We start from the raw sequence: 230,686 nt of genomic DNA, 5'->3' as shown, positions 1-230,686 counted from the left end.
TCCCGTGATTGCTGCGGGTGGGATCATGGATGGGCGCGGCATGCTGGCTGCGGAAATTCTCGGCGCATCGGCCAGCCAGCTGGGGACCGCTTTTCTGGGTTGTCCGGAGAGTTCGGCCGCCGAGTCATGGAAACATGATCTCCTGCAGGCTGAAGATCATCGCGTCACCACCATCCGCAGCTTCTCCGGTCGTGCCGCGCGTGGCTTGCGCAACCGTTACGTGGAGGCGATGGAGCTGGCCGTGGCCAACCTGCCGGCCTATCCCGTTCTGAACGCGCTCACCGCACCGCTGCGCCGCGCGGCGGCCGAGGCGGGTCGTGGCGATCTGCTGTCTGAATGGTGCGGACAGGCGGCAACGCTGGTGCGGCCGATGCCAGCCGCGGATCTGGTGGGTGTCCTGATGGATGAATATGGCGCGGCCCGGCGCTCTTTGGCTGTTTGACGTGCCGGCGGGGCAGGCCGGTTATACTGCGCCCGCGCCATTCCGCGCTGTTATCTGTATCGAGGCTCCCCCTCTTGAGTACTGCCCGTACCAACAAGGCCGTCACCACGGCCACTCTGCGCAAGTCAGTGATCGACGCGCTGGAAGAATTGAAGGCCAAGGACGTTCGCGAAATCGATGTTCGCGGCAAGACCTCCATCGCTGATCTGCTGGTGATCGCTTCCGGTACCTCTGCCCGCCACGTCAAGTCCATTGCCAACGAAGTCACCAAGTTCGCCAAGCAGGCGGGCGTCGCGCCGCTCGGCGTGGAAGGCGAAGTCGAAGGTGAGTGGGTGCTGGTGGATCTGGGCGACGTCATCGTCCACGTGATGCTGCCGCGCATCCGCGAGTTCTATGGCCTCGAGCGCCTGTGGACCGTGGGCGATCACGGCCACGACTTCGACGCCGCGCAAGCCGGCTGAGCAAGCGCTGGCATGCGCGCACGCCTGATTGCCGTGGGCGAACGCATGCCCGGCTGGGTGGCGGAAGGCTTTGCCGAATACCGCAAGCGGCTCTCGCATGACCTGCCACTGGAACTGATCGAACTCAAGCCCGGCATCCGCGGCAAAGGCCGCGATGACGTCCGTGCCATGCAGGATGAAGGCGCCGCGATACTGGCTGCTCTGCCACGTGACATCCACGTCGTGGCGCTCGATGGCCGCGGCAAAACCTGGTCCAGTGAAGAACTCGCCGAACAGCTGGCGCGCTGGCGCATGAGCGGGCGTGATCTGGCCTTTCTCATCGGTGGCCCCGATGGCCACGCACCTGAGGTGCTCGCGCGCGCCGAACAGAGCTGGTCGCTCGGGCCATTGACGCTGCCGCATATGCTGGTGCGATTGGTGGTGGCTGAACAACTGTACCGCGCAACCACCCTGCTGGCAGGCCACCCTTACCATCGGGCCTAGGAGCCTGGGCGGTAGAAACCAAGCGGCTGCGGTTGCGCTCTTTTGGCCAGCTTTCCGCTCCTTTTCGTTGAATAGCTACGGCTATTCGCCTCAAATGATCGAAAAATCTCACTCAAAAGTGCTTTGCCTCGCTCACTGGGTTTCTATCGCCCAGGCTTCTAGCTGCTTTGGTGTGGATTCGACGCTGCCTCCGGTGACGGGCGCCGGTATGCTCGCGGCCTGATCAACCATCCGGAATTCTGATGCTGCATCTTGCCTCACAGTCGCCACGCCGTCGCCAGTTGCTGGAACAGTTAGGTGTGGATTTCGCCGTGCTCGATGTCGATGTTCCGGAGCAGCGTGCGACAGCCGAATCGCCGCAGGAATACGTCAGTCGTGTGGCGCGAGCCAAGGCACACGCGGGTCTATCTGCTCTTGGCCATGCGGAGGAAGCATGGGTGCTCGGCGCCGATACCGAAGTGGTACTCGACGATGAAGTGTTCGGTAAACCGCGCGATGCGGACGATGCCGCCGCGATGCTGCGCCGCCTCTCGGGGCACACGCACGCGGTGATTTCAGTAGTGTGGTTAGTTGGTAAAAATCACGAGCAATCGGAAACAAGCGTCTCGCAGGTGCGTTTCGATACGTTGGATGAGGCAACCATTGCTACCTACGTTGCGACCGGCGAGCCGTTCGGCAAGGCGGGTGCGTACGCGATCCAGGGTCGCGGTGCGACGTTGATCGCTCATCTGGAGGGTAGCTATTCCGGCGTGATGGGTCTGCCGGTATTCGAAACCGCGCGTTTGCTGCGAAGCGTCAAGGTGATGCTGTAGCCGTCGGGCTCAGGCTATAGCGGCAGCGGCAAACCACACCACGACCGCCAGCAGATTGTTGATGCCATGGGCCAGCACGGCAGGCCATAGCGAGCCGGAGCGCAACCGCAGCCAGGCGAGCGCAGCGGCCAGCAGGGCTAGGTCCGGCAGCGCGTACCACTGCCATTGCATGCTGGGCAGGTGCACCAGGGCGAATAGCAGCGCGCTGATCGCGATGCTCCAGCCCGTTCGCCAACGTTGCATCAGGGCCGGCCGCATCAGAGCCGGCTGCATCAAGGCCGATAGCAGCACGCCGCGGAACAGCAGCTCTTCCACGATCGGTCCCAGGCTCGCCACGACGACCACCAGTACGATGCGCAGCGCCAACGGCGTCTGCAAGCCGAGATCCTGAATGTCCTGAGTCACCGTCCCGCCATGTGCCAGCAGTGCCGTCAGCAGTCCGCCGACGAGTGGTGCCGTCAGCCCGACGATGACCGCCAGTGCAAAGAAAATGGGATTCATTGGCAGCACAACGCCCAGGCCGGGCGGCATCGCCTGGTTCCATAGCAGGGGCCATTTCCTGCGAACCATCGGCAAAAGTATTGCCGTAACCACACCCAGCGTCAGCATCACCAGGATTGCGGGCATGCCGGATTGATCGAGCATCGTGCGGATTTCCGCGCCGACCGGCTCGATGCCACGATCCATCTGAACGTAGCCGGTGAACAGGCCCATCAGCATGGCGATCAGCCCGCTCACCACCGCCTGCAGCAGAAAATACAGCGTGATGAAACCCGCGGCAGCCCATAGGCCGGGCGGCTCGATCGAGGTGCGCCGGTCATCGAACAGCGGCGGCACACGCTTGTGTTGTGCCGGAAGGGTATTCATCGAATAACGCAATCGACCACTTTGCCCGGTGCTTCAGCCGATCATCATGGCACGCACGATGCCGATGCCAGCCATCACCAGTAGCGCCGCCCAGGCTAGCGTGCTCAGGCCAAAACCGCCGCCGCGCGTGGTCGGATCTTTCAGATAGGCCAGTGCGTACCAGACGCGACCGACCAGCCACACCAGCCCGGCGGTGCCGGCCCAGAGGCCGCCAAAACCATGCGAGGCCGCTAGCCAGAGCACCGGCAGAAACATCACCGTATTCTCGATGGTGTTCATCTGCACCCGATAGGCGCGCTCGAAGCTCGGGTGACCGCTGACCGCCGGTGCCTTGATGTCGTACTTGCCTCGTGCCTTGCCGGTGACGAAAAGGGTGCCGAACAGCAGCAGCACGGTCAGCAGGGTTACCAGCGCGGGCAGTTCGATCATGATCGGGACTCTTGGATTAAGCGTGCACTGTAACCGTAGCGCCTGCGTGGCGCTAATGGATGCAAGACGCTATCTTCGTCGGGCGGCATCGGGCGCGATGCATCAGCCATCGGGGGATATATGGATTGGCAGAAAGGCGAGAGCAGCAACAACGTCGAAGTCGATAGCGGCAACGGTGGTGGTGGCCCGCGTTTCGGCGGTGGCCGCATGGGCATCGGCGGCATCGTGGTGCTGGCGATCCTGGGCTGGATCTTTTTCAAAAATCCGCTGGCGCTGCTCGATCAGGGCGGTAACCAGACCAGTGCACCGACGCAGACCTCGCAGCCCGCGCAGGTCGATCCGCAGCAGAAGGAATTTGTCAGCCGTATTCTCGGTTCGACCGAAAAAACCTGGGGCGATATTTTTGCGGCTAGCGGCGGGACCTATGTCGATCCCAAGCTGGAGCTGTTCAGCGGTGGCGTCAACACCGCTTGCGGCGCGGCATCCACCGCGGTCGGACCGTTCTACTGCCCGGGCGATCAGAAGGTGTATCTGGATCTGACGTTTTTCCAGGAACTGCAAAATCGCTTTCATGCTTCCGGGGATTTCGCGCGTGCCTACGTGATCGCGCATGAAGTCGGTCATCACGTGCAGAAGCTGACAGGTGTGTTCGATCAGGTGGAAGCGGCACGCCGCCGTGGTGCCCCGATGGATGGCGCCGATGGACTCTCCGTGCGCCAGGAGTTGCAGGCAGATTGCTATGCGGGGGTTTGGGCCAATCGCACGCAGGCCCGATTGCAATGGTTGCAGCCAGGCGATGTGGAGTCGGCGCTCAATGCGGCCAGTCAGATCGGTGACGACACGTTGCAGGAGCAGGCGCAGGGTCGAGTGGTGCCCGATTCATTCACCCACGGCACCTCGGCGCAGCGCGTGAAATGGTTCAAGGCCGGACTCAACAGTGGTGACATGGCTCAGTGCAATACGTTCGCCGGCGAACCATGAGGCTGATTTGATGCGTTATGCGAGGCCGCCGGTTTCGCCTGTGTCGAAGTACGCGTGTCGCATGCCAGCGAGTTTCTTTTGATCAACCCGATGGACCACCCCTGTCTGCGTTGTGGCGCCTGCTGCGCGTTCTTTCGCGTGGCGTTTCATTGGTCGGAAGCCGACGTGATCACTGACGGTAGCGTGCCGGCGGAACTGACCGAAAAACTGGATCCGCATCGGCTGGCGATGCGCGGCACCAATGCCGCCAAGCCGCGCTGTGTCGCGCTGGTTGGAGTCGTTGGCGAAGCCGCGCATTGCGGCATCTACGAACAGCGACCGTCGGTGTGTCGCGAGGTGGTGCCGTCATGGGAATTCGGCACGGTCAGCGCGCAGTGCGACAAGGCGCGCCTTGCGCATGGACTGCCGCTGCTGACGCCGAACGACTGGCCGGCGCCACATGCGTCATTTCCGAACCTCGAATGATCCGTTCGATTTACTCGCGCCGTGCCATCAGTTGAAGCGATAGATATCCATGGCCAGAAAGCCCAGATCAATACCGGCATCGATCCGTTGCGCGAGTGCTTTGGGGCCGGCCGCACCAAGCGCCACGAACAGCGGCAACAAATGCTCATCGGTGGGATGCGCGCGTTCGGCGCCCGGCGCCTGGCGTCGATAGTCGAGCAGGGCATCGACATCGCCCTCAGCCAGCCGCTGCTCGATCCATTCGATAAATGGCAACACGTATGGAGCTTTCCGCTCGTCGCTGTAACCGGCGCCGAAATCGTGCAGATTGTGGGTGATGCTGCCTGAGCCGATCACCAGCACTCCCTCGTCGCGCAGTGACGACAACGCCTGACCCACCGCGTACTGATGCGTCGGGCCAAGTTCGGGCTGGATAGTGATGGGTACCACCGGAATATCAGCGTCGGGATACAGCAGCCGCAGCGGCACCCATGCGCCATGATCGAGCCCGCGATCGGGGTTGATCACGGCAGGAAGGTTCGCGCGATCCAGCAATTGAGCGACCTGCTCGGCCAGCTCGGGAGAACCTGGTGCCGGGTAACGCAGCTCATACAGCGGTGAGGGAAAGCCGCGAAAATCATGGATGGTTTCCGGCGCGATCGAAGCGCCGACCTGCGGCTTGCGAGAGAGCCAGTGCGCGCTGGCCATGACGATAGCGCGTGGCTTGGGCAGCAGCGAGGCCAATTCGGTTAGCCGCTTGCCGGTGAGGCCCGGCTGCAGCGCGGTCATCGGCGAGCCATGCGAGATGTAGAGACTGGGCAGTGAATTCATGGCGATAGGGTCTTGATGCGATGACCCAAAGATAGGGGCAATCGCAGCATTTGCAGCGTCGTGGGCAGGGGCCTCGAAGAAACGGTCCGTCGCCTGTTCGAAACAATCGCTGCCGCGACGAAGCGCTCGGCAAAAAGCCGCAGCACGAGGCTGCGGCTTTCATTTACGGCTTGCGGTGCGGTGGCTTGCTGCCGCCCGGTTTGAAGCCTCCTGGCTTGGGACCACCGGGTTTGAATCCACCGGGCTTAGGTCCACCAGTTTTTCCTGTACCCCCGGGCTTGCGTGCCGGCGGTGCGCTGCCAGAGGCGGTGTCGTTGCCATCCCACTCGTGGATGCGCAGCTGCTGCTGTACCACCCAGACCTTTTTCAGATGCTCGAACACTTCCTTCGGCATGCCGTCGGGCAGGTCGATCAGGCTGTAGTGATCACGGATGCTGAGGCGGCCGATGAACTGGCTTTCCAGCCCGGCTTCGTTGGCGATGGCACCAATGATATTGCCCGGCTTCACGCCGTGCTCGTGGCCGACTTCGACGCGATAGGTGCGCTTGCCTTCCTCGGTGGCGTGTGCACGCACCGGACGGTTGCCGAACTCGCGCGGCGGTGCGCCGTCGTGCGCAGCTGACTCACGCGGCTTGAAGTCGCGTGCCGGACGGCTGGTTGGGCTATCGCGATCCGCAGGTGGGCGGCGCTCGCTGGTGGGTCGATCGCGCGATGGACGATCCGGTCGATCATGTGAAGCCCTTTCACGCGACGAATGCTCGCGCGGCGCAGACTCGTACTTTTCGCGCTTCGGCGGTGGTGCCAGCAGCAGCGGCTGATCGCCCTGGGCGATACGCGCCAACGCCGCGGCGATTTCGATCGCCGGCACGTTGTGCTCCTGCTCGTACTGCTCGATCAGCTTCTGAAACTCGCCAAGGTCACCCTGCGCACGCATGTCACTGATGCGCTGCTTGAACTTGCTGATGCGTACGTCGTTGACCACGTCGACGGACGGCAGCTGCATCTGTTCGATCGGCTGGCGTGTGGCGCGTTCGATTGCACCCAGCATGCCCTTTTCGCGTGGGCTGACGAACAGGATCGCCTCACCGCTGCGGCCGGCACGGCCAGTGCGACCGATGCGGTGCACGTAGCTTTCGGTGTCATAGGGAATGTCGTAATTGAACACGTGGCTGATGCGCTCTACGTCGAGGCCGCGCGCGGCGACGTCGGTCGCCACGAGAATATCCAGCTTGCCATCCTTCAGCTGCTGGATCACGCGTTCACGCTGTGCCTGCGCGACGTCACCATTGATGGCGGCTGCCGCCAGCCCGCGAGCCTGCAGTTTGCCGGCCAGTTCGTCGGTGGCCTGCTTGGTGCGCGCAAAGATGATCATCGCGTCGAACGGTTCGGCTTCGAGGATACGCGTCAACGCATCGAGCTTGTGCATGCCGCTGACGAACCAGTAACGCTGGCGGATGTTGGGCGCGGTAGTCGTCGACGACTTGATCGTGACTTCGACCGGATCCTTCAGGTGCTTCTGCGCGATCTTGCGGATCACCGACGGCATGGTCGCCGAGAACAGTGCGACCTGACGTTCCGGCGGCGTGGCCTGCAGCACCTTCTCGACGTCGTCGATAAAGCCCATGCGCAGCATTTCGTCGGCTTCGTCGAGCACCAGGAAGCGCAGCTCGGACAGATCCAGCGTGCCCTTGTCCAGATGGTCGATCACGCGGCCGGGCGTGCCGACGACAACATGCACGCCACGTTTGAGCGAATGCAGCTGCGGGCCGTAGCTTTGGCCGCCGTAGATCGGCAGCACCTGAAAACCGGGGATATGTGCGGCGTAGCGTTGGAACGCTTCAGCCACCTGGATGGCCAATTCGCGCGTCGGTGCCAGTACCAGCGCCTGCGGCTTGCCAGCACGCGGATGGATGCGCGACAGGATTGGCAGCGCAAACGCGGCGGTCTTGCCGGTGCCGGTCTGTGCCTGACCGAGCACATCGCGGCCTTCCATCAACGGCGGAATGGTCGCGGCCTGGATTGGCGACGGCGACTCGTAGCCGACATCGCCAAGAACGCGGAGCACCTCGGCGGGGAGACCAAGGGCGCTGAAACCGGCAGCGGTGGCCGGGGTGGAATCGGGAGACGCGGGGGACATGGGAGCCTTCGATGTCATGCAGAGGGCATGCAAGGGTGTAAGAAGAGTTCTATTGTAACAGCCCCTTGCGTCAAGGCCCGATGCAACATGCTTAATTGCGCGGCTTTGTGCTAATCAACGCGCCAATGATCCTCGTCAGGAGAAAAAATGAATCATCGACTCAACGATCGTGTCGCCCTGGTCACTGGCGCTTCGTCCGGCATTGGCGAGGCAACCGCACTGGCGCTGGCTGAAGCCGGAGCCAAGGTCGCCATTGTGGCGCGCCGCGAAGATCGCCTGCAGGCACTCGCTGCGCGCTTGCGTGAGCTGGGCACGGAACCGCTCGTGCTGGTGGCCGATCTGCTGAACGAACATGAAGCCCAGCGCATCGTTGCCGATACCGAGGCGCATTTCGGCCGGCTCGATATCCTGATCAACAACGCCGGCGTGATGTACCTGGAGCCGGTCGCCGAGGCTGATCTCGGCCGTTGGCGGAGCATGCTGGAGCTCAACGTGCTCAGTCTGATCGCCTCTACCCAGGCTGTGCTGGCTGGCATGCGCGCGCGCCACGACGGACATATCGTCAATGTTGCCTCGGTCGCCGGGCGTGTCGCCAATCCCATGGCGGCCGCGTATGCGGCGACCAAGTTCGGCGTGGTCGGTTTCTCCGAGGCGCTGCGGCGCGAAATCTACAAGGACAACATCCGTGTCAGCGTGATCGAGCCCGGCATGGTGGAGACCGAATTGCGCGATCACATTGGTCATTCTGCCAGCCGTCAGTCGCTCGATGCGCGTGCGAAGGAAATGCGCCAGTTGCAGGCCGAGGATATCGCTGAAACGATCCTGTTCTGCGTCACTCGGCCTTCACATGTCTGCATCAACGAGGTACTGCTGCGGCCGACCGATCAGGAGCGCTGAGCGGTTGTTTGGAGAGGTCGTGCGGCGCGCATTTATCATCGCCGTTCGGTAGACAGTCAGGAGCGATGATGAGCATGATCGAAACGATTTCCGAGCAGCGTTGCCACGGTGGCGTGCAGGGGTTTTACCGTCATCAATCGGAAAGCTGTGCTGGTCCGATGCGATTCGCGGTGTATCAGCCGCCGCAAGCGGTGCAGGGACCATGTCCGGTGCTGTATTACCTCGCCGGGCTCACCTGCACCGAAGAGACAGCCACCATCAAGGCCGGTACGCAGCGGTTGGCGGCCGAACTGGGATTGATCCTGGTGATGCCCGATACCAGCCCGCGCGGTACCCACATCGAAGGTGCCACCGGCGATTGGGAATTTGGTGAGGGCGCTGGATTTTACGTGGATGCCACGCAGGCGCCATGGTCGGCGCACTTTCGCATGTACAGCTACATCGTTGACGAATTGCCCGCACTGATCGCCAAAAACTTTCCGGTGGACGCCGCGCGCAGCAGTATCTTTGGCCATTCGATGGGCGGTCATGGCGCCCTGACCATCGCGTTGAAACATCCGGATCGCTATCGCTCGGTATCGGCTTTCGCACCGATCGTGGCGCCGAGCGAGGTGCCGTGGGGGCTGAAGGCGTTGCCGCGTTACCTCGGCGATGATCGATCAAGTTGGGCGCAGTACGACGCCTGCCAGCTGGTGAGGAAGCAGACCTTTCCGGGCACGATCCTGATCGATCAGGGCGAGGCCGATCAGTTTCTGGAAGGCCAATTGAAACCTGAACTGTTCGATCAGGCCTGCGCTGAAGCGGGGCAGGAGCTGCTTTTGCGCCGGCAGCCGGGTTACGACCATAGCTACTGGTTTATCTCGACATTCATGGAAGACCATCTGCGCCATCACGCCACGGCGCTGGGCTTGCTTTGATCTTGGCTACTAAGCGTGAACGACTCAAAGGTCCGTTTTTGCTAGATCCCAACGAGCCCGACAATGCGTTCACAAAAAAGCGGCCATGAGGCCGCTTTTTTATTTGAACTTGACGCTACTTATTTATTTGAACTTGACGCTACTTATTTATTTGAACTTGACGCTACTTACGCCTTAGCGGCTGGGCGCTGGTTCGAACGGCGCTTGTGATTGCCGGCAGCGTGATCACTGCGGCCCGGCGAAGCAAAGCCGGTTGGGCGTGCCGATGTCGAGGTCTTGCCCTGACGCGGTTGACGCTGCGGTGCACGTTGCTGAGGACGCTGCACCGGACGTGGTGCACCGGCATCCAGGCGCAGCGGATGCGATGGCTCGTAACCGGCCACATTGTTGATCGCGATATCCTGGTTCAGCAGCTTGCGGATGTCGCGCAGCAGGCCGGACTCGTCGTGGCTGACCAGCGAAATCGCCAGGCCTTCCGAACCGGCACGACCCGTGCGGCCAATGCGATGCACGTAATCCTCGGCCACCATCGGCAGATCGAAGTTGATCACGATCGGCAGTTGATCGATATCGATACCGCGAGCGGCGATGTCGGTGGCAACCAATACGGTGACGCGGCCGCTCTTGAAATCGCTCAAGGCGCGGGTGCGGGCGTTCTGGCTCTTGTTGCCGTGAATCGCGGCGGTGCGCAGACCCGAGGCATTGAGGAAGGTCACCAGCTTGTCAGCGCCATGCTTGGTGCGGCTGAACACTAGCGACTGGCGACGGCTGTCGACCGACAGCAGGTGCAACAGCAGATCGCGCTTGCGCGCTGCGTCGACCGGATGCACCTGATGGCTGACCAGGGTGGTGACGGTGTTCGGTGCCGAGACCGAAATCTCGCGCGGATTGTGCATGAACTCCATCGCCAGCGCCTTGATCGCCGGAGCGAAGGTCGCAGAGAACAGCATCGTGTGCCGCTTTTTCGGCAACGCCACGAGGATGCGCTTCAGCGCAGGCAGGAAGCCCATGTCGAGCATGCGGTCGGCTTCGTCCAGGATCAGCGTTTCGACGCCGGACAGATCCAGCGTGCGCTGTTGCATGTGGTCCATTAAACGACCGGGCGTAGCGATGACTACGTCGACGCCACGGCGCAGTGCGTTGATCTGCGGCCCCATGCTGACGCCGCCGAAGATGGTGGTAGCGCTGACCTGCATGTGCTTGCCGTAGTCGCGCAGGTTCTCATGAACCTGGGCAGCCAGTTCGCGGGTCGGGGTAAGAATGAGCGCGCGCGGACGACGCGTCATCGTCTGGCCGCTGGTCGAAAGGCGCTGCAGCAGCGGCAGCACGAAGGCTGCTGTCTTGCCGGTGCCGGTTTGCGCGGCAGCGAGCAGGTCGTGACCTTCCAGCGCGGGTGGAATCGCGGCGGCCTGGATCGGGGTGGGTTTGGTGTAGCCGTAATCGGCAAGCGCACGCAACAACGCGGGCGCAAGGCCCAGCGAATCGAAAGACATTGGAAACACTCCTGAGCAACCCGGAGTGTTGATACCGTGTTGCAGACTTGGGGATAAATGCGGCGGGTCGCCGCTGAAGTCAGAACGACTTCGCCGCCAAGTATAGCGTGATAACTGCCGCCATGCTCGTTTTTGTTGCAACGAAGCAAAATGCGGGGTTGGCGATAGCTAGCGGAGCGGCCAACTATCGCGTGAGTCATGAAGGTTACTTGTGCGAAATCTTCATCTTTGGCGTTGCAAACCATGCTCTCGTCCGGCATACGATAAAGGCTATTCGTCGATTCAATCCAAGGAAAGCCTGATGTCGCTGCTTGCACCCTTGCGGGAACTCAACCACACCCAGCGACATACGGTATTCGCCAGTTTTCTTGGGTGGACGCTGGATGCGTTCGATTATTTTCTGTTGACCTTCGTGATCGTTGGCGTCGCAAAAGAGTTCGGTGTCGACAACAAGGCGGTTACCTACGGGCTGTTCCTGACGCTGGCAGCGAGGCCGATCGGCGCGTTGCTGTTTGGACGGCTGGCCGACCGATTCGGGCGTCGACCGATTCTGATGCTGGACATCATTCTGTTCTCGGTATTCGAACTGGCGACGGCGTTTTCGCCGTCCCTGACGGCGTTGCTGGTGCTGCGTTTCCTGTTTGGTGTCGCCATGGGCGGCGAGTGGGGTATCGGTGCCTCGCTGGCGATGGAATCGATTCCGGCGAAATCACGCGGACTGATTTCCGGCCTGCTGCAAAGTGGCTATCCGTGCGGCTTCTTTTTGGCTGCTCTGGCGAACTGGCTATTGGTCGATCACATCGGCTGGCGCGGGCTGTTCATCGTCGGCGCGGTGCCGGCGCTGCTGGTGTTGTATATCCGGCGCAGCGTGCCGGAATCGCCGGTGTGGGAAAGCAGCAAGGGCACCCGGCAAAAGCAGACGCTGCGCGAATCCATGCGTGGGCACTGGAAGCTGGGCATCTACCTGATGCTGTTGATGGCAGCCTTCAACATGTTCAGCCACGGCTCGCAGGACATGTATCACACGTTCGAAGAGGTCAATCTGCACCTCGATACCAGCTCAGGCACTGCCTTCATGCTGGTCGCGCTGCTCAATCTGGGCGCGTTGGTCGGCGGACTGTTCTTTGGCGTGCTGTCCGAACGCATCGGCCGGCGCAAGGCGATGATCATCGCTGCGCTGCTGGCGATTCCGGTGATCCCGCTGTGGACGTACGGTGGCTCGCTGCTTCTGCTGGGTCTGGGTGCGTTCCTGATCCAGGTCATGGTGCAGGGCGCATGGGGCGTAGTGCCCACGCATCTCAATGAGCTCTCGCCAGGCCCGATGCGTGCGACGCTGCCGGGCTTTGCCTATCAGATGGGTAACCTGCTGGCGGCAGGTACGGCCACGGCGCAGACCTGGATCGCCAACTGGCGCGGCGGTGACTTTGCGTTTGCGATGTCGCTCTGGATTGGCGTGGTGGCGTTGATTCTGGCGTTGCTGGTGTGGTTGGGGCCGGAGGCGCGGGGGCTGGATTTCGAGAAAGAAGCCACCTGATAGAATTCCGACCTTTAACCATTCGAGAGACATGCAATGAAGGCTGGCAAGGACAAGGTCATCGCACTCCACTACACGCTGACGGTCGACGGTGAGAAGGTCGAAAGTTCGCATGATCGTGAGCAGCAGTTGTGGGTACTGCTGGGCCATGGCCAGCTGATTCCAGGTCTGGAGAGCGCGCTTGAAGGTCATGAAGCCGGTGACACGCTGGAAGTGGATGTGTCCGCGGTCGACGGCTATGGCGAACGTCAGGAAGATCAGATCCAGCGCATGTCGAAAAAGTATTTCCCCCAGGCCAATCGTCTCAAGGCCGGCATGATCACGATTCTGCAGCTGAAGGAAGGAGGCCAGCGCGCCGTAACCGTGCACAAGGTCGGCATGAGCACGATCGACGTCGATCTCAACCATCCGATGGCCGGCAAGGATCTGCACTTTGACGTCAGTGTCAGCGACGTGCGTGATGCCACCGAGGAAGAGTTGCAGCATGGCCACGCGCATGCGCCGGGCGCTGACGCGCACTGATCGCAGCTTCGCGTTCCCAAGATAAAAAACGGCGCCATTGAGCGCCGTTTTTCATGAGTGCAGTAAAGCTATCGTGTCAATCCAGCAATCGCTTGCCGTAGACGAAATGATCGCGCCAGTAAGGCCCGTCAATATCATCCAGTCTTACCGTGCCGCCGCTGTTGGGCGCATGCACAAAGCGCCCCTTGCCGACATAGACGCCGACATGACTGACGCCACCGCTGCCGCCAAAGAACACCAGGTCGCCGCTGGCCAGGTCGGTCATCTGCCGAACTTCTTCGCCATTCATTACCGCCATCTCGCGTGAACTATGCGGCAGCAAAATGTCCGCGGCGTTGCGATAGATGTAGTCGACCAGGCCGCTACAGTCGAAACCACCTGCAGGGGTGTTGCCGCCCCAGCGATATGGCGTGCCGACCAGCGCTATGGCACGAAACAACACATCGTTGGCCGTTCCCGTATTGGCGGCCGAAGGCGCACGTGCAGGTAAATCCGCCAGCGACGAATGCGAGTCCTTGTAGGTCGGTTCGCGCCGATGTGGCGCGCTGGAACAGGCTGCAAGCAGCAGGATGACGATCGCCAAAAGCCATCGGCAGCCTTTCCGCCATGCCGGCGGCACATGCGCAAAGCGGACGGCAGGATCCTGGCGCATAAAACAACCTCGGCGAGAGACGCGCCGAGGTTATCAAATCAATAGCTTATAAGGAAGTTCTCAGAGACTGGACGAGGCTTGGGTTGGAGCCGACGTCGGCGACGATCCGTCCGGATTGGGCAATGTCGCCGTATACATACAGACTTGATTGCGGCCTGGTCGATTCACGCCGCCACCTGCCTAGTTGGTGCAGGGGCGATCACTTCGGTCCATGCATAGGCGTTGTGCAAAACCTGGTCGAATGTTCCGCTGAGATAGAAGTCCGATGAGTCGCCCTGTTTGCGATAAGCCATGTACACGACGTTCTCGTGCTCGTTCGCGTCATAGACGGTCACCATGACATCTCTCAGTGGTTCGGGGTATTCGCCCGTGATGGGCAACCACGGGCCACGCATGTTTGGCAGCCTTTGATGGCGCCCATCTTCTTGAACCATGCACCACTGGATCTCATCGCCCAGAATGCCACCGAGCAGTTTGGTTGCACGCAGCACGTCAGCCCGGTGTTCCGGTCTGAACTGCAGCAGGTCTCTCCATGCTCCCCGCGTGTTGATTTGTAGCCGCAACTTACGATCCGTTTTCATCAACTCCACCTCCGCTATTTCGCTGAACTTCAAAAATCCGTTTGTCATCCGTTCGCACTGGTCGTACTCGATCTCTTGATATTGCCGGCGTTATCTACGTGGAACGCGCCCTGTACCGGTGGCACGATTTCCGGTTTGACTTCGACAAGTCCGGTCGGCAAGTCACTCGTCGAAGGCGATGTGCTCGGCGATTAACATCGGACCTGGGTCCCGACAACGGCGAATGCGGTTTCAGGATCTCGAGCAGATTGTGGGTATGGCGTCCTTTAGTCCCGCGGGTCATTGCGGTAGTCCCAACATGGCAATGCAGTAATACGCTTCGGCTAGTTCACGCCATTGCGCTTCCGCATCCAGGTCACCGCAAAGCATGGCTTCGTGTGCATTGAGTTCCGCGATGGCACCACACTCGATGGCATCGAACGAACCTGGATAATCGGGCGAAGATGGATAAGGAGTAGCGGACATATTCAAGCCGCCGCTCGTCGTTGCGTATTGCCAGTGCCGGCTGGAGTGCTAGGCTCCTCTTCAGCCAGTTTCAGGCCTAGCTCGACAGCGATCTTGTGTGCGTTGCCGTAATAGGCCTTGTCGGTGCCGCTCATGACGCGATAGACCGCTTTGCGGTCGTAGCCATGCTCGGCAGCCCATTTCGTAAGCGTTTCACCGCGCTGGCGAAGCTGTTGGCGTACCTGATCCGGAGTAAGTGCAGTTTCACGCCTCATCGCGCCTTGAATGCCCCTTGTTATTCATGAGTGATGTCTAGGAGATAGATATAAACCTCTTTTGAGGTCATGTCAACCTCAAAAGTGTTTCTTTCTTCGTTCTCAAACCCCGCCCGGGAAATTTAGCTGTATGACTTTTTATATCAATAGATTGCCCAAAGTGAGAGTGCGGAAACGTCTTTGCATAGGTATCCACCCTTTCGAAGTGAAGGCGTGAAATGGGGTTGAAAGAAGAGCAGGGCGCACGACTGGCACTCATTCGAGGTTCCGAGAGCCAGGCTTCTTTTGCGCCGAAAATTCGCATCCACAAAAACACCTTGGGTAACTGGGAGAGAGGCGAACGCGAAATAGGTGCCGAAGCTTTGAAGCATCTGGCTGATCTTGGCTGGAGTCCGCTGTGGGTTCTCACCGGCCTTGGAGAGGAAAAGCTGGATCCAGCTCTCAACCCTTCATCTGCAACGGATATCGCAAGGGTTATCGCCCGCGACGACAGGGACGCTGATGGGCGTCGGACCAAGGCCTTCGGATTACCGCCGAACTTGCGTGACGAGCCCTCTCAACCGGCGTCACAAGACGCTTCGCAACCTGTCAGGCACGACGTTCTGATGATGGCGGTGCGGCTGGCCACGGAAGCGCTCGGTGAAAAAGTTCTGCCTCCGGCAAAGCATGCCGAGCTGGTAACCATGCTTTATGAGCTGCTGGACGAAGGCCTGCCGGAAGCCAAGGTATTGCGTTTTGCACGGACAGCCGCCGCATGACGCCAGCTCATCCAGAGTAGGGACGCATGAGGCGGCCCGGTGGCCGGTTTCATTTTGCAAATCCAGACTTCATCGTGTCTGCAGCCTTGAATCACCCGGTATGGCTCTCTATTGGATTGCGGACGCGGCAGGTGCGACTTGCGTGATCAAAGTGCGGGCCGCTGGCAAAACCAGTGTTGCAGGTACCGTCATCCACGCGGATGGCATGGGGGGTAAGTACGGGAGCTCCAATGCGCAAGTCAATCTGCTGGGCAACCTGAAATACAGCAGGACAAGCGGGCCATTACACTCGCGCCATGAGTAATTCGCGCAGTGATGTATTGATTCTTGGCGGCGGTGTCATCGGGCTGGCGTGTGCGCTATCTCTGCTCAAGGCCGGCGCCAGCGTGCGGGTGCTTGAGCAGGGCACAGTGGGTTGCGGCAGCTCGCACGGCAACTGCGGCACGATCACGCCCAGCCACGCGCCGCCGTTGGCGATGCCGGGGATGATCGGCATGGCACTGCGTTCGATCTTGAAATCCGACGCGCCGCTGTATCTCAATCCGCGCTTCGACGGGCCGCGCCTTCGCTGGCTGCTGGGTTTTGCACGACGCTGCAATTGGCGCGACTTCAACCATGCGGCAGCGGCGCGTCTAGCCATTCTGCAGCGCTCGCGGCAACTCCTGGGTGAGTTGGTGCGTGATGAAAAACTCGATTGCGAATTCGCCGAGGATGGCGTGCTTTACGCTTACCGCACGGCGAAAAAACAGGCTGCTGACGAGCAACATCATGCGGCCGTACTCGACGGTCTCGGGATCGAGGTGCAGCGTCTGCACGGCGAGGACGTCGAGGCGATGGAACCGGCGTTGACGCCAGGCGTCGTCGGCGGCCTGTTCCACCCAGGCGATGCGCGACTGCGGCCGGATCGCTACGTGGCTGAGCTGGCGCAACGCGTTATTGCACTCGGCGGTGTGATCGAGACGGGTGCACGTATCGATGATTTCACGACCAACGAAGACCGCATCACGCAGGTAGTCACCAGTCGAGGCATATTCCAGGGCGATACCGTGCTGCTGGCGCTAGGCGCCTGGTCGCCGCTACTGGCAAAAAAGCTGGATCTGCGTCTGCCGATGCAACCAGGCAAAGGGTACTCACTCACCTATACCAGGCCTGCTCTGGCGCCACGTCATACGCTGGTGTTGCGCGAGGCGTCGGTATGCGTCACCACGTGGCAGAGCGGTTACCGGCTGGGCAGCACGATGGAATTTTCCGGTTATGCCGAAGGCATCAACCGCACGCGACTGAATGCGCTACGCCGTGGTGCTGCCGAGGGGCTGCGCGAGCCGGAAGGCCCCGAACTGCTTGAGGAGTGGTGGGGCTGGCGGCCGATGAGCGTGGACGAATTGCCGATCATCGGACGAAGCGCACGCTGGTCCAACCTGCTGCTGGCAACGGGGCACGGCATGCTGGGCGTCAGCATGTCGACAGCCACTGGCGAGTTGGCGACCAGCATGCTCGGTGGGCCGCCTTCGCCCATCGATGCACTGCCTTACGCTCCGGCAAGGTTCGGACTTTAATCATTGTTTGGTGCAGCGTTGAGGGCGTATCGCTGCTGCGTCGTCCGTATCTGAACTGGTTGCACAGAGTGACGACGACTTCGTGCGTTTTCGGTTAGCTTTGCCGAACCAGATGAAGAGCGCGCCAATGACTGCAAGCTATGACCTGATCGTACTCGGCGCTGGCTCCGGCGGATTGTCGGTAGCGTTTCGCGCAGCCCGCCATGGCGCACGTGTCGCCTTGCTTGATCCTGCGTTGGCGCTTGGCGGTACCTGCGTCAATCGTGGCTGCGTGCCGAAGAAGGTGCTGTGGTTTTCCGCGCAGTTGGCGCAGGCTCAGCAGCTGGCCGTCGAGTTTGGTTTTGACCTGCAAACCGGGCGGCTGGATTGGGAGCATTTTCGTGGCTTGCGCGATCGTTATATCGCGGGCATCAATCAGCGATACGCCAAGCGGTTGCAGGAAAAAAACATCGAAGTCGTGCATCAGGCCGGACATTTCATTGCTGCCGATACGGTTGCGTTGACCGACGGTAGCCAACTGCAGGCGGCTCACATCGTGATCGCCAACGGCGCTCGTCCGCGTCGGCTCGATCTGCCGGGGTTCGAACTGGGCATGGTGTCCGATGACATGTTTTCGCTGCAGACCTTGCCGCGTCGTATCGCGATCGTCGGCGGTGGTTATATCGCAGTGGAATTCGCTGGCTTGCTGCGGGCACATGGCGCTGACGTCGATGTTCTGGCCGTCGAACGACTGCTGAAGAATTTTGACGTCGAAATGGTGAAGGCGCTGAGGGAGAAAATGGAAGCGCAGGGCATTCGCATCGACGATCAGAGTGCGGTCAAAGGCGCATGTCGTACGGCGGATGGCATCATGCTGGACGACGCCAAGGTCGGTTTGCGCGGTCCCTACGATGCCGTGCTGTGGGCCGTGGGGCGTGTGCCCAACAGTGAAAAGTTGGGGCTTGATGCAGTCGGCGTGAATACCGACAAGCTTGGCCACGTGCTGGTCGACGCGCAACAAAACACCAGCCTGTCGGGCGTCTACGCTGTGGGCGACATTACCCAGAACAAGGCACTGACACCGGTAGCGGTGGCTACCGGAAGGCGACTTGCTGACCGGCTGTTTGGCGGTCAAACGGATGGCCTTATCGATAACGACATCATTCCCAGCGTGGTTTTTTCCGAGCCGCCACTTGGCACGGTCGGGTTGACCGAAGAGCAGGCTCGCAAGCAATACGGCGATGAGGTCACGATCCACCGCAGTCACTTCACGCCGATGCAGTTCATGTTGGTGGGGCGTAACGAACAGAATCTGATGAAGCTGGTTTGTGTGGGAGAGGATGAGCGCGTGGTCGGCATCCATCTGCTGGGCCCGGGCACCGACGAAATACTGCAGGGCTTCTCGGTGGCAATGAAGCTTGATTTGCGCAAGCGCGACCTTGAGGCGGCGGTGGCGATTCACCCCACGGTTGCCGAAGAACTCTTGTCGATGAGCTGATGGTGGCAGGGCAGTGGATGCGGGATCGCTACTACAATCAAGCCCATGAATACCTTCACGCTTAAACGCGGCAGCTCGCCGCTATTGATCAGTCTGCCGCACGACGGCAGCTTCATTCCCGACGATATCGCCGCGCGCATGCTGCCGGCGGCCAGGCGCTCGCCGGATACTGACTGGCATGTCGGTCGTCTTTACGAACCGTTGGCGCAGAAGCTCGGTGCCAGCGTCCTGAAGCCTGTTTCGTCGCGCTATGTGATCGATCTCAATCGACCGGCCGACGGTCATGCGCTATATCCCGGGCAACGCGAAACCGGTCTGGTATCGACGATAGGTTTCGATGGCGAGCGGCTCTATCTGGATGGCAAGGCTCCCGATGCGTCTGAAGTACAACAACGCATAAACGAGTTCTGGCGTCCTTATCATCAAGCGCTTTCGCATGAAATTGCGAGATTGCTTGAAGAGCACGGCCGTGCCGTGTTGTGGGAGGGCCACTCCATTCGCAGCCATGTGCCAATGCTTTTCGATGGTCAGCTGCCCGATTTCAACCTGGGAACGGCAGCGGGTGAAAGTTGTGGCAGGCCGCTGCAAGCGGGGCTGGAAGCTTGCCTCCAATCGCAGTCACGCTTCAGTTTTGCCGTCAACGGCCGCTTCAAAGGTGGCTATATCACCCGACAGTACGGCAAGCCGGCTAGCGGAGTGCAGGCGGTGCAACTGGAGCTGGCGCAGGTCAACTATATGGACGAGGAAAGCTTCGCTTACGACGAGCAAAAAGCCTCGGCAGTGCAGGATTTGATCGGGCAATTGCTGCAAACCGCACTGGCATGATCGCAAGTTATTACGTTATGAATTGACGCTTTGGAAAGTCAAGACTGGGCCTTCCTTTCGACGTGAATTTCCCGTGTTTTGTTCAGCTTCGGTATCCCCCCTTTGCTGTTAAGGTCATCTCGTCGCGCCACCCGAGACGCCGGGTTCCGGCCGGGTTCGCGATACCTAATTTTGAGGCTCAACATCATGATGCGTAAACTTGCGATCGCTTCCTTGCTTGTAGCTGGCGTGGCTCTTTCCGGCTCTGTGTTCGCCCAGGCTGCCGCTAGCTCCGCTCCGGCGGCCGCGTCCAGCACCAAGGCTGCTCATGCCACCAAGCATAAGAGCAGCACCACCAAGACCCACAAGAAGGCAGCAACCAAAAAGGCTGCTCCGGCCTCGGCTTCGACGGCTGGTTAATACCCAGCGAGTCAGTTGCACGAGTCGAAACCCCGTCGGCAAAACCGACGGGTTTTTTTATGTCCTGGGCACTGGCTCAGGATTGAATTGGGTTTGCCAGGCTTCCAATCGACATGGCTGGAGTCGAGGGATCGCCTCTGTCGCTTCGGTCAGGCCGGCGACTTTCCTGCCAAGACAGCGAGTCGATTCAGCGCCTTTGCATAGGTTGGCCATAGCGCATCGCGCGCATCGACATGCATGTCCAGATCGTTCATGTGACCGTTGTCGAGGCTGTAGCACCAGGCGTGCACCGCGAGCTTCTGGCCGCGTTCCCATGCGTCCATCACCATCGTGGTATGGCAGACATTAACTACCTGTTCGATCGCATTGAGTTCGCACAGCCGCATATTGCGCAGTGTCATCGTATCCAGCGCGGAGAGCATGATGTCGTGCTTCTGCGCGACGTCGCCAACATGGCGCAGCCAGTTGTCGACCAGTCCGAGACGGCGCTGGTCCAGCACGGCCTGGATACCACCGCAGCCGTAGTGGCCCACCACGATGATGTGCTCGACCTTGAGCACGTCGACGGCGAACTGGATCGTGCTAAGGCAGTTGAGATCGGTGTGCGACACCACGTTGGCGACATTGCGCTGCACGAAGATCTCGCCGGGTGGCAGGTCCACAATCTGAGTGGCCGGCACGCGCGAGTCGGAGCAACCGATCCATAGATATTTTGGCGACTGCTGCTGCGCGAGGTTTTTGAAGAAGTGCGGGTCGGCGTCGTTCATTGCGGCGGACCAGCGTCGGTTGCCGTCAATCAGATCTTGCAATGGGTTGGTCAAGGTGCTGGTCTCCGTTACGGCTTTCAGGTCGAAATTATCCCGTTAGCATAGCGCGAGAGCGGTGCTGGCAGCCTGGGCAAACGTGGTCGGAGCATCGGCAGTCCGGGCGAATTTCCGCACCCTCGGGCATCGTCGGTCAACTCAGCGCACGGGTGCGGCCACCATCGACGGCGATGCTGACACCGTTGACGTACGCGGCGGCAGGCGTGCAGAGAAAAGCGATGACCGCAGCGACTTCATGGGCTTCGCCGAAACGGCGCGCGGGGACAGTGGCCAGCAGGCTTTCGGCGATGTCGTGTTCGCTGCGCCCGCTGGATTTGGACTGTGCCGCCAGCAGGCTGTCAAGCCGATTCGTGCGCGTGTAGCCGGGCAGCACGTTGTTGACGGTGATGCCTTCGGCGGCCAGTTCACCCGCCAGCGTCTTGGCCCACGCAGCAACGGCGGCGCGCACCGTGTTGGATACACCCAGGCCGGCGATGGGTTCCTTGACTGAGGTGGAAATTACGTTGACCAGTCGACCGTAACCGCCGGCACGCATGCCCGGCAGTACGGCTTGCAGCAGCACTTGCCCAGCAAGCAACTGCTGGCGAAAAGCGCTTTCGAATTCGACCAGCTCGGCGGCATGTGCCAAACCGCCGGGCGGACCGCCGGTGTTGTTGATAAGGATATGCACTGGGTTAACCGCCACAATTTCAGCGGCCGTTGTCTGCAGCGCTGCAGTTTCCCGCATATCGATGCTGCGCCATCGGTGCTGCTGCTTTTCGTGCGTGTACGGAAGGCTATCGGCCAGTGTCTGCAAGGCATCACCCGAGCGCGCCAGCAGCGTTACATCTGCACCCAGTTCGGCGAGTTCAATCGCACTCGCGCGGCCGATGCCTTGAGACGCGCCGCAAACCAGCGCATGTCGTCCCGTCAGATCCAGTTGCATGTTGAACCTCCGTCAGAATTCAGCGCAGCAGAAGGCGCATCGCCAACGCAGCTAACCAGCACAGCCAGCCAAACCATGGGCTGTAACGCCACAAGCGCAGCCATTGGTTGATGCTGGAATCATCGAGTGCAGGCATCGCAGGCGAGCGCATCGCGTGTTGCATGCGAACCCAGGTACGAAACCCCGAGGCCTTGCCTGACTCCGGTTCCGCGATGATCTTCCAGTGCTGCGGATAACGCTCGCGCATCAGGCGAGCCAGTCGAAACTGCGCGACATACGATAGGGCAAACGCGATGACACCTGCGACGAGCAAGGTCAGATAGAGAATGATCATTGGCTGCTCTTGCTGCTGTTGTTTTTATCAGCATCGCTGCCATTGATCCATGGAATCGGCAGATCGGCACGCAAGGTGTTGAGCACGCCGGTGCCTGGCGGTGCCTTCTTGCAAATGGCGTTGTCCACTGCCTTGGCATAGGTCTTGTCCATCATGCCGACCCACAGCGTGCCGTCCGGACCGTGCGGTACGCTGAAGCTGCCGCTGGGGTTCATGTTCAGTGACGGATTGGAGTCGCTGGTGGTAACCGATGCCGGCGACTGCTCCCAATAGGTCTTGCCTGACTGCTGCGCGGCGGAGCTGTAAACAAGTAGATAGCGCGCTTTGTCGCTGGTGATCGAAACCGCGCCAAATGCGCCAGTGGTTTCGTTGCTCCAGCCCACGTGCTCGCACAGGCCGACATCGTTTGTACCGATGGGCTGAAAACCTCCGTCAAGCAGCACGATGGTCGGGGCGAACAGGTAGCTCGAACGCAGCCAGCGGCCGTTCAATTCCGACTTTACCGCGACGCGATAAGGCAGCTTCACGCCCGTAGGAAGGCCAAACGCAATGAAGTAGCTGTGTACGCCATTCAGGTTCGCCACCATGGCGTCGCTACCCAGTACAAACTTCTGCGGTTGCCACGGCAGGATGGTCTGATAAGAAAAATCCGCAAAGCTGCTGCAGCACGGCGAAGCGTCCTGCAGCTTCTTTTGAGCCAGCTTCAATGCTGCGCCGTTGTCTTCGGCGGGTGGCCGAAGATTCGGCGGAATCAGCGCCGGCGGAATCAGGTTGGCTGTGTGGCAACCGCTGAGCAGGGCAATGCATGTCAGCGCGATAGACAGTGCGGGCAATCGGTACGTCATTAGCGTTGGCAGTACTCAGAATTCAGCTGTGCCGGCGGCACGTGGGAACGGAATGGCATCGCGTATGTTGGACAGGCCGCAGACATAGACCAGCAGGCGCTCGAATCCAAGACCGAAGCCAGCGTGCGGCACCGTTCCGTAGCGCCGTAGATCACGGTACCAGCCATATGTGGTGGTATCGAGTCCAAACTGGGTCATGCGACGGTCAAGATAGTCCAGCCGTTCCTCACGCTGCGCACCGCCGATGATCTCGCCGATGCCGGGTGCCAGCACATCCATCGCGGCGACGGTCTTCTCATCATCGTTCAAGCGCATGTAGAACGCCTTGATCGCTTCGGGGTAGTTCATTACGACCACAGGGCGGCCGATATGTTTCTCGGCGAGGTAACGTTCGTGCTCGGTCTGCAGATCGATGCCCCAGGCGACGGGGTAGTCGAACTTCTGACCTGACTTTTGCAGGATGCTAATCGCATCGGTGTAATCGATGCGTTCAAACGGTTTGGCGATAAAGGCTTCTAGACGGCTGATGGCATCCGGTTGCACGCGCTCGGCAAAGAACGCCATGTCGTCGGCGCGCTCGTCGAGGATCGACTTGAAGATAGCCTTGAGTAACGCTTCGGCCTCGTCGGCGTTGACGTTGAGGTCGGCAAAGGCAATCTCCGGCTCGACCATCCAGAACTCGGCCAGGTGCCGAGGCGTGTTGGAGTTTTCCGCGCGGAAGGTCGGTCCAAACGTATAGACCTTGCTCATCGCCATGCAATACGACTCGACGTTGAGCTGACCTGACACGGTAAGAAATGCCTCGCGGCCGAAGAAATCCTTGCGGAAGTCGATCTTGCCCTTGTCATCGCGGGGCAGGTTGGCCAGATCCAGCGTGGACAGGCGGAACATGTCGCCTGCGCCCTCGGCATCGGAGGTGGTGATGATCGGCGTATTGATCCAGAAGTAACCGCGCTCGGTAAGGTGTCGATGGATCGCCATCATCATCGTGTGGCGCACGCGTGTCACCGCACCGAACAGGTTGGTGCGCGGGCGCAGGTGTGCGACCTCGCGCAGGAATTCCACCGAAAGCGGCTTGGGCTGGATCGGGTAGGTCATCGGATCATCGACCAGGCCGGTCACGGTGACCTCACTGGCCTGCAGTTCGAAGCTCTGGCCTTTGCCCTGGGATGGCACCAGGGTGCCGCTGACGATCAGTCCGGCGCCCGTGCTGAGGTGCTTCACTTCACTTTCGTAGTTGGCCAGCGTGGCGGGAACCACCGCCTGGATCGAGTCGAAACAGGAGCCGTCGGTGACGTTGACGAAGGACAGGCCGGCTTTGGAGTCGCGTCGCGTGCGTACCCAGCCGCGCACGGTGACCGTGCTGCCGGCCTCGATGGCACCGGATAAAGCCTGTTTCACGCTGCACACCGTCGCGCTGACCACTGCCATGAATTGAAACTCCTGCTAGACGCCATATCTAGGTATGTACGCCGGATGATGAATGCGCACGCCGCGTTGCGCGACATGCATAGTGAGCCGGCATGATAATGTAGGCACCGCCCGAGCCGCGACTTTGCGGCAACAGCAAATCGGCCGTCTTGCTCTGCATGTCGGCACCGCGTTTCAGAGTCCGAGGTTCGCCAACCGCCATGACCATCACGATCACCCCTGCTGCCAGCGACCGTATGCGCCATTTCCTGGCTCACACGCCGACCGCTGCGGGCGTGCGTTTTGGCGTCAAGCGCACCGGCTGCTCGGGTTTTGCGTATGTGGTCGATCTGGCCGAGACGCTGGGCGACGGTGATCAGATGGTCGATGTCGATGGCGTGCCGCTGATCGTCAACGACAAGAGCGTGGCCCTGGTGGAAGGCACCGTGATCGATTTCCAGCGCCAGGGGCTGAACGCGAGTTTCGTGTTCCACAACCCCAATGCCACCGGCGAATGCGGCTGCGGTGAGAGTTTTACCGTGGGGTGAGGCGAGCAGGGTTGTAGGGGCGGGCGCCGAGGCAGGGCATAGCTTTCGCATTCTGCAGTCCTGATTGCTCGGTTTTTGCACCCTCGCTACTCGTCCCTCGCCCCCTTGCGGTACTAGCCCTTACGCAACAACGACTTGCGCGATCCTGCGTCGGCACCGTACAATTCCGCTTCTGTCCAGACCTGATTGGCTTGGACGGGCACTTGCCTCACCGCAACGGCGGGAGGCTGCGAGGCCGCAAGGCCGCATCCACAAGGAGTCAAACCCCAATGACGCTGCGTCATTACGAAGTCGTGTTTCTGGTCCACCCTGACCAGAGCGAGCAGGTTCCGGCGATGATCGAGCGCTACAAGGCGCTGGTCGAGACCGACGGTGGCAAGCTGCATCGTCTGGAAGACTGGGGCCGTCGTCAGCTGGCCTATCCGATCGTGAATCTGGCCAAAGCCCATTACGTGATGCTCAACATTGAAGTGAGCCAGAACGCACTGAACGAGCTGGAGTCGGGTTTCCGCTTCAACGACGCCGTGCTGCGCCACCTGGTGGTGCGTCGTGATGAGGCCGATACCGAGCCGTCCTTCATCATCAAGAGCAAAGAGAAAGATGATGCCAAGTCCTCGCGTCGCCGCGATGACGACGATGGCGAAGGCCGCGGTCTCGACCGTGACAACGATCGCGACAGCGACGACTGATAGGAATCCAGACCATGTCCAAGTTTTTCCGCCGCCGCAAGTTCTGCCGCTTCACTGCCGAAGACGTCAAAGAGATCGACTACAAGGATCTCAACACGCTGCGCCAGTACGTGACCGAGAATGGCAAGATCGTGCCCAGCCGCATCACCGGTACCAAGGCGCGCTATCAGCGTCAGCTGGCCACCGCGATCAAGCGCGCACGCTTCCTCTCGCTGCTGCCGTACACCGACAACCACGACGTCTGATCGTGCCGGCGGGCAATCCTCGGGTTGCCTGCCATCTGTCACGCCTGGCCATGGTCTGGCGTGACTTCAGATACTTCGGACAGCCGTCCACGGCTGCGTCGGGCCACACCGGCGCTAACGAATAGGGATACACCATGGAACTCATTCTTCTGCAGAAAGTCCGCAACCTCGGCACACTCGGCGACAAGGTCGTCGTGAAGCCTGGTTATGGCCGCAATTTTCTCCTGCCGCAAGGCAAGGCAGTTCGCGTCAATGCCGCCAATCTGGCTGCGTTCGAGCAGCGTCGCGCCGAATACGAAGCCAAGGCTGACAGCCAGCTGGCAGATGCCCAGGCACGTCAGGCCAAGCTGGCCGATGCGTCGGTCACCATTGCGGCGCACGCCAGCGCCGAGGGCAAGCTGTTCGGTTCGGTCGGCCCGCGCGATATCGCCGAGGCTCTGGCCACTGCTGGTTACGCCGTGAACAAGGGTGAAGTGATTCTGGGCGAAGGTCCGCTTCGCAACACCGGCGAATACGACGTGGCGGTACACCTGCACGCCGACGTCCACACCACCGTCAAGGTGATTGTGGTCGGCGACAAGTAAGTCGATACATCCCAGTGATGTACCAGAACGGGCGCCTTCGGGCGCCCGTTTGTTTTAGCGGCGGTATCGACTGATTCGGGTGATGGCGCGGAGTGATATCGCCGTTCTATCCACAGTAACGCACAGCTTATCCACAGACTTATTGTCTCGGCGGCTGAGATGACGCCGCGTATGATGATGGTCAGTGCCGCCATGCCTTCGGCGTCGGCGCACCGCTGCTTTTTTGTGAGGTAAATCCATGTCCTTTGTGCCCGAACGCAAATCTTCTTCCCCGGCGATCGAGGCGTTGCGCGTACCGCCGCATTCGATCGATGCCGAGCAGGCGGTGCTGGGTGGCCTGATGCTGGCACCCGATGCATTGGACAAAGTAGCCGACAAACTGGCCGAGCTTGATTTTTATCGCAAGGATCACCGGCTGATCTGGCGCGCGATCAATGAGCTGGCGAACAAGGGCATGCCTTGCGACGCGGTGACCTTGGGTGACTGGTTCGAGAGTAACGGTCTGGCCGAGATGGTTGGCGGTGCGAGCTATCTGATCGAGTTGGCCAACAGCACGCCCAGTGCGGCCAACATCAGTGCGTACGCAGGTATCGTGCGCGAGAAGTCGGTCATGCGGCAGCTGATCGATGCAGGCACATCGATCACCGAAGATGGCTATCGCCCCGAAGGCAAGAGCATGCAGGAGGTGCTGGAAAGCGCCGAGCAGCGCGTGTTCCACATTGCCGAATCCGGTGCGCGTGGCAAGAAGGATTCCGTCTCGATGCGCGAGGCGGTGAAGGATGCCTTCCGGCTGCTCACCGAGCGCTATGAAAATCGCGGCCAGCTCACTGGGATCACCACCGGCTTCACCGATCTGGACAACCTCACCTCGGGCTTGCAGCCGTCCGATCTGATCATCGTGGCGGCGCGCCCGTCGATGGGCAAGACGGCGTTTGCGCTGAATATCGCCGAGACCGCTGCCATCCGCAGCAAGAAGGCGGTCGTGGTGTTCTCGATGGAAATGTCCGCCTCGCAGCTGGCGTTTCGTCTTATCTCCTCGGTCGGCCGCATTCACCAGCAGCATTTGCGCAACGGTGACCTGCAGGAGGAAGACTGGCCGCGCGTCTCCAATGCGATCCAGATTCTGTCCGAGGCGAAGATTTTCATCGATGACACGCCCAGCTTGTCGCCGGTAGAGCTGCGCTCGCGCTCGCGCCGATTGCACCGCGAACACGGCGGTCTTGGCCTGATCGTGATCGATTATCTGCAGCTGATGCAGGTGCCCGGAAACAAGGAGAATCGCGCCACCGAAATTTCAGAAATTTCGCGTTCACTCAAGGGCCTCGCCAAGGAGTTAAACGTGCCCGTGATCGCACTCTCCCAGTTGAACCGCTCGCTCGAGCAGCGCGCCGACAAGCGGCCGATGATGTCCGACCTGCGCGAGTCCGGTGCCATCGAGCAGGACGCCGACGTGATCATGTTTATTTACCGCGACGATTACTACAACAAGGAATCGCCGGACAAGGGCATGGCCGAAATCATCATCGGCAAGCAGCGTAACGGCCCCACCGACACCTGCAAGCTGACCTTCCTCGGTCACTACACCAAGTTCGAAAACTACGCGGCCGACTCGTTTGGCGGGACGTTCGATTGAGAGCGGGGAATTCCCGTTTCCTGCAGCCATGAGCCGCACCACGGTCGCCACCATCCATCTCGGTGCACTGCGCCATAACCTGGCGCGGCTCAAAGCCATCGCTGCGCCAGCGAAAGTGATGGCGGTCGTCAAGGCGGATGCTTACGGTCACGGATTGGAGCGGGTCGCGCGTGCGCTGGCGGCCGATGCCGACATGTTCGCTGTGGCGGCGATCGGCGACGGCCTGCGGCTGCGTGCAGCGGGTCATCATCAGCGCATCGTGGTGCTGTCCGGTCCTGACAACGCCAGCGACATCACCGAGATGCAGCGGCTGACGCTGGAGGCTGCGATTCATCATGAGGCGCAACTGCAGTGGTTGACGCACGCTACGCCACCGCGCGGCAAACTGCGCGTATGGCTGAAGATCGACAGCGGCATGCACCGACTGGGCTTTGCGCCTGAGCGCGTTGCCGATGTGCACGCGCGACTATTGACGATGTCGGGCATCGATCCAGACATCGGACTGATGACGCATTTTTCCGAGTCGGAAATAGCCGATGGTCTTCAGACGCCGCTGCAGATGGCGTGCTTCAGTGAAGCCACGAAAGATCTGCGAGGTTCTCGCTCATTATCCAACTCGGCGGCCGTGATCGGCTGGCCTGAATCGCGCGCCGACTGGGTCCGCACCGGCGGCTTGTTGTATGGCCTCTCGGTGGTCGATGGCAAGACCGGAGCCGACTTCGGTTTTCGTCCGGCAATGAGTCTGAGCACGCGGCTGATCGCGATCAATCCGATCAAGCGCGGTGAGCGCATCGGCTACAACGGCACCTGGATCTGTCCTGGGGACATGGACGTGGGCGTCGCCGCAGTTGGCTATGGCGACGGTTACCCACGCAGCGCCGTGGCTGGTACACCGGTATTGATCGGCGATCAATCCGTGCCGCTGATCGGCCGCGTCTCGATGGATCTGATTACGCTGGATCTGCGCGATGCGCCCCAGGCCAAGGTCGGTGATCGCGTGACGCTGTGGGGGCCGTCGTTGCCGGTTGAGCGCATTGCGGCCCAGGCTGGCACGATCTCCTATGACTTGACCTGCGGCATGACGCGACGGGTGCTGGTTGTCGAGGACGAGAACTAGACAGCGGCAACGTTAGTGGGCGAGAGCTGACAGCCGTATCCGTCAAGGCGTCTCGCGATCTGCGACCACGGCAGGCTAAGCTCGCCGCATTGATTGCATCGAGTACGAGAATCCGATGGCCAAAGCCAAGACAGCCTATGTCTGCACCGAGTGCGGCGGCGAACACAGCAAGTGGCAGGGCCAGTGCATCGAGTGCGGCGTATGGAACACGCTGAGCGAAATCGTGCTCACGCCATCCTCGGTTGCCAAGTCGTCGGTAGGGGCACAGCGCTCCAGCTACGCCGGCAATGCGGCGGGCAGCGCGCGCATCACGCCGCTGACCGAGGTGGCCTTGACCACCGAGGCACGCACGCATACCGGCATCGGTGAGCTTGACCGCGTGCTGGGCGGCGGACTGGTGCAGGGATCGGTGGTGCTGATTGGTGGCGATCCGGGTATCGGCAAGTCGACCCTGCTGTTGCAGGTGCTGGGTACGCTCGGTACCCAGCTATCCAGTGTCTATGTCACCGGTGAAGAATCGCTGTCGCAGGTCGCCTCACGCGCGCAACGATTGGGCTTGCCACTGGAGCCGCTGCAGGCGCTGGCGGAAACCTGCATCGAACGGATTCTGGAACAGGCCATCGCGACGCGACCGCGGGTGCTGGTCATCGATTCGATCCAGACCATCTGGACCGAGCTGCTGACCGCGGCGCCCGGATCGGTCAGTCAGGTACGCGAATCCGCGGCCAAGCTAACGCGCTTTGCCAAAGAAACGGGTACCTCGGTATTTCTGGTGGGCCATGTCACGAAAGAGGGCGGCATCGCCGGCCCGCGCGTACTCGAGCACATGGTTGACGCCGTGCTGTATTTCGAGGGCGAATCGGGCAGCCGTTTCCGCATCCTGCGTGCGTTCAAGAACCGCTTCGGCGCGGTGAACGAACTGGGCGTGTTCGCGATGTCCGACAAGGGCCTGCGTGAGGTACCCAACCCGTCGGCCATTTTCCTCTCTGCGCATACGGGTCCGACGTCGGGCAGCGCGGTGATGGTGACGCGCGAAGGTTCGCGGCCACTGCTGGTCGAGGTGCAGGCGCTGGTCGACCAATCGTCATTGGGCAATCCACGTCGCGTAGCGTTGGGTCTGGAACAGAACCGGTTGGCCATGCTGCTGGCCGTGTTGCATCGGCACGGCGGCGTGGCAGCGTATGACCAGGACGTGTTCGTCAACGTGGTCGGCGGTATCCGCGTGCAGGAAACCGCAGCGGATCTGCCGGTGCTGCTGGCGGTGCTTTCATCGCTACGCGATCGGCCGTTGCCGGAGCAGACCATCACGTTTGGCGAAGTCGGCCTTTCCGGCGAAATCCGCCCGGTGCCCAATGGCGAGGAGCGCCTCAAGGAAGCGGCCACGCACGGCTTCAAGCGTGCAATCGTGCCCAAGGCCAATACGCCAAAGAAGGGGCGCGTCGGTGAGATGGAGGTGATTGGGGTGGAGCGTCTGTCGGATGCAATCGACGCCTGCCGTTGATCGCCTGCGCGTCAATTGATCAGATCAGCCCACGGGCCGGTGCAGGACCAGCTCCAGCACGAACTTGGACCCGAAGAACGCCAGCCCGAGGGTGGCCATGCCGATCAGGGTGAGATTGACCGCGCGCTGCCCGCGCCAGCCGTGCTGCCAGCGCCCGTAGAGCAGCACGCCGAACACCAGCCATGCCACGATCGAGAGAATTGTCTTGTGTGCCAGGTGCTGGCCAAAAAGGTCATCGACAAACAGCGCACCGGTCACCAGCGTCAGCGTCAGCAGCAGGAAGCCTGCGGCGATCAGCCGGAACAGCAAGGTTTCCGTCAGCGTCAGTGGCGGTAGTGCGCGCATCCAGGGACTGAACTGGCGATGGCGCAGCGCGCGTTCCTGCACGGCCAGCAGAATCGCGAGCACGGCGGCCATCGACAGCACGCTGAAGGCGATCAGCGCCACCGTGACGTGCAGCTTGATCTGCCAGTCCATCGTATGCGGCAAGGTCGGCGGTGCCACGAAGCTGTCGATCAAGATCAGCAGCGCGGTCAGCGGAAACACGATCACGCCCAGCGCCGCGACCGGACGTGAGAGATTCACCAGCAGGGTCAATGTTGCGACCACGAAAGCGACCAGTGACAGCGCCGCAAAGAAATGCAGGTCCAGCGCACCACGATGCGCCCCCAGTAGAATGGCGGCATGCAGAACCACGGCACTGCCGGCCAGGCCCAACGCTAGCCCGTTCAGCGGCTGGCCGCCGTTGAGCAGCGGCCGCGCCAGCGCCGCCGCAGCGGCGAGGTACAGCACGATGGCGAACAGGGCGGCGGTGTGGATGAGCATAGTCTGGGAAGTGTCGCACAGGCTCTGCGGGGCGTGCAGGCGGCGAGTGTCGATACGTCCGCTATAATCGAACACTTTCCTGTTTGCCGGTCCCGTCATGTTCGAGTCGCTCAGCCAACGCCTTTCCACCACCGTCAATCGCCTGCGCGGCCGCGGCCGGCTGACCGAGGAAAACATCCGCGAGTCGCTGCGCGAAGTCCGTATCGCACTGCTTGAGGCCGACGTCGCGCTGCCCGTGGTACAGGCGTTGATCCAGCGGATCAAGGTGCGTGCGGTTGGCCAGGATGTGATGAAGAGCCTGAGCCCGGGCCAGGCCTTGGTGAAGGTGGTCAGCGACGAGCTGACCACGGTGATGGGCACCGCCAATACCGAATTGAATCTGGCCCAGCAGCCGCCAGCCGTCGTGCTGTTGGCTGGCCTGCAGGGTGCCGGCAAAACCACCACCGTAGCCAAGCTGGCACGCCTGCTGACCGAACGCAAAAAGAAAAAGGTGATGGTGGTGAGCTGCGACGTTTACCGTCCAGCCGCGATCGAGCAGCTGCGCACGCTGGCCGAGCAGGTCGGCGTGAAGTTCTTCCCGTCCGATGCGTCGCAGAGCCCGGTCGAGATCGCGAAGGCTGCGATTGCCGCGGCCAAGCGCGAAGTGATCGATGTACTGCTGGTGGATACCGCCGGCCGTCTTGCCATCGACGAAGCGATGATGGCCGAGATCAAGGCGCTGCATGCTGCGATCAATCCGATCGAGACCCTGTTCGTGGTCGACTCGATGACCGGCCAAGATGCCGCGATCACGGCCAAGGCGTTCAGCGAGGCCCTGCCGCTGACCGGCGTGATCCTGACCAAGACCGATGGCGATGCGCGTGGCGGCGCGGCGCTGTCGGTGCGCTACATCACCGGTCGACCGATCAAATTCTTAGGTGCCGGTGAGAAGACCGACGCGCTGGAACCGTTCCACCCGGATCGTCTGGCCCAGCGCATTCTCGGTATGGGTGACGTGCTGTCGCTGGTCGAGGAGGTCGAGCGAAAGGTCGATCAGGAGAAAGCCCAGAAACTCGCTCAGAAGGTGATGAAGGGCAAGCGCTTCGACCTGAACGACATGAAGGATCAGCTCGAGCAGATGGGCAACATGGGTGGTTTGGCCGGCCTGATGGACAAGCTGCCGGGCATGTCCAGCCTGCCGGACAGCGTCAAGTCCAAGGTCAACGATGGTGAGATGAAGCGCATGATCGCCATCATCAGTTCGATGACCAAGAAGGAGCGTCGCCATCCGGACCTGCTGAACGGTTCTCGTCGTGCCCGCGTGGCGCGGGGCTCAGGCACCCAGCCAGCCGACGTCAACCGCCTGCTCAAGCAGTACATGCAGATGGAAAAAATGATGTCCAAGCTGTCCAAGGGCGGCACCAAGGGCCTGATGCGCCAGATGCGTGGTGCCATGAAGGGCATGGGCGGAATGGGTGGCATGGGCGGTTTGCCGCCGCCGCGTTGATTGTGAAGCCAGGGACGAGGAGCGAGGACGGAATACCCGGGGCTACGGCGATTCTGAAATGGTTGTTTTGCATATCCGCTGCACTGGCGGGTTTTGGCGCCCTCGCAACTCGCCTCTAATGCCTTAGCTCTTGTAACTCTTCCCTTTTCCCCAAAAACCGCTAAAATGCCCCGTTTACCGCGCACGTCTCTCGTGTGCCTGCCGATATCCGGCAATTCTGGAGTTTTACTATGGTCAAGATTCGTCTTTCGCGCGGCGGCGCCAAGGGCCGTCCGTTCTACCACGTTGTCGTTACCGATCAGCGCAACAAGCGCGACGGCCGCAACATCGAGAACATCGGCTATTACAACCCGGTTGCTTCAGGCAAGGACAAGCGCCTTGAACTGAACGTCGATCGCGTCAAGGAATGGGTTGGTAAGGGCGCCCAGTTGAGCGACAAGGTTGCTGCACTGGTGAAGGAAGCCGGTAAGCAGCAGGCTGCCTGAACATGAGTGAATCCGGTCGGCGCGTCCTGATAGGGCGCATCGTCGGACTGTACGGTGTGCAGGGCTGGCTCAAGATTGAATCCTGGGCCGAACCTCGCATGAAGATCTTCGATTACCAACCATGGCTGCTCAATACAGCGCCCGGTGTGGAAACGCAGATTGCGGGTGCCAAGGGTCGTCAGCAGGGCAAGGGCATGGTGGCCCAGCTGCCTGGCATCGATGATCGCGAGCAGGCGGCAGCATTGATCGGCATGGATATCCATGTCGATCGTGGACAGCTTCCGCCACCCGGCAAAGACGAGTATTACTGGGTCGATCTCGAGGGTCTTGAGGTCGTCACCACGGAAGACGTGGTTCTGGGTCGTGTCAGTCACCTGTTCGCGACCGGTGCCAATGATGTCGTGGTAGTAAGGGATGGCGAGCGCGAGCGGCTGATTCCTTTCATCCAGGGTTCTTACGTGCGTTCGGTGGACCTGTCCGCGAAACGCATGGTGGTGGACTGGGATCCTGAATTCTGACGTTGCCGGATGGCGAGACAAAGAGTTCAAAATCCAGGGCTCCGGCACCGAGGTTAAGCATCATGCGCATCGACGTCGTCACTCTGTTTCCCGACTTCGTGCGCCAGTGTGCTGCGGTGGGTGTGGTAGGACGCGCGCAGCAACGCGAGTTGTTGCAGGTGGAAACCTGGAATCCGCGCGACTACACCACAGACCGGCACCGTACCGTGGATAGCAGCTCTTACGGCGGCGGTCCCGGGATGGTGATGTTGATTCAACCATTGCGTGCAACCCTCGAGGTCATGCGCAATGCCGCACCAGAACCGGTGCATGTGATTTATCTCAGCCCGCAAGGAGCGCGGCTGACGCAGGGCAGAGTGGAAGCGCTGGCAAAACGGCCGCGCATCGCTCTACTTTGTGGGCGTTATGAAGGTGTGGACGAACGTCTGCTGACGCATGAGGTCGACGAGGAGCTTTCGATCGGCGATTATGTATTGTCAGGCGGCGAGCTGGCGGCGGCGGTGATCATCGACGCGGTTGGCCGCTTGCAGGATGGCGCATTGAACGATGCGCAGTCGGCCGAGCAGGATTCATTCTCGGATGGCCTGCTGGATTGCCCGCACTATGCGAAACCGGTGCACGATGCGCTGGGTTCCGTACCGGAGGTGTTGCTTTCCGGTGACCACGCGGCCATTGCCCGCTGGCGCCAGAAGCAGTCGCTGGGACGAACCTGGTTGCGCCGTCCGGAGCTGTTGTCACAGCGCGCGCTGGATGCTCAATCCCGTGCGCTGCTGGATGAATTCCGTCGCGAACATGTTCAATACGAACAAAAGCGGCAAAACGATGCGGTCGACGACTGACTGCAGTTGATTGAAAACAATAGGTGTTGCCATGAACAAGATCATTGAACAGTTCGAAGCCGAGCAGATCACCCGCCAGCTGCCGGAGTTCGGCCCCGGCGATACCGTGGTCGTCAACGTCAAGGTGAAGGAAGGCAACCGCGAGCGCGTGCAGGCGTTCGAGGGCATCGTCATCGCGCGTCGCAGCCGCGGCCTGCATTCGGCCTTTACGGTGCGCAAGATTTCGCACGGCACCGGCGTGGAGCGCGTGTTCCAGGCACATAGCCAGGCGATCGATTCGGTCACCGTGAAGCGCAAGGGCAAGGTCCGCGGCGCCAAGCTGTATTATCTGCGTGGCCTGGAAGGCAAGGCTGCCCGCATCAAGGAAGACGTCGCCGCTGCCGCTGCTGCCAAGGCTGCCAATAAGGCCAAGGCTGCCGCCGCTTCCAGCGCCGAGTAAATCGGCGCCGGATAATCCGGTCAGCGTTGTTCGATGCAATAAAAAAACCGCGGAGCGATCCGCGGTTTTTTGTTTTCGGGATGCGGGATGGTCAGCTGACGACGGCCTGTGCGACGCTGCCGGCTCCGGTCAGCTGCTGCGGTATCTGCAGGAAATTGCCCTGCACGAAATCCACGCCATACGCGAACAGCAGCGATGTGCTGGTCGCATCTTCCACCCACTCGGCGATAGTCTGGCGCTTCAGTTCACGGGCCCGATCGCAGATCTCGGCGATCTTCTTCTGACTCTCTGCATGCTGCGGCAGGTCGGCCATGTAGCTGCGGTCGATCTTCAGATAATCCGCATCGATATGGTTGAGCAATTGGAACGAGTTCAGGCCGGAACCAAACTGCTCCAGCGCGAACTTGCCACCAAGCTTCTTCCAGCCGTTGACGAACTCCTGTGCGGGCCGAAGCATCGTCATCACCTTGCTCTCGGTCATCTCCAGCACGATCTGGCCATGTTTTAGCGCTGCCCGCTTCAGCCGATCGGCCAGCCATGGCAGCAGGGTTTCATCGTTCATCGACGCGGCGGTGAGCTTGACGAAGAACGTGGTGTCCATCCCGTGGCTTTCGCGAATCTGCAGTGCGCTGATGGTCCGGTGCAGCACCCAGCGATCGATCGCGCCGTTGAGGTTGTGCTTCTCGGCGATCGGCATGAAGAAGCCTGGCGATACCTCGCCCTGAGGACCATTCATTCGCACCAGGATCTCGGAATAGTCGCCTTCGGCATCCTGCAGGCTGATGATTTGCTGGTGGTAGAGCACCAGACCGTTTTTTTCCAAGGCCTCGCGCAGCAGGTCCAGCCAATAGCGGTCGCGCTCGTCGTCGGCTTTTTCGCCGGCTGCCGGGTCGTTCAGTTCCACCTTGCTGCCGCCAAGGCTTTGCGCCATGCGCAGGGCTTGGCTAGCCTGATTGAGCAGCAGGTCTGCATTGGCATTTTTCTCGCCGAGCAGGCTGCCACCGATGCTGGCGGTTACGCTCATCGAGCGTGCGCCGACATCAAAAATTTCGTTGCTGACGCTGTGTTGCAGCTTGGCGATCCACTCTTTGATGGCATCGTCCTCGCGCGTGTCCAACACAATGCCCAAGGTATGTTCGGCAAGCATGCCAGCCACGTCACCGGTACCGAGAAGCATCCGGACTCGACCAGCAAACGCGGCCAACAGTCCATCGGCCTTGCCGAGTCCAATGCCGGCAACGAGGTTTGTCCAGTTGTCAGGTTCGACCAGCAGCAGGGCCTGCCCCTTTTTACCGTTGGTGGCATCAGCTACCGCGTTGTCCACGCACTCGAGCATGCGTGAGCGGTTGAACAGACCGGTGACTGGGTCGCGCTGAAGCTGTTCAAGCACGGCAGGGTCAACCAACTGCCGCCGGAACACAATCTGCAGACACGATTCACCCTCGAACGTGGCGGGTGCGAACTCAACGGTGGCATCGAATTGACTGCCGTCGGCGCGGCGCGCATGCAGGGTCAGTTGCGACAGCATCTTCTCGTGGCGCGCGTGACCCTTGAGCAGCACCTTGAATTCATCGGCGTTAGCCGCATCGACCATGTCCATCACGGGGATGCCGAGCAGGTCGTCGAAGCTCGCGTAACCGAAGTTGTCCAGGTAGGCTTGGTTGGCACGCACATGCATGCCTTCGTGCACATAGGCGATCGCATCGTTGGATGAATCCAGCAGTGCATCGCAGCGCCGTTCCGATTCGCGCAGCGAGGTTTCCAGCCGGCGCACTTGCCGACGCGTCTGCAGCGCGTCAAATTCACGCTGCAATATGATAATCAACTGCTTCGGCTGATTGCGCGGAGCGACGCCACGGGCGCCGCCGACAAAGAGGTCGGCGACCTGCTGGCCCTCGAGCTTGTCCGGTAGACCAATCAGCGAATAGTCGCGGCCGTAGGCATCGAGCGCCTGGACGACTTCGCGTAGCTCCAGGCCTTTGACGGACGGATCGAACATCACGATGTCCGGCTCCAGCTCGTCGATCGCTTTCTGCAACTGTTCGGCGTTGGTAGCGCGGGCCGGACGCACGGCGATGCCGCTGTTGCGCATGAGGCTGATGATCTGTTCGGCTTCTTCGAGCGAGTTCTCGATGAAGAGGATCTTGATGACGTAATCTTTTTTCATGAGGCGTCGAACTGTCCGTTGAGCACCGCTGACTGTACTTTATCGATCTTCCGGAACTCCCGGTTGACGACATTCATACTTACGTTTGTAGCGGATTCTGCTACGTGCCGCTAGCGAAATGCGTCGCCAAAGCCGATTACAAAGGTCGCTTGGACACCTCGCCACCCACTTCGCGAACCAGCTTGGGAACCAGATAGCCCGGCAGCTGCACACGCAGGCCATGTACCAGCTCCAACGCGCGGGCGTCATCCACTTCGAAATGCGCCGCTCCCTGGACGCGATCCAGTTGATGCAGGTAATACGGCAGCACACCGGCAGCGAACAGCTGCTCCGAAAGCGCAGTCAGCGCAGCGACGTTATCGTTCACGTCTCGCAGCAGCACTGACTGATTAAGCAGCGTAACGCCTGCATCGCGCAGTCTTGTGCAGGCGGCTGCGACGCTGGCATCGATCTCGTTGGCGTGGTTCGCGTGCAAGACCAGAACTTTTTGCAGCGGCAGCGATTCCAGCCAGGCGATGAAAGGTGAATCGACCCGCTCGGGCAGGACCACGGGGAGACGCGTGTGGATGCGCAGTCGCGTGACGTGTGGAATATCGGCCAGGCCGCGGCTTAGCTCTTTCAATTTGGATGTGGCCAGCGCCAGCGGGTCGCCGCCGGAAAGGATCAACTCCGTGATGGAGCTGTCGCTGCGCAGATGCTCCAATGCTTGCCGCCACTCGCCTGCTGCTGCCATTTCCTCGCTATAGGGGAAGTGTCGCCGAAAACAGTAGCGGCAGTTGATTGCACAGCTGCCGCTGGCGATCAGCAGGACGCGACCGTGATATTTGTGCAGCACGCCGTGTGCCGCCCGGGCGTCCATGTCGCCAACCGCATCGGTCACGAAGCCGGACACCTCTTCACACTCGGCCAGCTGCGGCAAAACCTGCAGCAACAGCGGATCGCGGGCGTCACCATGGCGCATGCGTGCCACGAAACCGCGCGGCACGCGCAAGGCGAAGCCGGCATCGTTGGAAGGAAGCTGCGTGGCGAGTTCATCAAGGCCCAGCAGCGCAAGCAGCTCAAGCGGGTCAGTCACCGCATGGCGCCACAGATGACGCCAGTCGCGACCGTCGGAGTCGGTTGCTGAGGTTAGGCGGGCGGAGGTGCTTGCGGTTATCATGTGCGGCCTTGGGGCGGGCGTTGAGCCCGACTGACCCGTGATTTTAACCGCTGACAGTGGCGGTTTTTACGTTACAACCTACAACGGAGTGAAATGCATGGCGACCCTTGGCCTCAATGATGTCAAAACGGGCAAGAAGATCCTTCATAACGGTGATCCCTGGATCATCACCGAAGCCGACTTCGTCAAGCCCGGCAAGGGCCAGGCATTCACCCGTATCCGCATCCGCAACCTGAAGGATGGCCGCACCACCGAGCAGACGCTGAAGTCCAGCGACTCCTTCGAGGAAGCGGATGCCACCGATACCGACATGCAGCTGTCCTTCATCGACGGCATCGGCAAGGATCGGGTGTGGAACTTCATGCAGATGGAGACCTTCGAGATGGCACAGGCTCCGCTGGCTGCCATGGGGGACGCATGGAAGTGGCTCAAGGGTGAGGAAGAGTGCGTGGTTACCCTGTTCAACGGCCAGATCATCGCCGTGCAGGCGCCGAAGTTCGTCGAGCTGAAGATCACCGAGACCGATCCTGGCGTTCGCGGCGATACCTCGGGTGGTGGCGGCAAGCCGGCCACGCTGGAGACCGGGGCCGTGGTGCGCGTGCCGCTTTTTGTCAATCAGGACGAAATCATCAAGGTCGACACCCGCACTGGCGAATACGACAGCCGCGTCAAGTAAGTGCGTCAAGCTCCGGTCATGCCGGAGCGTCAGCATCGATGGGGCGGACGTCGCAAGGCGTGCCGCCTCTTGTTTTATCAAGTCACGTTATACCTGCGGCCAACCGGAGCGAGCCCACGATGAGCGAAACCTCACTGCAGCCGATCGACCTTTTGATCGAAGCACGCTGGGTCGTGCCGGTCGAACCCCATGCCGTGGTGCTCGAGGATCACGCGGTAGCGGTGCAGGGCGATCAGATCATCGCGCTGCTGCCAATCGAGCAGGCCCGCGCGCGCTACGCGCCACGCGAACGCGTCGAACTGACCGAGCACGCGCTGATTCCCGGTCTGATCAACAGCCACACGCATAACCCGATGACCTTGCTGCGCGGCCTAGCCGACGATCTGCCACTGATGGTGTGGCTACAGCAACACATCTGGCCAGCCGAGGCCAAGGTGATCGGGCCGGAGTTCGTCCGTGACGGCGTGGAGCTGGCCGTGGCCGAGATGCTGCGTGGCGGTACAACCTGCGTCAACGAGAACTATTTTTTCCCGGACGTGATTGGCGCGACGTATCGTCAGCTAGGTTTTCGCGCGGTGGTCGGCCTGCCGGTGATCGATTTCCCAACCGCCTGGGCCAAGACGCAGGACGAATATTTCGAGCGCGCCTGCGAGGTGCACGACAGTTTTCGCGGCGATGCGCTGATCAGCACGGCGTTCGCGCCGCACGCGCCGTACACGGTGTCTGACGAAAGCTTCGAGCGTATCCGCGTGTTGTCCGACCAGCTGGATATTCCGGTGCATCTGCATACGCACGAAACCGCGCACGAGGTCGAGGAAGAGAAAAAGAAGAGCGGTCTGCGCCCGTTCCAGCGCCTGCAGAAACTGGGCCTGATCAATGACCGGCTGATCGCCGTGCACATGACCCAGCTCACTGATGGCGAGATAGCCGTCTGTGCTGAATCGGGCGTATCGGTGGTGCATTGCGCCGAGTCGAACATGAAGCTGGCCTCGGGTTTCTGCCCTGCCGAAAAACTGCGCCGGGCCGGCGTCAACGTTGCGCTCGGTACCGATGGCTGCGCCTCCAACAACGATCTGGACATGTTTGGCGAGATGCGTAGCGCGGCACTCATGGCCAAAGTCGTCGCCGAGGACGCCGCCGCCTTCGATGCGAGTTACACCTTGCGCGCTGCCACGCTCAACGGCGCGAAGGCGATCGGGCTGGAAGCGAAGATCGGTTCCATCGAAGTCGGCAAGCAGGCCGACCTTGCTGCGGTGCGCATGAGCGATCTGGAAACTCAGCCGATGTTTCATGTGGTGTCACAGCTGGTCTACGCAGCTGGCCGTCATCAGGTCACCGACGTCTGGATCGCCGGCCGGCGCAAGCTGGCCAATCGCGTGCTGCCCGATATCGACACCGCCGCCGTGCTCACCAGAACGCGCGCCTGGCGTGAGCGCATTGCGGCGCACTGAGTGCAACAACTTGGTCATCATTGATCACTGGGAATCGCCATGAATCGCTATCTCGTCCTCGCCATGCGTCGCGCCCAGTTCGATGCCGCCGTCGTGCCGCTGCACCAGCAGTTTCTCGAGGAACTGCGTGCGGAGGGTCGGATCGAGTTGTCTGGTCCGTTCGGCGACAAGTCCGGCGGTGCCTATTTGTTGCGCGCCGATGACCTGACTGAAGCAAAGGTCATTGCCTATCGCGATCCGGCGCATATCAGCGGCGGCTGGGATATCACGCTGTACGAATGGGCCGCCCGCTAAACTTGGACGCTGTTCCGGAGAATCGATGATGCAGACCGAATCGCACACCCGCGGCAACGTAAGCGCCGAGGAAATCGCCCATTTCGACAAACTGGCTGCGCGCTGGTGGGATCCGGATGGCGAATCGCGTCCGCTGCACGATCTCAACCCGGTGCGTGCGGCTTACGTCGCCAAGCACGTCGACCTGCGCGATGCGCACGTGGCCGACGTTGGCTGCGGCGGTGGGCTGCTCAGTGAAGCGCTGGCGCGCGCCGGGGCCAAAGTCACCGGTATCGATCTGAGCCACAAAGTGATCGATATCGCCAAGCTGCATTTGTACGAGTCGAATCTCAGCGTCGATTACCGCGTGCAGTCTTCGTCGGATCTGGTTGCCGTGGAACCGGAAGGTTTCGACGCGGTGTGCTGCATGGAGCTGATCGAACACGTGCCCGATCCGGCCGCGCTGGTGCAGGATCTGGCAACGATGCTGAAGCCCGGCGGCTGGCTGTTCATGTCCACTCTGAATCGCACACCGGCGTCTTTTGGCGCGGCGATTCTGGGCGCCGAGTACGTGATGCGCATGCTGCCGAAAGGTACCCATCACTATGCGCAATTCCTGAAGCCGTCGGAGCTGGGCCGACTGTTGCGACATACCGGGCTGGAGCTGGAGGAAGTATCCGGGCTCGCTTATAACCCGCTGACCCGCAAGGCATGGCTGAGCCGATTCACGGCGGTCAATTACATACTCTGCGCGCACAAACCCCTATGAAATCAGACGTGTCGAAGTCGTTGCCTGAAAGCATCCAGGGCGTACTGTTCGATCTGGACGGTACCTTGCTCGATACCGCGCCCGATCTTTATGCCGCGCTGGTTGCGCAATGCGCTGAAGAGGGCGTGCCACCATCACCGTATGCGCCGGTGCGCCAGGTCGTTTCGCATGGCGCGCGCGCCGTGCTTCGCTGTGCGTTCGTCGATCGCGATGAGCCGGCGATCGACGCGCTGATGCCGCGCTATCTGGAAATCTATCAGCGTCTGATGGGCGAACAGACCACCGCATTTGACGGCATCGACAACCTGCTGGAACGCATCGAAGCGCAGGGCATGCCCTGGGGCATCGTGACCAACAAGGCCGGTTTTCTTACCGACGACTTACTGGTGCGTATCGGTTGGGGTGGTCGAGCGTATGCGGTGGTTTCCGGTGATACGTTGCCAGTGAAGAAACCCGATCCTGCGCCGGTACTGCTGGCCTGTGAGCACGCGGGGATCAAACCGGCAAACGCTGTCTTCGTCGGCGATGACCGCCGCGACATCCAGGCTGGCGCCGCGGCAGGGCTCTATACCGTTGCTGTGAGCTGGGGCTATCTGGACGGTGGCGATCCGCACACATGGGGTGCCGATGCCGTGGTGGATCATCCGGCTCAGCTCGCCGAGCTGCTGCGGTTGCAAACGGTTACTGCCTGAGATGGTCGAGCTGGTCGAACAAAGCGCCAAGCTGCAAAGTTTCATCGACAAGTGGTTGGCGGTGCAGCCGCAGCAGCGCGTCGCGCTGGTCTTTGTCGATGGGCAACGCCACCCCGGACATATCGCGCTGGCTGCGTTGGAGCAAGAGCTGGTTGCCGCGGCCTACGGCATTCGCGAGCCGCAGGTCGCCGTGGCGAAGCTCAACTGGTGGGCGGAGGAACTGTCTGGAGCGGTAACTAGCGGCGGCCGCCATCCGCTGACCCAGGTGATCTTTGACGACGAGCGCGCCCATGACATCGCTGGCGAACGCTGGCTGGCACCCGTGCTTGCTGCGATGGCACAGTTGGAGCAGGGCACGGCGGCGGACTTTGCCACGCAGATAATCGCCGCGGCCCCGCTGCACGGTGCGTTGGCGGCGCTGGAAACGGCGTGGTGGTATGGCGCCGAGGCGTCGCCCGATCGCGCGGCACGCGTCGCCGCGCTCAATCACCTTCTGTATGCGCTGCTGCGCCTGGAGCAAGACGCCGATCGCGATCGCCTGCCACTGCCCATGGCACGGCTGGCGCGCCACGGCCTGAGTCGAGCCCAGCTGCGTGTGCCCGGCGATGCGCGCCAGGCAGCGATCAAGGCACAGCTGGACGATTTGCTGGCGAGTTGGCGCGAGTCATCCCGATTGCCCGGGCCGCTCAGCGTGTTTCGTGCGCTGGAGTCGCGCCATGGCCAGCAGCTGGCGCAAAATGCCGCAGGCGCGTCGGATTCGCTCGTTGCCTTGCAGTCGGGTCAGCCGCGCACTGGACTCGGCACCACGATTCAAGCCTGGAATGCAGCGCGTGCCTGGCGTCGCCAGATGGATTGACGGCAAGCGATGGCCGACGTTTTATCAGCAGGCTTTGGGGAACCTCTAAAAACCTACTGCGCTCGATAATTTGCGCGCCGGCGGTGCTCGGAATCCTCACATACTCCCCTGTATGCTCCGGTTCCTGCGCTCCGGCGACGCACAAATTCTCTTCGCTCGCTACGGTTTTTAGAGATTCCCTTTTGTTATTTGTTTGACTGAAAAGCAACGCTTTGACGTTGCGAAAGCACTCATGCAAGACGCACTGTTTCCAGCAAACCACTATTGCGCGACACCCGGCTTGCCCCAAGATTCAAAGCTTTCGCGGCGATCTGTTCGCCGATGTCAGGATTCACCCATGTCAAATCAAGAAAATACCGCCCGCCTCCTGCCCGACGTTGCCGTGCACGCGCAGCCGCATCTTGCCGGTGCGCTGGACTGGGTCGGCATGGCCGATATCCAGGTACCGGTGCATTTCGATGCCGGCGATGGCGAGGTGCATCGCGCCAGCGCCAAGGTCGGTGCCTTCGTCAATCTGAAGCGAGCGGACAAGCGCGGTATCCACATGTCGCGGCTTTATCTGCAAGTCGAGCAGGTGCTCAGCACACAGCCATTGACGGTCGATACGCTGCAGGTATTACTGCGCGGCTTCCTTGAGTCACACAAGGATCTCTCCGACCGCGCCTGCCTCAGCGTCAAGTTCGAGCAGCTGGTGCGTCGCCCTGCGCTGCGCAGCGACAACAGCGGCTGGCGCTCCTATCCGGTGACCATCGAAGCGAGCCTCACCGGAGATACCTTCCTGCTCGAGCTGGGTACCGAAGTGGTTTACTCCTCGACCTGTCCGGCCTCGGCGGCGTTGTCGCGGCAGCTGATCCAGGACCAGTTCTCAAAAGACTTCGATGCCGCCAAGCCGATCGATGCTGCCGCCGTGTTGGCCTGGCTAGGCAGCGAGCAGGGCATCGTCGCCACTCCGCATGCCCAGCGCAGCGTCGCCTGCCTGCGAATTCGTCCCAACGTTGGCTCGGGCCTGCATCTGATCGATCTGATCGACCGCGTCGAACATGCGCTGGGCACCCCGGTGCAGACCGCCGTGAAACGCGAGGACGAGCAGGCTTTCGCGCTGGCCAATGGCAGCAACCTGATGTTTTGCGAGGATGCTGCGCGGCGCATTCAGAAAGCACTGGATGCCGATGATCGACTCAGCGATTTCCATGTCCGTGTCGAGCATCAGGAGAGCCTGCATCCGCATGATGCGGTGGCCTATGCGAGCAAGGGCGTGGACGGAGGTTATGGCGCGACGCCGTGACTCGTCCTTCCTGCTTCGCTACGTTGGGTAAAGAATCCAGCTGAGTCTGAGCACGCTTTTCCTCCTCTCCCTGCCGGCGAGAGGATTGCGGTGATAGGTGGGTGATCGCGTGGCAACCTGATTTTTCGTATTTAAGAGTTTTTCGTGCCCCTTCGGAGCCCGAGTCTCTCTCTGCGGAGTTACTTACGGAGCCACGATCCCAGGCAACAACAGTGGATCGAGCCTTACGCCAAACCAGTTGAATCCCCAATGCAGATGCGGGCCGGTGGCACGGCCGGTCATGCCCGAGAGGGCAATGATTTGGCCCTGACTGACATGCTGGCCGACATGGACTTCGAGTTTGGACAGGTGCAGAAAGTTGGAGCTGAGGCCGAAGCCGTGGTCGAGCAGGATGGTGCCGCCGGTCAGGTAGAGGTCGGGCTGGGCGAAGGTGATGATGCCGGCGGCAGGCGCTCGGACGGGCGTGCCTTGCGGTACGGCGATATCCATGCCGGAGTGCGGGGCCTTCGGCTCGCCGTTGTAGATGCGCTGATTGCCGAAGCGGCCGCTGATGTGCCCCTGCACCGGCCAGCTGAAGCCACCGAGGAAATCTTCGCGATTATCGTCACGGTTGCGTGCGGTGGCGACGGCGGCCTGTTCGCGTTCGATCCGTGCAGCGAGTTCGGGTGGCGGGTTTACTGTCGCGGGCGGTACGCCGTTGACGCGCTCGATCGGCCAGTCGCGCGGCGTGATGGCTATGCGTGTGTTCTGTCGATGGCCATCGGATCCGACCACGCTCACCATCAGCGGGCCTTGTTCGTCGCGACCGGCACCGAAGACCGCCACACCGTCTTTCCCCACATGCACGGGTTTGCCCGCGACATTGAGCCGACTACCGGGTTTCAGCTGGACGACAACCAGGCCGCCCTGCGATAGCGTGCTGGGCAATCGGGTAGCGAGGGATACAGCGAGCGCGGGTGCGCAGAGACCGACGAAGAGCAGCAGCGCGAACCAGCGCGCCGGCCTCATCGATCGAAGGCCAGCCAGAGGCTGCTGGCGTCGATCACCTGCGCGCCCTTCACGCGGAGGTCAGCGTGGCAGCGGCGGCCTTCGTTGACAAATTCGGCGTTCTTGATCAGCCAGTCATGGGACATCAGGGGAGTCTCCTGGGCCGCGGCAGCGCGGGTAGTGAAAATGGTCGGGCACCGGGTCGTTGCCGCCCGTGCACAGCGGTTGGCAGCGTAACAGCCGCCAGCCGGACAGCAGACTGCCGCGCCACGGACCGAAGCGCAGCACGGCAATCCGTGCATAATCCGAACAGCTGGGATGGAAGCGGCAGCGCTGCCCAAGCAAAGGACTGATCCAGCGCTTGTACAAACGGAGCAACCACAGTATCAATCGGGTTGGGGAATTCACGTTACCGGCACGACGTACGGCGTCTAGTGGCTCGATTATTCCAGATGCATGCTTGCCGGTGGTGAACACTTTGAGCTATAACACCCGGCCGTCACGGCCGAAATGGTGAAGGGATATGGCAAAGACAACGCGTAGTGCAAATGCCACGAAGGCGCAGAAAGGAAAGATTTCGGCGAAGGCGCATGATGTCAAAAGCGGCGGGTCGAAAACAGTTGCCAAAAAGGGAGCAGCCGTGAAGAGCGCCACCAAGACACCCGCAAAGAAAACCCATGCTGCCAAGCCAGTCAAGAAAGCGGTTGTAAAAAAGGCGGCGCCCAAACCGGTAGCTGCCAAAAAGCCGGCAGCTAAGGTTGCTGTCAAGAAAGCCGTCGCCAAACCGCAACCAAAAAAAGTCATTCTGCCCAAGAAGCCTGTCCCGCCCAAGAAGCCCGTCGCCAAGAAAGCTGCAGTAAAAAAGGTAACAGTGAAAACACCCGCATCCAAAGCCGCACCTGCTAAAAAAGCCCCGGTCAGCAAACACGCTGTCAAGGCAGCGCCAGTAAAGCCAGCCGCCAAGCCGCTGGCTAAGAAAGCCGCTGCACCAGTCAAGCCGGCGGTGAAGACCTCGGCTCAACCTGCTGGCAAGCCGGTATCTGTCAAGGCGGCGCCAACCAAAACGGTAGTCGTCAAGCCGACAGAGAAGGCTGCTCCGGCTCCGGCTCCAAAAAGCGCATCCCCGGCATCCGCAACCAACCTTTTCAAAGGCAAGGTCGCGAGTGCCACCGCCATGGTGACACCGCGTGCAGCATCGGCTGACGCGCATCATGCTTCTTCCAACAAAAATCAGAAAAACTCGTCATCCTCAATGAATAAATTGGCTACGAAAAAACTCGATAACGGCGTTACCCGCGAAGACGGGCGCTATGCATTACCCGCGACCAGTGTGATTGTGTTGCCGAAGGGCTTCAAACCCTCCAGCAAAGAGGAGTACATGAATCCGGAGCACCTGGCCTACTTCCGCAACAAGCTTCGCGATTGGCGCGATCAGCTGGTGGAAGAGTCGCGCCAGACGATGGACAACCTGCGTGATGAAGTGCGTGATGTCGGCGACGAAGCTGAGCGCGCCACGCGTGAAACCGAAAACTCGCTGGAGCTGCGTACCCGCGACCGCTACCGCAAGCTGATCTCCAAGATCGACAAGGCCTTGCGCCGAATCGAGGATGGAAGCTACGGTTTCTGCGAAGAGACCGACGAAGAGATCGGCGTCGAACGTCTCGATGCCCGTCCGATCGCCACGCTGTCGCTGGATGCGCAGGAACGTCGCGAGCATCTGCAGAAGCAGATGGGCGACTGAGTAGTTCGTTGTTCCTTGCATAAAAAAAGCCCCGCCGATGTGTGGGGCTTTTTTTGCGTTGAGCCTGGCGCGGGTCTGGTTTCTGGAAAATATCCGTAGCAATTACACCGACTTCAGTTCCTGCGCGGCGTACTGCTTCAGCTGCGTCAACATCGCGGCCAGGCCATTGGAGCGTGTCGGTGAAAGGTGCTTGGCCAGCCCGATCGTGCCGATGAATTCCGGTTGGGTATCGACGATCTCCTGCGCCGAGCGATCGGAGTAGACCCGCAGCACCAGAGCGATGAGCCCCGATACAATGGCAGAGTCGCTGATTGCATCGAAATGCATGTTGGTCGCTTCACCGCTGGGTACCAGCCAAACCATCGACTGGCAGCCGTGCACGCGATGTTCTTCGGTTTTCCAGTTATCCGGGAAGGGCGGGAGCTGTTTGCCCAGATCAATCAGGTACTGGTAGCGCTCGGTCCAATCACCGAAAAAGGCGAATTCTTCGGCGATCTCGCGTTGTGCGTCGGCAGCGCTGGCGGTGACAGTCGTATTCATGTGTGGATTATCGCGCGCTTTGCGTGAATTCACGCGTGCGCTCGAATGCCTCAGGCTTTCACCACGCTCCAGCGCGTGCCCTGGGCGCCGTCCTCGATCACGATGCCCATCGCAGTGAGTTCGTCGCGGATGGCATCGGCTCGGGCAAAATCCCGGGCGCCTCGGGCGGCACGACGCTGCTCGAGCAGATCGTCGACGTGCGCGGCGTCGATATCGCTTTCGCCGCGCTTGAGCCATGCCTCAGGTTCTTGTTGCAGCAGGCCGAGCAGGGCGCCACCGCCGAGCAACGCTGCCTTGGCTTCGCCGTTTCCGCTGTGTCTGGCCTGATCCGCCAGCTGCGATAGCTCGGCCAACGCCTGCGGCGTGTTGAGGTCGTCGCACAGGGCGGCTTCTACACGCTCGGGAACAGGCAGATCACCGGCAGGTATCTCGATATGAGCCAGATCACGCAGCACGCGATACCAGCCGTCGAGCGTGCTGATGGCCTGCTGGATCGCGTTCTCGGACCAGTCCAGCGGCTGGCGGTAATGGCCGCGCAGCAGCAGCAGGCGCAGCGCCTCCGGCGGGTGCAGCTTCAGCAGCTCATGTACCAGCAGCACGTTGCCAAGCGACTTGGACATTTTGCGGCCATCGAAGGTCAGCATGCCGTTGTGCATCCACCAGCGCGCGAATGTCTTGCCGCCGTGTGCGCTGGTCGACTGCGCGATCTCGTTCTCATGATGCGGGAACAACAGGTCGACGCCGCCAGCGTGAATGTCGATGGTCTCGCCAAGCTGCGCGGCGCACATTGCCGAGCACTCGATATGCCAGCCTGGCCGGCCGCGGCCCCAAGGGCTGTCCCAGCCGGCAAGGTCAGGTGTGGAAGGTTTCCACAGTACGAAGTCGGCGGGGTTTTTCTTGTACGGCGCAATCTCGACCCTGGCGCCGGCGATCAGCTCCTCGGTGTCGCGGCCGGACAGCGCGCCGTAGGCCGGGTACGAATCGACATCGAACAGCACATGGCCTTCGGCCGCGTAGGCGTGGCCATTGGCGATCAGCGCTTCGTTCATCGCAATGATTTCGCTGATGTGGGCGGTGGCGTGCGGTTCCAGATCGGGTGGGGTGATGCCGAGTCCGGCCATGTCGTCGCGATAGGCAAGCGTGTAGCGATCGGTAATGGTGGCGATCGGCACACCTTCGCGCTGCGCGGCGGCGTTGATCTTGTCCTCGACGTCGGTGATGTTGCGGGCATAGACCACATTCGGGTAATGCCGACGAAGCAGCCTCGCCAGTACATCGAACACCACGGGGCCGCGCGCATTGCCGATATGCACGTAGTTGTAGACCGTGGGGCCGCACAGATACATCGTCACCCGTTTCGGGTCGAGCGGGGCAAACGGCTCGGTGCGGCGCGTCAGGCTGTTGTAGAGCGAAATCGGCATTGGCGAAAAGTCCGCAACGTGGGGCGTGTTTTGGCAGGGCAAAGTTAGCCCAACATCTTAACAAGATGTAAGTGGAACGGTTGCGAAACGTTAATTCTAAGCCTGTATTCAGCGTGAACTTGATGCAATGATCACAGGGAGCACACATCGCGCTCCACGTCCCGAGATTGGAGGTCGAAATGACCAGGTTATGGCTTTCCACGCTGGCATTGGCCTTGATGGTCACCAGCATTCATGCGCAGGACGTGCGTTATTCCGATCAACCACCGCCGCCGCCTCCGGGTACTCCCGGTCCGGGCCCCGGTCCCGATGACAACGCGCATTTTGGTTGGGCCGATGTGCTTCGCGCCGATCCGGTGCAGGGCATCGTGCGTACCAGCGTGCCGCAACAGCAGTGCTACAACCAGCAGGTGGTTCAGCACGATCCCGGTAACAGCGGCGTCGGTACGGTACTCGGCGCGGTGGTCGGCGGCGTGCTCGGTAGCACCATTGGCAAGGGTGGCGGCCGGGTTGCAGCGACGGTAGGTGGTGCCGTGGTCGGCGGTGCCGTGGGTAACCATGTGTCGGATCAGGGTGGCGATTACGCCACGACCCAGACCAACTGCCAGCAGGTGAATACGGTCAGCGATCAGCGTCGCATCATTGGCTATGACGTTGAGTATCGCTATCGCGGTGAGGTGTACACCTCACGCCTCAACTACGACCCGGGTGAGCGTTTGCGGGTTCGTGTGCAGGTGCAACCGGCGGATTGATCGGCCCGACAATCCATAGGTCGTTGCCAAGATCGCCGCCCTCGGGCGGCGATCTTCATTCGGGGCCTCGGATTTTTCTGTTGCAAGGCAGCGGAATTCTCGCCATCATGCGACTTCACCAGCTGGAATCTGCATGTCCGCAGCCGTCTATACCGCCACCGTACTTACCAGCGCCCGCGCGGCTGCTGGCATGACATCGCGTGCGCGCCGACCGTTGTATCGACATTCGGCCGGGTAGGCTGTCGCACGCGTTTCATGTGTATCGACGATAAAACCCGGCCATGTGCCGGGTTTTTTTGTTTTAGGAGTTAATTTCACGCAGGTCCATCTGCAAAGCCAAACCCGGCCATCCATGGGCCGAACCACACAATCAGACGCGGATCCGTCCGCAAGAGCACCGGCCGTCCATGGCCGGACATTTCAAATAGACGAGCCACAACCCATGTCCATCAGGCATTTCATTACCACCCAGGATTACAGTCGCGCCGAGATCGACGCCTTGCTGGTGCAGGCGGCAGAGTTCAAGCGTTCGCCGCACGGCCAGCAGCTGGCCGGCAAGTCGATTGCACTGCTGTTCTTCAACCCGTCGATGCGCACGCGCACCAGTTTCGAACTCGGCGCGTTTCATCTGGGTGGCCATGCGATCGTGCTATCGCCGGGCAAGGATGCGTGGCCGATCGAGTTCGAGGTTGGTTCGGTGATGGATGGCGACACCGAGGAGCACATCGCCGAAGTGGCGCGCGTGCTGTCGCGCTATGTCGACCTGATCGCGGTGCGCGCCTTTCCGAAGTTCCAGGACTGGGCGGTAGACCGGCAGGACAAGGTGATCAAGGCCTTCGCGCAGTACGCCACGGTGCCGGTGATCAATATGGAGACGATCACCCATCCCTGCCAGGAGCTGGCCCACGCACTGGCGCTGAAGGAGCATCTGGGCGATCTGCAGAACAAGAAGTACGTGCTGACCTGGACCTATCACCCGAAGCCGCTGAATACCGCTGTGGCCAACTCGGCCCTGCTGATTGCCACCAAGCTCGGTATGGACGTGACCCTGCTATGCCCCACGCCGGACTACGTGCTGGACGAGCGCTATATGGCGTTTGGCCGTCTGAATGCCGAACAGAACGGCGGCTCGCTGAAGGTCAGCCACAACATCGAGGAAGCTTATCGCGGCGCCGACGTGGTTTATGCCAAGAGCTGGGGTGCGCTGCCGTTTTTTGGCCAGTGGGAAAAGGAAAAACCCGTGCGCGAAGCAAGCAAGCACTTTATCGTCGACGAGGCGAAGATGGCGCTGACCAACAATGGCCTCTTCAGCCACTGCCTGCCGCTGCGCCGTAACATCAAGGCCACCGACGCGGTGATGGACTCGCCCGCCTGCATCGCCATCGACGAAGCCGAGAACCGGTTGCACGTGCAGAAGGCCGTGATGGCTTCGCTGATCGCGCAGCGCTAAGACTCTATCCATGTACACGCCGAAAACTTTCCGAGAGACAAACCCTGAAGTCCTGCATGGACTGATGCGGGCGTATCCGTTCGCCACGGTGGTAGTGCATGCGGCATCCGGATTCGTCGCCAATCATTTGCCGTTCGAAGTCGCGGGCGATGCCCTGCTGCACGGTCACGTTGCGCGTGGCAATGAACTGGCGCAAATGGATGGTGCCGAAGTGCTGGTGATCTTTCAGGGACCGGACGGCTATATCAGTCCGAACTGGTATCCGAGCAAGCACGAGACCGGTCGCGAAGTGCCGACCTGGAACTATGCCGTGGTGCACGTGCATGGCCGTTTGCAGGTGATCGACGATGCCGTATGGATGCGCCAGTTCCTGGAGACGCTTACCGATCGGCACGAGGCGATGCAGCCAAAGCCGTGGCACGTTTCGGATGCGCCGGCCGACCATGTCGAGAAATCCTTGAAAGCGATCGTCGGCATTGCGATCACGATCGAGCGTATCGAAGGCAAGTTCAAGCTGAGCCAGAATCATCCGGTGCGCAATCAGGCCGGCGTCGTCGACGGCCTGCGCCAGCGCGATGGCGACGGTGATGCCGAGCTGGCGCAGCTGATGGCCCATACCAAGGAGGGCAAATCATGACCGAAGGCATACTGCATCAGCATCGTTATCGTGTGGATGTCGACTGGACCGGCAATCGCGGTACGGGCACGCAAAGTTATCGTGGCTACGAGCGCAGCCACGATATCCGGGTGCCCGGCAAGCCGGTGCTGGCCGGATCGTCCGATGCCGCATTTCGTGGCGACGCTTCGCGCCACAATCCGGAAGACCTGCTGGTTGCCGCGCTGTCGTCGTGCCACATGCTGTCGTATCTCCATCTGGCAGCGACCTCCAAAGTCGTGGTGACTGCCTATAGCGATATCGCCGAAGGCATGATGGAAACCGACGCCGGCGGCGGCCGCTTCGTCGAAGTGGTGCTGCGTCCCACCGTGACCATCAGCACGACCAGCGACGCGGCGAAAGCCGAGGCTCTGCATGCCGAGGCGCACCACGCCTGCTTTATCGCCAACTCCGTCAATTTCCCAGTGCACTGCGAACCACGCATCGTGGTCGAACCTGCCTAGAACCCCATAGCCCCTTTCCCCATCAAGGATTCGCAAGTCATGAGCCAAGCCAGCGCCCACAAAGACATCGTCCTCGCCTTTTCCGGCGGCCTCGACACCAGCTTCTGCGTGCCTTATCTGCAGGAGCGCGGCTGGGCCGTGCACACCGTGTTCGCCGATACCGGCGGTGTCGATGCCGAGGAACGCGCCTTCATCGAGCAGCGCGCGGCCGAGCTGGGCGTCGCTTCGCATGTCACCGTCGATGGCGGCCTATCGATCTGGCAGGGCTTCGTCAAGCCGTTCGTGTGGGCGGGCGAGGGTTATCAGGGTCAGTACCCGCTGCTGGTCTCCGACCGCTATCTGATTGTCGAAGCCGCGCTAAAGCGCGCGGGTGAACTGGGCACCAAGGTCATCTCGCACGGCTGCACTGGCATGGGCAATGACCAGGTGCGCTTCGATCTGGCGGTGAAGTCGCTAGGTGATTACGAGATCGTCGCGCCGATTCGTGAAATCCAGAAAGAGCATACCCAGACCCGTGCCTACGAGCAGGCGTATCTGGAGGAGCGCGGTTTTGAAGTGCGCGCCAAGCAGAAGAGCTACACCATCAACGAGAACGTGCTCGGCGTCACCATGTCCGGTGGCGAGATCGATCACTGGAAGACACCCGGCGAAGGCGCCCGCGGCTGGTGTAAGCCACGCGCCGAATGGCCGTCCGAAAAGCTCAGCGTGACGCTGGGCTTCGAGAAAGGCGAAGCGGTGTCGCTTGACGGTAAAAAAATGGCCGGCGACAAGTTGCTGGTCAAGCTCAACGAGCTGTTCGCTGCTTACGGTGTGGGTCGCGGCATGTACACCGGCGACACCACCATCGGTCTCAAGGGTCGCATCGTGTATGAGGCGCCAGGCATCGTGTCGCTGCTGACCGCCCATCGCGCGCTGGAGGAGGCCGTGCTGACCAAGCAACAGAATCGCTTCAAGCCCGAGATCGCGCGCAAGTGGGTCGAGCTGGTGTACGAGGGTTTCTACCACGACCCGCTGAAGACCGATCTCGAAGCCTTCCTGGCTTCCAGCCAGAGCTGTGTCAACGGTGAGGTGGTGCTGGAAACCCAGGGCGCGCAGGTTACTGCGGTCGAGGTGCGTTCGCCGCACATCCTCAACGCCAAGGGCGCGGTCTATGCGCAGTCGGCCGACTGGGGCGTGGCCGAGGCCGAGGGCTTCATCAAGCTGTTCGGCATGAGCAGCACGCTGTGGGCCGAGGTCAACCGCTGATGAGCGCACTGCTCGATGCCACGGTCGAACATCTGAAGGCGCTGGTCGCCTTCGATACGCGCAATCCGCCGCGCGCAATCGGCACAGATGGCTTGTTCGATTATCTGCGCGCGCAACTGCCGGGTTTCACGTTGACGTTGACCGATTACGGTGCGGGTGCAGTGACCTTGCATGCCGTGCGCGGTGAGCCGAAATTTCTGTTCAACGTGCATCTGGACACCGTGCCCGATTCCCCGAACTGGACTGCCGATCCACATACGTTGCGTCTCACCGAAACCCGCGCCATCGGACTGGGTGCGTGCGATATCAAGGGTGCGGCTGCGGCGTTGATCGCCGTCGCTAATGCCGGCGACGGCGATATGGCGATGCTGTTTTCCACCGATGAGGAGGCCAATGATGCGCGCTGCATTGCTGGCTTTCTCAGCGAATCGCATCCCTACGAGGCGATCATCGTGGCCGAACCGACCAAGGGTGAAGCGGCGCTGACGCATCGCGGCATTCATTCGGTGATGATGCGTTTCGCCGGTCATGCCGGCCACGCGTCAGGCGAGCAGAAAGCCACCGACAGCGCCGTGCATCAAGTGATGCGCTGGGGCGATGCCGCACTCGATTTCGTCGCGGCACAATCGCACGAACGTTTCGGCGGACTCACCGGCCTGCGCTTCAATATCGGTCGGGTCGAAGGTGGCATCAAGGCGAACATGATTGCGCCATCGGCCGAGGTGCGTTTTGGCTTTCGGCCGCTGCCGACGATGGACCCGGATCAGCTGCTGCGCCTTTTCCGTACGCTGGTGGAACCACAGCCGGCCGAGTTCGACGAGACCTTCCGCGGCGCTTCGCTGCCCGCCGGCGACACCGCCAATGCCGAAGCCAACCGGCTGGCGGCGCGCGATCTAGCCGACGAACTGGAGATTCCCGTCGGCAACGCCGTGGATTTCTGGACCGAGGCGGCACTGTTTTCCGCTGCCGGTTACACGGCTTTTGTCTATGGCCCCGGCGACATCGCTCAGGCGCATACCGCCGACGAGTGGGTGACGCTGGCTCAGTTGCAGCATTACGCAGAAACCATTGATCGGATCATCAACCGTGCAAGCGCATAAAAACACCCGTCAAACCATCGTGCGCCTGCTGGAAAGCATGGGTAGCGCGAAGGAAATCCAGCAATACCTCAAGCGCTTTTCGCAACTCGATGCGAAGCGCTTTGCCGTGGTCAAGGTGGGCGGCGCCGTGCTGCGCGACGAATTGTCCGAACTCACCTCGTCGCTGACCTTCCTGCAGCAGGTAGGACTTACGCCGATCGTGCTGCATGGCGCAGGCCCGCAGCTCGATGAAGAACTTGCCGCCGCCGGCATCGAGAAGCAGACCGTCAACGGCCTGCGCGTGACCTCGCCACAGGCGCTGGCGATCGTGCGCAAGGTCTTCCAGCAGCAGAACTTGCGTCTGGTCGAGGCGTTGCAGTCGATGGATACGCGCGCCACCTCGGTGCCGTCGGGTGTCTTCACGTCGACCTATCTCGATCAGAATGTCTACGGCTTGGTCGGCAAGGTGCAGAGCATCAACCTCGCGCCGATCGAAGCGAGCCTGCGTGCCGGTTCCATTCCGGTCATCGCCAGTCTCGGCGAAACCGAGCAGGGGCAGATTCTCAACATCAACGCCGACTTCGCCGCCAACGAGCTGGTACGCGTGCTGCAGCCGTACAAGATCGTGTTTCTCACCGGTACCGGCGGGTTGCTTGACGACAAGGGTGCGGTGATCGATTCGATCAACCTCAGCACCGAGTTCGATCATCTGATGGCGCAGCCGTGGATCAACGGTGGCATGCGTGTGAAGATCGAGCAGATCGCCGATCTGTTGGGTGATCTGCCATTGACCTCGTCGGTGTCGATCACGCGGCCTGCGGAGCTGGCCAAGGAGCTGTTTACGCACAAGGGCTCAGGCACTTTGGTGCGGCGCGGCGAGCGCGTGCTCACCTTTGATTCGTGGGACGGTATCGACCTGGCGCGCATGCGCGTGCTGATCGAGTCGAGTTTCGGCCGCACGCTGGTGCCGGATTATTTCGAGCGCACGACACCGCGGCGCATCTACCTCAGCGAAAACTATCGTGCGGCGATGATTCTCACGAACGAGGAAGGGCTGGCCTACCTCGACAAGTTCGCCGTGCTCGACGACGCGCAGGGCGAAGGCCTGGGCCGCGCCGTGTGGCAGGTGATGCGCGAGGAAAATCCACAGCTGTTCTGGCGTTCGCGCCACGGCAACGTGATCAACCATTTCTACTACGCCGAATCGGACGGCTGCCTCAAGCAGGAGCGCTGGAAAGTGTTCTGGTATGGTTTGCCCGACTTCGGCACCATCGCCCGCTGCGTCGCGCACTGCGCCACGCGGCAGCCGACACTGCTGGATTAACACCATGACCTTGTCGAACAACGAAGCGCAAAAGAAATCCATCGGCATTGTCGGTGCACGCGGTCACACCGGCGCCGAACTGATCCGGCTGATCGCTGCGCATCCGTCGTTGGAACTGGCTTTCGTTTCGTCGCGCGAACTGGACGGCCAATCCGTGGCCGACCATGTGGACGGCTATAGCGGTGAGCTGCGCTATGCGAGCCTCGATGCGCAGGCGGTGGCAGGGCAGGCGGCTGATGTGGTGATCCTGGCCTTGCCCAATGGTGCGGCGGCATCGTACGTTGAAGCCATCGACGCGGCGCATCCGCAGACATTGATACTGGATCTGTCGGCCGACTATCGCTTCGACGAACGCTGGTATTACGGCCTGCCAGAACTGACACGCGACAAGTGGCATGGCCAGAAGCGCATCAGCAACCCCGGCTGCTACGCGACCGCGATGCAGCTTTCGATTGCGCCGCTGAAGGACCTGCTTGCCGCGCCGCCGGTGTGCTTCGGCGTGTCGGGCTATTCGGGTGCAGGCACCACACCATCGGACAAGAACGATCCAGAAAAGCTGCGCGACAACCTGATGCCGTATGCGCTGACCGGCCACATGCACGAGAAGGAGGCTTCGCGCCATCTTGGTGTGCCAGTGGAATTCATGCCGCACGTGGCACCGCACTTTCGTGGCCTCACTGTTACCACCAATCTATATCTCTCGCGCAAAATGACGCGCGAGGAAGTGCTGCAGCGTTTCCGCAACGCTTACGATGCGGAGCCGCTGGTGAGGGTTGTCGACGAGGCGCCGTGGGTTAGCCACATCGCGCATCGACATCATGCGGAGATCGGTGGCTTCGCACTCTCCGCCGATGGCAAGCGCGTGGTGATCGTCGCGACGCTGGACAACCTGCTTAAAGGCGCTGCCACGCAGGCGATGCAAAACATCAATCTTGCCATTGGCTGCGCCGAGCTGGCCGGCATCGATCCGGAGACGACTGGCCGACCGTGAAAGGGCATCGCTGCCCCTCACTGTCGTCCAAGTCAACTACCGGAGATTCATCATGCGCTTGTCCCGCTATCTATTGCCCGCCCTGAAAAACGATCCTGCCGAAGCGCAGATCGTCTCGCACCGCCTGATGCTGCGTGCAGGCATGATCCGTCAGGAAGCCGCCGGCATCTATGCCTGGCTACCGCTGGGTTTGCGCGTGCTGCGCAACGTCGAGCGCATCGTGCGCGAAGAAATGGACCTGGCCGGCGGAGTCGAGCTGCTCATGCCGACCTTGCAACTGGCCGATCTCTGGCGTGAGAGCGGCCGCTACGATGCCTACGGTCCGGAAATGCTGCGCATCACCGATCGCCACGAACGCGAACTGCTCTATGGGCCGACCAACGAGGAAATGGTCACCGAGATTTTCCGCAGCTATGTCAGCTCCTGGCGCAGCCTGCCGCTGAATCTCTATCAGGTGCAGTGGAAGTTTCGCGACGAGCAGCGTCCGCGTTTCGGCCTGATGCGTGGACGCGAGTTTCTGATGAAGGATGCCTATTCGTTTGATCTGGACGAAGTCGGTGCGCAGCGCTCCTATCGCCGCATGTTTGTCGCTTACCTGCGGATGTTCGCGCGAATGGGCCTGAATGCCATTCCAATGCGCGCAGAAACCGGCCCGATCGGTGGCGACTTGTCGCACGAGTTCATCGTGCTGGCACAAACCGGCGAGTCTGCCGTCTACTGTGATCGCGACGTACTCGATCTACCTGTGCCCGCATCGGATATCGACTATGCCGGAGATCTTCAACCGGTGATTGATGCATGGACCAAGCTCTATGCAGCGACCGAAGATGTGCATGATGCCGCGCGCTTCGAGCGCGAGGTGGCACCAGAAAACCGTGTGCATACGCGCGGCATCGAAGTAGGGCAGATTTTCTACTTCGGCACGAAGTATTCGCTTCCGATGAAGGCGACGGTGACTGGTGCGGACGGCGTGGCCCACCCGATCCACGGAGGCTGCTATGGCGTGGGCATATCACGCTTGATCGGTGCCATCATCGAGGCCAGTCACGACGAACATGGCATCGTTTGGCCCGCATCGGTATCGCCGTTCGACGTTGGTTTGGTCAACCTGAAGTCCGGCGATGCGCGCACCGATACCGCCTGTGAAACGCTGTACGCAAAGCTCCAGGCAGTCGGCGTGAGTGTGCTGTACGACGACACCGACGACCGTGCCGGCGGGAAGTTTTCCAGGATGGACCTGATCGGTCTTTCCTGGCAGCTCATCGTTGGCCCGCGTGGTCTCGACACCGGCGTGGTAGAGCTGAAGCAGCGCGCCAATGGTGAACGGCACGAGCTATCCATCGGGGCGGCATTGCAATTACTGACAGCATCGCATTCAAATCAAGCCAGCAACTATTCGGGCGGAAAAACCTCATGACTGATCTTCTATGGCAAAAAGCGGGCGTGGCGACGAATGCGCGAATCATGGCGTTTCTTGCCGGTGACGACGTGCTGCTCGATCGCGAATTTTTTCTGCACGACATCACTGCCAGCAAGGCGCATGTCGAAGGTCTGGCGAATATCGGTGTTGTAAGTGCCGACGAGGCGGCTGAATTGAAGCGCGAGCTGGATGCGCTGGCCGAGGATTTTCGCAGCGGATCGTTCGTACTGGACGATCGTTATGAAGACGGTCACTCGGCGATCGAGGCGCGACTGACCGAGCGTCTTGGCGATGCCGGTCGCCGCGTGCATACGGGTCGCAGCCGCAACGACCAGATCCTGGTCGCGACGCGCCTGTGGCTGAAGGACCAGCTAGCCACCTTGCAGTCGCATTGCCGCGCCATCGCGCAGGTATGTCTCGATCGTGCCGCACAGCCGGCGTTGCCGCTGCCGGGCTATACGCACCTGCAGCGTGCTGTGGTCTCGTCCACCGCGATGTGGTTTGCCGGTTTCGCCGAAGGCTTTATCGACAATGCACTGCGTGCCAGACAGACGTCCATCTGGATCGATGCCAATCCGCTGGGCACCGCGGCTGGCTATGGCGTCAATCTCAAACTTGATCGTGAGCACACTACGCAGGCGCTGGGTTTTGCACGGATGCAGGTTTCGCCGGTCTACGCGCAGCTCTCGCGTGGCAAGTTCGAGATGGCCGTACTGGAAGCCATTGCCAGTGCGCTGCTCGATCTGCGTCGGCTGGCGTGGGATCTGTCGCTGTTCACCACGGCAGAATTCAACTTCGTCAGCCTGCCATCGGAGTACACCACCGGCAGCTCGATCATGCCGAACAAGCGCAACCCCGATGTGGTGGAACTGCTGCGCGCCAGCTATGCCAGCGTGGCCGCGGCGCGTACCGAGATCGAGCAGCTGCTGTCGCTTCCCTCGGGCTATCAGCGCGACCTGCAGTTTTCCAAAGGCTCGCTGTTCCACGGTTGCCGGCATGGACTCAGCGCACTCGAACTGGTGCCCGATCTGCTGGCGCGTCTGCAGTGGAACGAAGCTCCGATGCGTGCCGCGATCGATCCGGCGATGTACGCCACCGATGTGGCGATCGAACAGGCAGCCGCCGGTGTGCCGTTCCGCGATGCGTACCGGGCCGCAGCTGAAACTGCGTCGTCCGCCGGTGCCGGGCGCACGCCGGAAGCTAGCCTCGCTGCACGCAGCTCGCCAGGTGCCGGCAACGATCTGCGATTGGACGAACTCGCTGCACGGCTGGCGCTGACAAGTATTGCACCATGAGTTCGAGCGTACCTCGTCGCACTGTCAGATGGCCGGGGCACGCATTGCCTGCCGAAGATGCGGATGGGGACGTGGGCGTCGCTTTGCATGCGCATCCGGCCAACAACTTCGATAGCCTGAGATTGCTCGCGGCCGGCATGGTGCTCTGTTCGCACCAGTTCGCGTTGACCGGCCGCCCAGAGCCTCGCGTCTTGGGTCTGATGAAGTTAGGCACGTTTGGTGTGCTGGTGTTCTTTGTGATCAGCGGATACCTGGTCGCGCAGAGCTGGGATCGTGACCCGCATCCGTTGCGCTTCGCCGCCAAGCGCCTGCTGCGGATCTGGCCCGGCCTGGCCGTAGTCACCTGTGTGGCTGCATGGTTGCTTGGTCCGCTGGTAACCGATGCATCACTGCGCGATTATTTTCACTCGCCGGTCACATGGGACTATTTCGCGCAGCTGGTTTTTGCCGTCCGGCTTCATCTGCCGGGTGTGTTCGAGCACAGTCCGTATCCAGCGGTAAACGGTTCGCTGTGGACCATTCCGATCGAAGTGCAATGGTATGGCGCCTTGCTTCTGGCAGGTGTGTGCGGATGGCTTCGGCCGCACATGCGTTTTTTTCTGCTGGCACTCGTGCTGCTCTACGCGAGCTATCTCTATCTCATTTACGACGTCCAGCACAATCCGAACGCAAGGTTTTTAGCACCGGATTTCGGTATCGAGTACGGCAGCTTCTTTTGCTATGGCGCGCTGCTTTATCTCTTCCAGGGAACGTGGTTCCGGCATCCCCTGCGCCTGTTCGTCGGGCTGATCATGCTGGCTGGTGTGCTATTGGCATGCCACCAAGGTTATGCCGGTCTTTACATGGTGCTGCCTTTTGTCGTGATTAGGGTGGGTACGTGGTCGACACCGGTGTTGCGGCGCTTCGGTCGTTATGGCGATTTCTCGTATGGCATGTATATCTATGCCTTCATGATCCAGCAATGGCTGACGTGGCTTATGGGACCAGGTCACCCTTACTGGCTGGGCCTGCTTGCTTCGATGCTCTGTACGCTGGTTTGTGCAGTGCTTTCGTGGCACCTGGTTGAACGTCCCGCGTTGAATCTGAAGCGCCGCCTGCCAGGTGCCACGCTTCCTGCAGGCGATATTCCGGACATATGGCAAGAGCATGTCTTGTCAAAGGACACTCTGCCGCCGGTTCGCACGGGCGAACAATTGGTATCACCTGGGAACAAGGATTCATGAGTCCGCGCAGCGTGCTTCGCGAACAGCCGCTGCCGGGTGATCAGTCACAAGTCCCGTTCAGAGCAATGAAAAATCTCAGTGCCACCGAAGGTGATTGCGCTCATCCAGTTCGCCATATATTGGTGTCATCAATATTCTCATCTCTCTAATCTGGTAGGCGTATGAAAAAGACCATATGGATATGTGTAGCTTTTCTCTTTAGCAATATGGCTTTTGCGCAGCATCAAACGCCAGCCACGCCGCCCACGAATCCCTTTGTCCTGAGCGCTGCACAGAAGGACAAGCTGTTGGCCGACTGGCCACAACTGGAAAGGTACCGTGGCGAGAACGCAGCGCTGCCATCGCCGAGGAAAGGCGATGGGCGAGTTATCTTTATGGGTGATTCGATTACTGATATCTGGCGTGGTCGAGATTTCTTTCCGGGAAAGCACTACATCAACCGCGGCATCAGTGGGCAGACCACAGCGCAGATGTTGATCAGGTTTCGTGCTGACGTCATTGCGTTGAAACCTCGCGTAGTGGTGATTCTCGCTGGCACGAACGATATTGCGGACAACACCGGGTCGTATTCACTGCAGATGATTGAAGACAACCTCACATCCATGGCCGAACTAGCGCGTGTCAACGGCATCAAGGTTGTGCTGGCCTCCATAACGCCGGTCAATGATGACTACTTTCCTCTGACAACGGGTCGGCCACCGCAAAAAATCCATGCACTTAATGACTGGATCAAGGGTTATGCACGTCGCCAGCATTTCGTTTATCTGGATTACTACGATGCGCTGCTTGGCCCGCACGACATGTTGAAAAGGGATTTTTCCGGCGATGGTATACATCCAAATCCAGCTGGTTATGCCGTAATGGCGCCGTTGGCACAACGAGCGATTGATAGAGCACTGATGAATCCTTAAATGGGCCAACGCACACTCAGCGTTGAATTGAAGCGGAATAATTTGAAGGGAATACGGCATGAGCGCGGACGTGGAATGGCTCGAGCAGGCATTGCCGCACTGGCGTCGTGCCGTGCTGAAAGTGGGTAGCAACCTGCTTGCTGCCGACGGTGGCGGCTTGACTTCGCGTTATGCAGAAGCCTTGGCTGGTTTCATTGCCGCCAGTCATGCCGCTGGTCGTCAGGTGGTGCTGGTGTCTTCCGGCGCGGTAGCGGCTGGGCGTGTGCTGCTGCGTCAGCATGCGGCCGATGGCAGTGGTCTAGCGGCGAGACAGGCGCTTGCCGCCTTGGGCCAGGCGCCGATGATCGCGCTGTGGCAATCGTTGTCTGCACGGCCAGTAGCGCAGGTACTGCTCACCCATGATGATCTGCGCAACCGTCGCCGCTACCTCAACGCACGCGCTACGCTGCGTGAGCTGCTTGTGCTCGACGTGTTACCGGTGGTGAACGAGAACGACACAGTGGCAGTTGACGAGTTGAAACTCGGCGACAACGACAATCTCGCGGCAATCGTTGCCGCATTGGTCGATGCCGACCTGTTGCTGATCGCCTCGGATGTCGATGCGCTATACAGCGCCGATCCACGTCGTGATCCGGCAGCCAGGCCGATCGCACATGTGCCTGCGTTGACACCATCGATCCTGGCGATGGCTGGCGGCAGTGGCAGTGCGGTTGGCACCGGTGGCATGCGCACAAAGCTGGAGGCAGCGGCGAAAGCCGCCGTAGCGGGTATTCCCACGGCACTGTTCAGCGGTCGCGATGCGGAGACTGTGCAAGCACTTCAGCATGGTCGGTTGCACGGCACGCTATTCGCCGCTGCCAGCAGTCCCATGCAAGCCCGCAAATACTGGTTACGGCATGCGCCGGCCGCAATGGGGCGCATCCGCATCGATGCGGGTGCTGCCCATGCACTGACCGGCGGGCGTGTTTCGCTGTTGCCGGGTGGCGTGCTCGGTGCGGAAGGTGAATTCCACCGCGGCGATCTGGTGGAGATCGTCGATATGGCCGAGCGACCGGTCGCTCGCGGCCTCTGTCAGTACGGCGCTGCCGAGGTGCGTCGACTGGCCGGTCGGCACAGCCGCGAGATCGAGGGCCTACTCGGTTACAGCTACGGCGCCGAGGTAGTGCATCGCGATGATCTCGCTACAGTGAACGACATGGGAGCCGTCGCATGAGCGGAATTCGACAGCAGGCACTTGCCTGCCGCGATGCCGCGCAGGTCGTCGCTGCGCTCGGCAGCGAGGCCAAACGCGCGCTGCTGCGTGACATGGGGACGGCGCTGGAAGCGAAATCCGGCGCGGTGCTGGTTGCGAACGCACGTGACATGCAACAGGCAGAGGAAAAGGGGGTACAGGGCGCCATGCTCGATCGCCTGCGGCTGGATGAGTCACGCGTGGCTGCCATCGCCAATGCGTTGCGCGAAGTAGCTGAACTACCTGATCCGGTAGGTGTGGTGACGCGCCGTGAGATACGCCCTAATGGACTCAGCATTGAGCGTGTGCGCATCCCGCTCGGCGTGGTGGCGATGATCTACGAGGCAAGGCCCAACGTTACCGCGGATGCCGCGGCGTTGTGCCTGATGGCAGGCAATGGCGTGATCCTGCGCGGCGGCTCTGAGGCGATCCACTCAAACACGGCGATTGCAGCGGTGCTGAAATCAGTACTGGAAGCGCACGGTGTGCCAACTGCCGCGCTGACCATGGTCGCGGATCTGCAGCGCGAGACAATGATCGAGCTGCTGCAACTCACCGATATCGTCGACCTGGCGATTCCGCGTGGCGGCGAGGGGCTGATCCGTTTTGTCGCCGAGCATGCACGCGTGCCGGTAATCAAGCACTACAAGGGCGTTTGCCATCTGTACGTGGATCGCGCGGCCGACCTTGCTTTGGCGCTCAATCTTTTGATTGACGGCAAGACTACGCGACCTGGCGTCTGCAATGCGCTGGAAACTCTGCTGGTGCATGCGGACATTGCCGAAAGCTTTTTACCGCTGGCGGCGGCAGCGTTAAGTGAGCGTGGCGTCGAACTGCGTGGCTGCGAGCGCAGTCGCCAGTGGGTGCCTGCCATGAAGTTAGTGACCGACGACGACTATGCCGCCGAGTTCCTCGACCTGATTCTCGCCGTGCGCATTGTCGACGATCTCGATGAGGCCATCGCGCACATCCAGCGCCATGGCTCCGATCACACCGAGGTCATTGCCAGCGCCGACGAAGCCGCGGTGCAGCGTTTCGTGCATGCGCTTCGCTCAGCGGTGGTGATGGTCAACGCCTCCTCGCGCTTCTCCGATGGTGGCCAGCTCGGCCTCGGCGCCGAGATCGGCATTTCCACCACCCGCCTGCACGCCTACGGTCCTATGGGTGCCGAGTCGCTCACTATCGAGCGTTTCGTGGTGCGTGGCCACGGCCAGGTTCGGCATCCGCACAACCGTGGGTGAGTGTCGGTAACCGGCCATGCACCGGCATCTTTCGGCCGACCACTCGCGCGAAATACGGAACTGAACAAGCTCGACAGAAAAAGGTTGGCTCCGCCGACTGCCTTGAAGGTTGTGGAGATGCCGTAACATGGCGTGGTTGATGCATGCTGGTTTACCAGGCCGTCGGCGGTGGATCGCTTGGCCTCGGTGAAATCGGCATCTCTGCCGCTCGCTTGTATGTCTTATGCGTCGTACGGAGGTGTGCAGAGGAACCGTCAATACCAGGGGGGAATGTGCGATCAGTTCACTTTGTTTCGGGTCTGCCGAGGTCATATTCGACACCGACCGGCTCTGGTGCAGCAAGCCGTGCCTGCTGGCGCGATCCGCAATTCAACCTGCGCGGGGGTAAGGGTAGTGTGAGTGCGCCGGTCGGCGATGCCTGCGCCGGCAACGGCGATCGCCAGGCAAGCCATGCCACCTTGTTGAGAGTCTGTCCAAGGACGACGTAATGCCTATCGACAAAGTTGGAACCGGGAGAAATTGGCATCGCCTATTGATCCCCGTACGCAAAATGTTCACTGCTGCCTTGAAACACTGCCCGCACAAATCCGGGAAACGCGGCTAGCCATGACCATGCTGACGGATTTCGATAGGCCAGCTCGCGCGGGACTGACGCGGATGGTTGCCGCCATTGTGGTGGGCAATGGCTTTATCGCGTACGACTTCACGATCTACAGCTTGTCGGCGGTGACGATCGGCACGCTGTTCTTTCCGTCCCGTAATCCCGTCTCGTCGTTGTTGCTGTCACTCGCTACGTTCGGCGCCGGTTTTGTGATGCGGCCGCTCGGTGCGGCGATCATTGGACATATTTCCGATAGCCGAAGCCGCAAGACGGGCATGATGCTTTCGCTCATGTTGATGACGATTGCGACGTGGATGATCGCGTGCATGCCGACCTATGCATCGATCGGTCCGGCGGCGACGGTGCTGATGGTCGTCGCGCGATTGATGCAGGGGCTGGCTGCGGGCGGAGAGATTGGTCCAGCGTCGGCATCGTTGATGGAGGCGGTGGCACACGAGCGTCGCTGTTTCATCGTCAGCTGGCGCGGTGCCAGTCAGGGAATGGCCGCATTCACGGCGGCGCTGATTGCGGCGAGCACGACGGCGCTCCTCTCTCCAGCGACCATGCAGGAGTGGGGCTGGCGCATACCTTTTATGATTGGTGGGCTGATCGGTCCGGCAGGCTGGTATTTGCGTCGCCGCATGCCGGCGATCGCCGAGCAATCCAGCAGAAAACTCATGTTCAGGCCGCTGTTTGCCGAGCATGCGCGCACGCTTGTGTACGGCGTGCTCATGATGGCGGCACCATCGGCGAGCTTTTATGTTGCGGTGTTCTACTTGCCGAGTTACCTGGTCCAGACACTGCATTGGCCCGCCACGATCAGTCTGGTGACAGCCTGTCTGTCGGGTCTGATCATTCTGGTGATGACGCCGCTGGTCGCCGTTATCGCCGACCGCTACGCGAGTCGAAAGACAGTTCAGTACGTCATGTTCTCGGTATCCCTGATGGCGACCTATCCCGCGTTCCGGATGTTGACCCAGGGCGTCGGTCATATCGGGGGGCTGCTCATCATGGCGGCCTACGTGGCGCTTTCGCTGAATAACGCCGGCGCAGGATCGGTGCTGATGCTTGAGGCGTTCCCACGACATCAACGAGCGGCGGGGCTTTCGGTGATCTATAGCCTTGGCGTGGTGATTTTTGGCGGATTTTCGCCGCTGCTGGTGACCTGGCTGATCCATCTCACCGGCGACACCATGATGCCTGCGTGGTATCTGATCGGCGCCACGGCGACTACGCTGTATGCGTTGAATCGGTTTCCCGAGAATAGATATGCACGAGTCGCGACCTCTGGCGTCAGTGCGGATTGATCAGCGCGCCGCGAGCGTTTGCTGAAGGGCGATAGCCTGAGCCCGCATGTCTTTGGGGCTCATGCTGAAGGCCCGACGAAAAGCACGGGTAAAATCCGAGGCGCTCTTGAAGCCCAGCCCGTAGGCAATCTCGATCACCGGGAGGTGGGTAAAGCGCACCAGCTCATCGGCCGCGGTTCGCAATCGGCGATAACGGATATAGGTGCCCAGGCCACCTTCGTACTCGAACCAGCGGTAAATCGTGGCGCGTTTCAGCTGCAGCGCATTGACGACATAGGTAGGCGTGAGATCGCTCTGGTGCAGATTGGCCTCGACGAAGCGTCGCACCTGACCGATTACGGCGGTTTGCACCGCGGCACGATGGTCGCCGGCCAGATGAGACGTTTTTCGAAATCCAGCGACGAGAAGTTCGGCACTGGCGCGCAATGCGTCGAAGGCATCGGTGGCGTCAAGCCTGGATATCTCGTTGCCGATGGCTGCCATGTGATCCCAGACAAGCCGACCAAGTAGCGTATCCATTGGCAGTGCGCGGCCGTGAATCGATTCGCTATCGGGCAAGCCCGCATCCACGATGGCGCGCGGCACGAACAGCGTCAGAACCCGGCATGCCGGCCGGTCGACGCGAAACGGCTGACTCATGTCAAACGCGATGATGCTCTTCGACTCGCTGGCCGTGCTGCGCCTGTGGCGCATGCCGGTCACATTGCCAGTGCTGCCTTCCAGAAAGAGATGAAAAGCGTAATCCCGGCGCGCGTCCGTGGAAACGCGTGCCACCGAACGCTCAAGCACCATCGAGTCCGTGCGGCAGTCGGTAAAGACCAGCCCGTCAACCGCGTATAGATCGATGTTCGCGCTAAACCCGCCGGTCAGCTGGGTGGACGATGGCGGTACGTCGACCACGTGGCCGACTCGCTGGCGCCAAGCCAGTACCTGCGCGTCGGTACCTAGCGCGTGTGTGCTGAAGCTGCTGGTCGCGGTGTACGCGAGCTGTGTGTCTTCATCGACAGGTCGACGCGCGATTGATGTTTGGGTCATAGGTACCGTCGAGGAAAAAGCAACCGATCCAGCCTTGATGAAAGGTCGAGCAAGCAGCATGCCAACGATCGCAAGTCATTGAACGAGCGTTTTCGCGAAGCGCTGTCCTGGTTTTGGTGAAACGCAAATGCCGGTATGTCCTGCTCCTGTACTCGCAAATCGGTTGTGACGACGCACAGCGTCGGGTCACGCCCACCCACGCAACTTTCGCCCTGGAACACGGGCGAAAGTGAGCATTGCCTCGAAAGACCCTGCTGACCGGACACGGCGGATTCTGGCTGGCCTGGATCCATTTTTTATCCCGGCATCTGATTTTTATAAGCATAAACGGCAAATTTTTGGAAGTGAGACGCACGGTCAATAGGTGCCAAATTTTGTGACCATACTCACAAAAAATGACATCAAGTTAACCCTGGCCCCTACCGTGACCTGTCGAAAAAGCTTGCGCAGGAGAGTTTTGCTTGCCGGGCAGGCGAGGTTTACCTGGACAGGGTGGACATCGCCCGCACCAGCAAGGCGTGAACAGGTGTTGGGTGAAGTTCAACGGGCATAAGCCAGTTTTTTTCGTTCAACGTGCCAACGGATAAGACGTCGGCAGAGGGGAAATATGGAGCATCAATTTCACTTTGTTTCGGGTCTGCCGAGGTCGGGTTCTACCCTTCTGGCGGGGCTGCTGCGCCAAAATCCGCGTTTTCATGCCGGCATGAGTGGCCCCGTCGGCGGGCTGTTCAATACTCTGCAAGGCGAGATGAGTGGCCGCAACGAGTACTCGGTATTCATCACCGATGCCCAGCGCCGACGCCTGCTGCAGGGCCTGTTCGAGGATTACTACGGCGAGGAATTCACCGCCGAGGTGCTCTTTGATACCAACCGGATCTGGTGCAGCAAGCTGCGCCTGCTGAAAGAGCTGTTTCCGACGGCCAAGGTCATTGCCTGCGTGCGGCACATGCCGTGGATCATCGACAGCATTGAGCGGTTGGTGCGCAAGAACGCGTTCCAGCCCTCGTCCATCTTCAACTACCAGCCCGGTGGCACGGTTTACTCGCGCGCCGAGGGCCTCGCCAACGGCGACGGCATGGTGGGCTTTGCCTATAACGCACTGAAAGAGGCGTATTACAGCGAAGACACCGCCAATCTGATGTTGCTGCAGTACGAGACGCTGACCAGCGATCCGGCCAAGGCCGTGAAGGCGATCTACGACTTCATCGGCGAACCGGCCTTCGCCCACGGCTTCGACAACGTCAGTTACGACGCCAACGAGTTCGACCTGCGAGCCGGCACGCCCGGCTTGCATACGGTGCGCAACAAGATCGAGGCGCACGCGCGCCGCACGATCCTGCCGCCGGACGTGTTCTGCCGTTTCGAGAACGACGCCTTCTGGCGCGAGCCGCAACTCAACCTGCGCGGGGTGCGGGTGGTCTGAGCACGGCCAATCGCCGATGACTTCGTCGACAAAAATTCTGTTTCTACAAATTCGATCCGGGCAGGGCGATGCACTGGATCACAGTCATAACTAGCAAGCCATTTCATTTAGTAACACCACAGGGGGCTCCACCATGAATCGCATCTACCGCATTGTCTTCAACCGCACGCTCGGCGTGCCGCAAGTGGTTTCCGAATTGGCGAGTTCCTCACAGGACGGTGCTGGCTCCAGTTCAACGAGTCGTATTCGAGGATTCATTCGACATCCTCTGATGCTGGCTTGCGCGATGGCGTTTGCTCTGGCTGCCGTGACACCCACTGAAGTGCGTGCAGACGGAGGCAATGGAGGACGCGGAAACGGCGCTAGCGGTGGTGCTGGTGGCACGGGAAGTAATCCGGTCGGCCAAGCCGGCGCAACGAATCTTTCGGGCCCGTGGGATTATGGCGGCGGCGGCGGCGGCGGCGCTTCGTACTTTAGCGGCATATTGCTCGGTCAAGGTGCGGCCGGGGGCAATGGAGGTAACGGCGGAGCAGGGGGCGCTGGTGGTGGCGTCGGTGGCGCCTATTCGTCCACCACCATTCTTGCCGTAAGCAAGAGCGGCGGCGTGGGCGGTGCCGGTGGCAACGCGACTAATAATGTCGGCGGATTTGTCGACGGCGGCGGCGGCGGCGGCGGCGGCGGCGGTTTTGGTGTCGTAAGCACCGGCGGCAATTTTTCCGTGGGCGCTGGTTTATCGGTGACCGGTGGCGCTGGCGGAATGGGTGGCGCCTGGGGTGGCAATGGCGGAGAAGGCGGCGGCGGTGGCGGCGGCCAGGGCGGCGGCGGCGTGCTGCTCTCGAGTACCGGCACGACCTTCTCCAACAACGGCACTGTCACGGGCGGTGCAGGCGGTGCAGGCGGTTCAACCGGTTATGAAACAGGTGGCTCAGGTGGTGCCGGTGGCGCTGGAGTAGTGTTTACGAATGCCGCGGGTGGCAACCTAGTCAATACAGGGGTCATTAGCGGTGGCGCAGGCGGTTCAGCCGGAAATAATAACGGCGGTGCCGGTGCCGGTGCCGGTGGCGTTGGAATTACGGGTAGCAGCCTCTCGATCGTCAACAGCGGCACCATCAGCGGTGGCTTCGCCAATGGTGGCAGCGGCGCGCAAGCCGATGCCATCTTGTTCAGTGGCATCAACAACACCTTGGATTTGCAGACCGGCTCCGCTATCAACGGCGCAATCGAACTCGCTTCCGGCAGTACCGCCACGATTGCTGCCCAAGACAGCAGTCTGGGCCTGAGCAATGCCATAGAACTCGACAGCAGCACATCCGCACTTACCGTCGACACCAGCACGGACAATCTCACTGTGTCCGGCGTGATTTCTGGTGCGGGTTCATTGACCCAGAGTGGTAATGGCGTACTGATACTCGCAGGAGCTGATACTTATAGCGGAGGCACCACCATCAGTGCCGGCACCCTGCAGGTGGGCAGTGGTGGCACTACGGGTTCCATCACGGGTAACGTTGCCGATAGCGGTGCTTTGGTGTTCGACCGCAGCGATGCAGTGACCTACGGCGGCGTGGTCAGCGGCACCGGCGCGCTTTATCAGAACGGTGCAAGCGAGCTGGTACTGACTGGCGCCAACACCAATACCGGCGGTAATGTCATCCAGTCCGGCACAATGCAGATCGGTAACGGCGGCACCACTGGTTCGATCGTGGGTGATGTGACCGACAACGGCACGTTGGCCTTTGACCACTCCGACGACGTGACCTTCGACGGTGCGATCACTGGCGCCGGCAATCTGACGCAGTCGGGTACCGGCGTGCTCACGTTGAGCAACGGCACCAGCAGCTACAGCGGTCTTACCACGGTCAGCGCCGGTACGCTGGCGCTGACCGGTGATGCCAGCATCGCCGCATCCAGTGGTTTGGTCGACAACGGCACGTTTGATATCAGCGCTACCAACAACGGCGCCACCATCGCTTCGTTGAGCGGGAGCACCAGTGGTGCGGTGTTACTCGGCGGCCAGTCGCTGACGTTGTCCAACGCCAACGATACGTTCGGTGGTGCAATCAGTGGCACGGGTGGTCTGACGCTTTCGGCTGGCAATGAAATGTTGACCGGCACGAATACCTACACGGGCGACACGGCGATCAACGGCGGCACGCTGGCGATCACCAGTGGCGGCAGTGTGACCAGCACCGGGAATGTTATCGACAACGGTACGTTGATCGTGGACGGCGCCGGGTCGAGCATCACCGCAACCGCCGGCGGCACGCCGTTTCAGGTGGGCAGCACCGGCACCGGTAGCCTGACGGCGAGCAATGGCGCGTCGGTCAATAGCACGGGCGAACTCAACATCGGCCAGAACGCCGGCGATACCGGCACGGTCACCGTCACCAGCGGCGCAAATGTCACCGCGGCTGCGAGCATCAATGTCGGTAAATACGGCAGCGGCGCGCTGACGGTTTCCGATGGCGGCTCGGTCGACAGCAGTTTCCTCTCGATCGCCGACCAGGCCGGTTCGACCGGCGCGGTGACCGTGACGGATGCAGGTTCATCGGTGACAGTTGAGCCAGGCGGCCAGATCGTGGTTGGCAACCATGGCGGCAATGGCACGCTGACCATCGCCAGCGGTGCTTCGGTGATGGGCGACAGCGTGTCGATTGCGGCGGATGCAGGCTCGATCGGTGTGCTGAACATCGGTGCGGCCGCAGGCAGTGCGGCGACGGCGGCGGGTACGCTGGATACCGGTGCCGTCACTTTCGGCGCGGGTACGGGTTCCCTGGTGTTCAACCACACCGATCCCGGCTACATCTTCGATCCGACGATCAGCGGTAACGGTGCAGTCAATGTGCTGGCCGGCACGACCATTCTCACCGCAGGCAATACCTACACCGGCGTCACCAACATCAGCACCGGCGCCACGCTGGCACTGTCCGGCACGGGCAGCATTGCCAATTCCAGCGACGTCATCGCCAACGGCACGTTCGATATCAGCAACACGACCAACAGCGCATCCATCGTGTCGCTGGACGGCAGCGGTAATGTCAACCTGGGCACGCAGTCGTTATCACTGACCAACGCCAGCGGTACGTTCGCTGGCGTCATCAGCGGCAGCGGTGGCCTCAGCGTCGCAGGTCCCATTGAAATCCTGTTGGGCGAAAACACCTATACCGGCAGTACGACGATCGGTAACGGTACTGATCTGCTCATCGGCGATCAAGGGACGACCGGCTCCATTGTCGGTGACGTGACCAACGACGGTTACCTGCTTTTCGACCGCAGCGATGCCATCACGTACAACGGCGTGGTCAGCGGCAGCGGCGGGCTCTATCAGTACGATGCCACGGGTACCCTCACGTTGACGGGTGCCAGCACGTTTACCGGAAATGCCGCGATCTTCGGCGGCACGTTGGCACTGAGCGGCAACGGCAGCGTTGCGGACGCGTACAACGTCATTGACTACGGCACGTTCGATATCAGCAATACGACCAACGGCGCATCGATCACCTCGCTGAACGGTAACAGCAGCGGCAACGTCAATCTCGGTGCACAGACACTGACGTTGACCAACGCATTCGATGAGTTCGACGGCAGCATCGCCGGCAGCGGCGGCCTTACGGTAGGCGCGGGCACCGAGACGCTGGGCGGCGCCAATGCCTACACCGGCAGCACGACCATCAACACCGGCGCTACGCTGGCACTGACCGGCACGGGCAGCATCGCCAACTCCAGCGATGTCATTGCCAACGGCACGTTCGATATCAGCAACACGACCAGCGGCGCGTCCATCGTGTCACTGGACGGCAGCGGCAATGTCAACCTGGGGACACAGTCGTTATCACTGACCAACGCGAGCGGCAATTTCGCTGGCGTCATCAGCGGCAGCGGCGGCCTCAGCGTCGCAGGCCCCATTGAAGTTCTGACCGGAGACAACACCTATACCGGCGTTACGACGATCGGTAACGTCACAGATCTGCTCATCGGCGACCAGGGGACGACCGGTTCCATTGTCGGGGACGTGACCAACAACGGTTATCTGCTTTTCGACCGCAGCGATGCCATCACGTACAACGGCGTGGTCAGCGGCAGCGGCGGGCTCTATCAGTACGATGCCACAGGTACCCTCACGTTGACGGGTGCCAGCACGTTTACCGGAAATGCCGCGATCTTCGGCGGCACGTTGGCACTGAGCGGCAACGGCAGCGTTGCGGACGCGTACAACGTCATTGACTACGGCACGTTCGATATCAGCAACACGACCAACGGCGCATCGATCATCTCGCTGAACGGTAACAGCAGCGGCAACGTCAATCTCGGTGCACAGACGCTGACGTTGACCAACGCATTCGATGAGTTCGACGGCGTCATTGCCGGCAGCGGCGGCCTCACGGTAGCGGCGGGCGGCGAGACGCTGGGCGGCGCCAATGCCTACACCGGCAGCACGACCATCAACACCGGCGCTACGCTGGCACTGACCGGCGTGGGCAGCATCGCCAACTCCAGCGACGTCATTGCCAACGGCACGTTCGATATCAGCAACACGACCAGCGGCGCGTCCATCATGTCGTTGGACGGCAGCGGCAATGTCAACCTGGGTACACAATCGTTGTCACTGACCAACGCCAACGGTACGTTCAGCGGTGTGATCGCGGGCAGCGGAGGTTTGGTTGTTGCTGGTCAGCAGGTTCTTGACGGTGTCAACACCTATACCGGTGCGACGACCGTCCAGGGCGGCACGCTGCTGATCGGTGACAGCGCCAACGCGGCTGCATCGATCGCTGGCGATGCCAGCGTAGATAGTGGCGCAACGCTCGGCGGCTTTGGTTCGGTGAGCGGGAACGTGGATGTCGCGAACGGTGCGCATCTTGCTCCGGGTAGCAGCGGCAGCATCGGTACGCTGACAGTCAACGGTGACCTGACCGTCGCGCAGGGCGGCGTGCTCGATTACGAGTTCGGCGCCCCGGGTGCGGGTTTTGCTACGGCTGGCACCGGCGATCTGGTCAATGTCGGCGGCAACCTGACGCTGAATCGCGCGACGCTCAACGTCAATGCCGATCCTGACTTCGGCTCGGGCCTGTACCGACTGTTCAACTACAGCGGCACGCTGACCGAAACCAATGGCGGCATCACGTTCGGAACGGTGCCGGCCGGCGACACGCTGGTGATCCAGACGCTGACGACGGACAAGCAGATCAATCTGGTCAACACCGGTGGCCAAGTACTCAACATCTGGAACGGCAACGGCCTGGCGTCGCCCACGCAGATGGGCGGTGGTACGGGTACGTGGTCGGCAACCTCGTCAAACTGGACCGACGTCAATGGCGACGTATCGGCGCCGATGATCCCACAGCCGGGCTTCGCGATCTTCGGTGGCGCCGCGGGCACGGTCAGCGTCGACGACAGTGCTGGTGCGGTATCCGCTACCGGCTTGCAGTTCATGACCGATGGCTACGTCATGAACGGCGATGCGTTGACGCTGGTCGCCGATGCCAACGGCAACGCACCGGTCATCAACGTAGGTGATGGCACTACGGCTAGCGCCAGCGATGTCGCCACGATCGACAATGTGTTGCAGAGCACTGATGGCCTGGTCAAGAACGACTACGGCACGCTGATTCTCAACGGTGCATCCACCATCAGTGGCGCGTCCGTGGTCGAAACGGGCGAGCTCGACCTGGACGGCAGTGGCAGCAACTTCTCCGGTGGCATCACCCTGTCCAGCGGCACCACGCTGGTGGTTGGCGGTGCCGGTGCCGGCGTGACCGTGACCGGCGCCAGTGGCACGGCGGGTAGCTCGCCGTTCAAGTACGGCGGTGCTGGCGGCAACGGCGTAGTGGGCGGCGCAGCGATCAGCGGTAGCGGTTTTGTGCTGACCAACCACAGTCAGATCGTTGGGGGGCAAGGCGGCTCGGGTGGTGCTGGGAAATACTGGTCGGGTACGACGCCGGCCAGCGGTAGCGGCGGCGCCGGCGGTGTGGGCGGCGCCGGCGTGAGTGGCACGGGTTTCAGCTTGACCAACATGGGCTTTATCGGTGGTGGTGCCGGTGGCTATGGCGGTCGTGGTGGCAGCGGGGTCGCGAACGCGAGCCAGGGAGCGGCTGGCAACGGCTACACCGGTGGTGCGGGCGGCGCGGGCAATGACGGCGTCACGGGTACCGGTTTCACCTTGAGCAATGCTGGCGTCATTGCCGGTGGCTACGGCGGCCGCGGCGGTCAGGGTGGTTACGGCGCCCACGGTACGACCGATGCGAGTCAGGCCGGCGGTAACGGAGGTGTCGGCGGCAATGGCGGTAACGGCGGCGTCGGCGTGAGCGGTACCCAGTTCAGCCTGGACAACAGCGGTCTCGTTCTTGGCGGCGCCGGTGGTTCGGCAGGCACCGCGGGCTCGGCGGGCAGCGGCAGCTACTCCAGCGGCAGCGCGGCGCCTGGCAACGGCGGTACGGGTGGCGTGGCCGGTGTGGGCGGCGCCGGTGGTGCCGGCGTGGCGGGCAGCTATTTCAACGTGACGAATGAAGCGGCAGGCACTATCGCCGGTGGCCGAGGTGGCTACGGTGGCTACAGCCGCCGTGGCAGCAGTGGCGGCTCCACGGCGGGTGGCGGCGCGACAGGCAGCTATGGCGCAGGTGGTATCGCGAGTGTGGCGGGTGTCGGGGGTGCGGGTATCAGCGGCGATCACTTCGAGGTCGTCAATAATGGCGCGATCAATGGCGGCTACGGCGGCTTTGGTGGCGAGCCCGGGGACAATGCCACGACTGCTGCGGCGATGGCCGGCGGCACCGGTGGCGCCGGCGGTGCGGGTATCAGTGGGAGCTACGCCACGATCACCAACAATGCAACGGGCGTTGTCACCGGCGGTCAGGGCGGTTCGGGTGGCTACGGCAGCTATAGCAATGCAACCGGCGCGACCTCTGGCGCGGGCGGCATCGGCGGCACCGGTGGTGCCGGTATCAGTGGCACGCAACTGCTGATCACCAATGCGGGTGCCATCAGCGGCGGCGCGGGCGGTTTGGGCCACTACGGCGCCAGCGACAGCAATGACAGTTCCGCACTGTCCGCGGGCGGTGCGGCGGGCGCTGGCGGCATCGGCGGCGCGGGTGTCACCGGTTCGTCCTTCACACTGACCAACACGGGTACGGTCACCGGCGGTGCCGGTGGCATCGGTGCGGTAGGTAACACGGGCTCCTCGTACGGCGGTGCCAACGGCAACGGCGGTAACGGTGCCGCCGGTGCTGCGGGCGGTGCCGGTGTCAGTGGTTCGTCGTTTACCGTGATCAACAGCGGCAGCATCGTGGGCGGCGCCGGTGGCTTGGGTGGCACCGGTGGGGCGGGCGGCAGCAACGGCACGGCACCCAATGGCAGTGCCGGCACCGATGGTGTAGGCGGTGCGGGTGGCGTGGGTGTGGCGTCGACGGGTAACTCGATCGTGGTCAATAGCGGCAGCATTGCCGGTGGTCTGGGCGCGGACGGCACGCAGGCCGATGCGGTTGACTTCAGCGGCGGCAACAACACGCTGGAAATCGATGCTGGTTACGCGTTTACCGGTAAGGTCATCAGCACCAGCGGTGCGACCCAGGGTGGTGACACTCTCGATCTGGGTGGCGTCACCAACGACAGCTTCAATGTTTCGCAGATCGGCGCCGTCGGTAGCGGCACCGAATATCAGGGCTTTGCCAACTTTGCCAAGACCGGTTCCAGTACCTGGACCTTGACGGGTACGGGCAATGCCAGCGAGGCGTGGACCATCGTCGACGGTACATTGGCGGCCAACACCACCAGTCTGCTGGGCAACGTGACCTTTGCACCGGCCGTGGGCAATACGGTGGCGGTTGATTTTGATCAGACGCAGAACGGCATTTATGCCGGCGTCGTGTCCGGTGCCGGCACGCTGGAAAAAACCGGTAGTGCCACATTGACCCTGACCGGCGCCAACAGCTATACCGGTGGCACCACGATCAGTGCCGGTACCTTGCAGTTGGGCAACGGCGGCACGACCGGCTCGATCGCTGGCAATGTCACGGACAACGGCGCGCTGGCATTCGATCGGTCCGATGCGGTGAGCTTCAACGCGGTGATCAGCGGCACGGGCAGCGTGACGCAGCTCGGCAGCGGCACGGCTGTATTGACCGGCACCAACACCTATACCGGTGGTACGTCGATCAGTGCCGGTACCTTGCAGTTGGGCAGCGGCGGCACGACCGGCTCGATCGCTGGCAATGTCACGGACAACGGCGCGCTGGCATTCGATCGGTCCGATGCGGTGAGCTTCAACGCGGTGATCAGCGGCACGGGCAGCGTGACGCAGCTCGGCAGCGGCACGGCTGTATTGACCGGCACCAACACCTATACCGGTGGTACGTCGATCAGTGCCGGTACCTTGCAGCTGGGCAACGGCGGCACGGCGGGCTCGATCACTGGCAATGTCACGGATAACGGCACGCTGGCGTTTGATCGTTCCGATGATGTGAGCTTTGCCGGCGTCGTTTCCGGCAGCGGCCGGGTGACCCAGTCCGGTGCGGGCAGTCTGACGCTGAGCGGGGCCAACAGCTACAGCGGCGGCACCGCGCTCAACGCCGGCACGCTGGTGCTGGGCAATACCTCGTCGATCGGCAGCGGCACGCTGGCGATGGCCGAAGGCACGACGCTGGACTTTGCCAGCAGCTTCACGCTGGCCAACGCCATCACGCTGTCAGGCGATCCGACCATCAACGTGGCGACCGGCCTGAGCACCACGCTCAGCGGCGGCATCAGCGACGGTACGCAGGCGGGCGATCTGGTGAAGACCGGTGCCGGTACGCTGGTACTGACCGGTACGGACACCTATACCGGCAGCACGGAAGCCGCCGCCGGTACGCTGGACGTGGAAGGCAGCCTGACCAGTGCGGTGAGTGTGGACAGCGGTGCAACCCTGGTGGGTAACGGCAGCACCGGTGGCATGACAATCGCCGCCGGGGGCGTGGTGTCGCCGGCTGGCAACGCCATCGGCACGCTGACGGTGAACGGCAACGTCACCCTGGCTGCCGGTTCGACCTATCAGCTCAATGCGACCGATACCGGTAGCAGCGATTTGATTCAGGCAACTGGCAAAGCCACGCTCGGTGGCGGCTCGGTGGTAGCGATGGAAGCGGGCAGCAACTGGAATGCCAAGACCCGGTACACCATCCTGACCGCGGGCAGCGGTGTCAGCGGCACCTTCGGCACGGCGAGCAACAACTTTGCTTTCCTGACCCCGACGCTTAGCTACGATGCCAACGATGCGTACCTGACCTTGGTGCGTAATAACGTCGGATTTCCCACCGTCGGCGTGACGCCGAATGAGATCCATACGGGTGCCGCCATCGAGGCCTTGGGTACGGATAGTGCTGTTTACGAGGCTGTGGTGCCGCTGGCAGCGGGTCCGGCACGTGCGGTGTTTACCGAACTGGCCGGCGACAGTCTGGCCAGCACGCGCACGGCGATCATCGACGATAGCCACTACGTGCGTGATGCGATCAGCAACCACCTGCAGGGTGCGCAGGGCACGGGCGAGACGACTCAATCCGACGATCAGGGCAGCGTGTGGGCCAGTACCTGGGGTCACGGTGGCAACAACGACAGCGATGGCAATGCGGCCCGTATGGGCAGTAATGGTAGCGGGCTGTTGGTCGGTGCCGATCGCACCCTCGATGCGTGGCGTGTGGGCGCGGTGGCCGGCTCCGGCCAGCTGTCCAACAACACGATCTATGGTTCGGGCGATGCGCACAGCACCGATACGGTCTTCGGCCTGTACACCGGCGTGAACGTGGGGGCGTGGCAGTTCCAGGGTGGAGCGGCACACAGCTGGTACGAGACACGCAGCCATCGTCAGATCGATGTGACCGGGATCGAGGATCGCGCCACCGCCAGCTACAACAATGGTGTGACGCAGGCGTATGTGGATGGCGGCTATCAGTTCACCTTTAACCAGGGCAGCCTGACGCCTTACGCCGATGTGGCGCGGGTGTGGATCCATCAGGGAGCGATCAACGAGGGCAACGAAGCGGCGGCAGCGCTGGATGTGCAGGCCAATGGGACAGCAGTGAACTACGGCACGGTGGGCTTGCGTGGTGCCTACAACCCGTCACCGGTGGTGCAGCTGCACATGAGTCTGGGCTTCCAGCAGGCGTGGGGCGATCTGCGCTCGATCGATCAGCAGACCTTCGCCAACGGCGGCACGACGAGCTTCACGGTGGCTGGTGTGCCGGTGGCCAAGAGCTCGGGTGTGCTGGACTTCGGCCTGCGCCTGCAGCTGAGCAAGAGCGTGAGCGTGGATACGAGCTATCACGGTCAGTTCGCCAGTGATGCCAGCGACCAGGGTGCACGCATGGCGCTCAACGTGGCTTTCTAAAAGACGCGTGGTCTGAAACGAAAAGCCACCCTGGTTATCAGGGTGGCTTTTTTATGCGGCGATAGGCTGTGATGAAATGCCTATAGACCCGGTTGGGCATTTCTTCCCGACGAGTTCGGCATCTGACCGACATCCAAATAACAGGGAACTTGCACAGGCCAGTTGATGCTTGAACGATATCTAATGTTCGATGTTGTTTTACGTTGCTAGTGCAGACTGCGCTGGATCACGAGTTCGCCATCGACTGTTCTACCGGCTTGGGTGAAACCGAGTTTTGCGAGAATTTTCTGGACAGCTCGACGTTCGAGCTTGCGATTTTCGACGGTGGCGACCAGGCGGCCAGGTGCGCCGTTTTCGCGTGCGAGGCCTTTGAAACCTTCGATCGTCTTTTCCATCAGACGAACGTTCAAGCCAGCGAGTCGACTCGCCGGACGGATAAACATGCGGACAAATCCGTAGGAGACGCCCTGATCATCGAGACGTATCGCCACCGTGCAAGCGCCAGCGATGCTGTCACTTTCCACGTTGTGGAGAACGCATGCCACTTCCCATGATCGGCGCCATGCCTCATCCGGATTCGCGAGTGCTCCTTCCTGCAGCCAGAAAGTCACGATTTTCTGTCGTAGTGATTTCGTTATGTTTCCGAATACCCAACGTATCTCAAAATCCGATAGAGGCCCAGTTGATGTAACGGACGTTTTGGTCATGAAATAGTCCTGTCTACGGATATGTTTTGCAGCATTAGATGGGCTTGAGAAACATGAGGGTCTATTTTGGAGGCTGATACCGTTGCGAAAGAAGCAGACAGCGACGGCCCATTGACGTTGAACAGAGCGGCAGTAGGAAAGTCTGAGCCGGTTTGAAAGCGGCCCAGGCAGTCGATGGATGGCTATGCACGATGGCCTTTGAGCCAGAATATCCATGTTTCGTGCTGGTCGACTATCATGGACATCCGCGTCGAGCCGTTAAACGTCACTCTTTCGGCGCATTCCGCACGGCCAAGAGCCGATTCGGGGATAACAGTTTTGCACTGCCGCTTGCAGTGAATCAGCTTGTGAATGGTTTGATGGATGGATTACTGATGCTTGGCGTTCGGTGGCTCTGATAAACATGGTTGCTTCCGATACGAGCGACAAACGACCTGCTGCCGTTGCTTCCCTGCGCAGGCCCAAACGGGTTTATCTCGTGCCGCCTGCGTGCTGGAAATCCGCCAGGCTGGCCGCGCAATCAGCAGCAGTGGACTGGTCGCTGGCCGTATCCGCGCCCGCGTCGTGGTCGGAGCGATGGATCAGGCCAGCGCCAACATCCAAGGTCTCGCTGCATGGTTTGAGTAGCGCCGCACTGCGCCTTTCTGCAACGGCGCATATGGCCCGTTTGCATGCAGCATTGTTCTCCGCGCTGCGCGGCGTGGATGTTGCGAAAACGGTGGCTGCTCTCGGAAATCATGTGGCGCGCTGGCCCGGGCCAGCGTGGGATCAAACCAACAGGCGCAGGGCACTGACCGCGTTTTCGCTCTGCGTGGCCTTCGGCGCTATCGCCATCCCGTTGGTGAGCGGCGTGGCGCATTCGCAGCCGGAGCTTGAAAGTCACGCGATGCTGAGTGCGCCAGTGACTTCGCAAACACTGGCAAAAAGCGTTGCCAAGCCGGTTATCGCACCGCCGATGTCGACTGAGAAAACGGACGATATTGAATCTATCGTAGTGCTGCCGAAAGCGGCTCCGGCGATGCGCTCCGATTTGCCATCCTCTATTGCGTCGCTGTCGGACGTCAGCACGATGGACTTGATGATGCCGATCGCCGAGCCCGATCTGAATATCGCCTCGCATCAGAGTCTGTGGGCGCAAGTGGGCAAGGAGTTTGGCGTCGATCCGCTGCTGCTCTACAGCATCGCGCTGGTCGAATCGCGATCGCTGCATCCCGGTGGTGACATTGGTCCGACCCCTTGGTTGTTCCGGGTCAACGATCGCCTGGTTGTTGGCGAACGGCATCACGTGCAGATGGAGATGGCTGTGGCAAGCCAGCTCAATGCGACCGTCCAGGACGTCGGCATCATGCAGGTCTATTACCCGATGCACCGGGACGCTGTTCGCGATCCACTAAGCCTGCTCGACCCAAGAACCAATATCTCGGTAGCGGCGAAGATCTTGCACGACGGCATGCATGAAACACGTGATCCGGTACTCGGCGTTGGCTATTACCACAGCCATACGCAACAGCTGGCAAGGGACTATGGCACCGCCGTGATGACGGTCTATCAACGTCTGAAGATTGTCTATCGCTCGGGGAAAAACGCGCGGATCGTTGCTCGTTAGTCCGAATCGTTTCTTACTTCGCCCACTCCCGCACTGCTTGAACAAACGCCAGGCAATCCGTGAAACGGTTGTACAGCGGAGCAGGCGAGATACGGATGACATCGGGTTCGCGCCAGTCGCCGATGATGCCGTGGTCCATCAGGTAATCGAACAATGCGCGGCCGCGCTCGCGGCCACCGACTACGCGGATGGAGAGCTGCGCGCCGCGGCGGTTGGGATCGCGGGGGGTCACGATTTCCAGTACGCCAGCGAGTTGGGTATTCACCAGCCACTCGAGATAGCCGGTGAGCTGCAACGATTTCTCGCGCAGCGGGTGCATGCCGGCGCGGCGGAACATGTCCAGTGATACGCGCAGTGGCGCCAGCGAAAGAATCGGCGGGTTGGACAGCTGCCAGCCTTCCACGCCGTGGATCGGCACAAACGCCGGGCCCATCTGGAAACGCGTGGCCTTGTCGTGACCCCACCAGCCGGCAAAGCGTGGCAACACGGCATCGGCATGACGCTCGTGCACAAAGGCGCCACCGACAGCACCGGGGCCGGCGTTGAGATATTTGTAGTGGCACCAGATTGCGAAGTCGACGCCGCTGTCGTGCAATTGCAGCGGCAGGTTGCCGACGGCGTGCGCCAGGTCGAAGCCGACCGCGCAGCCGTGGCTGTGCGCCAGTGCGGTGATCGCCTTGAGATCGAACGCCTGGCCGTTGCGGTACTGGATGCCGGGTAGCATCACCAGCGCGATGCGCGAGCCGTGTTCTGCCAGCGCGCGTTCGATCGCGCTCATCGATAGGAGGCCGTTCGGTTCGTCAGGCTCCAGTTCGATCAGCGCGGTGGCCGGATCAAAGCCGTGGAAGCGGACTTGCGACTCCACCGCGTAGCGATCGGTGGGGAAGGCACCCGCTTCGATCAGGATCGCGGGGCGATCCTTTGTCGGGCGATAAAAGCTCACCATCAGCAGATGCAGGTTCACGCCCAGCGTGTTCATAGCGACTACTTCGGATGGCTTGGCGCCGACGACCAGGGCGAGGTCGTCGCGCAGGTAATCTTCATAGTTCAGCCACGGCTGGCGACCCTTGAAATGGCCCTCCACGCCGAGCTCAGCCCAGTAATCCAGCTCGGCGTTGACGGCGTCGCGCACGCCGCGTGCCTGCAGCCCCAGCGAATTACCGCAGAAGTAAACGCTGTCTGCCTTTTGGCCGTCTGTGCCCTCGTGTGGCGGGATCAGAAACTCGTCGCGGAACGCGCGCAGCGGGTCGGCTGCATCGCGGGCTTGCGCCCATTCGACAGTCGCCTGGTAATTGCTGACGTCGTGCATTTCGGATGTCCTGTGGTTTTTGCGAGAGCGCCTGCAGTGACACTCGCTTGGCGCACTGCGGCGACTTTAACCGTGATCGTTTTGATGATGAAGTGAAAGCGGCCGCTGGCGTTGTCGCACATCAACGAATGCCGGCACGATACGCCGGCATCAAATCCGCATCGTCGAAGCCTTACTTGAGCTTCGCGGCAATCCCGTCACAGCCCTTTTCGAAGGCAGCCTTCCATGCCGGACCGGCGGCGCTTTCCGAGGGGCGCAGACAGCGCAGCTGAATTGCGTTGCCGTCCTTGAGCCAGTAACGCTCGCTGTAGCTGTACTGCGCGCCGCTTTCCTGCGCCGTGTATACAAACGTATTGGGTCTGGGCGGGACCGCGGCTGCCTTGTAACCGGGCAGCGCTAGCGCCTTAGCGGAAGAGGTACTCACGTACTGCTGAAAACCGCTGATGTCGCCAACCTGCTTCACCGTCACGGTGACGCGGGACAGGCTGACCTTGCCGGTGGCAGAGGTATCGGGCACCTGGAATACGTGCACTTCCGGATCGCCCTGGGTGTCGAGAATGTCCACCCAGTCGTCTGGTGTGTGGAACTGCACACTGCCGTTGGCCATGCTGATGTCAGCGGCGTGTAGTGTGCCGGCCAGCAGCAGGGTCGCTGCGAGGGCGATGATGCTCGAAGACATGGTGCGCAGAAAGCTCATGCTGACTCCTGGAAAGTGCGGCTGGATCATGGAAGGCCATGGGCACGGCGATGTCGAATCCTGTCTGGCGATTCCGGCTTGGTATCATGAAACGACGCCAGTCACGATCGATGCCTCAATGCCGACATCCCGCGCCAACCCCAGCGCATAAGGATAGTGGTTATCGAGCATCATCTGTTCGATGTCGGTCATATTCAGTCGCTGCCGCTTTTCCCATAGGGCGCGTCTCACCATTCCAGGCCGCGCACAATCGACGCTCGTGTTCGCCACGATTACTCAGAAAATCTACCTGCAGGCTGATGCGCTCAGCCTGATCCGCAGCGTGGTTGTCGAAGTTGGCCTTTGAACCCGTGTGTCGGGTCACGACAACGAATTATGTGACGTCGAGCCGGCTCGCTGGTTTGCCGACACTGCTAATGCCAGTTCGCGCACTTGCAAAGCGTCCTTCCAGCGGTCGGAGAGGTTGGTATGGTCGGCGGCACCGCTGATGTACGGGCCCAGTTCGCATCTAAAGGCGAGGCTGGCCTCGGTATCGGCGCGGACGCGCCAATCGCGCATCAGTCCCTGCCACCAACCAGAAACTGTTGCAGCCAGATGCGCCTAGCTTCGCGTACCGATCAGTGCGTCTGCTGCTTGGCCTGGTGGCCGGCGCAGGTAGCGGCTGGCGGTTTTTACCAATGGCACCAGCAGCATGGCGCAGCTGGCCAGCGGACTTTGTGTGATCAGATAGTGGTTTGCAAAAGACGCGCCCAGCAACTGGGTGGTCTGCGTAAAGGTCTTGAACATAGTGGTGGCCAGCAGAGATGCGCATATAGTGAACTTAAAAGTTCATTATATCCAATCGTTTTTTGGATTCTGCCGATAGCCTTTAACTAACGTTTAACCAACGGGCGACCGATTGAAGTATCAGGAGGAGTGCGCATTGGGATGCAGATCTGGCGTGTATTCAGTCCCAATGTGACTGCGGCCCAGCACGTGCGCGAGCGTGTCGACATTGTCGACCAGGCGATCGCTGATGCGCTTGAGCAGATCGGCGTTGTGCCTGTTGTCGGCCATGGCGAGCAGGGCGGCCAGGCTGCGCTGCAGGGTGCGCAAATCGGAGGTTAGCTGCGGTGTGCGATTCTCGCGCAGCGCGGTGGCGATTTCCTGCAGGGCGATGGCTACATGATCGACGAAACCACTGACCTCGCTGGATTCTGACATCGCGTTGTCGTTGTCGATCACCGCTTCCAGTGTCATTGCGGTGCGTGCCAGCCGGTTGCCGTTGGCGAACAGTGCCGTGGCCAGGTCCAGCAGGACGACTGGCGCGCCGGGTTCGGCGCGCATGCGATCCAGCGACGCCTGCGCATTGGTACGTGCAGTGCGTGCGGCGGTACGTGCTTCGCGATGGACGTCGCGGAGCATTGGCCGTGCCAGGGCGCGCAGGTAGTTGGCGTAGGCATCGAGCATGTCCGACAACGCGGCGCGTACGCGGCCTTTTTCCCATGTTGGCCACAGCAGGTAGGCAAGTAGGGCCATGCCGCTGCCGAGCAGGGTATTGATCACCCGATCGTGCACTGCAGCGCCGGAGTTGACGCCTTCAAAAGAGAGAAAAATCACTACCGTGCCGGTGAGCGCGGCTACGGCGGCGCCGTAGTGTGCGGTAGCGAGATAGCGGAAGGTCAGGCACAGCACGGCCATCAGAGCCAGATGCGTCCATGGCTCGTGCGGTGTGATGTGCAGCAGCACCGTGGTGAGCACCAGACCGAGAATCGTCCCCACCACACGCAGCAGGCCAAAGTTGAAGGTGGCGGCAAAATCCGGTCGCAGCACGATCGCGGCGGTCATCGGCAGCCAGTAACCGTGTGGCAGGTGCAGTTTGCGCGATACCAGCATGGCCAGGCTCAGGCAAACCGCGCTGCGGATGGCGTGGCGGAAAGCCACCGACTGTGGCGTCAGGCTGGCGCGCAGTGTGGCCAGCGCCGAGCTGCTGCGCAGCGCGGCTGGCAGTGGTGTCTCGGCGGCAACAGCGCGCATTTCGCCTTTGCTGCCGGCCCAATTGGCATTACGCACTGCGGCGGCCAACTGGCCGGACAGTGCGTGGATATGGCGGGCGAGACTGTCGGGCGGCCCATCGCCACCAAGCAAGGCGGTTTCGCTGGCCTGCAGGGTCTGCAACATGCGCTCGGCCTGCTGCGGGGGCTCGCCTTCATCGAGGGCATCGGCGATGGCGGCAAGCACGCGTGCGGCGTCGTCGCGGAACATCGCATGGATGGTAGCGTTCGCCCGCAGTTCGGCCATCGCCGTCAGTTCCAGCCGTATGCGCTCGGCCAGTTCCAGCAATACCCCGAAGGCTTCCATCGCGCGACCGCGCGCGTGGTGGCGGCCGAGCAGGGTGTGCTGCAACGTTGTCATCGCTCCGGTCAGCGCAGGTACGTCGGCGTCGTCGTAGGTTTGTTGACGTGCCAGCGTGGCCAGGCCGCGATAGACGGCGGCCAGTGCTTGCCGCTCGGGCCGATAGCGTTGCAGTGGCCATGCAGCGACTGAGAACGCCATGAGCAGCATGCCGCCGCTGAAGATCAGCCCGGCACCGAGCAGCGCATGCGGCAAGGTGGTAGGCGTATAGGCGGTGACCACGAGGAGGATCATGCTGGTCATGCCGACACGGGCGATGTCGACGCCGAACACCACCAACAGCCCACCGAAAAATCCAAAGATCATGGTGGCGAATAGCAGCGGCAGCAGCTGATCGCCAATCAGGAAGCCACATAGCGAAGCGACTGCCGCGGCGAGCGAGGCCAGCAGCAGCTGCTGCATGCGTTGCCGATACGGGCCTGGCTGATCGGAAAACATCGTATTGAGCGCGCCGGCCGCAACGCCGATGCCCACTTCCGTATATCCCGTGGCCAGGCCAATGCCAAGTGGCAGAACCACAGCGGCGGTATTGCGCAGCAATACCCACAGCGGCACATCCGGCCGCTTCGCCGTAGTCAGGCTCTCCAGCATTTTTCTGCTCAGCGAGTAGCCGGTTTTGGGCATGGTGCGTCGATGACTCAGGTGGCTGAGCAGTGATTCTGCATCACGCAGGCTGAAGCTGCTGCGATGGTTTCGCGTATAGATCGGATGGTGCGCTTCGGATTGCACTGATATGAGGATGGCGCCTTGCAGAGCGCGACACCATCGTCATCGATCGAATGCAGTGATCAGGCGCGACCGGCGAACTCACCGGTGAGCGTGCTGACCCAGATTTTTTCATCATTGCTGATGTACTCGGGTACCTGCACTTCGATGCCGGTGTTGAGCCTGGCCGGCTTGTTGCGCTTGGTGGCGCTGGAGCCCTTCATTTCTGGCGCGGTATCGACGACGGTCAGGATCACGCTGGACGGCACCTGCAGGCCGACGGGTGCTTCGTCGATCACCTGCACGTAGTAGCCCTCGATGCCTTCGACGATATAGCCGGCGTTGTCGCCAACCAGTTCGGGCGACAACAGATATTGGGTGTAATCCTCGGCGTCCATGAAGACGAATGCGCCGTCATCCATGTACGAGAAATTTGCAGCGCGACGCACCAGATCCATTTCGCGCAGCTCGTCATCGGCGCGCAGGCTGAGGTCGAACTTGCGACCGCCGGGAATCGAATACAGCGTGAAACGAAACGTGACGTTGCCACCACGCGCACTTGGTGAGCTGCGTTCGATATCGCGCACCTGATAGACGGTGCCGTCGTTTTCGACCACATTACCTTTCTTGACGTCGGAAGCTTTCATGGGGAGTAACTCAGGGCTAGGGGTTAGGGATGAGTAACGAGGGGACGCCAGTTGGCGTTGTGTTGTAGGGACGTTTCGGGACGATGGCCGAATGGGTGTTGCCTTGCTCCTCGTCTCTGCTTTATTTAGGCTGCAACCGTACCGCGCCATCGAGTCGGATGGTTTCGCCGTTGAGGTAGCGGTTGCCGAGAATAAAGCCGACGGTCGCGGCGAACTCTTCTGGCTTGCCCAGTCGCGATGGAAACGGAATCGAGGCGGATAGCGATTCCTGTACCTGCGGCGACATGCCGTCGACCATTGGTGTCCAGAAAATGCCCGGTGCAATCGTGTTCACGCGAATGCCGAAGCGAGCGAGTTCGCGTGCCATCGGCAGGGTCATGCCGACCACGCCGCCTTTGGACGCGGAGTAGGCGGCCTGACCGATCTGGCCTTCGTAGGCGGCTACGCTCGCGGTGTTGACGATCACGCCACGCTCACTGTCTTCACCGACTTCGTTGTTTTGCATGAGGGCGGCACCGGCCTTGGCGACGTTGAAACTGCCGACCAGGTTGACCATGACGGTGGTGGAAAAATTCGACAGTGGCATGGCGCCTTCCTTGCCAAGCACGCGGCCTGCACCAAGGATGCCGGCACAGTTGATCACGGCGTTCAGCCCGCCCATCGATTCGCGTGCGGCTGCCACATTGATCGCCACGCCATCTTCGGAGGTGACGTCGGTGCGGAAAAATCGTGCAGCACCACCCAATGCCTTTATCGCGGTTTGTCCCTTGTCATTGTCGATGTCAAAAAGCGCAACCTGACCGCCATTTGCAACGAGGTGTTGGGCTACCGCGTAGCCCAGGCCGGACGCGCCGCCGGTGATGATTGCCTTGACCTGATCGAGTTGCATGCGAGCTTCCCTGATGAATCAAACGGGCATGGTAGCCGACTGGCGTGACGGGGCGAAGCCGTTGGCGGGCAAATGTGAGGCCGTCTTCACTGAAATATTCACGTGCTATTGAATGTTGAACCGCGATGGTCAGCTCACAGGCTCACCGAATTTCTTCTGCTTTATGAATTTGGTGCTGCAGCGCAACGAATCAGCGATTGCCACAATTCACGTTCCATCGCCGTCACATCAGTAGGAGTGCGTCATGCAAAAGCAATTGGGTACATGGCTAGTCATCGGTGCCTTGATGATGTCCTGCGCTGCCAGCGTAACGGCTCAACCCCAGGATCATCATGATCAGGACCATCAAGCTCAGAACCACCAGAACATGTACGACCGTGGCCGCAGTGAGGGCTGGTACAAAAAAGGTGGGCATGTCCCCGCTGAGTACAACGGCGGCTCGTACGCCGTAGACGATTGGCGTGGACAACACCTTCGCCAGCCACCGCGTGGCTACCACTATGTGCGCAGCGACAACGGTGATTTTCTGCTGGTAGCCGTTACGACAGGTGTGATTGCGAGCATCATCGCCAGTCATTGATGCAGTGTTTTCGCTACTGTCATCCACTTAGGAGCGATCCATGAAGAAATCCTCTATGAAGAAATCCCTGGGAACGCTGGTTATTTGTGGCGCCATGATGATGGCCAGCGGATCGCTGCTGGCGCAGTCCTACGATCATGACCACGATAACCATCCGCATCACGAAATGTACGACCGAGGTCATCAGGAAGGCTGGTACCGCCAGGGTGGCCGCGTACCCGACGACTATCGCCATGGCAACTATATCGTCAGCGACTGGCATCGCGAACACCTGCGGCCACCACCGCGTGGCTACCACTATGTGCGCAGCGACAATGGTGATTTTCTGCTGGTAGCTGTTACGACGGGTGTCATTGCGAGCATCATCGCCAGTCATTGACGCGGTCAGCTCTATCTCAGCTCTATTATCCTAGGGTCATCAAAGAAACCCCGCCTTGTTGGCGGGGTTTCTTGTCTGGCAGTACCGACTGCACGCGCGCATCAATAAAGCAGTGCGCGACCTTCCGTCGATGCTAGCAGCTGCGGAAATGGGATGACTGGGCTGGGTGGTGTTTGCGCCACTTGCAGCTCCTTCTGCCACATGCCGACGTCCCACCATTGTCCGAGTTTGTATCCGCATTGGCGCCACACGCCTGTCGCAGTAAAACCCATCGCCTCATGCATCGCCACGCTGGCCGTGCCGGGCAGGGTGATGGCACCGATAGCCTGGTTGATACCTTGCAGGCGCATTACGTCCAATAGCGTGGTGTACAGCCGGCGTGCGATGCCCCGGCGTTGCGCCTGGTGATGCACATAGATCGATGTTTCGGCGATCCAGTCATACGCCGCGCGATCGCGAAAACGTCCGGCATAGGCATACGCCAGCACCTCGCCATCTTCGTCCCAGACCAGCCAGGGATAGTGTTGCAATCGTGTGCTGATGCGTTCGCGCATCGTCGCCACACTGGGCAGCGCCGTCTCGAATGTGGTTGCGCTGTCAGTGACGGATGGCGCGTAGATGGTGTGGATCGCGGCCGCATCGTCATTGTGGGCAGGGCGGATCATGCAATACAGGCCTTCAGCATTTTTCATATTTCCAGTTGCGTGATTTCCCCTCGGCCAACCATGCCAGCGCGGTGGCAACACGCTTCATGCGAGTGATATCGGTTTTTGCTTCGTCAATCCAGTCGGTGTACTCGCGCTGCATGCTCGGGCTGAAGGCCTCGTAGTGGGTGCGCGCGGTGATGTTTTTCTTTTTCGCGAATTCCGTAGCCAGTACGTCCGGTAATAGCGGCGGTGGTTTCGGTGCCGCCTTTGGCCTTTTCAGTTTTACGTCGGCCTCGTTCAGCGCCATCGCCTTGCGGATGAAATCGACAAACTGCTTTTTCTTGGGCAAGTCGGCCACGGACATGAGCTTGCCGAACTGGCCCATCCCTTCTTCCGCGGTTTCACCGACGACCTGCCTGGACAGCCAGAAGCCGAATCCGCAGTGCTGCTTGAAAGCCGCCATCATGCACAGTGGCGATTTTTTGTAACTGAAGAAGGGCATACCCCACTTGATGCCTTCTTCGACCTCGGGACAGGTGGCATGTATCACAATGCGAAGATGCTCAAGAATGGGCTGAGCGAATGGCGCCGCTTTGGCGATGTAGGCGTCGATGCGCGGATCGTTATTGGCCATCCCCGTATTTCCCGTCAAAGTTCGAGAATAAAGAACCTGTCGCAACTGAAGTGACCGGTACCGCCCATCGGCGAGGATAACGGCCTGAAACCGCTGCGCAGGTAGAGCGCCTGCGCACCATCCATACCGGTGAGCGTTTCCAGATAGCAGCGGCGAAAGCCGCGCGCCCGGGCGGCGTCCAGGCACCGCTGCATCATGGCCGCACCTGCGCCGATGCCGCGGGCCTCAGGCAGAAAATACATCTTGCGCAGCTCGCACACATCAGGCTCACCGTTTTCCAGCGGTGCCACGCCGCCACCGCCCAGCACTTCACCGTTGCGTTCGATCACAAAATAGGCGCTGTGCGGTTGCGTGTAGGCCTCGTACAGGCGATCTACTTCGGCGTCGTGGATCGCAAAGCCCGGCCCGTCTGCACCGAACTCTGGCATGACCTTTCGGATGATGCTGGCCATCGCCGTGTTGTCGCTGGCGCTGATAGGGCGGATCAAAAACGGTGTGGACATGGAGACGATCTTTTGGGGTGAATGGTGACTTCAGCTGGCCGTGCGTGCGCGGGTGACGCGGCTCGCGGTTTCCTTGCCGAGCTGACCGGCGAGCCATGCACCGGTGGCGATCAGCTGATCAAGGTCGACGCCGGTGGTCATGCCCATGCCGTGCAACATGTAGATGACATCCTCGCTGGCCACGTTGCCGGTAGCGCCCTTCGCATACGGGCAGCCGCCGGTGCCGGACACGGCGCTGTCGACTACGCGTACGCCTTCTTCCAGGCAGGCCAGGATGTTGGCCAGTGCCTGGCCGTAGGTGTCATGAAAATGCACGGCAAGGGCTTCCATCGGTACCTCCTGCGCCACCGCACGCAGCATCGCCCGTGCCTTGGCCGGTGTGCCCACGCCGATGGTGTCGCCCAGCGAAATTTCGCGGCAGCCCAATTGATATAAACGAACGGCCACACGTACCACTTCGCTCACCGGCACGTCGCCCTCGTAAGGGCAACCGAGGACGGTGGAGATGTAGCCGCGCACGGTCACGTCATCGGCCTGTGCATGCTCGATCACAGGTACGAAGCGCGCCATCGATTCGTCGATCGAGGCATTGGTGTTCTTGCGGCTGAAGGTTTCTGAGGCGGCAGTGAAGATCGCCACCTCACGCACGTTGACCTCGCGGGCGCGCAGGTAACCCTGCTCGTTGGGCACCAGCACTGGATAGCTCACGCCTTCGACCTTGCGGATGGCGCTGAAGACCTCTGTCGCATCGGCCAGTTGTGGCACCCACTTCGGGCTGACGAAGCTGGTCGCCTCGATCGTCTTCAGGCCGGTGGCGGAGAGCCGGTCGATCAGCTCGATCTTCACCGCTGCGGGCAACAGCGCTTTTTCGTTCTGCAAGCCATCGCGCGGACCGACTTCGACGATGTGGATGTGGTTGGAGGAATTCATGCGTGGTCCGGGCAGGTCGTGATGGCGTGTGCGATTCAGGCTGAGCAGTCGGGTCAGTCGGCGAAGCGCACCAGTACGGCATCGGCCTCGACGAACTCACCCTGGGTGGCGTTGATGCTTTCGATGATACCGGCGCGCGGGGCTTTCAAGGCGAGTTCCATCTTCATGGCCTCCATCACCAGCAGCTCGTCGCCTTGCTCGACGCTGTCGCCGGGTTTGGCTTTCACCAGCACGATGCGGCCAGGCATCGGCGCGATGACCTGATTGCCGCCGGCGGCATCTTTCGCTGCCCAGGCGAAGGCGATGGCCCGTGTAAAGCTGTAGCGCTGGCCGCTAGCGTCGTGCAGCAGCACATGGTCCTTGTCGGAGCGCAGCGGCACTCGCTGTGATTCTCCGTTGAAGCGGGCGCTGAGGCTGTCGCCGCGCAGGCGCGCACCGCGCACTTCGCAACTGGCATCGCCATGGCGCAGGAGGTAGTTGCCATCGTGGCCATGCGCTTCAATGTCGTAGCGCTGGTCGCGCAAGGTCAGCGCGATGACGCGCTTGCCGGCATGGCCGATGCGCCACGCATCGGCGCGTGCCCAGGGTGAATGCGGGTCGGCTGGTGAGGCAGTGACATCGGCTTCATCTTGTAGCAACGCGGCCGTAGCGGCGGCAAACAGTACCGTATCCGTTGGCGCGATATCGCCAACCAGAAATTCTTCCAGATGTCGATCCAGATAGCCGGTGTCGATCCTGCCTTCGACCACTACCGGGTGACGAGCCAGTCGTTCAAGAAAACCGATATTCGATTTCGGGCCGATGATTTCGCAAGCGGCCAGCGCTTCGCGCAAGCGCTGCAGTGCCTGCGTGCGATCACTGTCGAATACGATCAGCTTGGCGATCATCGGGTCGTAGAAAATCGTGACCGTATCGCCTTCGATCACGCCGCCGTCGAGTCGCACGTGGGTTGACGGGGAGGGCAGGCGAAGCATCTGCAGTTTGCCGGAGCCGGGCAGGAAATTCTGGTCAGGATCTTCCGCATACAGCCGTACTTCGATCGCGTGACCGTGGGCGTGAATCTGTTCCTGCCGCAGCGGCAGCGGCTGGCCGGCGGCCACGCGCAGCTGCCATTCGACCAGGTCCAGCCCCAGCGTCATCTCGGTGACGGGATGCTCGACCTGCAGCCGGGTATTCATTTCCATGAAAAAGAATTCGCCGCTCGCCGCGACGATGAATTCGATGGTGCCGGCGCCGACATAGTCGACCGCCTTGGCCGCGGCAACCGCGGCTTCGCCCATCGCGGCGCGACGGGTAGCGTCGAGGAAGGGTGAGGGCGTCTCTTCCAGCACTTTCTGATAGCGCCGTTGCGCCGAACATTCGCGCTCGTTGAGATGTACGACGTTGCCGTGGGTGTCGCCGAACACCTGGAATTCGATATGCCGCGGATGCTCGACGTAGCGTTCAAGGATCACGCGTGTGTCGCCGAATGCGCTGGCCGCTTCGCGCTGCGCTGAGGCTAGCGCGTCGGCAAATTCCTTTTCGCTGCGCACGATGCGCATGCCCTTGCCACCGCCGCCGGAAGCGGCTTTGATCATGAGCGGGAAACCGGTGGCGCGTGCCTGCTCGGCGAGATAGGCGTTCTCCTGGTTGTCGCCGTGATAGCCGGGTACCAGCGGTACGGCGTGGTTTTCCATCAGCGCCTTGGCAGCGGCCTTGGAGCCCATCGCGTCGATGCTTTCCGGTTTCGGGCCGATGAACACGATGCCTGCCTCACTGCAGGCGCGGGCGAAACCGGTGTTCTCGGAGAGAAAACCGTAGCCGGGATGGATCGCCTGCGCGCCGGATTTTTTCGCTACCTCGAGAATCGTATCGCCGCGCAAATAGGAGTCGGCCGGGCGCGGTCCGCCGATCGGCCACGCCTCGTCGGCCAGGCGCACGTGCTGCGCATCGGCATCCGCGTCGGAATACACCGCGATGGTATGGATGCCGAGGCGCCGGCAGGTGCGGATCACGCGGCAGGCGATCTCACCGCGATTGGCAATCAGTACGCGCTCGAACATGCGGAATCCTTTGGATTATGCGGAGTCTTGCAAAGCCGCTTAAGTTATCAGATGAACAGGCTGCGGCCGATGCGCGACGCAGCATCGGGAGCTATTTACCCTCCCAGTAGTCGACCGTCGAGTCGTATCGACCAACGATGCGAAACGATCGCTGCGTTTCATCCTGCGCAGGTTCGATGACTTGATACTTGTCGGAATCCGGGTACTCGCAGATATCCGCCTCGCCATTGCTGGATGTTATAGCCAGGCGACGCCAATGCATCCCGCTGGAAGGTGCGGCTGCGTGCAAGATCAGAAACCGGAATACCTAAGATGGTCGAACATGGATTGCCTGCGTTCGTGAAAATCAAGGGGAAGGGGACCAGCGTGGTCCGCGCTTGTCGAGAAATGCGCCAAGGCCATGCTGACCTTCTTCGGATATGCGCAGGCGCGCTATCAGCTCGGCGTTGGCGGTATCGATGCGCTCGGCCTGTGCCGGATCGATACCACCGACGCGCAGTGCGAGTGCCTTCGCCTCGCGCTGCGCATGCGGGCCGGCCTTGGCCAGCAGGTACAGCTGGCGTTCGACTATCTCATCCAGCTCCGCCGAGGGTACGGCAGCGTGCAGCAATCCAATGCGCGCGGCAGTGGTAGCGTCGAATACTTCGCCGGTGATGAACAGCCGCCGCGCCTCGCGCAGGCCGATCGCCGCGATGACATAAGGTGAGATCACTGCGGGCACCAAGCCCAGCTTTACTTCCGACAACGCTAACTTGGCGGTGTCGACGCCGACCGCAATATCGCAGCAGGCGACCAGCCCGACGCCGCCGCCGTAGGCCGCGCCATTGACCCGAGCGACCGTGGGCTTTGACAGGAACTGCAGCGTACGCATCAGACGCGCCAGGCGCAGCGAGTCGTTGCGGTTCTCCTGTTCGCTGGCGCTGGCCATGCCACGCATCCAGTTCAGATCGGCACCGGCCGAGAAGCAGCTGCCGTTGCCAGTAAGCACGACGGTGCGCACGGCGGGGTCGACGTCAGCCTGTTCGAGCAAACCGGTGAGCGTGGCGATCAAGGTGTCGTCGAACGCGTTGTGCACCTGCGGGCGATTCAAGGTCAGCCACGCAGTGGTGCCGCGACGTTCGTGCAAGACAGAATCGGTCATCGGAGAATCAGTCATCAGTGTCCCCGCAAAGACCGTCATCATAAACGCTGGCCATCGCGGCGTTGCCGGCATGCTGCAGCAAAGCGCACAAAGGATTACAATGCGAACAATTCTTATTTGAGAAGTGCCCGTGCGTCTGTCCGATCTGCCCAAAGGTACGCTCGCTGTGATCGATCGCGTTGACGATGCTCACGCGGCGGACCCGATTGCGCAACGTTTGCGCGATCTGGGCTTCGTGGATGGTGAGCCCGTGCGGGTGGTGGCGATCGGGCCGCTCGGCGCCGACCCATTGTTGATCCAGATCGGCTCGACCCGCTTCGCCCTGCGTCGCACCGAAGCCGCTCGTGTGACCGTGCGTCAGGAAGCAGCATGAGCGCCGCAGCCTTGCGCATCGCCTTGGTCGGCAACCCCAACTGCGGCAAGACGGCGCTGTTCAACCAGCTGACGGGTGGCCGGCAGAAAGTGGCCAACTATGCCGGCGTTACCATCGAGCGCAAGGAAGGTCGGTTCACGGCGCCGTCGGGTCGGGTATTGCAAATACTCGATCTGCCGGGCACGTACAGCTTCGACGCCAACAGCCCCGATGAGCAGATCACCCGCGACGTGCTGGAAGGCAATTATCCTGGCGAAGCAGCGCCCGATCTGATCGTCTGCGTAGCCGATGCCACCAACTTGCGCCTGCATTTGCGCTTCGTGCTGGAGGTGAAACGTCTCGGCCGTCCGGTGGTGCTCGCTCTGAACATGATGGATGCGGCGCGTCGGCGCGACATCGTTATTGACGTGCCGGAGTTGCAGCGCCGGCTGGGTATTCCGGTGGTGGAAACGATCGCGGTGAAGCGCGGTGGCGCCGCCGCGTTGGTCGAGCGCGTTGATGGCGAAATGCCGGTTGCCGCATCGGCGACGGTTGGCGATGCATCCAGCCCTGCCAATCTGCATATTCAGGTGCGCGACATGCTTGCCGCAACGGTATCCATGCCACGCCAGACGGCAGCGACAGATGACGCGCTCGATCGCTGGGCACTGCATCCAGTGTTTGGCCTGTTGATACTCGGTATCGTGATGTTTCTGGTGTTTCAAGCCGTCTATGCAGCCGGCAAGCCGATGACCGATTTGATTGGGGATGGTTTCGGTTGGCTGGGTGACCATGCTGCCGCCAGCCTTCCGGTCGGACCGATCAAGAGCCTGGTCGTCGACGGCTTGTTCGGTGGTATTGGTACAGTGATCGGTTTTCTGCCGGAAATCCTGGTGCTGTTCTTCTTCATCCTGCTGCTGGAAGAGTCCGGCTATCTGCCACGCGCGGCCTTTCTGCTCGATCGCATGATGATGTCGGTGGGACTGACCGGACGCTCGTTCATTCCGCTGCTGTCGAGTTTCGCCTGCGCCATCCCCGGCATCATGGGTACGCGTAGCATCCAGGATCCGCGCGATCGCCTGGCCACGATTCTGGTCGCGCCACTGATGACGTGCTCTGCGCGGCTGCCGGTGTACGCGCTGTTGATTGGCGCGTTCATTCCCATGCATCACGTGTTCGGCATCTTCAACCTGCAGGGGCTGGTGCTGTTTGCCCTGTACGCGGCCGGTATTCTCGGCGCGATGGCGGTGGGCTGGGTGATCAAGCGCATCCATCGCGACAAGAGCGAGCATGCGCTGCTGATGGAGCTGCCGTCCTACCGCATGCCGAAGCCGCGCGATATCGCCATCGGCCTGTGGGAGCGCTGTTCGATCTTCCTGAAGCGGCTGACCGGCGTGATCCTGGCGCTGACCATCATCATGTGGGCCATCTCCACCTTCCCGTCGCCACCGACGGGTGCGACCGGCCCAGCCATCGATTACAGCATCGCCGGCTATATGGGTCATTACCTGCAATACATTTTTGCGCCGCTGGGGTTCAACTGGCAGATCAGTCTGTCGCTCATTCCAGCCTTTGCGGCGCGTGAGACGGCAGTAGCTGCGCTGGCGACGGTATATGCAGTGGGTGGCGATTCCAACACGGTTGGACTGGCGCATGCGCTGGCGGCCAATTTTTCCGTGGCCAGCGCGTTGTCGCTGATGGTGTGGTTTGCCTTTGCGCCGCAGTGCATGTCGACGCTGGCGGTGATCCGCCGTGAAACCAATTCCTGGCGTAACGTGGTGATTTCTTTCAGCTACATGTTCGTCGTGGCTTACATAGCGTCGTTGCTGACTTATCAGATCGCGAGGCTTTTCGCATGAGCCTATTGCTGCAGCACGTGGTGATCGGGCTGGTCGTGCTGATCAGCGTGCTTGCAGTATTTCGCAAGCTGGCGCCGCAGGTCAGCAACCGTTGGCTGGCGGCGGCGTCGATCAGTTTTAGTCGGTCCGAGCGGGCCGGTTGGCTGCGTGCGCTGGGGCAGCGGCTACAGCCGAAACAGGCCACCGGCGATTGCAGCGATGGTTGCAGCACATGCGGCGCTTGCGGCACGAAACCGCCAGCCGCCGCCAAAACAGAAGCGATGCCGCTGGAATTTCGGCCACGCGCTAAGTAGGCACGTGCTGATGTGGCTGGAAGGTATCAACGAAAAAGCCGGCTTTCGCCGGCGTTCGATGCTTATATAGGAAAAGCCGGCTCTCGCCGGCTTTTCAGCAACACGAGTCACGAAGTGGCTTACGCCAATTCGCGGATCTTCGCGTTGAGGCGGCTCTTGTGGCGAGCGGCTTTGTTCTTGTGGATCAAACCGCGGGCGGCGTAACGATCCATCACTGGCTGGGCGACGGTGAAGGCGGCGATAGCGCCTGCCTTGTCCTTGGCCTCGATGGCCTTGACGACCTTCTTCAGGGCGGTGCGGACCATGGAACGTGCGCTGATGTTGCGCAGACGGCGCTGCTCGGACTGGCGCGCGCGCTTCTTAGCGGACTTGATGTTGGCCAAGGTAGAACTCCGGAATCGGTGTAGAGGTGTGGAAAAAGACGCCAATTATGCGGTTGATTTGCCGGTGCGTCAATCATTTAGCGGTGTGATTGTCAGCCGGCGACCGACCCGTTTACGTCGCAACGTTCCCTGACGCCCGTATTTTGCCACATTCGGGCTGTCATAAGGCCTGCAGCGGCTGTCAGACTATGCGCCTTGTGCCCCGCCGAAGCCGGGCATCCAACCCTCCAGACAGCACAAGGTTCCGGCAGACGCATGAAGTCTCCCAACATGTTACGAGGGCTGCTTTCGTTCAGCAGCATGACCATGATTTCGCGTGTGTTCGGGCTGTTGCGGGACGTATCGATGAGCCATGTGTTCGGTGCCAATGCCGCCACCGACGCATTTGTCATTGCATTCCGCATCCCCAATTTCATGCGGCGGCTGTTCGCCGAGGGATCGTTCTCTACCGCGTTCGTACCGGTGTTTACCGAGGTCAAGGAAACCGGCACGCATGCAGATCTGAAACAACTGATGGCGCGCGTATCCGGCACACTGGGCGGCGTTGTGCTGGTCATTACGGCACTGGGACTGATCTTTGCACCGCAGGTCGCCGGGACGTTTGCGCCAGGCTCGCTTGATCAGCCACACAAGTTTGACCTCACCACCGATCTGGTGCGGCTCACGTTTCCCTTCATCTTCTTTGTCTCGTTGACCGCGCTGGCCGCGGGCGCGCTGAACAGCTTTCACCGGTTTGCGATGCCGGCACTGGCGCCAGTCATTCTGAACGTGTGCATGATCGTTGGCGCGGTGTGGCTGGCGCCGCGACTGCATACGCCGATCATGGCGATGGGCTGGGCGGTGCTGGTGGCGGGTGTTCTTCAGCTGCTGTTTCTGTTGCCGGAGGTTCGCAAGCTGGACCTGCTGAGCCTGCCACGCTGGGGCTGGCGCGACCCTGGCGTGCGCCGGATCATGCGGCTGATGGTGCCGACGCTGTTCGGCTCGTCGGTGGCCCAACTCAACCTGTTGCTGGATACAGCGGTCATCTCGCTGCTGATGGTCGGTTCACAGACCTGGTTATGGCAGTCGACTCGCTTCCTGGAGTTGCCGCTGGGCGTGTTCGGTGCGGCGCTGGGCACGGTGATTTTGCCGGCGCTGTCGCGTCATCACGTAGGCACGGACACCGCCGGCTTTTCGAAGGCGCTGGATTGGGGTTTGCGTCTTACGCTGTTGATCGCCGTGCCGGCCACCTTTGCGCTGGTGCTGTTGGCTGGGCCGCTGGTGGCTACGCTGTTCGAGAATGGTCACTACACCGCTTTCGATGCGCATATGTCGACACTGTCGATCATTGCTCTCAGTTGCGGTTTGCCGGCGTTCGCACTGGTCAAGGTGGTGCTGCCGGCGTTTTACGCGAGGCAGGATACCCGTACGCCGGTGCGCGCCGGTGTGGCTGCGTTGGTTGCCAACATGGTGTTCAACGGGATTTTCATTGTGCTTTTGTACCAGCTCTGGGCCACTCCGGAACTCAAGCAGGGGAGTTTTCTGGACGGCATCGCCAAGGTTGCTGGCCTGCATGTGGCCTTGGCGATCGCCAGCACGCTGTCGAGCTATCTCAATTTCGTCCTGCTATGGCGCTGGCTGAAACGGGCGGGTGTCTATCAACGCCAACCGGGCTGGTCGAAGCAGTGGTTGCGGCTGGCAGTGTCGTGCGCTGCGATGGTGGTGGCGCTGTTACTAGGCCGCCTGCTGTGGCCGGACTGGACGCACGTGTCGATATTCACCCGTGTGTGGCATCTGTGCGTGCTGGTACTGGTCGGTGCGCTGGCTTATGTGGCAGCTCTATTTGCCAGCGGCTTCCGCATGCGTGAATTGCGTGGCGTATAGCGGCACCCGGCGGGTTGCCTGAAACCGTCGAGACGCGGCCGTGCAGCCGTTATACTCAGGCGATGATGAAACTTTCCAGGAATGTGGCGGGGCCTTGTCTGGCGCCGAACGGCAGCGTGATCGCGATAGGTGCCTTCGATGGCATCCACCGCGGACATCAGGCGCTGCTGTTGCAGGTGCGTGAGCGGGCAAAAGCGCTTGGCTGCCAGCCGATCGTGGTGAGCTTCGAACCGTTGCCGCGCGCGTATTTTTCCAGTGAACCACTGGCACGTTTGTCGAGCGTGCGCGAAAAACTCCGTGGCTTTGCCGCCGCAGGCATGTCCGATACGTTGTTGCTGCGATTCAACGCGGCGCTGGCGGCGATGTCGGCTGAAGATTTCGTGCGGCGTGTGATTGTGGGTCGTCTGGACGCACGTGAGGTCTGGGTCGGCAATGATTTTCGCTTTGGCCACAAGCGCGAAGGCGATGTGGTGCTGCTGACGAAACTTGGCGAGCAATGGGGTTTTTCCGCCTGCATGATGCCGGCGGTCCAACTCGATGGTGCGAGGGTCTCGGCCAGCCGCGTGCGCATGCTGCTCGCGGCGGGTGAATTTGCCGGTGCTGAACCGCTGCTCGGTCGGCCGTTCGTGATCGACGGCAAGGTGGAATACGGCAACCAGCTGGGACGAACGTTGGGCTATCCCACAGCGAATATCCATCTGCAGCAACGCGTGAGTCCCGTGCACGGCATCTTTGCGGTACGCGTCGGGCTGAACGAGGGCGAGTGCAGCTGGCCAGGCGTGGCCAGCCTGGGCGTCCGACCGACAGTCAATCAGGTCAGCGAGCCGCTGCTGGAGGTCCATCTGTTCGACTTCGATGGCGATCTTTACGGACAGCGCATGTCGGTGGAATTTGTCGGCAAGCTGCGCGACGAGCAGAAATTCGACGGGCTCGATCCGCTGAAGGCACAGATGGATCGCGATGCCCGCATGGCGCGTGAGCTGCTGGGCATGAACCCGCGGCTGGTCGAAGCTTGACCACCGGGGGCGGATCGATAGTTCCTGGTGAGCGTCTCGACCGATCAACTTTTTGAATTCCATGTCTGCCCTTGTGCAGACAACCATGTTTCAGCGATGGCAACCACGTAATGACCCACGACTACAAAAGCACCATCAACCTGCCGCAGACCGATTTCCCGATGCGCGGCGACCTGCCCAAGCGTGAGCCGGGCTGGCTGGCCGAGTGGGAAAAGGTCGATCGCTATGCGCAGATTCAAAAGGTGACTGCCGGTCGCCCGATGTTCGTGCTGCACGATGGTCCGCCGTATGCCAACGGTGTGATCCATCTCGGCCATGCGATCAACAAGATCCTCAAGGACATCGTGGTCAAGTCCAAGCTTCTGGCCGGCTTTCATGCGCCGTATGTGCCGGGCTGGGATTGCCACGGCATGCCGATCGAAATCCAGATCGAGAAGCAGTTCGGCAAGGGCTTGCCGCCGGCCGAAGTGCAGGCCAAGGCGCGTGCTTACGCCACCGTGCAGATCGACAAGCAGAAGGCCGACTTCAAGCGGCTAGGCGTGCTCGGCGAATGGGACCGCCCGTACCTTACGATGGATCACGGCAACGAGGCTGGTGAAATCCGCGCGCTGGCGCAGATGCTGCGCAAGGGCTACATCTATCGTGGCCTGAAACCGGTGAACTGGTGCTTTGATTGCGGCTCGGCGCTGGCCGAGGCCGAGGTGGAGTACGAGGACAAGACCGACATCGCCATCGACGTGGGCTTCGCGTTTGACGATCCGGCCGCTGTGGCCAAGGTATTCGGGCTCGATGCCTTGCCGAAGCCGACCGGTCAGATCGTGATCTGGACCACCACGCCATGGACCATTCCGTCCAATCAGGCGCTGAACCTGCATCCGGAGTTCAGCTACAGCCTGGTCGATACGTCGCGTGGTTTGCTGATCCTCGCCACCGAGCGCGTGGAAGAGTGCCTGAAGACTTACGGTTTGGACGGCCAAATCATTGCATCGGTACCGGGTCTGGCGTTGGGTGAGCTGCGGTTCCGTCATCCGTTGTATGCGGTCGATCCGGGCTACGCGCGCACCGCACCGGTCTACTTCGCCGATTACGTGACGCTGGATACCGGTACCGGCGTGGTGCATTCGGCGCCGGCGTATGGCGTGGAAGATTTTATTTCCTGCAAGGCGCACGGCATGGCGGATGACGACATCATCAGCCCGGTGATGGGCAATGGTGTCTACGCTTCGTCGCTGCCGCTGTTCGGCGGCCAGTTCCTGTGGAAGGCCAATCCGCACATTGTCGAGGTGCTGGAACAGGCCGGTTCGCTGCTGCATCACCACAAGTACACGCATAGTTATATGCACTGCTGGCGGCACAAGACACCGATCATCTATCGCGCCACCTCGCAGTGGTTTGCCGGTATGGATATCGTGCCGAACGATGGTGGCAAGACCCTGCGTGAAACCGCGCTGGCCGGCATCGAGCAGACCCAGTTCTTTCCGGCATGGGGCAAGCAGCGCCTGCAAAAGATGATCGCCGAACGCCCGGACTGGACGCTCTCGCGCCAGCGTCAATGGGGCGTGCCGATGGCGTTTTTCCTGCACAAGGAAACCGGTGCTCTGCATCCGCGTAGCGCCGAGCTGCTGGATCAGGTCGCCGATCGGGTTGCGGAGGGAGGCATCGAGGTATGGCAGAGCCTCGACCCGCGCGAGCTGCTGGGCGACGAGGCCGAGCACTACGAAAAAAATCGCGACACGCTGGACGTGTGGTTCGATTCGGGCACCACGCACTGGCACGTACTGCGCGGTTCGCATGCCGACGTGCTGCGCTTTCCGGCTGATCTCTATCTGGAAGGCTCGGACCAGCATCGCGGCTGGTTCCACTCATCCCTGCTTACCGCGTCGATGCTCGACGGCCAGCCGCCGTACAAGCAGCTGCTGACGCACGGTTTCAGCGTGGATGCGAACGGCCGCAAGATGTCCAAGTCGCTGGGCAACGGCATCGAGCCGCAGGACATCATGAATCGCATGGGTGCGGATATTCTGCGTCTGTGGGTATCGTCCACCGATTACCGCAACGAGATGTCGTTGTCGGAGGAGATCCTCAAGCGCGTCGCCGATACGTATCGCCGCATTCGCAACACGGCACGTTTCCTACTCGGTAATCTCGACGGCTTTGATCAGGAAAAGCATCTGCTGCCGGTGGCAGACAGCCTGCTGTTGGACCAGTGGGCGGTGCAGCAAGCCTATGATGTACAGCAGGGCGTCGTGGCGGCGTATGAGCGCTACGACTTCCCCGAGATCGTGCAACGCGTGCAGAATTTCTGCACCAACGAACTCGGTGCGCTGTATCTGGACATCACCAAGGATCGGCTCTACACGATGCCGACCGACAGCCATGGCCGGCGCAGCGCACAGAGCGCGATGTACCGCATCGCCGAGGCGCTGGTGCGCTGGCTGGCGCCGGTGCTCAGCTTCACGGCCGAGGAGATCTGGCAGCAACTCCCGGGCAAGCATAGCGAGAGCGTGCTGTTCGAAACCTGGTACGACGGTCTGGTTGCTACGCAGAATTCACCGGAACAACGTCGCTACTGGGCCGATCTATTGGCCATCCGCGACAGCGCTTCACGCGTGCTTGAAGGCATGCGCAAGGCGGAGCAGATCGGTGCGGCACTAGAGGCGAAGCTGACCATCTATGCCGATGACGCCATGCTCTCGCGCCTCACCGAAGCCGCGGACGAATTGCGCTTCTTCTTCATTACATCGGAGCTGACGCTGTTGTCGCTTGAGTCGCGTTCGGCCGATGCGGTGAAAGTCGAACTGGAGGGCGCCGAGGTCTGGATTTCGGCGGTAGTCAGTGACGCGGAGAAATGCGTGCGTTGCTGGCATCGTCGCGATGATGTCGGCAGCCACGCCGAGCATCCGGAACTGTGCAGCCGCTGTATCAGCAATATCCAGGGGCCGGGCGAGGACCGTCGTTGGTTCTGATGAACCTGTTTTCTTCCTCTGAGTACTTTCATATGTTCTGTTTACGCCAAACGAGATCAATTCCTTGAGCAACAAACCCAATGCACTCGTCTGGTTGTTGCTGTCTGTTGCCGTCATCGTGCTCGATCAGCTCAGCAAGCTGTGGGCCGTGCGGGCGCTGCAGCCGATAGGTTTGCCGCATCCGGTGATTCCCGGCTTTCTCAATTGGACGCTGGCCTTCAATACTGGCGCAGCCTTCAGTTTTCTAGCCGACGGGGCAGGCTGGCAGCGCTGGTTCTTTGTACTGCTGGCACTGATTATCAGCGTCGTGCTGGTGGTGTGGCTGGCCCGCACATCGCGCCGTGACTGGCGTACAGCGATGCCGCTGGGTCTGATCGTTGGTGGCGCGCTCGGCAATCTCATTGACCGTCTGCACGCAGCGCAGGTCACCGATTTTATCCAGGTGTATTTCCACCAATGGAGCTACCCGGTGTTCAACGTCGCCGACTGCGGTATTACGGTCGGTGCGGTGATGCTGGTGGCGTTCGGGCTGTTTGCCGGAAAGTCAGCGGGTGGCGTGCGATAATTCGTGCAGCAAGTATTCCGGCGCGAGTCGGAGTGCTGTTTCAAATGCTTATCAAACTACCGAGCGCGGCCTTCACCAAAGTAACGGTTTGAGCTGAGTTCCCGTCGAGGTCTGTTTTGGACATCCTGCTCGCCAATCCCCGCGGATTCTGTGCCGGCGTCGACCGCGCCATCGCCATCGTCGAACGCGCGCTGGAGTCGTGGGGCGCGCCGATCTACGTGCGTCATGAAGTGGTGCACAACCGTTATGTGGTCGAAAAGCTGCGCAATGACGGTGCTGTGTTCGTCGAGGAACTGCATGAGGTGCCGGACGGCGCTACCGTGATCTTCAGCGCCCACGGCGTGTCGCAGGCGGTGCGCGAAGAGGCTGATCGGCGCCATCTGAAAGTGTTCGATGCCACCTGTCCGCTGGTGACCAAGGTGCATATGGAAGTGGCGCGACTGGGTCGAATCGGCCGCAGCGTGGTGCTGGTTGGCCATGCCGGCCACCCTGAAGTGGAGGGTACGATGGGTCAGTGGAACCCTGAGAACGTCGGGGAAATTTTGCTGGTCGAATCGATCGATAGCGTTGCCGCGCTGACACCCACTTTTCCGCATCAGCTGTCTTACGTTACCCAGACCACGCTGTCGGTGGACGACACCAAAGCCATCATTGCCGGGTTGCGTGAAAAATTTCCGGACATCGAGGGGCCGCGCAAGGACGATATCTGCTACGCCACGCAGAATCGCCAGGACGCCGTGCGCCGCCTCGCCGATTCGGTCGACCTGATGCTGGTTGTCGGCTCGGTCAACAGCTCCAATTCCAACCGCCTGCGTGAACTGGCGGAAAAGCAGGGTGTACGTTCGTTCCTGATCGATGGTGCCGAAAATATCGATCGCAGCTGGCTCGATGGGGTCAAACGCATCGGCCTCACCGCCGGCGCCTCGGCGCCGGAGAAGCTCGTACGTGACGTGATCGGCCGCTTGCAATCGTGGGGTGCCGGCGAAGTACGCGAGCTCGATGGCGAGCCGGAAAACATCACCTTCGCCTTGCCTAAGGAACTGCGCGTGGTCGGCGGCAGCTCAACAGCGAGCATTTGATTCAAGCCGGCTTCGATGATGTGTGGATTCGACGTCCGGGTATGTTTCTCTGGCGTCAATCAGGATAGTAAGAGTCGCTCAGACAAAAGTTGTGCGGCTGCCTCAGCTTGCGCCATCTTGCCCCACACCGTAGAATTTGCGGCTGTTCGCCGGAATAGCTCAGTTGGTAGAGCGGCGCATTCGTAATGCGTAGGTCGTAGGTTCGATTCCTATTTCCGGCACCAGAAAAACAAAGGCCCGCGTAAGCGGGCTTTTTGTTTTTCAATATCCTCTGCTCGACCGGCAGCTACGTTGCGAACGCGCCGTGTCCAGGCGTCGATACCTGCTTCCGCGGACGCGAATCCGGTCGACCCTCCGCTCACGCGCGTGACTCGGACCACCTTCCAGCCAGCCTTGCTCACCGCTCGTCGGAGAAATGCTACCGTCGGTCGCGTAAAATCTTGACGTAATAAATTGCGAAAACTAAGGTGCATGAGTGACGTCAGGGAGAGTCTTCATGCAAGTTTTGTCGCGTCAGCGAGGAGTCTCGTTGATCGAAGTGCTGATGGCGGTGCTGATCTTCAGTGTTGGCCTGATCGGTCTCGCGGGCCTGATGGTAATGGCTGCGCGTTCCAACCATGCGGCCTACCAGCGTACCCAGGTGACGTTTCTGGCCAACAACATGGCCGATCGCATGCGTGCCAACCCGGTGGGTATCTGGAGTGGCAGTTATGACAGTACGGCGTATCCGATCACGGGCACGACCGATTGCGAAACCACAGCATGCAATCCGGCCAATGTGGCCAAGCGCGACCAACAGACCTGGAGCGGTTTGCTGACCACGCTGCTGCCGAAGGCAACAGCCAGCATCAAGTGCGCCAGCAAGGACTCGCTTAGCTACAGCGGCCTCAGTACGGATCAACTCAACCGGCGCCCACCCTATGGGGGCAACTGTGCGATGACAATCAGTTGGGGCGAGCGAGGTGCCGGCGACAAGACACATAGCGACACTGCCATGCAAACCTTCGCCTGGGAGTTTCAGCCGTGATGGGCCACTTCTCTGCGCACAAACAGCACGGCATCACCCTGATCGAACTGATGGTGGCGATGGTGCTGGGACTGCTGGTGGCAGCCGGCATCGTCACCGTGTTCGCCTCTACTTCCAACAGCAACAAGGCGCAAACCCAGTTGGCGCTCTTGCAGGAAGAGGGACGTTTTGCCATCACCCGACTCAGCAACGACCTGCGCATGGCCAATGGCCAGTACTGCAGCAATACCGGCGGGGTCGCCAGCAATACAGGTAGCAACAATCTGTATATGGACGGCCTGCGTTCACCCAAGGTCTATGCCAAGGATCTGCTGGGTGCGCTGAGCGACGTCACCACGAATTGGAATGTCGCGCCGTATCCCGCAACGCCTGTTGCGCCGTATTACTTACCCGCGTTCCTGTCCATGCGCGGCTATGACTGCAGCAAGACTTCCCCATGTACGCCGGACGTGCCTGCAACGTTTTTAAAAACCATGGGAACAAGTGTCGGCGCACGTGTTGTCGGTGCCAGCGTACTTACGCTGCGCTACATGAGTCCCTCACGTGGCTGGACGCTGGATGGGATCAACAGCACGGTCAGTGCTGATAGCAACGGCAAGCTGAAGAGCGTCACGCTGAAACCGGCGACTGGTGAGCCGGCCTTGTCAGAGTTCCAAGCGGGCCACCTCGCCATGCTTGCTGATTGCTCCAATGCGCAGATCTTTGCGGTCGACGCCCCGTCGTCGGGCGTGTTGAATGTGCGTGCTGCGGATAATTTTTCTGAAAGCTCTCCGATCAATCAGCAGCTGCAGTCGGCACCAAGGTTGTTCGATCTGAATACCGACCTGCTCACTGTGACGTATTTTCTGCAGGTCATCGATGACGGCAATGGACGCAAAGTCGGAGCGTTGATGCGTCGTGTCAACGGTACCAGTGAAGAGGTCGTGCGCGGAGTGGAACGACTGGATTTTCTCTACGGCGTGGAGGACAGCAACGGCAGTACGCGTTATCTCAGTGCGTCCGGCGTGGATACCCGTGTCAACGGCGCTATCAACTGTCCTGCATCGGTACCGAGTGTCGACAGCAGTGCACCGGCCAGCAATCCCGCGGGTTGTCTGTGGCGCGCAGTCAAGAGCATCGAGGTACACATCTTGATGGATGGGCAGGTACCGCTCTATACGCTCACTCCGAATGAACTGAGCTACACCTATGTGGCCGACAAGATCACCGAACCCAAGGCGCCGGACGATGCCGGCCGCGTGGTCAAGCCGGTCGAGCAGGGCTTCGCCAATCCAGTGCTGCGCCGCGAGTTCAGCGCAATGGTTTCCCTGCGTAACTACAACCCGTGATCTGCGAGGAATTCGTCGTGCCCCCATTTTTTCGCATAAGCCAACAAACCTTTTCGCCGATAAAGGCGTCTGCAGCTACCCCCAACGCTTTCCAGCATCCGGGGAGGAATGCTCGAGGAGTCAGTATGTTCCCGCGTACCCAGCAAGGCGCGGTGATGGTCGTGGCGCTGATCTTCCTGATGTTGTTGACCCTCCTGGCGATCAGTGCCTCGAGCCGTTCGCTGCTGCAGGAACGCATGGCAGGTGGTTTGCGCAATGCGCAACTGGCCGAGATCGGTGCGGAAGCTGCATTGCGCGGAGCGGAGTGGCGCCTGTGGAGTCTTCCAGCGCGAGGTATCCGCTTGAACTGCCCGAGCGATTCCCTGGCTAACTGTTACGCCTTTGATGCGATCAATCCGAGCAGTTATGTCACTGCGTTCCGTAGCGGCGCCGGCTGGCCCACGAGCGGCTCGACGGAATACAAGGGTGATGGCGGCAACTTCGACTACACCACATTGGCCTCCAGCAGCTTGGCTGCCGCCCACAAGCCGGTGGCGAAATTGGCGAAGAATCCACGCTACATCATCGAACGGCTTGGCCAGGAAACCTCGCCTGGTGTCGGCAGCCAGATCGAGGGCGGCGTCACCGCCGCTTACGGCAGCAGTTCCACACCGTCCACCGCACTGTGGATATGGCGCGTCACGGCCCGCTCCACCGGCGGCAGTGAAAACACGGTGCGGACATTGGAAAGCACCTACGCCGCTCCCGGCAACTGAGTCACGAGGCTACAAGATCATGCGCAGTGCTAACTCCATACATGGGCGTGTGACCGCCTGTCTGAGCGGTCTGGTTATGACCCTTGCGGCCGGTTTCTCGGGTGCTTCCTTGGCCGGTACGGTGGATCTGAGTACCACGCCGCCGGAGGCCAGCACCACGGTGGCGCCGAATCTGGTGCTGACCTTCGATGATTCGGGTTCGATGAACTGGCATCACTCGCCGGATCAGCGACCGTATACCGGCGCGGGCTGGAACACGGCCAGTGATACCGACCAGAGTGCTTCGGCAAATATCACCTATCGCTCGCAGGCTGGCCCATATCTTTGCGCCGGTGTGATCACGCCGGGCATCACGGATCCAACCGATCCGCGCGCATGGAGCATGAACGGTGTTTATTTCAATCCGGACAATACCTATGCCCCGCCATTGAAGGCGGATGGCACCACGGCGATGCCGGATTCGTCGTATACGAAAGCCTGGGACAACGGCATTCAGATCAATCGCCCGGTCAGTCCGGTTGCTGTACTGACCTCCGGTAGCAGCCAGAACACGCGTGATCTGAGCAGTGTCTCCTTTTGCGGAAAAATCGGTGCGGGCTACTACAAGTACAACGGCACCAAGGCCAGCCTGCCCCTGGATGCGAAAGGCCAACTCAATACGGCGGCTACAAACGCTCTTTACACAAGCGGTAGTTGGACCTGGGTGGCGCTGACTTCGGCTGCAGATCAGAAGAATTTCGCGAACTGGTATTCGTATTACCGCACTCGCACGATGGCTGCGGTGACAGCGATCTCGCGTGCCTATGCGCCATTCGACAAGAGCGTGCGCGTTGCGTGGCAGAACATCAATTCAAACAACCTGAGCAACAGCACGGCAATCTACAAGTTCGTGGATGACACCACGACCAACAATGCACGCACCAAGTTCTACAACTGGCTGTTTGCCACGACGGCCAGTGGTGGCACGCCGAATCGTTCGGCGGCGAAATTGGTGGGCACGTATTTCACCAATCGCACCGGCGCCGTGGACAGCAACCCCTACTGGGACAGGGACGCGGGCAAGGAGCTGGTCTGCCGGCAGAATTTCCATATCCAGATGACCGATGGCATGTGGAATGGCGATACCGGAATTACTTTGCCAGCGACCAGCGGCAACGACACCACGAACATTTCGCTGCCTGATGGCCGACCGTTTTCAACGGCCGACAAGGAAAGTGGGATCATCTGGAATGAAGCCAGCAACTCCGTGGTGACGATGGCGGACCTGGCGTTCTATTACTGGTCACGCGATCTGCAGGCTGGCGTCAGTGGCACCAGCCTGTTCGCCACGCAGGCCAATCGCCGCAAAGTGGCGTCGTATATCACCGATACCTCGACGAACCTGTTCGGCACGCCGCTGGTGGCGAACAGCGATCCGCGCGACAACAAGGAGATCTTCTGGAACCCGGTGAACGATCCGGCGAGCTGGCCACATCTCGTGCAGTACATGATCGGCTTCGGCGCCTCCGGCTCGCTGGCCAACAACGACACCACCTACGCCAGCTTGCGCAAGGGTGGCACGCAATGGCCCGCGCCGGTGGTTGCTACCGACGACGGCAAGAAGATCGATGACATGTGGCATGCGGCGCTGAACAGTCGCGGCCAGTTCTTTGCTGCCAGCAGCCCGAGTGACCTGATCGCCGCGTTGACCAAGATCATCAGCAGCATCGTTGCGCGCAGTACCACGGCAGTGGCCGCCAGCTTGAGTACGTCGGTGCTCGGTCCTGCGGCATTGACCTACCAGGCCGGCTATGACACCAACGATTGGACCGGCACGCTGACTGCCAATCGGGTGAATTCCGATGGCACGGTTTCCACGACGGCGATATGGAACGGTCGCGACCTGCTCGATGCCCGTGCGAAGGTCGGCGATAGCCGGGTGATACTGACCAGTACGGGAGTGGGCACCAACAAGGGTGCGGCCTTCAGTGGCACGTCTGCGGTCAACGCGATCAACGCGGTGGACTCCAATTTTGGCACGGGTACGGCAGGCGCGGATCGGCTGGCATGGCTGCGCGGTAACCAGAGCAAGGAGGGCGCTAGCTTCCGCCAGCGCAACCACATCCTGGGTGCGGTGATGAACGCACAGGTGCTGTACGTGACGCAGCCAGCCAGCGGCTATCGCAACATGTGGCCGGCTACGTCGAGCGAGGCCAAGGCAGAAGTTGCCGGTACTGGATATGCCAAGTTCCAGGCGGACCACGCCACGCGCGCACCGACGATCTATGTCGCGGCAAACGATGGCATGCTGCATGCGTTCGATGCCAGCGCCGCCAATGACACTTATCCCGGAACGGTCGACGTGGCGCCGAACCCAGGCAGGGAGCGTTGGGCATATGTGCCGCATTCGGCATACGGACGACTGACCAATTGGTCTGCGCTGACCAACTTCAGCTTCCAGCCATCGGTGGACGGTACTCCGGTAAGTCGTGATGTTTATTTTGGCAGTGGCAGCAGCCAGGGCTGGCACACCATCCTTGTGGGCGGCCTGCGTTATGGCGGCCGTGGTGTCTATGCGCTGGACATCACCGACGCGTCGGCCAGCGAGTCGTCACCCGGTGCGAAAGTGCTCTGGGAATTCAACAACACCAGTACGGGTGGCGCCAATCTCGGTTACACCTTTGGCCGTCCAAATATCGGGCGGCTGGCCAGCGGTCAATGGGTGGTATTGGTGCCAGGCGGTTATTTACCCAGCGGCAGCACGGATGCAGCGGCGAGTAACAATTTCAGCTCGCTGTTCGTACTCGATGCACAGACCGGCGCGTTGATCAGAGAGATCAAGACACCCACCACGGTCAGCGGCGTCACCGGCACCGTGGTGAGCTATGGCCTTACCACGCCGATGCTGGGTGACTATCAGGGTGACCAGATCGACGACGTGGCATTTGCCGGTGATTTGCAGGGCAATATCTGGCGTTTCGATCTGACTGGCAGCAGCACTGATTGGAACGCCGAACTTTTCTTCCGCTCGTCCAATCCCGGGGATCGCCCGGTGACGGTGATGCCACGGTTGTTCGCCGATCCGATCGGCGGCGGTCTGGTGGTGGTGTTCGGCACAGGCAAGTATCTGGCCAGTGCCGACAACGTCATCGACAGCAATACCAAACAGCAGGCGGTATACGGCATTCGCGATTCCGGCCAGTCGGGTCAGGCCGTGGTGGTGGAGGGGGCGGCCGCTACCCCGTTGGTGGCACAGACGCTGACCGAGAAAAATTCCACCCGGGGTCTGACCACCAACGCGGTGCCTGCAAAGAATCCAGGAACGGGCATAACGAACCGCGGCTGGTACTTCAATCTGTATATCAACGATGGCACCAATCAGACCGACAAGGGCGAGCGCGTGGTGGTTGATGCCACGTCGTTGTCCGATACCAACCATGCCGTCATCACGACGCTGATTCCGCAAGACAACGATCCTTGCGACCCTGCACCACGTGGTGCAGTGATGTTTGTGGATGCAGCTACGGGAGGCGCTGCATCGGGCGTGGACTTCGGCAGTATTTCAGGCTGGCCATCGGGCTTCACGCAGGCTGGTGCGCTGGTAAAGAACCCGCCGACCGGTGGCTTCCTGCCGGTCGCCACGGCCGTGGGCGGTGGTCAGATCTATCTGCCGGGGCTGACGCTTGAAGGTGGCTCACAGGCGGGGAAAACACCGAGTGCAGGCGCACCAATCTGGCGTCGACGCTCATGGCGAGTACTCAATAATGACCAATGATGTCGGCAACGGGATAAAGGTTATGGCACGTGCGCGTGGCTTTACCCTGATCGAACTGATGATTGTGGTGGGGATTATTGCGATCCTCGCCGCCATCGCGATTCCAGCGTATGGCCGCTATGCATACCGTGCCCGCCGCGCGGATGGCCAGGCACTGCTGCTGCATATCGCCAATGCGCAGGAGCGAAATTATGCGACATACAATCAATACGGCACGCTTAGTGGCACACCGGGATTGGGCTATGACGACCCGGCGATTTCGGAGAAAGGCTATTACTCCGTTGCCGTGACGTTTCCGGGCGGCATCAGTTCATCGTTCCTTGCCCGGGCTACCCCGGTCAGTTCGCAGGCAAAGGACGTCTGCGGAACGTTGTCGATCGACAACACGGGTACCAAGTTGCCAACGCCGACCGATGCCACCTACAACACCAATGGCAGCTGCTGGTGAGCATGATGATCAACAAGCCAGCTCGTCAGCATGGTTTCAGCCTGCTCGAACTGATGACCACGATTACGGTGGCGGCAATCTTGCTGGTGATCACCGTATCCAGTTTCCGTGACGTGATCCATCGTAACCAGGTCAGTTCGGCCGGCAACGAAATACTGGCCAGCTTATCGTATGCGCGCACCGAGGCGATCACCCGCGGCCAGCTGGTATCCCTATGTCCAAGTGCGGATGGCGCGAGCTGCACGGCAGGAGGTCAGGCATTCGGTCCAGGCTGGCTTGTCTACACCGATCCGGCGGGTGTCGTATCCGCCAACAAGGCTTACGACTCGACTAAGTCGATCTTGCTGCGTGCCACTACGGCGCGTACTGGCGTGTCGATCCAGTCCAGGAGCGCCGAGATCGTGACCTTCGGTCAGCAAGGCCAGCTGAAATCTGCCACGACCTCGCCCACGCTAAGTATCGTAGCCTGCTACAGCGATAGCACTTCCAGCGGGAATAGCAGCAGCACCACGGCAGTACCGGGCGTCGAGCTGGACGTGAACGGCTCCGGCAGCGTGCAAACGAAGACGTTGGCGGCTGGTGCATCTTGCACGCCAAGCTGAGCCGGTCTGCACCGAAGGACTGACACTGACGTGCCGGCTCGCCGAGGTGTGAAACAACGGCGCAAGCATTCGTACATGGCATCTCGAACGGCTTCTGCGAATATTGAAGCCCCGCTATGGCTGACCCGGCTGCAGCCGCTCGCGCAAGCCACCCTGGCGCTGGACCGGACGGCTCAACGCTGCACACAGCGACGTATCCGTGGTCCAGATCTCGGCATGATCTCTTGCGCGCGAGATGGCGGTATAGACCAGTTCGCGGGTTAGCACACGGCTGGTCGGGTCGGGTGGCAGCACGACGGCAACGCTGTGGTATTCCGAGCCCTGGCTGCGGTGAATGGTGATAGCCCACGCACTTTCGTGTGCTGGCAGCGCGCGTGGAGAAAAGCTGCGCAGGCCGCTGCTGCCATCGCGGTCACTGAGTTCGAACCACACACGCAGTCCATCCGTACCGTCCAGCGTGATACCGACGTCACCGTTGAACAGGCCGCGCGTGTAATCGTTGCGGGTGATGATCACTGGTCTTCCGTGATGCCAGGTATGACTGACGTCGAGGCCGAACCGCGTGCCGAGTCGACGAGTCATCAGTGCGTTGATACCTTGTGCACCGAACGCGCCATCGCGCAGCGCGCAGAGTATTTGCAGCTGACGCAGAACTTGCAGCGCGGCATCTGGAGTAACGGTTTCTGTCAGCAGCGATCGCAGCGCCTCGGCGTGACGCTCGATCCATGCATCGATGCATGTCCGCAAGGTATCATTGTCGATGCAATGGCGCAGATGCAGATCGCCATCGGCGCGCTGCGCCAACAAGGCATCCAGCCACACCGGATCGGGTGTGTTGCGCAGCGCCTCGATACCGCGCTGCAGGCCGCTGCCCGCGCGCCAGGTGTGTGTGAGCGTCAGTACGTGGCCAGCAAGAGGTGCATGGCTGTCTGAGGTGTTCGGCACCTGCTGCACTAGCGGCTCCAGCAGATGGACCATTGCCGATGGCAACTGATTGATCGGTGTTGTCGAGACAATATCGGCGAGCACCGAACCGGCATCGACCGAGGCGAGCTGGTTCGGGTCGCCAAGCAGAATCAGCACAGCATCCGGACGCAACGCTTCCAGCAGCTGGCGCATCATCGCCAAGTCCACCATCGACGCCTCATCGACCACGACGATATCTTCGGCCAGGGGATGTTGGCGACCGTGATGGAAAGTGTTGTCCATCGGCCGATAGCCGAGCAGGCGATGCAGGGTACGGGCATCGGCGTGTGGAATGGCCTGCAGCAGTTCCCGAAAGGGATTGTCGTCCGTCGTGCCCCAGACATCACGCAGCTCGGTCTTGCTCCTGGCAATCGACTGCACCAGTCGCTGCGCCGCCTTGCCGGTGGGTGCCGCCAGCGCGATCGAAGGTCTGGCGGGCAGGCCGCATTCGGCTGCGTGTCGGAGCAGCATCAACAGCATGCGCAGAACAGTGGTCGTTTTGCCTGTGCCTGGGCCGCCGGTAAGTACGAAGAAATGCGTGCCGGGAACCGCCGCGACGGCGGCGCGCTGCCAGTCGTCCGCGCCGGATGGTTTGTCGTTGAACAGGGTCGACAAACCATCGGCCATGGTTTTCGCAGCAATCGGCAAACGGCGATTGCGGCATCGTTGCAGAATGGCCGTTGCCAGCTTCGACTCGTGCTGCCAGTTGCGCCAGAAATAAAAGCGATGTTGAGCATCGAGCACAAAGGGCGTAAACCGCGGGCCGTCGCCAACCCAGTCGTGATCGCGCAGCAGTGCCACCGCGTCTGTGTCGAAGCCGGCACCGGTGTGTGGATCGACCAGCCATGCACACGAGTGACCCTGGCCTTCTGCCGTGCTGGTTGCGCGGACGGCGCGCGCGAGGAGACTCGAGCCTGTGCGCGCGAACACCCACTGCGCAAGGGTCTGATCGATGACGCGCTCATCGGATGGTGCCGTGTCCATCATGGTGATCTGGTTCATGCCGCCACTTCCTGCATACCGGCGAAGGCGTCGTCCAGCGCCTCGATCAAGGCCTCCGGCCAGCGGTGCCGCCATATGCCAAGGTCTTTTCGCTCCTCGGGTTCCAGCCCGATCGCACGCACAAACAAATACCAGCTGTCGCCGAGATGCTGAGCAGCGGTATAGCCGTCCATTCGCTGGCGCAGATAACGATGCAGTGCCACGGTATAGAGCAGGGCCTGCAGCGGATAATGGTGTTCGGCCATGGCCACGTTGAGCGACGATCCCTGATAATCCTGCAACCTCGTGCCGAGCCAGTTGGTCTTGTAATCGAGCACATGAAAGCATCCATCCCATTGCACGATCAGGTCGGCAAAGCCGGTCAACATGCCGTTGAGCGTGGTGGTATCGAGGCTGGCAGGCACCACATCCGGCTGATCGTGGGCGACGCATAGCCGGCGCAACTGGGCAACGGCGACATGCTGTACCGGAAACTGGAATTCGAATTCGACCACACGCTGATCGGCGGGAATGTCGATCAGCCGCAAGCCGTCGCCAAGGTCACTCTGACGAACACGGTCGACCATTCTCCCCACACGCTCCGCGACTTCATCCGGCGACAGACTGTCGGCTTTGATCGCTTGTGCGGTGAGCTGGGTGTTAAGCAGCTGGCGCTGCTCGGGCCAGACGGGGGCAGGGCGTGCCAACTCCAGCACCTTGTGGACAGCGTCGCCGAAGCGTGGTCCTCGCAGCGGATACAGCGCGACCAGTCGGGCGTCGTCAGCGACTTCGAGCAGTGGCTCTTCCTCGACCTCGACGATATCCGAACCGACTTCATCGGCGGCACCGCTATCGTCGATTACCACGGCCGCTGCGGCATAGCGGCTGAGGCCACTGAAACTGTGCAGCCACTGGAACGGTCGTGGGCACGGCAGTGGCGTTTGCGTGGCACGCGAACTGTTCGATTCCATCCGCTTTTGATAGCGACAGGGGACATCATCGAAGGCGGGTGCCAACATCATGCCGGGGAGCAGGTCTGCCATGGTTTGCAGCGATGCTTCGCCTTGCTCAAGCCCAAGTTGCTGCTGCGCCTGCAGCACAATCGGGTCGATCGCGGCAATGCGCCAGGCGAAACTATCCGGGTTTGATCCATGGCTGCGATCGATCCAGTACACGTGGACCGCGTGGACGGCGCGAGTCAGCGCGACGTACAGCAGGCGCAGGCGTTCTTGCAGATCCTCGCGAAAATGACGCCCCCGGTGCTCGATAAAGTTCGCCGAACCGAGGTCGATGCGGCGCCCGCCAGCATCGTCGTGATAGCGAAGCACACTCGGTGAGCGCGTGCCGCTGCGATCGCCAACGCGCCAGATCAATGGCAGAAAGACGATCGGAAACTCCAGCCCCTTGCTGGCATGGATGGTAAGCAGTTGCACACGCCGCGCATCGCTTTCGATTCGCAGCTGGCGTTCGTCGGCAGCCTCCGCATCGCCGTCGCTACCTTCCTGGCGCATCTCGGTCAGCCAGGCATAGAGACCATCCAGTCCTTGCAGGCCACTTTCCTCGGCGGCCAGCAACTCACCCAGATGGCGCAAGTCGGTGAGTACGCGCTCCCCCTCGGGCAGTGCCAGCAAGACCGTCGCGCGTTCGGCGAGAAGCGCATCGATCAGAGCCAGCACACCGCGTGTGCGGATCAACGCGCGCCATGATTCAAAGCGTTCGAGTTCGCGTTCAAACGTTGCGGCATCGCTTTGCCACGCGTGGAACTGGTCCAGCGTCGCGCCGAGCAGGGCAGTGGCCAGCGCACCGCGCACGGCCTTGTCGTCATCGGCATGGAGCACAGCGTAAAGAATCAGCGCCAGCTCGCGTGCGACATCACCCGCAAAAATATTGCCGCGGCCGCTGCCGACGCATGGAACGCCGCGCGCGACAAGGCGTGCACGCAAGGCGACGATTTGGGTGTTGGTCGAAAGCAACACGGCGATATCGCCCGGGGAGACGCGCTTGCCGTCGATCTGGTGCTGCGGATCATTGAGCAGTTCGACGATGCGATCGGCGCAGTCATCCAGTGCCAGTGGTTCGAGTGCGGTGGCGCTGCTCAGTGGCTGGCCTTTCTTGTCGATTGCGTCACCGCGAAAATCGTGGATGATCAGCGGCCGTGTAACTGCTTCACCATTCACCGTATACGGTTGCTTGTTCGTTTTGTCGGCGGCGCTTACGCGCTGGTAGCGGATTTGCGAATGATCGAAGCCACCATCGGTGTGGCCATACAGCGCATTCATCGCTTCGACCAGCGCGCTGCTTGAACGGTGATTGGTCGCCAGCGAAAAGCGCTGGTTCGCCTGTGCGCTGGCGCGCAGATAGGCGGCGATATCGCCGCCGCGAAAACTGTAGATGGCCTGCTTGGGGTCGCCGATCATCACCAACGTGCCGCGCTCGCGATAGATGCGGTCGAAGATCGCGAACTGGCGTTGGTCGGTATCCTGGAACTCGTCGATCAGCGCAACCGGAAACGCCTCGAATAGTCGGTCCGCCAACGTGCTGTCAGCGGGTTCACTGCACAGCCGCTGATACACCGCGTCGATCAGCATCGAAAAGGTCAGCACGTGACGCTGGTGCGCGCGACGGGGAAGCTCATCGCGGCAAGCATGTGCGGCATCGGCCAGCACCGCACCACGGGTGAAGATGATACGCAGTGAAAGCAGTGAGTCGATTTCCTGCAGCGCAATGATCAACGGATGCCGGCTCAATGCCCCTGGATGCCCGGCAGACTCCTGCTTGGCAATATTGGCAGGATCCAATTTATCTTTGAAAAGGCTTGCGAGTGAATCCTCGATGCTATTGGTGTCGCCACTTTTAAGGAGCTGTGCCACATCTTTCAACAGACCAGACAAGGCGCGGACTCTGGGAGCGAAGAGCTTTTTGTTTTCCGCGAGGCGCAACAGCTCGGTGGCGGTTTCTTCCGTGCATAGCGCCGCGATGCTTTTCTGCAGATATTCAAGTCCGCCTGATTCGATTTTGGCATCCGGACTGTTCGCCACCACGGCCAGATCCCAAAGCAGCTTTTCCGGACCGTCCTTCAGCAGCAGCGCCGCTTCGCGCGGGTCGACGGTGCCGACCAGGTAACGTCGACGCCAGAAGTCCTCGACGCATTCGCGTAGTAATTGTTGTTCGTCGAACAGTTTGTCGCTGGCGAACGCGGCGCCGCTTTCCAGCGGGTAATCGCGCTGGATGCGTTGGCACAGTGCGTGGATGGTCGAGACCGGTGCGCGATCCAGATCGGCACGAGCCAGCTGGATCTTTCGCAGCGCACGCCGCCGGCTTTCCTGATCAGTGCACAGTGCAGCCAGATAATTTTCCAGCGAATGATCGTCCGCCGCTACGGAGTCGGTCGCCGTCGAATCGAGCAGCCAACGCTCGGCTTCGATCAGCCGTCGGCGTAGCCGTTCGCGCAACTCCTGCGCGGCAGCATCGGTGAACGTGGTAACCAGAATCTGTTCCACGCGCAGCTCGCGTTCCAGCAGAAGACGCAAGTAGATCACGCCGATGTTCCAGGTCTTGCCGGTGCCGGCGCTGGCCTCGATCAGGATGCGGCCGTGTAGCGGCATGCGTTGCCAGTCGAGCGCGGTCGGCGTTGTCGTATTGATGGTGCTCGTGCTGATCATGCGTCCGCTCCGTTGACGTCAACGGATTCGTTGGCGTGCGGCTTCAACAGCAGCGTATGTATGGGATCAAGCACGTCGCAGACCAGCTTCGTGGCTTCCACAAAGGCCCGGTGAGCGGGGCTGTGCTCGTCGAAAAAATCCAGTCCCTGACACAGCAGTGCGGCGTAGCCTGGCGCGTAATTGCGCTCGCCCATGCCGCCGTGATCGCTACCCTCCCATGCGGCGGCAGCCTTGAACAGTCGATCGTTCGGCGAGCCGCTGGCGTAAGCGAGGGCGGTTTTGGGAAAGAACAGTAGCGGCTGCTCGTCGGTTGCCAGCGACGTTTCGATCAGTCGGAGCAATCCGCGCCTGAGATCGTCATTGCCCTGCTTCAACACAGGATCAAGTCGCTTTGACTGAACAGCGTTGCCTGAGGATGAACACTCGAGCAGAACGCCTTGCAGCTTTTCACGTTGCATCAGACGCAATGCGGCCCAGTCGATATAGAAGGCTAGAAGCTCTCTCAATCCAGCTGTGCCGGTTGGCTTGGCGTCGAACAGCATCAGGCCAGCCGCCGCCGCATGAAACACGCGGTCAACGGTGCCGGTCAGGTGCATGCCGCCGAGGTCCAGATCGATGACCTGTGCATCAGCTATTGCCGTGCCATCGACAAAAAAGAGTTTCGCATGATCGAGCATGCCCTGCACCGATTCGCGCAGTTGACGATAAGCTTGGATACCGATGGCGCCGCCAGCGAGCATGCCGGAGCGGGCGAGCCATGCCGGCGGCTCTTTGGGCAACTGACTTTTTCCGGCAATCAGCGCATCGAACAATAGTCGGCTCTCGACGCGTTCGATCCGACTGACGCCTGTTTCAAGTGGTTCGCGATCGGGCCAACGGCTGCTTTCGAGTGCCTGCAAACTGATGCCTTTGTTGCGCAGCAGGTATTCCTTTACCGGATCGCGCCAGTAACGCCTGAGGCTGGCCAGTGAAACCTCACTGTTGGCAACGGGGCTCGATTGGCCATGTTGTGCGGCAATGTCCTTGAGTTGAAGGAAGCTTGGGATGCTCTTTGTCGAGGGCAACGCGAGAAATGCTGGATCGTACGAGAACAGCCGTTGATCATGCTGCGGCTTACCCTGGGCATCGCGTTCGTAGTAGCGCGCATCGAACGGCTGCAGCGGATGATGGATGCGCCACGGCCGATCGACTTTTTCATCATCGGCGATGCCGTGCTGCTCGTCGAGAAACTGCAGTAACTCGGCCAGCGGTGCAGCGGGATTGCGCGGTTTGCCGTCGCGCACGCCTTCACCGATGTAGCTGATGTGTAGGACATCACGCGCCGACATCATCGCTTCGAGAAACAGATAACGATCCTCGCTGCGCGTGTCGCGATCGCCGCGCCGCGGCTGGCTGAGAATCTTGTTGAGGCCGGCGTCATTGCTGGGGCGCGGGAATTCGCCTTCGTTCATGCCAAGCAGGCAGACCACACGAAAGGGAATCGAGCGCTGTGGCACCAGTCCGCAGAACGTCACGCCGCCGAGCAGAAAGGCCTGGCGCTCCGGCACGGCATCCAGTGCGCTACCGATGGCTTCGCGTACCACACTCCACGGTAATGGCGTGCTGATGCCAGCTTCGCTGGCCTGGCTGCCAAGGCTGGCGGCCAGGCGGCGCAGCGTGTCGAGCGCATTGTTTTCGGCGTCGTCGCGCATGTCTGTGAGGAATAGCGCGTCGATGCGATCCAGCAGCCATTGACTCCAGGCGGCCAGCGGTCTCGGTGCGCTGAAGGCGAGGCGTATGGTTCGTAGCTCGCCAAGTAGACGGTCAAGCTCGCCGATGGCTTCGACCGTGCTACCTGAGACGCCATCGAGTGGAAGGATGTTGTCAAGCAAAAGGTCACTGGGCGATTGGCCGTCCAAATCGTTCTCGCTTTCTTCGGCTGATTCGTCTGTGCCTTCCCCGACGATCAGTCCGGCATACATGCGATCCAGTCCGAACTGCCAGGAATTGGCATCGGTGGCTGCAGCGCCTGCTTCAGCCTTCATCGCCGCATCCAGCCCCCACGCCACATGCGCACGCTGCAGCCAGCGCTCCAGCGTATCGCGGCTGCTGCGGTCGATAGCGAAGCGGCGGGCCACGGCGGGCACGTCGAGAAAGTCCAGCACTTCGCTGACGGTGAAGCGACTCTCCGCCAGATCCATCATTTGCGCAAAGGCGCTCATCAGCGGATGCGTGCGTGCCAGCCCGACGTCGGCCAGATGCCATGGGATATGCAATGGGTCGCTGCGGTACTGCGCCTGCTCACCAAACACGGCGGCCAGATACGGCGCGTACGCACTGATGTCCGGTGCCATGACGACGATGTCGCGATGTTGCAGGGTCGGGTCATCGGCCAGGGCGCGTAGCAGGGCGTTTTTCAATACCTCCAGCTCGCGCATGCGTGTGTGGCAGGCGTGCACGCGCAAACTGGCGTCCACGCGCAAGGCGATCAGGACGTTAGCCGCGTCAGTGCCGTTCTCGATGGCATTGCGAATCGGCTCACCCACCAGCTCCGGTTGCAAGCAACGGATGCTGGATTGCAGTTGTGACAGCAGCGACGTTTCGCCGGGCAGCGGTTCGGCCTCGTCCAGCGGGTCGCGCTTGTCGATGGCCTCGCAGTCGTCCAGCGTGAGGCAGAAGTCCTGCGCGATGCGGCCAAGCGCAACCAGCAGCGGGTGGCCGACCTCGAAGTACAGCGCATCCGGATCATCCTGCCGCTCCAGCAGAAAACGCTGTCGGCGCAGATACACCCAGTGTTCGCGGCAAGGGTCCGGAAAATAAAGATGCACTGGCCGGTGCAGCGCGCAGGCCTGCAGCGCCGCGAGCACGTCGGGCGGTAGATGACTGATGCCGAACACGTGCAGCGGTGTGATGTCGTGGCTGCGTTCGCTGCGCAGCGCATCGAGCAGGACGTTGCTGCGCTGCGCGCGATGTGGGCGGTTGATCGTGTGCTGCACCTGCCGCCACAGCGCGGCCTGCCAGTCGCGGTTGTGCTTGCCCGGGTGTTGCTCCCAGTCGAGGATCCAATCCGGTCGGTAAATCAGGTATTGCGTGTAGAGCCCCGCCAGATACTCAGCCAGCTGGAAGCTGCGTCGCGCCGCATCGTCTCCGGCCAGATAGGCGGTGACTTCCGGTGAGGCTAGCGCGGGCAGCGCCATCAGCAGGCGCCAGCGCAGCAGCTCGTGGCGATACGCGCCGCCGATCAGCGCCTCGTCGCCCAGCGTGCGTCGCGCCACGCGCTCGAACCATTGCCACGGCAGGATCATTTCGATATTGGCGGCGATGCCGTGGCCACCGTTCGGTCCGGCACGATGGGCAAAACGACCGAGCAGCCAGCGTTTGAGTCCCGGATGCGCCACGACCACCGTTTGCGCGGTGAGCGGATTGGCCGGTCGCTCCGCTTCCAGATACTGTGCCAGCGCATCGGCCAGCCGCTCGGTACGGCTGCCGCGGTGGACGATCAGACCGCCTGCATCTGCATTCATGGGGCCAGCCTAGAGTATGTCGGTCTCATCTGAGGACACAGGATACCGAGGCATTCGATACATGGTTGAAGATTGTGTTGGCTGACGGTGAGAGGATGGAGCTTGGGCCGAAGACTGGTCGCAGTAAACTTTCATGATATTGCACTGACGTTCGCTTCATGATTCAGGCACGATGCGGGTGTAAGAGGGGCGGGGTGATTGATGTCCAGTCTGGAAAAGGCACGAGGGGAACTGCGCGAGCGCTTTTATCAAAGCGTGGCAGAAACCTTGACGCTGTTGCATACCGCACCGGGCTACGACCGTCGACTGGCGATGGTCGAGATTACGCGCATCCTTTCATCGATTGTCGATTTGCCTCTGGTGTGGATTGGGCGGCGTGAGCCGCATCGGTTCGAGATCGAGATGGTCGCTGCGGGTGGGCCCGCCTCGGACTACGTGGCGCAGCTTCGGCTCAGCGTCGATGCGAACGAACCGGGCGGGCAGGGGCCGTTAGGTGCAACGTATCGCCAGGGCGGAGCCCGCATCACCTCCATCGATGCACCGATATTTGCGCATTGGCGTGATGCCGCCAGATCCTATGGCTTCGGTTCCAACATCGTCGCGGTATCGAGTACCCGCGATGGTGGTCAGATCAGCTTGAGCGCGTTTGCCCGCGAGGATGGTCTGGCGCTGAATGACGAACTGCTGGACTGGGCGCAGCGGCTTGCCGAGGAGCTGGCGCGCTTCTGGGATCACCAGGGTCTGCTGGAACGCAACCAGCGGATGAGCCGCTATCGCGATGCGCAGCGCACGATTCAGCGTGCGCTGCTCGAACAACCTGATCCGGATGCGGTGTATCGCACACTCGCTCACGCATTGGCTGAAATTGCCGGTGCGGCCGCCGTGGATGTATACGCGGCCGACGACGCGGCTGAAACCCTGCAGCGGGTTGCCTTGGTCGGGCCGATGGCCGAGGCGATGCGCAAGCTGCCGCTGCCGGAGCGTTACAGCGCCGATGAGAATGCACCTTCGCGTACGCGCGTATTCATGCATGGCCGGCCGATCGTTCTGATCCGTCCCTCCGACTATCCCGGCGTCTCTGCGCCGTGGCTCGAACTTCCGCTCTCGCAGACGGGCGCCGTGGGTTGCTGGCCGGTGTTTGCAGTCTCCGATGACCAAGGCGAGCCCACGCCGGTCGCCGTTTTTGCCGTGGTCACCATCGAGGCGGACGCGTTTGATGAAGAGATGCGTCGATTGTTCGATGAAATTGCCGACGCGGCCGGTCTTGCGCTGCGTCAGCACAGCCAGCGGCGCTCGCTGTTTCAGGAGCAGCAGCGGCAAACCTACCTCGCATTGCATGATGCGTTGACCAGTTTGCCCAATCGCCGCGCGCTGGATTTCCATCTTGAGAAGGTGCTGGCCAAAGCAAAGCGACGCGGCTACATGGTGGCGCTGGGTTTGCTGGATCTGGACGATCTGAAACCGATCAACGATCGCTATGGTCATGCAATGGGCGACAGCCTTTTGATAGGGGTCGCTGCGCGCCTGCGTAGTGCGCTGCGAACCGAAGATTACGTGGCGCGCCTTGGTGGTGACGAGTTTGTGCTGCTGTTCGATCAGTTGGAGCACGAGGAGGATCTCGACGCCTTGCTTGCGCGTGTGGGCGAGGCTTTGCAGCAGCCGATAGTTATCGACGATGCGACGTTCCAGCTGTCGGCCAGCCTCGGGATAGCGCTATTCCCGATTCACGCGGATGCCAATGGTGAGCAGCTGCTGCGGCGCGCGGATCAGGCGATGTATCAGGTCAAGGCGCACAAGCGCAAACGTGGCCGCTGGTGGTCGTTGCCCACATCACCGGAGCATGTGACGGTGTTGCCTGGTGAACTCGACAGGCATGGCATGGTGCCTTACGGGGACGCGGCGGGTGACCTGCTCAGGAATGGTTTTAGCGCCGTGGACTCGAAGCTTCCGCGCGTGATGGAGCATTTTTACGCCGAACTTCTGCTGCACGAGGGTATGGCTGGATTGCTTGGTGTGCTGCCCGTCGATGGTGTGGAAGAGTTCAAGAGTCGTCTGGCGAACCACATACAGATGCTCTTTGAAGCTGAGCTCAGTTTCGAGAATCACCGCAGTTACGCAATGCAGGCTGGGCTGGTCTATGCCGCCTGCGGCGTCGAGGAAGTCTGGGTGCTGGAAGTGATCGAGCGGCTTCGTGAGGTATTGGCATCGACACTGGGCTCTGGCGTGGAACGTGATGCTCGCCCGCTGAGTATCGTGCTGCAGCGGCTCGGGCTGGAGCGGCAGTGGCAGCTGGAGAGCATGCGCGCGCTCCAGCGACGCCGCGTTGCGGTGCTGGCCACACTCAACGCTTTGGCATGGTCGGCGGAAAGCTATCTGGATCTCATCGAGGGTGCAGTCAAGATCCTTGCCACGCATGACGAAGTTCTCGCCTGCACGGTAGGGCGCCCGGACATATCGGGTGAGCTCACCCACGAAGCGGTAGCAGGCGACGTGTTTGCAGGCTATCTGCGGGCGTTGGCACGCGGCGCGACAGCACTGATTCTTGTCAACGCCGATAGCGCCGAGGGTAGTGGCCCGAGTGGCCGCGCGTGGCGCACAGCGACCGTGCAGCGCTGCGCTCACTACGCCACCGACCCGGCAATGCTGAGCTGGCGTGAACTGTCGATATCCCTCGGGATTATTTCCAACGTCGCCATACCGCTGTGCCCCTTGCCACGCGCGCCAGCGGCGGTGCTTACGATCTACAGTGCCTATGCCGGTGGGTTTCAGAGCGAAGATCAGCAGGCCTTTATCGAACAGATCAAGACCGTGCTGGATTTGGCGCTATCGCGGCTGGCGCCGCCGCGGCCCGGTGCCGAACTGTTGCCATTCTTCGTGCGCGAACGATGGCGCACCATGATCACTACCGATGCGCTGCAGATGCATTACCAGCCGGTGGTAAGGCTGGCCGACGGGCAGGTCACCGAACTGGAAGCACTGGCCCGATTGCGCGATACCGATGGCAGCTTGTTGCAGCCGTCGCGGTTTCTTCCCGCACTTGGCGAGGATGAGCTGGTCCAGCTGTTTGGCCAGGGCCTCTCACAAGCGACCACGTGTCGCCAGCGGCTGGCGGTGGTTGGCCATACGCTGGATGTCTCGGTGAACATTCCCGCCGCTGCGGTGGAGGATTCCCGCTACGTCGAGATGGCGGCAACCGTGCTGGCGGCCAGCAGCTGTCCGCCAGACGCGGTGCTGCTGGAAATACTGGAGTCACCGATTGGCGCGGTTGATTCTTCACCCAGCGTACTCACTGGCATGAAGGCGCTGAAAGAGCTCGGTGTGCGCCTGGTCGAGGATGATCTTGGGGCGGGTTACAGCTCACTGATCCGGCTGCGGCAGTGGCCGTTCGATCGGGTAAAGATCGATCAGGCCCTGGTGCTGCAGGTCACGGAAGATCCCCTGCGTACTCTGCGCTTCATTCGTCAACTGATCCGTCTTGGCCACGACCTCGATCTGGAAGTGGTGGTGGAAGGTCTTGAGACCCGCGGATTGATTGAAGCGGCGTTGATCCTGGGCGCGGACCTGGGGCAGGGCTATGCGCTTGCGCGGCCGATGCCTGCCGAACGGCTCCAGCAATGGCTCACAGGTTTTCATTTGCGCGCGGATGCGGCACATCCGATGACGGCGTTGGGGGCCCTGGCCGTGGCACTTTTCTGGGAAGAGCGTTTTATGGGTTTGCCAGCCACTCCAACCTTCTGGAGAAAGCACGCTGAAGCCAGTTCTGCCCTGGTCAGCTACCTGGCATCTGGTGACAGCATATCCGCGAGCCTGATCGACAGCCATGCCGCCATGCATGAGGCATCGTCAACGGCCCCATGAATCCGGCTTATCGGAAGACGCGCGGGGAATTCATTGCGCTATTGACCGAACACGTCCGCGCTGAAGAGAAACGCCAGGATCCCATTCTGTCGGACGCTTTGGCTTGATATCACCGAACTGAAATGATCGTTGTTGAAATAACAAAAGGCCATGGTAGTGCCGTGCCCTTTGTCGTGCCGATCATCATCCTGTGTTCCACATACCTTCTTGCCCGGCTTGAAGTGAAGCTGGTTCTTCGCGCTGAAATTTCGATGTTGGCGCATGGCGGTAATGCAAGCCAGATGAGATTTCTCAGTTGGCTTTTGGCGCACGTGCGCTGCGCTTGGCCGGCTTTACGTCCAGTGGCGCAAGCAGCCAGGTCAGTGCGATGAGTTTGCGTGCACGCGCCGGGCGCGGTCGGTCCAGAATTTTGGCAAGGCTGACGAGCAGACGATTGATTTCGGCAACATCTGTCGCACTGACCCAGCCTTTGAGTCGCGCTACCCAGAGCTCGCGCCGCGGGCCTTCAACGATCGTATCGTGTTGGTTTGAGGCACGGATAAAGTCACGCTCGGCCATGCGCAACATACCCGCGGCAACGCGACGAACGGCTTTTGCATTGCCGGACTCACCCAGCTTGTAGCGCAGACGCACACGCTGACCTCGTGGTGTGGTCGACTGGAAGCGTTGGTCGCCCGCTTCGGTGTGCTCCTCCAGCAAACCACTGCTAACCAGCGCGCGCAAATGGTAGTAGAGCCCATCAGCTGGCCGCCCCATCTCGGCGGCCAATTCGGCAACGGTGGTCGGACTCGCCAACGCTTCCAGGGTCATGACGATCTCCATACGCGTCGGCGAGGCGAGCATGGCGATCTGATCGACATCCTCGACGGTTCCACGTATTTGCTTGGACTGTGCCATTGGTCTACTTGCAGTTTTTGAAAATTCATTGAATTATTCAATCAACGGTAATTTTCGGCAAGCGTTGAAATCATCGCAGGAGGGGCTGTGCACTTCAGGCGATCTATTCCGATGTCATGCGGCACGCTGCAAGAGCGCAAGAGGAAGTGCGCAAAGGGTGCAGCGAAGGATTCGTTCGCTTGCAGCGACCAGCGGTTATTCGATGGCGACGTATTGAAGGTTCTCAGAGTTGAAGGGCGGCACGTCGTACCATGCAGAATCGAGTCTCTGCGGGATAGCGCGGCGAACAGGAGCTGGCTGGTACTGGCCGATGGCATGCCGCTGACATGAGATGAAAAAGCGGGGTGTATGAAGTAGCGCGTTTTCCACAGTCTGTCGGATATTTTATCCGGCAAGGAATATCTACGGAGGGGAATCAACATGTTTCTTCGTTTCGCATTTCTGCTGCTGGCTGTGTTGTTCTCCGCTGACTCTGTTGCCGAACTATCAGCACCGAATGCTGACAAAGGCGGCCCGGTCGATTTCCAGTGGGGCGTCAAGATACCGCTGCATGACGGTATCAAGCTCAATGCCACGCTATACCATCCGCAGGGTCAGAAAGATCCGCTGCCATGCATCTTTACCCTCACACCGTATATCTCGCAGACCTATCACGAGCGCGGCATGTATTTCGCCGCGCACGGTTACGTGTTTCTGACTGTCGATGTGCGTGGTCGCGGCAACTCCGAAGGCGAGTTCACGCCGCTGCTGCAGGAGGCAAAGGATAGCCCCGAAATTGTCGAGTGGCTGGCGAAACAAAGCTACTGCAACGGCAAGGTCACGATGTGGGGCGGCTCCTACGCCGGCTACGATCAATGGGCAACGGCGAAGGAATTTCCGCCGCATCTGGCCACCATCGTGCCAGTCGCATCGCCGAGACCCGGTGTCGACTTTCCGGGATTCAACAACATCTATTACTCCTACGACATGCAGTGGATCACGCTGACCAGCGGCCATGCCGCGCAGGACAATATATTTGGCGACGGCGAGTTCTGGGATGCACAGTTCGAAAAAATGTATTCAGGCCATCGCCCATTCAAGGACCTGGATACGATCGTCGGCAATCCGTCGTCCAGCTTCCAGACCTGGCTCGCGCATCCTGCAGTCGACGCGTACTGGGACAGCTATAGCCCGACACCGCAGCAGTTCGCCAAGATCGATCTGCCGATTCTGACCATCACCGGCCAGTACGATGGCGATCAACCGGGTGCGTTGTCGTTCTACCGTGAGCATTTCCAGTACGGCTCGTCCGCAGCGAAGGCGAAGCACTACTTGGTCATCGGCCCCTGGGATCATGCTGGCACGCGTACACCAACGGCGAAATACGGCGGTCTCACATTCGGCCCGGCCAGCCTGCTCGACATGAACAAGCTACACAAGGACTGGTACGACTGGACACTGAAGAGCGGCAGCAAACCCGACTTTCTGAAGAACAAAGTTGCTTACTACGTACTCGGCGATGGCGCCGAACAATGGCGCTATGCCGATTCGCTGGATGCGATCACCGCCGAATCACGCCCGATGTATCTCACCTCATCGAATGGCAGTGCCAACGACGTATTCAACTCCGGCAGTTTGATGGCAGCCAAGACGGGGAGTTCAAGCAAGCCCGATCACTATGTCTACGATCCGCTCGATACGCAATTCTGGGCATGGGATCCTACGGATTCGAGTGAGGACAACTTGACTGATGTTAGCGGGCTGCTTGCCTCATCCGGGAAGATTCTCGTCTATCACACACCAGCATTTGCACAAGACATCGAGCTTGCGGGCTTCTTCAAACTTCCGGTGTGGATCGCGCTCGACCAGCCGGACACCGATATCGCCGCCGCCGTCTATGAGATCAAGGCCGATGGCAGCAGCGCGCTGCTAGCGATGGATATGCAGCGTGCGCGCTATCGCCAAAGTCTGCGCAATGCTGAATTCGCAAAGCCGGGCGTGATCGAGCGCTATGACTTCGATCATTTCACCTTCATCGCGCGGCGCATTGCCAAGGGGAGTCGGTTGCGACTCGTGATTGCTCCCGTTAACTCGAGGTCTTTGGAGAAAAACTACAACGGGAACGGTGTTGTCGCCGAAGAGTCCGGCAAAGATGCACACACTGTAACGGTAACCCTCTACCACGACGCAGCGCATCCCAGCGCACTCTATCTGCCGATCGCGGCGTCGGACAAAAGTGCAACGAAAGCCCAATAAGAGGTGATATTCACGATGGTGACAGCCGAGTTCTAAAGCCGACGGCTACTCAAGGTGGGGTGATGTCGCCCCTCCACGAGCGATTTAGAGAGCGCCGATTACTGGGCCATTTATCGGTGAATTTAAAATCGCCGTTGCTACCATCTCACGCGCTATGTCGGCGCCGCGCACCTGATCTAAAAGTAGCTGTTGTCCTTTCGAGGCAAAAGCTTGTCGCGCTTCTTTGAGCGCAGCAGTCGCGGTATCTATAGCTAGCTGATCCGTTCCCGCCATCTCAGCGAGGATTGCATGGCAAGCGTTCCAGACGGCTATGGCTTCAAATCCTATGCGCTCTTGGTCGAGCAACATTAGGGTTGCGAAACACTTGGTAAACCGTTCACGGTGACGCTCTCTAACGTCCGGTTCCTGCTGCCCCGCACCCTTCCAAATGAAATCGTGAGACGCACCGAAAAAATCGATAAAGGTCTGGCGCCGCCAGTCGAGTTGCCTGCGTTTGTCTTCGCGAATAGCAGCAGCTTTCGCTTCGTTGCGTATTTCTTCTCGGCGTTTTTGATCCACTTCAGCATGATAGTCGCGATCGTTAACATGTCTATGCCAAGCCCACCACGCGGCGACTCCACCCGTCAGGATTGGACCGATCGCTGCCCACAAAGTGAGCCAAATATTCAGCTGTGCAGTGCCCATATCGTTTCCCCTTTTCCCTTCGTGCTGTGAGCATAAATCACGCGATCGCCCGGGGATCCCCAAGCTGCCTGCGGACGGCTCTGCTTTTCTGACACCTAGCTGACACCACGAAAAAGGCCACCCGGTGAAGGTGGCCTAAGTCGTTGAATCTAGTGGTGGGCGATGCAAGGATCGAACTTGCGACACCTGCCGTGTGAAGGCAGTGCTCTACCGCTGAGCTAATCGCCCGCCGAGAGCGCGCAAATATACGGGGAGAGGGGCTTCGGGTCAATCTTTGTCGTGCTTGAGCCTGCATTTGATCGCTGCGATGCGAGTGGTGCGGGGCATCCGTGGGGCCAAGGCTTGGTAAACTGCCGCGCTTGACTGACGAGGCCGCCCCGATGGAATTCCTGCAGCACGAGTTCAACCATATTCTCGCGGCGCTGCACGGCTTCGAGATCACGCCATGGAAAACCGTTGGCCTGATCGGCTCGCTGATGTTCACCAGCCGCTGGTTTGTGCAGATGTACTACACGCGCAAGTTGAAGCGGGTGGTGATGCCGCTGTCGTTCTGGTGGTTGTCGGTGATCGGCAGCGCACTGTTGCTGAGTTATTTCATCGTCGGCAAGAACGACTCGGTCGGCATTCTGTCGAATTTTTTCCCGGCCTTTGTCTCGGTGTACAACCTGATCGTGCACATGCGCGAGGTGAAGCGTCGCGGCGTGGTCGAAAGCGAAGTCTGATCAGCGTCAGACTTCGCTTTGGAATCGATCACTCGACTTCGTAGCCCAGGTACGGTGCCAGCCAGCGTTCGGCAAGCTCGCGTGTCCAGCCTTTGCGTTTGGCGTAGTCCTCGACCTGGTCGCGGCTGAGTTTGCCGACCACGAAGTACTGGCTTTGCGGGTGCGAGAAGTACCAGCCGGAGACGGCGGCCGTGGGATGCATGGCGAAGCTTTCGGTTAGCTGGATGGTGGTGTGTTCGGTTGCGTTGAGCAGTTCGAACAGCGTGGCTTTTTCCGAATGCTCTGGGCAGGCGGGGTAACCAGGGGCGGGGCGGATGCCGCGGTATTTTTCGGCGATGAGATCGTCGTTGGCCAGGGTTTCGTCGGGCTGGTAACCCCAGAATTCCTTGCGCACGCGTTCGTGCAGGCGCTCGGCGAACGCTTCGGCCAGGCGGTCGGCCAGGGCTTTGAGCATGATCGACGAGTAGTCATCGTGATCGGCTTCGAAACGCTCCACGTGCGGCTCGATGCCGATGCCGGTGGTCACGGCGAATCCGCCGACCCAATCCTCTACACCGCTATCCTTGGGCGCCACAAAATCGGCGAGGCAGAAGTCCGGACGGTCGGCAGGCTTTTCCACTTGCTGGCGCAAGTGGCGCAGCATGGCGATGGGTTTGGCTTTGGCCGTCGCATCGACGGCATAAACCTCGATGTCATCACCGATGTTGGTTGCCGGCCAGAAGCCGATCACGCCTTTGGCCGTGAGCCAGCGTTCGGCGATCAGCTGATCGAGCATGCGGTTGGCATCGGCGTACAGTTCGCGCGCCTGCGTGCCGACCACGTCGTCATCGAGGATGGCCGGGAATTTGCCGGCCAGCTCCCACGCATTGAAGAACGGCAGCCAGTCGATGTACTGGCGCAGTTCGGCCAGATCGTAGTCATCGAAGACGGTGATGCCTGGCGTTTTCGGTACGGGTGGTTCGTAGGCCTGCCAGTCGCAGGTGAAGCGTTGCGCGCGCGCCTTGGCCAGCGGGACCAGCTGTTTGCCGGGGCCGCGATCCTTGTGGCGTTCGCGCACGTCGGCGTACTCCAGCCGGATTTTGGCGATGAACTCTTCGACCAGATCCTTGCTGACCAGCGACTGCGCCACGCCAACGGCGCGCGAGGCGTCCTTCACCCACACGGTAGGTGACTTGTAGTGCGGCTCGATCTTCAGCGCGGTGTGCGCGCGCGAGGTGGTGGCACCACCGATCATCAGCGGGATATGGAAATTCTGTCGCTGCATTTCGCGCGCGACCTGGCTCATTTCTTCCAGCGACGGTGTGATGAGGCCGGAAAGGCCGATGATGTCGGCGTTTTCTGCGATGGCCGCTTCCAGGATTTTTTGCGCCGGTACCATCACGCCGAGGTCGATCACCTCGAAGTTATTGCAGCGGAGCACCACGGCCACGATGTTCTTGCCGATGTCATGCACGTCACCCTTGACGGTGGCCATGATGATCTTGCCGTTGTTCTTGCCCATGTCGCCGGTGCGCAGCTTTTCTTCCTCGATGAAGGGCAGCAGGTAGGCGACGGCTTTTTTCATCACGCGGGCAGACTTGACGACCTGCGGCAGAAACATTTTGCCGGCGCCGAACAGGTCGCCGACTACGTTCATGCCATCCATCAGCGGGCCTTCGATCACGTCGAGCGGGCGCGACGACAGTTGGCGCGCCTCTTCGGTATCCTCGACCACGTATTGATCGATGCCGTGCACCAGCGCGTGGCTAAGACGCTCGCGCACGGGAATCTCACGCCAGGCCACCGTCTCGACGACAACTTCGCCTTTCTTCTTGCGGAAGTTGTCGGCGATCTCCAGCAGGCGCTCGGTGGAATCCTCGCGGCGATTGAGCACCACGTCCTCGACGCGCTCGCGCAGCTCGGGATCGAGGTTGTCGTAGATCGCCAGCGAACCGGCGTTGACGATGCCCATGTCCATGCCGGCCTTGATGGCGTGGTACAGGAACACCGAATGGATGGCCTCGCGCACGGTATCGTTGCCGCGGAACGAGAACGAGACGTTGGAGACGCCGCCGGAAATATGGCAATCGGGGAAACGCTTTTTCAACTCGCGCGTGGCCTCGATGAAATCCACGGCGTAGTTGTTGTGCTCCTCGATACCGGTGGCGACGGCGAAGATGTTGGGATCGAAGATGATGTCTTCCGGCGGGAAGTCGAGCTCACGCGTCAGCAGTTCGTAGGCGCGTGAACAGATCTCGACCTTGCGCGCGCAGGTGTCGGCCTGGCCTTGTTCGTCGAAGGCCATCACCACCGCAGCGGCGCCGTATTGCTGAACCTTGCGCGCGTGGTCGAGAAACTGCGCCTCGCCTTCCTTCATCGAGATGGAGTTGACGATGCCCTTGCCCTGAAGGCAGCGCAGACCGGCCTCGATCACCGTCCATTTGGACGAGTCGATCATGAAGGGCACGCGCGCGATATCGGGTTCGGAGGAGATCAGATTGACGAAGCGCGTCATCGCCGCTTCGGAGTCGATCAGACCCTCGTCCATGTTGATATCGATGATCTGCGCGCCGTTCTCGACCTGCTGGCGTGCCACGTCGATCGCCTCGTCGTAGCGTTCTTCCTTGATCAGCTTCTTGAACTGGGCCGAGCCGGTGACATTGGTGCGCTCGCCCACGTTGACGAACAGCAGCTCCGGCGTGAGTACCAGCGGCTCAAGACCCGACAGGCGGGTGTAACGTCTCACTTACGCAGCCTCCGCTTGCGTGGCAGACGGAATGACCCGTGGCGCGTAGTCGCGCACCGCCTCGGCAATCGCCTTGATATGCGCGGGCGTGGTGCCGCAACAGCCGCCGACCAGATTCAGCAGACCGTCGCGCGCGAAATCACCGATCACGCCGGCCATATGCTCGGGTGATTCGTCGTATTCGCCGAATGCATTCGGCAGGCCGGCGTTGGGATGCGTGCTGACGAAACTCTGCGCGATGTTGGAGAGCGTCTGAACGTGCGGACGCAGATCTTCCGCACCGAGCGCGCAGTTGAAGCCGACCGACAGTGGACGTGCATGCGCGACCGAGTAGTAGAACGCTTCGGCTGTCTGGCCCGACAGCGTGCGGCCGGAGCGGTCGGTGATGGTGCCGGAAATCATCACGGGCATGCGCGCGCCGCGCTGGTGAAACAACTCGCTCAGCGCAAACAGGGCGGCCTTCGCGTTCAAGGTATCAAAGATCGTTTCAACCATGATCACGTCGGCACCACCATCGATCAGGCCGTTGGTGGATTCGGTATAGTTTTCGGCCAGCTCTTCGAATGTGACGTTGCGATAGCCTGGGTCGTTGACATCGGGCGACAGCGATGCGGTGCGGCTGGTCGGGCCGAGTACGCCGATCACAAAGCGTGGTTTGTCCGGCGTTTTTGCTGTCATTTCATCGCAGGCAGCGCGCGCGAGTCTGGCGCCCTCGCGGTTCAACTCATAGGCGAGATGTTGCAGCTTGTAATCGGCCTGGCTGATGCGGGTGGAGTTGAAGGTGTTGGTTTCGACCAGGTCGGCGCCGGCTTCGAGATAAGCCGTATGCACGCCACGGATGATGTCTGGCTTGGTCAGGGTCAGCAGGTCGTTGTTGCCCTTCAGATCGCAGCTGCCAGGGTGATCGTGGTCATGATCGTGTGCGTGGCCATCGTGGCCGTGCTCGAAGCGCTCGCCACGGAAGCCACTTTCATCCAGCTCGTGCGCCTGCAGCATGGTGCCCATGCCGCCATCCAGGATCAGGATGCGCTGATGCAGCGCCTGTTCCAGCAGGGCAACGCGGTCGGGGTGTAGCCAGGGCAGGGCGCTCATTGTGGTTCCTTACGTTTTGCTTTTTTCGCGTGCAGCGAAGCGGTATTCAAGATGGTGTTTGGCGTACGCCGATCAATGCGGCTTGCGCGCCAGCAGGCTGATCACTTCGAAATGCGGCGTCTTGCGCTCGCGGCTGATCTGGTGACAGCTGATCACGTCCAGTTTCGCGGCATCGGCAAAACCGCGTAGTTGGTCGCCATGAAAGCCGAGATTGCGGTGGTCGAACGGTTCGACCGCTGTGCGATGGTCGTGCTGGCCCAGCGTGACCGCGAGCAGGCGACCACCGGGGCGCAAGACGCGAGCGGCCTCTGCCACGGCCAGGGCGGGATTGTCGGCATATGTCAGTGCATGCAGCATCAAGATCAGGTCGAAGCGTTGCTCGCCGAGATCGAGCGCCTGCATGTCACCTTGGATCACCTGCACGTTGGTGAACGCGCGCAGTCGCTTGGCGGCGGCGTCGACGACCCGTTCGCTGGAGTCCACGCAGGTGATTGAATGCGCGTGCGGTGCCAGTAGTTCGGCGGTGATGCCATCGCCGGAGGCGATATCCAGTACATCGCCGGTTTCCAGCAATTGCAGCAATGATCGCGCCAGCGTTTCCCAGGTGCGGCCGGGCGAGTAGTGGCGTTCCATGTCGCCAGCCACGGTGTCGGCCCAGCCCTCGGTGCCAGCTCGTTGCGCCAGAACAGCGGGCAGGCGCGCGGCGTCCTCGCGCAGCAGGGCGTCGTCGATGCTCTGGCGCAGCGAGTCGAGCAATTTGCGCTGCGCCTCCTCGCCTTCGCTGTTGGCACGGTAATACGCCGACACGCCGGCACGGCGGTCACGTACGAGGCCAGCTTCCTTCAGTTTGGCCAGATGGGTGGACACGCGCGGTTGCGCCAGGTGCAGTACGGCGGCCAGTTCGGCGACTGTCAGCTCCTCGTGTTCAAGCAGGGCCAGCAGGCGGACACGCGTCGGATCCGCGAGCAGGCGCAGAACGCTGGAAGCACTGGCCAGGTCCATCGAGCATCCTTTTATCGCGATAAAGAGATGACAAGGCTAGGCGCGGTTTGCCGGGGCGTCAAGCAGGGAAGTTGTTGATTGCTGTGCTTTGTTCAGTCCAGGGGCCAACGAGCCTGACGTTCGCGACAACAAAACGTGGTGCCAACGGAGGGGCGTCCACCGTGGCTTTGCGTCCGTATGTCATGTCTGTGATGCCCGGGATATGCCTCGCGTTGATGTTGATGCTGCGTTCGCACAATTGCGTTTTATTGCCGCCGCTACAATGGGCGGCTGGCCAGTTCACTGCGGAGCTTTTCCATGGATTTCAGCTTTACCGAAGATCAGTTGTCGATCCAGTCGATCGCCCGCGACTTTGCTCAGAAACGCATCGCGCCGGTGGCTGCCGAGTTTGATGCCAAGGGCGAGTTTCCGCTGGAAAACATTCGCGAGATGGGGCGGCTGGGCTTGATGGGCATCGAGGTGCCTGAACAGTACGGCGGTGCGGCGATGGACACGATTGCCTACGTGCTGGCGATGATCGAGATCGCCGCGGCCGATGCGGCGACCTCGACCATCATGTCGGTCAACAATTCGCTGTTCTGCAACGCCATCCTCAAGCACGGCACCGAGGAGCAGAAGCAGACCTATGTGCGCGCCATTGCCACCGGCGAAGCGATCGGTGCGTATGCGCTCACCGAGCCGCAGTCGGGCTCGGATGCGTCGGCCATGCACACCCGCGCAACCAAGAACGCGCAGGGCGACTGGGTCATCAACGGCAAGAAGAGCTGGATTACCTCCGGTCCGGTGGCCCGCTACATTCTGCTGTTCGCGATTTCCACACCGGGCGTCGGGGCGCGTGGTGTATCGGCTTTCATCATCGATACGAAGCTGGCCGGCTTCCATGCCGGCAAGAGCGAGCCGAAGCTGGGCATTCGCGCATCGGCGACCTGCGAGATCGAATTCCTCGACTACGTTTGCCCGAAGGAAAACCTGCTGGGTGAAGTTGGCAAGGGCTTTTCTATCGCGATGGGCGTGCTTGATGCCGGCCGTATCGGTATCGCTTCGCAAGCGATCGGGATTTCGCGTGCCGCGTACGAAGCGACCTTGCAGTGGGCGCGTGACCGCAAGGCGTTCGGTGCACCGATTGGTACATTCCAGATGACCCAGTCGAAGATTGCCGACATGAAGTGCAAGCTCGATACCTCGATGCTGTTGACCCTGCGTGCGGCATGGCAGAAGGGCGAGGCGGACAAGACCGGCGGGCGTTTTGGCACCGAAGCGGCAATCGCCAAGCTCACGGCATCGGAAGCGGCGATGTGGATTACCCATCAGGCCGTGCAGATTCATGGTGGCATGGGCTACTCGAAGGAGATGCCGCTGGAGCGCTATTTCCGCGACGCGAAGATCACCGAGATATACGAAGGCACCAGCGAGATCCAGCGAATGGTGATTGCTCGCGCGGAAACCGGTTTGCGTTGAGGCCAGCAGTCGCAAGTGGGATAGCACTTTTTCGCGAGCCAGATCGAAAGCGCATCATCAAAAGACAAGGCGACAGGCAATAAAAAAGAGCCCCGGCATGCCGGGGCTTTTTGTTGAGTACGTTACCTGGCTGTATCAGCCGCCGCGGTAGGGGTCCGCTTCCGGTGGTGAGAGAGACTTCGGCTCGTTACTCACTGGCTGATCCTTGCCATCAACATCCAGCTTGTCACCCAGCAGGCGACGTACGCTGACGTAGAACACCGGGATCAGCAGCAAACCGAGGAAGGTGGCGAACAGCATGCCACCGATCACGCCGGTGCCGATCGAGTGACGGGAGTTCGCACCCGCGCCGGTCGAGATGGCCAGCGGGAACACGCCCAGGATGAAGGCCAGCGAGGTCATCAGGATCGGGCGCAGCCGCTGCTGGGACGCGGTGAGTACCGCGTTGAACAGGGTCTTGCCCATCGCCTGTTCCGCCACCGCGAATTCCACGATCAGAATCGCGTTCTTCGCGGCCAGGCCGATTACGGTGACCATGCCGATCTTGAAATACAGATCGTTGGGCATGCCGCGCACCAAGCAGGCCAACACCATGCCAAGCAGGCCTAGCGGCACGACCAGCAGCACGGCGACCGGAATCGACCAGCTCTCGTACAGCGCGGACAGACACAGGAACACAATCACGATCGACAGCAGCATCAGCAAGGTGGCCGAGTTGCCGGCCAGGATTTCCTGATACGAGAGGCCGGTCCAGTCAGAGCCAAAGCCGTGTGGCAGGTCCTTGTTGACGATGTTTTGCAATACGTCCATGGCTTGGCCAGTGGCGTAGCCCGGGGCGGCGTCACCGACGATTTCCACTGCCGCATAACCGTTGTAGCGGGGCAGCGAGAGTGCATTTGTCACCCAGCTCGCCTTCACCACACTGGAGATCGGAATCATGTTGTACGGGCTGATCGCGTTGTTGCTGGCCGATGGATTGACCGTGGTGGCAGTGCTGGAGGTGCTAGTACTGGAGGTGCTAGTACTACTAGTAGAGGTGCTGGGCGTATAGATGTGCTGCAAGGCATCTGGCCCCATACGGTAGGGCGCGTCAGCCTGCACGTAGACCCGTTTCACGCGGCCGCCGTAGAGGAAGTTGTCGACATAGACCGGTGCCAGTAGCAGCGAAATAGCCTGGTAGACATCGGTGACCGACAGCCCCATCGACTGCGCCTGCACACGGTCGACATTCAACTGCAACTGCGGTGCGTCTGGCAGCGAATTGGGCCGGATGCCGTACAGCACGGGGCTCTGCTTCGCCTTGCCGAGCAAGGTACCCACGGATTGGCCCAGCTCGGCGCGCGACTGGCCCGAGCGCGCCTGCAGGTACATGTCGATGCCGCCGAACTGGCTGAGGCCACGGATGGTGGGCAGATTCACTACGAAGATCTGCGCATCTCGGATACCGTGCAGAACCCCGTTGGCCTTCTGTATGAACTCATCGGCTGTGAGCGACCGACTGCCCCAGTCGGTGAGCTTGATGAAAGCCATGCCCGCATTTTCGCTCGAGCCCACGAAACTGAAGCCGTCGACCTGGAAGATACCCGCGATGTCGCCTTTGAGCGGACTGTGGTTGAGCTTGTCGCGGATATCGGTCATCACCTGCTTGGTGCGCTCCAGGGTGGCGCCCGGTGGCAGGTTGACGATGGCCAGAGCGAAACCCTGGTCCTCGTTGGGCACGAAACTGGTCGGCAGGCGGTTAAACAGGAACAGGGCCAGCGCGGCGACCAGCACGAATACGATCATCCAGCGCGGGGCATGCTGCACCGCGCTGCCGATATGGCCGTGATAGGTCTTGGTGACACGATCGAAAAGGTTGTTGAACCCGCGGTAGAGAGCGTTCTTCTTTTCATGATGGGTGGGTTTGAGCAAGGTCGCGCACAACGCCGGCGTGAGCGACATCGCGAGGAAGGCCGAGAAGCCCATCGACACGGCGATGGTCAACGCAAACTGTTTATAGATGACGCCGGTGGCGCCTGGCTGCAACGCCGAGGGAATGAACACCGCCGCGAGCACCAGTGTGATCGCCACGATCGCACCGGTGATTTGGCCCATCGCCTTGCGGGTGGCTTCCTTCGGTGACAGACCTTCCTCGGTCATGATGCGTTCGACGTTCTCGATCACCACAATCGCGTCGTCCACCACAATACCGATGGCCAGCACCATGCCGAACAAGGTGAGCTGGTTGAGCGAGAAGCCGAGTGCCAGCAGGCCGATGAAGGTACCCAGCAGGGCAACCGGAATCACCAGGGTCGGGATGATGGTGGCGCGGATGTTCTGCAGAAAGATCAGCATCACCACGAACACCAGGATGATCGCCTCGCCCAGGGTTTGGGCGACGTCCTTCATCGACGCCGTGATGAACGGCGTGGTGTCGTAGGGCGAGAACCAGGTGACGCCCTGCGGGAAGTCCTTGGCCAACTCGTTCATCTTGGCCTTCACCGCATCGGCCACCTGCAGGGCGTTGGCGCCAGGCAACAGGTTGATGCCGAGGCCGCCGGCGGGCTGACCATTGTAGGTGGCGGCCGACCCGTAGGTCTGCGGGCCGAAATCTACCTTGGCGATGTCGCCAAGCCTGACCACGGTGCCATCGGCATTCGCACGCAGGATGATGTCGCGGAACTGTTGCAGCGAGGAGAACAGGCTTTCGGCGGACACCGTGGCGGTGAAGCTCTGGCCTTTGTCGGCGGGGTCGGCGCCCAGCGCGCCCGCCGCGAACTGCACGTTCTGGGCGCTGATGGCGTTTTCGACCTGGGTGGCGGAAAGGCCATAGCCCTGCATCTTGTCCGGGTTCAGCCAGATTCGCGCGGCGTATTCGGAGCCGAGTTGGAAGGTGCTGCCCACGCCGGTGACACGCCCGATCTGCGGCGCCACGTCCGAGGCCATGATGTCGCCAAGGCGGTTCGCGTCGATGGACGGGCTGCTCGATACCAGGCTGACGAACATCAGGATATCGGGGCTGGCCTTGGCCACCACCACGCCTTGCTGAGTCACTTCAGCGGGCAACTGTGGCTGCGCCAGGGTCACCTTGTTCTGTACCTGCACCTGGGCAATATCCGGGTTGGTGCCGGTGGCGAAACTCAGGGTGATCGTGCTGGAGCCGTTGGAATTGGAGGTCGAGCTGAAATACAGCAGGTTGTCGAGTCCGCTGAGCTGTTGCTCGATCACCTGGGTGACCGTCGATTCCATCGTGGCGGCGCTGGCGCCGGGATAGGTCGCGGTCACCGTCACTTGTGGTGGTGCGATATCGGGATACGAAGCGATGCCCATGTTCAGCATCGCGATGGTGCCGACCAGCGAGAGCAGGATGGCTAGCACCCAAGCGAAGATCGGGCGGTCGATAAAAAAACTTGGCATGAGGCGGCTTCCTTACTGCTGGTCGGCGGAGTGGCCGCCCTGAGCGGAGGTGGAATCGGCCGCTGGCTGCCATGGCGAGGCTTGGGCCGGAGCCCCCGGCTGCACGCCCTGCACGCCCGAGACGATCACCTGGTCGCCGGCGCTGAGGCCAGCAGTGACAATCCAGTTATTGCCGCTGGTGGTACTGGTGGTGACATCTTTGCGCTGGACCTTGCTGTCCGGGTCGACCACCAACACATAGGCGCCGGCGATGTCGCGCTGCAGGGCCTGCTGCGGGATCAGGAATACGTTGTTCTGCTGGCCAAGGTTGGCGCTAAGAGTGACGTACATGCCTGGCAGCAACTGGTGTTGCGGATTGGGCACCAGGGCGCGCAGATTGATGGCGCCGGTGGTGGCATTCACCGAGGTGTCGGAGAAGTCCAGCGTGCCTTGCTGGCCATATTTGGTACCGTCGGGCAGGGTGATCTGCACGGTGGTCTTGTTCTGATCGGCGAGATGGACGGTACCCGCACTCTGCGCCTGTTGCATCGTCGACATATCGGTCGCGCTCATGGTGAAGTTCACATAGAGCGGGTCGAGCTGGTCAACGGTGGTCAGCAGGGTCGAGCTGGAGCCGGTGTCGGCGGTGCCGTTGCCCACGATGGCGCCTTCGGTCAGCTGTTGCTGGCCGGCGCGGCCGTCGATGGGCGAAACCACCTTGGTGTAGTCGAGGTTGATCCGCGCGCTCGCCACGGCCGCTTGGGCCTGCTGAATTGCAGCGGCGGCGGTACGCTCGGTGGCTTCGTCGCTGTCCAGTTGGGCATGCGAGATATAGCCTTGCGGAATGAGCGAGCGGTCGCGCTCAGCCACGACATGAGCATTGGTATACGTCGCCTTGGCCGAGGTCAGGTTGGCCAGGCTGGAATCAAGTGCCGCCTTGTAAGTGGCCGGATCGATCTGGAACAGCAACTGGCCCTGTTTGACGTCGGTACCTTCCTTATAGGTACGCTTGAGCAACAGGCCCGATACGCGCGCGCGCACATCGGCGCTGCGGAATGCCGATAGCCGGCCCACCAAATCCTTGTTTAGCGTGGTGCTCTGCAGCTGCGCCTTGACGACGCCGACCGTCGGTGTTGGCATCTTCGGCGGACCCTGGTCCTTCCCTTTGCCGCTGCAGGCAGCGAGCGCGAGCAGACTCAGGCAAAGGATCGGAGTGTGCAGTGACGAGAGCTTCATGAAGACTCCATGGCTTGTATTGGGGGATTCGAGGGTTACCGGCGATGTTGTGCTGGCTTGTTGAGGCGTAGTGTGCATTTTGGCCTTGCACTGCGATGCGCTTTTCCGTCACCGCGCCAGGAATTTGACGCAGGGAAGAGGCAATCTTGCTTGTCACGCAGTCCTATACCGACCAGTTTACAATTTATCCGGAGCGTTGTGCCAGCCCTCAATTTAACGGTGGCGGCAGGGGATGCCATCAAGCCGTAGTACTGGATCATTACGCTCTCGTGGTCGGTGGCTGGCACGGCAGCGAAATGCAAGATGCATGTATCGCGTGACAGTTTGGCCATGCTCGACTATGCCGGGGCACCTCCCCTTGTCAGACGCCGCCATTACCGCGCGATGACGATAGTGACCGGCAAGCGGCGATCCGTCTGTTGCGATGCGCGTACGAGTGTGAACGTAGGGTCCATGCGTAGCAGCATGGTAGCCAAATGGATGGTGTCTGCTGTGGATTAGCCCCGGGTCGCGGCGTATCCTTTTGCGGCTAAGCCTTACCTTTGTATCCACTAGAACAGTAGATTCCATGAATGCCATTCGTGCAGCCAACGACATGCCCCTTCCGTCGGTCGTCCTCGACGCATTGAAACAACGCGGTCTGTCCGCTGACCGCCTGACGGAGGCGCGAGTTTTCTGCGACGCCTTTTTCGCCCGTGTCGCCAGTAGTGACATCGAACTGCACACGTCGGAGCAGTGGGCTGTATTGATCGCCAGCCTGCTGGATTTCGTGCAGCAAAGACCGCCGGGCCATGCACTGGTGCGCGTGATCAACCCCGAGCAGGGTTCCGCCGGTCGCAGCCTGCTGCAGATCGTCACCGACGACATGCCGTTTCTGATCGACACCACCAGCATGGTGCTATCGGACACTGTGCAGATTCACGCGGTGATCCACCCGGTTATCACGGTGGAGCGTGACGCGTCTGGCAAGCTGCTGCAGCTGTGTGATGAGGCAGATGCGGCGCCATCGCGCAAGCCCGAATCCGTGATGCATTTCGAGATCGACCGGGTTGCCGATGAAGCCGCGCAGGCGCAGTTGAAGGCGCATGTTGAAGCGGCGCTGGACGATGTGCGTTCGGTGGTGGGCGACTGGTCGGCGATGCGCGACATGGCGCTGGCTATTGCCACCGACCTGCCGCAGCGCAACTTGCCGCTGGATGCGGCCTCGGTCGAGGAGGCCAGCGAGTTTCTGCGCTGGATCGCCGATGACAATTTCACTTTCTTTGGTTATCGCGAATACGAAGTCGCCGATGCTGACGGCGAGCAGGAGCTGCGCTCTGTCGATGCTTCCGGCTTGGGTTTGCTGCACAAGAAAGAGCGCTCGATCGCACCGCGCTCGCTGCGTTCGCTGACTGCCGGCGAGCTGCCGCAGGCGGGTGCAACTGACGCCATCATTCTCACCAAGACCAATGCGCGTTCGCCGGTCCATCGTGCCGGCCATATGGATTACATCGGCGTGCTGAAGTTCGACGCTAACGGCCGCCCGGTGGCCGAGCAGCGTTTCCTTGGCCTGTTTTCGACCAACGCCTATATGGCACGGCCGCAGGATGTACCGCTGGTGCGCCAGAACGTCGAGGCGGTAATGACGCGCTCGGGGTTGAAGCGTGATTCCTACTCTGGCAAATCGCTGCGTCACGTGCTCGAAGCGCTGCCGCGCGAGGAGCTGTTCCAGAGTACGGAAGACGAGCTGTTTGAAACCGCGATGGGTATCCTGGAACTGAACCAGCGAGCGCGCACGCGGTTGTTCGTGCGCCGCGATCGCTACGGCCGGTTCTTCACCTGCCTGGTTTTCGTGCCGCGCGATCGCTTCAACACCGCGGTACGCGAGCGGATTGCAGCGCTACTGGACACGGCGCTGCACGGCGAGCGGAGCGAATCGACGGTGCTGTTGGGTGAGGCGGCACTGGCACAGCTGACGATCGTGGTGCGGCCGAAGATCGGCGATGAGTTCTCTTACGATCTGGCCGAGCTGGAGCAGAGCGTCGCCGGCATCGTGCGCAACTGGCACGACGAAGTGCGCGATGCACTGGTGCGATCGCGTGGCGATCATCAGGGCGTGGTACTGGCCAACCGCTACACGCGTTTGCTGCCGGCTGGGTACGTCGAAGACGTGACACCAAAGGTGGCTGCCGAAGATATCCATCAGCTGTCACTGCTGCAGGGTGACAACGTGCTGCGCATGTCGTTCTACCACCCGCCGCAGGCGCCGGAAACACTGCGCTTCAAGGTCTATCGCAGCGGTGGCGATATCGCGCTGTCCGAAGTGTTGCCGCAATTGGAGAACCTCGGCCTGCGTGTGCTGACCGAACACGTCTACGAAATTCCCTGCGATCCCGCACCGCTGTCGATCCAGGATTTCGAAGTGCAGCCGGCGGGCAAGCTCACTTTCACGGTCGAGCAGGTCGGTGCGTTGTTTGAGGATGCGTTCGAGCATATCTGGCGCGGCAATGCCGAGAACGACGGTTTCAACCGGCTGGTGCTCGGCGCCAAGCTGAGCTGGCGGCAGATCGCGATGCTGCGCGGTTATTGCAAATATCTGCTGCAGGCCGGCGTCGCGTTTTCGCAGCCGTATATGGAAGACACGCTCAATCAGTATCCGGCGATTGCCGGTTTGCTGGTTGAATTGTTCCTGGCCAAGTTCGATCCGCAGCGCGAAAGCCTGTCTGCCGAAGAACTGAAAGTCGCCAGCGACACGCTTGCCGTCGAAATGACCGCGCTGATTCCGCAGTCCGTGCAGGAATTGCACCCGACGCTGATCACTGATCTGGGTAACGCGCTGTTGCTGCCACGCGCCGAGCAGGTCAGTACGATCGAAAATGCCATTGGTGTGCTGCTGGAAAACGTGGCCAGCCTCGATGAGGACCGCATTCTGCGCAGCTTCGTGGCGGCAATCCATGCCACCTTGCGCACCAGCTTCTTCCAGCGTTGGGATGGCGCACACCGGGGTTACATCAGCTTCAAGCTGGACTCGCACAAGGTGCCCGAGTTGCCCAAGCCGGTGCCGTATCGCGAGATCTGGGTCTGTGCGCCACGCGTGGAAGGCATCCACCTGCGCTTCGGCGCGGTGGCGCGCGGCGGTCTGCGCTGGTCCGACCGTCGCGAGGATTTCCGCACCGAGGTGCTGGGCCTGGTCAAGGCGCAGATGGTCAAGAACACGGTGATCGTACCGGTCGGTTCCAAGGGAGGTTTCTTCGTCAAGAAGGCGCCAGTGGGTGGTGATCGTGATGCGCAGCTGGCCGAGGGTATCGCCTGCTATCGCCTGTTCATCAACGGCCTGCTCGACATCACCGACAATCTGGTCGAAGGCAAGGTGGTCAACCCGCACGATGTGGTGCGCCACGACGCGGATGACCCGTATCTGGTGGTGGCGGCCGACAAGGGCACGGCCACGTTCTCCGACATCGCCAATGCCATCTCGATCGAACACAACTACTGGCTGGGTGACGCGTTCGCCTCGGGCGGCTCGAACGGCTATGACCACAAGGGCATGGGCATCACCGCCAAGGGCGCATGGGAGTCGGTCAAGCGCCATTTCCGCTCGCTCGGCCGCGACTGCCAGACGCAGGACTTCACCTGTGTGGGTATCGGCGATATGTCGGGTGATGTGTTCGGCAACGGCATGCTGCTGTCACGGCATATCAAGCTGGTGGTGGCGTTCGATCATCGTCACATCTTCTTCGACCCGAATCCGAACATCGAGGCATCGTTCGTCGAACGCGAGCGCATGTTCAAGCTGCCGCGTTCGAGCTGGGACGATTACGACCGCTCGTTGATTTCCGCCGGTGGCGGTATCTACCCGCGCAGCGCGAAATCGATTCCGGTCACGCCGGAAGTGCGCGCCGTATTGGGCATCAAGGCTGACGTGACGCAGATGGCGCCGAGCGACCTGCTCAGTGCGATCCTCAAGGCGCCGGTCGATCTGTTGTGGAACGGCGGTATCGGCACTTACGTCAAGGCCAGTAGCGAGACGCATGCCGATGTGGGCGATCGTGCCAACAACGCACTGCGTGTCAACGGTGCCGAGCTGCGCTGCAAGGTCGTGGGTGAGGGCGGCAACCTGGGCATGACCCAGAAAGGTCGCATCGAGGCGGCGCAGCACGGCGTGCTGCTCAACACCGACTTCATCGACAACTCGGCCGGCGTGGATACCTCCGATCACGAGGTCAACATCAAGATTCTGCTTAACGACGCTGTGCAGCGTGGCGAGCTGAGCGAGGATGCGCGCAACAAACAGCTCGCGGCGATGACCGACGAGGTCGGCCAGCTGGTGCTGTTCGACAATTATCGGCAGAACCAGGCCATTACCCTGATGGAGCACCAGTCGGTGCGTCGCATCGGCTCGCTGGCGCATTTCATCCGCACGCTGGAGGCCGAAGGCCTACTCGACCGTCAGGTGGAAAATCTGCCCAGCGAAGCGGAGCTGACCGAGCGCAAGACGCGCGGCGTCGGCATGACCCGACCGGAGCTGTCGGTGCTGCTGTCCTACGACAAGATCAAGCTGTACCAGCAACTGCTCGATTCGGACGTGCCGGAAGATCCGTACCTGTCTAAAGAACTGGTGCGCTACTTCCCCGAGCCGCTGCATCAGAAGTACGCCGAGCACATGCAGCGCCATCGCCTGAAGCGCGAGATCATTGCCACCGCAGTGACCAACTCGACGCTCAACCGCATGGGCGCGACCTTCATGATGCGCATGCAGGAGGACACCGGCCAGCGGCCGGCAGCGATCGCCAAGGCTTACACCGCCGCCCGCGAGATTCTCGACGCGCGGGAACTCTGGGCGCAGATCGAAGCGCTCGACAGCCAGGTTGCCGAGAACACCCAGATCGACGCGGTAATGCAGATCTGGTCGCTGCTGCGCCATCTCACGCGCTGGTTGCTCAATCGTCCCGGCGGCACGCTGGACATTGCGGACAACGTGGAGCGCTATCAATCCAGTGTGTCGGCTCTGCGTGAGGCGTTGCCCGAAGTGCTGACGCCGACCGGGAAGGGCGACTTTTCCGGCAATCAGGAAAAGTGGGAAGGTCTGGGCTTGCCCGCCGAACTTGCGCTGCGCCTGGCACGCTTGCCGGTGCTGCGTGCAGCGCTGGATATGGCTGAAGTGGCGCAGCTCAGCGGCCGTCCGATTGCCAAGGTGGCCCAGGTGTTCTACGAGCTGGGCGAGGCGCTGGATCTCGAATGGCTGCGTGACCAGATCGAGGCGCTGCCGGTCGAAGGTCATTGGCATGCGCAGGCTCGCGGCTCGCTTCTGGATGAGCTCAACCATCAGCACCGTGCACTGGCCTCGCAGGTGCTGGCGCTGGCCAGCGATCGCACGGATGTCTCGCCGGTGCAGGCGTGGCTGCAGCGCGACAACGCCACGCTGCAGTACACCCGCAGCATGCTGGCGGAAATCCTCACCCAGAACGCCGATTACCCGATCGCCTCGGTCGCGGTGCGTCGTCTGGCCCAGCTGGCGCAGGTGCCGATCGGCTGATGGGTTTCAGTCGGTTGACCTGATGCGAAACGCATAGGTCAGCAGTGAAGGCGCAGGAGCCAGCATGGTCTTGCGCCTTCATGCTGTGTACTCTCCTCTCACTTGATTGCCGGGTGGATCCACATGCGCTTTGCCTTCGTCGCCAGCGATACCAGCATCGCCCAGCAGGCGCGACGCAAACTGGTGGACCGCTATGGCGATGTACCGCCGGAGCAGGCTGAACTGATCGTGGCGTTGGGCGGTGACGGTTTCATGCTGCGTACCCTGCACGATTGGCATGCGCTGGATGTGCCGGTGTATGGCATGAAGCTGGGTCGCGTCGGCTTTCTGATGAACAAGCACGTTGTCGATGACCTTCCTGGACGCGTCGAACGCGCGCACACTGCCTCGCTGTTTCCGCTGCAGATGCAGGTAACCGACGTCAGCGGCAAGGAATATTCGGCGCTGGCTTTCAACGAGGTCTCGCTGTTGCGCCAGACCAACCAGGCCACGCATCTGGAAGTAAAGCTCAACGGCATTGTGAAACTCGACACACTGGTCTGCGACGGCATTCTGGTTTCCACGCCGGCTGGTTCCACGGCTTATAACCTGTCCGCGCACGGACCGATTCTGCCGCTGGATGCGAACGTGCTGGCGCTCACACCGATAAGCCCGTTTCGCCCGCGTCGCTGGCGTGGTGCGATTCTTCCGCATCGCACGGAAGTGGTCCTCAGTGTGCTCGATCCGGACAAGCGTCCGGTCAGCGCCACGGCCGATTTCCATGAAGTGCGCAACGTACTCACGGTGGCCATCCGTCAATCGGGCGGCGAGGGCGTGCGGCTTCTGTTTGATCCCGAGCATAACCTTGAACAGCGAATTCTCGACGAACAGTTCGCGTCGGAACAACCCGCGGATTGAAGCGGCCGCACGCCAGATTGAGACATGCTAGATTGAAACCAGAGGGTCCACACCGGATCTCTGCGTGCAGCCCACCGTGAACGTGCCTCTCTTGCCAATCGATACTGCTGACTCTGTGGCTACGGGTGCCGATGCGCACGACGCCAGTGCCGCCGCCGACAATCGGCTGGTGGTGGCCATTTCTTCGCGCGCGCTGTTCGATCTCGGGGATAGTCATGCGTTGTTCGAGCGCGACGGTCTGGATGCCTACCGCAACTTCCAGATCGATCACGAGAACGAGATTCTGAAACCGGGTGTCGCCTTTCCGCTGGTGCAGAAGTTGCTCGGTCTCAACAAGCTGGCCGGTAACGTACCGCCGGTCGAGGTCATTCTACTGTCGCGCAATTCCGGCGACACCGGCCTGCGCATCTTCAACGCGATCCAGCATTACGGTTTGCAGATCAGCCGTGCGGCATTCACCAGCGGCGCGCCGACGTCCGATTACATCGCGCCGTTCAAGGCCGATCTTTTTCTTTCCGCCAATGCCGAAGACGTCGGTCGCGCGCTTGCCGCCGGTGTGGCAGCGGCGACCATCCTGCCCAGCACCGCGCCACCGCGCGCCTCCGAGCAGTTGCGCATCGCCTTCGACGGCGATGCAGTGATCTTCGGCGACGAGGGTGAGCGCGTATCGCGCGAGGAAGGGCTGGAGGCCTTCCATCGCAGCGAGACTGAGCACGCCGCCGAACCGCTGTCGGTCGGCCCATTCCAGGGCTTCCTCACGGCATTGCATCGCCTGCAGACCGCGTTCCCCGCCGAAGACTCGCCGATTCGTACCGCGTTGGTCACCGCGCGCTCCGCACCGGCACACAAACGGGTGATCCTCACCCTGCGTCGTTGGGGCGTGCGCATCGATGAGGCCCTGTTTCTCGGCGGCCGCGACAAGGGGCCGTTCCTGGATGCCTTTGGGGCCGACATCTTCTTCGACGACTCCCCGGCCAACGTGGAATCAGCGCGCAAGCACGTTGCTACTGGACATGTACCGCATGGTGTGAGTAATCGCGGCTGAGGCGTCGAGCTTGGCGGCCTCAGACCATCCTGGTCCGCTTCCACCAGCGCGTGACTTTGTATTCCCGCACAAATGTGAAAAGTCCCGAAGCCAGGATGATCACGATGCCGATCAGCATCGGCCAGTCCAGTGGATCGTTGAACAACAGGTAGCCGAATGCCACCGCCCACAGCATCTGGCTGTATTGAGTCGGCGCGACATGGTTGGCCGGTGCTTTTTGCGTAGCAAGCATCAGCAATACGGCGCCCAGTGCGGCGAGTAATCCATAACCGAGCAAGAGCAGCCACTGGTGCCACTGCGGCCAACGGAAGTCCCACAGCATGAGTATGCCGGTAAGCAGCAGCGGGCCGATCACGCCGGCGCCATAAAGCGTGATGCGCTTTTCCTGCGCGCCGGTCATGCGCAAGGCGATCATCGAGATCGCGCCGGACAGTCCGCAGACCAGTGCGGCAAGGTGACCGATGCCCAAGGCGCGAAAGCCCGGCCGCAGCACCACAAGCACACCGATAAACCCTGCGATCACCGCCGACCAGCGGCGCCAGCCGACATGCTCCTTGAGAAATATCACCGACAGGATGGTGACGAAGATCGGCATCAGGAAAATCAGTGCAAAGGCTTCGGCCATCGGCAGTGCGGTAAAGCTGATCACGGCGGCCGTACTGCCGATGGCACCGAAGATCGCACGCACCAGCCACAGGCTTGGTCGCTTGGCGATCAGCACTTCGCGCCAGCGATCACCTTTGCGTTTTATGAAGGGCAGTGCGGTCAGGCCGAGCAGGGCGCCGAAAAACACTGCCTCATACGACGGCAGCGAACCGCGCAGCATCTTCACGAACGCATCGCTGATGGCATACGCCGCGAACGCCATGAAACCTAGCAGCACACCTTTGTACATTTTTCGCAGCTTTTCGAAACTAGGGATAGCCACAGTATCCGTGTTTCCAAAGTTCGCCGCATGAAAGGTTTTCAGATTTCGGCCAACTGCACTGTTTACCGGCACACCAGCAAAAGCTGGCGTGCCGGTTTGGATCAGAGACAGTCGACCAATCCGTCGTAAATCGACTTGCTCGTTCCCGGCAGAATCGCGTGTATGGGATTGGTCACATTCAGTGCTGCGATGAGATCGGCTATACGTGTCTTCGGCGCCAGCGGGCTGCGGCAGCGCCAGTGCTGGTTGTCGACGAGGATGTTGCCGGTTTTCGCGTTCACTTCCGTATTGCTGGCGGCGAATACCCAGACGCAGCGCCCGATGACGCCGGTGTTTTTCTCCACTGAGCAGCGGTAATCGAGTGACTGGATGTTGCTGTAGTCGCCCTCGCAGAACGTGTCGCCGCAAACGTCGTCGAAGTTCTTCCTCAGTTGGCTGGTGGCGCTATACCACGCGTTGATATCCGCGTCGCTGGTCAGGTATTCGCTGATATCGACATACTCAGCGCTGCGGCTTGCGACAGCGGATTGGGCGGTTTGCGGCGCCGCGTTGGCGGCATGAGAGGTGAGGGCAAGCAGAACAATCAGCAGCCCGAAAAGGACAGTGCGCATGGAAAACTCCTCTAACGATGGGGTGTGGAAGCCTTGGTGGCTGCCGGTGGTGGCTTTGCAGAGCCGATCCGCCGACGTTTTCTTTTTAGAACGCTGACAGGACGCCGTGCAGCGGGCTTTACCGATACCTGCCGTCAGTGTCACTGCCGGTGACCCTCATCCTCGTCCCCGCTACACTAGGCGGATTGCCTGACCACTTTGGACCTTCACCATGGCTACGCGCCTCGATCCGCTCGATCTTTACGATGTCCGTTCACTGCTCACCGACGAGGAGCGCATGGTCCAGGACAGCGTTGGCCGTTTTGTCGATGAACGCGTGCTGCCGATCATCGGCGACTGCTTCGATCAGGCGCGTTTCCCGATAGAACTGATCCCGGAAATCGCCAGTCTCGGCCTGCTGGGCGCGACCATTCCCGAGGAATACGGCGGTGGCGGCATGAACAGTGTCAGTTACGGCCTGATCTGCCAGGAGCTCGAGCGCGGTGATTCGGGTCTGCGCAGCTTCGCCTCGGTGCAAAGCTCGCTGTGCATGTATCCGATCTTTGCTTACGGTAGTGAAGAGCAGAAGCGCCAGTACCTGCCGGGTATGGCGGCGGGCGAGATCATCGGTTGCTTCGGCCTGACCGAGCCGCACGGTGGCTCCGATCCGGCCAACATGAAAACGAACGCAAAAAAGGATGGCGGCGACTGGGTCATCAACGGCGCCAAGATGTGGATCACCAACGGCAACCTCGCGCATATCGCCATCGTCTGGGCGATGACCGAGGACGGTATTCAGGGTTTCGTCGTGCCCACCGATACGGCTGGCTTCAAGGCGCAGGAAATCCACAAGAAGATGAGTCTGCGCGCGTCGGTCACATCCGCGCTGTTCTTCGACAGCGTACGCGTGCCCGACAGCGCTCGCCTGCCTAACGTTAAGGGCCTGAAAGGTCCACTGGGTTGCCTGACGCAGGCGCGCTTCGGCATTACCTGGGGTCCGATCGGTGCCGCGCAGGCCTGCCTGAAGGAAGTGCTCGACTACACCGCCGAACGCATCCTGTTTGATCGTCCGCTATCGTCCAATCAGGCTGTGCAGTTGAAGATGGCCGACATGGCCCGCCGCATCACCACGGCGCAGCTGCTGTCGCTGCAGCTCGGCCGTCTGAAGGATGCCGGCAAGATGCAGCCGACTCAGGTGTCGCTGGCCAAGTGGAACAACTGCCGCATGGCGATCGATATCGCGCGCCAGTGCCGTGACATCCTTGGCGGTGCAGGTATCACCACCGAACATGGCGCGATCCGTCATGCGCTCAATCTGGAATCGGTGATCACCTACGAAGGCACCGAAACCGTGCACGAGCTGGTGGTTGGTCGTGAGCTCACTGGTATCAACGCATTCTGAAGCGGAGTACCGCGACATGGATCTCGATTCGCTGCGCATCGAAACGGATCGGCTGATTCTCCGCCCCATGCGGGCAGAGGATTTCGAAGGGTGGGCTGCGCTGATGGCTGATGACGAAGGTTCCCGGCATATCGGTGGTCCGCAATCACGTGCTGTGGCATGGCGTGGGTTTCTCAGCATGGCTGGCGCGTGGGCGATCCAGGGTTACGCGATGTTTTCGGTGATCGAGAAATCCACCGGTCACTGGATTGGTCGGCTCGGCCCGTGGCAGCCGGAAGGCTGGCCGGGTACGGAAGTGGGTTGGGGCCTGGTACGCGAAGCGTGGGGCAAGGGCTATGCGCCAGAAGGCGCTGTCGCTGCCATGGACTGGGCTTTCGACGTGCTGGGATGGGATGAGATCATCCACTGCATCGCGCCGGACAACCTCGCTTCGCAAGCAGTGGCACACAAGCTTGGTTCGCAGTTGCTGCGGCCTGGCCGCATGCCCGAGCCGTTTCAGGATCATCCCATCGAGATCTGGGGCCAGACACGCGAGCAATGGCGGAAACGCCGAGTCCGCGGGTGAATCAGTCCCTGCATGCTCAAACGCAGGCGGTCTTGCATGATGCACTCGTCATCGCACTGCCGGATTTGCAAAGTTGCTGCCGAGATCCATGGACCGTGATCGGCAGCGCTGCTGCATGGCTTGTCGGTGCCGAGGTCGTGGTGGTTGATCTGGATGTACTTACCAGTGTTCGTGATGCGGAAACATTGATCGAGCACTGGCAAGCCAATCGTGTCGGTGATTATGTGCCAGCTGGCGCAGACCGCTTTCGATCGCACTTTGCGCGCTTCGCATTTTCCGCCCTGCCGGTAGAGGTCATGGGTGGTCTTGAAGTGTTCGGCACCCATGGCTGGGAGCCATTGCAGATAGATCAAACCATTACGGTAGATTTTGCCGATCTGGCCATACCCGTTCCCATGATCGCGGAACAAATACGCGTGTTGAAGATCTTTGGTCGTCCCAAAGACCTGCAACGTGTGACCCTGCTGGAATCGATAAAAGGAAGCAAGCCATGCTGACCATCTACGGTATGCGTTCGTCCGGCAACTGCTACAAGCTGCAGATGCTATTGGACCAGCTCGGCCGCGCTTATCACTGGGTTGACGTGGATAGTGCTCATGGCGATACGCGCACGGCGGAGTACCTGGCCAAGAACCCCAATGGCAAGGTACCGCTACTGGAGTTGGACGATGGCCGTCGACTGGCCGAGTCCAATGCGATTCTCTGTTACCTCGCCGAAGGCACCGCGCTCTTGCCGGGCGATGCCTGGTTGCGTGCGCTGACCTTGCAATGGCTGTTTTTCGAGCAGTACAGCCACGAGCCATATATCGCGGTGGCACGCTTCATTTCGCTTTATCTGACCTCGGATCACCCGCGTCGTTCGGAATTGCCGCAACTGCATCAGCGCGGTGCGCAGGCGCTGGCCGTGATGGAGAAGCATCTGCACGAACACGAATGGTTCGTCGGCGACTGCTACAGCATTGCCGATATTGCGCTTTACGCGTATACCCACTGCGCCAGCGACGGTGGTTTCGATCTGGCCATCTATCCGGCTATTACGGCATGGCTGGCGCGCGTGAAAGCGCAGCCCGGTCATTCGCCATTGCAGCGCTGACCTTTTCGCAAACCCATTCATCATTCCGATATCGAGCTCATGTCCATTCCGTTCGCCATTGCCGCGCGTCACAAGGGTTTCAACCGAGCTGAGATCGTCGATCAGAACTTCATCGAGTTCGTACAGCTGTGGCAGGGCGAGGCGCATGACGTGCCGCGGGATGATCAGCCTGTACTGCCGGGCAGCGCGCTCGACGCCCGCGGCTTTCGCGAATTGCTCGAATCGCAGCTGATCAGCCGCCATCTGGACTTGATGGCGCGCGTGCTGCGCGTGCAGAACAAGGTGTTCTATACGATCGGTTCCAGCGGTCACGAAGGCAATGCCATGGTGGCGCGATTGACCCGGCATACCGACCCGGCGTTTCTGCACTATCGCTCGGGTGGTTTCATGGCCGAGCGCTTCCGCAAGTTGCCGGGCACTGATGGAAAACCACGTGACCCCGTGATGGATTCGGCGCTGAGCTTTGCGGCGAGCAAGGATGATCCGGCCTCGGGCGGCCGTCACAAGGTTTGGGGTAGCAAGCCGCTGTGGGTGTTGCCGCAGACGTCGACCATCGCCTCGCACCTGCCCAAGGCACTGGGTACCGCGGTAGCGATCGAGCAGGCGCGGCGCATCGGCCATACCTTGCCGATTCCCGAGGACAGCATCACCGTTTGCTCGTTCGGCGATGCATCGAGCAATCACGCTACGGCGCAGACCGCGTTCAACACGGCAGCGTGGACGGCATACCAGAAGCTGCCGGCGCCGGTGCTTTTCGTTTGCGAGGACAACGGCATCGGCATCTCGGTGAAAACGCCGACCGGCTGGGTCGCCAGCAATTTTCAGCAGCGCTCCAATCTCGATTATTTCTTTGCCGACGGACTGGATCTGGCGGAGGGCTATGCACAAGTGCGGCGCGCGGTGGAGCATTGCCGCGGCACACGTCGCCCGACGTTTCTGCACCTGAAGACGACGCGCGTGATGGGACACGCCGGCACCGATTTCGAGATTGAGTGGCGCAGCATCGAGGAGCTGGTCAGTGTGGAATCCACCGACCCACTGCTGCGTTCGGCGGGTATCGCGCTGGAGTCCGGCCTTTACAGCAAGGACGCGCTGCTCAATCTCTATGAAAGCACCCGCAAGCGCTGTTTCGCGGCGGCCGAAGATGCCGACTTGCGCCCGCGCCTCACTTCGCTGATCGACGTAATGAAGCCGCTGGCACCATACACGCCCGAAGCGGTGAAGGCCGAAGCCACGCGCGCTGATCACGTCGACAAGCGCCTTGCCGTATTCGGCAGTGAAGCAAAGCTGCCAGAGAACCAACCGCCGCGTCATCTGGCCATCCAGATCAATCAGGCGCTGCATGACCTGCTGGCCAAGTATCCGCAGTCGCTGTTGTTTGGCGAGGATGTGGCGCAGAAGGGTGGCGTCTACACCGTGACCAAGGGATTGAACAAGGTTTTCAAGGGCAGTCGCGTGTTCAACACGCTGCTCGACGAAACGATGATTCTCGGTCTGGCCCAGGGCTACGCCAATATGGGCATGCTGCCACTGCCGGAAATCCAGTATCTGGCGTATTTCCACAACGCCTGCGATCAGATTCGTGGCGAAGCGGCATCGCTGCAGTTTTTCTCCAACGATCAGTACCGCAATCCGATGGTGATGCGTGTGGCCTCACTGGGTTACCAGAAAGGCTTTGGCGGACACTTTCACAACGACAACTCGATTACCGCCTTGCGCGATATTCCGGGGCTGGTGGTCGGTTGCTCCAGTCGCGGCGACGATGCGGCGACGATGCTGCGTACGATGATGGCCCTGGCGAAAGTTGACGGTCGCGTCTGCGCGTTCCTCGAACCCATCGCGCTGTACATGACCAAGGATTTGTACGAAGCCGGTGATGGCCAGTGGCAGTTCGCGTATCCCGCGCTCGATCAGGCGATGACCTTGGGTGAGGGGCGTGTCTACAACGAGTCGGCCAACGACCTGGTGATCTTCACCTTTGGTAATGGCGTACCGATGGCGTTGCGGTCCGCCAAAACCATCGAGGCAAATCACTGCTGGAAGGTTCGCGTGGTCGACCTGCGCTGGCTGGCGCCACTCAATAATGCGTTTATCGCAGCTCAAGCCAAGACGGCCAAACGCATTCTCGTGCTCGATGAGGGGCGGCGCAGCGCAGGCGTTGGCGAAGGCGTGATCACGGCTATCGTGGAAGGTGGCAGCGGCGCCACGCCGATGCATCGTGTGGTGGGCGCCGACACCTTCACGCCGTTGGCGGGGGCGGCCTTGCTGGTGTTGCCGGGCGAAGCTGAAATAGTTGCAGCCGCACAGCAGCTGGCCTCGCAATAGCGCTCGCTGCAATGCCGAACTCAGATATCCCTGCGGCGCTTTTCAACAACGTGCAAGCCGGAAGACGTAGATGTTGCCGATGACTTGATGCCACTATAAAGACTGACCTGATTTCTACCGCCGAGTTTGGCGGTGTACATGGCCTGATCGGCACGTTCCGCCAGTGATTCCACGTCGTCGTCGTCCCGGCGCATGGCCACACCGATGCTGATGCTCAACATAACGTTCTCGTTGACCGGAATTTCCAGTCGATGCACGCGGCGGCATAGGCGAGTTGCCACGTGCATTGCGTGTTCTTCGGTGGTGCCATCAATCAGTGCGACGAATTCTTCGCCGCCGTAGCGACCGAAGATGTCGGTCGGTCGCAGCTCGGCACTCAGCGCTCTGGAAACGGCCACCAGCGCACGATCTCCGGCGTTATGGCCCTGGCAGTCGTTCAGCAGCTTGAAGTGATCAAGGTCGAGAAACAGCAGGGCAACCGGGCGTGGCTCGCCCGAGCTCAGAATAATGTTGGCTCGCTCGCTCCATGCTCGGCGATTCAAGGTATTGGTCAGCGCATCGTGATCAGCCAGCACACGCACGAGGTCGCGATCCTGGCGTAGCCTCAGCGCCCGATCTGCGAGGCCCAGCGACAGCACGATGGCTTCAAATGCACCGCCGGCCAGGCTGGCGTCGTTGAGCCAATCCAGACTGGGCAGGGCGCCGTTGGCCTGGGCACTGGTCATGGCGTTGAGCAACAGCAATGGCGTCCAGCCGAGCAGGAAAAACCACGCTTGTCGCGAACCTCGTATACCGGCCGCGATGGCCGACAGCAGGAGCAGCACTGCGCCGATCATCAGCAGTGGGTTGAGCAGGATCTGCGCCGTGTCGGTGAGCAATGCGATCTGGCTGCAGCGCATCATCACCAGCAGGCTCATGCCGACGGCCAGCGCGATAACCGGTACGCGCAGGAGTGGCGCGCGGGTACGCAGTTCACAAAACCGCATCATGAACAACGAGGCAAATGCTACCGATAGTGCGACGGCGATCGAACCGCTCGTCATGCCCATGCCGGACAACCATTCCCATTCGAGCGGGTGGAAAAGGAAGCCGGTCTGCACGCCCTGGATGAACGTGTAACAGAGGATAAAGCCGGCATACCAGGCAAACGTGATGTCGCGCAGCATCAGGGCAAAACACAGGGCCATCAGCACCATCGCCAGCATGATGGCAAAGCAGGCGCTGGCGAAAACCAGCCACTGTGCATCCTGCTGCAGATACTCGTTCCATGGCTGTATTTCAAAGCGTACCGGTGCGCTCAAGGTGACGGACGGTTCGAACTTCAGCAGGATAGGCACCGAAGCGGCCTGGCTCAGCGGCACGCGCCAGGCCAGCCGGCCATGACCATGCGCGGAAACCTTGAAATCGTCCAGAGCCAGTGCCGTGGTCTGGTCTTGCTCGTACACCGTCACCGTATCGAACGGCGGCGGATAAATCGTCAATACACGTTCGTTGTTATCCCAGGGCGGCTTTGGCACGATGACCACCCAACTTCCGAGTGCGCTGACCTGAAATCGCTGAAGAATCGATGGGTCAAAGCCTTTGAGCTGACCGTCGAGGTATTCCTGCATTACCGTTTGCGGCGTATCTGTTGAGAGAGCGGGACGCCATGCACCGTTGAGCTGCGCGGATGCGTGAACGGAGCCCATCCACACCAGGCAAAGCACGAAACCAGCCCAGAGTCGTTGATAGCGACCTGATGCCGTTAATGTGATCCACCTCTCCACTTATCTTGTCTTCCTTATGCAAGGATCTAACAGAAGAAAATTCAATTTTTCATCTATTTGAATAGCGAAACCTCGTCTACAACTTGATAGATCGTTATTCGTAGACATAGCCAATAGACGGCTATTTCCCGCAGTCCCATTGCCGCTTCAATGACAGCCCCAATCTCAAGACGTCAGACAACAGCGAGCCAGTTTAGGCATTTGCTGCCAAGGCTCGGTGAACGTCATATCTCATGGCGCCAGAAGTCGATTCGTGCCCCATTTGTAGCTTGACTTCGATCATATCCAAGTGGCTGTTCAAATGGCATCGCAGCACGATACGTGCCAGTGACTCAAATGGGTCATTGGCATGGATTGGTCGGTGTTATACGGTTGTCACGGTCGTTTGCGACCCCGGATAAGAGCTTCACAAGGCAAGCTTCGAGCAGCTAAACCCGACGTGGAGTGTCACTAAATACGCAAGATGACGATGCCGTGTTGATCGTTATGCGGAATGGGCGTGTACCTGAACATGTGCCGTCATCCCACCCGCGTAGCCACCTGTATACACATCGGTCGTGCGCACGATGTTGCCGGGAAAATGCGTATCGGCCGGGCAGGCGTAGTGAAGCGTCTTCGTTAATCCGAGCCAAGAAGCAAAACAGCGCATCACACCGCAGGGTGTAATACGCTGCTTTCCCGGGGTAATTGGTGGAGCGGATGGGGATCGAACCCACGACCTCTGCATTGCGAACGCAGCGCTCTCCCAGCTGAGCTACCGCCCCACTTGAGTCAAGGATGTTAGCAGCGCGTGGCGGGATTCGCCAAGGCCCTGCCGGGCTCGCCATGTGCCGCCTTTCGAGCCGATAGGGGGTGGATATCAAGATCTAGTTGGGCAAAAGGTTGCTGAGGCGGTCGTGCAACACGTCGCGGCGCCAGCCGTCGAGAAATTCCGGCCACTCGGTGGTGACGACGTATTCCTCCAATACTTTTCGCGGGCACAACAAACCGGGCGGCAGATCAAGCTCACCGGCGAGGGTGTCAACGCTGTCCTTCATGGCGCCGAGCGCCTTTTTCGCTTCGCCTTGCGGATGGCCAGGAATACTGGCGGTCGCGGTTATTTCTTCGGTGCTGACTGCCGGCACGAGCAGATCGAACAGCTCGCTGCGCTGGGCGGATCGCAACGCACGCTGGCCGCGGCTGCGCTGATCGAGTTCACTCGGGCTACCGGGTGGATGCTGGGCCAAGGTCAGGGCAAGTGTATCGTCCAGCAGCCACGGGCGAGGCACGTCGAGCTGGCGTGCGCTGCGGTCGCGCCATAGCAGCAGCCGACGTAGCAATGCCTGCTGGGGGGGCGTCCAGTCGGCGGCGCCGCGCATGGCGCGCTGGGGTTGCGGATCGCCAGCGCGCTGGCTGGCACGACGCTTCAGCCGCTCGCAATCTTCAGCGTGCCACGCACTGCGGTCGCGCTGGTGTAGCCGGTCGCTGAGCTGCTCGTGGATGGTTTTCAGATACACCACATCCAATGCGGCGTAGCTGGTTTGCGACGCTGTCAGCGGGCGCTGCATCCAGTCCGAACGCGTCTCGCCCTTGTCCAGTTCCACGCCGGCCAGCTCGGCGACCAGCGCCCGGTAGCTGATACCCAGGCCCATGCCGACAAAGGCCGCCGCGATTTGCGTATCGAACAAGATCTTCGGGCCGTTCGGCAGCATCGGCGACAGCGTTTCCAGATCCTCGCTGGCGCTATGCATGATGGTGACGGCTGCACCGTCGCCGAGCAGCGGCTGCAGCGCGCCGCCGATCTCGAAGGCGAGCGGATCGATCAGCGCGTGACGGCCGTTCCAACCCAGCTGCAGCAGCGCCAGTTGCGGATAAAACGTATTGCGGCGCATGAACTCGGTATCGAGGCCGATCGCCGCGTCATCAGGTATGCCGGCCAGCCACGACTGCAGCGCATCGCGATTATCAATCCAGTCGGCGCTGGCGGTGTCGGGCAGTGACATCAAACTTCCTTTGAAAGCGCCGGGCATGCATTGCCCTGGCGGCGGTTTGTACTTATGGTGGGCAGCGCACGATAACAGGCCACTCTCAGGACGCCCATCCATGCCGAGCAATGCAATTCTGCGCAATCAGCGCGCGCTTGGCGGAGCGGCGGGCATCATTGTGCTGGGATTTGCGTTGACGTATCACTTTTTCCCGCGCCTGCTGCATGTCGATCCCACGCAGGCGCCGCGCCGATCGATGTCGATGGGTGAGGCCGTGCCGGGCAGAGATATCGCGCCAACGGACATCCCAGCGATCGCCGAGGTCAACGCCGGGCCACCGCTGACACTCGCCTCCACCAGTGTGATTGTTGCGCACAGTAAAAAGAAGGCCGACCTGCCCGAACAGCTGAGTGCCGATCCGCCGGCCGTTCAAGACTTGCTGACGCGTGCCGCCAAGGCACTGCAGGCCGGTCAGGTGGCCGGTGACAAGAACAGTGCCGCTACGTTGTTCGCGCAAGCGCTGAAAGCCAAGCCGGACAGTCGCCGTGCCGCGCAGGGGCTGTTCGATGTGAAGGCACGACTCGTCGCGGACATCGATCAGGATATTGCCGTGGGCGATGCCGATGCAGCGAAAGATCAGCTCGATGCGCTACGTACACTGCCCAATGCGGCTGAGGATGTCGCACTGCTGTCTGCCAACCTGAAAACCCTGACCAAGGTGCGGCCGATGCTGGCCAAAGGCGCAGCCTTGCTGGCGCAGGGCAAGGCCGATCAACCGGTCGACGGCAGCGCGCTGGATATGTATCGGCAGGTGCAGAAGCTGGATCCGCAAAACGCGGTGGCTGAGCAGGGCATCATGCAGGTGCAGCGCGCGGTGCTCGATCGCGCGCTGGCCGGTCTGGCCCAGAGCAATTTCGTCGATGCGGACCGGGCGCTTGCCGAAGCGCAGGCGATCCGTCCCGGTTCGCAACAGATGCAGGATGTGAGCAAGCGTGTCGACGACATGCGCCAGCAGCGTGCCAGCGGTGTGCTGGCACAGGCGCACTCGGCGCTGGACGGCGGCAATCTTGCGTTGGCCAGCAAGCTCGCGACGCAGGCACAGCAGATCAACCCGAACCTGAGCGGCCTGACTGAGTTCGAGAATCAGCTGACCAATGCGCGGCTCTACGCCGGTTACAAACCCGGTCAGGTGTTCAGCGATGGCTACGTCGATATGCCGGGCAAATCGCCGGCGATGCTGGTGGTTCCCACCGGCAGTTTCCAGATGGGTGCGCCGGACAATCAGGATGGTTACAGCCAGAACCAAAAGCCGCAACACCCAGTCACCCTCGACAAGGGTTTTGCGATGGCACGCAGCGCCATCACTGTCGGACAGTTCCGCGAGTTTGTGCGCAACAGCGGTTACGTGCCTGACTCGATAAAGTTGGGCGGCGCCAGCATCTACGACGAGCGCAGCGGTGCTATGCATGATGACGAGCGTGCCAGCTGGCAGGACGATTACGTCGGCAACAAGGCCGCAGACGATCTGCCCGTGATCAATATTTCGTGGAACGACGCCAAGGCCTACGCTGACTGGCTCAGCCAGCGCACCGGAAAAATCTACCGGCTTCCGAATGAGTCCGAATTCGAATACGCGCTGCGTGGTGGTACCAGCACGCGCTACTGGTGGGGCGACGGCACACCGACCAAACTGGTGGAAAACCTCACCGGCTCCGGCGACCGTTCGCGCAACGGCCGTCATTGGAGCAACGCTTTTCGCGGCTATCGCGATGGCTACTGGGGTCCGGCGCCGGTGATGCACTTTGCGTCCAACCCATTCGGTCTTTACGACATCGATGGCAACGTCTCGGAGTGGGTGCAGGACTGCTGGCACGAAAGTTACGTGCGATCGCCCAATGACGGCAGCGCGTGGCTTAACCCTGGTTGCAGTGCGCACGTGGTGCGCGGCGGCTCGTGGGGCAGTTCACCGGATCAGGTGAATTCGGCCTATCGTCAAGGTACCGATGGCAGCGTACGCAGTGGCCGGATCGGGTTTCGCGTGGTGCGCGAACTGCAGTAGCCACCGACGCTACGGATAGACGGCACAAATCGAGGTCGTGTTCGACCTCTGCACTGCCGCTTGCGTCGGGCGCTACATAGGTGCCGTAACTGCCAGCTACTGAGCAGTTGTGTTCGGGATGTCCAGCACGGCATGCTCGGTTTTCAGCTGCGCCTGCATGGCTGCCAGCGGAATTTGGTAAACGGTAGTATCCCCATGCACGGCAAACGTCGCCGCAAGACCTGCAGCGTGGCCGACGATCATGTACTGGGGTTCCATGCGTAACGAAGCATAGGCGACATGGCTGGCCGACAAACACACTGTGACCAGCAGGTTGTCGGTTTCGCTCGGCATGGGTAACAGGCTCCGGTACGGAATCTGATACGCCTTGACCGGCACGTACGTGCCGCCCTCGTTCTGCACTAGGCCATTGGAGAGTGGGATGCGCTCCACGTTATGCATATCCATGGCGTAGGAACCTAGGCCTATCGCATCTGTTTTGCTTCGATCAATTACCGGATCGTTTTCAAGATCGCGCTCGGTCAGGATATATTCGCCCAACATGCGTCGCGATTCGCGTACGTAGAGTTGCCATGGCCAGCCGTGATTGGCGATAAATTCATCTTTGGCCAAGCCGTAGCTGTTGACTTCATTGCGCAGCGAAACGGGTACGCTCGGATCGTGACCGAGAAAATAAAAGAAACCCGCCTCATAATCGTAATGCGCTTGCCAGATCGTGGCACGTTGCGCCGCGTTAGCCGCCGGATAGCGCCAACTTGAGCCAAGGTCATCGGTGGAAATCGCACCCAAGTCGTTGACGTCGAATTTGTCGTTCGGCAGCGCTCCCAGGCTGACTAATTCACCCAAATCAGGTGCGTGGCCATGGGCAACCGTTAGTGCTTCGAGTTGGCGTGCCAGCAGTGCATAATCGGCCGGCTGGTAGTTTACGGGCTTGGGAAACGGCAGCTTGTTGTCGTCGCGCTGAGTGATACAAAGACGGAATCCGTAAGCCTGGATCTTGCCGTCGAAATCTCCCAGCTTTTCGTCCGGACTGGACTGTACTCCCGGCAACAAGGTGCCATTCGCGGCATAGGGCGAGACCTGCGTGGTGAAGTTATCCCGGCTCGGCCCGGATTGATCAGCTACGCGGTAACCGGCCAAGCCCTCGCCATATTTGTTCTCGCTCTCGCGACCCCAGGTGTAGGACACGCCGGATGCACCCATCAGTGTGCCTTCGTAGGTCGCATCGATAAACACCTTTGCCCGGAACAACTGATTGTCGGCAGTAGCCAAGGCGAGGATGGTCTGGCCCTGTTTCTGCACGCCCCCTTGTTCCAGGATGGGTTTGTTCATGTAGATATCGACATGCGCGTCGCGCAGCATCTGGTCGAACACTGCCGAAGCCACATGTGGCTCGAAATTCCATTCGATTGGCCGGCCATAACGAGCGCCGACGCGCTCGAAGAATTCGCGGGCGATACCACCGATCACGATCTTGTTGCCAGTATCGGTACGGCTCAGGCCACCTGCCATCATGCCGCCTATGTGCGCGCCTGGCTCGATTATCGCGACATGCAGATCATGGCGCGCGGCCTCCACGGCCGCGCTGATGCCCGATGGGGTGGCACCATAAACGACCAGATCGTATTGATGGGCGTATACATGTGGTTGCACCTGAGCCATCGCCATACTGCTGGTGCCTGCGAGCAGCAGTGCCGCGGGCAGCTGAAAATTTTTGAACCAATGATTCAATCGAGAATTACGCATGCGGATGTTCTTCGTCTGGATGCTCAGTGGCAGGAGCCGAGGCTTCCTTTTTCTGGTGCAGTGGCTGACCCGAGGCTTGACAGTGGGTTCGCAACGGCGCGTTGGGAACGAGAGATCGAGAATGCCATCGCTGGCTGGCAGACAAGTATGGGATCAACTCTGTTACAGAATTGGACAGCCCACCTTTCGATGTTCTTTCGCTATATGCCAAATAGTCAGGGGCTGTTCCGTTTCACCGATCGTGAAACGGAACGCTATTCACACGATTCCCGTCCAACGGTACCAAAACCGAGCGTCCGTTCTGACTTAAGTCCGCGACCTAGCGTGGCCCTGCAATCGGCAGCTTCAGCACAATCGTCCTGTCCCGCAATCGTTTCGAAGTGACCCTGAGGTGCGATAGCGACCGGGCAATGCGTTGCATTCAACGCAGACGCCAATTGCCCCTTAACTGTGGCGTTGCTCGATCAAGCGTCGAGCTACAAATGGGCTGGACCCGATGTTGATGTTGGCGCTGCTGGCATGAAAAAGCCCGCTGTTATGCGGGCTTGGGGTGTTTCATGGGTCTCGCTGATACTGCTTGAAACCCTGATCTGGTACCGGTGATAGGACTCGAACCTACACGACATCGCTGCCAGCGGATTTTGAGTCCGCCGCGTCTACCATTCCGCCACACCGGCAGATCAGCTGCACATTATGCCGGGATCAGTGGATTTGGTCGAGCCCCAGCTGACGTTCGTCGCGGTGATACCAGCCATCGTCAGGCAATGGCTGGAACACGGCGCAGCGGGTCATGCGGCCGGAGTAGATATGCAGGCTCACCGCGATGGAGTCGTCGCTCGGGTTGCGGATAGTGTGGTACTCGTGCGGCGGTATCAAGCTGCCGGCCGAACCTGGACCGGCCTGAATCGAACCGACGGGGCGGAAGTGATAGCGAGCATCCTCGTTTTCCATCCGTTCGTATTGAACCACTTCAAGCGCGCCGTTCCACACGCCTTCCACGCACCACATCCCGTCATGATCGTGGATCAACGTGCCCTGGCCCGGGCCCCAGGTCATCGCGACGACGCAGTAGCCATGGTCTTCGCTGCAATACAGCTCGCGCCGGGCATAGTGACCTTCGTTGGCTTCGAACACGCAGGCGGGGAGTTTGACCTCGTTACTACGGATCAGCTTGCACAGGCTGTTGCGCAGGCTATCGGTAATGGCGGGGGTGGAATGCTTGCTCACGGCTTCGTCGATCGTATCGATGAGCGTGCGGCTACCGGGGAAATCGAGTGTGAGCATGGTGGGCTCCGTAAATCAGGTGAAGCGAGAAGACGTTGCGTCGCTTTGGATTATAGGCGATGCGGTCGCCGGTGGCGGGAGAAAATAAAATGCCAGTCATGCTGAGGCGCTGGATTCCGCTGTGCGACTAGATCCGACCGAGAAATCCGCCAATGGCCTTGCTGTAATTTTCGATGTCGACGAGGAACGCATCATGGCCTTGGGGTGAATCGAGCGCGACGAACTCCACCTGCGCACCCGTAGCCTCCAGACCTTCGGCAATCTCCTGCTGCTGCTGCAGGGGGAACAGGATATCGGTGCTGACACCGATCACCATGGCCTGCTCGACGTGGATGTGCTTGAGCCCTTCATGCACGCTGCCGTTGCCGTATTCGGCCATGTCGAACCAGTCGCTGGCGCGCGAGAGGTAGAGGTAGCTGTTCGGATCGAAGGTGCGTACGAAGCGCTGCGCGTGGCCTTCGAGGTAGGACTCGACTTGAAACTCGCGGCCGAATGGGTCGTCGTCGCGTTGCTCGGGGTCGAGCCGGATGCGGGCGAAACGGCCGTTCCATTCCATCGCGGATCGATAGGTGATCACACCGAGCTTGCGCGCGATACTCATACCGATATCGGGATAGGTGCCACCTTCCGCCGCGGTCGCTCCTGCGCGTCCTGCGCTCGCGACACTAGCCCATCCTTGGGCGTCGTGGATATCGGTCGCTTCGGCGCTTCCTCTGCCCGTTCTTTGGGTATCCCCTTTTGGGACGCTCGCGGCACTCGTCCGTCCCTGGATATCGTAATTGCCGTCCTTCCAGTTCGGATCGAGCCGGATCGCCTCGCGTTGCAGCGAGCGGATGGCGATGGCAAACGGCTGTGCCTGCGGTGCGGTGTCGACGCTGATATGGGTGCGCACACTGCCGGGATGCAAGAACATATAGGCCAGCGCGCTCATGCCGCCCATCGAGCAGCCGATCAGGCACGCCAGTTGGGTGATGCCAATGCTGCTGACGGCGGCGTGTGCTGCATTGGCCACATCTTCCAGCGACAGGTCGGGGAAATTCAGCCGGTAGGCCTCACCGGTGGCTGGATCGATCGAGGCGGGGCAGGTGGAGCCTTTGTCGCTGCCCAGCGAGTTGACACAGATCACGAACCAGCGCGAGGTGTCGATAGCGCTGCCGTCGCCAAGCATCGCTTCCCACCAGCCGGGCGACGTGTCGCCGGCATTCGATGCGGCGTGAGCGCTGGGCGACAAGCCGGTAAGGATCAGCACGGCATTATCGCGCGAGGCATTCAGTGTGCCCCAGGTTTCGTAGGCAACATGTGCGCCGTGCAGTTCGCCACCGCGTTTCATCGCGAACGGCGAGGGTAGGGCGAAGTACTGGCGTGCGTCGCCCATCAGTGCACCGTGTCGATGGTGATATTGATTGATTTCGTGGAGTCGACCGCTACCACGCCGGCGTCGCCTTCCAGATCGCCGGGCTGCGCGATGGCCTGACCGCTGTGGCTGACGCGTGCGCCAACGAATACTTGGGATACCGATGAGAGCTTCAACTGGGGCGTCATCGCCATGGCATCGGTCAGCGTGATGCTGACCGGCAGTGTGCTTGCGTCCATGCGCGCAACAGCCAGCGGCATAGGCGGGCCATTGGGCGCACGGGCATAGATAAAGAGGGTGTCGCCACTGCCGATACGCGCCTTCAATGCCGGCGCCAGGCGTACCTTTACCTGCAGGGCTGGGCCACCGGGTACAGCGTTGCCTGTGGTGGGATTGGTGGATTTTGGCGCTGAGTTTGACGCGCCACCGGCATGTGCATCGGCGGCTGCAATCTGCTCGGCGACAGCATTGGCCACCGTGCTGCCGGGTTGCAGCATCGGCTGCAGATGACGCCAGGTTGCGGCGGCTTCGGCAAACTGGTTTTGCTGGAACTGGCTGATACCGAGCAGCCACAGACCGCGCTGATTATCCGGCTGCTTCTGCACCGCCTGCCGGAGCAGATCACGCGCACGTTCGCCCATCACGTGGCCGGGCTGCAGCACGGCGTCGACTTCGGCCCAGCCGACCATCGCTTCGGTGCTGCCGGCGTCGAGTTTCAACATGTGGTCGTAGGCATCGCGTGCGTCGGAAGGCTGATGCATGGCCATACTGGTTTGTGCCAACAGTGACCAGCCGCGCAGATCATCCGGCTGTTGCGCCAGGTGCGCGTGCAGATCGGCCAGCGCCTGATCGATCGTCATCGCCGGCGGCTGCACGGCGACACCATCGAGCGTGGCTGGCGTGCCGATCTTGAGATACAGGCCGAGTGTGAGCAGAGGCACTGCAACGATGACGAACAGCGCGAGCGCGAACACGCTGCGCGAATGCCCCTGCTGACGGCCGCGGCGGAGCAGGGGTGCTACGACGACGGCAATGGTGATGATGACCATCACCACGACGGCAATCACGAAGGCTGGCTTCACCAATCATCCCCTTCATCGACCGTGGCATGTGCCGTGGGTGATGTCGCCGGCGTCACTGCACGGCTGCGCTTGCGAATGGTAGCGAACACGGTGCCAGCTCCTGCCAGCAGGATCAGCAGCGGCCCGAACCACAGCAGCCACGTATTGCGCGCCACCGGCGGGTCATACAGCACGAACTCCGAATAGCGGTCGACCAGATATTGTTTGATCTGCGCATCGCTCCGACCGTGTTGCATCAGCTGAAAAATCTGGTTGCGCAGGTCGCGTGCGATCGGTGCGTTGGAGTCGGCGAGGGTTTCGTTCTGGCACATCGGGCAGCGCAGTTGCGCGGTGAGGTGCTGGTAGCGCAGTTCTTCGACGTGATCCTTGAATGGCAGCGGCTCGATCGCCTGAGCGAAGGCCGCGCCGGCAAACAGCAGCAGCGCGAGCAACAAGATACGCGGCAACGTACGCATCAATGCGGCTCCTGCTGCAGCGATGCGATCGCCGGTTTCAACTCATCGTTGACCACATCCATCGTTATCGGACCGATGTGCTTGTAGCGGATGACACCGTGCGCATCGACCAGGAAACTTTCCGGCGCAGCGTAGACACCGAAGTCAATGGCTGTCTGTCCGCTGGTGTCCGCCATCAACACGCTGTAGGGATTGCCGTGGGTTGCCAGCCATGCTTTCGCATCGTCCGGCGCATCCTTGTAGTTGTAGCCGACCAGGGCCACGCCCAGCGTCGGCGCTTCCGCCTGCAGTACCGGATGCTCCACCCCACATTCTATGCACCAGCTGGCGAAGACGTTCAGCAGATAGGGTTTGCCCATCAGCGACGCGCGACTCACGGTCTGCGCCGGTTCGTACAGCAAAGGCAATTTGAAATCCGGCGCAGGCTTGTTGATCAGCGGCGAAGGGATCGCCGTCTGGTCATGTCCGGTGTTCCACCAGATACCGAAGCCGAGCAGGCCGGCCAGCAGCAGGAAACCGATGAAGGGCAGCAGACGAGTCATGCGCGGGTCTCCGATAGCAACGCCGCGCCAACTGGCTCGGGGGCATCGGCATTGGCCGGGCGACGCACGCGGAACCGACGATCGCCGGCGCTGACAAAGCCGCCCAACATCATCATCAGTCCGCCGAACCACAGCCAGCGGATGAACGGCTTGTAGTAAAGCCGCAGTGCCCATGCACCGTCGATATGCTCCTTGTCCATCGGCTCGCCCAGCGCGACGTAAAGATCGCGGGTGACGCCCGGGTCGATCGCCGACTCGGTCTGGATCTGCTCGCGCGTATAGGTGCGCTTCTGCGGATGCATCACCGCCACCGGCTCGCCGTTGCGGGTAACCATCACTGTGCCCTGATCGGCGCGCCAGTTCGGCCCCTGCGTCTCGTGCACACCATCGAAGCGGAAGTCATAGCCGCCAATCTGTTTGGTGTCGCCAGGTGCCATGCGTACGTCGCTGGTAGCGCTGAGCGATTCGGAGAGCAGCACGCCGATCAGGAAAATCGCCACCCCGGCGTGCGCGAACAGCATGCCGGCCATCTCGGCGGGATAACGCCGGCCGCGCGGCATTTCACGCCAGCGCTTGACGATGTAAAGCAGCACGCCGACCGCGACCCAGACGGCCGCTGCCACGCCGGCAATCGCCTTGAGTTTGCCGTCGACAAAAAACGCCGCGACGACCGCGCAAGCGACAGCGGCAAGCAGGGCGCGTAGCATCACGCGCTTCAATACCTGAGGCTCGCCTTTACCCCAGCGCAGGTACGGGCCAAACGGCAGCAACAGCACGATCGGCAACATCAGCAGCGGGAATAGCAGGCCGAAGTAGGGCGGCCCGACCGAGATCTTGCCCAGATTCAGCGCATCGCCGATCAGCGGAAACAGCGTGCCCAGCAGCACCATCGCCGCGGCCACGGTAAACATCAGATTGCCGACCAGGATCGCGCTCTCCCGCGACACCACGGCAAAGGGTTTGCCACCGGCCACTTTCGGCGCGCGCAGCGCATACAGCAGCAGCGAACCGCCGACGACAAAAATCAAAAAGCACAGAATAAAGAGGCCGCGGCGCGGGTCCGACGCAAATGAATGCACCGAGGTCAACACGCCCGAACGCACCAGGAACGTGCCCAGCAGCGACAGCGAGAAAGCGAAAATCGACAGCAGGATCGTCCATGCACGCAGCGAGCCGCGCTTCTCGGTGACCGCCTGCGCGTGGATCAGCGCGGTGCCGACCAGCCACGGCATGAAGCTGGCGTTCTCCACCGGATCCCAGAACCACCAGCCGCCCCAGCCCAGTTCGGCATACGCCCACCAGCTGCCGGCGACGATGCCGCAGGTGAGAAACGCCCACGCGATATTCGTCCAAGGCCGCGCCCAGCGTACCCATGCCTGCTCCAGCTCGCCACCAAGCAGCGCGGCGATAGAAAAGGCGAATGCCACCGAGAAGCCCACGTAGCCCATGTAGATCACGGGCGGATGGAAGGTCATGCCCGGATCCTGCAGCACCGGATTCAGATCGCCGCCGTCCGGTGGCATCGGCAACAGACGTCCAAACGGATCGGAGGTGAACAGGATAAAGGCAATGAATCCGACCGAGATGATGCCGAGTACGCCGAGTACCCGCGCAGCAAACGCCTCGGGCAGCTGCCGACTGAACAACGCCAGCGCCAGGGTCCATACGTTGAGGATGAATATCCACAGCAGCATCGAACCCTCGTGCGCGCCCCACACGGCGGTGATGCGGTAGTACCAGGGCAGGGCGAGGTTGGAGTTATCGGCCACGTACTGCACCGAGAAATCGAAGCGCAGAAAAGCCCAGACCAACAGCACGAAGGCCAGCACCACGAAAAATCCCTGGCCAAACGCAGCAGGACGCGCCACCGCCATCATGGCGCTGTTGTTTCGCCATGCGCCAATAATCGGCAGAATGCTTTGCGCCAGCGCCAGCAGCAGCGCGAGGATCAGCGCGATCTGGCCAAGTTCCGGCGTCACGGCGAGCCACCCATGTCGCCGCCTTCCGGCACTGGTTTGCCCTTGTGCGCCTTCGCCATCGCGTCCTTCAATTCCTTTGGCATATAGGTTTCGTCGTGCTTGGCCAGCACTTCGGTGGCAACGAAATGGGCGTTGTCCATATGGCCGGTGGCGATCACCGACTGATTGTCACGGAACAGATCGGGAAGGATGCCGGTGTATTCGACCGGCATCGCGCCATCGGCATCGACCACAGTAAAAGTGACCAGAAGTGAACTCTTGCTGCGCTGGATCGAACCGGCCTTGACCATGCCGCCGAGTCGGAAGGTCTTGTGGCTCGATGCCTCACCGGTCTGTACCTGGCTCGGGGTAAACAGGTAATTCATGTTCTGCTGCAGGGCGAAAACGCCCAGGCCAACCGCGACGGCAGCGGCGGCGACAACCAATAGAACAACGATGAGTCTGCGTTTGCGGGTGGGGTTCATGGATGCTCTTGCGACGTTCGTTGACGCTCCGGCATCAAGCCGGTTCGGTCGGAGTAGGTGCCTGGCGCTGCTGACGCACGGCCTTGCGTGCCAGCCTTGAACGCAATTCGCGCAGCAGCCGGCGACGGCGTAGCAGGGGCGCGAAAAAGTCGGCCAGCAGCACGATGAAAAATACTGCGTACGCCGGCCACAGATAGCCGGCATAACCACCCATTGCCAGAAAGTGTTGCAGCGAGCTGGCGTTCATTGGTGCGTGCTTCCCGTGGCAATCGTGCGCACCCAGTCCTTGCCGCTTTCCAGATCGAGCAGGTCGGTGCGCACGCGCCCAAACAGGCTGGCCAGATAATAAAACTTCGTCGCCAGCATCATGGTCAGCAACGGCCACAGCATGCCTGGCGCGATGGTCGAGGGGCCGAGCAGGCGGATGGTCGAACCCTGATGCAGGGTGTTCCACCAGTTCACCGAAAAATGCACGATTGGCACGTTGATGATGCCGATCAGCGCGAGAAAGGCCGCGGCGCGCGCACCCTGTCGGCGATCCTCGAACGCGTGATACAGACCGATCACGCCGAGATACAGGAACAGCAGCACCAGCTCGGAGGTCAGCCGTGCGTCCCAGGTCCACCAGGTGCCCCACATCGGCTTACCCCAGAGCGAGCCGGTGACCAGGGTGATGAAGGTGAAGGCAGCCCCGATCGGCGCCGACTCCATCGCTACCACCTCCGCCAGCTTGATCCGCCAGACCAGGGCCAGAAAGGCGGCAAAGCCCATGACGCCGTAAATGAACAAACTCATCCAGGCGCTGGGCACGTGGATGAAGATGATGCGATAGGCATCACCCTGCTGGTAATCCGCCGGTGCCATGACCAGGCCGCCGTAAAGCGCGATCGCGCCAGTCAGCAGTGCAAGCGCGAGCATCCATGGCCGCAATGTGCCAGCGAACCGGTAGAACGTCGGCGGCGAACCGAGTTTGTGCAGCCAGAGTGGAATCCACTTGGACATCATAGAGTCTGCCCATGATCTCCAAAGCCCCCGCGTCGGAAACTGTTTGCGCGCAGGACAAGGAAGAGAGAAGGAGTGTATGTCGATACACGACTGAGCGATGACGCGGTCATGTGCGCAAACAGGCCTGACCCGGAGGGTTGCCATTGAGCGGCCACCAGGCGATAGCGCGCGACTTGACCTGACCACCAGTCAGGCACTGCGCCACGCACTACCGCCTGGCGACCGCTCAATGGCAACGCGGGGGGGTTGGAGATCATGGGCAGACTCTTTAAGCGTCCAGAGCAATACGAAGAGCGGCCGCGCAAGCCAGGGGTGCCAGCACCAGCAATAGCACCAGCGCAGCGCCCAGCCAGGCGATGGGGGTGAGCCAGGGCAACCCTTGCTGGGATGCTGCCACGGCGCCTGCGGCAAAGATCACGACCGGCACGCACAGCGGTAACAACATCAGAGCGAGCAGCATACCAGAGCGCCGCGTGCCGGCCGTCAGCGCCACCAGAATCGCGCCCAGCAGGCTGAGCATCGGTGTCGACAGCAGCAAGGCCAGCACCAGCACCGGCATCACGGCAGTAGGCAGGTGCAACATGCCGGCCAGCAGCGGCGCGATCACGATCAATGGCAGCGCCGTGGTCAGCCAATGGGCCAGGATCTTCATCGCCAGCATCAGCGCCAGCGGCTGCGGGGCCAGCACCAGCTGCTCCAGTGAGCCGTCCTCGATATCACTGGAGAACATGGCGTCGAGTGCCAGCAGCATCGCCAGCAGCACCGTAACCAGTACAACGCCGCCAGCAATGCGTTGCAGCAGGGTATCTTCCGGCCCCAGCGCAAACGGAAACAGCATCGTGACGATGAGTGCGTATAGCACCGGCATCGCGATATCGCCGCGTCGTCGCCACGCCAGCGTGAGATCGCGCCGCAACATTGCTGCGCAGGCGGTGGTGAGTCCCGGCGGATTCATGCATGCATCCGGATGCGTTGCGGCTCGCCACCGTGAAAGCTCACCGTACCATGGCTGGCGACCAGCGCTGCGCCACCGCACGCGAGATGATTTTCCAGTAGCCGATTAACCAGTGCGATACCGGTGCGATCGAGGTTGGCGTAAGGCTCATCGAGCAACCACAGTGTGGCCGGAAGCAAAAGCAGCCGGGCCAGCGCCACGCGCTTTTTCTGGCCGGCGGACAGTCGGCGCACGGATTCATCTTCGTAACCGCTCAGGCCAATCTCGGCGAGCGCCGAAGCGATGCTGACCTGCTCGCGGCAGCCGTGCAGGCCGAGGGAAATGCGCAGATTCTCCGATGGGCTGAGATCGGCTTTCAGCCCCAGCTGATGGCCGAGGAAAAGAATTTCGCCGATGCAGCGGTCGCGCTGCAGCAGTGGTTCGCCGCGCCAATAAAGTTCGCCTTCGTCGACATGCAGCAAACCGGCGAGAATCCGCATCAGGGTGGTCTTGCCACTGCCGTTGTCACCCTCAATAAGGGCCAGCTCGCCCTCGCACAGACGAAAATCCAGTGCCGCAAATACCGGTTCTTCCTGGCGATGAAAGCTCAGGGCCCGCGCTTCAAGCAGGGGCGTGTTATTGGGAGCAGCAGTAGGAGCGGCAGTCATTCCCTTGATTGTCCGCAATGCGCGAGGCGCTTGTCCATGCGGCGTGCTGTCATCAACTCAAGGAGACAAGACGCGTAAATGAGCGATCTCGCTGCCTTGGCCATAAACTATAGGCGTTTTGTTGATAGCGATGAGCCAGCGCATCAAGCGTTGATTGATCGGGGCCGATCACGAAGAGACTGGGTTCGTACCAGCCGCTGTTGCCGATACCGATGGCGGAAAAGATCACGCTTTCAGGTAGGGCTTGCAGTGCCACAAGCAACGCATGCTGCGCAACATGATTGTCAGCCGATGCACTGGCTTTCGAGTGAGGATTCCATGCCGTGATAAATCCCCACGAGCGTGTGCCAACCTCTAGCTGCAAAGACTCCGGGAGTGTCTGATCGATACGAATGCACGCCCACGTCGCGGCGTTCAGGCAAACCAGGTAGTCGGTTTCGCCATAGGCCTGCAGCAGTGTTTCAATCATGACGAAGTGGAGGTAATGGCGGCAGGCGGTTTTTGAGCAGGGTGACCGCTGCATCGAGATTGACGCTGGCGATATCGTTCGAGTTGTGCAACAACTCATCAAGTAGCGCGTCCTGCGCCCGCCCGCGTTCGAGCGCGTAGGCATAGGGTAGGTGGGTGAAGGTAACCATGCGATAGCGGGCCATGTAGTGCTCTGGTGCTCGCTCGGCCAGCAGGACACCCAGCTCGCGTTTAGCCAGATAGTGCGGATCAGCCACCGAGTCGCGCATCTCGATGTAGTTTTCCAGCGCCATGGTGGCAATCGCGTTGGCATCGGGCTGGCGGATTCGCTGGAACTCGGCAAATACATCGGCGCTGTCGCACGGTGCCTCGGCCAGCAGATCGGTCAGCACCACGGTGTCCTCGAAACCGCAGTTCATGCCCTGGCCGTGAAACGGCACGATCGCGTGGGCGGCATCGCCGATCAACAGCGCGCGACCGTCCAGATGCCAGCGGTCCAGATAGAGCGTAGACAGGGTGCCGACGGGATGACCGTCGTAATCTTCGGCAAATTTGGGGATCAGCGGCAGCAGGCCGGGGAAGTCTTCGCGGAAAAAAGCCGCCGCGGCGTTTGAATCCGGCAGGCTGGCAAAGCTCGGTGCGCTGCCATCATTCGGCAGGAACAGCGTCACCGTGAAGCTGCCTTCGGTATTGGGCAACGCGATGCACATATAGCCGCCGCGCGGCCAGATATGCAGTGCATGCGGCTCGATCGCGAACGGGCCGTAGGCGCCGTTGCCGCGTACGAGTGAGGTGGGCAGTTCATCGGTGGGGGGGATTTCCAGTTCCTTGTACCCATGCCCCAGCGATTCGATACGTTCGCCCAGCGGTGCGTAGGCGTTCATCGCGGCGCGCACGCCGGAGCCGGCACCATCGGCACCAATCAGCATGCCGAAGGGCACGCTGCGCGTGGCTCCGGCCGCATCGGTGACGTCCATACGCTGGCTGTCAAAGTCGATGTTGTGCGGCGACTGGCCGAAGTGAATCTGCGCACCTGCGGCCTCGGCGGCATCCAGCAGCAAGGTATTCAAGGTGCTGCGTGAGACCGACCAGATAACTTCACTGTCGTCGACGCCATAGCGCTGCAAACTGGTGCTGTTTTCGCGACCGTGCACCATCCGGCCACGCATCATCACGGCGTGGCGCAGCACATCGTCAGCCAGGCCTGCGGTGCGCAGAGCCTGCAAGCCTCGCTCAGCCAGGGCCAGATTGATCGAGCGTCCACCCGAGAAGCCGATAAAGCGTGGATCGGGAAACTTCTCGAATACTTCGACGGCAAAGCCGCGCTGCGCCAGCTGCTGGGCCAACAGTGCACCGACCAGACCACCGCCGATGAGGGTAATGGGTTGCTTCGCCATGCCGCTTTCCAAAGAAGGTAAAACAACCCGCGGTGTTGATCTGCCGCCGGCCAAGTCCAGTGTCTCAATGTCCAAGAGTAACCAGCTCGAAGGCTCGCGCCGCGGGCTGCGCCACTAAAAACTCATGAAGTAGCCGCCGTTGACCGGCAGGTTGGCGCCGGTGATGTAACCGGTGTCATCGGCGTTGAAGAAACCGACGGCGCGCGCAATATCGCCCGGTGTACCCAGTCGTCCCACGGGGATGCTGGCGATGATCTGCTCGCGAATGTCTTCGGATACTGCTGCCACCATCTGGGTATCGCAGTAGCCCGGCGACACCGTATTCACGGTGATGCCCTTGCTCGCCGTTTCGCGCGCCAGCGCCATGCTGAAACCGTGCACGCCGGCCTTGGCCGCCGAATAGTTCGTCTGCCCGAACTGGCCGGTTTGTCCATTCACCGAACTGATATTGATGATGCGGCCGAACTCGCGCTCGATCATGCCCTCGATGACGTTGCGGCACATGTTGAACACGCCGTCGAGATTTACCTGCATCAGCTGATGCCATTGCTCGGGTGTCATCTTGCGCAAACTGGCGTCGCGAGTGATGCCGGCAGCATTGACCAGTATGTCCACACTGCCGTGTTCGGCTTCGATCCGCGAAACGAGCTGCCTGCAGCTGTCAAAGTCGGTGACGTCGACCGGTTCGAAGCTGATTGCCTCGCCCAAGTCGGCGACGTCTTCGTAGAATTGGGCGACACGCTCTTCGCGCGCAGCCAGGTCTACGGCAACCACCCGGCGTCCAGCCTTTGTCAGGTGGCGGCATATTTCCGTGCCCAGACCACCGATACCGCCGGTGACAATCGCGATGCGCTTGTGAGCGACAGATGCACTCATGGACTTTCCAACATTGTCTGAATCATGCCGCAGGGCAGCACGTGCTGTGCCGCAGCGGATGAAGATAAGGAAAAGGACACACGATGCGTCAGCGTGGTTTGACGCCCAGGGGGCAGCTCAGCCGGGCTTCTTGCCGCCGCGACCGGTGCTGCCGGGTGGTTGGACCACCTGTGCGGCGGTGTCCATGAAGCCACGTTGCATCGCCTTCCATGCGTCCATATTGCGCTCGGTCAGGTCGTTCAACATGGTCCAGGGCGTCTGGCCCATCAAGCTGTTGAGCTGGCTGCGGAACTGCGTCTGCTGGTCGAGAAAGACCTGCAGGCTGCGCTCCAGATACGGTCCCATGAAACCCTGCAGCGAATCGCCGTAGAACCGGATGATCTGGCTGAGCAGCTGCGGCGAAAGCATCGGCTGCCCATCGCCCTCGTTCTCGGAGATGATCTGCAGCAGTACCGAACGCGTCAGATCCTCACCGGACTTGGCATCGCGGACTTCGAAATCCTCGTTGTCCAGTACCAGCTGTCGGACCTCTTCCAACGTGATGTAGCTGGAGATCTCCGTGTCATAAAGACGCCGGTTTGGATACTTCTTGATGATGCGTTTGGTTTGTGCCATGCCGCACAAACTACCAGAAGGTATTGCGCTGCACCAGCCATCCCTGCTGCAGAAATTGCTGCGGATGGTGGGGTGCAGCAATTGGCGGCTTTGGGTTATTCAGTGGCCTGGCGCACCGCTGGCATTGCCAAACGGCGGCCGGGCGAGCCAGAGCACCGGGATCAGCAAGATGAAGACGATGCTGCAGGCCCAGAATACGTCGTTGACGGCCAGGGTGGCCGCTTCCTTGCTGAGCAGTTGTTCCACCACGCTCAGGCCCTGTTGGCTGGCCAGTCCCGCGCCCTTCAGTTGCTGCAGGAATCCGGTGGTGGCGGGCGCCGCTGCCGTGATGTTTTCCGTCAGTGTGGCGTGATGAAACTCGGTACGGTGCTGCCACAGTGTCACGGTAATCGCCGTGGATACGCTGGCGCCCAGTGTGCGGAAGAAATTGGCCAGGCCGGAGGCGCTGGCGATCTGCTCCGGTGGCAGGCCCGACAGGTAGATCTGGTTCAGCGGAATGAAGAACAGCGGAATGCCAATGCCCATCACCAGTCGCGGCCAGACCATGTTGATGTAGGACACACTGCTGTCGAAGGTAGACAGCCAGAGCGAGCAGCTGGCCAGGATCACAAACGCCGTAGTAATCATTGCCCGTAGATCGAACTTGCCCAGCAGACTGCCAACCAGCGGCGAGAACAGGAACGCCAGTACCCCGACCCACGCACTGGTAAGGCCGGACCAGCTTGCGGTATATCCCAGCGTGGTCTGCAGCCACAGCGGCGACACCACGTTGATGGCAAAGAACGCCAGCATGCCCAGCGACATCGCGATCACGCCGATGGTGAAATTGCGCTGTTTGAACAGCGACAGGTCGATGACTGGGTACTTTGCATTGAGCTCCCAGACGACCAGAAAAACCAGGCTCACGAGCGCCACCAGGCCGAGGACAAGAATCAGTGGCGAAGAGAACCAGTCCTTGTCGTTGCCGTTGTCCAGCATGAACTGCAGGCAGCCGATGCCGAGCACGAGCAGCACGAGGCCGATCATATCGATCGGCGCGTACACCATCTTCGACTCGCGCTTGTGCAGCAGGAACCAGGTCGAAACCGCCGCCATGATGCCCACCGGCACATTGATGTAGAAGATCCACGGCCACGAATAGTTGTCAGTCAGCCAGCCACCGAGAATCGGCCCCAGCACGGGCGCGATCACCACGGTCATCGCCCACAGCGCCAGCGCCATGCCCTGTTTGCTCTTGGGGTAATTGGCCAGCAGCAGCGAGAGCGCCAGCGCTACCATCGGACCGGAGCCGGCGCCCTGCAGCAGGCGGGCGACCACCAGCATCGGCATGCTGGTGACCAGGCCGCACATCATCGAAAACACCACGAACAGGCCGACCGACACGACGAAGGTGCGCACTTCGCCGAAACGCTTGGCAATCCACCCGGTCAGCGGCTGCATGATGGCGCTGGCCATCGAGTACGAACTGATTGCCCAAGTGCCTTCGTTCGGGCTCACGCCCAGGCTGCCGGCTATGTGTGGTACAGCGACGTTGACGATCGTCGTGTCCAGCACTTCCATGAAGGTGCTGAACGCGACGGCGACGGTCATCAGCGCCAGCATGGCGCCTTGCAGTGGCTTCAGCGGCGACGCGTCGGCGGGTGTGGCATCGGAAGAAATGGCGGCCATGGGCTTAGAGCCTGTTCATGATCTCCCCGTGCCCCGCGCCGGGAGCTGTTTGCGCGCAGGCCAAGGAAGAACGAGAGAGTGGACGTCGGTCCACGACGGAGTGATGACGCCGGGATGCGGGCAAACAGCCCCGGCCCGCAGGGTTGCCACCGAGCGGCCGCCATGCGGCAGCGCGCGACTTGGCTTGCCAGCCAGGCAAGCCGGCGCCACGCCCTACCACCTGGCGACCGCTCGATGACAACGCGAGGTACGGGTAGATCATGAGCAGGCTCTCGGGACTCGACTTCAGTTCGGGCGGTCGCTGCTGGTTTTGTCCGATGAACCGAGGTTGGCCTGAATCACCTTGTCTGCCTCGGCATCGGCCTTGCTGGCCATCTGTTCGTAGACGGTGGTTTCGGCCACCGGTTCGCGCTCGCCTTGCGGTGCCAGCACCGGACCTTTGTCATCGGTGATGTTGACCGTGACATCGCTGGACAGGCCGATGCGCAGCGGGTGCTTGTCCAGTTCCTGATTGTCCAGCGCAATCCTCACCGGCACGCGCTGCACCACCTTGATCCAGTTGCCCGTGGCGTTCTGCGCGGGCAGCAGGGAGAACACGCTGCCGGTGCCGGCGCCCAGACCGATCACTTTGCCGTGATACTCGACGCTGCCGCCGTAGATGTCGGCTTCGATTTTGGCCGGCTGGCCGATGCGAATGTGGCGCAGCTGGCTTTCCTTGAAGTTGGCGTCGATCCACAGGTTATGCAGTGGTAGTACGGTCATCAGCTGCTGGCCCGCCTGCACGCTGTTGCCGACCTGCACGCTGCGCTGGGCTACGTAGCCGGAGACCGGCGCGTAGATCGCATTGCGCTGCGCAGCGACCCACATGGCGCGAAAGTTCGCGCGCGCCTGCAGCACGGACGGGTTGTTGGCGATGTCGGTGCCTGAGATCGACGCGTGTTGGGCCGAAGCCTGTGCCTGTGCGGTGTTCAGCGCGGCGCGGGACTGGGCTACGGCATCGCGCAAATGCTGGATGGTTTCCGGCGCCTCAGCCTGTTGCGCCACTAGCGGCAGGCGGCGTTTGAGATCGGCTTCGGCTTTCTTCAGAGCCACTTGTTGTTCGGCGACGGCGGCATCGCTACCGCTGGCTGAATCAGTCTGCTGACGTACCTGGCGCACAGCCGATGCCAGTGTGGCCTCGGCCTGGGCCAGACGGACGCTGGCATCGGTATTGTCGAGTTTGACCAGGATCTGGCCTGCTTCGACGTGCTGGGTGTCGTCGGCAAGAATGGCCACGACGGTGCCGGGTACCTGGGCAGAAATCGCCACCTGATTGCCGCCGACATAAGCATCGTCGGTGGTTTCACGGGTGGAGAAAACCAGCAACCACAACAGCAACCAGATGATGCCGGCAGCGATGAAGATCAACAGCACGATCAGCAGCGTCTTGCGACGCTTGGCCGGATTCTTGGCCGCCATGCCGCTGTCATGGGTGTCGGCGTTCTGGGGCTTGTCGGACTCAGTGGCGCTCATGGGCGTCGTCTCCGGACGGGTTCGAAGGGGAAGGGGAGGATGTCTTGGCGGATGCCGTGTCGCTGGAGGCGTGATAACCGCCACCCAGCGCCTTGATCAAAGCCAGATCGGTGGATACGGCCTGCGCTTGCAGGCTGGCGGCATCATCGCGCTGCTGTAGCAGCTGTGCGGCGGCAGCGATGCTCTCCCGGGCGTCGCGTACACCCTGGTTCTGGCGCGCTTGCGCCGTCGCAACCAGGCGTTCGTTGGCGGTGATCTGGGCCGATTGCTCTTTGCGCCGTGCCGCAATCTGCTGCGCGGTGAGCGCCTGATTAGCCACGTCGCGCGCCGCGTCGATAACGGTGCTGTTGTAGCCGGCCACTGCGCCCGCCAGCTGCGCCTTGCTGATGCCGTAATTGGCCTGCAGCTGGCCGCCTTCGAAGATGGGCAGATGCAGCGCCGGCGTTAGCGAGAACGCGCGGCTGTCGGTGCTGAGCAGTTTGCCCACCTCAAGGCTGGACAGGCCCGCCATCGCGCTGATGCTGAGGTCGGGGAAAAACTGCGCACGCGCCACCTCGGTCTGTTTCAGCGCCGCTTCGACTTGCCAGCGACTGGCGGCGATATCGGGGCGTCGTGCGATCAGGTCGAGCCGTGCATCGGCTGGGACGCGGCTGTCCACTTCGGGCAGCGGCTTTACCTGCAGGGTCGGCAGGTCGGCAGGCGCGATACCCAGCAGCGAAGCCAGCGCCACCTTGCGGATCGCGGCCGAGCCGACTAGCGCCACGTTCATTTCGCGCGCCGCGGCCAGATCAGCCTTGGCCTGCTGGGCGGTGTCCTCCAGATCGACACCGCGCGCCACGCGCAGTTCGGCGATATGCAGGAATCGGGTTTGCGCGGCCACCAGCTGGTTGGAGAGTGCCAGTCGTGCCTCGTCGCCCTGCCAGCCAAAATACGTATCGGCGACAGCATTCTGGATGGTCAGCGCGGCGGCGCTGCGTTGCGCTTCCGCGGCATGCGCCTGATCAAGTGCAGCCTCGATGCTCGAGCGCTTCTTGCCCCACCAGTCGAACGTATATTGCGCCTGCAGACCGAGGTCGGCCTGGTTGTACCAGGGGTCGATCGTGAAGTTTTGCGGCAGCAGGCTGATGATGCCGTTCTTGCTTATGCGCTGACGTTCGAACTGCGCACTGCCGTTGATGTTGAGCCCGGCCTGCGCCGCCGCCAGACGTACCGACTGTTGGGCATTGAGCAGGCGGCTGCGCGCCTGCTCGAGATCGGGTGAGTTCTTGAGCGCGATCGTGATCAGCTGATCCAGCTGCGGATCGCCGTAGGCATGCCACCATTGCGCGTCCGGCCAGCCATCGCGGGTCGCTGTTTGCAGGCCGGCGAGTGGAACGTCGTCGCGCAGCACCGGATGGCTGAGCTTCGCCGGTGCCGCGCAGGCACCAAGCAGTAGTGTCAGCGACAGCATCGCAGTGTAGCGACGCATCAGGGCAAGCTTTACAGAGGCAGGCTTCATCAGAGCAGTCTTCATTTCGTTGCCTTCATGGTCCCGGCGTTCACGCCTGGATATCCGAATCGGCCTGATCGAGGTTATGGGCCAGTTTTCGCAGCAGCCGGCTCAGGTTGCGTTTGTCGACATCGCTGAAGCCGACAAACATCGCGTCCAGGCGGGGAAACAGCGGGGGCAGCATTTTCAGGATCAGGCGTTTCCCGGCGGCGGTGATGCGAATCACCACCCGGCGGCGGTCGTCATCGCTGCCACCGCGAGTGATCAAGCCGCGCTTGACCAGCGCGTTGCCGATGCGGGTCATGTTGGTCGCCCCCTGCTTGGTGAACTCGCACAGCTCGCCGGGGGTTGAGCTACTTTCGGGCCGGCTGTTCAAAAACATCAGCGTGAGAAACTCGCTGTGGTTGAGCTTGTACGGTTTAAGCTCAAGCTCGAGCTCGTCGTTAAGGCTGCCGCTGACCATCAGCATCAGTCGACTCAGCTTGGCTTCGGCCACAGGCAGCTGCGGAATGAGCCGAATCGTTCGCTCGATTCCCTCATTCATCATGTCGATACACTTCGTCAGCGACGCCATTTCATCAGCTTATATTTCACCAGTGAAGTAAAAGATAGCAATATGCCGCCGTGGCTGCAAGAGTCAATCGGTCGATCGGTGGAAGTGACTACCGATGTGAACGATCGAGACCGAACAGGCGTCGTGTGTTGTCGGTAGTGGTGGCGGCAACGTCGGCTTGGGGTTCGTCGCGCAGTGCGGCAATGCATTGCAATACATCGACGACGTATGCAGGTTCGTTGCGTTGGCCGCGGTGCGCGGCATCCGGTTGATCGGGTGCGTCGCTTTCCAGCAGCAGAAACTCGAGCGGCATCGCCGCCACGATTCGGCGCAGTCGCTGGGCCCGATCATAAGTGACTGGACCGCCGATGCCGATATGAAAACCCATCTGCCACAGTTGCTTCGCCTGCTGTTCACTGCCGGAAAAGCTGTGCACGACACCACGAAGGCCGGGCATGCGCCGCAGAGTCTGGATGACTTCTTCCAGTGCGCCGCGGGCATGCATGATCACCGGCAGATCAAATTGTTGCGCAAGCTCCAGTTGTTTCAGGAAGTATTCGCGCTGCTGTTGCGGATCAAGACCTGCCACATGAAAGTCCAGTCCGATCTCGCCCACCGCCACTGCGTCGCCGTGGGCTAACCAGGTGGCGAGTTGGTCGACATGCTCGGGCACATGTTGCGCCAGATACATCGGATGCAGACCGAAAGCGGGAAAGACGTGTTCGTTCACCTCGCTGAGCGCCCTGATTCCCGGCCAGCTGGCCGCGTCGACGGCAGGCAGAACCAGGGTGCTGACGCCGGCATCCGCAGCGCGCGTTATTACGGCATCGCGATCCTCTGCAAAGGCGGCGGCATCGAGATGCACGTGACTGTCGGCGAGCTTGAGCATGATTTGTGTCCATGGCTTGTCCGAGGCAGCCATCTGCAATGCGGATGTGAAAATTGTGTAGTTAACCCGGTCTAGCTCTGATTCAGTTGCATAACCGTTCAATAGTGTCGCAAGTAATTGCTTCGGCGTTACCGGGCTTCGGATACTTCACTTAAACAAACAAGGGAGATAGTAATGAACAGGCTGATGATCAACACGCTCAACATAGCAATCACCGCAGCGCTCGCACTGGGGCTGTCGGCCTGTAACCGCAATGCTGCCGCGGATACCTCGAGCGATGCAGCGGCCATGTCGAATGGCAGCAATGTCGCTGCGGCGCCGGCGTCGGCACCGCAGCCTGCGCCTGACAATGGCCCCCAGTACGCCCAGGTCGTGAGCGTGGAGCCGGTGCGCCAGTCCATCAACGATCCGCAGCGCGTCTGCCATGACCAGGTGATTACTCATACTGCGCCACCAAGGGATCAAAATCGTATCGCTGGCACCGCTATCGGTGCCGTCGCGGGTGGCCTGCTGGGTCATATGGTTGGCGGTGGCAGGGGTAACACACTCACGACGGTGGCTGGTGCGGTCGGTGGTGGTTACGCCGGTAACCGCATTGAAGCGGCTCATCAACAAGGGCAGGTAACCCAGACGGTGGAGCGTCGATGCGATACGGTCGATAACACCAGCAGCAAGGTTGTCGCCTTTGATGTGCATTACGTCTATAACGGTGTCACCCGCACTGTTCGTATGGATCACGATCCGGGCGATCGTGTACAAGTGCAGCAGGGAATAATCGCCGTTTCTGACGCTCGCTAAGTTGGATCAATGAATATGAAAACGATGACCATGAAATTACGATCCATCCATTTTCCCTTGATTGTTGCAATGGTAGCGAGCGTTACGCTTGCCGGTTGCGTGACACCTCAATACGGTGGCTACCAGCAGCGTTCCGGCTACACCAACCGCTGCCTGAGCTGCGGTGTTGTGCAGCAGGTCGATCAGGTTTACGTCCAGGGTGGCGGCAGTGGTAACGGCGGCACCTTGGGTGCCGTGATCGGTGCCGTCGCTGGCGGGGTGCTGGGCAGCACGATCGGCAAGGGTGACGGGCGCACCGCGGCCACCGTCGTTGGTGCCGTGGGTGGTGGCCTTGTCGGTAACCAGATTGGCAAGAATAACGATGCCAATAATGCCAACAGCACCGCCTGGCGCATCGTGGTGCGGATGGATAACGGTCAGTACGCCACCGTTACTCAGCGCGAGGATCCGGGTGTGCGCCCTGGCGCTTACGTTTCGATCCATGATGGTCACGTCTACGTTCGCTGAAATAGGCGTCTAGACATTTAGCCGTCCAAATAAAAAGCCCTCAATCGAGGGCTTTTTATTTTTGTCGAATATGCGATGTATGAATCAATTCACTGCATAAAAGGCATGTTCGCCGATGGTCACCGTGTGGCGATTGCGCGACCACGCAGGAGAAACAGCGACTGTCGCGAAATGATCGGCGCGCGGTACAAGCATCTTTCGCTGTGCAATCGGCAGCTGCCAGTTCTGTATTGATTTTCCTGCAACCTGCCAGGCCTTGTGGAAAGCATCGAGGTTGGATACGTCGAAAGAACCTGGTGTGGTGGTGGTTGCGAATTGGTGTGGTGCACTGACAACTTCACAAACGGTATTGCCCCAGCTGCCTCGATCGCGACGTCGCATGGCGACTTCCGCAACGGCCAACTGTCCGTTCATGGGTTCACTGCGTGCTTCCAGATAGACGGTTGTGGCCAGACAGGCCTGGTCCGCAACTGGTTGTGGCATGAGAGAGGTCAGCCACAACAGCATGGATAATTTCATTGGTCGTTCTGCCTCCAACGTGCTGTACGCCCAAAGCTAAACGTCTGCTTTGGAACGCCATTGCGATGGACGGGCTGGCAGGCCGTTCCATCTGGATCAATCGCTGCAACCTGATTCGGTGGTTGAGCGCTTTGCCACGGGATTGTGGCGTTCCGTACGGCGGATTCGATGCCGATCGGGGTAAGTGTCGCCTGGCGTTGCACATGCCTTTGTGGCTGCGCTGCCTGCAACTTGTCTGCACTCGCTGAGGCGAGGCGGTTATGCCATCCGACAGTTCAGTGTCGGGTCGCGCCGATTCGGATTCTTCCGGTTCGTCGCGTAATTTCGGTGTCGGTATTTCGAGACGCCGTTTTTTAATAGTTGGCGGAGCGTAGTGGCGGATTTCTCTGATGGCAAGTGCCTAGGTTTGTGAATTTAACCTTCACTCACTTTCAATCATCACGTTGTTTGCATGGCCGAACGATGTTTCGACATCACATGATGCTCAAACGTTCCACGTTTCGCGAAGACGTATCATCAAGTCATCATCCATCGAATCAAGTTGTCCATTGATGGCTTGCGCAACAACATCATCGTTCAACACGGCCAATGCTTCGATACCGATATCGCTGTTGACGACATCAAGCAGACAACCTTTTTCATGCGCATCGACACGCAATATTTCACCGGGAATTTTCGGTGACGATAATTCGATCCGATGAAGATGCTTTTTGTTGCCGCCGCGAAAATGCAGTCGCGCAACAATCTCCTGGCCTGGATAACAACCCTTGTCGATCACCACAGCCTGCAGCCTCTGCAGCGATAACGCGGGCGGCAGCAGTTCGTTCAACAACACATCGGGCAACCACGGCCAGCCTTCGCGCAGCTGCGGCAAACGCCATGCGCCATCGCCGATGCCTTCGCTGGAGATCTGCAAGCTGTGTGTGTCGCAACCAAGCAAAAGATTTTCCCGGTCGTGACGGACGGCATGCAAAGACAGCGATGGGCCAGCAGACAATGCGCGCGGCGTGAGTGCTGTCAGCGTCAGTTTTGAACGAAACACAAAACGCCGTAATGCCTCAGTCGTGATTGCGGCATTGCCACCACGCAACAGCAGCAGCAACTGATCGTCGGCAATGCGGGCGAGATGGAAGAACGTCTTGACGCGACCTTGCGGGTCCAGCCAGGCACTGAATTGCCAGTGCCCGGTAGCGAGCGCCATGACGTTGCTGCTGAACTGGGCGTGTGCGAACGCCATCGCGTCCGGCCCCTCGATCAGCAATGTTTCCGCGGGATAAGGTTTTGTCATTCTGCGTGATGAATTGGGGCTGGTGTGGCCATGCGCAAGGGAGGTTTGCTGATGCAGCGATTGCTGCTATGGAGTAGGGCAAGGTTGTGCGGCAGTGCGGCAAGTATTAATATTTGCGAGGTAACCAATCATGTCCGACACCTCTACGCCAGCTGAGTCAAAGTCTGTTTCCGTTCCTACGGAAACGTCTATCGTGACCAAAACACCGGTACCGGACAAAGCGCCGGTGACACGGCCAGCTCTTGATCCCACGCGCTATGGCGACTGGGAAAAGAACGGACGCTGCATCGACTTCTGAACGAACGCGATGGCTATCTTTGCCATACGCGCACGCAGTAGTGACAAGGGTCGGCATGGATCAGCGATTCCATTTTTAGGATAGCCGCCATGGCAGATACGCGACGACCGCTCTCTCCGCATCTTCAGATCTACAAGTGGCAAGTGCAGATGGTGAGTTCCATCCTGCATCGAGCGACAGGCATAGCATTGGCGGTGGGCACCTTGCTGGTGGTTGCCGGACTGCTGCATCTGGCCAGCGGCGAGCAGAGCTTCAACCAGTTCAAGGAAATCGTCGGAAGCCCGATTGGCGAGATCTTGCTGATCGGTTGGACCTGGGCGCTTTTCTATCATCTATGTAACGGCATCCGGCACCTAGTGCAAGATACCGGCGCGGGCTATGCCATTCCGCAGTTCGTTCGATCCAGCTGGCTGTCGGTGGTGCTGAGCCTGGTGCTCACCGCGGTGGTCTGGGCTTATGTCTTGACCGCAGGAGGTGCGGCATGACCGCGAAGGATTTACGCAACCCACTGAAGGTCGCTCGCGGCCTGGGTTCATCGCAGTCGGGCGTCGGTCACTGGTGGACACAGCGGGTCACCGCTGCTGCGCTCGTCGTGCTGCTGATCTGGTTCGTGATCACCGTGCTTAGCCTGCTGCACGCGGACTATGCCACCGCGCTGGCCACGGTGGCCAAGCCGTGGAATGCCATGCTGCTGATCATTTTTCTGATCACCATGTTCTGGCATGCCGTGCTCGGCCTGCAAGTCGTGATTGAAGACTATGTGACCACCCGCTGGAAGGAAGTCCTTTCGTTGGTGCTGATCAAGTTCCTCGCGGTTCTCGGCGCGCTTGCGAGCGTGCTGGCCGTGCTGCGCATTGCGCTGACCCACTGAGACGCGGGAGCCAAGATTCGATGGAAAGCTACAAGATCCAGCAGCACAACTATGACGTGATCGTGGTCGGTGCCGGCGGCGCTGGCCTGCGCGCTACATTCGGCCTTGCCGAAAAAGGCCTCAAGGCCGCTTGCATCTCCAAGGTGTTTCCGACGCGCTCGCATACGGTGGCAGCGCAGGGCGGCATCTCTGCAGCGCTCGGCAACATGGGCGAAGACGATTGGCGCTTCCACTTCTACGACACGATCAAGGGTTCCGATTGGCTCGGTGATCAGGACTCGATCGAGTACATGTGCCGCGAGGCGATTCCGGCGATCATCGAGCTGGAGCATTACGGTGTGCCGTTCTCGCGTACCGAGGAAGGCAAGATCTACCAGCGCCCGTTCGGCGGCATGACCACGCATTACGGCAAGGGCACCGCGCAGCGCACCTGCGCCGCGGCCGACCGTACTGGCCACGCGATCCTGCATACGCTGTATCAGCAGGCGTTGGCGCATGACGCCACGTTCTTCATCGAATACTTCGCCATCGACCTCATCTTCGACGACGATGGCGTCTGCCGTGGCGTACTTGCGCTGGACATGAACGAAGGCACGCTGCATTTCTTCCGCGGCCAGGCGGTGGTGATGGCGACTGGTGGTTACGGCCGCGCCTACTTCAGCGCCACCTCGGCGCACACCTGCACCGGTGACGGTGGTGGCATGGTGCTGCGCGCCGGTCTGCCGCTGCAGGATATGGAGTTCGTGCAGTTCCATCCGACCGGCATCTACGGTGCGGGCTGCCTGATTACCGAAGGCGTACGTGGCGAAGGTGGTTACCTCACCAACTCCGAAGGCGAGCGTTTCATGGAGCGCTATGCACCCAACGCCAAGGATCTTGCATCGCGCGACGTGGTCAGCCGCGCGATGACCATCGAAATCCGCGAAGGCCGCGGCGTAGGCAAGGACAAGGATCATATCCATCTGAACCTGATGCATCTCGGGCCGGAAGTGATCAACGAACGTTTGCCGGGCATCTCCGAGAGCGCGAGGATCTTTGCCGGCGTCGACGTGACCAAGGAGCCGATCCCGGTACTGCCGACCGTCCACTACAACATGGGCGGCATCCCGACCAATTATCACGGTCAGGTCGTGCAGAAGAAGGGCGACGACGTGGATTCCGTTGTACCGGGCCTGTTTGCCATTGGCGAAGCCGCCTGCGTGTCGGTGCACGGCGCCAACCGCCTGGGCTCCAACTCGCTGCTTGATCTGGTGGTGTTTGGCCGTGCGGTCGCGCACAAATGTGCCGAGCTGATCCAGCCCGGTGCGGCGCACAAGGATCTGCCGGCCAGTGTGCTGGATAAGGCGTTGACCCGTTTCGACAATCTGCGTCATGCCAAGGGCGGCACGCCGACGGCGAAGATTCGCGCCGAGATGCAGGCCACGATGCAAAAAGACGCCGCGGTGTTCCGCACCGGCGAGACGCTCAGCGAAGGCAGCAAAAAGATCTCCGAGGTCTATGCGTCCTTCAGCGACGTCGGCGTCAGCGATCGCTCGATGGTCTTCAACTCCGACTTGATCGAGACGCTGGAACTGTCCAATCTGCTGGCGCAATCGGTGGCCACCATGCATTCGGCGCTGCAGCGGCCGGAAAGTCGCGGCGCGCATGCGCGTGAGGACTTCCCCGATCGCGATGATCATGAGTGGCAGAAACACACGCTGGTGTGGGTGGACGACGCGGGTAACACGCGCTTCGACTACCGCCCGGTGCACATGTACACCCTGACCGATGAGGTCGAGGTCGTGCCACCGAAGAAGCGCGTGTACTGATCAACACGTACTGATCAACGTTTATTGATCGACTGAAAGGTTCCACCGGCGCTCGCGACGCGAGCTTTGACGGCAAGCACCAACGAAGTGAGGCAATCGTGGCCGAGTTCACGCTACCCAAAAATTCCAAGATCAAGCCTGGCAAGCATTTCGCCGCGAAAAACGCGAAAAAGCCGCGCACGTTCCGCGTCTATCGCTGGTCGCCTGACGATGGCGAAAACCCGCGCATCGACAGCTACGAGGTCGACATGGAGTCGTGCGGCCCGATGGTTCTGGACGCACTGCTGAAGATCAAGAACGAGATCGATCCCACGCTGACCCTGCGTCGTTCCTGCCGCGAAGGTATCTGCGGTTCGTGCGCCATGAACATCGATGGCACCAACACGCTGGCCTGCACCATGGCATCGGCCGATTGCGCCTCCGGCGACGTCAAGATCTATCCGCTGCCGCACATGCCCGTGGTGAAGGATCTGGTGCCCGACCTGTCGCACTTCTACGCCCAGTTCGCCTCGATCAAGCCCTGGCTGCGCACGCAGAGCCCGGCTCCGGATCGCGAGCGGCTGCAGTCGCCGGAAGAGCGCAAGAAGATCGATGGCCTGTATGAGTGCATCCTGTGCGCCTGCTGCTCGACCAGCTGCCCGAGCTACTGGTGGAACGGTGACAAGTACCTCGGTCCAGCCATTTTGCTGCAGGCCTACCGCTGGATCGTCGACAGCCGTGACGAAGTCACTGGCGAGCGCCTGGACGATCTGGAAGACCCGTTCAAGCTCTACCGCTGCCACACCATCATGAATTGCACGCGCACCTGCCCGAAGGGCCTCAACCCGGCCAAGGCGATCGCGGAGATCAAGAAGCTGATGGTGGAACGTCGTTCTGCCTGACCGGTAAAGACCTCAAGCTTTGTCAGAACAGGCCGCCTAGCGCGGCCTGTTCTGTTTAGACAGCGCATCGGCCGCTACACTCTCCGAATGGACAACACCTCTGCGATGCCGCAACAGGCTCGGCTCAATCGCCTGCGCTGGCGCACCCGGCGCGGTACCCGTGAGCTCGATGCGCTGTTCGGCGGCTGGTTGGACGAGCGCTTTGCGACCGCCGACGCGGCTCAGCAGCAGGCCTTTGACGAGCTGCTCGATGCACAGGACCCGGATCTGTGGGACTGGGTGATGGGCCACGCACGACCCGAGCGCCAGGACTGGCAGGCAATCATCGATGACATCCGCACCCGCCATCGGCTTTGAATACCGTCCCTCGAAGGGATTTCGTTGGGCGCTGGCCATCGTCGCCGTTTTGGCCGTACTCGCGGTCCTGCTGAGTGGACTGGCGTGGTGGGCAAAGCTGTTGCTGTCACTCATCGTGCTGGTCGGCACATGGCGGTCTGTCCGCTTGATGGCGCAATCGCCGGTATCTGCTGCGGGTTGGGGCGCGCAAGACAGTTGGACCGTTCATATGACTTCGCACGAGGACGTGCCCGCCACGCTAGTGTCGTTCCGGGTGCTTGGCGTGTTCGTGCTGGTGCGCCTGAAAACAGCTGCACATGGCACGCATAGCCTGTTGCTGGCGCCGGACAACAGCGATGCCGATATCCGCCGGCGGCTGCGCATGCGGCTGGCGACTTTGCAGACGGGTTAGTCGCACGCGCGTGCTTGAGGTCGGCTGGTGCTTGATCGGTCTGGGTTCTGCCACAAGCTGGCTGACTTGCCGCCCTCGGCGGCTTCGGGCACTCTGCGGCGTCGATGCGGTCTATGCGCTACCGTGATGCAGCTTCGATGGCCGGTTGATCGGCTCCACTTTCTCGGCCCCCACAGATCAGGTTGCCATGTTCCGACCGCTCGAACTCTTTATCGGCCTGCGCTACACCCGCGCCAAGCGGCGCAACCAGTTCATCTCGTTTATCTCCACGGTGTCGATCGTCTGCATCGCGATCAGCGTGATCGCACTGATCACCGTGATGTCGGTGATGAACGGCTTTGACTTCCAGATGCGCGATCGCATCCTCGGCGCGGTGTCGCATGCCACCATCTCCGGCATCAACGAAAGCGTGCAGGACTGGCCACGTGCGCTTAAGACCGCCGAGGCCAACCCTCACGTGCTTGGCGCAGCGCCCTACGTCGAAGCGGAAGCCTACCTCAGCGCACAGCATTCCAGTGGTGCCATCTTGCGCGGTATCGATGCCGCGCAAGAATCGAAGGTCGACGATATCGGCAAGCATATGGTCGAAGGCTCGTTGGCTGATCTCACGCCGGACAGCTGGAACATCGTGCTTGGCAAGGAGCTGGCGATGTCATTGGGCGTGACCGTCGGCGATCGTGTGACGGTGGTGGTACAGGAGCTGCGCGCCACGCCGATGGGCGGCGTACCGCGCATGCGCAGCTTCCACGTCGTCGGCGTGTTCGAAATGGGTATGGAACAGTTCGACTCGGGCCTTGCCCTTGTCAACATAGGCGACGCGGAAAAATTGAACAGTCTTGACGGCCCCAGCGGCATTCGCCTCAAGCTCGACGATCTGTTCAACGCTGGCCCCGTGGCGAAGCAACTGGCTGACACGCTGGGACAGGTCTATCGGGTGCAGACCTGGAAGGACACCAACGCCAATCTCTTCGCCGCGCTGTCGATGGAGAAGATGGTGATGTTCGTGATCCTGTCACTGATCATCCTGGTAGCGGTGATCAACCTGATCTCGATGTTGATGATGCTGGTCACCGACAAGCAGGCCGACATCGCGATCCTCCGTACGCTGGGGGCCACGCCCCGCAGCATCATGGGCATGTTCATGGTGCAGGGTGTGCTGGTGGGCATTGTCGGCATCGGGTTTGGCGTGGGGCTGGGTTCGCTGCTCTCGTGGAAGTTGCCCGGCATCATCAAGTGGATCGAACACACCTTCAACGTGACCTTTCTGTCGCCGGACGTCTATTACATCAGCGAGGTACCCAGCCTTCTGCTCTGGCACGACGTGCTCTGGGTCACCTTGCTGACGTTTACCTTCTCGCTGCTCGCCACGCTCTATCCGGCCTGGCGCGCCTCACGCACGCAGCCGGCACAGGCGCTGCGCTATGAATAAGACCGCCATGAACTCATCCTCCTCCGTGGCCAACACCGGTGACTTCGTGCTGCGCGCCAGCCACGTTGCCAAGACCTATGACGAAGGCGGTTTGCGCACCGACGTGCTCAGCGACGTCAGCTTTACCCTGAAACGCGGTGAGACGATGTCGATCGTCGGTGCCTCCGGTTCGGGTAAGAGCACGCTGCTGCACATCATCGGCGGGCTCGACACGCTGACCGCCGGCGAAGTGGAAGTGGACGGCCGCGTGCTGTCGAAACTCTCCGACGCCGAGCGTGGCCGCGTGCGCAATCGTTCGCTCGGTTTCATCTACCAGTTTCACCATTTGCTGCCGGAATTTACCGCGCTGGAAAACGTCTGCATGCCGCTGCTGATTCGCGGCACGGCGATCAGCGAAGCGCAGAAGCAGGCGTCGGCATTGCTGGAGCGCGTAGGGCTCGGCGCGCGTGCGCATCACAAGCCGTCCGAACTCTCTGGCGGTGAGCGTCAGCGATGCGCTGTCGCGCGCGCGCTGGTAACCCGTCCAGCCTGCGTCTTGGGTGACGAGCCGACGGGCAATCTCGATGAGGCCAACGCCGCGCAGGTCTATGCGTTGATGCTGGAGCTCAACCGCGAGATCGGCACCAGCTTCGTGCTGGTGACTCATGACAGCCGTCTGGCCGCGCGCATGGATCGCACGCTGACCCTGCACAATGGCGTGTTGCTGGAAAACGGCAGCGCCTGATTCTTCGCGCGGTCGATGTACGGGTCGGGTCATCGCCGCGCTGGTCTCAAGCGGCGACGGCCTACACGCTTTTCATCCTTGCGCCTTGCCGCGTCACGTTAGGCTCGTCGGCATCATGGAAGATGCGGAGCGAGCTGCGTGGTACGAAGCACAGCAATGCCGAGGGCAGTTATTGCAGCACTGACGGTGCTGCTCGGCGTGCTGCTGGTGCAGTGGCTGCCACGCTTGCCGCCATACTGGTCGCTCGGGGTACTGTCGTTGGTCGCCGCCGTGCTGGGATGGCGTTGTCCGCGCTGGCGCTGGTTGTCTTGCGTGCTGTTGGGTATCGTTTGGGCTGCCTGGCGCGGCGCTAGCGGCATGGATGAGCGTTTGCCGCGTGCGCTGGAAGGCCGGGATTTTGTGGTGATTGGCACGGTCGCCGAATTGCCGCAGGCGCGCAGCGATGCCACGTCATTCAATCTGCGCATCGAGCAGGCCACGCTGGATGGCAAGCCTGTCGCGCTGCACGGACACCTGAATGTGTCGTGGTACGACACGGCACCGCTGCTGCCGCCATGCTCGCGCTGGCATTTGTTGCTGCGGCTGAAACGACCGCGCGGCTTGCTCAATCCCGGAGGTGCCGACAGCGAACGGTCGTCGCTGGAACGGGGCATCATCGCCACCGGCTATGTACGGGAGGATCCGGACAACAAGCCTTTGGGCAGCCATGGATTTTGCGTTAATGGCGTGCGCGATGCGATCTCGCGAGGCATAGCGGCGCGCGTACACGATCCGCACGATGTGGCGCTGCTGCAAGCTTTTTCCGTAGGCGACACGCGCGGACTGGAGCAGCGTGACTGGGAAGTGGCACGGGCCAACGGCGTGTCGCATCTCATCGCCATCTCCGGCTTTCATGTCGGTGTCGCCGCGGTGTTTGGTGTCTGGCTGGCGATGCTGGCTTATGCGATTTGGCCGCGCCTTGGCTGGCGGCTACCGCGGCCACAGGCGCAGGCGGGCGCCGCGCTGCTGGTCGCCGGCATCTACAGCGCACTCGCGGGCTTCGGTTTGCCGACGGTGCGCACGTTGCTGATGATTGCGGTGGTGGCTATCGCACGATGCAGCCGGCGAGGTGGTAGCGGTGTGCAGTCACTGGCTTTGGCGATGATCGCGATTCTGCTGGTCGATCCGCTGTCGGTGCTGGAGCCCGGCTTCTGGCTGTCGTTCGTGGGCGTGTCGTTTCTGATGCTGTGCCTGCAGGCGCGTGGTCGAGGCTTGCGCGCATTTCTGCATGAGCTGTCGGCCGGCCAGATGGTGATGACGGTATCGTTGTTGCCGCTTAGCCTGTGGTTTTTCGGCGAGGCCTCGTTGGTCGGCGCGTTGTCCAATTTGATCGCCGTGCCGCTGATCAGCTTTGTGATCGTGCCTTGCGCGCTGGTCGGCGTCTTGCTGATGGCGTTGTGTCCGCCACTGGCCACGCCAGTGCTGTGGCTGGCTGCGCAATTGGCGCACGCGCAGTGGTGGTTGCTGGAGCAGATGGCGAGTTGGCCTGGCGCACACTGGTACTTGCCGACCGTGCAATCCTGGGCGTTATTGCTGGCGTTGTTGGGTGCGGTGTGGCTATTCCTGCCGCGCGGCGTACCGATGCGCTGGCTCGGGATACTGCTGTTCCTGCCACTGTTGGTGCCACCTCTTGATTTGCCGGCTGAAGGTGCATTCGAGGCGTGGGTATTGGACGTGGGGCAGGGTTTGTCCGTCGTGCTTCGCACGCGCGAGCATGCGTTGGTATACGACACCGGCGCGCGTTATCCGTCGGGTTTCGATCTGGGTGAGTCGACCGTACTGCCGTCGATGCACGCGTTGGGCATCAACCAGTTGGATGTGTTGATGATCAGTCACGGCGATAACGATCACGCTGGTGGCGCCGAAGCCGTTGCCAATGCTTTTCCCAATGCATCGCGCTATGCCGGCGAACCGGTCAGGATGAAGATACCGATGCAGCAATGTATGGCCGGTCAGGCGTGGCAATGGGACGGCGTGAGTTTTCGCGTGCTGAATCCTGCGGCCGATAAATTCACAGTCAGGTTATCCGCCAAGGACGATGCCATCGCGGATCAAAAAGCCAAGAAGAACAACGATCGATCGTGCGTGCTGCTGATCGAGGGACACGGCGGACGTCTGTTGCTCACTGGCGATATCAGCATGAAGGCGGAATCGCAGGTAATTACTGCGCTTGATCCTGGTACACCATTGGTCATGCTGGTTCCGCATCACGGCAGCAGCAGCTCTTCCAGCACTACCTTCATCACCGCGATAAAACCAGCGTTCGCGCTGGTATCGGCGGGCTGGCGCAATCGCTTTCGCCATCCGCGACCCGATACGCTGGCGCGCTATGCGGCTGCTCACGTAGCGGTTTTCAACACCGCCGAGCAGGGTGCCATGCCGGTGAATTTTCCGGCGGACGGCGAGCCAGAGCGCCGACAGGGCTGGCGACAGCGCGATCCGCGTTACTGGCGCGAATGAGTATTTGCCTGACGTCGGCGGCGTTCGAGTGATCCGTCTGAACAGCGCACATAGCATGGAATGCCACACCCGCCGCAGTACCCGCGGGCGGGACTGCTATCATGCGCGCTCATCAAATCGTTGCTGCGATGGGGTTGGAACGTGCTGGAAATCCTGATGGCTGGCGGTTGGGCAATGGTGCCCATCCTGATCTGTTCAGCGATCGCGTTGGCGATCGTACTGGAGCGTTGCTGGACTTTGCGTCGCAGCGCGGTGTTGCCGCCGGGTCTCGGTGACGAGGTGCGCGAGTGGGCACGTTCGGGCCAGCTCGATCCCGCCCACATCGATACGCTTGCCATCGGTTCACCGCTGGGCGAATTGCTGGCCTCGGCGCTGGCCGTGCGCAACCGCTCGCGCGAGCTGATCAAGGAGCGCATCGAGGATACCGGCCGGCACGTGGTGCACCGGATGGAGCGTTACCTCAATACGCTGGGCACCATCGCTCTGATCGGCCCACTGCTCGGCCTGTTTGGTACGGTGATCGGCCTGATCCGCATGTTCATGGAAGTGATGGCTGGCGGCATCGGTGACCCCGCCAAGATGGCTGGCGGCATCGGCGAAGCGCTGATCTGCACGGCATCCGGCCTCACCGTGGCGATTCCTGCCTACGTGTTGCATCGCTATTTCCGCTCACGCGTGGCGGGCTACTGCGTGCAGATGGAAAAACAGGCCACCGCGCTGCTGGATGATCTGACCCTGGCCGCGGCGCCTGCTCCGACAACACGCGTCCGTCGCAGCCCGGCATCCACTGCGCCGAGCGCGAGCTGAGCGCACGACGATGCGTATTGGTAACGACCGCCGTCAGGACGATTTCGAGATCAACGTGATTCCGTTGATCGACGTGCTGCTGACCCTGTTGATGTTCTTTGTCCTCACCAGCACCTTCGTACAGCACACGCATCTGCAGGTGACGCTGCCCAGGGCCAGCTCGCAAGATCACGATACCAACGCGCCAGCGTTGACCATCGTGGTCGACCGCGATGGCAAGTTCTATGTCGGCAGCGATGAAGTGATGGGCGAGGGCATCGAGCCGCTCAAGCAGACCATCGAACGCATCGCCGGTACCGACCGCGATCGCCAGGTCACCATTCGTGCCGATGGCATGACAGCACATCAGAACGTGGTGACCGCGATGGACGCGCTGGGCCAGCTGGGCTTTACCAAGCTGTCGATCGCCACCACGCCGACGCAGCCGGCGGATGATTCGAAATGACGGACGCTAGCAATCACGCGAGTGATTCTTTGTTCAAGATTTACCGGCGGCTTCTGCAGTACACGCGGCCTCATTGGTTTATCGGATGCCTGGCGCTATTGGGCATGGCAGTCGACGCTGGCTGCCTTACGCTCTTCACGAGGCTGATCAAGCCGCTGCTGGATAATCTGTTTCAGCAGAAAGATCCTTCGGTCATTTTTTGGATGCCAATCTGGATCGTTGGCATTTTCATTTTCCGTGGTGTGGGCACGTATTGGGCCGATTACGGTACGGCTTATGTTGGTCGTAGCGTGGTGCAAACCATCCGGGTCGAAGTTTTCGATGCGTATTTGCGCATGACGGCGGCATTTTTTGGGAACGAAGCGTCTGGTCAACAGATTGCACGGATTACCTATACCTCCGAGCAGGTTGCCCAAGCATCATCCGATGCATTGAAGGTTGCTGTGACCGACAGCCTCACAATCGTGGGCATGCTTGGTGTGATGCTATGGAACAGTGCGTATCTGACGCTGGCGCTGCTGGTCATGGTACCGGCAATTGCCCTGGTGGCTACGGTGGTGAGTCGCCGTTATCGCAAAATCAGCCGTCGTATCCAGGGCACGATGGGAACAATCACTGGTGCCGTCGAGGAAACCGTCAATGCTCACCGCGAAGTGAAAATCTACGGTGGGCAGAACTACGAAAGCGCGCGATTTGCCGCCGTGGCGCAATCCACCCGGCGGCTTAATCTGAAGGTTTCGTCCATTAATGCGCTGTCGAGTTCGACAGTGCAGGCCGTCGCGGCGATGGCCCTGGCCGTGCTCGTCTTCATGGCGACGCGACCGTCGATGATCAATTCGATGACGCCAGGTGTGTTCGCCTCATTATTGATTGCGATGGGCGCGATTCTCCCATCATTGAAACGACTCACCAGCGTGCAGCCGAACATGCAGCGCGGGCTTGTGGCAGCTCAGGATCTGTTTGCGATCATCGATATGCCACCAGAGCCTGATCTCGGGACACGAGTGATGGACCGGGCACACGGCGACATTTTGTTTGAAAGCGTGAAACTGGTTTATCCGCGCGGGCAGGCTGAGGCGCTTGGCGGCGTTGATCTGCATTGCGCGGCAGGAAAAGTCACGGCACTCGTTGGTCGATCAGGCAGTGGCAAGAGCAGTCTTGTCAGCCTGCTGCCAAGGTTCTATGCGCCAAGTCACGGACGTATCCTTCTAGACGGCGAGAACTACGAAAATTATCAGCTCGCCTCGTTGCGCCGGCAGATTGCGTGGGTTGGCCAGAGCGTTGTGTTGTTCGATGGCACCGTCGCGGACAACATCGCCTACGGCGAACTCGCCGGCTCCAGCGAAGCAGACATCGTCGCGGCAGCTGAAGCTGCCAATGCGATGGAATTCATTTCGCGTATGCCACAGGGTTTGCAGACGCAGATCGGGCAGAGCGGAAACATGTTGTCCGGTGGCCAGCGTCAGCGCATCGCGATTGCGCGCGCGATCCTCAAGAATGCCCCGATCCTGGTGCTGGACGAAGCGACCAGCGCGCTGGATACCGAGTCCGAGCGGTTGATCCAACAGGCGCTGCAGCGACTGATGAAGGACCGCACGACCGTTGTGATCGCGCATCGTCTATCCACCATCGAGCACGCCGACCAGATCGCGGTGATGGATCAGGGCCGCATCGTCGAGCGTGGTACGCATGCCGAACTGATCGCGCTGGGCGGTCACTATGCGGCGCTGCATCGGATGCAGTTTCACGATCAAACGGTCGATCAAAGCAGCGATCAGGCAGGCGAATCCGTTAGTCAGCCTGCGGGCATCTGAGGCTCTCCATGGCGCTGATCGATACACTCGAATCAGCCTGGTACGGTAACGGCCTCGCACCATGGTGGGCCAGCCCGCTATCCAATATATACGGCGCCGCGATCCGGCTGCGCGGATGGCTCTATCAGTCAGGCGTCAGACGCAGCGTGGTTTTGCCAGCCCCCGTTATCGTGATCGGTAACCTGAGCGTCGGTGGCACTGGCAAGACGCCACTGACCATCGCCGTGGTCGAAGCCTTGCGCGATCGCGGCTATCGACCGGGCGTCGTCAGTCGTGGCTACGGCGGCAGTCAGCGCGAGCCACTGCTGCTGGGGGATGCGCCCGATCCGGCGCAGGTAGGCGATGAGCCTTGTCTGATCCGCGTCAGCGGCGTGCCGGTGGCCGTCGGGCGCGATCGTCCAGCGGCAGCTCGACTGCTGCTCGACGCGGGCTGCAATGTGGTTATCGCCGACGACGGCTTGCAACATTATCGGTTGGCACGTGATGTGGAAATCTGCGTGATCGATGGCGTTCGCCGCTTCGGTAACGGGCGGCTATTGCCATCCGGTCCCTTGCGCGAACCGATGCGTCGATTGCAGCGCGTGGATTTGCGTGTATGCAACGGCGGCATCGCAGCCGACGGCGAGTACCCGATGCAACTGCGCGGTGGCGACATCGTGTCGCTGAGTGATGGTCGACGCCAGTCGCTTGCAGCGTTCGCAGGGCAATGCGTCCACGCGGTCGCGGCGATTGGCAATCCACGGCGTTTCTTCGACAGCCTGCGCGAAGTCGGTATCGATGTGATCGATCATGCCTTCGCCGATCATCATCAGTTTGTACCTGCGGATCTGGATTTTGCTGATGGTTTGCCTGTGCTGATGACCGACAAGGACGCGGTGAAGTGCCAGCGCTTCGCCAAAGCCGACTGGTGGCGAGTGCCTGTACGTGCCGATCTGCCGAAGACGTTCTACGCGGCGTTGGTCGAACGTATTGTGCGGTTGCGCCCGGGTATCAAGCCCTGAAAGTCGGGGCAGTGACTTGGGTAGTCGAGATCAGGTCGTAGTCGCAACCGGCTCGCCGCCAAGCCAGACCTGACGCACCAAATTACCGCCGATCCAGTAACAGAGTTCAGCCGGCTGACGCGCATTCCACACAACGAGATCGGCACGCTGATCGACCGCCAGCGTGCCACGATCGGCGAGGCCGAGCGCACGTGCGGCGTTGACAGTCACGCCGCGCAGCGCCTCTTCGGGCGTCAGCCGAAACAGTGTGCAGCCCATGCCGGCGGCCAGCCGCAGCGACAGCAGCGGCGAGGTGCCGGGGTTGCAGTCGGTGGCAATCGCCATTGCTACAGCATGCTTGCGTAGCTGTTCGACTGGCGGCAATTTCGTTTCGCGCAGCGCGTAGAATGCGCCGGGAAGCAGCACCGCGACGGTGCCGGCGGCAGCCATGGCTGCAATGCCGGACTCGCTGAGGTGCTCCAGATGGTCGGCAGAAAGGCCACCATATTCAGCCACGAGCGCGGCACCATGCAGATCGGACAATTGTTCGGCATGCAGCTTCACCGGCAGGCCGAGCTGTTTGGCGCGTTCGAACAGGCGACGGGTTTCCGCATGGCTGAAACCGATCGATTCGCAGAATGCATCGACCGCGTCGACCAGCTTTTCCGCCGCCAGTGTCGGCAGGATCTCGTCGCATACCAGCGTGACGTAATCGTCGCGCCGATCCTTGTACTCGGGCGGCAGCGCGTGCAGGCCGAGGAAGCTGGTACGCACCGTCATGCCAAGCTCACGCCCCAGGCGTCGGGCGACGCGCAACATGCGGCGTTCGCCATCCAGATTCAGCCCGTAGCCGGATTTGATTTCCAACGTGGTCACGCCGTCGGCGAGCAGGGCCAGGGCGCGCGGCAGCGACTGCGCGTATAGCTGCTCTTCCGAAGCGCCGCGCGTGGCCGTGACGCTGGATATGATGCCGCCGCCAGCCCGCGCAATGTCCTCATAGCTGGCACCATTCAAGCGCAGATCGAACTCGTGGGCGCGATCGCCGGCAAATACCAGATGCGTGTGGCAGTCGACCAAACCAGGCGTGACCAGCGCGCCATCGAGTGAATCCACGATCGCAGCCAGTGTGTCGGGCGCCGCCGGTAAAGCGTCCACGCGCCCGACCCAGGCGATGCGGCCACGATGGATCGCGATGGCACCGCGTTCGATCAGGCCGCACGGTGCGTCGCCGACAAACGTCGCCAGCGTGGCATTCATCAGCAGTCGATCCCAGCGTGGCGTGCTCATGTTTCGCAGGCTCCTTGATGGCCTCAGGTTGCGTTGGGTGGTGTTTTGCCGGGTGGCTCTTCGCCGTCGGAGTCGAGATCTGTCGGCTCGTCATCAACTGGTTCGTCGGCAACCGGTCCGGCCGGTTCGTCGAAGGCGGTGGTGTTGCCGACGTGTTGCATGACCTCATCTTCAGGCCCCGCGTTCTGGCTGGTTTCAGCCTGGGCGGCCTGCTGCTTTTCGAAATCCTGCACCATGCGTTCGGCAAAATCCTTGTAGACCGGCGTGGGGCAGAACAGCGAAGCCGCAGCGCGTGCCAGCAGGCAGGCAGCCATGATCGGGATCACCATGTCCTGGTTGTCGGTCAGCTCCATCGCGATCACTGCAGAGGTCAGCGGCGCGCCGGTCACGCCCGACAGATACGCACTCATGCCGAGCAATACGACCGACGCGGCCGGCACGCTGGGCAGAAACGTGGCGATGTTGTGGCCGATACCGGCACCCACCGCAAGGGCTGGCGAAAAGATGCCGCCGGGGATGCCGGCCCAATACGACACCACGTTGGCCAGCAGCTTGGCGATGCCGAAGGTCTGGCCGGGTGTGACCACCGATTCCTGCACGAAGGCACGGGCCTGGTCGTAGCCCGTGCCGTAGACCGTGTTGTGCGAGAGCACGCCGATGACCGCCAAGGCAAGCCCGCAGCTACCGGCAAACAATACGGGGCCACGCGCTCGCAGCCGGCCGATATAAGCCAGCGGGCCATTGCGGCTGAGCAGAATAAGGCGGGCGAACAGCCCACCGAGCAGCCCGCAGATCACACCGCACCACAGTACGGCCAGCCACGCGTGGCCCAGCGGCAGCAGGGTTTCTACCCGGCCGAAGTAGGCGTAATTGCCCATGATGCCCAGCGACACCACGCCACCGACAATTACCGCGGTGAGCAGCAGACCGCTGAAACGATGCTCGAACGTGCCAGCCAATTCCTCGATGGCGAATACCACACCGGCCAGCGGCGTATTGAAGGCCGCTGCGATACCGGCAGCACCGCCGGCGAGAATGAAGCGCGAGGCCGCCTTGGGATCATCGAAACCAAAGCGTTTGCCCAGCGAATAGAAGATGCCGGCACCCACGTGCACGGTCGGGCCTTCGCGGCCGATCGAGGCGCCAACGGCCAGTGCAACGAGGGTGAGGATCATCTTGCCCGCAGCAATCGGCAGAGTCAGCATGCGCTGGCGAAAGCCCTCATCCTCGATATGCAGGGTGGCGATGACTTGCGGAATACCGCTGCCGCGCGTGGCGCGCAGCTTGCCCTCGGTGACCCAGGCCAGCAGTGCGAACACCACCGGTGTGAGGATCAACGGAATCCAGATACCGTGCGTGAGGATCTGCTGAAACAGGTGGTACGACCAGTCGCTCGCCTTGGCAAACACGATCGCCGCCAGCGCCACCAGCAGGGCACCGGCCCACAGAGCGATGCGTCGCTTCCACTGCTGTGGCGCAAAGAACTCGTGGCCCAGCACCGCCTGCAGCCGGGGGTTGGATGATTTCGTCATGTAAGGGGCCTGATTGGCCTCGCCCCGGTCAGATAGATTCGAGTGGGGCGGAGTGAGGTCAGTCATCCGGTGATTATTGCAGACCTTGCCGAGGCAGGCCGAGTGTCAGGCTGCAGTCAGGTTCGCGGCTTGGTGTGCCAGCGCATCTCGTAAAGATCGAAGCGGCGATCTTTCAGGTTCTGTACCGCGCCGGCGTTGCGCGCGCGCGCCAGACTCTCCAGCCGCAGATCGGCAAACAGCACGGTTTCGATATTCGGGGTGGAGTCTGCGGCAATGCCGTCGCGCGCGAACGGAAAATCGCTGGGCGTCAGGATGCAGCTCTGGCCATACTGGATGTCGAAGTTGTTGACGCCGGGCAGGTTGCCGACGTTGCCCGACAGCACCACGTAACACTGGTTTTCGATTGCCCGTGCCTGCGAGCAGTAGCGCACGCGCAGGTAGCCTTCGCGCACGTCGGTACAGAACGGCACGAACAGGATCAGCGCACCCTGGTCGGTGAGGTGACGCGCCACTTCCGGAAATTCCGAGTCGTAGCAGATCATCACGCCGATCGGACCGCAGTCGGTTTGCACCGTGGCCGCTGTATCGCCGCCGGTGATGCTCCAGACGGTGCGTTCGCTGGGAGTGGGGTGCAGCTTTTCGCGCTCGTGAATCGAGCCATCGCGCAGGCACACATAACAGACGTTGTGGATGTCGCCGTTGGCCTGTTCGGTGGGGTGCGTGCCGGCGATGATGTTGATGTTGTAGTGGACGGCCAGACGGCCAAACAACTCTTTCACCTGCGGCGTGTACTGACTCAGCTTTCGGATCGATTCGACCGGCGACAGCTCGGTGTTTTCGATCGACAGCAACTGCAGCGTGATCAGCTCGGGAAAGGTGACGAAATCGGCGTTGTAATCGGCAGCGATATCGGTGAAGTATTCGACCTGCGTGGCGAATTCTTCGAACGATCCGATCTTGCGTTGCTGGTACTGCACCGACGCCACGCGCACCGAATCGGGCATGTTCTGCGTCGATGGAATCGACGGCATGTCCGGGTGATCGAGCAGCTGCGGATTGCGCCAGACCATGTGCACCGCATAGCCCAATGAATCGTAGTCCGAGGGCGCGTAAGCGCGCAGCACGCCGATTGCCTCGAAATCGTTGGACAGCTGAAAGCTCAGGGTCAGGTCACGACGCTTGCCCTCGACCACGGCTTGCACATACGCCTCGGCGGTGCCGTAACGTTGCATGCTCTTGGCCAGGCCAGGAATGCGTCCGCCGAACACGATGCCGCGCAGTTTCAGATCCATGCACAGGCGCTTGCGCGCCTGGTACAGCCGCTGACCGATGCGCATGCCGCGGTAATCCGGATGTACCACCACTTCCATGCCGTACAGCCAGTCGCCGTCCTGTTTGTGGCGCGAACCCATACCGCCGCCGGTGATCTGCATCCAGGTGTGCGGCGCCAGCGCCGTAGCCTCATCGATACGGAACGTGGCGCAATAGCCGACGACCTTGCCTTCGTATTCGACGACGAACTGACCTGCGGCGAAATGCGTTTGCTGCGAGCGCAACATTTCTGCCGAATGGCCCCATTCGGCGGTATAGATGCGCGCGGTGAGATCGACCAGCTGCGGCACGTCTTCCGGTGTTGCCAGACGAAGCAGGAGCTTGGGGCTGAGTTCACTGGTTTTCTTGGCCATTTCAGGATTATGCCGCACGTAAAGTGAAGTGAAAGCGACTGTGCCGGTTACACTTTTGGTTTACCTCACTTGAGTTTTACGTCAGGAGCAAAGGCCGTGGGCGACGAGGCACGTATTTATAACTACAGCGCCGCCAGCAGCTGGCATGCGGATGGCTGGCAAAGCGATGTGATCCTTGGTGTGGATGCCGAGGGAAATTTGTCAGCTGCCACCGACGCCGCACCGCAGCCGATCGGCCAGTGGGTGCTGCCCGGCATGCCGAACCTGCACTCGCATGCGTTTCAGCGCGCGATGGCTGGGCTGGCCGAACGCCGTAGCCGCATCGACGACAGTTTCTGGTCGTGGCGCGAAATCATGTACGGGTTTGCCGCGGCGATCAGTCCGGAGGCGTTGCAGGCGATTGCTGCCCAGCTCTACGTCGAAATGCTCAAGGCCGGCTACACCCAGGTCTGCGAATTTCATTATCTGCATCATCAGCCGGATGGGATGCCTTACGCGCAGCCAGAAGCGATGTCGCTGGCTTTGATCGAGGCCGCACGCGAGGCGGGCATAGCGCTGACCTTGCTGCCGGTGCTCTACATGAGCGGCGGTTTCGACGGTCGCGCGCTGGCGCCGCGGCAGTGCCGCTTCGGCAACAGCGTGGATAGTTATCTGCGTCTGCTGGATTCGCTGCAGCCATACGAGAACGAGCAGTTGCGCGTCGGTATCGCACTGCACTCGCTGCGCGCCGTGCCGCCCGATGCCATGCGCGAAGTACTCGCCAGCAAAGCGGCGCAGAACTGTCCCATCCATATCCATGTCGCTGAGCAGATCGGCGAAGTACAGGATTGCCTCGCCCTGCGCGGTGCGCGGCCGGTCGAGTGGCTGCTCGATAACGCCGACGTCAACGCGCGCTGGTGCCTGGTTCACGCCACGCATCTGACCGATAACGAAACCTCCCGGCTGGCAAGCAGCGGTGCGGTGGCTGGCTTGTGCCCCACGACGGAAGCGAATCTTGGCGACGGGCTATTTCCGCTGGCGGATTACCTCGATGCCGGTGGCAGGCTTGGTATCGGTTCGGATTCGCACATCTCCATCTCACCGGTGGAAGAGTTGCGCTGGCTCGAATACGGCCAGCGGCTGGTCTCGCGCCATCGCAATATCGGTGCGCGTCGTCCTGGTGCCAGCGTGGGCGAAACCCTGTGGCGAGCGGCATTGAGCGGCGGTGCCCAGGCATCCGGGCTGCCGATCGGTGAGCTGCGCAATGGCGCGCGCGCCGACCTGCTGGTGCTGGACGAAAGCTCACCGCTGCTGGCTGCACGCGACGCATCATCGGTGATCGACAGTTTTCTGTTCGCGGGAAACACGCCGCAGGTGCGCGACGTGATGTGCGGCGGCGAGTGGGTGGTGCGTGATTTCCGGCATCGCGACGAGGAACGCATCGCTGCACGCTATCGCCACACTGTCACTGGGTTGGCAGCGGGCTAAGGCTCCGCCCTTGCTGACTGTTAGCCAAATGAATGACAGCCATCGACAAGGCGAGAGCACGTCATCGGCTGCTGTCACGACCGCGTTACTGGGCACACATCCCCATCACGGAGTGTTCCCATGCGTCGATTCATGTCTACCCTGCTGATTTCCGCTGCCCTGATGGGCGGCGCCCTTTCATTGTCCGGCTGCATCGTGGTGCCGCCGCGCCCTTACCATCAGCGCGTCTGGATCACGGGCTATTGGGCTCCCCAGCATGTCTGGGTTGGTGGTCACTGGGGTTATCGCTGAGTGACTACCGTTAAGTTCGTTTCAAAAAAACCCGATGGCGCCAGCTTTGCTGCTGGTGCCATCGGGTAATGCACTATCTATCAGTGGATTGGAGCTTACTGCGCTTGCGATGAAGTCGAGGCGGCCGTGGTCGACACCGGGTTCTGTGCCTTGAACTGTTCCCACTGTGCCTTGCGCGCCTGCTGCTGTGTCTTCAGCGTGGCGTACTGTGCCTTCTGCTGGGTGGTCAACACAGCATAGATCTGCGTGCGGATGGCGGCCTGCTGCTGCACACGCTGCGTGGTGGCAGCGCCTTCGGCCTGAGCCAGGCTGGCGGCGGCTGCCTGGTAACCGACCTGATCCGGAGTCAGGGCTTCAAAAGCCTCGCGCTGCTGATGGAGTGCCTGGCGCTGGGTCTTGTTCTGCGCAAAGCTGGTCTGGACAATCTGTTTGATGCTGGCTTGCTGAGCCGTAGTCAGGTTGAGCTTGCTTAGCGCCAGGAACTGCCCATGGCCGTGGCCGCCATGGCCGCCATGCCAGCCGCCAGGACCTTGCTGAGCGGAGACAGCGAGTGTGGTGAGGGCCATGGCCGACGCCAGGACCAGGCTGAGTGTGAGGCTCTTGCGCATAAGAAATACCTTGGTAGTGGTTGGGGTGAGTTGTTGCGTATATTTGACGATGCCCCCGCGTATATGTTCTTTGCCATGAGGTAAAGATGGGTAAAGAACGTGGTGTTGCACCCGCTGCAAGGCTTAGCTGTCGCACGAATCCACCGCCATATGGCATCCGAGCACCATGTCCCGAATCCTGATTGTTGATGATGACCGCGCCCTGTGCAGCCTGCTGGCCGATTACCTGCAGCGCGAGGGCTTTGACGTGGATGTCGCGCACGACGGTGCCACCGCGCTGGCGCAATTGCACAATCAGTCGCTGCGCCCTGATCTGCTGATACTCGACGTGATGATGCCGGGCCGCGATGGCTTGGATACCTTGCGCGAACTGCGTCTGCAATACCGGCTGCCGGTGATCATGCTGTCCGCGCGCGGCGAGCCGGTGGATCGCATCGTTGGGTTGGAATTGGGTGCAGACGACTACCTGTCCAAACCGTGCCTGCCGCGCGAGCTGCTGGCACGCGTGCGCGCGCAGCTGCGGCGCAATACGCCGGCCATCGCAGGCACGCTGCAGGTTGGCGTGTTGCGCCTGCTGCCGGGCGAACGTCGTGCGTTTGCCGATGACAACGAACTCTCGCTTACCGGTGCGGAATACATGCTGCTGCAGGCGCTGGCACAGCGCGCCGGCGAGCTGGTCGAAAAGGCGGTGCTGACGCGCTTTGCGCTCGGCCGCGAACTGGAACGTTTCGATCGTAGCGTCGACGTCCACGTCAGTCGTCTGCGGCACAAGCTGGCCGAAGCCTCGGCGCAAGCGCCACGCATCGACTCCGTGCGTGGGGCAGGCTACGTGCTTGTGGTGGGCACACCGTGAGCCTGTTCAGGGGTTCGCTTTATCGACGGCTGCTGGTGTTGTTCTGCGTCGGTAATTTGCTCGTGCTGTTTGTCGGTGGCCTGCTGACGCGCGGTTTTATCGACTACACCACGGCGAAGGAAATCGACTGGGTAGCCCTGGCACAGGGTGCTGACGTGGCCTATGAAAGTGGTGGCGTGAATGCGCTGGCCGATTGGTCGATGCAGCAGCGGCACGAAGGCATTGACGCCACGCTTTACGAAAAAGGCCAGCCGCTGTCGCCGATCCGCCTGCATCCGGCCATGGAGCGATCGCTGTCGAGCTGGCTCGACGCAGACAAGGACGTGGTATTGCAGCCGTGGCCCGGTCTTTACGTGGCTGTGCAGCAAATTACCGGCGACGACGGTCATCCGCGCCAGCTGGTGGCGTTGAGTCGCACGCACGCCCGGATTGCGCCACAGACACGGCAGCTCATTTTGTGGGGCGTGCAACTGACCTTACTGCTGCTGCTTATCGGTTTGCTGAGCTGGTGGGTTGCACGCAGCGTGGCGCGACCGGTCGAGGCCTTGCGTGATGCGACCCGGCGCATGGCTGCCGGCGAACTCTCGACGCGAGTGGGTCGTCGACGCGGCAAAAAGTACGACGAGCTGGCCCAGCTTGCTTATGACTTCGATGCCATGGCCGAGCGCATCGAAGCGTTGGTCGCGCATGATCGCGGCGTGCTGCAGGATCTCTCGCACGAGCTGCGTTCGCCACTGGCGAGGTTGCATCTGATCCTCAACCTGGCCCAACGCAGCAAAAACCCTGTCGAAGCCGAGCCGTATTTTCTGCAGGCTGAACAAGAGATCGATCGACTCGACCGCATGACCGGCGAAATGCTGGCGCTGTCGCGGCTCGAAGGCGGCATTCCCGGCATGAACCGCGAGCGCCTCGAACTCGACGAGTTGATACGCGAGTGCGTGACTCAGGCCGAGCTGGAGGCTGGCGTGCGCAAGGTGTCACTGCGGATAACCTCCAACACGCCGGTGTTCATCACCGGCAGCCCGCTGCTGCTCGAACGCGCCGTCGGAAATTTGATCGCCAACGCGATCAAGTTCAGTCCGATCGGCGGTGTGGTGGAGTTGAGCGTACAAAGTGTGCAAGGTAGTGCCGAACTGTCCATCCGCGATCATGGCCCCGGCGTGCCGGAGGCCGAACTGACGTATTTGTTCCGGCCGTTCTACCGCGGTAGCAACGCGGTGCGCGCGGATGGTCATGGCGTGGGTCTGGCCATCGTGCAGCGCGTGGTACAGGTGCACGGTGGCGAGATCCACGCCAGCAACGGTCAGCATGGCGGACTGGAAGTGCGTCTGCAGTTGCCGCTTGCGGGATCGGAGTCGCCATGACCAGACGATAGCTGGCATGGCGGCAAGCCGTCGACAGCCACGTTCAGGCCGATGACTCCGGACTCACACAGAAAGTCCATGAACGCGCGCAACTCGGGCGGCAGGTGTCGTTCGCTTGCTGGCGGCTGACAGGTTTCAGCCGGCCACGGTGTCGCGTACAAGATGCAGATCGTTGAACTTGCGCCGTTCGATCAGTTCGGTGATATGACCGGCGGCATCGCGACGAAAGATCAGCAGGTTCCTTTCGTCGTCGGTGCCCATGAACACATCTTTGGCGATCGGCTCGATTCGGTTGAACGGCCGACCTGCCTTGGTGATGTAACCGAGCACGCCATCCTTCACGCTGACCGACCATGCATGGTCCGTTGCATAACGATAGTTGCCGATGTAGTCGTCTGGTTTGAGTCCGCTGATCTGCAGTTTGGGGGGCGCTGTCGGGATCGTCACGTCCTCGGCGCCGGCCAGCTTCCACATGCCATCGTGCTTCACGAAGGTGAGCAGCGACTGGTAGCGCACGGTCAGTTGTTGCCCGAATACGTTCTCGCGTTCGTACTGCTCGACTTGCAGCAGGGCAGTATCGCCGTATTGCTGCACGTGCGGATCGCGCAATTCGATGCTGCCAGACAAGCCTGGTGGAAACGGCCGCAGCGACGCCACCGCATCCTGTTTGTGTTGGATACGGCCGAACTCGTCGATAATCACCGCGTCATCCGTCAGCGTGTGCCGCCACACGTCCTGCCTGCCTTGAGGAATCGCATCCACCCAGGCCTGCGTGATCGCCAACAGATGATCACGCAATGCGTCAGGGGCTTGCGTCGCATGCAGCGCCGGTACTTGCAGAAACGTGAGCCATACCAGCGCCGATGCCAGCCCAAATGTCCGCATGAAGTTTCTCCATGATGGATGCCGCAAGTCTGGGCCTGGTGCGCAGTTGCGGCATGTGTATGAAGTCATGTAGAGACATGCACTGAGGCGGCATGCTTCGCATTCGATAGTTGATTTGCAACACTGCGGATTGCCGTCACTCTGACCGGATTTTTATGCGCTCGTCTTCGCTTGCCGCCGTGGGTCTGGCGCTTTGTTCGGCGCTGTTTTTCACGTTGACTTATGTGCTCAATCGCAGCCTGGTCGCGGGCGGTGGCCATTGGCAGTGGGCAGTGATCCTGCGCTATTTGTTCACCCTGCCGCTGCTGGCGTTGGTGCTGCCGTGGCAGGGTGGCCTGGGCGCGCTGCCGCAGGAGCTGCGCCGTTATCCGCGTCCGTGGCTGCTATGGAGCAGTGTGGGATTCGTATTGTTCGGCATTCCGTTGACGTGGGCGGCCAGCAGCGGCCCGTCGTGGTTGATCGCCGGCAGTTTCCAGATCACCGTGCTGGCCGGTCCACTACTGGCGCCGCTGCTTTATCGCGATGAACGCCGCCGGCTGGCGTGGCGCAGCCTGGCGATTGGCGTGTTGATCGTCGCTGGCGTGTTCACCTTGCAGTGGGGGCATGCGCAGGGTCGTCTGTCAGCAGGCGACTGGCTGGCGATCGCCGCCGTAGCGCTGGCGGCATTCGCGTATCCGCTGGGTAACCGCGGCCTGTTGCTGCATCTTGAGCAGACCAGCCCGAAGCAGGGTGCCAGCCATATCTCCGCCGTGCAGCGAGTGTTCGGCATGACGCTGTGCAGCTGGCCGCTGTGGCTGCTGTTCGCAGTCATCGCGTGGTTCACGATTGGCCCGCCAAATCTGCGCGAGATGTTGCTCGCTGCCGGTGTGGCGCTGTCGTCGGGGACCATCGCTACCGTGTTGTTTTTCCGGGCCACCGACATGGTGCGCAGCGAGCCCACCGCACTGGCTGCGGTGGAGGCGATGCAGGCAGCCGAGCTGCTGTTCGCCACCTTGCTTGGTGTGCTGTTTCTCGGCGAGGCGTGGCCGCACGGATACGCCGCTTTCGGCGCGCTGGGCATCGTAGTCGGCATCGGCCTGTTCAGCTGGCTCAGTGGCCGTGATTCGGCGGGCAACGATGAAGCAGTGAGCGCCTTGCGTAGTGATCGCGGCGCCTGATCCTCGCGGACAATAGGGCATCCGTTGGCTTGCGTGATCAAAAGGCACGCGCTACACCTGTCGGCTTCTGACGGTGGGTAGCTGAAAACACGATGAGCAAGCGGCGTTATACGTGGCTGGTGGTGAGTGCATTGCTGGGCTTGATGGCGATGGTGGCTTGCGAGGCACAGATACCTGCATCCATGTCAGCCCTGCGTTGGGATGCATCGAAAGTCGGTAACCATCGGTACCTGGTACAGGTGGCCAAACCGGCCGATGCGGTGCACGTAACCATTCCATGGCGTCGGCGCGATCTCCATCCGGAACAGGTCGCGGTGATCGTTACGGCACCGGACGGAAGTGTGGTCAGTAACGTGCTGCGCGGCGTGATCGAGCAGGCCTCTGGCGAGCTGGTGTTCGCAGCGAAGCAGGCAGGCATTTACGCGATCTATTACCAGCCCTATCTGAGCAATGGCCGCAGCAATTATCCGACGGTGAGCTATGCGGCGCCGAAAGACACAGCCAACCCCGAGTGGATAAAAACAATGGGCTACGATCCGGTGGCTTGGAAACGTCTGCCGCAGGCGCAGGTGCTGCGCTACGAAGCGGTCGACGATTTCGACGCCTATACCGGCATGGAACGCGTCGCCACGCCGCAGGAGCTGCAGCATCTGTTGGCAGCCAATACCGGATCGTCCTTGCTGCTGTTTCCCGAGACACGCGAGCATCCGGTGCGCATGTTCGATCAGATCCCCGAACGCTGGGCAATTCATGGCACCGGCGGCGCGTTGGACGACAGCGTGCAGCGTGGCGAATATCTGAGTTTTCAGATCGGGTTGTGGGCACCGCATGTTGCGGTGAGCGATGTGAAAGTCGGCGTGGTCGATCTGCACGGACCGGATGGCGCGATCATCCCAGCCAGCGCGCTGACCTGTTTCAACCTCGGCGGCATCGACTACGCCGGTCAGCCGTTCACCACTCGCGTCGATGTAGCGCAGGGCCGCGTACAGCCCTTATGGATGGGTCTGGATATTCCTGCCGACGCGAAACCGGGCACGTATCGCGCTGAGCTGACCATTGGCGCCGATGGCGTGCCGCCGCAGAAAGTGCCGCTGGTGATTACCGTGGCGTCGGGCAACGTGGTCGCGCATGGCGATAATGATCCCTCGAAGCTCACGCGCCTGCGTTGGCTCAATTCGCGAATCGCGCAGGATGACGAGCTGGTTAGGCCGTTTACCGCCATCACTGTCAATGGCGGTCGACTGGGCATTCTTGGTCGCAGCATCACGTTGGCGAGCAACGGCCTGCCATCGCAGATCGAAAGTCAGTTCGACGAACGCATGACGCGTATGGCGAACCGATCACACCCGCTGCTCGCCGCACCGATAGAACTACTTGTGCAGGATGCCAACGGCACGCACGGATTAATCAGTCACGGTGTGCCGGATATCCAACGCGATGGACCCGCCAAAGCGCATTGGCAGATGGCGGCCCAAGCCGGACCACTGCAAGGTGACGTCAAGGCGAGTTTGGAAGCGGACGGTACACTGACGTACGCCATCGCTTTGACCACAAGCACGTTGGTGACGCTCAGCGATATACGCCTGCAGGTTCCGTTACGCAGCGACATGGCGCAATACGAGCTTGGCCTGGGGCGTGCCGGCGATCACGTGCCTACGGACTTCAGCTGGAAATGGAACGTTGAAAACAATCAGGACGGTGCATGGATTGGCGCCGTCAATGCAGGGCTTGAGTTTCATTTGCGCGATGATGACTATCGCCGTCCACTCAACACCAACTTCTATCATCAGCAACCGCTGCGCATGCCTGTGTCGTGGGATAACAATGGGCAGGGTGGTATCACGCTCAAGCGCGACGGTGCGCGTTATGTGGTCAACGCCTATAGCGGCCCCCGCACGCTGAGCGCCGGCCAGACGCTGCACTTCAACGTCGTCATGCGCGTCACGCCGTTCAAGCTGATCAACCCGGCCGAACATTTCGCCGAGCGCTACTTCCACAAGTACGACGACCTCGACAGCATCAAGGCCGATGGTGCAAACGTGGTGAATATCCATCACGCCACGCCAATCAATCCTTGGATCAATTATCCGTTCCTCGAGCCGGAGGCGATGCGTGCGTACATCGATGCGGCGCACCAACGCGGCATGGAAGTGAAGATCTACGACACCATCCGCGAGTTGTCCGACCGTGCGCCAGAACTGCCGATGCTGGAATCGCTGGGGCACGAGATCATCAGCGGCGGCAAAGGTGGTGGCTTCTCCTGGCTGCAGGAGCATCTCGATGGCGACTACATCGCCGCCTGGCATGTGCCGGAAGATCGCGACGCAGCCGTGATCGATTCCGGCCAAAGCCGCTGGAACAATTACTACATCGAAGGGTTGGACTGGCTGGCACGCAACATCGGCATTGACGGGCTCTACCTCGATGATGTGGCATACGACCGCGTCACCATGAAGCGCGTGCGCAAGGTACTCGAAGCGCATCGGCCGCACCCACTGATCGATCTGCATTCGGCCAGCCAGTTCGATGCACGCGACGGCTACATCAACAGCGCGCTGCTCTACATGGAGCTGTTCCCGTATATCGATCGGCTGTGGTTCGGTGAGGAATTCGACTACGAGAAAACCTCACCCAGTTACTGGCTCACCGAAATTTCCGGCATCCCGTATGGCCTGATGGGCGAGATGCTGCAGAACGATGGCAATCCCTGGCGCGGCATGTTGTTCGGCATGACCAGTCGGCTCGGCTGGTCGGCCGGCAGCAACCCGCGGCCGCTGTGGAAGCTGTGGGACAGCTTCGGCATCGAACAGGCGCAGATGATCGGCTGGTGGGTCCACGATGCACCAGTGAAAACCATGCGGGACGATGTGCTCGCCACCAGCTACGTACGCGACGGCAAAACGCTGATTGCGATTGCCTCATGGGCGCCGCAGAAGACCGACGTGAAGCTGCTGATCGACTGGAAGGCGCTGGGGCTGAAACCGCGCGACGCCAAACTGGTTGCGCCAGCCGTCGACGGTTTTCAGCCAGCCGCACAGTTCAAGCCGGGCGAAGCGATTCCCGTCGAGCCGGGCAAGGGCTGGTTGTTGATACTGGATTAGCTCATTGAAGCGGAGTCGCCGCGAAAATGGAGAGTCTTGGCGACGTGCTGTTGGGCATCGCTACGCTCTCCCCAACCTACGAACTATAAACGGCGCGTTCTGACATCAACCATCGGCAGGGCGATCGTGATTGGTAGGTTGGGTTGAGCCTGCGACCGTGAGGCGGGTGCCGAAACGAACATTCGCGCAGCGAATGGCCCGTAGGGTGGCTCGCTGATGCGAGCCATAAACCCAACGTTCGCTTGCATCAGCTGATTGATGCTTGGCGAAACGCGAAGACCGAAGGATTTCGAAGAAGCGCTGTTGGGCATCGCAGCGGCTATCGACCGTTGGTGATCTCTGCTGCGTTTAAGCCGCCAAGATGCTAAAACATCTGGATCGACCCACGGAAGGATTTTCATCCATGCTCAGTACGCTGGCGATTGCCAACTATCGTTCGCTGCGATCGCTGACCCTGCCGCTCGGACGGTTGAACCTCGTTACCGGTGCCAACGGCAGCGGAAAGTCGAATCTGTATCGCGCTTTGCGCCTGCTGGCCGAGACCGCCAACGGTGGCGTTGTGAATGCGCTCGCACGCGAGGGCGGCCTTTCTTCGACGCTGTGGGCGGGGCCGGAAAAAATTACGCGCCGCATGCAGACGGGCGAAATACCGATTCAGGGCACACCTCGGCAGGAACCCGTTGCGCTCAAACTGGGTTTTTCGGGTGAAGACTTTGGTTACGCAATCGATCTCGGATTTCCCGCGCCATCGCTATCGGCATTTACCCTGGACCCGGAAATCAAACGCGAAGCGATCTGGGCAGGTCCGTTTCTGCGCTCGTCGAACTTGCTGGTGGATCGCCGCGGTTCGATGGTGCGCGTGCGCGACGGACGCAGCTGGCGTGTCGTCGCGGAGCATCTGAGTGCATTCGAAAGTATGTTTACCCAGATCGCCGACCCCGAGCGCGCGCCGGAGGTCATGGCGCTGCGCGAATCGATACGCGGCTGGCGCTTTTACGATCATTTCCGTTCCGACATGGACGCTCCTGCGCGCTGGTCGCAACTGGGTACGCGCACTCCAGTGCTGAGTCACGACGGCCGCGATCTTGCCGCCGCATGGCAGACCATTCGCGAAATTGGTGATGTCCAGGCGCTCGATGAAGCGGTCGAGGATGCCTTTCCCGGTGCCTCGGTCAGCGTGACTAATAGCGACGACCGCTTCGGCCTGATGTTTCGCCAGCATGGTCTGCTGCGGCCGCTGTCCTCGGCCGAGCTGTCCGATGGCACGCTGCGCTACCTTCTGTGGATTGCGGCCTTGCACACTCCACGGCCGCCGCCGCTGATGGTGTTGAACGAGCCGGAAACCAGCCTCCATCCTGATCTGCTGCCAGCGCTGGCGCGGCTGATCGAGAAGGCGTCGAAGCGCAGCCAAATTTGGGTGGTGTCGCACGCGCCTCGCCTTATCGCGGCGCTTGAAAACGTGTCTGACTGCAATACGGTTGCCCTTGAAAAAGACCTTAGTCAAACCCGCATTATTGGTCAGGGTCAGCTCGATGAGCCCGCGTGGTACTGGCCTGAGCGATGAGGTGAAAAGCGGTATTTTGCGGGTGCTTTCATTGCCCACTTCGATATGCAAAACCTCTCAAAGCGGATGTTTTGCATGATCGATCGTCTCGATACGATGGATTAATCTTGTTGCGTGGTGGCATGTCGTCATCGGATGGGAGCAGCAAGATGGGACGCCTGCAGAACATTCAGGCCGAGATAGCATTGGCGATCGAGTCCGACTGGATTCGCCATGGCACGCCGGCATTCCGGCGCACCAATCTGGCGCTGTTTGCAGCGGGTTTCGCCACGTTTGGACTGCTCTACTGCGTGCAGCCGCTGATGCCGGAGTTCACCCGCGACTATCACGTGAGCGCGGCGACCAGCGCGCTGTCGTTGTCGCTGACTACCGGCGTGCTGGCGGTCATGATGTTGTTTGCCGGTGCGGTGTCCGACGCTGTTGGCCGCAAGTCGGTGATGGTGGTGTCGCTGCTGGTGTCGGCGGTGCTGGTGCTGATTTCCGCCTGGATGCCGAGCTGGACGGCTTTGCTGGTTGTTCGCACCGTGCTTGGGATCACTCTCAGCGGATTGCCCGCTGTGGCCATGACATATCTCAGCGAGGAGATGCATCCGGAATCGATCGGCCTCGGCATGGGTCTGTATATCAGCGGCAGCGCAGTCGGCGGCATGAGCGGGCGGCTGATTACCGGTGTGCTGTCCGATTATTTTGGCTGGCATATCGGCGTCAGTGTGGTCGGCATCATCGGTCTGGTTTGTGGTCTTGTTTTCTGGCGTGCGCTGCCGCCGACGCGTCATTTCATTCCACAGCCGCTGCGCGCCCGTGCCCTGTTCGAGCGCTTTACCCGGATGTTTCGTGATCCCGGTCTGCCATGGCTTTTCCTCGAAGGCTTTCTGCTGCTCGGTGCTTTCGTCACCGTTTACAACTACCTTGGCTATCGCCTGCTGGCACCACCGTTCAACCTCAGCCAGACCGTGGTCGGCCTGATCTTCGGCATCTACCTGATCGGCACCTTCAGTTCGGCATGGATGGGCAGCCTTGCGGGCAGGCTAGGTCGTCGCAAGGTGTTATGGACGGCGTTCGCGATGATGCTGGTCGGCGTCGGCCTGACGATGCTGTCGTCACTGTGGCTGATCATGCTGGGCATCGTGGCGATCACCTTCGGTTTCTTCGGCGGTCATTCGATCGTCAGCAGCTGGGTCGGCCGTCGCGCCGGCAATGCCAAGGCGCAGGCATCGTCGATGTACCTGTTCGGTTATTACATGGGATCGAGCATCGCGGGCGCCAGCGGTGGCTTGTTCTACGCCGCTGCTGGTTGGAACGGCGTGGCGGCGTTTGTCGGCGTGTTGGTACTGATCGGTCTGCTGATCGCCTGGAAACTCTATCAATTGCCGCCACTGGTCAACGTCGCGACACCGCCAACCCCCATGACAAAAGGAGCCATGCCATGAAAATCGATGCACTCGACCATCTTGTGCTTACCGTTGCCGATATCGACGCGACCTGTGCCTTCTACGAACGCGTGCTCGGCATGCAAACGGTCACCTTTGGTGAGGGCCGCAAGGCGTTGGTGTTCGGCGTGCAGAAGCTCAATCTGCATCAGTACAAACACGAGTTTGAGCCCAAGGCCGACCGACCGACACCTGGTGCGATCGACGTGTGCTTTATCACCCGCGTGCCGGTGCCCGAGGTGATCACTCACCTGGAAAGTTGCGGTGTTGCCGTGCTGGAAGGTCCGGTGAAACGCACCGGTGCGCATGGGCCGATTCTGTCGGTGTATTTTCGCGATCCCGATCGCAACCTGATCGAAGTCAGCAATTATCTGGACTAAGCATGCTCGTCAAGTTCCGGCATCGCGCATGCGCGTGAGCAGCAACCGCACAAACTTGGCGACCAAGGGCGAGCGCTCGTCGCGCCGATGCACCACGTGGATCTCCGACATCGCTGCCGGATCGGTCAGCGGTACGTAGGCCACGCCGACAACGCCAATGTGTTCGCATGACGCCGGCAGTATCGACACGCCGAGTCCAGCGGCGACCAGTCCGACGATGGTGGAGGCTTCATGCGCATCCTGCACCACGCGTGGTGTAAAACCGGCATTGCGGCATAGCGTGATCACATGATCGTGGATGCCGGCGCCGGCCGATCGGCCAAACAGCACAAACGATTCCTGCGCCAGCCATTCGGTGCGCAGGCGACGACTTTTGCCGAGTTTTGCCATCAAGGGATGATCCTCGCGCAGCACGGCGACCAGCGGATCGCGAAACAGCCGTTTCGATACCAGCGTGTCCGGCAACACGTTGCCGCGCACGATGCCCATCTGCAGCCGTCGGTCGAGCAGGGCGTCGATCTGCTGCAGCGAATTCATTTCCTGCAGCTGCAGTTGCACGGACGGGGTCGCCTCGCGGAATGCAAAGATCGCGCGCGGAATATGCCCGGACAGCGGTGTGGAGCGGGTAAAACCGATGCGTAGCTCACCGACTTCACCGCGCTGTGCCCGCTGTGCCAGATCGATCGCGTGATCGACGCGCGTAAGGATGTCCTGCGCCTCGACCAGAAAAAGCTTGCCGGCATCGGTCAGCGTTACCCGGCGGTTGGTGCGGGTGAACAGGCGTGCGCTGACCAGTGCCTCGAGCTGACGTATCTGCTGACTGAGCGGCGGCTGCGACATGCCAAGCCGCTCCGCTGCGCGGCCAAAGTGCAACTCGTCGGCCACAGCGAGAAAATAGCGCAGATGACGCAGCTCGATACTCATGCGAGTTTCAACGAGCGTCCGGCTTCAGCATGCTCTTCACCGCATCGTAATTGCCATCGTTCGGCGCGGCGGGGATCTGCAGCAGATGCGTCATCAGCGGATAGACGTCTACATTCGGGAACGTGGGCACCTTCGCACCGTCGCGAAAGTCCGGGCCATGCGCGATAAACAGTGCCTGCATCAGCGGGTCGGCATTGTCGTAACCGTGTTCACCGACACTGATATGGCCTACATGGCTGGTGGCGTAATCCGCGGTGGTAATGCGCCAGCCGACATCGGCCAGGCACAGCAGTTGCGGCACGCGCGGGTTGCTGCCGTACGCAAGGCGTTTTGGCACACGGGTCTTGTCCCAGCAGTGCATGTGCTGCTGGGGCTGTTCCATCGTCCGTTCGATCGATGCGAAATCGCTGTCGGCGTTCGTGGTACCCGATTTCGGATTGAAGCCAGCAAGAACGCCCAAGCCCACCGTCTGTACCTTGTCGAGCGGTATCAGCTTGTCGATCATCACGCTGTTCGCCAACGGCACACTGGCCATGCCGTGATCGGCGAGCACGATGATGTTCATTTGATCGAACAGGCCATCCTGTTTCAGTCCGCGCACCAATCGCGCCATCGCGTCGTCGGTATGGCGCAGCGCGTCGTTGACCTGCGGCGAGTCCGGGCCGTATTCGTGACCGGCGTGATCCACTGCATCGAAATACAGAGTGAGAAAGGTCGGCCGCTGTGCCGCCGGTACATTGAGCCAGGCCAGTACCTGGTCCACCCGGGCATCCGCCGTCACGGCGCCATCGAACGGCTTCCAGTCATCCGGATGTTGGCCGTGGATGTCCGCTTCCGCGCCGGGCCAGAACATGGTGGCAGTGCGCAGGCCGTGGGCATCGGCGGTTTCCCAGATCGGCGTGCCCTCGTCCCACCAGCGACCGTCGCTCACCGCCTTGCGATTCTTCAACGAAAACTTGCCCAGCTGTGGATCGGTCATCGTGTTGTCGACGATGCCGTGGTGATCGGGGCGCAGGCCGGTGACGATGGTGTAGTGGTTGGGAAACGTCAGCGACGGAAACGACGGCTGCATGGAGTCCGCCTGTACGCCGTCCTGCGCCAGCATTGCGAGCGTGGGGCTCAAGCCGCGCGTGATGTAGTCGGCGCGGTACGCGTCGATCGAAATCAGCAGTAGCGGAGCAGGCTGGCTGACTGGCGAGTGGGGTGTTGACGATGGGTGTGGCTGCGTGACGCAACCGGTGCTGAATGCCACCAGCAGAACTAACAAAGGGCGCAACAGGATTTTCATGCAGAGGCTCTCAATATGCTTTCACTGTCCCCATGATCGCGCAGAGCCATGACGAATACATCTCAGATCCCTGCGGCATCGGTTGAGTGTGCACTGAGTGCCTCTGCGACTATCCGGCCCGCGTCACCAAAACAGGCGGTGTTTTCGCGACGTCTGTTGACCGTGCTGGTGGTTGCACCCATCGGCATCGCTGTTGCGGCGACGCCCCCGGCAAAGCCTGCACCACCGGCACCGGTGCCGCGAATCGTGATCGTGCAACCATCGGCCAATGCACAGTTTCAGCAGACGATGCGACAGGCGCAACTGCGCGGTCAGCTGCAGCAGGCGCAGGTAGAGCAACAGAACCATCAGGTCGTTCGCGACAACTCTCGCCGACCGTACGACAACAATTCGCAGATGCAGCAGCAGATGGATCAGGCCGACGCCGCGCAGCAGCGAACGGATCGGGCGCGGCAGCAGAGCATCATCGATCGCTACAACACCACACCACCGCCCTCCGGCCGGTTGGTTGTCCCGGCGAACAATCCGCCATCGAAGCCGGCAAGCGGCGGCTGATCCTGGTGACGGTCTGACCGTTCGACGAACTAGTGATCGCGCGAGCTGGAACGCCGTCAGTTCACGGACTTGCGGTAAAAAGATCGTCGCGGGCGCTTTTCTTTTCCAGCTCCAGCAAGAATTTTTTGACTGGCAGGCCGCCGCCAAAGCCAGTCAGGCTACCGTTGCTGCCGATGACGCGATGGCATGGCACCACGATGGGTATCGGATTGCGGCCATTCGCAGCGCCCACCGCACGAACCGCGGTAGGGTGCTTGATGCGTTTGGCGAGTTCGCCATAACTGGCGGTGACGCCATAGGGAATCTGTGCCAGTTCACGCCATACGCTCAGTTGGAACGGCGTGCCCAGCGGATGCAACGGTAGATCGAAATCTACGCGTTCACCGGCAAAATATTCCTGCAACTGCGTGCGGGCAAATGCCAATGGCGCGCTCGCGCGAACCCACGTCGCGGGCGTGGCTCGCGGATGACGCGGTTCGGCAAAACGAATCTCGCGCAGGCCTTCGTCATCCGCGACCAGCCGCAACTGGCCGATCGGGCTGTCCATGTCGTCGTAGTAGATCGTTGCGGTTTGCTTGGTCATTTGCTGGCCCTCGTTGGCTTGCTGCGTTTTTCTTTTGGTATGGGCGCGGCATCCGTCGCACCGCGCCAGAGATGCATCACGGCGTACGCGCGCCATGGTCGCCATGTTTCGGCGCGCTGCGTCAGCGCTTTCGTGGTCAACGGCACGGCGCTGGTGGTTGCCTCGCGGCGCAGGATCAAATCGGCTGCAGGAAAGGCATCCGGCTCGCCCAGTGCGCGCATCGCGATGTAATGTGCTGTCCATTCGCCGATGCCGGGCAGTGCCACCCAGCGCGTGACAAAAGTATCCAGCGACTGCTCAGCGCGAAAATCCACGCGGCCATCCAGCAGTGCCTGCGCCACGCCTTGAACCGTCGCGGTGCGCGCCGTGGTCAGGCCAATCTCGCGCAGGTCGGCATGGGCGAGTGCAGCGGGTGTGGGGAACAAGCGCTCCAGGCCGGGTACTGCAGCAAGCGGCAGCGCTTCGCCATAACGCTGCACGATGCGCGTCGCCAGGGTCCGAGCGGCTGCCACGCTGATCTGCTGACCGAGGATGGCGCGTACCGCAATTTCAAACCCATCCCAGCCACCGGGCAGGCGCAGACCCGGGCGCCTTGCGATCAACGGACCCAACACCGCGTCATGCTGGAACGTGTCGGCAATCGCCTGCGGATTCGCATCGAGATCGAACATGCGCCGCAATTTCGTCACCACACCGAGCAGTTGCGATGGCTGCGGACAATGCAGTTGCAGGCGCAGTGCATGCTCGCCATCGGGCCACGCACTGAGGCGCAGCCAGCCCGGTGCATCGCTGGGGCCGAACACACGCGAATAGCTGTGCTCATCGACCAGTTCCACACCTGGCAACGCGCGACCGCGCAGAAACGCCAGCAGCGCATCGAAGTCATACGGTGGCCGATAGCCGAGTCGAAGTTCCAGTGCTGCGCCCGTCACCGCACGCGGGTGACGGCGCAGTTCACGTGGTGCAATACGGTTGGCCTGCAAAAACGCCGCGTTGAACCGGCGCAGGCTATTGAAGCCCGAGGCGAGCGCCACTTCGGTCACCGGCATGGCGGTTTCCGTCAGCAACTGCTTCGCAAACAGCAGGCGTCGTGTCGTATGTACGCTGATCGGCGGCGCACCGACACGTTCGACAAACAGTCGCCGCAGCTGGCGCGTACCAATGGCGAGGCGTGCCGCCAGATCTTCCAGCGATTGATCTTCCAGCGCGCCGGTCTCGATCAGTTTCAGCGCGCGTGCCACCACGTGGTCGCCGCGCTGCCAGTCGGTGTTGCCTGGCGCCAGTTCCGGCCGGCAGCGCAGGCAGGGTCGATAACCCGCCGCCTCTGCCGCCGCTGCGTTCGCGAAGTAACTCACGTTCTCGCGTTTCGGCGCCGGCGCCGGGCAGACCGATCGGCAATAAATACCTGTGCTGCTGACGGCGGTGAAGAACAGGCCGTCGAAGCGCGCATCGCGGCTGAGCCGTGCGGTTTCGCAGATCTGCGGGTCGGGCAGGGAGGAGGCGTGTTCGGACATGTGTGCAGGCTAGCACCGGCGCAAGCGCATGACTCGCCGTTTTCGGACATGGATGTTTATCAGGAATGTCCGGTCATATCCATGCGCCGCCAGTGGTCAGCCAGCGGCGCATCGGGCGTTACGGGAGGCGTCGTCCCGCCATGCTTGAGAGCACGCCGTCGCGCCGGATCAGGCCGTGATAAAGCGCAGCACCCATATGTGCGAGAAACGTCAGAAACAACAGCAGCGCAAAAAAGCCGTGTGCATGCCGCAGTACGGCAAACGCGACCGGGCTCACCGGAAAGATCGGTGGCAAGCGCAACGATTCACTCAACATCACCGGATAACCACCCGCCGACAGCATGGCCCAGCCGATCAGCGGCATCAGCAGCATGAGGATGTAGAGCAGCCAGTGCGACGCGAGCGCAGCTAGTTTCTGCAGTGCCGGCAGATCCGCTGGCAACGGTGGCGGCGGATAGCGCAGCCGTACGGCGATGCGGATAACCGCCAGCACCAGAATAGCGATGCCCAGAGGCTTGTGGATGCGGATCAGCAAGTCATGCGTTTCCGACACGGAAGCCACCATGCCGACGCCGATAAACAGCATCGACACAATCAGGATCGCCATCAGCCAGTGCAGCACGCGGGCGGGCAACGCAAACATCGGGGAAGGCGCGCTCATGACTTGGTCTCCGGCTTTGGGTGTGCCGCGGTGGTGCCGGGCAGATGGGCCTCTTCACTGGTACGGCGCAGATACGAATCGGCATAAGCCGCCGAGCGCGCCGGCAGCAGCGGATCGTCCGAGGCTTCAATGCCGTCGGGCAGCACCAGCGGGTCGTAGTTGATGTCACGGCACGGGCCGCTGTCCTGCGCAGTGGCCTGGTCGAGCACCAGCGTACCGGCGTCGATCTCTTTTCGGTCCGACGGCCACGCCTTGGTCGCGTCGTTGGTCGGGTCACCTGGATTGGCCAGCGTCACCATCAGCTTCCAGCGCTGCGGACCTTTCGCCAGGCGCTGGGTCAGATCGGCGCTCAGATAATCCGCATCGCTCTTCGAGCCATCCACCGGCGCGCCGGCATCCACCGGTACCATGCGCCAGCGCACCGCATGACGGGTGCCGCTGGCGTCGACGAAGACAAATGCGTCCAGGCTCCAGTAGCTTTCCGTGGCAAAACTCGCCGAGGGCTTGGCCGTTTTGACCCAGGCAAGAAACGGCGCGCTTTCCGGGTGCGCAGCGAAAAATGCCTTGATCTTCGCCGGGTCCGGTTTGCCGGTAGCGGGGTCGGGTGCCGACGACTGCGCCTGCTCATAAAAAGCCTGCGGCGTGCTGACCAGAAACACCGGCATGCTGTTCATACCGGTGCGCCACTGCTGACCGTTCGGCTGGGTAAAGCGCAAACCCATGCTGCGGATCGGTGCGCTGCTGTCGGGTGCGTAAGGATTGCCGCCGGGAATCGCCAGTCGCCCGACCACTGGCGTGCGTCCCGCGGCAAACACCTGAGCGCGGGAATAAGCCTGCGCTCCGCCGTTGCTGTCGAAATAGCCCGCCACGCAAATGCCCTTGGCATGGTTGCGTCGATAGCCGGGATGCATGCCGCCGTTCTGCTGCAGCTGGTCGACAATGCGTTTGGGCGTCAGCCGATGCGGCGCCAGCCAGCCGCCGACATAGCCGAAGGCGGCGGCCGTACCCACGACCACGATGCCGATAAGAGCCCAACGCCAGGCGATGCCTGTTGGTGGCGAGGATGGTTCGTGCATGATCAACTCCTGGCCCTCAGGCCGTTGTGTAGACATGGAAGACGAACGCCGCCGGGTTTTATTCCCACCCCGAGGGAATAATGCATGTCGGGAAGCGTCATGTCTTGTGCAACCCATCGAAAATAGACCGATTTCGACTCATGCCCCCAAATGACACGATGACTCACGACATCGACCAATCACTGCGCGAGTGGCTGCCGCGGCTACGGCGGTTTGCGTTGTGGCTGACGCGAGACGCCAGCACGGCAGATGATCTGGTGCAATCGACCATCGAGCGGGCGCTGTCGCGCTGGTCCACCCGGCACGATGACAGCGCATTGCGCGCATGGCTTTTCGCCATCCTCTACCGGCAATTTCTCGACACCAAACGACGCTCGAAACGCTACGCCGCGATGCTCGATCATTTCCGTGGTGGCCGCGATCCATCCGGTGCGCACGGTCATGCCGTAAACGACAACGCGACATATCCGTCGGTGGAACGCGAAGTGATGGCGCAATCGGTGCTGCAGTCACTGGCCCAGCTACCCACCGAACAGCGCGCACTGTTGCTATGGATATCGGTGGAAGGTCTGAGCTATCGCGAGGTGGCCGAGATCCTCGATGTGCCGATCGGAACGGTGATGTCGCGCCTGTCGCGCGCGCGGCAGGCGCTGCGTCGCGCCAGCGAAGGCGAGGTCGCGCCGCCGTCGCTGCGCCTCGTCAAATGAACTTTATGAGTGGATGGTCAAAGCCATGAACAACATACCCAGCGAAGAAGACATCCATGCCTATGTCGATGGCAGGCTCGACGATACGCGTCGACAGGCAGTCGAGTTTTATCTCGCCCAGCATCCGCAGCGCGCCGAAGAGGTCCGTGCCTGGCAACGGGATGCGCAGGAACTTCGCGCTGCGCTGGGCAGCTGGATGCCAGAAGCTGACAATCCATCGCTCGATCCATCGGCGCTGCGCGCGCAGCACCGGCAGACATGGCGAGCACGCCTGGCGATCGCCGCCATGCTGGTGCTCAGCATCGGCCTCGGTGGTGTCGGCGGTTGGCAGGCGCATGGTGTTCGTCAGGCCAGTCGTGAAGCCCCGATGTCCGACGCGATGCAGGCCTATCGCATGTTCGCGCAGCAGCATGGCGCCATGCTGGATGTGACCGAGCAGCATGACGGCGATCTGCAGATATGGCTGGACAACCACTTTCATCGTGCACCCCAGTTACCGAACCTGCAGGCCGCTGGCTTTCATCCCGTTGGCGGACGCCTGCTGGCGCTCAGTGAAGGTGCGGCGGCGATGGTGCTGTACGAAAACGCGCAAGGCAACGCCATCAGTTTTTATATTCGGCCGCCATCGAAGGTGGCCGCGCTGCCGCGCGGACAGCGGCAGGAAGGCACGCTGATGGCAGTGTATGGACCGAGTGATGGATACAACGTCGCCATGGTCAGCCGCGCTGACGAGTACGATGCAGACGTCGCTCGCAAAGCCTTGCCAACGGCTATCTGAGCGATCACGTGCTCTGCTCCTCTCTCATGACCTTTGTGCTCAGTAAGCGTCGCTGCGGCAGGACACTTCGGCAGCGACTGGTTCCTCCTCGGCGCGCTTGAGGGCGCCAAGGCGCAGGAGATTGTGCTTGAGCTCACACCAGATTGCCGAAGAAGGGCGGCAGGCTTCCTGCCGCTAGCCAGCTGACGAAGCGCGCAACGCAATGATATCGTCGCCGTTTCACTGCCTGGGGAGGCACGCCATGGAATCGCGTCAACGCGTGGGGCTGATCGTCGGTGTTGCGGTGTTGGTAGTGTTTGGCCTTGGGTGGGGTGTCTGGCGATTGGGTACGCGGTTCGCGGAGCTTGCCCTTCAGAGTCAGCAGAAAGCCGAGGTTGCTGCCAATGCAGCAGACAGCATGCCCGTAAAGAAAGGCCGCTTGTTTAGCAACGACGAGGTATATACCTTTCTCGCCGCCGCCAAAAAAGCCGAGCTGATCAAGGACCCGTTGCAGCGCTGTCTCGCGTATCCCGACCCGCCAAACAGCCATTGGTCAGCCGCTGCCGTACATGCGTATTGCCAGTACCGTACCCAAGCGGTGATGTCGTTTGCCGACATCCAGACGCTGATACAAAACGGACAGGCTGCCGAGCTCGACCAGCGCATGGCGAAAATACTCAATGCGCAGATGACACAGCCTGCTGCACGAGGTTTGCTGGACCGAACGTTCGAGCAGGATTTCGACGGCTCCTTCGATATCCGTCCGTTGCTCGACGCCTGGAAGCGCGATTCGCCCAACAGTGCCTTTGCCCTGGCGGCCAGCGGCTATGCCTACGAAAAAATGGCGTACAAGGCGCGTGGTGCCGGCTACATGAGCGAAACGCCGCAAAGCAACGTGGAATCCATGGATCGACTGCTGCAACTGGCGGACACCGATCTGCAGCAGGCCGTGGCGCTCAATCCGCATATCACGCCGGCTTACGGCGCGATGATCGAAGCCGGCGGCCTCTCCCTCGGCGATGTGTATCTCGCTTCAGCGAAAAAGCATGCGCTCGCGAATAACCCTGCCGATCTTTCCATTTACGGCTATCTGTTGTGGCAGGCCCAGCCCAAATGGGGAGGGTCGATCAAGGAGATGAGGGATATCACTGCCATGGCGCAGGCGCATGCCGCTGAAAATCCCTTGTTGATGCTGGAGCTATCCAAGGCACCGTCTTACGAAAAGCTCAAGGATTGCGATTGCCATACTGCCGAGCAGCTGGCCGAGTATCCGACGATTTTTGATCAGGTATCCAGCTCCAAGCAGCTAGCGGATGCCGGCACGGCGGCGGAGTCTAGCCATCATCTGGAATTGTCGGTCGTGTATTTTTCCGAAGCACTGCGTTTTGATCCTGGCCTTTCGGACGAGCGTATGCATCGCATTTACGACTTGAACAATTTCGACGAGTCGCAGTGGGCCGTGGACGAGGCGACCCGCATGCTGCAGGCGGCGCCGAATGACACCGATCTGATCAAGGCGCGTGCCTATTCGTATGAGTCGTTGAATGATTACCCGCATGCCGTGCAAGACATGCAGGCGGCGCTTGTCATCAATCCCGGTGACGGGAACGAGTTGATGGCGCTGGGCAGTATGTACGCCAACTCAATGCATGATTGGGACAAGGCATGGGAGACCGATAATCGCATCGTCAAGATGTATCCCAACGAGCCGTATGGCTGGATCCTGCGCAGCGAGATTCAGCAGCAACAGCCGCGGGCAGGGTTGCGGGAAACCATCGACTATTTCGCGGCGCATTTCGACAACTCGCCGCAGGCTCACAAGCTATTACTGGAAATGCGTGCCGCGCTGGCGCTGCAACCAAAAAAGTCGCTGGGTGGGGCAAGCGTCGCTAAATCGATGCCAGCAGGCTGATCCCCAACAGCAACGGAGTCAGCTATCGGTCGAAGGGTGACATCACCACGGTAGTCTGCCGCAGGCGATGCACCTTGCGACCAGCCCGACGTCGTTGCCTCGATGTTGCTCAGCACGATGGCTGGCCTGGTCCAAGACTATCTTCGAAAGCGATGACGTTATCGACGCCGTGCGCTCGCATCTTGTCGCGATGGAGAGTGTGTATCTGAGACGTGTCGCATCCCGCACGCAGCTGGGTGTTGCTTCGCGGATAGTTAGAGCGTGATGCCCAGGTATGCCCAACACCACTGTCGTGCCCAGGGCATCTTCGCCAAGCAGCAATGACAGGCCTCGCTGGGCAATGCTATCTTTCCGGCTTCTTGCCAGGGGAGGCACGGCTAATGGATGCGCGCGCACGGTGGCTGTCGGTCACAGGGATTGTTGTTCTGGTCGTCGTCAAACTGGGGCTGCTTGCCTGGCATCTGGGTGCGCTGCAGGGTTCGGATTGGGCATCCCAATTCAAAGCGCCTTTTGTATCGACACCTATGCGCAAGGCACAGCCTTTTACGCCGGCGGAGATCAGCGCCTTTCTCGCCCAGGCCAAACAGGCCAAAGTCATCGCTGATCCGCTGCAACGCTGCCTGACGTTTCCCGATCCACCCGGCAGCCACTGGTCGCATGAGGCGGTGGTCGCGTATTGCCACTACACCACACAGTCCGCTATCTCAGCGGCCGAGCTCACAACCCTCATTCAGAACGATCACGCGGATCAGGTCGACAAACGTATGGCTGACGCCCTGCAGGCGCAGCGCACGCAGCCGGACGCGCGCGGACTACTTGACCGCACCTTCATCATGGATTTCAGAGATTCGTCGCCCGAGTTGCGCGGCATTCTCGACGCCTGGAAAAGGCAATCGCCCAACAGCGCGTTTGCTTACGCGGCCAGCGGCGATGCCTACGTTATCGAAGCGCACGATGCGCGCGGCAGTCAGTCTGGCCGGCTCACATCCAACGATCATTTCGAATCCATGCAACGGTTGCTTCAACTTGCCGATGACGATTTCAGCAAGGCCCTCGCGCTCAATCCGCTGCTGACGCCCGTCTATGCCGGCATGATCGAGTCCGGTACTTATGGAAGCCATAGTTACGGGGTCAACGCGGCCAATAGAGGTCTTGCCGTCGACCCCGCGAACTTCTCCATCTACGTTCGGTTGATGCAATTGTCCGAGCCCAAATGGGGAGGTTCCATTAGCCGCATGCAGCAGGTGGCGGCGCAGGCACAAGCGCATGTGCCGGAGAATCCACTGCTCGCGTTGCTGGCGACGGATGCGCCGGCTTACATGGCCAGTGGCAGCGACTGCGACTGCTTAGGCGTGAGTTATGTGCCTGACTACCGCAGCGTATTCGACAAGGCTGCAGGATTTCGCCCGTTGGCGACGGCAGGCAGCATCGCGTACACAAACGACCATTCAGGTGCAGCCCTGGGCCTGGTCTATTCGGCCGAAGCGTTGCGGTTTGCACCGAACGAATCCGATTCGCGCTCGACGCTGTCCTACGAACTGTCAAAGCACGGCGAGGCTCAATGGGCCAAGGAGGAGGGCGATCGTCTGGTGGCAGAGTCGCCGTCCAGCGCTATTTCCTATGACACGCGCGGCTACGCCTATGAACATCTGCAGGATTATCCGCATGCGCTGGATGACTACGGCAAAGCGTTCGAGCTTGATCCGACAGACCAGTGGCCACTGGTGCAGATCGGCATCATCAATGTTCATAAAACGCACGACTGGGACAAGGCCTGGGCGAACGCCGATCAGCTGATCAAGCTGTTCCCCGATCACCCGGAAGGCTGGATTCTGCGCCTCAGCGTGGAGAAGGATCAGCCGCGCGCCGGGCTGCACGACACCATGGTCTATTTTCTCGCTCATTTCAGCCACGATCCCAACCAGCAGGCCGCCGTGCGTGAAGTGCGGCAAATGCTCGCCGAACACAAATAGCGCTAGCCGTGCCGCCGCCCGGCCTGCGGTTTGGTTGTCCGCCTCGACACCGAACTTATCCTGCCGCGAGTGGTAGCGCCATGACCACGCGCAGGCCTCGGTCCTTGCGATTGCGCAGTTCCACCGTTCCGCCGTGATCGAATACGATCGCCCGCACCGTGGCCAGTCCCAGGCCGATGCCACCGGTTCCCCGGTTACGTGAGGCTTCCATCCGGAAAAACGGCTCGAACACCTGCCGCTGAAGGGCATCGGGAATGCCTGGGCCATCATCGTCGATCTCGAGCAGGCACTCGTTGTCGGCTACGCGCGGGTGCATGCGCACGCGCTCGCCGTACTTCAGCCCGTTTTCGACCAGGTTCACCACCGCCCGGCGCAGCGCGACCGGATCGCCTTCCAGCGTGATCGCCGGTCCAGGTTGCACGATCACATCATGGCCGACGTCGACCAGATCATCGGCCACGCTCTCCACCAGAAGTCGGAAATCCAGCCGCTGTTTGTGCACGCCCAACGAGCGGTCGTGGATGAAATCCAGCGCCGCCGATATCATCGTCTTCATTTCCTGGATATCGGCTTCGACCTTGTCGCCCAGTGGGCTCGGCAGGCCGTCCAGACGGAAAGACAGGCGCGCCAGCGGTGTACGCAAGTCGTGAGCAATCGCGCCGATCATGTGCGTGCGTTCCTGCATCATGCGATTGATGCGTGCCTGCATGGCGTTGAACGAGTCGACCGCGCGCAACATCTCTCGTGGGCCTTTGCGGGGCACGGGCGGTGCATTGGTGTCGTTACCGAGCCGTTGTGCGGCGTCAGCGAATTGCCGGATCGGCGCGGCCAGGGTCCGTGCAAACAGCCACGCGATCGGCACAAGAACCAGCAACCCAAGTCCGAACAGCCAGAGCAGTTCTTGTTGAACCGTGCTGGGGAAAGTCTCCGGTGGCTGCGATGCGATGCGCCACTGGCCGTCCGACTGGCGCAGCCCGATGACAAAGCCGCCGTCCAGCATGGCGCCCGCCGGGCCGTTGCCGACCTTGGTATCAATCGTCGTGTCGGTGACATAGACGCGCAATGCGTCGCTGGAAACATTCATCAGCGAGGACAATCGTTCCGCCATGCGTGATGACGCCTTGGCGTCGTAGCCGCTGAATGCTGTTGGGGCCTTCGCTGAAACATTCACATCCATGTCTACGGGGGGCGGTGCAAAGCGCCCCATGTCCGGCGCTGGCGGCACGCCAGGTGCGGGCCCCATGCCTGGCGCGGGTGGCTTGCCGGCTGCGGGCGGTTTGCCGGGTGGGCCGAATTCTCCGTCTGGCTGATGGTCCGGCTGCAGCGTAGTCACAAGATCGATAAGGTTGACGCCGTTGGTCTGCAACGGCGGTCGCAGTGCGAGAACGGCAAAGCCGATGGCCGCGGATATCACTAATGCGGAAAGCATCAAAAGAAACGTGCGCGCGAATATGGAAAGTCGCGGCAGGTGGGTCACAGTCGGAATACCTTGGGAACCAGCATATAACCCTCGTTGCGAACGGTACGAATCAGTTCGACCTGCGAGCGGTCATTTAGTTTTCGGCGCAGACGACTGATCTGCGTGTCGATGGCACGATCGAAGACTTCG

The 230,686-nt window shown here is 61.1% G+C and carries 201 protein-coding genes and 4 tRNA genes (2 of these 205 only partly in view); 114 read left to right on the top strand and 91 right to left on the bottom strand.

The window, feature by feature from the left end; translation table 11 throughout:
- The 4 genes from HDE80_RS04495 to HDE80_RS04480 form a co-directional block, all read left to right on the top strand.
- Positions 1-442, top strand: partial view of a nitronate monooxygenase gene (locus HDE80_RS04495; protein ID WP_184668289.1) — the 3' portion only. 629 nt of this gene lie to the left of the window's left edge; 442 of the gene's 1,071 nt are visible here — the last part of the coding sequence; its start codon lies off the left edge, out of view; its stop codon occupies positions 440-442.
- Between the two features lie 74 nt (positions 443-516).
- Positions 517-903, top strand: coding sequence for a ribosome silencing factor (rsfS, locus tag HDE80_RS04490; RefSeq protein ID WP_179479612.1), 387 nt, complete (start codon positions 517-519; stop codon positions 901-903).
- Between the two features lie 12 nt (positions 904-915).
- Positions 916-1,386, top strand: a complete 471-nt coding sequence (rlmH, locus tag HDE80_RS04485) for a 23S rRNA (pseudouridine(1915)-N(3))-methyltransferase RlmH (protein WP_184668280.1) — start codon at positions 916-918, stop codon at positions 1,384-1,386.
- A 242-nt stretch (positions 1,387-1,628) separates the two neighbouring features.
- Complete coding sequence (locus HDE80_RS04480; protein WP_221437421.1) at positions 1,629-2,198, top strand: Maf family protein; 570 nt, start codon at positions 1,629-1,631, stop codon at positions 2,196-2,198.
- Positions 2,199-2,207: 9 nt separating this feature from the next.
- On the opposite strand, the gene HDE80_RS04475 is transcribed toward HDE80_RS04480, so the two are convergent.
- Both HDE80_RS04475 and HDE80_RS04470 read right to left on the bottom strand, forming a co-directional pair.
- Positions 2,208-3,065 (bottom strand): CPBP family intramembrane glutamic endopeptidase, encoded by an 858-nt coding sequence (locus HDE80_RS04475; protein WP_184668278.1) that lies wholly within the window; start codon positions 3,063-3,065, stop codon positions 2,208-2,210.
- A 33-nt stretch (positions 3,066-3,098) separates the two neighbouring features.
- Positions 3,099-3,494 carry an MAPEG family protein gene (locus HDE80_RS04470; protein WP_184668276.1) on the bottom strand — a complete coding sequence of 132 codons (396 nt, stop codon included), beginning with the start codon at positions 3,492-3,494 and terminating at the stop codon, positions 3,099-3,101.
- Positions 3,495-3,614: 120 nt separating this feature from the next.
- Between HDE80_RS04470 and HDE80_RS04465 the strand changes: the two genes are divergently transcribed.
- Both HDE80_RS04465 and HDE80_RS04460 read left to right on the top strand, forming a co-directional pair.
- Positions 3,615-4,475 (top strand): neutral zinc metallopeptidase, encoded by an 861-nt coding sequence (locus HDE80_RS04465; protein ID WP_184668274.1) that lies wholly within the window; start codon positions 3,615-3,617, stop codon positions 4,473-4,475.
- Between the two features lie 90 nt (positions 4,476-4,565).
- Positions 4,566-4,940, top strand: coding sequence for a YkgJ family cysteine cluster protein (locus tag HDE80_RS04460; protein WP_184668878.1), 375 nt, complete (start codon positions 4,566-4,568; stop codon positions 4,938-4,940).
- Positions 4,941-4,967: 27 nt separating this feature from the next.
- Here HDE80_RS04460 and HDE80_RS04455 read toward each other — a convergent pair whose 3' ends face one another.
- Together HDE80_RS04455 and HDE80_RS04450 are read right to left on the bottom strand one after the other, a co-directional pair.
- On the bottom strand, positions 4,968-5,750 hold the full coding sequence (locus tag HDE80_RS04455; RefSeq protein ID WP_184668271.1) for a class III extradiol ring-cleavage dioxygenase: 783 nt from the start codon (positions 5,748-5,750) through the stop codon (positions 4,968-4,970).
- A 163-nt stretch (positions 5,751-5,913) separates the two neighbouring features.
- Entirely contained in the window at positions 5,914-7,887 is a 1,974-nt protein-coding gene (locus HDE80_RS04450; RefSeq protein WP_184668269.1) for a DEAD/DEAH box helicase, read from the bottom strand.
- 147 nt (positions 7,888-8,034) lie between these two features.
- Between HDE80_RS04450 and HDE80_RS04445 the strand changes: the two genes are divergently transcribed.
- Together HDE80_RS04445 and fghA are read left to right on the top strand one after the other, a co-directional pair.
- Complete coding sequence (locus tag HDE80_RS04445; protein WP_184605051.1) at positions 8,035-8,784, top strand: SDR family NAD(P)-dependent oxidoreductase; 750 nt, start codon at positions 8,035-8,037, stop codon at positions 8,782-8,784.
- Positions 8,785-8,852: 68 nt separating this feature from the next.
- A complete protein-coding gene (gene fghA, locus HDE80_RS04440; protein WP_221437420.1) occupies positions 8,853-9,701 on the top strand; it encodes an S-formylglutathione hydrolase in 849 nt (282 codons plus the stop codon).
- A gap of 167 nt (positions 9,702-9,868) precedes the next feature.
- On the opposite strand, the gene HDE80_RS04435 is transcribed toward fghA, so the two are convergent.
- Positions 9,869-11,194: a DEAD/DEAH box helicase gene (locus tag HDE80_RS04435; protein ID WP_184668267.1), complete on the bottom strand. Its 1,326-nt coding sequence runs from the start codon at positions 11,192-11,194 to the stop codon at positions 9,869-9,871.
- Between the two features lie 301 nt (positions 11,195-11,495).
- On the opposite strand from HDE80_RS04435, the gene HDE80_RS04430 reads away from it, so the two are divergent.
- Together HDE80_RS04430 and HDE80_RS04425 are read left to right on the top strand one after the other, a co-directional pair.
- Positions 11,496-12,728, top strand: a complete 1,233-nt coding sequence (locus HDE80_RS04430) for an MFS transporter (protein WP_184605054.1) — start codon at positions 11,496-11,498, stop codon at positions 12,726-12,728.
- Between the two features lie 36 nt (positions 12,729-12,764).
- On the top strand, positions 12,765-13,250 hold the full coding sequence (locus HDE80_RS04425) for a peptidylprolyl isomerase (RefSeq protein ID WP_184605056.1): 486 nt from the start codon (positions 12,765-12,767) through the stop codon (positions 13,248-13,250).
- A 76-nt stretch (positions 13,251-13,326) separates the two neighbouring features.
- Here the strand turns inward: HDE80_RS04425 and HDE80_RS04420 are convergent, their stop codons facing one another.
- The 4 genes from HDE80_RS04420 to HDE80_RS04405 all read right to left on the bottom strand — a co-directional run bounded on the left by HDE80_RS04420 (position 13,327) and on the right by HDE80_RS04405 (position 15,202).
- A complete protein-coding gene (locus HDE80_RS04420; RefSeq protein WP_184668265.1) occupies positions 13,327-13,902 on the bottom strand; it encodes a C40 family peptidase in 576 nt (191 codons plus the stop codon).
- Between the two features lie 164 nt (positions 13,903-14,066).
- Complete coding sequence (locus tag HDE80_RS04415) at positions 14,067-14,531, bottom strand: hypothetical protein (RefSeq protein WP_184668263.1); 465 nt, start codon at positions 14,529-14,531, stop codon at positions 14,067-14,069.
- A gap of 231 nt (positions 14,532-14,762) precedes the next feature.
- Positions 14,763-14,954, bottom strand: coding sequence for a hypothetical protein (locus HDE80_RS04410; protein WP_184668261.1), 192 nt, complete (start codon positions 14,952-14,954; stop codon positions 14,763-14,765).
- On the bottom strand, positions 14,951-15,202 hold the full coding sequence (locus HDE80_RS04405) for a DNA-binding protein (protein WP_184668259.1): 252 nt from the start codon (positions 15,200-15,202) through the stop codon (positions 14,951-14,953). The genes HDE80_RS04410 and HDE80_RS04405 overlap by 4 nt, the downstream gene beginning before the upstream one ends.
- Positions 15,203-15,420: 218 nt before the next feature.
- On the opposite strand from HDE80_RS04405, the gene HDE80_RS04400 reads away from it, so the two are divergent.
- The 5 genes from HDE80_RS04400 to HDE80_RS04380 all read left to right on the top strand — a co-directional run bounded on the left by HDE80_RS04400 (position 15,421) and on the right by HDE80_RS04380 (position 20,217).
- Positions 15,421-15,960 (top strand): helix-turn-helix transcriptional regulator, encoded by a 540-nt coding sequence (locus HDE80_RS04400; RefSeq protein WP_184668257.1) that lies wholly within the window; start codon positions 15,421-15,423, stop codon positions 15,958-15,960.
- Positions 15,961-16,256: 296 nt separating this feature from the next.
- Positions 16,257-17,516 carry an FAD-dependent oxidoreductase gene (locus HDE80_RS04395; RefSeq protein WP_184668255.1) on the top strand — a complete coding sequence of 420 codons (1,260 nt, stop codon included), beginning with the start codon at positions 16,257-16,259 and terminating at the stop codon, positions 17,514-17,516.
- 127 nt (positions 17,517-17,643) lie between these two features.
- Entirely contained in the window at positions 17,644-18,993 is a 1,350-nt protein-coding gene (gorA, locus tag HDE80_RS04390) for a glutathione-disulfide reductase (protein ID WP_184668253.1), read from the top strand.
- Positions 18,994-19,038: 45 nt separating this feature from the next.
- Positions 19,039-19,818, top strand: a complete 780-nt coding sequence (gene hutG / locus HDE80_RS04385) for an N-formylglutamate deformylase (protein ID WP_184668251.1) — start codon at positions 19,039-19,041, stop codon at positions 19,816-19,818.
- A 186-nt stretch (positions 19,819-20,004) separates the two neighbouring features.
- A complete protein-coding gene (locus HDE80_RS04380) occupies positions 20,005-20,217 on the top strand; it encodes a hypothetical protein (protein WP_221437419.1) in 213 nt (70 codons plus the stop codon).
- Positions 20,218-20,366: 149 nt separating this feature from the next.
- Here HDE80_RS04380 and can read toward each other — a convergent pair whose 3' ends face one another.
- The 5 genes from can to asnS all read right to left on the bottom strand — a co-directional run bounded on the left by can (position 20,367) and on the right by asnS (position 24,576).
- Positions 20,367-21,038 carry a carbonate dehydratase gene (can, locus tag HDE80_RS04375; protein ID WP_184668249.1) on the bottom strand — a complete coding sequence of 224 codons (672 nt, stop codon included), beginning with the start codon at positions 21,036-21,038 and terminating at the stop codon, positions 20,367-20,369.
- 136 nt (positions 21,039-21,174) lie between these two features.
- Complete coding sequence (locus HDE80_RS04370; RefSeq protein ID WP_184668246.1) at positions 21,175-21,966, bottom strand: SDR family oxidoreductase; 792 nt, start codon at positions 21,964-21,966, stop codon at positions 21,175-21,177.
- A 19-nt stretch (positions 21,967-21,985) separates the two neighbouring features.
- Positions 21,986-22,300: a hypothetical protein gene (locus HDE80_RS04365; protein WP_184668244.1), complete on the bottom strand. Its 315-nt coding sequence runs from the start codon at positions 22,298-22,300 to the stop codon at positions 21,986-21,988.
- Complete coding sequence (locus tag HDE80_RS04360; protein WP_184603722.1) at positions 22,297-23,145, bottom strand: MalM family protein; 849 nt, start codon at positions 23,143-23,145, stop codon at positions 22,297-22,299. Before HDE80_RS04360 ends, HDE80_RS04365 begins: the two co-directional genes overlap by 4 nt.
- Before the next feature lie 15 nt (positions 23,146-23,160).
- On the bottom strand, positions 23,161-24,576 hold the full coding sequence (asnS, locus tag HDE80_RS04355; protein ID WP_184603723.1) for an asparagine--tRNA ligase: 1,416 nt from the start codon (positions 24,574-24,576) through the stop codon (positions 23,161-23,163).
- A gap of 200 nt (positions 24,577-24,776) precedes the next feature.
- Here asnS and HDE80_RS04350 point away from each other — a divergent pair, with 200 nt between their 5' ends.
- From HDE80_RS04350 to radA, 7 genes are all read left to right on the top strand, one after another.
- The gene (locus tag HDE80_RS04350) at positions 24,777-25,103 is read left to right on the top strand and encodes an iron-sulfur cluster assembly accessory protein (protein ID WP_184668242.1); all 327 of its coding nucleotides are present in this window, start codon (positions 24,777-24,779) and stop codon (positions 25,101-25,103) included.
- 269 nt (positions 25,104-25,372) lie between these two features.
- A complete protein-coding gene (gene rpsF, locus HDE80_RS04345) occupies positions 25,373-25,792 on the top strand; it encodes a 30S ribosomal protein S6 (RefSeq protein ID WP_184603727.1) in 420 nt (139 codons plus the stop codon).
- 14 nt (positions 25,793-25,806) lie between these two features.
- Positions 25,807-26,037: a 30S ribosomal protein S18 gene (rpsR, locus tag HDE80_RS04340; protein ID WP_007081973.1), complete on the top strand. Its 231-nt coding sequence runs from the start codon at positions 25,807-25,809 to the stop codon at positions 26,035-26,037.
- Positions 26,038-26,171: 134 nt separating this feature from the next.
- Positions 26,172-26,621, top strand: a complete 450-nt coding sequence (rplI, locus tag HDE80_RS04335) for a 50S ribosomal protein L9 (protein WP_184603729.1) — start codon at positions 26,172-26,174, stop codon at positions 26,619-26,621.
- A gap of 238 nt (positions 26,622-26,859) precedes the next feature.
- Positions 26,860-28,254: a replicative DNA helicase gene (locus HDE80_RS04330; protein WP_184668240.1), complete on the top strand. Its 1,395-nt coding sequence runs from the start codon at positions 26,860-26,862 to the stop codon at positions 28,252-28,254.
- Between the two features lie 28 nt (positions 28,255-28,282).
- Complete coding sequence (gene alr / locus HDE80_RS04325) at positions 28,283-29,371, top strand: alanine racemase (RefSeq protein ID WP_184668239.1); 1,089 nt, start codon at positions 28,283-28,285, stop codon at positions 29,369-29,371.
- Positions 29,372-29,486: 115 nt separating this feature from the next.
- Positions 29,487-30,872, top strand: coding sequence for a DNA repair protein RadA (radA, locus tag HDE80_RS04320; RefSeq protein ID WP_184668237.1), 1,386 nt, complete (start codon positions 29,487-29,489; stop codon positions 30,870-30,872).
- A gap of 24 nt (positions 30,873-30,896) precedes the next feature.
- On the opposite strand, the gene ccsA is transcribed toward radA, so the two are convergent.
- Positions 30,897-31,697, bottom strand: coding sequence for a cytochrome c biogenesis protein CcsA (gene ccsA, locus HDE80_RS04315; protein WP_184668864.1), 801 nt, complete (start codon positions 31,695-31,697; stop codon positions 30,897-30,899).
- Between the two features lie 97 nt (positions 31,698-31,794).
- On the opposite strand from ccsA, the gene ffh reads away from it, so the two are divergent.
- From ffh to rplS, 5 genes are all read left to right on the top strand, one after another.
- A complete protein-coding gene (gene ffh / locus HDE80_RS04310; protein WP_184603737.1) occupies positions 31,795-33,183 on the top strand; it encodes a signal recognition particle protein in 1,389 nt (462 codons plus the stop codon).
- A 230-nt stretch (positions 33,184-33,413) separates the two neighbouring features.
- Complete coding sequence (gene rpsP / locus HDE80_RS04305; RefSeq protein ID WP_179479683.1) at positions 33,414-33,668, top strand: 30S ribosomal protein S16; 255 nt, start codon at positions 33,414-33,416, stop codon at positions 33,666-33,668.
- 2 nt (positions 33,669-33,670) lie between these two features.
- Entirely contained in the window at positions 33,671-34,186 is a 516-nt protein-coding gene (gene rimM / locus HDE80_RS04300; protein WP_184668235.1) for a ribosome maturation factor RimM, read from the top strand.
- A 62-nt stretch (positions 34,187-34,248) separates the two neighbouring features.
- Entirely contained in the window at positions 34,249-35,025 is a 777-nt protein-coding gene (trmD, locus tag HDE80_RS04295; protein WP_184603741.1) for a tRNA (guanosine(37)-N1)-methyltransferase TrmD, read from the top strand.
- Positions 35,026-35,056: 31 nt separating this feature from the next.
- Positions 35,057-35,464, top strand: coding sequence for a 50S ribosomal protein L19 (gene rplS / locus HDE80_RS04290; RefSeq protein WP_184668233.1), 408 nt, complete (start codon positions 35,057-35,059; stop codon positions 35,462-35,464).
- A 91-nt stretch (positions 35,465-35,555) separates the two neighbouring features.
- On the opposite strand, the gene HDE80_RS04285 is transcribed toward rplS, so the two are convergent.
- Entirely contained in the window at positions 35,556-37,631 is a 2,076-nt protein-coding gene (locus HDE80_RS04285; RefSeq protein ID WP_184668231.1) for an EAL domain-containing protein, read from the bottom strand.
- 136 nt (positions 37,632-37,767) lie between these two features.
- Positions 37,768-38,790 carry an EF-P beta-lysylation protein EpmB gene (gene epmB, locus HDE80_RS04280; protein ID WP_184668229.1) on the bottom strand — a complete coding sequence of 341 codons (1,023 nt, stop codon included), beginning with the start codon at positions 38,788-38,790 and terminating at the stop codon, positions 37,768-37,770.
- Positions 38,791-38,887: 97 nt separating this feature from the next.
- Between epmB and efp the strand changes: the two genes are divergently transcribed.
- From efp to folE2, 7 genes are all read left to right on the top strand, one after another.
- Complete coding sequence (efp, locus tag HDE80_RS04275) at positions 38,888-39,466, top strand: elongation factor P (protein ID WP_184668228.1); 579 nt, start codon at positions 38,888-38,890, stop codon at positions 39,464-39,466.
- A 119-nt stretch (positions 39,467-39,585) separates the two neighbouring features.
- Entirely contained in the window at positions 39,586-40,917 is a 1,332-nt protein-coding gene (locus HDE80_RS04270) for a TRZ/ATZ family hydrolase (protein ID WP_184668226.1), read from the top strand.
- A 39-nt stretch (positions 40,918-40,956) separates the two neighbouring features.
- On the top strand, positions 40,957-41,211 hold the full coding sequence (locus HDE80_RS04265) for a YciI family protein (RefSeq protein ID WP_184603752.1): 255 nt from the start codon (positions 40,957-40,959) through the stop codon (positions 41,209-41,211).
- 25 nt (positions 41,212-41,236) lie between these two features.
- Complete coding sequence (gene ubiG, locus HDE80_RS04260; protein WP_255483578.1) at positions 41,237-41,959, top strand: bifunctional 2-polyprenyl-6-hydroxyphenol methylase/3-demethylubiquinol 3-O-methyltransferase UbiG; 723 nt, start codon at positions 41,237-41,239, stop codon at positions 41,957-41,959.
- Between the two features lie 8 nt (positions 41,960-41,967).
- Positions 41,968-42,651: a phosphoglycolate phosphatase gene (gene gph, locus HDE80_RS04255; protein WP_345776411.1), complete on the top strand. Its 684-nt coding sequence runs from the start codon at positions 41,968-41,970 to the stop codon at positions 42,649-42,651.
- Position 42,652: 1 nt separating this feature from the next.
- Complete coding sequence (locus HDE80_RS04250; protein ID WP_184668216.1) at positions 42,653-43,507, top strand: phytoene synthase; 855 nt, start codon at positions 42,653-42,655, stop codon at positions 43,505-43,507.
- A gap of 337 nt (positions 43,508-43,844) precedes the next feature.
- Positions 43,845-44,792: a GTP cyclohydrolase FolE2 gene (gene folE2, locus HDE80_RS04245; protein WP_184603765.1), complete on the top strand. Its 948-nt coding sequence runs from the start codon at positions 43,845-43,847 to the stop codon at positions 44,790-44,792.
- Between the two features lie 183 nt (positions 44,793-44,975).
- Here folE2 and HDE80_RS04240 read toward each other — a convergent pair whose 3' ends face one another.
- The 3 genes from HDE80_RS04240 to yidD are packed head-to-tail and all read right to left on the bottom strand — an operon-like array spanning position 44,976 to position 46,187.
- Complete coding sequence (locus HDE80_RS04240; RefSeq protein WP_184668214.1) at positions 44,976-45,800, bottom strand: M23 family metallopeptidase; 825 nt, start codon at positions 45,798-45,800, stop codon at positions 44,976-44,978.
- The gene (locus tag HDE80_RS22135) at positions 45,797-45,925 is read right to left on the bottom strand and encodes a hypothetical protein (protein WP_255483577.1); all 129 of its coding nucleotides are present in this window, start codon (positions 45,923-45,925) and stop codon (positions 45,797-45,799) included. The genes HDE80_RS04240 and HDE80_RS22135 overlap by 4 nt, the downstream gene beginning before the upstream one ends.
- On the bottom strand, positions 45,915-46,187 hold the full coding sequence (yidD, locus tag HDE80_RS04235; RefSeq protein ID WP_184668212.1) for a membrane protein insertion efficiency factor YidD: 273 nt from the start codon (positions 46,185-46,187) through the stop codon (positions 45,915-45,917). Before yidD ends, HDE80_RS22135 begins: the two co-directional genes overlap by 11 nt.
- A gap of 115 nt (positions 46,188-46,302) precedes the next feature.
- Between yidD and dksA the strand changes: the two genes are divergently transcribed.
- Complete coding sequence (gene dksA, locus HDE80_RS04230) at positions 46,303-47,520, top strand: RNA polymerase-binding protein DksA (RefSeq protein WP_221437418.1); 1,218 nt, start codon at positions 46,303-46,305, stop codon at positions 47,518-47,520.
- A gap of 102 nt (positions 47,521-47,622) precedes the next feature.
- On the opposite strand, the gene HDE80_RS04225 is transcribed toward dksA, so the two are convergent.
- Together HDE80_RS04225 and cysS are read right to left on the bottom strand one after the other, a co-directional pair.
- On the bottom strand, positions 47,623-48,060 hold the full coding sequence (locus HDE80_RS04225; protein WP_184668845.1) for a SufE family protein: 438 nt from the start codon (positions 48,058-48,060) through the stop codon (positions 47,623-47,625).
- Positions 48,061-48,110: 50 nt separating this feature from the next.
- The gene (gene cysS / locus HDE80_RS04220) at positions 48,111-49,481 is read right to left on the bottom strand and encodes a cysteine--tRNA ligase (RefSeq protein ID WP_184668210.1); all 1,371 of its coding nucleotides are present in this window, start codon (positions 49,479-49,481) and stop codon (positions 48,111-48,113) included.
- Positions 49,482-49,660: 179 nt separating this feature from the next.
- On the opposite strand from cysS, the gene HDE80_RS04215 reads away from it, so the two are divergent.
- The 15 genes from HDE80_RS04215 to HDE80_RS04145 all read left to right on the top strand — a co-directional run bounded on the left by HDE80_RS04215 (position 49,661) and on the right by HDE80_RS04145 (position 66,670).
- The gene (locus HDE80_RS04215; RefSeq protein WP_184668208.1) at positions 49,661-50,233 is read left to right on the top strand and encodes a glycine zipper 2TM domain-containing protein; all 573 of its coding nucleotides are present in this window, start codon (positions 49,661-49,663) and stop codon (positions 50,231-50,233) included.
- 442 nt (positions 50,234-50,675) lie between these two features.
- Positions 50,676-51,683: an N-acetylornithine carbamoyltransferase gene (locus tag HDE80_RS04210; protein WP_184668206.1), complete on the top strand. Its 1,008-nt coding sequence runs from the start codon at positions 50,676-50,678 to the stop codon at positions 51,681-51,683.
- 10 nt (positions 51,684-51,693) lie between these two features.
- On the top strand, positions 51,694-52,320 hold the full coding sequence (locus tag HDE80_RS04205) for an FMN-binding negative transcriptional regulator (protein WP_184668205.1): 627 nt from the start codon (positions 51,694-51,696) through the stop codon (positions 52,318-52,320).
- Positions 52,317-52,802: an OsmC family protein gene (locus HDE80_RS04200; RefSeq protein WP_221437417.1), complete on the top strand. Its 486-nt coding sequence runs from the start codon at positions 52,317-52,319 to the stop codon at positions 52,800-52,802. Before HDE80_RS04205 ends, HDE80_RS04200 begins: the two co-directional genes overlap by 4 nt.
- Positions 52,803-52,841: 39 nt before the next feature.
- Positions 52,842-54,047 (top strand): argininosuccinate synthase, encoded by a 1,206-nt coding sequence (locus HDE80_RS04195; RefSeq protein ID WP_184668203.1) that lies wholly within the window; start codon positions 52,842-52,844, stop codon positions 54,045-54,047.
- Positions 54,047-55,147 carry an acetylornithine deacetylase gene (locus tag HDE80_RS04190; RefSeq protein WP_184668201.1) on the top strand — a complete coding sequence of 367 codons (1,101 nt, stop codon included), beginning with the start codon at positions 54,047-54,049 and terminating at the stop codon, positions 55,145-55,147. Before HDE80_RS04195 ends, HDE80_RS04190 begins: the two co-directional genes overlap by 1 nt.
- Before the next feature lie 37 nt (positions 55,148-55,184).
- Positions 55,185-56,450, top strand: a complete 1,266-nt coding sequence (locus HDE80_RS04185) for an acetylglutamate kinase (protein ID WP_255483603.1) — start codon at positions 55,185-55,187, stop codon at positions 56,448-56,450.
- A gap of 4 nt (positions 56,451-56,454) precedes the next feature.
- Positions 56,455-57,441, top strand: coding sequence for an N-acetyl-gamma-glutamyl-phosphate reductase (gene argC, locus HDE80_RS04180; RefSeq protein ID WP_184668199.1), 987 nt, complete (start codon positions 56,455-56,457; stop codon positions 57,439-57,441).
- A gap of 52 nt (positions 57,442-57,493) precedes the next feature.
- A complete protein-coding gene (gene proS / locus HDE80_RS04175) occupies positions 57,494-58,858 on the top strand; it encodes a proline--tRNA ligase (RefSeq protein WP_184668198.1) in 1,365 nt (454 codons plus the stop codon).
- Positions 58,855-60,156, top strand: a complete 1,302-nt coding sequence (gene argH, locus HDE80_RS04170) for an argininosuccinate lyase (RefSeq protein ID WP_184668196.1) — start codon at positions 58,855-58,857, stop codon at positions 60,154-60,156. The genes proS and argH overlap by 4 nt, the downstream gene beginning before the upstream one ends.
- 71 nt (positions 60,157-60,227) lie before the next feature.
- On the top strand, positions 60,228-61,379 hold the full coding sequence (locus HDE80_RS04165; RefSeq protein WP_184668194.1) for an acyltransferase: 1,152 nt from the start codon (positions 60,228-60,230) through the stop codon (positions 61,377-61,379).
- 287 nt (positions 61,380-61,666) lie between these two features.
- Positions 61,667-62,290 (top strand): SGNH/GDSL hydrolase family protein, encoded by a 624-nt coding sequence (locus tag HDE80_RS04160; RefSeq protein ID WP_345776410.1) that lies wholly within the window; start codon positions 61,667-61,669, stop codon positions 62,288-62,290.
- Positions 62,291-62,348: 58 nt separating this feature from the next.
- Positions 62,349-63,503: a glutamate 5-kinase gene (gene proB / locus HDE80_RS04155; RefSeq protein WP_184668190.1), complete on the top strand. Its 1,155-nt coding sequence runs from the start codon at positions 62,349-62,351 to the stop codon at positions 63,501-63,503.
- On the top strand, positions 63,500-64,762 hold the full coding sequence (locus HDE80_RS04150; protein ID WP_184668188.1) for a glutamate-5-semialdehyde dehydrogenase: 1,263 nt from the start codon (positions 63,500-63,502) through the stop codon (positions 64,760-64,762). The genes proB and HDE80_RS04150 overlap by 4 nt, the downstream gene beginning before the upstream one ends.
- 606 nt (positions 64,763-65,368) lie before the next feature.
- A complete protein-coding gene (locus tag HDE80_RS04145) occupies positions 65,369-66,670 on the top strand; it encodes an MFS transporter (protein WP_221437415.1) in 1,302 nt (433 codons plus the stop codon).
- Here the strand turns inward: HDE80_RS04145 and HDE80_RS04140 are convergent, their stop codons facing one another.
- Positions 66,671-67,705 (bottom strand): helix-turn-helix domain-containing protein, encoded by a 1,035-nt coding sequence (locus HDE80_RS04140; protein WP_184668186.1) that lies wholly within the window; start codon positions 67,703-67,705, stop codon positions 66,671-66,673.
- A gap of 607 nt (positions 67,706-68,312) precedes the next feature.
- Here HDE80_RS04140 and HDE80_RS04135 point away from each other — a divergent pair.
- Both HDE80_RS04135 and HDE80_RS04130 read left to right on the top strand, forming a co-directional pair.
- Positions 68,313-69,128, top strand: a complete 816-nt coding sequence (locus tag HDE80_RS04135) for a sulfotransferase (protein ID WP_184668184.1) — start codon at positions 68,313-68,315, stop codon at positions 69,126-69,128.
- A gap of 133 nt (positions 69,129-69,261) precedes the next feature.
- A complete protein-coding gene (locus HDE80_RS04130) occupies positions 69,262-79,482 on the top strand; it encodes an autotransporter-associated beta strand repeat-containing protein (RefSeq protein ID WP_184668182.1) in 10,221 nt (3,406 codons plus the stop codon).
- Between the two features lie 206 nt (positions 79,483-79,688).
- Here HDE80_RS04130 and HDE80_RS04125 read toward each other — a convergent pair whose 3' ends face one another.
- Positions 79,689-80,093 (bottom strand): hypothetical protein, encoded by a 405-nt coding sequence (locus tag HDE80_RS04125; RefSeq protein ID WP_184668180.1) that lies wholly within the window; start codon positions 80,091-80,093, stop codon positions 79,689-79,691.
- 585 nt (positions 80,094-80,678) lie between these two features.
- Here HDE80_RS04125 and HDE80_RS04115 point away from each other — a divergent pair.
- Together HDE80_RS04115 and HDE80_RS04110 are read left to right on the top strand one after the other, a co-directional pair.
- On the top strand, positions 80,679-80,816 hold the full coding sequence (locus tag HDE80_RS04115; protein WP_184668176.1) for a hypothetical protein: 138 nt from the start codon (positions 80,679-80,681) through the stop codon (positions 80,814-80,816).
- A 31-nt stretch (positions 80,817-80,847) separates the two neighbouring features.
- Positions 80,848-81,795, top strand: coding sequence for a transglycosylase SLT domain-containing protein (locus HDE80_RS04110; protein WP_255483575.1), 948 nt, complete (start codon positions 80,848-80,850; stop codon positions 81,793-81,795).
- 13 nt (positions 81,796-81,808) lie between these two features.
- Here the strand turns inward: HDE80_RS04110 and kynU are convergent, their stop codons facing one another.
- The 7 genes from kynU to HDE80_RS04075 form a co-directional block, all read right to left on the bottom strand.
- Complete coding sequence (gene kynU / locus HDE80_RS04105) at positions 81,809-83,104, bottom strand: kynureninase (protein ID WP_184668174.1); 1,296 nt, start codon at positions 83,102-83,104, stop codon at positions 81,809-81,811.
- 172 nt (positions 83,105-83,276) lie between these two features.
- Complete coding sequence (locus HDE80_RS04100) at positions 83,277-83,801, bottom strand: hypothetical protein (protein WP_184668172.1); 525 nt, start codon at positions 83,799-83,801, stop codon at positions 83,277-83,279.
- Positions 83,802-84,161: 360 nt separating this feature from the next.
- Positions 84,162-84,359 carry a hypothetical protein gene (locus tag HDE80_RS04095; RefSeq protein WP_184668170.1) on the bottom strand — a complete coding sequence of 66 codons (198 nt, stop codon included), beginning with the start codon at positions 84,357-84,359 and terminating at the stop codon, positions 84,162-84,164.
- Between the two features lie 42 nt (positions 84,360-84,401).
- Positions 84,402-84,587, bottom strand: a complete 186-nt coding sequence (locus HDE80_RS04090) for a hypothetical protein (protein ID WP_184603815.1) — start codon at positions 84,585-84,587, stop codon at positions 84,402-84,404.
- 120 nt (positions 84,588-84,707) lie between these two features.
- The gene (locus HDE80_RS04085) at positions 84,708-86,819 is read right to left on the bottom strand and encodes an FUSC family protein (protein ID WP_184668168.1); all 2,112 of its coding nucleotides are present in this window, start codon (positions 86,817-86,819) and stop codon (positions 84,708-84,710) included.
- Positions 86,820-86,983: 164 nt separating this feature from the next.
- Positions 86,984-87,547, bottom strand: a complete 564-nt coding sequence (yeiP, locus tag HDE80_RS04080; RefSeq protein ID WP_184668166.1) for an elongation factor P-like protein YeiP — start codon at positions 87,545-87,547, stop codon at positions 86,984-86,986.
- Positions 87,548-87,668: 121 nt separating this feature from the next.
- Positions 87,669-88,436 (bottom strand): SDR family NAD(P)-dependent oxidoreductase, encoded by a 768-nt coding sequence (locus tag HDE80_RS04075; protein ID WP_184668164.1) that lies wholly within the window; start codon positions 88,434-88,436, stop codon positions 87,669-87,671.
- 244 nt (positions 88,437-88,680) lie between these two features.
- On the opposite strand from HDE80_RS04075, the gene HDE80_RS04070 reads away from it, so the two are divergent.
- The gene (locus HDE80_RS04070) at positions 88,681-89,016 is read left to right on the top strand and encodes an RcnB family protein (protein ID WP_184668162.1); all 336 of its coding nucleotides are present in this window, start codon (positions 88,681-88,683) and stop codon (positions 89,014-89,016) included.
- A 40-nt stretch (positions 89,017-89,056) separates the two neighbouring features.
- Positions 89,057-89,395 carry an RcnB family protein gene (locus HDE80_RS04065; protein WP_255483574.1) on the top strand — a complete coding sequence of 113 codons (339 nt, stop codon included), beginning with the start codon at positions 89,057-89,059 and terminating at the stop codon, positions 89,393-89,395.
- A gap of 101 nt (positions 89,396-89,496) precedes the next feature.
- Here HDE80_RS04065 and HDE80_RS04060 read toward each other — a convergent pair whose 3' ends face one another.
- The 6 genes from HDE80_RS04060 to HDE80_RS04035 all read right to left on the bottom strand — a co-directional run bounded on the left by HDE80_RS04060 (position 89,497) and on the right by HDE80_RS04035 (position 95,292).
- Entirely contained in the window at positions 89,497-90,060 is a 564-nt protein-coding gene (locus HDE80_RS04060; protein WP_184668828.1) for a GNAT family N-acetyltransferase, read from the bottom strand.
- Between the two features lie 13 nt (positions 90,061-90,073).
- Positions 90,074-90,676, bottom strand: coding sequence for a DUF1801 domain-containing protein (locus HDE80_RS04055; RefSeq protein ID WP_184668159.1), 603 nt, complete (start codon positions 90,674-90,676; stop codon positions 90,074-90,076).
- Between the two features lie 14 nt (positions 90,677-90,690).
- Positions 90,691-91,179: a GNAT family N-acetyltransferase gene (locus HDE80_RS04050; RefSeq protein ID WP_184668157.1), complete on the bottom strand. Its 489-nt coding sequence runs from the start codon at positions 91,177-91,179 to the stop codon at positions 90,691-90,693.
- A gap of 30 nt (positions 91,180-91,209) precedes the next feature.
- Positions 91,210-92,109, bottom strand: coding sequence for a hydroxymethylglutaryl-CoA lyase (locus HDE80_RS04045; protein WP_184668155.1), 900 nt, complete (start codon positions 92,107-92,109; stop codon positions 91,210-91,212).
- Between the two features lie 53 nt (positions 92,110-92,162).
- Positions 92,163-94,151, bottom strand: a complete 1,989-nt coding sequence (locus HDE80_RS04040; protein WP_184668153.1) for a biotin carboxylase N-terminal domain-containing protein — start codon at positions 94,149-94,151, stop codon at positions 92,163-92,165.
- A gap of 346 nt (positions 94,152-94,497) precedes the next feature.
- A complete protein-coding gene (locus HDE80_RS04035) occupies positions 94,498-95,292 on the bottom strand; it encodes an enoyl-CoA hydratase/isomerase family protein (RefSeq protein ID WP_184668151.1) in 795 nt (264 codons plus the stop codon).
- Between the two features lie 130 nt (positions 95,293-95,422).
- On the opposite strand from HDE80_RS04035, the gene HDE80_RS04030 reads away from it, so the two are divergent.
- Genes HDE80_RS04030 through HDE80_RS04020 form a run of 3 tightly spaced genes read left to right on the top strand, consistent with a single transcriptional unit; the run spans position 95,423 to position 97,796 of the window.
- The gene (locus HDE80_RS04030) at positions 95,423-95,665 is read left to right on the top strand and encodes a FeoA family protein (protein WP_184668149.1); all 243 of its coding nucleotides are present in this window, start codon (positions 95,423-95,425) and stop codon (positions 95,663-95,665) included.
- Positions 95,662-97,503 (top strand): ferrous iron transporter B, encoded by a 1,842-nt coding sequence (locus tag HDE80_RS04025; RefSeq protein WP_184668147.1) that lies wholly within the window; start codon positions 95,662-95,664, stop codon positions 97,501-97,503. Before HDE80_RS04030 ends, HDE80_RS04025 begins: the two co-directional genes overlap by 4 nt.
- Entirely contained in the window at positions 97,500-97,796 is a 297-nt protein-coding gene (locus tag HDE80_RS04020) for a DUF6587 family protein (protein WP_184668145.1), read from the top strand. Before HDE80_RS04025 ends, HDE80_RS04020 begins: the two co-directional genes overlap by 4 nt.
- A 119-nt stretch (positions 97,797-97,915) precedes the next feature.
- Here the strand turns inward: HDE80_RS04020 and rpsT are convergent, their stop codons facing one another.
- On the bottom strand, positions 97,916-98,179 hold the full coding sequence (gene rpsT / locus HDE80_RS04015; RefSeq protein ID WP_072760571.1) for a 30S ribosomal protein S20: 264 nt from the start codon (positions 98,177-98,179) through the stop codon (positions 97,916-97,918).
- Between the two features lie 255 nt (positions 98,180-98,434).
- On the opposite strand from rpsT, the gene murJ reads away from it, so the two are divergent.
- From murJ to HDE80_RS03955, 12 genes are all read left to right on the top strand, one after another.
- Positions 98,435-100,042, top strand: a complete 1,608-nt coding sequence (gene murJ / locus HDE80_RS04010) for a murein biosynthesis integral membrane protein MurJ (protein ID WP_184668143.1) — start codon at positions 98,435-98,437, stop codon at positions 100,040-100,042.
- A gap of 62 nt (positions 100,043-100,104) precedes the next feature.
- Positions 100,105-101,058, top strand: coding sequence for a bifunctional riboflavin kinase/FAD synthetase (locus HDE80_RS04005; RefSeq protein ID WP_184668141.1), 954 nt, complete (start codon positions 100,105-100,107; stop codon positions 101,056-101,058).
- Between the two features lie 110 nt (positions 101,059-101,168).
- A complete protein-coding gene (gene ileS, locus HDE80_RS04000) occupies positions 101,169-104,024 on the top strand; it encodes an isoleucine--tRNA ligase (protein WP_184668139.1) in 2,856 nt (951 codons plus the stop codon).
- A gap of 64 nt (positions 104,025-104,088) precedes the next feature.
- A complete protein-coding gene (gene lspA, locus HDE80_RS03995; RefSeq protein ID WP_184668137.1) occupies positions 104,089-104,589 on the top strand; it encodes a signal peptidase II in 501 nt (166 codons plus the stop codon).
- A gap of 116 nt (positions 104,590-104,705) precedes the next feature.
- Positions 104,706-105,668 (top strand): 4-hydroxy-3-methylbut-2-enyl diphosphate reductase, encoded by a 963-nt coding sequence (gene ispH / locus HDE80_RS03990; RefSeq protein WP_184668135.1) that lies wholly within the window; start codon positions 104,706-104,708, stop codon positions 105,666-105,668.
- Positions 105,669-105,816: 148 nt separating this feature from the next.
- Positions 105,817-105,892: transfer RNA gene (locus HDE80_RS03985), tRNA-Thr, on the top strand.
- A 272-nt stretch (positions 105,893-106,164) separates the two neighbouring features.
- Positions 106,165-106,695 carry a type IV pilus modification protein PilV gene (pilV, locus tag HDE80_RS03980; RefSeq protein WP_184668133.1) on the top strand — a complete coding sequence of 177 codons (531 nt, stop codon included), beginning with the start codon at positions 106,165-106,167 and terminating at the stop codon, positions 106,693-106,695.
- On the top strand, positions 106,695-108,023 hold the full coding sequence (locus HDE80_RS03975; protein WP_184668826.1) for a PilW family protein: 1,329 nt from the start codon (positions 106,695-106,697) through the stop codon (positions 108,021-108,023). Before pilV ends, HDE80_RS03975 begins: the two co-directional genes overlap by 1 nt.
- A gap of 125 nt (positions 108,024-108,148) precedes the next feature.
- Complete coding sequence (locus HDE80_RS03970; protein ID WP_184668131.1) at positions 108,149-108,778, top strand: PilX N-terminal domain-containing pilus assembly protein; 630 nt, start codon at positions 108,149-108,151, stop codon at positions 108,776-108,778.
- A gap of 76 nt (positions 108,779-108,854) precedes the next feature.
- Positions 108,855-112,532 (top strand): PilC/PilY family type IV pilus protein, encoded by a 3,678-nt coding sequence (locus HDE80_RS03965; protein WP_184668129.1) that lies wholly within the window; start codon positions 108,855-108,857, stop codon positions 112,530-112,532.
- 22 nt (positions 112,533-112,554) lie between these two features.
- The gene (locus tag HDE80_RS03960) at positions 112,555-112,980 is read left to right on the top strand and encodes a type IV pilin protein (RefSeq protein WP_184668127.1); all 426 of its coding nucleotides are present in this window, start codon (positions 112,555-112,557) and stop codon (positions 112,978-112,980) included.
- 5 nt (positions 112,981-112,985) lie between these two features.
- The gene (locus tag HDE80_RS03955; RefSeq protein ID WP_184668125.1) at positions 112,986-113,582 is read left to right on the top strand and encodes a GspH/FimT family pseudopilin; all 597 of its coding nucleotides are present in this window, start codon (positions 112,986-112,988) and stop codon (positions 113,580-113,582) included.
- 114 nt (positions 113,583-113,696) lie between these two features.
- Here HDE80_RS03955 and recD read toward each other — a convergent pair whose 3' ends face one another.
- From recD to recC, 3 genes are read right to left on the bottom strand one after another with little or no spacing between them, the layout of a single operon-like run.
- Positions 113,697-115,550: an exodeoxyribonuclease V subunit alpha gene (recD, locus tag HDE80_RS03950; RefSeq protein ID WP_184668117.1), complete on the bottom strand. Its 1,854-nt coding sequence runs from the start codon at positions 115,548-115,550 to the stop codon at positions 113,697-113,699.
- On the bottom strand, positions 115,547-119,191 hold the full coding sequence (recB, locus tag HDE80_RS03945) for an exodeoxyribonuclease V subunit beta (RefSeq protein WP_184668108.1): 3,645 nt from the start codon (positions 119,189-119,191) through the stop codon (positions 115,547-115,549). Before recB ends, recD begins: the two co-directional genes overlap by 4 nt.
- A complete protein-coding gene (gene recC, locus HDE80_RS03940) occupies positions 119,188-122,694 on the bottom strand; it encodes an exodeoxyribonuclease V subunit gamma (protein ID WP_184668099.1) in 3,507 nt (1,168 codons plus the stop codon). The genes recB and recC overlap by 4 nt, the downstream gene beginning before the upstream one ends.
- 201 nt (positions 122,695-122,895) lie before the next feature.
- Here recC and HDE80_RS03935 point away from each other — a divergent pair, with 201 nt between their 5' ends.
- Entirely contained in the window at positions 122,896-126,552 is a 3,657-nt protein-coding gene (locus HDE80_RS03935; RefSeq protein WP_255483573.1) for an EAL domain-containing protein, read from the top strand.
- Between the two features lie 291 nt (positions 126,553-126,843).
- Here HDE80_RS03935 and HDE80_RS03930 read toward each other — a convergent pair whose 3' ends face one another.
- Positions 126,844-127,449 carry a helix-turn-helix domain-containing protein gene (locus HDE80_RS03930; RefSeq protein WP_184668097.1) on the bottom strand — a complete coding sequence of 202 codons (606 nt, stop codon included), beginning with the start codon at positions 127,447-127,449 and terminating at the stop codon, positions 126,844-126,846.
- A 420-nt stretch (positions 127,450-127,869) separates the two neighbouring features.
- On the opposite strand from HDE80_RS03930, the gene HDE80_RS03925 reads away from it, so the two are divergent.
- Positions 127,870-129,684 (top strand): CocE/NonD family hydrolase, encoded by a 1,815-nt coding sequence (locus HDE80_RS03925; RefSeq protein ID WP_184668095.1) that lies wholly within the window; start codon positions 127,870-127,872, stop codon positions 129,682-129,684.
- An 84-nt stretch (positions 129,685-129,768) separates the two neighbouring features.
- On the opposite strand, the gene HDE80_RS03920 is transcribed toward HDE80_RS03925, so the two are convergent.
- Positions 129,769-130,368 (bottom strand): hypothetical protein, encoded by a 600-nt coding sequence (locus HDE80_RS03920; RefSeq protein ID WP_184668093.1) that lies wholly within the window; start codon positions 130,366-130,368, stop codon positions 129,769-129,771.
- 153 nt (positions 130,369-130,521) lie between these two features.
- A tRNA-Val gene (locus tag HDE80_RS03915) sits at positions 130,522-130,596 on the bottom strand.
- 152 nt (positions 130,597-130,748) lie between these two features.
- Between HDE80_RS03915 and HDE80_RS03910 the strand changes: the two genes are divergently transcribed.
- Entirely contained in the window at positions 130,749-131,090 is a 342-nt protein-coding gene (locus HDE80_RS03910; protein ID WP_184604124.1) for a lipid-A-disaccharide synthase N-terminal domain-containing protein, read from the top strand.
- A gap of 28 nt (positions 131,091-131,118) precedes the next feature.
- On the opposite strand, the gene metH is transcribed toward HDE80_RS03910, so the two are convergent.
- The 3 genes from metH to HDE80_RS03895 form a co-directional block, all read right to left on the bottom strand.
- Positions 131,119-133,815, bottom strand: a complete 2,697-nt coding sequence (gene metH, locus HDE80_RS03905) for a methionine synthase (protein WP_184668091.1) — start codon at positions 133,813-133,815, stop codon at positions 131,119-131,121.
- Positions 133,816-134,907 (bottom strand): homocysteine S-methyltransferase family protein, encoded by a 1,092-nt coding sequence (locus HDE80_RS03900; RefSeq protein ID WP_184668082.1) that lies wholly within the window; start codon positions 134,905-134,907, stop codon positions 133,816-133,818.
- A 72-nt stretch (positions 134,908-134,979) separates the two neighbouring features.
- A complete protein-coding gene (locus tag HDE80_RS03895; protein ID WP_184668081.1) occupies positions 134,980-135,909 on the bottom strand; it encodes a metalloregulator ArsR/SmtB family transcription factor in 930 nt (309 codons plus the stop codon).
- A 297-nt stretch (positions 135,910-136,206) separates the two neighbouring features.
- On the opposite strand from HDE80_RS03895, the gene HDE80_RS03890 reads away from it, so the two are divergent.
- Positions 136,207-137,367 (top strand): acyl-CoA dehydrogenase family protein, encoded by a 1,161-nt coding sequence (locus HDE80_RS03890; RefSeq protein ID WP_184603905.1) that lies wholly within the window; start codon positions 136,207-136,209, stop codon positions 137,365-137,367.
- A 135-nt stretch (positions 137,368-137,502) separates the two neighbouring features.
- Here the strand turns inward: HDE80_RS03890 and HDE80_RS03885 are convergent, their stop codons facing one another.
- Both HDE80_RS03885 and HDE80_RS03880 read right to left on the bottom strand, forming a co-directional pair.
- Positions 137,503-140,763 (bottom strand): efflux RND transporter permease subunit, encoded by a 3,261-nt coding sequence (locus tag HDE80_RS03885; RefSeq protein ID WP_184668078.1) that lies wholly within the window; start codon positions 140,761-140,763, stop codon positions 137,503-137,505.
- A gap of 12 nt (positions 140,764-140,775) precedes the next feature.
- Complete coding sequence (locus tag HDE80_RS03880; RefSeq protein WP_184668076.1) at positions 140,776-141,978, bottom strand: efflux RND transporter periplasmic adaptor subunit; 1,203 nt, start codon at positions 141,976-141,978, stop codon at positions 140,776-140,778.
- Positions 141,979-142,546: 568 nt separating this feature from the next.
- Between HDE80_RS03880 and HDE80_RS03875 the strand changes: the two genes are divergently transcribed.
- From HDE80_RS03875 to HDE80_RS03865, 3 genes are all read left to right on the top strand, one after another.
- Positions 142,547-147,493: an NAD-glutamate dehydrogenase domain-containing protein gene (locus HDE80_RS03875; RefSeq protein WP_184668074.1), complete on the top strand. Its 4,947-nt coding sequence runs from the start codon at positions 142,547-142,549 to the stop codon at positions 147,491-147,493.
- A 123-nt stretch (positions 147,494-147,616) separates the two neighbouring features.
- Positions 147,617-148,390: an NAD kinase gene (locus HDE80_RS03870; RefSeq protein WP_184668067.1), complete on the top strand. Its 774-nt coding sequence runs from the start codon at positions 147,617-147,619 to the stop codon at positions 148,388-148,390.
- A gap of 115 nt (positions 148,391-148,505) precedes the next feature.
- Positions 148,506-149,435, top strand: a complete 930-nt coding sequence (locus HDE80_RS03865) for a 5'-nucleotidase (RefSeq protein WP_184668824.1) — start codon at positions 148,506-148,508, stop codon at positions 149,433-149,435.
- Positions 149,436-149,454: 19 nt separating this feature from the next.
- Here HDE80_RS03865 and HDE80_RS03860 read toward each other — a convergent pair whose 3' ends face one another.
- Together HDE80_RS03860 and HDE80_RS03855 are read right to left on the bottom strand one after the other, a co-directional pair.
- Complete coding sequence (locus tag HDE80_RS03860; protein ID WP_184604130.1) at positions 149,455-150,330, bottom strand: DMT family transporter; 876 nt, start codon at positions 150,328-150,330, stop codon at positions 149,455-149,457.
- A gap of 134 nt (positions 150,331-150,464) precedes the next feature.
- The gene (locus HDE80_RS03855; RefSeq protein WP_221437414.1) at positions 150,465-151,118 is read right to left on the bottom strand and encodes a hypothetical protein; all 654 of its coding nucleotides are present in this window, start codon (positions 151,116-151,118) and stop codon (positions 150,465-150,467) included.
- 67 nt (positions 151,119-151,185) lie between these two features.
- Between HDE80_RS03855 and HDE80_RS03850 the strand changes: the two genes are divergently transcribed.
- Genes HDE80_RS03850 through HDE80_RS03830 form a run of 5 tightly spaced genes read left to right on the top strand, consistent with a single transcriptional unit; the run spans position 151,186 to position 156,338 of the window.
- Complete coding sequence (locus tag HDE80_RS03850) at positions 151,186-152,355, top strand: acyl-CoA dehydrogenase family protein (RefSeq protein ID WP_184603912.1); 1,170 nt, start codon at positions 151,186-151,188, stop codon at positions 152,353-152,355.
- Between the two features lie 16 nt (positions 152,356-152,371).
- Positions 152,372-152,920, top strand: coding sequence for a GNAT family N-acetyltransferase (locus tag HDE80_RS03845; RefSeq protein WP_184668065.1), 549 nt, complete (start codon positions 152,372-152,374; stop codon positions 152,918-152,920).
- Positions 152,917-153,417 (top strand): hypothetical protein, encoded by a 501-nt coding sequence (locus HDE80_RS03840; protein ID WP_184668063.1) that lies wholly within the window; start codon positions 152,917-152,919, stop codon positions 153,415-153,417. The genes HDE80_RS03845 and HDE80_RS03840 overlap by 4 nt, the downstream gene beginning before the upstream one ends.
- Positions 153,411-154,013, top strand: coding sequence for a glutathione S-transferase family protein (locus HDE80_RS03835; RefSeq protein WP_184668061.1), 603 nt, complete (start codon positions 153,411-153,413; stop codon positions 154,011-154,013). Before HDE80_RS03840 ends, HDE80_RS03835 begins: the two co-directional genes overlap by 7 nt.
- A 39-nt stretch (positions 154,014-154,052) precedes the next feature.
- On the top strand, positions 154,053-156,338 hold the full coding sequence (locus HDE80_RS03830) for a thiamine pyrophosphate-dependent enzyme (protein WP_184668060.1): 2,286 nt from the start codon (positions 154,053-154,055) through the stop codon (positions 156,336-156,338).
- Between the two features lie 20 nt (positions 156,339-156,358).
- Here HDE80_RS03830 and HDE80_RS03825 read toward each other — a convergent pair whose 3' ends face one another.
- From HDE80_RS03825 to rnd, 3 genes are all read right to left on the bottom strand, one after another.
- Positions 156,359-158,026 carry a diguanylate cyclase gene (locus HDE80_RS03825; protein WP_184668820.1) on the bottom strand — a complete coding sequence of 556 codons (1,668 nt, stop codon included), beginning with the start codon at positions 158,024-158,026 and terminating at the stop codon, positions 156,359-156,361.
- Between the two features lie 766 nt (positions 158,027-158,792).
- Positions 158,793-158,868: transfer RNA gene (locus HDE80_RS03820), tRNA-Ala, on the bottom strand.
- A gap of 102 nt (positions 158,869-158,970) precedes the next feature.
- Positions 158,971-160,086: a ribonuclease D gene (rnd, locus tag HDE80_RS03815; RefSeq protein ID WP_184603921.1), complete on the bottom strand. Its 1,116-nt coding sequence runs from the start codon at positions 160,084-160,086 to the stop codon at positions 158,971-158,973.
- 100 nt (positions 160,087-160,186) lie between these two features.
- Here rnd and HDE80_RS03810 point away from each other — a divergent pair, with 100 nt between their 5' ends.
- On the top strand, positions 160,187-162,127 hold the full coding sequence (locus HDE80_RS03810; RefSeq protein ID WP_184668053.1) for a formylglycine-generating enzyme family protein: 1,941 nt from the start codon (positions 160,187-160,189) through the stop codon (positions 162,125-162,127).
- A gap of 96 nt (positions 162,128-162,223) precedes the next feature.
- On the opposite strand, the gene HDE80_RS03805 is transcribed toward HDE80_RS03810, so the two are convergent.
- The 22 genes from HDE80_RS03805 to HDE80_RS03700 all read right to left on the bottom strand — a co-directional run bounded on the left by HDE80_RS03805 (position 162,224) and on the right by HDE80_RS03700 (position 183,107).
- On the bottom strand, positions 162,224-163,873 hold the full coding sequence (locus HDE80_RS03805; protein WP_184668038.1) for an FAD-dependent oxidoreductase: 1,650 nt from the start codon (positions 163,871-163,873) through the stop codon (positions 162,224-162,226).
- A gap of 591 nt (positions 163,874-164,464) precedes the next feature.
- A tRNA-Leu gene (locus tag HDE80_RS03800) sits at positions 164,465-164,550 on the bottom strand.
- Between the two features lie 25 nt (positions 164,551-164,575).
- On the bottom strand, positions 164,576-165,157 hold the full coding sequence (locus tag HDE80_RS03795; protein ID WP_184603930.1) for a cysteine dioxygenase family protein: 582 nt from the start codon (positions 165,155-165,157) through the stop codon (positions 164,576-164,578).
- A 127-nt stretch (positions 165,158-165,284) separates the two neighbouring features.
- Positions 165,285-166,532, bottom strand: a complete 1,248-nt coding sequence (locus HDE80_RS03790) for an alpha/beta fold hydrolase (protein WP_184668036.1) — start codon at positions 166,530-166,532, stop codon at positions 165,285-165,287.
- Entirely contained in the window at positions 166,532-167,593 is a 1,062-nt protein-coding gene (locus HDE80_RS03785; protein ID WP_184668034.1) for a hypothetical protein, read from the bottom strand. Before HDE80_RS03785 ends, HDE80_RS03790 begins: the two co-directional genes overlap by 1 nt.
- Positions 167,590-168,048, bottom strand: coding sequence for a cytochrome c-type biogenesis protein (locus HDE80_RS03780; RefSeq protein WP_184668031.1), 459 nt, complete (start codon positions 168,046-168,048; stop codon positions 167,590-167,592). Before HDE80_RS03780 ends, HDE80_RS03785 begins: the two co-directional genes overlap by 4 nt.
- Positions 168,048-168,590, bottom strand: a complete 543-nt coding sequence (locus tag HDE80_RS03775; RefSeq protein WP_184603937.1) for a DsbE family thiol:disulfide interchange protein — start codon at positions 168,588-168,590, stop codon at positions 168,048-168,050. The genes HDE80_RS03780 and HDE80_RS03775 overlap by 1 nt, the downstream gene beginning before the upstream one ends.
- Entirely contained in the window at positions 168,587-170,569 is a 1,983-nt protein-coding gene (locus tag HDE80_RS03770) for a heme lyase CcmF/NrfE family subunit (RefSeq protein ID WP_184668029.1), read from the bottom strand. Before HDE80_RS03770 ends, HDE80_RS03775 begins: the two co-directional genes overlap by 4 nt.
- Positions 170,566-171,033 (bottom strand): cytochrome c maturation protein CcmE, encoded by a 468-nt coding sequence (ccmE, locus tag HDE80_RS03765; protein ID WP_184668027.1) that lies wholly within the window; start codon positions 171,031-171,033, stop codon positions 170,566-170,568. The genes HDE80_RS03770 and ccmE overlap by 4 nt, the downstream gene beginning before the upstream one ends.
- 34 nt (positions 171,034-171,067) lie before the next feature.
- The gene (gene ccmD, locus HDE80_RS03760; RefSeq protein WP_184604135.1) at positions 171,068-171,265 is read right to left on the bottom strand and encodes a heme exporter protein CcmD; all 198 of its coding nucleotides are present in this window, start codon (positions 171,263-171,265) and stop codon (positions 171,068-171,070) included.
- Positions 171,266-171,276: 11 nt separating this feature from the next.
- Entirely contained in the window at positions 171,277-172,035 is a 759-nt protein-coding gene (locus HDE80_RS03755) for a heme ABC transporter permease (protein WP_184603942.1), read from the bottom strand.
- A 271-nt stretch (positions 172,036-172,306) separates the two neighbouring features.
- A complete protein-coding gene (ccmB, locus tag HDE80_RS03750) occupies positions 172,307-172,993 on the bottom strand; it encodes a heme exporter protein CcmB (RefSeq protein ID WP_184668025.1) in 687 nt (228 codons plus the stop codon).
- Positions 172,990-173,640: a cytochrome c biogenesis heme-transporting ATPase CcmA gene (gene ccmA, locus HDE80_RS03745; protein ID WP_184668023.1), complete on the bottom strand. Its 651-nt coding sequence runs from the start codon at positions 173,638-173,640 to the stop codon at positions 172,990-172,992. Before ccmA ends, ccmB begins: the two co-directional genes overlap by 4 nt.
- Before the next feature lie 52 nt (positions 173,641-173,692).
- Positions 173,693-174,109, bottom strand: coding sequence for a DUF3293 domain-containing protein (locus HDE80_RS03740; RefSeq protein ID WP_255483572.1), 417 nt, complete (start codon positions 174,107-174,109; stop codon positions 173,693-173,695).
- Positions 174,102-175,505 carry an NAD(P)/FAD-dependent oxidoreductase gene (locus HDE80_RS03735; protein ID WP_184668021.1) on the bottom strand — a complete coding sequence of 468 codons (1,404 nt, stop codon included), beginning with the start codon at positions 175,503-175,505 and terminating at the stop codon, positions 174,102-174,104. Before HDE80_RS03735 ends, HDE80_RS03740 begins: the two co-directional genes overlap by 8 nt.
- Positions 175,506-175,619: 114 nt before the next feature.
- The gene (gene phbB, locus HDE80_RS03730) at positions 175,620-176,381 is read right to left on the bottom strand and encodes an acetoacetyl-CoA reductase (protein WP_184668019.1); all 762 of its coding nucleotides are present in this window, start codon (positions 176,379-176,381) and stop codon (positions 175,620-175,622) included.
- 117 nt (positions 176,382-176,498) lie between these two features.
- Positions 176,499-176,996, bottom strand: a complete 498-nt coding sequence (gene phaR, locus HDE80_RS03725; protein ID WP_184603953.1) for a polyhydroxyalkanoate synthesis repressor PhaR — start codon at positions 176,994-176,996, stop codon at positions 176,499-176,501.
- Between the two features lie 99 nt (positions 176,997-177,095).
- A complete protein-coding gene (locus HDE80_RS03720; RefSeq protein WP_184668017.1) occupies positions 177,096-178,664 on the bottom strand; it encodes a DHA2 family efflux MFS transporter permease subunit in 1,569 nt (522 codons plus the stop codon).
- Between the two features lie 285 nt (positions 178,665-178,949).
- On the bottom strand, positions 178,950-180,176 hold the full coding sequence (locus HDE80_RS03715; protein ID WP_184668015.1) for an HlyD family efflux transporter periplasmic adaptor subunit: 1,227 nt from the start codon (positions 180,174-180,176) through the stop codon (positions 178,950-178,952).
- A complete protein-coding gene (locus HDE80_RS03710; protein WP_184668013.1) occupies positions 180,163-181,674 on the bottom strand; it encodes an efflux transporter outer membrane subunit in 1,512 nt (503 codons plus the stop codon). The genes HDE80_RS03715 and HDE80_RS03710 overlap by 14 nt, the downstream gene beginning before the upstream one ends.
- 40 nt (positions 181,675-181,714) lie before the next feature.
- Positions 181,715-182,239, bottom strand: coding sequence for a MarR family transcriptional regulator (locus HDE80_RS03705; protein WP_184603960.1), 525 nt, complete (start codon positions 182,237-182,239; stop codon positions 181,715-181,717).
- An 88-nt stretch (positions 182,240-182,327) separates the two neighbouring features.
- Positions 182,328-183,107, bottom strand: a complete 780-nt coding sequence (locus tag HDE80_RS03700) for a TatD family hydrolase (RefSeq protein ID WP_184668011.1) — start codon at positions 183,105-183,107, stop codon at positions 182,328-182,330.
- Positions 183,108-183,281: 174 nt separating this feature from the next.
- Between HDE80_RS03700 and HDE80_RS03695 the strand changes: the two genes are divergently transcribed.
- Positions 183,282-183,905: a glycine zipper 2TM domain-containing protein gene (locus HDE80_RS03695; RefSeq protein ID WP_184668009.1), complete on the top strand. Its 624-nt coding sequence runs from the start codon at positions 183,282-183,284 to the stop codon at positions 183,903-183,905.
- A gap of 30 nt (positions 183,906-183,935) precedes the next feature.
- Positions 183,936-184,412, top strand: a complete 477-nt coding sequence (locus HDE80_RS03690; RefSeq protein ID WP_184668007.1) for a glycine zipper 2TM domain-containing protein — start codon at positions 183,936-183,938, stop codon at positions 184,410-184,412.
- 84 nt (positions 184,413-184,496) lie between these two features.
- On the opposite strand, the gene HDE80_RS03685 is transcribed toward HDE80_RS03690, so the two are convergent.
- Positions 184,497-184,931 (bottom strand): cell wall hydrolase, encoded by a 435-nt coding sequence (locus tag HDE80_RS03685; protein ID WP_255483571.1) that lies wholly within the window; start codon positions 184,929-184,931, stop codon positions 184,497-184,499.
- Between the two features lie 484 nt (positions 184,932-185,415).
- Positions 185,416-186,219, bottom strand: a complete 804-nt coding sequence (locus HDE80_RS03680) for a folate-binding protein YgfZ (RefSeq protein ID WP_184603966.1) — start codon at positions 186,217-186,219, stop codon at positions 185,416-185,418.
- A gap of 193 nt (positions 186,220-186,412) precedes the next feature.
- Between HDE80_RS03680 and HDE80_RS22335 the strand changes: the two genes are divergently transcribed.
- The 14 genes from HDE80_RS22335 (at position 186,413) to lpxK (ending at position 199,544) form a co-directional block, all read left to right on the top strand.
- Complete coding sequence (locus HDE80_RS22335) at positions 186,413-186,517, top strand: DUF1674 domain-containing protein (RefSeq protein WP_343205996.1); 105 nt, start codon at positions 186,413-186,415, stop codon at positions 186,515-186,517.
- Between the two features lie 89 nt (positions 186,518-186,606).
- Positions 186,607-187,002 (top strand): succinate dehydrogenase, cytochrome b556 subunit, encoded by a 396-nt coding sequence (gene sdhC / locus HDE80_RS03670; RefSeq protein ID WP_184603969.1) that lies wholly within the window; start codon positions 186,607-186,609, stop codon positions 187,000-187,002.
- Positions 186,999-187,388: a succinate dehydrogenase, hydrophobic membrane anchor protein gene (gene sdhD / locus HDE80_RS03665; RefSeq protein WP_184603971.1), complete on the top strand. Its 390-nt coding sequence runs from the start codon at positions 186,999-187,001 to the stop codon at positions 187,386-187,388. Before sdhC ends, sdhD begins: the two co-directional genes overlap by 4 nt.
- A 20-nt stretch (positions 187,389-187,408) precedes the next feature.
- The gene (sdhA, locus tag HDE80_RS03660; protein WP_184668005.1) at positions 187,409-189,196 is read left to right on the top strand and encodes a succinate dehydrogenase flavoprotein subunit; all 1,788 of its coding nucleotides are present in this window, start codon (positions 187,409-187,411) and stop codon (positions 189,194-189,196) included.
- A gap of 98 nt (positions 189,197-189,294) precedes the next feature.
- On the top strand, positions 189,295-190,077 hold the full coding sequence (locus HDE80_RS03655) for a succinate dehydrogenase iron-sulfur subunit (RefSeq protein WP_184603974.1): 783 nt from the start codon (positions 189,295-189,297) through the stop codon (positions 190,075-190,077).
- 87 nt (positions 190,078-190,164) lie between these two features.
- Positions 190,165-190,434: a succinate dehydrogenase assembly factor 2 gene (locus tag HDE80_RS03650; protein ID WP_255483570.1), complete on the top strand. Its 270-nt coding sequence runs from the start codon at positions 190,165-190,167 to the stop codon at positions 190,432-190,434.
- Positions 190,406-190,825 carry a protein YgfX gene (locus tag HDE80_RS03645; protein ID WP_184668003.1) on the top strand — a complete coding sequence of 140 codons (420 nt, stop codon included), beginning with the start codon at positions 190,406-190,408 and terminating at the stop codon, positions 190,823-190,825. Before HDE80_RS03650 ends, HDE80_RS03645 begins: the two co-directional genes overlap by 29 nt.
- Before the next feature lie 187 nt (positions 190,826-191,012).
- Positions 191,013-192,254 (top strand): lipoprotein-releasing ABC transporter permease subunit, encoded by a 1,242-nt coding sequence (locus tag HDE80_RS03640; protein WP_184668001.1) that lies wholly within the window; start codon positions 191,013-191,015, stop codon positions 192,252-192,254.
- Entirely contained in the window at positions 192,247-192,978 is a 732-nt protein-coding gene (lolD, locus tag HDE80_RS03635) for a lipoprotein-releasing ABC transporter ATP-binding protein LolD (RefSeq protein WP_184667999.1), read from the top strand. The genes HDE80_RS03640 and lolD overlap by 8 nt, the downstream gene beginning before the upstream one ends.
- 156 nt (positions 192,979-193,134) lie before the next feature.
- Positions 193,135-195,477, top strand: a complete 2,343-nt coding sequence (locus HDE80_RS03630; protein WP_184667997.1) for a DNA internalization-related competence protein ComEC/Rec2 — start codon at positions 193,135-193,137, stop codon at positions 195,475-195,477.
- A 141-nt stretch (positions 195,478-195,618) separates the two neighbouring features.
- The gene (locus HDE80_RS03625; RefSeq protein WP_184667995.1) at positions 195,619-196,284 is read left to right on the top strand and encodes a MotA/TolQ/ExbB proton channel family protein; all 666 of its coding nucleotides are present in this window, start codon (positions 195,619-195,621) and stop codon (positions 196,282-196,284) included.
- A 10-nt stretch (positions 196,285-196,294) separates the two neighbouring features.
- Complete coding sequence (locus HDE80_RS03620; protein ID WP_184667993.1) at positions 196,295-196,729, top strand: biopolymer transporter ExbD; 435 nt, start codon at positions 196,295-196,297, stop codon at positions 196,727-196,729.
- Positions 196,726-198,543, top strand: coding sequence for a lipid A export permease/ATP-binding protein MsbA (gene msbA, locus HDE80_RS03615; protein WP_184667991.1), 1,818 nt, complete (start codon positions 196,726-196,728; stop codon positions 198,541-198,543). Before HDE80_RS03620 ends, msbA begins: the two co-directional genes overlap by 4 nt.
- Positions 198,544-198,551: 8 nt before the next feature.
- The gene (gene lpxK, locus HDE80_RS03610; protein ID WP_184667989.1) at positions 198,552-199,544 is read left to right on the top strand and encodes a tetraacyldisaccharide 4'-kinase; all 993 of its coding nucleotides are present in this window, start codon (positions 198,552-198,554) and stop codon (positions 199,542-199,544) included.
- Positions 199,545-199,574: 30 nt separating this feature from the next.
- On the opposite strand, the gene hutI is transcribed toward lpxK, so the two are convergent.
- The 3 genes from hutI to HDE80_RS03595 form a co-directional block, all read right to left on the bottom strand.
- Positions 199,575-200,810 (bottom strand): imidazolonepropionase, encoded by a 1,236-nt coding sequence (gene hutI / locus HDE80_RS03605; RefSeq protein WP_184667987.1) that lies wholly within the window; start codon positions 200,808-200,810, stop codon positions 199,575-199,577.
- A gap of 23 nt (positions 200,811-200,833) precedes the next feature.
- Positions 200,834-202,342 carry a chloride channel protein gene (locus HDE80_RS03600; protein WP_184667985.1) on the bottom strand — a complete coding sequence of 503 codons (1,509 nt, stop codon included), beginning with the start codon at positions 202,340-202,342 and terminating at the stop codon, positions 200,834-200,836.
- A gap of 116 nt (positions 202,343-202,458) precedes the next feature.
- On the bottom strand, positions 202,459-204,027 hold the full coding sequence (locus HDE80_RS03595; protein WP_184603993.1) for a bifunctional GNAT family N-acetyltransferase/carbon-nitrogen hydrolase family protein: 1,569 nt from the start codon (positions 204,025-204,027) through the stop codon (positions 202,459-202,461).
- A 96-nt stretch (positions 204,028-204,123) separates the two neighbouring features.
- Between HDE80_RS03595 and HDE80_RS03590 the strand changes: the two genes are divergently transcribed.
- Together HDE80_RS03590 and HDE80_RS03585 are read left to right on the top strand one after the other, a co-directional pair.
- A complete protein-coding gene (locus tag HDE80_RS03590; RefSeq protein WP_345776407.1) occupies positions 204,124-205,494 on the top strand; it encodes a formimidoylglutamate deiminase in 1,371 nt (456 codons plus the stop codon).
- Between the two features lie 120 nt (positions 205,495-205,614).
- Positions 205,615-205,785: a YXWGXW repeat-containing protein gene (locus tag HDE80_RS03585; RefSeq protein ID WP_184667983.1), complete on the top strand. Its 171-nt coding sequence runs from the start codon at positions 205,615-205,617 to the stop codon at positions 205,783-205,785.
- A 95-nt stretch (positions 205,786-205,880) separates the two neighbouring features.
- On the opposite strand, the gene HDE80_RS03580 is transcribed toward HDE80_RS03585, so the two are convergent.
- Positions 205,881-206,393: a Spy/CpxP family protein refolding chaperone gene (locus tag HDE80_RS03580; protein WP_184667981.1), complete on the bottom strand. Its 513-nt coding sequence runs from the start codon at positions 206,391-206,393 to the stop codon at positions 205,881-205,883.
- A gap of 166 nt (positions 206,394-206,559) precedes the next feature.
- On the opposite strand from HDE80_RS03580, the gene HDE80_RS03575 reads away from it, so the two are divergent.
- Both HDE80_RS03575 and HDE80_RS03570 read left to right on the top strand, forming a co-directional pair.
- Positions 206,560-207,246, top strand: coding sequence for a response regulator (locus tag HDE80_RS03575; RefSeq protein ID WP_184603999.1), 687 nt, complete (start codon positions 206,560-206,562; stop codon positions 207,244-207,246).
- Positions 207,243-208,610 carry a HAMP domain-containing sensor histidine kinase gene (locus tag HDE80_RS03570; protein ID WP_184667979.1) on the top strand — a complete coding sequence of 456 codons (1,368 nt, stop codon included), beginning with the start codon at positions 207,243-207,245 and terminating at the stop codon, positions 208,608-208,610. The genes HDE80_RS03575 and HDE80_RS03570 overlap by 4 nt, the downstream gene beginning before the upstream one ends.
- A gap of 135 nt (positions 208,611-208,745) precedes the next feature.
- On the opposite strand, the gene HDE80_RS03565 is transcribed toward HDE80_RS03570, so the two are convergent.
- Positions 208,746-209,495, bottom strand: coding sequence for a nuclear transport factor 2 family protein (locus HDE80_RS03565; RefSeq protein ID WP_184667977.1), 750 nt, complete (start codon positions 209,493-209,495; stop codon positions 208,746-208,748).
- A gap of 155 nt (positions 209,496-209,650) precedes the next feature.
- Here HDE80_RS03565 and HDE80_RS03560 point away from each other — a divergent pair, with 155 nt between their 5' ends.
- From HDE80_RS03560 to HDE80_RS03540, 5 genes are all read left to right on the top strand, one after another.
- Positions 209,651-210,652, top strand: a complete 1,002-nt coding sequence (locus HDE80_RS03560) for a multidrug resistance efflux transporter family protein (protein WP_184667975.1) — start codon at positions 209,651-209,653, stop codon at positions 210,650-210,652.
- A 92-nt stretch (positions 210,653-210,744) separates the two neighbouring features.
- Positions 210,745-213,753, top strand: a complete 3,009-nt coding sequence (locus HDE80_RS03555; protein WP_184667973.1) for a glycoside hydrolase domain-containing protein — start codon at positions 210,745-210,747, stop codon at positions 213,751-213,753.
- Between the two features lie 403 nt (positions 213,754-214,156).
- The gene (locus HDE80_RS03550; RefSeq protein ID WP_184667971.1) at positions 214,157-215,317 is read left to right on the top strand and encodes an AAA family ATPase; all 1,161 of its coding nucleotides are present in this window, start codon (positions 214,157-214,159) and stop codon (positions 215,315-215,317) included.
- A 149-nt stretch (positions 215,318-215,466) separates the two neighbouring features.
- On the top strand, positions 215,467-216,747 hold the full coding sequence (locus HDE80_RS03545) for an MFS transporter (RefSeq protein WP_184667969.1): 1,281 nt from the start codon (positions 215,467-215,469) through the stop codon (positions 216,745-216,747).
- Complete coding sequence (locus HDE80_RS03540; protein WP_184667967.1) at positions 216,744-217,127, top strand: VOC family protein; 384 nt, start codon at positions 216,744-216,746, stop codon at positions 217,125-217,127. The genes HDE80_RS03545 and HDE80_RS03540 overlap by 4 nt, the downstream gene beginning before the upstream one ends.
- A 9-nt stretch (positions 217,128-217,136) precedes the next feature.
- Here HDE80_RS03540 and HDE80_RS03535 read toward each other — a convergent pair whose 3' ends face one another.
- Both HDE80_RS03535 and HDE80_RS03530 read right to left on the bottom strand, forming a co-directional pair.
- The gene (locus tag HDE80_RS03535) at positions 217,137-218,051 is read right to left on the bottom strand and encodes a LysR family transcriptional regulator (RefSeq protein ID WP_184667965.1); all 915 of its coding nucleotides are present in this window, start codon (positions 218,049-218,051) and stop codon (positions 217,137-217,139) included.
- Between the two features lie 7 nt (positions 218,052-218,058).
- Positions 218,059-219,339: an ectonucleotide pyrophosphatase/phosphodiesterase gene (locus HDE80_RS03530; RefSeq protein ID WP_184667963.1), complete on the bottom strand. Its 1,281-nt coding sequence runs from the start codon at positions 219,337-219,339 to the stop codon at positions 218,059-218,061.
- Between the two features lie 48 nt (positions 219,340-219,387).
- Here HDE80_RS03530 and HDE80_RS03525 point away from each other — a divergent pair, with 48 nt between their 5' ends.
- Positions 219,388-219,894 (top strand): hypothetical protein, encoded by a 507-nt coding sequence (locus tag HDE80_RS03525; RefSeq protein ID WP_184667961.1) that lies wholly within the window; start codon positions 219,388-219,390, stop codon positions 219,892-219,894.
- Positions 219,895-219,955: 61 nt separating this feature from the next.
- On the opposite strand, the gene HDE80_RS03520 is transcribed toward HDE80_RS03525, so the two are convergent.
- The 4 genes from HDE80_RS03520 to HDE80_RS03505 all read right to left on the bottom strand — a co-directional run bounded on the left by HDE80_RS03520 (position 219,956) and on the right by HDE80_RS03505 (position 223,728).
- Positions 219,956-220,477: a methylated-DNA--[protein]-cysteine S-methyltransferase gene (locus HDE80_RS03520; RefSeq protein WP_184667959.1), complete on the bottom strand. Its 522-nt coding sequence runs from the start codon at positions 220,475-220,477 to the stop codon at positions 219,956-219,958.
- The gene (locus tag HDE80_RS03515) at positions 220,474-221,991 is read right to left on the bottom strand and encodes an AlkA N-terminal domain-containing protein (protein WP_184667957.1); all 1,518 of its coding nucleotides are present in this window, start codon (positions 221,989-221,991) and stop codon (positions 220,474-220,476) included. The genes HDE80_RS03520 and HDE80_RS03515 overlap by 4 nt, the downstream gene beginning before the upstream one ends.
- Positions 221,992-222,109: 118 nt before the next feature.
- Entirely contained in the window at positions 222,110-222,652 is a 543-nt protein-coding gene (locus HDE80_RS03510; RefSeq protein WP_184667955.1) for a cytochrome b/b6 domain-containing protein, read from the bottom strand.
- Positions 222,649-223,728, bottom strand: a complete 1,080-nt coding sequence (locus HDE80_RS03505; protein ID WP_184667953.1) for a catalase family peroxidase — start codon at positions 223,726-223,728, stop codon at positions 222,649-222,651. The genes HDE80_RS03510 and HDE80_RS03505 overlap by 4 nt, the downstream gene beginning before the upstream one ends.
- A 158-nt stretch (positions 223,729-223,886) precedes the next feature.
- Between HDE80_RS03505 and HDE80_RS03500 the strand changes: the two genes are divergently transcribed.
- From HDE80_RS03500 to HDE80_RS03485, 4 genes are all read left to right on the top strand, one after another.
- Positions 223,887-224,435 carry a sigma-70 family RNA polymerase sigma factor gene (locus tag HDE80_RS03500; RefSeq protein WP_184668809.1) on the top strand — a complete coding sequence of 183 codons (549 nt, stop codon included), beginning with the start codon at positions 223,887-223,889 and terminating at the stop codon, positions 224,433-224,435.
- 25 nt (positions 224,436-224,460) lie between these two features.
- Positions 224,461-225,213: an anti-sigma factor gene (locus HDE80_RS03495; RefSeq protein WP_184667951.1), complete on the top strand. Its 753-nt coding sequence runs from the start codon at positions 224,461-224,463 to the stop codon at positions 225,211-225,213.
- A gap of 241 nt (positions 225,214-225,454) precedes the next feature.
- Positions 225,455-227,104 carry a DUF4034 domain-containing protein gene (locus HDE80_RS03490; protein ID WP_184667949.1) on the top strand — a complete coding sequence of 550 codons (1,650 nt, stop codon included), beginning with the start codon at positions 225,455-225,457 and terminating at the stop codon, positions 227,102-227,104.
- Between the two features lie 380 nt (positions 227,105-227,484).
- On the top strand, positions 227,485-229,077 hold the full coding sequence (locus HDE80_RS03485; RefSeq protein ID WP_184667946.1) for a DUF4034 domain-containing protein: 1,593 nt from the start codon (positions 227,485-227,487) through the stop codon (positions 229,075-229,077).
- A 55-nt stretch (positions 229,078-229,132) separates the two neighbouring features.
- Here HDE80_RS03485 and HDE80_RS03480 read toward each other — a convergent pair whose 3' ends face one another.
- Together HDE80_RS03480 and HDE80_RS03475 are read right to left on the bottom strand one after the other, a co-directional pair.
- Positions 229,133-230,506 (bottom strand): HAMP domain-containing sensor histidine kinase, encoded by a 1,374-nt coding sequence (locus HDE80_RS03480; RefSeq protein ID WP_184667944.1) that lies wholly within the window; start codon positions 230,504-230,506, stop codon positions 229,133-229,135.
- Between the two features lie 44 nt (positions 230,507-230,550).
- Positions 230,551-230,686: the 3' portion of a response regulator gene (locus HDE80_RS03475; RefSeq protein ID WP_184667942.1), read on the bottom strand. 578 nt of this gene lie beyond the right edge of the window; only the last 136 of its 714 coding nucleotides appear in the window; the start codon falls outside the window, past its right edge — the gene reads right to left on this strand; the stop codon is at positions 230,551-230,553.

The sequence above is a fragment of the Rhodanobacter sp. A1T4 genome, assembly GCF_014207185.1.
Taxonomy (GTDB): domain Bacteria; phylum Pseudomonadota; class Gammaproteobacteria; order Xanthomonadales; family Rhodanobacteraceae; genus Rhodanobacter.
Note: the sequence above shows the minus strand (reverse complement) of the source record. Positions and strands in the feature narration are given on the sequence as shown.

Coding starts and splice junctions, on each gene's coding strand:
- HDE80_RS04225 (WP_184668845.1), bottom strand. CDS start 48,060: ATGAATACGACTGTCACCGCCAGCGCTGCCGACGCACAACGCGAGATC.
- HDE80_RS03860 (WP_184604130.1), bottom strand. CDS start 150,330: ATGTACAAAGGTGTGCTGCTAGGTTTCATGGCGTTCGCGGCGTATGCC.
- HDE80_RS04370 (WP_184668246.1), bottom strand. CDS start 21,966: ATGCAACTGGATCTGACGGGACGACATGCGCTGGTTTGCGGCGCGTCT.
- rlmH (WP_184668280.1), top strand. CDS start 916: ATGCGCGCACGCCTGATTGCCGTGGGCGAACGCATGCCCGGCTGGGTG.
- HDE80_RS03900 (WP_184668082.1), bottom strand. CDS start 134,907: ATGAGCGCCCTGCCCTGGCTACACCCCGACCGCGTTGCCCTGCTGGAA.
- phaR (WP_184603953.1), bottom strand. CDS start 176,996: ATGGCACAAACCAAACGCATCATCAAGAAGTATCCAAACCGGCGTCTT.
- HDE80_RS04415 (WP_184668263.1), bottom strand. CDS start 14,531: ATGACAAACGGATTTTTGAAGTTCAGCGAAATAGCGGAGGTGGAGTTG.
- ccmE (WP_184668027.1), bottom strand. CDS start 171,033: ATGAACCCCACCCGCAAACGCAGACTCATCGTTGTTCTATTGGTTGTC.
- HDE80_RS03910 (WP_184604124.1), top strand. CDS start 130,749: ATGGAATTCCTGCAGCACGAGTTCAACCATATTCTCGCGGCGCTGCAC.
- HDE80_RS04040 (WP_184668153.1), bottom strand. CDS start 94,151: ATGTTCGAGCGCGTACTGATTGCCAATCGCGGTGAGATCGCCTGCCGC.
- HDE80_RS04070 (WP_184668162.1), top strand. CDS start 88,681: ATGCAAAAGCAATTGGGTACATGGCTAGTCATCGGTGCCTTGATGATG.
- HDE80_RS03825 (WP_184668820.1), bottom strand. CDS start 158,026: ATGGGCTCCGTTCACGCATCCGCGCAGCTCAACGGTGCATGGCGTCCC.
- HDE80_RS04350 (WP_184668242.1), top strand. CDS start 24,777: ATGACCATCACGATCACCCCTGCTGCCAGCGACCGTATGCGCCATTTC.
- HDE80_RS03685 (WP_255483571.1), bottom strand. CDS start 184,931: ATGAAATTATCCATGCTGTTGTGGCTGACCTCTCTCATGCCACAACCA.
- hutG (WP_184668251.1), top strand. CDS start 19,039: ATGAATACCTTCACGCTTAAACGCGGCAGCTCGCCGCTATTGATCAGT.
- murJ (WP_184668143.1), top strand. CDS start 98,435: ATGAAGTCTCCCAACATGTTACGAGGGCTGCTTTCGTTCAGCAGCATG.
- HDE80_RS03545 (WP_184667969.1), top strand. CDS start 215,467: ATGGGACGCCTGCAGAACATTCAGGCCGAGATAGCATTGGCGATCGAG.
- HDE80_RS04140 (WP_184668186.1), bottom strand. CDS start 67,705: ATGACCCAAACATCAATCGCGCGTCGACCTGTCGATGAAGACACACAG.
- HDE80_RS04055 (WP_184668159.1), bottom strand. CDS start 90,676: ATGGCCAATAACGATCCGCGCATCGACGCCTACATCGCCAAAGCGGCG.
- yeiP (WP_184668166.1), bottom strand. CDS start 87,547: ATGAAAGCTTCCGACGTCAAGAAAGGTAATGTGGTCGAAAACGACGGC.
- HDE80_RS03480 (WP_184667944.1), bottom strand. CDS start 230,506: ATGCTTTCCGCATTAGTGATATCCGCGGCCATCGGCTTTGCCGTTCTC.
- HDE80_RS04050 (WP_184668157.1), bottom strand. CDS start 91,179: ATGTCCACACCGTTTTTGATCCGCCCTATCAGCGCCAGCGACAACACG.
- pilV (WP_184668133.1), top strand. CDS start 106,165: ATGCAAGTTTTGTCGCGTCAGCGAGGAGTCTCGTTGATCGAAGTGCTG.
- HDE80_RS03490 (WP_184667949.1), top strand. CDS start 225,455: ATGGAATCGCGTCAACGCGTGGGGCTGATCGTCGGTGTTGCGGTGTTG.
- HDE80_RS04075 (WP_184668164.1), bottom strand. CDS start 88,436: ATGCAACTCGATCAGGTCAAGGCAATCATCACCGGCGGCGCGTCCGGC.
- HDE80_RS04145 (WP_221437415.1), top strand. CDS start 65,369: ATGACCATGCTGACGGATTTCGATAGGCCAGCTCGCGCGGGACTGACG.
- cysS (WP_184668210.1), bottom strand. CDS start 49,481: ATGCCGATTTCGCTCTACAACAGCCTGACGCGCCGCACCGAGCCGTTT.
- HDE80_RS03970 (WP_184668131.1), top strand. CDS start 108,149: ATGTTCCCGCGTACCCAGCAAGGCGCGGTGATGGTCGTGGCGCTGATC.
- HDE80_RS04200 (WP_221437417.1), top strand. CDS start 52,317: ATGACCGAAGGCATACTGCATCAGCATCGTTATCGTGTGGATGTCGAC.
- HDE80_RS22135 (WP_255483577.1), bottom strand. CDS start 45,925: ATGTCCCATGACTGGCTGATCAAGAACGCCGAATTTGTCAACGAAGGC.
- HDE80_RS03515 (WP_184667957.1), bottom strand. CDS start 221,991: ATGTCCGAACACGCCTCCTCCCTGCCCGACCCGCAGATCTGCGAAACC.
- HDE80_RS04130 (WP_184668182.1), top strand. CDS start 69,262: ATGAATCGCATCTACCGCATTGTCTTCAACCGCACGCTCGGCGTGCCG.
- hutI (WP_184667987.1), bottom strand. CDS start 200,810: ATGAGCACGCCACGCTGGGATCGACTGCTGATGAATGCCACGCTGGCG.
- kynU (WP_184668174.1), bottom strand. CDS start 83,104: ATGCACGACGTCAGCAATTACCAGGCGACTGTCGAATGGGCGCAAGCC.
- HDE80_RS04150 (WP_184668188.1), top strand. CDS start 63,500: ATGAGCGGAATTCGACAGCAGGCACTTGCCTGCCGCGATGCCGCGCAG.
- HDE80_RS04210 (WP_184668206.1), top strand. CDS start 50,676: ATGTCCATCAGGCATTTCATTACCACCCAGGATTACAGTCGCGCCGAG.
- HDE80_RS04430 (WP_184605054.1), top strand. CDS start 11,496: ATGTCGCTGCTTGCACCCTTGCGGGAACTCAACCACACCCAGCGACAT.
- HDE80_RS03595 (WP_184603993.1), bottom strand. CDS start 204,027: ATGGCCAAGAAAACCAGTGAACTCAGCCCCAAGCTCCTGCTTCGTCTG.
- HDE80_RS03740 (WP_255483572.1), bottom strand. CDS start 174,109: ATGATTGAAACACTGCTGCAGGCCTATGGCGAAACCGACTACCTGGTT.
- HDE80_RS04100 (WP_184668172.1), bottom strand. CDS start 83,801: ATGAGCTTTCTGCGCACCATGTCTTCGAGCATCATCGCCCTCGCAGCG.
- HDE80_RS03520 (WP_184667959.1), bottom strand. CDS start 220,477: ATGACCAAGCAAACCGCAACGATCTACTACGACGACATGGACAGCCCG.
- recB (WP_184668108.1), bottom strand. CDS start 119,191: ATGATCAGCACGAGCACCATCAATACGACAACGCCGACCGCGCTCGAC.
- HDE80_RS03510 (WP_184667955.1), bottom strand. CDS start 222,652: ATGAGCGCGCCTTCCCCGATGTTTGCGTTGCCCGCCCGCGTGCTGCAC.
- HDE80_RS03560 (WP_184667975.1), top strand. CDS start 209,651: ATGCGCTCGTCTTCGCTTGCCGCCGTGGGTCTGGCGCTTTGTTCGGCG.
- HDE80_RS04045 (WP_184668155.1), bottom strand. CDS start 92,109: ATGAATTCCTCCAACCACATCCACATCGTCGAAGTCGGTCCGCGCGAT.
- HDE80_RS04405 (WP_184668259.1), bottom strand. CDS start 15,202: ATGAGGCGTGAAACTGCACTTACTCCGGATCAGGTACGCCAACAGCTT.
- HDE80_RS03500 (WP_184668809.1), top strand. CDS start 223,887: ATGACTCACGACATCGACCAATCACTGCGCGAGTGGCTGCCGCGGCTA.
- alr (WP_184668239.1), top strand. CDS start 28,283: ATGAGCCGCACCACGGTCGCCACCATCCATCTCGGTGCACTGCGCCAT.
- HDE80_RS03960 (WP_184668127.1), top strand. CDS start 112,555: ATGGCACGTGCGCGTGGCTTTACCCTGATCGAACTGATGATTGTGGTG.
- HDE80_RS03680 (WP_184603966.1), bottom strand. CDS start 186,219: ATGACAAAACCTTATCCCGCGGAAACATTGCTGATCGAGGGGCCGGAC.
- HDE80_RS04060 (WP_184668828.1), bottom strand. CDS start 90,060: ATGATCCGCCCTGCCCACAATGACGATGCGGCCGCGATCCACACCATC.
- HDE80_RS04425 (WP_184605056.1), top strand. CDS start 12,765: ATGAAGGCTGGCAAGGACAAGGTCATCGCACTCCACTACACGCTGACG.
- epmB (WP_184668229.1), bottom strand. CDS start 38,790: ATGATAACCGCAAGCACCTCCGCCCGCCTAACCTCAGCAACCGACTCC.
- HDE80_RS03975 (WP_184668826.1), top strand. CDS start 106,695: ATGGGCCACTTCTCTGCGCACAAACAGCACGGCATCACCCTGATCGAA.
- HDE80_RS04085 (WP_184668168.1), bottom strand. CDS start 86,819: ATGCCCAAAACCGGCTACTCGCTGAGCAGAAAAATGCTGGAGAGCCTG.
- HDE80_RS03930 (WP_184668097.1), bottom strand. CDS start 127,449: ATGGCACAGTCCAAGCAAATACGTGGAACCGTCGAGGATGTCGATCAG.
- HDE80_RS04185 (WP_255483603.1), top strand. CDS start 55,185: ATGGGTAGCGCGAAGGAAATCCAGCAATACCTCAAGCGCTTTTCGCAA.
- HDE80_RS03775 (WP_184603937.1), bottom strand. CDS start 168,590: ATGACTCGTCTGCTGCCCTTCATCGGTTTCCTGCTGCTGGCCGGCCTG.
- HDE80_RS04400 (WP_184668257.1), top strand. CDS start 15,421: ATGGGGTTGAAAGAAGAGCAGGGCGCACGACTGGCACTCATTCGAGGT.
- sdhA (WP_184668005.1), top strand. CDS start 187,409: ATGGAAAGCTACAAGATCCAGCAGCACAACTATGACGTGATCGTGGTC.
- fghA (WP_221437420.1), top strand. CDS start 8,853: ATGAGCATGATCGAAACGATTTCCGAGCAGCGTTGCCACGGTGGCGTG.
- HDE80_RS04110 (WP_255483575.1), top strand. CDS start 80,848: ATGGCCCGTTTGCATGCAGCATTGTTCTCCGCGCTGCGCGGCGTGGAT.
- HDE80_RS04205 (WP_184668205.1), top strand. CDS start 51,694: ATGTACACGCCGAAAACTTTCCGAGAGACAAACCCTGAAGTCCTGCAT.
- HDE80_RS04095 (WP_184668170.1), bottom strand. CDS start 84,359: ATGCGCGATTGGCGCGTCCGCGCCGATACCGAGGCCAGCCTCGCCTTT.
- HDE80_RS03600 (WP_184667985.1), bottom strand. CDS start 202,342: ATGACGAAATCATCCAACCCCCGGCTGCAGGCGGTGCTGGGCCACGAG.
- HDE80_RS03890 (WP_184603905.1), top strand. CDS start 136,207: ATGGATTTCAGCTTTACCGAAGATCAGTTGTCGATCCAGTCGATCGCC.
- HDE80_RS03795 (WP_184603930.1), bottom strand. CDS start 165,157: ATGCTCACACTCGATTTCCCCGGTAGCCGCACGCTCATCGATACGATC.
- HDE80_RS04035 (WP_184668151.1), bottom strand. CDS start 95,292: ATGACCGATTCTGTCTTGCACGAACGTCGCGGCACCACTGCGTGGCTG.
- HDE80_RS04215 (WP_184668208.1), top strand. CDS start 49,661: ATGACCAGGTTATGGCTTTCCACGCTGGCATTGGCCTTGATGGTCACC.
- HDE80_RS03805 (WP_184668038.1), bottom strand. CDS start 163,873: ATGCGTAATTCTCGATTGAATCATTGGTTCAAAAATTTTCAGCTGCCC.
- HDE80_RS04450 (WP_184668269.1), bottom strand. CDS start 7,887: ATGTCCCCCGCGTCTCCCGATTCCACCCCGGCCACCGCTGCCGGTTTC.
- ccmA (WP_184668023.1), bottom strand. CDS start 173,640: ATGACTGCCGCTCCTACTGCTGCTCCCAATAACACGCCCCTGCTTGAA.
- HDE80_RS04460 (WP_184668878.1), top strand. CDS start 4,566: ATGGACCACCCCTGTCTGCGTTGTGGCGCCTGCTGCGCGTTCTTTCGC.
- HDE80_RS03870 (WP_184668067.1), top strand. CDS start 147,617: ATGCGCTTTGCCTTCGTCGCCAGCGATACCAGCATCGCCCAGCAGGCG.
- HDE80_RS04470 (WP_184668276.1), bottom strand. CDS start 3,494: ATGATCGAACTGCCCGCGCTGGTAACCCTGCTGACCGTGCTGCTGCTG.
- HDE80_RS03505 (WP_184667953.1), bottom strand. CDS start 223,728: ATGCACGAACCATCCTCGCCACCAACAGGCATCGCCTGGCGTTGGGCT.
- HDE80_RS03720 (WP_184668017.1), bottom strand. CDS start 178,664: ATGGCCGCCATTTCTTCCGATGCCACACCCGCCGACGCGTCGCCGCTG.
- HDE80_RS03695 (WP_184668009.1), top strand. CDS start 183,282: ATGAACAGGCTGATGATCAACACGCTCAACATAGCAATCACCGCAGCG.
- HDE80_RS03780 (WP_184668031.1), bottom strand. CDS start 168,048: ATGCGTACGTTGCCGCGTATCTTGTTGCTCGCGCTGCTGCTGTTTGCC.
- HDE80_RS03495 (WP_184667951.1), top strand. CDS start 224,461: ATGAACAACATACCCAGCGAAGAAGACATCCATGCCTATGTCGATGGC.
- HDE80_RS03845 (WP_184668065.1), top strand. CDS start 152,372: ATGGATCTCGATTCGCTGCGCATCGAAACGGATCGGCTGATTCTCCGC.
- recD (WP_184668117.1), bottom strand. CDS start 115,550: ATGAACCAGATCACCATGATGGACACGGCACCATCCGATGAGCGCGTC.
- HDE80_RS04020 (WP_184668145.1), top strand. CDS start 97,500: ATGAGCCTATTGCTGCAGCACGTGGTGATCGGGCTGGTCGTGCTGATC.
- HDE80_RS03895 (WP_184668081.1), bottom strand. CDS start 135,909: ATGGACCTGGCCAGTGCTTCCAGCGTTCTGCGCCTGCTCGCGGATCCG.
- proS (WP_184668198.1), top strand. CDS start 57,494: ATGCGCTTGTCCCGCTATCTATTGCCCGCCCTGAAAAACGATCCTGCC.
- HDE80_RS03640 (WP_184668001.1), top strand. CDS start 191,013: ATGTTCCGACCGCTCGAACTCTTTATCGGCCTGCGCTACACCCGCGCC.
- rplI (WP_184603729.1), top strand. CDS start 26,172: ATGGAACTCATTCTTCTGCAGAAAGTCCGCAACCTCGGCACACTCGGC.
- HDE80_RS03810 (WP_184668053.1), top strand. CDS start 160,187: ATGCCGAGCAATGCAATTCTGCGCAATCAGCGCGCGCTTGGCGGAGCG.
- proB (WP_184668190.1), top strand. CDS start 62,349: ATGAGCGCGGACGTGGAATGGCTCGAGCAGGCATTGCCGCACTGGCGT.
- HDE80_RS03530 (WP_184667963.1), bottom strand. CDS start 219,339: ATGAAAATCCTGTTGCGCCCTTTGTTAGTTCTGCTGGTGGCATTCAGC.
- HDE80_RS03700 (WP_184668011.1), bottom strand. CDS start 183,107: ATGCTCAAGCTCGCCGACAGTCACGTGCATCTCGATGCCGCCGCCTTT.
- HDE80_RS03830 (WP_184668060.1), top strand. CDS start 154,053: ATGTCCATTCCGTTCGCCATTGCCGCGCGTCACAAGGGTTTCAACCGA.
- HDE80_RS03965 (WP_184668129.1), top strand. CDS start 108,855: ATGACCCTTGCGGCCGGTTTCTCGGGTGCTTCCTTGGCCGGTACGGTG.
- HDE80_RS03485 (WP_184667946.1), top strand. CDS start 227,485: ATGGATGCGCGCGCACGGTGGCTGTCGGTCACAGGGATTGTTGTTCTG.
- HDE80_RS03755 (WP_184603942.1), bottom strand. CDS start 172,035: ATGTCCAAGTGGATTCCACTCTGGCTGCACAAACTCGGTTCGCCGCCG.
- HDE80_RS04195 (WP_184668203.1), top strand. CDS start 52,842: ATGAGCCAAGCCAGCGCCCACAAAGACATCGTCCTCGCCTTTTCCGGC.
- HDE80_RS04475 (WP_184668278.1), bottom strand. CDS start 3,065: ATGAATACCCTTCCGGCACAACACAAGCGTGTGCCGCCGCTGTTCGAT.
- ccmB (WP_184668025.1), bottom strand. CDS start 172,993: ATGAATCCGCCGGGACTCACCACCGCCTGCGCAGCAATGTTGCGGCGC.
- trmD (WP_184603741.1), top strand. CDS start 34,249: ATGCGCATCGACGTCGTCACTCTGTTTCCCGACTTCGTGCGCCAGTGT.
- gorA (WP_184668253.1), top strand. CDS start 17,644: ATGACTGCAAGCTATGACCTGATCGTACTCGGCGCTGGCTCCGGCGGA.
- HDE80_RS03705 (WP_184603960.1), bottom strand. CDS start 182,239: ATGGCGTCGCTGACGAAGTGTATCGACATGATGAATGAGGGAATCGAG.
- HDE80_RS03630 (WP_184667997.1), top strand. CDS start 193,135: ATGCCGAGGGCAGTTATTGCAGCACTGACGGTGCTGCTCGGCGTGCTG.
- HDE80_RS03710 (WP_184668013.1), bottom strand. CDS start 181,674: ATGAAGCCTGCCTCTGTAAAGCTTGCCCTGATGCGTCGCTACACTGCG.
- HDE80_RS04065 (WP_255483574.1), top strand. CDS start 89,057: ATGAAGAAATCCTCTATGAAGAAATCCCTGGGAACGCTGGTTATTTGT.
- HDE80_RS03920 (WP_184668093.1), bottom strand. CDS start 130,368: ATGGGCACTGCACAGCTGAATATTTGGCTCACTTTGTGGGCAGCGATC.
- HDE80_RS03585 (WP_184667983.1), top strand. CDS start 205,615: ATGCGTCGATTCATGTCTACCCTGCTGATTTCCGCTGCCCTGATGGGC.
- msbA (WP_184667991.1), top strand. CDS start 196,726: ATGACGGACGCTAGCAATCACGCGAGTGATTCTTTGTTCAAGATTTAC.
- HDE80_RS03580 (WP_184667981.1), bottom strand. CDS start 206,393: ATGCGCAAGAGCCTCACACTCAGCCTGGTCCTGGCGTCGGCCATGGCC.
- dksA (WP_221437418.1), top strand. CDS start 46,303: ATGGCAAAGACAACGCGTAGTGCAAATGCCACGAAGGCGCAGAAAGGA.
- HDE80_RS03885 (WP_184668078.1), bottom strand. CDS start 140,763: ATGCCAAGTTTTTTTATCGACCGCCCGATCTTCGCTTGGGTGCTAGCC.
- ubiG (WP_255483578.1), top strand. CDS start 41,237: ATGATGCAGACCGAATCGCACACCCGCGGCAACGTAAGCGCCGAGGAA.
- recC (WP_184668099.1), bottom strand. CDS start 122,694: ATGAATGCAGATGCAGGCGGTCTGATCGTCCACCGCGGCAGCCGTACC.
- HDE80_RS03575 (WP_184603999.1), top strand. CDS start 206,560: ATGTCCCGAATCCTGATTGTTGATGATGACCGCGCCCTGTGCAGCCTG.
- HDE80_RS03850 (WP_184603912.1), top strand. CDS start 151,186: ATGGCTACGCGCCTCGATCCGCTCGATCTTTACGATGTCCGTTCACTG.
- HDE80_RS03620 (WP_184667993.1), top strand. CDS start 196,295: ATGCGTATTGGTAACGACCGCCGTCAGGACGATTTCGAGATCAACGTG.
- ileS (WP_184668139.1), top strand. CDS start 101,169: ATGACCCACGACTACAAAAGCACCATCAACCTGCCGCAGACCGATTTC.
- HDE80_RS04435 (WP_184668267.1), bottom strand. CDS start 11,194: ATGTCTTTCGATTCGCTGGGCCTTGCGCCCGCGTTGTTGCGTGCGCTT.
- HDE80_RS04025 (WP_184668147.1), top strand. CDS start 95,662: ATGAGCGCCGCAGCCTTGCGCATCGCCTTGGTCGGCAACCCCAACTGC.
- argH (WP_184668196.1), top strand. CDS start 58,855: ATGACTGATCTTCTATGGCAAAAAGCGGGCGTGGCGACGAATGCGCGA.
- HDE80_RS03650 (WP_255483570.1), top strand. CDS start 190,165: ATGGACAACACCTCTGCGATGCCGCAACAGGCTCGGCTCAATCGCCTG.
- HDE80_RS03525 (WP_184667961.1), top strand. CDS start 219,388: ATGACGAATACATCTCAGATCCCTGCGGCATCGGTTGAGTGTGCACTG.
- HDE80_RS03735 (WP_184668021.1), bottom strand. CDS start 175,505: ATGGCGAAGCAACCCATTACCCTCATCGGCGGTGGTCTGGTCGGTGCA.
- lolD (WP_184667999.1), top strand. CDS start 192,247: ATGAATAAGACCGCCATGAACTCATCCTCCTCCGTGGCCAACACCGGT.
- sdhC (WP_184603969.1), top strand. CDS start 186,607: ATGGCAGATACGCGACGACCGCTCTCTCCGCATCTTCAGATCTACAAG.
- HDE80_RS03935 (WP_255483573.1), top strand. CDS start 122,896: ATGTCCAGTCTGGAAAAGGCACGAGGGGAACTGCGCGAGCGCTTTTAT.
- HDE80_RS03540 (WP_184667967.1), top strand. CDS start 216,744: ATGAAAATCGATGCACTCGACCATCTTGTGCTTACCGTTGCCGATATC.
- efp (WP_184668228.1), top strand. CDS start 38,888: ATGGCGACCCTTGGCCTCAATGATGTCAAAACGGGCAAGAAGATCCTT.
- HDE80_RS04135 (WP_184668184.1), top strand. CDS start 68,313: ATGGAGCATCAATTTCACTTTGTTTCGGGTCTGCCGAGGTCGGGTTCT.
- HDE80_RS04465 (WP_184668274.1), top strand. CDS start 3,615: ATGGATTGGCAGAAAGGCGAGAGCAGCAACAACGTCGAAGTCGATAGC.
- radA (WP_184668237.1), top strand. CDS start 29,487: ATGGCCAAAGCCAAGACAGCCTATGTCTGCACCGAGTGCGGCGGCGAA.
- rimM (WP_184668235.1), top strand. CDS start 33,671: ATGAGTGAATCCGGTCGGCGCGTCCTGATAGGGCGCATCGTCGGACTG.
- HDE80_RS03550 (WP_184667971.1), top strand. CDS start 214,157: ATGCTCAGTACGCTGGCGATTGCCAACTATCGTTCGCTGCGATCGCTG.
- asnS (WP_184603723.1), bottom strand. CDS start 24,576: ATGGCAGTGGTCAGCGCGACGGTGTGCAGCGTGAAACAGGCTTTATCC.
- HDE80_RS04265 (WP_184603752.1), top strand. CDS start 40,957: ATGAATCGCTATCTCGTCCTCGCCATGCGTCGCGCCCAGTTCGATGCC.
- HDE80_RS03835 (WP_184668061.1), top strand. CDS start 153,411: ATGCTGACCATCTACGGTATGCGTTCGTCCGGCAACTGCTACAAGCTG.
- HDE80_RS04480 (WP_221437421.1), top strand. CDS start 1,629: ATGCTGCATCTTGCCTCACAGTCGCCACGCCGTCGCCAGTTGCTGGAA.
- rpsP (WP_179479683.1), top strand. CDS start 33,414: ATGGTCAAGATTCGTCTTTCGCGCGGCGGCGCCAAGGGCCGTCCGTTC.
- HDE80_RS03535 (WP_184667965.1), bottom strand. CDS start 218,051: ATGAGTATCGAGCTGCGTCATCTGCGCTATTTTCTCGCTGTGGCCGAC.
- rplS (WP_184668233.1), top strand. CDS start 35,057: ATGAACAAGATCATTGAACAGTTCGAAGCCGAGCAGATCACCCGCCAG.
- argC (WP_184668199.1), top strand. CDS start 56,455: ATGACCTTGTCGAACAACGAAGCGCAAAAGAAATCCATCGGCATTGTC.
- HDE80_RS04445 (WP_184605051.1), top strand. CDS start 8,035: ATGAATCATCGACTCAACGATCGTGTCGCCCTGGTCACTGGCGCTTCG.
- HDE80_RS04365 (WP_184668244.1), bottom strand. CDS start 22,300: ATGATCATTCTCTATCTGACCTTGCTCGTCGCAGGTGTCATCGCGTTT.
- ffh (WP_184603737.1), top strand. CDS start 31,795: ATGTTCGAGTCGCTCAGCCAACGCCTTTCCACCACCGTCAATCGCCTG.
- HDE80_RS03925 (WP_184668095.1), top strand. CDS start 127,870: ATGTTTCTTCGTTTCGCATTTCTGCTGCTGGCTGTGTTGTTCTCCGCT.
- rpsF (WP_184603727.1), top strand. CDS start 25,373: ATGACGCTGCGTCATTACGAAGTCGTGTTTCTGGTCCACCCTGACCAG.
- HDE80_RS04270 (WP_184668226.1), top strand. CDS start 39,586: ATGAGCGAAACCTCACTGCAGCCGATCGACCTTTTGATCGAAGCACGC.
- sdhD (WP_184603971.1), top strand. CDS start 186,999: ATGACCGCGAAGGATTTACGCAACCCACTGAAGGTCGCTCGCGGCCTG.
- phbB (WP_184668019.1), bottom strand. CDS start 176,381: ATGAGTGCATCTGTCGCTCACAAGCGCATCGCGATTGTCACCGGCGGT.
- HDE80_RS04380 (WP_221437419.1), top strand. CDS start 20,005: ATGATGCGTAAACTTGCGATCGCTTCCTTGCTTGTAGCTGGCGTGGCT.
- rpsR (WP_007081973.1), top strand. CDS start 25,807: ATGTCCAAGTTTTTCCGCCGCCGCAAGTTCTGCCGCTTCACTGCCGAA.
- HDE80_RS03955 (WP_184668125.1), top strand. CDS start 112,986: ATGATCAACAAGCCAGCTCGTCAGCATGGTTTCAGCCTGCTCGAACTG.
- HDE80_RS04420 (WP_184668265.1), bottom strand. CDS start 13,902: ATGCGCCAGGATCCTGCCGTCCGCTTTGCGCATGTGCCGCCGGCATGG.
- HDE80_RS03875 (WP_184668074.1), top strand. CDS start 142,547: ATGAATGCCATTCGTGCAGCCAACGACATGCCCCTTCCGTCGGTCGTC.
- HDE80_RS04190 (WP_184668201.1), top strand. CDS start 54,047: ATGAGCGCACTGCTCGATGCCACGGTCGAACATCTGAAGGCGCTGGTC.
- HDE80_RS04395 (WP_184668255.1), top strand. CDS start 16,257: ATGAGTAATTCGCGCAGTGATGTATTGATTCTTGGCGGCGGTGTCATC.
- HDE80_RS04090 (WP_184603815.1), bottom strand. CDS start 84,587: ATGTTCAAGACCTTTACGCAGACCACCCAGTTGCTGGGCGCGTCTTTT.
- HDE80_RS03565 (WP_184667977.1), bottom strand. CDS start 209,495: ATGCGGACATTTGGGCTGGCATCGGCGCTGGTATGGCTCACGTTTCTG.
- HDE80_RS03715 (WP_184668015.1), bottom strand. CDS start 180,176: ATGAGCGCCACTGAGTCCGACAAGCCCCAGAACGCCGACACCCATGAC.
- folE2 (WP_184603765.1), top strand. CDS start 43,845: ATGTCAAATCAAGAAAATACCGCCCGCCTCCTGCCCGACGTTGCCGTG.
- HDE80_RS03690 (WP_184668007.1), top strand. CDS start 183,936: ATGAAATTACGATCCATCCATTTTCCCTTGATTGTTGCAATGGTAGCG.
- rnd (WP_184603921.1), bottom strand. CDS start 160,086: ATGTCACTGCCCGACACCGCCAGCGCCGACTGGATTGATAATCGCGAT.
- HDE80_RS04250 (WP_184668216.1), top strand. CDS start 42,653: ATGGTCGAGCTGGTCGAACAAAGCGCCAAGCTGCAAAGTTTCATCGAC.
- HDE80_RS04240 (WP_184668214.1), bottom strand. CDS start 45,800: ATGAGGCCGGCGCGCTGGTTCGCGCTGCTGCTCTTCGTCGGTCTCTGC.
- HDE80_RS04285 (WP_184668231.1), bottom strand. CDS start 37,631: ATGAAAAAAGATTACGTCATCAAGATCCTCTTCATCGAGAACTCGCTC.
- ccsA (WP_184668864.1), bottom strand. CDS start 31,697: ATGCTCATCCACACCGCCGCCCTGTTCGCCATCGTGCTGTACCTCGCC.
- HDE80_RS03790 (WP_184668036.1), bottom strand. CDS start 166,532: ATGGGCGACGCACGCCAGTACTTCGCCCTACCCTCGCCGTTCGCGATG.
- HDE80_RS04360 (WP_184603722.1), bottom strand. CDS start 23,145: ATGACGTACCGATTGCCCGCACTGTCTATCGCGCTGACATGCATTGCC.
- HDE80_RS04455 (WP_184668271.1), bottom strand. CDS start 5,750: ATGAATTCACTGCCCAGTCTCTACATCTCGCATGGCTCGCCGATGACC.
- lpxK (WP_184667989.1), top strand. CDS start 198,552: ATGGCGCTGATCGATACACTCGAATCAGCCTGGTACGGTAACGGCCTC.
- HDE80_RS03880 (WP_184668076.1), bottom strand. CDS start 141,978: ATGAAGCTCTCGTCACTGCACACTCCGATCCTTTGCCTGAGTCTGCTC.
- HDE80_RS03555 (WP_184667973.1), top strand. CDS start 210,745: ATGAGCAAGCGGCGTTATACGTGGCTGGTGGTGAGTGCATTGCTGGGC.
- HDE80_RS04005 (WP_184668141.1), top strand. CDS start 100,105: ATGATGAAACTTTCCAGGAATGTGGCGGGGCCTTGTCTGGCGCCGAAC.
- HDE80_RS04330 (WP_184668240.1), top strand. CDS start 26,860: ATGTCCTTTGTGCCCGAACGCAAATCTTCTTCCCCGGCGATCGAGGCG.
- HDE80_RS03645 (WP_184668003.1), top strand. CDS start 190,406: ATGACATCCGCACCCGCCATCGGCTTTGAATACCGTCCCTCGAAGGGA.